Origin of the sequence: Nocardia sp. CA-129566, from assembly GCF_050956075.1 — a bacterium.
Classification (GTDB): domain Bacteria; phylum Actinomycetota; class Actinomycetes; order Mycobacteriales; family Mycobacteriaceae; genus Nocardia.
Genome location: NZ_CP192085.1, coordinates 2,867,611 through 3,098,296, shown reverse-complemented (window position 1 = coordinate 3,098,296; position 230,686 = coordinate 2,867,611). Strand labels below are relative to the sequence as shown.

The following is a 230,686-nucleotide window of genomic DNA, read 5'->3' as shown; positions in this document are numbered from 1 at the left end:
CCGAGCGAGGCATACGTGAAGGCCAAATGATCAAGGCCCACGGCCAGCACCGGGCGTTCAGCCAATTCGGGTACGGCTCCGATCGCAATTCGGTGGTGCTCGTCGTCATAGGTGAGAAAAGCGAGTGCACCGGGAACCTCGAATGATGCGTGCGCACCCAGAACTGTCTTGTACCAGCCCACCATCACCCCGAACTGAGCGGGTGGGGTGCGCAACACCGCATGGGCGAACTTCACGGGACTTACGATTGCCGCGCCGGAATCACCTTGGAGGGTCTGCTGCGCCATGTCCATCGGGCGACTGTGCGCATGTAGGCCCGCCCCACGGACAATGTCGAGTATCTCTCCCGGGTCGGCGGGGACGGCGTCTGCGCGCCAGGCCACGTGCTGATCAGGGCGAATCAACGCGAGGTCAGCGCCGTATAGATCACGCAGCCCGTCGTGTCGGGGCGCCAGGACCTCCAACGGGATACCGCGCTCGGTCGCCGCCGTTTCGAATGCCGCTGTGTCGATGCGTGATTCGGGCCGGGTGATCAGCAGGCAGTATCCGTTGCCGAAATGGTCGTAGAGCGAGGTGTCGTCCGCGAGCCACACATGGGGCGCACGGCAGCCGGGCGATGCCGATGGCGAGTAGTCGCCCTGGCTCAGCGCAGGCGGCTCGGTGCCGTCGGAAACGACAATCGGCGATCCGTGGTAGTGCGTGCCCAGCTGCGCCCCGAAACTGACGAATTCCTGCTGCTTGACCCCATTGATGAACTGGCCGACCTGACTGCGAAGCGCCGCACCTTCCGGTGTGTCGTCGGAGATGCCGTCGATTGTAAACGAGGCGGGGTTGCGGTTGGTGTTGGCAATACATTCTTCCTGGATCGGGGAGATGACGGCGGACCGCTCCAGTCCGTAGGAGTCGAGCAGCGCGGGCCCGCCCCAGCCGTTGAGTACGGCGGCAAGTTTCCAGCCCAGGTCGACAGCATCCCCGATACCGAGGTTCATGCCGAATCCGCCCAGCGGTGAGATCTGGTGTGCGGCGTCGCCGGCCAAGAAGATTCTGCCGCTGCGGAATTCGGGGGTGAGCAGAGAATGGATTCGAACTCGGCCCCCGGAGAGGGCCTCGACGTCGAACTCGAACCCGACGTTGCGGTAGAGCACCTGCCGCGCCGCCTGCCAGTCGTCGGGGTCCATGTCCGAAGGCACCGGGATCATCGCGAATTGATAATGGCCGTCGCTGTCCTGCGCGATCAGCCCTGCGTTGTCGCGGAACTCGTTGATGAACCAGAAGAATGACGAGCGGCCCAGTTGCATTCGATTCTTCAGTCCGGGCGCGAAGATATGCCAGAAGCTGGCCTGGACGAGGTCCGGCTCCCCCTGTAGCTGGATGCCGAGTTCGTGCCGGATCTGGCTGCCGCTGCCGTCGGCGGCGACGAGGTAGGCGGCATCGATCGTGTGGTGGCCGCCGGCATCGGTGTAGCTCACCCGGATCGAGTCGTCGAGTTCTTCGAAGGCAGTGACTGTGTGCCCGAATCGGATGTCGATGAGCGGATGCTCCGTCGCGGCGTCGTGCATCGTCTTCTCGATCGCAGGGTTGGGCGCGAACTCCGGCCGGTCAGAGGCGAACGGGATCCGGTCCTCGAAGGCGCAGACCCTCGGAAAGTCGGCGACAACGTACCCATTCAGGCTCGTGACATAGGTGGCGCTGCGAACAAAGTCATCACCGACGGGGTCATTGTCGCGCAGGCGATCGGCGATACCCCAGCGGCGAAAATGTTCCATCGACCGCAGATTGGTGAGGTTGGTACGCGCAGGGTAATAGTCGCCGCGGTCGCGCCGCTCGAGCACGACCGGGCGAACCCCCTGGCTCGCGAGCTCGAGGGCGACCGCGATTCCCACCGGCCCACCACCTGCAATGACAACCGGGTGAGTGACTGAGGCAGTGCTCTCCGACATGTGATCCACCTTTCGTGTGATAGCCGGTCCGGGTCGTTCATTTCCGCCGGACGGCATCCATCGCCAGTATCATACTGACTTGACTCCAAGTCAATAACTGCCATATGTGTTGCACGCATAGTGGGCCAGTTCCCTGTGCGATAATTGATCCACTGCACCCTGTTGGCGATCGCATAGACGGCGTCAATGCAGGTGTGATGCGACGGGTTTCCTTCGATCGGAGAGCGCTCATTACCAGGAAGGCAGAGTCGGCCAACGGGTCAGGGGCCGCCGGACAGAGTGGGCTGGCTCGGGGCCAGCGACGCGACGCGCTTATCGATGCCGCGGAGCGGCTCTTTTCCCGGATGCCCTACAGCGACGTTGCGATCAGCGACATAGCCGACGAAGCTGGTGTCGCGCACGGCCTGCTGTTCTATCACTTCAAGGACAAGCACGGCATCTACCTGGCCGTACTGACGAAGATTACGTCGGAGATCATCGAGCTGTGGTACCCGCCCGCCGACGATGAAACAAGCCCGGCAGAGCAACTGCGGGGCGTGCTGCGCCGACAGATCGCCTACCGACAGAAGCATCCACAGACAGCCTTGGCAATGATCCGCGCCGGTGACCATGACGCAGACGTCCATGCGTTACTGGAACAGGCGCGGCAACCAGGCTTGAATTTCGTCTACGACCTGCTCGGCACGGAGGGACCTCCCACTCCGGCGCTGCGCGGCGCGGTCCGCGGTTGCATGGGCTTTCTCGACGAACTGACCGCGGATTGGATCGCCCACGGCAACGACCTGCCCCCCGACGACATCGAGGAACTTGCCTTCAGGGCGATTGTCGCGGCGCTGTCGGCCGTTCACCTCAAAGACCCCGGTGTCGCTGCGGTGTTGCGCGCCTTGGAAAGCTATGAGTTCCCCCCCTCGCGGGCCCGACGCGCCGGCGCGCGCCGGTCCGCGCCACGGCGAGGCGCGGTCTCGGGCGCGCAACACCAGTAGAGTCCCGCCGTTCGACCACTTGCCGGACCTGTCCCCCGCGCGACGTCGCGCGTCTTCGCAGACGGCCGGGCGACACCACGCCGTCGACCGTGTTCCGCAGCGATCGGCATGATTCTCGCACCCTGCTTGACCCGGCGACGGGCACGACCTACAGTCCTAGACACCGGCGTACTTGACTTCAAGTCAGTTCGGGGAGCGACAGGTCGGCTCGCTGCCCTACCATCCGCCGCAACATTCCCCCAACCGAGACTGCAGCCGACCGGAGGCTTCGATGCGAATCGCCAACTACGCAGGCCGTGCCACAATCATCCGCGATGGAGGCGCAGCCGACATCGAGAAACAGTCGGGCGGCGCACTTCCCGCCGATATGACCGCGCTGCTCGACCGCTGGGGCGACCTGCAGGCATGGGCGGCGACCTACGATGGCCCCTGGCAGGACTTCGACCAGGGACAGCTACGCTGCCCGGTTCCCGCACCGCGCCAGGTGTTTGCCATCGGCTTGAATTATCACTCCCACCTGGAAGAACTCGGAATCGCTCGACCGGAGTTCCCTGCCACCTTCACCAAGTTCCCGAGCTGCATAACCGGCCCGAACGACGATATCGAGATGTCTGGCGACAATGTCGACTGGGAAGTGGAACTCGTGGCCGTGATCGGCCGACGGTGCCGCCGGGTCAAGCCATCGCAGGCGTGGGCATTCGTAGCAGCATTGACTGTCGGCCAAGACATTTCCGACCGCGTCGTCATGAAGCGGCCACCGGAGACGCCGCAGGTCAATCTCGGCAAGTCATTTCCGACCTACGGGCCCATCGGGCCGCTGCTGGTCAGTCCCGACGAGTTCGATGATCCGAACGACATCGTTGTGACCTGCCACCTCAACGGCGAGGAGGTGCAGCGGTCCAGCAGCTCCGGCCTTATCTTCTCGATACCGGAACTGATCGCCTACCTGTCGACCATCGTGACGCTCTTCCCCGGCGACCTGATCTTCACAGGCACGCCATCGGGAGTCGGTGCCACCCGCACACCGCCGCGTTTCCTGGCTGCAGGCGACGAATTGGTTTCCGAGGGTGGCGGAATCGGTGTCCTGCGGAATCGATGCGTTAAGGCGTCATCGTGACCACGCGAATGACCGGGGCCGAATTTCTCGCCGACACGCTGCAGGGCTACGGCGTCTCCCATGTGTTCCTCGTCCCGGCCGTGCTCTCCCGGACGTTGTACGAGATGGAGGCACGAACCTCGATCGGCCGCATCGTCGCCCACGGCGAGAAAGCCGCAGCCTACATGGCCGACGGCTACGCGCGTGCATCGGGCAAACCGGGAATATGTATGGCCCAGAGTGTGGGCGCGGCCAATCTGGCGGCCGGGCTCCGCGATGCATACATGGCGTGTTCACCGGTCATTGCCATCACCGGCGGGCCATACCTGCACTCCCGACACAAGAACCAGTACCAGCAGATAGACGACTTCCCGATTTTCGAGCCGCTGACGAAGTACAACGCGCGGGTCGACCTGCCTGAACGCATCCCCGAAATGATTCGCCAGGCGTTCCGCGTCGCGACGACCGGCCGCCCGGGTCCGGTGCATCTCGAGTTCGCCGGGCACGCCGCCGAGATCGAGGCGACGGAGTGCGTGTTCGAAGTCGTCGTCGAAGAGCGGTTCTCGCACGTCCCGGCGTTTCGCGTCCACCCCGAGCCCGCAGCGGTGCACGCCGCGGCCGAGGTGTTGGCGAACGCCGAGCGGCCGATCATCGTCGCAGGCGGCGGCGTTCGCCAGTCGGACGCCGCCGCTGAGCTAGTGGCACTCGCCGAGAAGATGGGCATTCCGGTGGCGACGTCGATGAATGCAAAGGACGTTATCGACGGCCTGCATCCCCTTTCGGTCGGCGTGCCAGGCCTGTACGGGCGCAAGAGCGCCAACCTCGCCGTCATGGAAGCTGACGTCGTGTTCTTCGTCGGCAGCAAGACGGGTAGCCAACTGACCTCGGATTGGCGGGTGCCCGCGCCCGGCGCCAGGGTGATCCACCTCGACATCGATCCCGAAGAACTGGGTCGCCACTATTCAGGCGCGCTATGCCTGCTGGGCGACGCGAAAGTGGCGCTCGGCGCGCTCATGGAAGTCACCGACGCGACGGCGGAGCGACGGCGCTCGTGGGTCGAGCGGGTGCAAAGATTCGTCGCGGACTGGCGCGAGGGCTACGCGGCCGCGCTCGGATCCGACGCGGTCCCGATCCGACCGGAGCGGTTGTGCTCGGAGCTATCCCAACACTTACCCAGCGACGCGATCGTCGTGTCCGACACCGGGCACTCCGGCATGTGGACTGGAATATATTTGGACCTGAAGCGGGGCCAGTCCTTCGTCCGTTGCGCAGGCTCGCTGGGCTGGGGACTACCTGCCGCGCTGGGTGCCCAGCTCGCCGTACCTGACCGGCCCGTTGTCATGTTCAGCGGAGACGGCGGGTTCTACTACCACCTAGCCGAACTGGAGACCGCCGCACGGTGGGGTATCGGCGCGACGTTGATCGTGAACAACAACCGGTCGCTCAACCAGGAGCGATACATCTTCGCGCCCGCGTACGGCGGGACGCTGCACGGGCGCCACACCGAACTCTGGCACCACCGCGACATCGACTTCGTCGCCGTCGCGGAGTCGCTCGGCGCGACCGGGATCCGTGTGAAGAAGCCAGGTGATTTTGCAGCCGCAGTGGAACAGGGCATTGCGACACCTGGCCCAACAGTTATCGATGTGGTGTCTGACATCGATGCGATGGCGCCGTTCTCTGAAGGCCTGACGACCGCGAGCTAGTGTTCCGCGCCTGAAATCCGTTGCAGATATCGGGCGAGGGAGTCGAGGATCTCCTCGGCTGTCTTGCGCCAGACGAATGGGCGTGGGTTGGTATTCCACTGGTCGACCCAGTTGCGGACGTCTTTCTCCAGTGCCGCAACGCTTTTGTGGACGCTGCGGCGCAGGAGTTGCTGGGTGAGGAAGCCGAACCAGCACTCGACCTGGTTGAGCCACGACGATCCGGTCGGGGTGAAGTGCACGTGGAACCGCGGATGCCCGGCGAGCCATTGCTGGACCAGCGGGGTCTTGTGGGTGGCGTAGTTGTCACAGACCACGTGCACGTCCAACTCGGCGGGCACGGACTTGTCGATGCTGATCAGGAACTTGCGGAACTCAGCCGCCCGGTGCCGACGGTGCAGTTCGCCGATTACGGTGCCATCGGCGATGTTGAACGCGGCGAACAGGCTGGTCGTGCCGTGCCGGGCGTAGTCGTGGGTGCGTCGCTCGGGCATGCCCGGCATCATCGGCAAGCACCGGCTGCGACCGGTCCGGGGCCTGGATCTGCGACTTCTCGTCCACACACAGCACCACCGCCCGTTCGGGCGGATTGTGGTACAGGCCAACAACATCCACAACCTTCTCCACAAACAACGGATCGGTCGAGATCTTGAAAACCGTCACTCAGATGCGGTTTCAGCTCGAACCGCCGCCAGATCCGTTCAACCGTCGATTTCGACAGTCCGGTCCGCTCGGCCATCGACGACCGCGACCAGTGCGTGGCATCGGATGGCAACTGCCCGAGAGTCAATTCGACCACCTGCTGAACCTGATCCAGCAGGATCGACGGCGGACGAACCGGCCGTGGCTCATCGGCCAGACTGGCCAGCCCGTACTCGATGAAACGGCCCCGCCACTTACGGCACCGTCATCGCCGACACACCCACCTCGGCCGCCACATGGGTATTGAACGCGCCCGGCTCGGCGCAGGCCAGCACGATCCGGCACCGCAACGCATACGCCTGCGTCGAGGTCGCCGCCCGCGCGCCCCGCACTAACTCCCGACGCTGAGCCTCAGTCACCACCAAATCCGGACCCGACCTCGGCCTCCCAGTCCTCACCACGACCGAATCCTATAATTAGGCAACGGATTTCAGGCGCGGAACACTAGGGTCTGTGTCGAGGTGAGTGAGGGCGGGCCTGGTGGCCCGCCCTCACTCGTTTCTGAGCCATTGGTTGATCGCGGCGATGTGGACGGTGGCCTGGAATACGCCTTGTCGGCCAGCACCCGATCCGGCCGCACCCGAGCCCGCCCGCCAGCAGGCTTAGCGACCTCGATTGCGTCGAGCACGGCAGTGAACTGCGGGCTGTCACCGGCCTGACCAGCGGTGATCAGCATTACCAGCACCCGGCAGCCCTGCTCACACGCCAGATGCAACACAAACCAGCTGAGGGTGGCACCGCACAGCGGTGCCACCCTCAGCTCACTAACCGATTCCAGATCTTGTAGCGATCAAACCCGGTAGTGCGGGTGGAGCGAAGGGGACGTGTATGCAGCGGACAAATTGTCCTCGGCTGGCGGCCCACAGTGCACCGAAGTTCAACCCTATCAATCTTGACTTGGAGTCAAGTCAAAATTATGCTTATCACGCCGGCGCGCCGAAGACGGCAACGCGTCCGCCGAACGTCGACATTGGCCGTCGCGAAGTGAAGTAGGAAGACCATGAGTCCGCAGAATTCCCACCGCGCCGGCCTGAGGGCTGCTTGTGGGGTCAAGGGCTCAGCGTCGGTCGTCAGGATGAGCGCCGAGCCCACGACTGGCCGCCGAGCACTCGCAGACGACATCTCTTCCTATGACCACATCGACAACGGATACACATCGTTGATTACCCGGCGCGAATCCCGCATCGACACACCGACATTCGACACCGCCGCGATACGACGCGGTACCCCGCTCGAGGTCGTGGCACCACATCGCGACGAGCGACACGATTTTTACGGTGCCGACCTTGCACTGACCTGTTCACACCTCGGCGGGACGAGGAAATCTTGTTCCAGTCGCATCTGGGGGCTGTCGCCACACTTTCCAGGTTCGGGACTGACGGAGCCCATGAGATGCGCGCAGCAGCCGGCCCAGCCCGCTGCGGAACCCACTTCCGCCGTGTCTCCCGGTGCGTACGACTGGCGATCGAGCCCGCTGCGCACAGGACTGTCGCGACGAGACCTTCGCTACCATTCGCCGGTTCGCGCACCACCGGCCTCGGAACGGCGACATCGATCCAGTCCTCTGGCTTGCGGCGGGCCGCGGGTTACTGGCGTCGTTCCCAGCAGACAGGTAAATGCGATCCATATGTTGCTGCCTCTTGCTATTACTGCTACTGCCGGAGGTGTCTCACACTAACTCGAACCAAGGATTGATCATGAATTCTCACGAAATAGATATCAACAGAGCCGGGTTTCATGCGGCTATGGAAGCCCTGATGATGGACGATCCCCACCCCAGTGATTACTTTCAAGGCCCCAGTGATTACTTTCGGGATTGTCCCTCACGATGGCTGCGGAGAGCGCTCTACGCGTATGAATGGGCAAAGCGGACCTATCTTGCTCAGACTCCTGGTTCCATGCTCTACCAGGAGCTTCCACAGCCAGGCGTAGCTCGTGAAGCCGTCCTACGTCATGAGGCTGGAGAGCAAGAAGGACGGACCCCGTGATGACTACGTGGAATTGTTCAGTGTGTAACACCCGCATGTATACGGAGTTCGACTACAGAAATGGCCATCATCGCGAGTGTGAGAATGACATTGCCAAACTGAATTCCGAAGACTTGGAAGCTCTGTCCCCGTGGCTCAATCCTCGCCCGTATCTCGATTCCCACCCGAGAGCAGAAATTGGGGGATCCTAGGTCGCGTCTCATGCCGCTGACATCGCTGTGGCAAGTTTCTCGCCCCTCAGGACTGCGGCAAGAGTGAGGACGTGAGTGGGCAACTCTGGCGGCAGAGGATGTCGAGCCTGTGGTAGCCGGACCGATCCCGGATGGATTCGCCTCCAGGTGAGCGTGTGCGACACTCTCACCGTCCCGACGACGACGTCGGGTGGTTCACAACGGTGTGGACCTGGAGACGGTTCCGGTGGGGTGAAGCGCGGAAGCCGGGCTGGTGGCATCCATTTCGCATCGAAAATTCTGGACTACGGCAGTCTGCCCGTTCGGCCAGCTTCTCGATCTGCCTGCCGCCCAACGCCCTTCGCGTGGCTGCCACGGGTATCGACCCCCGGGTTCGATCTCGTCGAATCAACCTCGGGCGAATCAGGGCGGACATAGTTGCAGGCGATCAATGCCGTGCGCAGGCGCCACAGGAATTCGGGTTTCGCGCCGTCGACTCCGATGAGATGACCGATCCGCTCGAGGCGGTGGTCGATGGTGTTCTGATGAATGTGCAGAGCTCAGGCGGTCAGTCGCCTGTTCAAACCGTTGCGGATACGTTCGCGCAGAGTGTGGAACAACTCGGGGTGGTCCTCCAGCGGGCCGGCGAGCAGGTCGCAGCCGGTACCTGGCCGGGTGAGCTGGTATTCGATCGCCAGGTCGTCGAGGTGATACACGCCTGGTCACCACCGCAGACGCTCGACAATGTCGAGCAGTTCGTGCACATGATCGGTGGCAGCGGGGATCTGACGAACAAACGACTCATCAACCTGATCCTTAACCAGTTGGACGCGGACTGGGACCAGGTGCATTACGTCGCCGATCGCCCCTCCAACGACCGCCGCTACTCCATGAGCTGGGGCAAGATCGCGAGCCTCGGTTACCGGCCTACACAGGGATTCGAAGACGCACTCGCTCAAACCGTGCGGTGGTACCGCGACCATCCCGATTGGTGGGGCACCACAGCTCCGCAACCCCGACGCACCCGTAGCGGGGATCCAACTCGATACCCCTTAGGCGACCAACCATGTCCACTGATCGAATGGCCACATCGCGCCGCTTACTCGTGATCGGGGTCGGAGGTCAACCGGGATTCGACCTCGCTCTACGACTCCAACAGCAGGGGTTGCACCGTCATCGGCACCGACCCCGTCGCCATAGGAGGCGGCCCGCCCACGTGTATGCAGCGGACAAATTGTCCTCGGCTGGCGGCCCACAGTGCACCGAAGTTCAACCCTATCAATCTTGACTTGGAGTCAAGTCAAAATTATGCTTATCACGCCGGCGCGCCGAAGACGGCAACGCGTCCGCCGAACGTCGACATTGGCCGTCGCGAAGTGAAGTAGGAAGACCATGAGTCCGCAGAATTCCCACCGCGCCGGCCTGAGGGCTGCTTGTGGGGTCAAGGGCTCAGCGTCGGTCGTCAGGATGAGCGCCGAGCCCACGACTGGCCGCCGAGCACTCGCAGACGACATCTCTTCCTATGACCACATCGACAACGGATACACATCGTTGATTACCCGGCGCGAATCCCGCATCGACACACCGACATTCGACACCGCCGCGATACGACGCGGTACCCCGCTCGAGGTCGTGGCACCACATCGCGACGAGCGACACGATTTTTACGGTGCCGACCTTGCACTGATTCGCGACGGCCCCGCACATGGCCTGGTGCGCCGCCGCTCCCCACTAATCGCGGGAGGATGCTCGATGTGGTCCGCGGTGCGAGCGTCACATGCACCGCTGTCATATGACCGTCGCCCCACAACCTGCCGCCGCGAACTCTGAAGAGTTGCATCGACTCGCGACAGCACTGGCAATGGGCGCTCGGACACCAGACTTCGAACCGACGTTTCCGGGCCGCACCGGCCTGGCACCGCGCAGCACCAAAGACACTCGATCGTTATAGCCGGTAGCGGCCGATCATCCCGATCGAGTTGGAAGTTTGCTATTTCCTTGGAGATTCACATGTTTGCTATTCCCTTAGAAATTCACATGCGAAGAAAATACCGTACCTCGGCGATCGTGCTCGTCGTGCTCGGCGCCCTGCTGCTGACCGCAGCGGCGATCACACGCTTCGTTGTCGTGCCCGCAGTCACAAAATTGCCGAAAAACCTTGATGTGACCTCGGATTTCACCGGGACCGCCTCGATGCTGAACGCAAAGGCATTGACAACAAACGACCTGACCCACATGTACCTCAGGGACCTGCCCATCACCGTTGTCCGCCACACCTACGTCTCGAGCGCCGACGCAAGCACTGCAGTCATCCACGACGACAGCGTGCTCAAAACACCCGACGGAACCCAGATACCAACCCGCCGGACATTCGCACTCGACCGCACCACACTCCAAGACGCACCGCCACCACCGGGCGTAAACGCCGACCCACACACCGGTCTCACGGTGTCATTTCCGTTGCACCCCAAACCCGACGATACCGCCAAGTTCTGGGACTCGACCACCCAGCGGGTGATGTCCGTGCACTACACGGGAGCAAGCACCCTCGCCGGCCGCGCGGTATACAACTACATCGCCTCCGCCCAAGGCCCATTGAAGGAAACCAGCACGCTGGCCGCCCTTCCCTCCGAGCTACCCAAACCGGTCCTTGCCGCCATGCTGCCCACCTTGCCCGACACCGTCCGATCTACCGTGACCGCAGGACTCGACACTCTCCCGGACGCAATCGGCTTGTCATACACCTCGACCACGTCCTACGAGGTAGCCGCAGACAGAACCCTCGGCGTTCCACTACGCCTCACCCAGCACTACCAATTCGTCTCCGACATCGAAATCCAAGGAAAGCCCCTCGCGCTGATGCCCGTACTCGACGTCACGATCACCTCAACCGACAAGACCATCAAAAACGCCGCCCACAACGCGACGAGGACTGCGCGAATTCTCACCGTCGTATCACTGGTAATCCCGATAACAGCACTGATACTCGGGCTGTCGCTGGCAACAATCGGTGTGCTCCGACGCCAGAAGCCCAACCAGGACAGACCCCGACCCACGAGACGGACGTCCGCTTAGTTAAGAGGTTCGCCTGCGAAGGTCCGCGAGGACCGTCAGTGCGACCCGAGTCATTCGCAAGCGGGTGACTGCGATGTCCGGGAATGGTTGCAGGCCAGCGGGTTTCCGCGCGGTCAACTGGATTCGGTGCTCGCCGCGGGCGATCCTCCATTTCCGGCACCAGGACAGGTGCCAGCGTCCGCCGGAGGCCGACAGGCATTGCGGGCAGAACCGTGACCCGGTCAGCACCACCTGCTCCATGCCGCCGACAGCGACTCCGATGGTAGCGTCCGAGGCGTGGATCGATAGTCCGGCAGCGTTTTCCAGCCGCCGCAGCAGCCGGGGACTGGAAGGATCGAGCAGCGGCCGAATGCGACGGTTGCCGTGAAATCCCAACGCGGTCAGCAACTGTCCCGGTGAGCTGTGTCGCCGCGCCAGCGCCTCGAGCCAGGAATCCATGGATCTCAACTCACAACAGGGCCAAGTGTGAGGTAAAAGCACTGCACTGCAACAGTATTGCTCGGAGCAGCACGCTTCAGCGCTGGACTTTCGAGGTTCTGGTTGATATGCCTTTCGACGGCGTCACTTCCTCCGTCGGGAAAAGGCACCGCAAGATTGCGCGTGAGCTTCGTGGACCTTCCAGCCCAACCCGGCCGACTCGAGGTCCGCTGCAGACCGCAAGGAAGGCGCGCCGACGGGCAAGGCCGAGCACGAACCCGGTGGCCCATACTCGTGTAGTAGCCACCTGCGCACGAAACTCCATCACGCACAGCAGGTATGGGGCTCCCGCGTGAAAAATGTCGTTGGAATCGAACTGGAACGCGACGAGCCGATCGACATGCAACACGAGCTTGCCGAGGCTGCTGTCGAACAGCTACTAGGCGTGAATATGCCATCTGCCCCATTGGCATGCCGGACGTTGGTTCGTAGACCTCTACCGTCCTATCGACGCCACTGGGGCTGCACGGGATCGGCGATTTCGGCGGCTGACGGTGCGCGCGATGGCGAGCCACAGATTTGCTTACCGCCGAGGCGATTTCGAGGTAGTCGAAGCCGAATACCTCGCGCAGGACGAACACGGCTCGTTCCTCGGGGCTGAGCGTTTCCAGCAGTACCAGCATGCCCATCGACACCGATTGGGCGAGCACGACATCGGCAGCGGCATCGCAGTCGGCGAGCAGCAGCGGTTCGGGCAGCCATGGGCCGACGTAGTCCTCGCGGCGGCGGGTACGAGTCCGCAGCATGTTGAGCGCCTGCCGGGTCACCAGCTGTGCCAGATACGACTTGGTGTCACGGACCGTCGCAAGTTCCACCTGAGCCCACCGCAAGCAAGCCCACCAGATGGAACCGGTTGAACGTGCCCAGGCGGTGGAAGGGTGAATCCGCCGCGTCGCATTCGCCAACCCCGACCCCGAATCCAGCGCCACCACGTTCGCTCCGCGCCGACTCGGCCGCGACGTCAACTCCCGCACGAACGCCGCCACCTGACCACGGGTCGCGGTCAGCGGATCAATGCCGTCCCGCTCACAGACCTGCAAAAACTTCACCAGCCCACGCGCATACGCATCGATCGCCCGCAGCGCGCGCCCCAGATCCGACCAGATCCGCAACCACTCCCCGCCCGCTCATGCCGGCCCAACACCGGCCACTTCGCCTCCACCGCCTCCGGCATGCCCCAAACTCCGTTGTCCGTCGAGTGAGAGTTCGCCGCGACGTTACTGAGCCCAGGCACCGACCTCGCCGACCGACACGCGGTCAGATTCCACGTAACTTATAAATACAACTTGCCCTCGCCGGTGCGATGCTCGCTGATATTCGGTCAGCCACACGAGATTCGGTGCGTCTGCGGTGAAGCGCCGCTTGACGAGGTCGTCGTGGACCGGTGGTCCGGCCTTTACGGTTCAATCCGCGTTTCTTGGCGAATACTCTCCAGATCCGCTGCTGTGAACACAAACTGGCGACGCGATTCTCGCCTGCGCGGATCCCACGGGCGGGCAGTTCGTCGGCGATGAACCGATACCCGAACGCTGGGTCGTCGGCATGGATGTCATAGGCGGCGTTGATCAGATGCGCATCATCCTGATCATGTTGCGAGACAGGATTGTTCTTCCATTTATAGAAAGCTTGCGGGGACAAGCCGAGTATCCGGCAGGTCACCGCGACAGGGATCTTGTCGGCGGCCAGGTCGAGGACCAGCGGGTAGGCCATTTTGGGTTAACATCGCGCGAGAAATAGGCGACCGCGCGGCGCATGACCTCGGCTTCCTGCTCCAACTGCCGGATCCGTTTGCGGCTTCGCGTAGCTCGGCCGATTCGTCGGAACTGATGCCCGGCAGGTGTCCGTCCTCGATATCGGCCTGTTTACCCAGTTCTTCACGCGACTCTGCGAGATCCCGAAATCCTTCGCGATTTGGGTCAACGGGATCTCGCCCCTGCGGGCGACGTCGCGGCCGAACTCCTCGGGGTAGGGCTTGGGCATGGTGATGATCCTTCCACCGCGAGGACGCATCCTCACAGGTCAGGAGTCAACCGAACCGGGGGCAGTCCATTATTAGCTCGGCGCGGTCTCACGCGTGGACCCCGCCGCGGCGTCCCTGTCCGGAATCGGGCAACCTTCTTCGAAGCCCACGAGTAGATGGAACATCTTCGCGCTCGAATCCCACACTCCCACCATGAGACAAAGGTCGGCGATCTCAGTGTCCGAGAAGCTGGCCTTCATCCGCTCCCAGAATGCGTCGTCGGCAGCCAAGTCTTGGTAGTCGTGACAGAAGCGCTCGCCGAACTCAATCGCGAGGCGCTCACGCTCCGTATAGCCTGGCCAGGTCGCGTACTCGAAAACGCGTTCATACAGTTCCTCGGGAGTCTCGTCGAATGAGAACTCCCCACGGTTCACGCCGATTATTGCCGCGAACCCCTGCGCATCGCGGTGCAGGCGAAACGCGTCGCAATAGTTACAGGCTTGCTGCTGCTGCGCCAGCCGCGTGCGCAGGCACTCACGCTCTCGCGGCGTCACCGTCGAGTCGTTGAAGTACTGCGCGTCCCACGATTCGAGCAGGCTCTTGTTCAGCCTGGGCGACCCGATCTTCAGCATGATGTACGCGAAAGGATCCTCGCCGGCTGGCAAGCCGATTCTCTCTTTTCTCATCGCGACTTCCTTCCGTGGCGACCGTGGCGTTGGTTCACAGAGTCTAACAACTTGACTTGAGTACAAGTCAATACCGTTTTTATTTCAATCGCGCGGGTCGACGCAGGGGCACTCGTCGTCTTCGTCTTTCTTCCCGGAAACTGCGCCCTCCCGCGGCTGCACCCAACGGTCGCACCAGTCGCTGCCGAGGACAACGCGGCAGGAGGCCTACGTCGGATGACGTAGGCCTGTCGCCACATGCATCTTGTGTCTTGGTAATCCGCCACGCGGTGCGGTCGGCCATCGGCTCGTCGGCGGGGAATCGGTAGCCGAATTCAGGGTCGTCGCGGTGGGCGTCGAACAGTGCGTTGGCCGGCCCGGTAGGCCTGGTCGAGTTCGGCGTCGGTGACCGGGTCGGCGAGCCAGCGGTAGTACGGCTGGCGGGCCAGTTTCAGCACCCGGCACGTCACCGTGACGGGGATACCGTCTTCGGCCAGCTCGCGGACGAGCGGGTAGATCATTTCCGGCAGGTTCGCCTGCGCGAAGTAGGTGACGGCCCGTTTGAGGACCTCATTTTCATACTCCAGCAACCGGATTCGGCGTTTCGCCGCCCGAAGTTCAGCCGACTCGCTCGTGCTGGTGCCCGGTTTGGCTCCCTCGTCGACATCGGCCTGGCACATCCATTTCGACAGTCGTAACCCGCCACCGGGAGACGATCTGAGTGGTTCGGAATGTTGGGCGACGACCCGACCAGCCAGCGCTCGGCTCTGCGCGGTTCGTCACCCGGACCCGCCCGTTTCCGTAGGGATGGCGAGCCCAATTACGCCGATGGTCGCCAGTTGCCACAATTTTCCGTTACCGATGGATCTATCCGGCCATTTCGAGTGCGATGACCGAGGCGTTCAGCCCGCTGACTGTCTCTACGTCGTGACCGGTCAGCGCCCGCCATCGGTCGAGGCGGTAGCGGGCGCTGTTCGGATGGATGTGCAGCCGGCGGGCGCACGCGCTTACGGAGTATCCGCAGTCGGCGTAGGCCCGCACGGTCTCAGCGAGTCGTGGATGCTCCCGTGCCACCGCCATCGCAGGTTCGAGGAGGGCTGCGAACCGTGGTTTGATCGCGGTGAGGCAGCACATAAGCCAGTCGTGTTCGAACTCGACGATCCTGCGCTGTTCGGTGGCGCGGGCCAAGGCCTCTTGGGCGTCCTGCAGCGAGACGGCAGCGCCTGCCGGCCCCACGCGTGCGATGCCGACCCCGATCCGTGCGGTGGCATTGACCGCGTCGACGGCGGTGCAGATCTGGTGTGTTGTGAGGTTCTGGGTGACCAGGACGCTGCATCCGTCGTAAGGGATGCACGCGACTCGCGGGCTGGTGTCCCGCAATAGGTCCACCAGCCGGTCGGCGTCGTCGCGTTGGCCGAGCCCGGCGATGCACACCACACTGAAGTTACCGTCGACCTGGTAGCCGAGTTCGGCGGCGATCATCTCGTCGCGGGGCGCTCGGCCGGTGAGTTGATCGAGCCATTCGCGTTCCAGTGTGAGCCGATTGGTGCGTCGCAACTGGATTTCCGCCGAGTGTGCATCGGCGACTGCAGCGCTGAGCCGGTGAAACCACAGCCAAAGTAGCCCGACCACGGATGTCAGGTCGCCGGCCAGCGGCGGATCGGAGCGCTGTGCGTCGGAGAGCAGTTCTGCCCAGATGTCGCGGTAGGCGATGTGGTAGGCCTCGATGACGTCAGGGATAGCCATGCCGACTGCGGCCCGCCGACGCCCGACGCCCCTGGCGTGCTCGATCGCCGCCTCGGACGGTACGGCGCCGGTCAGCAGCCCGGCAACGACGTTGCGAATCTGATGATCGACGTCCTCGGCATGTTCCTGCGTTCCGAGGAGGTGATAGCCGGGGACCTCTGCGCGAATACGTGCCGTGATCTCCGGCGCAACGCGGTCGAGCCGGGCAGCCAGGCGTTCGAAAAGCGTGGGTATGACCGACACCTGTCCCGCATCGCTCTGCTTCGTGGTTTTCACGATTAACTCCGCTCAAATTCTCGACTACGTCGGTAGAGTAGCCGCTTAGCGACTGCCACCCTGGTGATGTCCACGAATTCCGAGCACTGGGGTCGCACGATGATGATCGAACCGAGCCACCGCTACAGCGCCGAGGGCGGCGCGGCCCAAATGACCGGCGTCCAGGCACTGGCCCGGCTACCCCTGAACGTGCGTCGCGCGGACCGAGCACACGGTCGGCGCACCGCGGTGTTCATATCCGGCTACGAGGGCTCTCCGCTCGCTGGCTACGACCTCGAATTACAGCGGCATCACCGGCTGCTGGAGGAGTACGACGTCGTGTTTCGGCCCGGCGTGAACGAGGAACTCGCCGCGACCGCGGTGCAGGGCACCCAACTGGTCGTCGACTCCGCGGACGCGCGAGTAGAGGGCGTCACCGGATTCTGGTACGGCAAGTCGCCCGGCCTCGACCGTGCCACGGATGCGCTACGGCATGCGAACCTGATGGGTACGCACTCCCGGGGCGGTGCGGTCGCGTTCGTCGGCGACGATCCGTCCGCCAAGTCGTCTACCGTGCCGGGTGCCTCCGAACTGTTGCTCGCTGATCTCGGGATGCCGATCCTCTATCCAGCCGACCCTCAGGACGTGCTCGATCTGGGCATGCATGCAGTGGCGATGTCGCGGTACAGCGGGCTGTGGGTCGCGCTGAAAATCGTCACCAACGTGGCCGACGGGACCGGCAACATCCGCGTCGACGCCGACCGCATCACGCCGGTACGGCCCGCCATTGCGCCAGCCGGTGAGCCATTCGAACACCGGCCCGAAGCACGGATGGTGCAACCCGCCCTGTCCGAAATGGAGCAGAGCCGCGAAGGCTTACGGCTGGACGTGGCGCGGGCCTACGCACAAGCCAACGCGTTGAACCGCGTCGCCAATTTCGGCGCGGCACCCGCGATCGGCATCGTGGCCGCCGGCAAGACCTATCTGGATATGCGCCAAGCGCTGCGCGTTCTCGGCTTGGACGACGCCGCGCTGCGCGCCCGGGGTGTTCGCCTGCTCCGCTTGGCCATGATCCACCCGTTGATCCCGGCTGAGATCGCAGCGTTCGCTACCGGACTAGATGAGATCATCGTGGTCGAGGAGAAGCGCAGTTTCATCGAGTCTGCAGTGAAGGAGATCCTTTACGGCATCGGCAATGCCCCCCGCGTCCTCGGCAAGACCATGCCGGACGGCAGCGCGCTGTTCCCGACGGACGGCGAACTGGACGCGGATCGGATCGCCGCAGGTCTGGCCCGTCGGCTCGACCCTGACAAGCAGGTGGGCAGGGGCACCTCACGCCCCACGATCTTGCTGCCGCTGGTCACCCGAACCCCGTACTTCTGCTCGGGGTGTCCGCACAACACCTCGACCAAGGTCCCTGAAGACTCGGTGGTCGGCGGCGGTATCGGCTGTCACGCCCTTGTCCTGATGATGAGGCACGACCAGGTCGGGGACGTCGTCGGGTTGACCCAAATGGGTGGCGAGGGTGCGCAGTGGATCGGCATGGCCCCGTTCCTGAACACCCGCAAGCACCTGCTGCAGAACATCGGCGACGGCACTTTCCACCACTCGGGCAGTCTTGCGGTTCGGGCGGCGGTGGCCGCCGGTGTCGATGTGACCTACAAGCTGTTGTACAACTCGGCGGTCGCCATGACCGGTGGTCAGCAGGCAGTCGGCGCGATGGCCATTCCGGAACTCACCAGGATGCTCACCGCCGAAGGCGTGCGGCGCATCATCATCACCACCGAGGACGTCCGGCGATACCGCCGAGTCCGGCTGGCGCCGACGGCGCAGGTCTGGCACCGGGACAGGCTGGTCGAGGCCCAGCGGGAGCTGAGTCGGGTCTCGGGTGTCACGGTGTTGATTCACGACCAGGAGTGCGCCACCGAACTGCGACGCAAGCGCAAACGCGGCCTGGCGCCGGACCCGGCGCGCCGTGTGCTCATCAATGAACGCCTCTGCGAAGGGTGCGGCGACTGCGGGCAGCGGTCAAACTGCCTTTCGGTGCAGCCCGTGGACACCGAGTTCGGCCGTAAGACCGCCATCGATCAGTCATCCTGTAACAAGGACTACTCCTGCCTGGCTGGTGATTGCCCGTCCTTCCTGACTGTCGTGCCGAACACGAAACCGCAGCAGGTCGGCCGAGCAATGCCACCGGACCTCGACGCCGACGAGATCAGCCTGCCGGACACGGCCTTCGACCTCGACAACGGCACGCACACCACACGCATCACCGGCGTCGGCGGCACTGGGGTGGTCACTCTCTCCCAGGTGCTGACCGCAGCGGCTCTGGAGGCCGGTCGTGAGGTCTGCACCCTGGACCAGACCGGTCTAGCCCAAAAGGGCGGCGCCGTCGTCTCGGACGTGAAGATCAGCGCCGGCCCGATCGAGCAGGGCAATAAGGCGGCCTTAGGCGAGTGCGATCTCTACCTGGGCTGCGACCTCCTGGTTGCCGCCGATGCCAAGAACCTGTCGGCGACCGACCCAGAACGCACCATCGCGGTGGTGTCATCGACCAAGGTCCCGACCGGTTCGATGGTGGTCGACCCGTCCGCGCGGTTCCCCGACGCGGATGCCACAACGGAGCGGATCCGCGCTGCTACCCGCGCGACGCGGGCGGTATTCGTTGACGCTCGTCGGTTGTCGGAGTCGCTGTTCGGCACGAACCAGTTCGCCAACATGTTCTTGACCGGGGTGGCATTGCAGGCCGGCGCCCTGCCGCTGCCGGCGACCGCGGTGGAGCGGGCGATCGAACTCAACGGTGTGCAGGTACGGCAGAACCTGCAAGCCTTCCGGCGGGGCCGGCAGTATGTGGCCGATCCGGATGCGTTCGCTACTGTGCTGGCCGCGCTCACCGGCCAGGCACCGGCTCGGCAGTTGACTGCGGTGGAGCGCGACATGACCGCCGTGGTGGGGGCGGCATCGGGGACCGAGCTGGAACGGCTGGTCACGACCAGGATCCCTGACCTGATCGCGTACCAGAGCATCGGTTACGCCCGGGACTACACCGAGTTTGTCGCCCGGGTCCGGGCAGTCGAGCAGCAGGCCGTCGCCGGGACGGAGCTGTCCGAGGCGGTGGCGCGGCACCTGTACAAGCTCATGGCCTACAAGGACGAGTACGAGGTTGCTCGCCTGTCCTTGGAACCGGCGGTCGACGCCGCAGTGCACGCGCAGTTCGGCCCCGGCGCGAAGGTGTCCTACCGCCTGCATCCACCTGTGCTACGCGCACTGGGCGTGAAGAACAAGCTGAGCCTCGGTCCGTGGTTCCGCTCCGTATTCGCCGTGCTGCGGGCGCTGAAAGTGTTGCGCGGGACGCCGTTCGACCCCTTCGGGTACACGCGGGTGCGTCGCGTGGAACGGGCGCTGATCGGTGAGTACCGCGCCGTGATCGAGGGGGTGCTGGCTGACCTGACCGATGACTCGTACCCGCGCGCGGTTGAGCTGGCGTCTCTCCCAGACATGATCCGTGGCTACGAGGACATCAAGCTGGCCGCTGCAGATAGGTTCCGGGCACGGGTGCGAGAACTCGGCGGCGAGCCTTATCGCGGTGGCGTCCGTCCGACGAGCACGGCCAGCTGACCCTGTTCAGGTCGCGGCCGACGGGCGGCTTTCAGCACACCGCGACGGCCCTGGTCCGGCTCAGGGGGGTGTTTCGTCAAGCGGCAGTCCGATAGGGCTGTTTGCTGTGGAGCATGGCGCAGAGGACGTCGCAGCGGCGTCGGGCCAGGCAGATGAGGGCGGGTTGTGGGTAACGGGCACGCCGGGTTCGGGAGGCGGTCCGGACTTTGCCCGGAGTTCATGCGAACTGAGGGTTTCTCGGCGGGAACCCAAGGATGCTCAATGGCTTTGGGGCGGATCGATCCTTGGGTTCGTGCTCAACTCGGTGGATCGTGTTCCTCGGCTGGAGCCTGGAGGATTTGTTGTGCGGCCGCGCAGTATCGGCTGGTGCAGGTTCTCCTGCCCGGGTTTGCTGTCCTTGGCCTCGATCCGATCTCGGCAGCGCTGTAGCCAACTGCGGATACCGTTGACCGCCTGGGCGGGTCCGATGACGGCGATCGGAATTCGGTCCGGCGCTGTCGGGGAGTCGGCGTCGGCGGGGCCATACACGCTGATGCCGTAGCGGGGATCGATGTGGCGGTTTCCGGCTCGGAACTCCAGCTGCGGTTCGTCCAGCACATGGGCCTTCATGACGGCAGCTCCCACAATCCCTCAGCGAGTCCCGCCGCGTCCATCCGGGCGGCCGGTTGCTGCGGGATCAAGGCGGTCTCGTCGATCGCCGCGTCACAGTTGAGCTCCAGCAGCTGGCCGAAGCGGATACGTTCGTCCCGGGCGCTGAACAGGGTGTCGTCACTTGCAGGTAGTCGGCCAGGCACGAACCGCTGGTAGACCGCGTTGTTGCGCTCTAGGCGTTTGATCTGCTTGACGTACTCGGCGTCGAAGCGCGACTCGCGGTGCCCATCGATAGTGAAGTGGTAGGTGGGGTTGATCTCTAAGTACCACTGGCCGCCCCAGCGTCGAAAGTACAGGCCAGCGGCATAATGTCGGCAGAATCTGGTCTTCGTCTCGTCGTCCTTGCCCTCGTACGGGGTGAAGAAGCTAGCCCCTTCGCACCCCGGTAGCGGCCCCTTGATCTTTCGGCTGGAGCGGTCCGGCGGTGCCTGCATGTAGACGACCTTCTTCCTGGGGTGCCAGACCAGGTCAGGGTGGTGGGCCGAGCGCAGGGTGAAGTTGAGCAGAGAGACGAAGCGGCGCTGCAGCGCGAGGTCTTCAGTGCTGGACCAGGTCTCAGTCGGGATGGGGCTCGCCGGACCGTCACACAAGACGGCCAGGGGCCCCTGGTCGAGTGGGCGCATCGAATAGATCTTCCCGCCGGACAGCAGGAAGCCCGCCTCGAACTTGTTATCGTTGGCGCGCATCCGCTCCCAGGCATCTCCGCGGTCACGACACGGCGTGGACGCCTCGTAGATCGTCGACGCGAAGTCGTCGACCATGAGCAAGTTGGACACGAGGCGCTCGCTGCCCTCCAGCCGCGGCAGCGGCTCCCCGATCGGCACGCCGAGAGCCGAGAGCGTGCTGAACGAGTCGGGGTCGAAGCAGTCGGTGGTTTTGTCGAACCGCACCACTCGCCGTGCCCGACGCTCTGCGTCCGCGAACCAGGCATCTACGCGCTTCCACCACGCCAGCTCGATGCGCAGGTCGACGCAGATCAGCACGACCGGTCGGCCCAGCCGCGTCCAGTAGGCGATGTGGTCGGCCTCGCAGCGCAAGGTGAAACCTGTCGCCGAGTCGCCGGAGAATCCGACCTCGGTGGCCTTCACCTGGGCTAGGACTGCGACACCGGTGACCCCGGTCGGTGTCCACGAACTCGATCTGGCCGTCGATGGCAAAGTCGCGCCGAGAGTCGTTCCCCACATGCCCGGCATCGGAGACCGCCTTGTCGACGAACACCTCGCCGCGCTTGCACGCTGCGCTTCGGCATCGGATCACTGCTCCGAGACGCGGTCGGGCGGCCGCGCCGCCTCAGCGTCTGCTCATCTTCGAAGGCGCCAATGAAGTCCTGCAATGGGTCATCGCCCGCCACCTCATCGGCCACGACATCACCGGGTGATCGCATACCGAACAATTCGGCTTTCCAACCGAATTCGTGCCGCTACCATCTCAGACCCGCTGGAGGCCCGATTCCTCTCGGGCATACCAATTTTCACCGATGCGGCGTCATGTGATCGGCGGCACGACGGACGTCAGTGCTCGTGGTCGTCCGGACCGTGCGGGTGACCGTGCGCGAGCTCTTCGTCGCTCGCATGACGGACGTCGACGATCTTGACGGTGAAGTGCAACCGCTGCCCGGCCAGCGGATGGTTGGCGTCGATGGTCACCTCGTCACCGTCCACCTGGCGGACGGTGACAATCTGCGATTCGCCGTCCGGCGACTCGGTGTGGAACTCCATCCCGGCCTCGAGTTCGTCGGCTCCTTCGAACATGTCCCGATCCACCGTGTTCACCAGCTCGGCCAGGTACTCGCCATACCCGTCCTCGGGCTCGACCACGACAACCACCTCGTCGCCGGTGTCCTTGCCCACAAGCGCCCTTTCCAGCCCCGGCACAATATTGTCCGCCCCGTGCAGGTAGACCAGCGGCGCGTCGCCGACGGACGTATCCAGCACCTCGCCGTCATCGGCGGTCAAGGTGTATTCGATGGAGACGACCTTGTCAGCGGCGATCGACATGGCGGTAAACCTTTCGCAGAGGAATGCGGACCGCGCAAATGTATCCCGACCGAGAGCGCATACCGGTTTCACCATGCCCTCGAGACGACCGAGTCCGCGCGGAAGTCCTCGGGCGCGAGTGCTCGACGAAAGCATCGGCTGTGCATCCCACCCCTGCCGGTCTTCGGAGCGAAAGGCGCGGCCTGCCACGACGAGGGTGGGCCTGGATCTGTCGACTGGACTCGGCCGCGGTTCGGCGGCGCGACCGGCTGGCGGAGGAGCCAGCCATCCGGTCGCGGTTTCCCGCTGCCTTTCGGCCAAGTGATTCACCCGTCCGGCCCTGCCCTTGGCCCGTGGCCCTGGATGGCACGAGAGCCCTTCGGCGTTTCCCTGAGCTTCGCACGCTGCCGTTACCAGCAACGCACATCAGAGCGGGGCCGGGCCACGAGCACGAGCCCGAAACTTACGCAGCCGAAACCAAATTCGGCCCTCCTATCCGCGAGTTCACTCGCATCGTGTGACCTCGTGTCGCAACGGTATCAGCGGATATTCGTCCCGGAGTTCAGTGCTGACGGTGGGGCGGGCCGCGGCTCCGCTCGAAGGACACAGGCCCTCAGTAGCGCAGAGCTATCAGCTCGCCGACAACGCCTCGCGCAGAACCGTATCGAAGTTGATCGGCTCGCGGCCGATCAACTTCGCCAATGTCGGGTCGACCGTGGCGAATTCACCGGCTCGGCTGGCGGCGAAGATATCCACCATCAGGTCCGCCTGCTCGGCCGGGACGCCGTAGCCCGCCATCTGTTGCCGGAATGCCTCGTCGGATACGGTGACGCGCTCGATGGTTCGGCCCGTGAGCTCGGCCGCGAGGGCGGTAACCTCGTCGAAGTCGAAGGCCTGCGCAGCGGTCAATGGCGGTGTGGGACCGTCGAATCGGCCTTCCTCGGCAAGGATCGCCGCGGCCGCGTCGGCGAGGTCGGCGTGCGTGGTCCAGCTCACCGCCCCATCGGCGGGCAACACGAGCTGTCCGGTCTCGGCGGCCTGTCCGAACAACCGCAGTGCACTGGTGGCGTAGAACCCGTTGCGCAGCGATGTGAACGGCACGCCGCAGGCCTGCAGCCTCTCCTCGTCGGCGGCGTGGTCGCGGCAGGGCTCGAACTGCGAGGTCGGGCCGGCGCCCATATGGCTGGTGTAAAGGATGCGGCGTGCGCCCGCCGCGACAGCGCCGTCGATGGCCGCCCGGTGCTGTCGCATGGCCTCCACACCGAGCTTGTCGACCGACACGATGAGCACCTGACTTGCACCTTCGAAAGCGTGGGACAGGCTGTCCGGGTCGGTGAAGCTGCCCTGTCGCACCCGTACTCCGCGCTCGGCCAGGTCTCGCGCCTTTCGCGGGTCGCGAACGCTCACACCCACTTGGTCGGCGGGCACTCGCATCAGCAGGCTCTCGACAATCCGACGGCCCAGCAGCCCGGTGGCTCCGGTCACGATGATCATGCTGTTCTCCCTCTAGATTCCATTGGAAACGTCTACGCGATAACAGTGATACTTTCATTGGAAACAGTCAAGCGTTATCGTTGATTCATGACATCGCCCACGCCACGCAGGAACGGCACGACCACCGTCGAACCCGACGGCACGACGTCGGCTCGCGAACAGCACCGGCAGCGCGTCATCGAAGCCGCCGCCGACCTGCTCGAGCGTGCGGGTCGGGACGCGGTGACCACTCGCGCAGTCGCCGACGCGGCAGGGTTGCAACCACCGGCGATCTATCGGCTGTTCGGCGACAAGGACGGGCTGCTGGAAGCGGTGGCGGAGTACGGTTTCGCGAAATTCGTCGCCGGCAAACACGTCGACCCAGACCCGGCCGACCTCATCGAAGACCTCCGGTCCGGGTGGGACCTCGCGGTCGAGTTCGGCCTGTCCAACCCCGCGCTCTACACCCTCATGTACAGCGAACCCGCCGGCACCAAGTCAGCCGCATTCCAGGCCGGACTGAAGATCCTGCGCGGACGGGTCCGTCGCCTCGCCGCAGGCGGCTGGTTACGTGTCGACGAGCAACTCGCGGCCGGGATCATTCACGCCACAGGCCGGGGCGCGGTCCTGACCTGGCTGTCCCTGCCGGCAGCCGACCGCGACCCGGCCCTGCTCACCGCCCTCCGAGAGGCCATGGTCACCGCCGTCACGAACGAACACCCGGCCGTCCAGGACACCGGCCCGGCCGGCGCGGCCCGCGCCCTCCGCGCCACCCTCCCCGACGAAACGACCCTCACCACCGCCGAGCAACACCTGCTTCGAGAGTGGCTGGACCGTCTCGCAGCTGACCACTGACCGCGCCACATAGCGACCCGCGGCTCCTGGTCCGGTGATCACCAGGCCACCATCCGGCCTCGGCGTAGCAGTGGTCGCGGGTGTTGTAGGGCCTGATCGATCTCCTCATTCGACAGACGACATCGCCGACGAACGGCAGCACCTCCGGAGTTCACGATTTCGAGGATGCTGCCCTTGGCAAGCTTGTATTCGCTGGCAAGCTGGTTGGCGGACGCTCCGCCCCCGTACGCCGCGATGATCTGCGACACCAGTGCTAAACACACAACACTGTGACGATTTACTGTCGGTGGTCGTAGTGAATCTCGACGTTGAGCGACGTATAGAGCGCGATCTTGTCCTCCGGCACGCCAGCGTTGAGGACCGCCGCCATATCGCCCAGCGAAGCAATCAGCTTGTTGACCTGGACCGTCGTCAGCGGAACGGTTTGTAGATCACACCCCGGCGATCGCCAGCCACACGGTCACGGCTGCCAGGAGAAGAAGTGTGATGTTGAGGCCGATTTGTCGGTCTTTGCTAGTCAGGTGGACCGGGATCGCACCGAGTTGTAGGAGTACGAAACCGGTGGCCGCGGCCACGGCGAGCCAAGGCGCGAGGCCGGTCAGCGGTGGAAGGATCAGCCCGAGCGCGCCGAGAACTTCGAGCACGCCGACGACCCGGACGGCGGGTAGTGGTATGCGGTCCACCCAGGCCATCATGGGCCGGAGTCGATCCCGGCTTCGGGTGATCTTCAGTGCGCCTGCATAGAGGTAGAAGAGGGCGAGCAGGCCGGCAACGATCCAGAAAGCGATGTTCACAATTCCATCCAGCGGTGATATGCGCGGGCCGAGGCAAAGGCATTTCGACCCCCTGGGTTCAAGCGAAGTCGGTGGCGGGCTCGGTCGCGTAGTGGCTCATGACTTCGACGTTCACCTGCGGTGTCAGTTCCCGGCCGCCGACGATCATGTCCTGTAGGTCGCGGAAGTACTGCACATACAAGTCGGGTGTGAAGGTGCTGAGCATGACGGCCGGTTGGCCGGTGATGTTGGCGAAGGTGTGCGGAGCCCCGGGTGGGACCATCACCAACGTGCCCGCTGTCGCGTCGTAATCGGTGTCGCCGACGGTGAAACGCACCGTGCCGGAGATGATGTAGAACCCTTCGTCGTGCTGGGCATGCCGGTGCTGCGGCGGTCCCGGAGTGTATGGGGCCAAGACGGATTCGGCGATCCCGAGACGGTGCCCGGTGTTGCTGCCGTCCTCGAGAACGCGCATTCGCGTGGCACCCAACATGATCGACTCACCCTCGCCGGGCCGCACTACCGAAACTGTTGCACCGGAGTTCTTTTCGTCGCTGTTTGCTTCGTTGGTCATGTATCGATTGCACCGCCCGGATGTCCGGGGTGTCCAAGACCTGTTCTGTGATGCCGATACCGGACGGGTATCGTGCCAGCGTGGAGCTACGTACGCTGCGTTACTTCGTAGCTGTCGCCGAGGAACGCCATTTCGGTCGCGCCGCCGCCCGGCTGCACATGAGCCAACCGCCGCTGAGCCGCGCCATCCAGCAGCTGGAGGCCGAAGTCGGCGCAGCTCTTTTCGACCGGTCGCCCACCGGCGTCGGTCTCACCCGGGTCGGGGCGGTGCTGCTCGATGAGGCACGCCTGCTGCTCGATAAGGCCGACCGCGTCAGCATGAGGGTGGCCGCCGCGGCCGCAAACACGAACCTCACCATCGGCATCCTGGGAGATGGCACCGACCCCGGCATCACCAAGCTGGCCGCCGCCTACCGCCGCAAGCACCCAGAGGTCGACATCCGTATCCGCGATACCGACCTCACCGACCCCACGTGCGGGCTGAAAGCCGGACTTGTCGACGTCGCTGTCACCCGTGCGCCGTTCAACGACACCGCCCTGACCGCGCGTGAGCTGCGTGCCGACCCGGTCGGGGCGGTACTACGTGCCGACGATCCGCTGGCCCGCCGCGACCAGCTGAAGCTGGCCGATCTGGCCGGCCGTCGCTGGTTCCAGTTCCCCGACGGCACCGACCCCGTCTGGCAGACCTATTGGAACGGAGGCGAGCCGCGTGAAGGCCCGATTGTGCGGGTCGTCCAGGAATGTGTGCAGGCCGTGCTCTGGAACGGCACCGTCGGCATAACTCCTCTCGGGCACACTGTGCCCGCGGGATTGGCCGCGGTCCCGCTGATCGATATGGCGCCGAGCAGGGTGGTGGTGGTTTGGAACGAGGGCGACACCAACCCGTTGATCCGATCGTTCGTGCAAATAGCAACGGCCGCATATCTCGATCTCCCACCTCGGCCGTGATACGACTCGGTCCACGAGAGCACGATTCGGCATCACTGCCAGCACAACCGGTCCAGCGCCGACAGCACCCACGCGCACGACACTCCGAAACAGTGCTATCTCGTTGGCCGACCAGTGCCAGTCGCGATCAGCCGCGCGCTGACCCAGGTCAGCCCACAGAACCAGGGCGGCTCGAGACGCACTGGAATCGGCATAATCGAACGTTCAGGACGCGCGCCCAGCGGTACGAGCAGACACCGCGAGGGCCGCGCGGTTCGGTCGTTCTGACCAATCTTGATCGGTCGGAGGAATCGGCACCTGCGGCCCAGACACGGGAGTCCGGCTCGGGCCCCTGGACCCTGCCGGACGGCCCATCGCCCGCAGGACCGCCGGGCAGAAATAGGTACGCACCCGGGTAGATCGACCGTCGTGGCCGGGCGCCGAAAACGAGATGCTCGGTGGGACAGCATTCATATCTATGACACCGAGTTTTCCATGTCCGAGCACACATTCGAGGCCAGCGACAACGGGGCCGAAACCGAATTGATGATTCGGCGTTGTGGGCGCTGTAACAAGTTGTTCGCGCCGCTGACCGCCGAGTGTTCGTCGTGTCGGTCCTGGGATCTCGAGTGGGCGCCTGCGTCTGGTCTCGGTTCGATTGTGTCGTGGCGGCTGGTGCACCGCAGTGTGAGCCGGGCGCACGCTCCGGTGACGCCGTTGACGATCGCCATTGTGGAACTCGACGAGGGTCCGTGGCTGTACACGACGATCAAAGGGGACGTCCCGCCGTTCTCCGATCAGCCGATCCGGGTGCGATTCGAGCCTCGTCTTCGGGTGGATCGTTTCCCGGTGTTCGCCATCTGCCCCGCGGCAGCCGGTTCGGACGATGGCGTTCGTCCCCTATCACTGCGCGGGAGTACTCCGGACGATATGCGGTCGCCGCGTCGTCCCGCCGACCAGCATCGCTACAACGCATCGTGGGTCCGGACATGGCTTCGCCAGTGTGAGCTTCTCGAGAGCGCGAAGTCTCTCGACGCGGCAGCGAAGTCCCTGATCGGTTTCGCGATCCGCTGGGCGCCGTTCGGCGGCGCCACCGCCGGCGAACTGCTGGTGGCCTTTGGCCTCACCCGTCAGCGGTTCCTGCAGATAGTGGAGGAGACGCTGTACCCACGCCGGGCCGATAGCGCCGAGGTGCGCGTACTGAAGCGTCTCTTGAAGAACTCGTTGACGCAGGCGTGGCAGTCGAGCCCTACCGCGTTCTCGGCCGACAACGCCTGAGGCAGCGGCCTGGAATTCGTGATGCGAACGGGCGGGCTCATCCGAACGACCGCAACGCGGCTATGAGCGCGCGCTCGAACAAACAGCCTATTGAGCGATCCACATCCGCTGCCGCCCGTCGCGGAACCAGCGCTCGGTCTCGCGCAGGTCCAGCACGGACATCGCGATCTGGTTGACGGCGGGTCGGAGGGGGAATGTCGAGGACACAAGGGTTCCTGAGTGGTCTGCGTCGATTCGGCGCGGCCACGATAAGCCCCAAGCGCCAACGCCCTCGGCGCCGGACACCAACGTGAGAGCACACGGCTGTCAACGCGGTACAACCGCGCGAGGTGGCTGTCGCGGCAGTACAAGCCCGCGATCGAGTGTTGTCACCGTGGATCGAGAGCCGTGGCCGCATTTCTGCTTAATTTCGTGAAGCACCGGCTCACGACCCCGAGGAGACACCGTGGCTGAGACGACCACCACCCATATCGACCCCAGCGAGGAGCAGATCGCGGGGTTCGTCGCAGCCGCGCAGTCGGCCGACGGGCCGGTGGTGATGATCAATCTGCTGACCTTCAACGACGCACCGGACGGTGGCCGAGACAGCTACGCTCGCTACGCACGGGCGGTACAACCGCACCTGGATCGCGTCGGCGCCCGGATCCTGTACGCCGGCGATGCCCGGGAGATCGTCATCGGCGGTGAGGATCTCGCGTGGTGGGACACCGTGGTTGTGGTGGAGTACCCGTCCCGGGCGAAGTTCCTGGAGATGGTATTCGATCCCGGCTATCAGGCCATCGCGGTGCACCGCTCCGCCGCGCTGACCACATCGGCGCTGGTGGCCACCGACCCGTGGCAGCCGGAGGCCTGATACCCAGCCGGGCGATCCCGACCTGCGGCCGACCGAGCCGCCGCGACCGGCCCGCGGCCGCCGCCGCGCAGTTCACGGCTGAGGTCCGAATCCCGTGGGATGGCTGTCGCTGCGCCGCCTCCGCACGCCCACCTCATCGAAATCAAGGAGCTCGACATGTCCCTGTCCACCAAGGACCTCACCCACCGCGTCGTCGTCATCACCGGCGCAGGCAGCGGCATCGGCCAGGAGCTGGCACTGGCGTGCGCCCGCCGCGGCGCCCGCCTGGCATTGTGCGACGTGAACACCGCCGGCATGGAGCGGACCGCGATCAGCGCCCGCGCCAACGGCGTGCAGGTCTACACCCAGACGGTCGACGTCACCGACGCGGACCGGATGACCGCGTTCGCCAAGGAGGTGCTGGAGCGGTTCGGCGGAGTGGACCTGCTCGTCAACAACGCCGGCATCGGCGTGGTCGCCGGGTTTCTGGAGACGACGCCGACGGATTGGCAGCGGTTGATCGGAATCAATGTGATGGGTGTGGTCCACGGCAACACCGCGTTCCTGCCCTCGATGATCGAGCGCGGCAGCGGGCATGTGGTCAACGTTTCCTCCGCTGCCGGCATCCTGGCCAACCCGGCGTTGAGTGCTTACAGCGCAACCAAATTCGCGGTCTTCGGACTTTCCGAGGCGCTGCGGATGGAACTCCGAGAGCATCGCATCGGTGTCACTGCCGTGTGCCCCGGCGTGATCAACACCGCGATCACCACCAGCAGCCCGATCCGCGGCGGCAACGCCGACGCACGCCAGGAGAAGATGGCCGCCCTGTACGCGAAACGCGGTTACACGCCCGATCGGGTCGCGTTGAACATTCTGCGCGCGGTGGATGCGAACAAGGCAGTCGCTCCGATCGCCCCCGAAGCGCACCTGATGTACGGCCTGTCGCGGGCCGTCCCACCGCTGGCGCGGTGGCTGTCCCGGCAGCTGGCGAAGCTCGCGGTGTGAGCCGCACCCGGCATCGCACCGGCGGCGTAGGACGACGGTGTCGCAGAGATCCGCCGTGGCGGAACTCGGTTTGTGTCAGTGCGGTGTCTGCCCGCGCACCGTCGGCAGCATCGCCAGTGCCGCACGAAGATCCAGCGATGCGGTGTCGATGCTGCGGCCGAGCAGCTGCTCGGCCTGCCGTACCCGATAGTTGACGGTGTTCGGGTGTACGTTCAGCCGCGCCGCGGCCCGGTTGCGGCTGCGGTTCTCGTCCAGGAACACGGCGAGAGTCTCGGCCAGCCGACGGGTTCCCTCATCCGGCGCGGCCAGCGGCCCGAGCACCCGGGTGACGAACTCACCGGCGAGTTCGGCGTCGACGCTGGTCAGCGCAGCGAGCGCGACATCGGCGTACCGGGTGGGCGTGGTCACGTTAGGCGACAGGATGGCCACGCGCCGCGCCTGGGTCGCTTCGAGGTGGCTGCGGCGGAAGCCCGTCAAGCCCGCGCCGGGCTCGCCCACCGCGACTCGCACCCCGCTCAACCTAATACGCGCCAGCGCAGCCAGTTCCGCCTCGGTGAACGCTGCGCCGCGGCTGAGCCAGCCGGTGCACGACAGCACTCCCGACGGGTAGATCAGCGGCGGGTCCGCGCGAACGGCGTCGGCCAGGTCGGTGACCGCGCGGGCCAGCATGGTCTGGGCGTCGCCGTCCGCCGGAGGGGTGTCCAACCATGCGAGCAGTCCGATGTGGTGGCACCGTAGCTCGTACCGTAGTCGGGTCGAGGCCCGGGCGATGTCCGTCTCCCGGCGGGCCACGATGTCCTCGATCGCCTCACCGCGGGCGGCCATCGCGCTGCGCAGCCAATGCTCGCGTTCGTCGTCGTACACGGTGGCGGCGCGGGTTACCGTCGCATCGATGTATGCGAAGAGCCATCGCGAGGCCAGCTCGGCCGCCGCGATCAGTTCGGCGGAATCCTTCGCCAGGGTGACGATGCGCCCGAAGATCCATTGCCACCCCAGCTCGTGGCCGAACCGGTACGTGCGCAGGAGATCGGCCAGCGGTTGCTGCCGCCACACCCCCGACCGGGCGATCGCGACGGTCGCGACGGGCAGTTCCACCGACTGGGGGTCTCCTCCGCGCTCGATCATCTGCGCCAGCGCCAGCACGCTGGCTTCGGCGCTGACCTGGTTTTCCGCCAGCGTGGCGTCGTCGGGAAAGACATGCGGCAGCTCGACCGCGAACACCGAACTCATCTGCTGGGTCAGCTCAGCCGCGGCAGCGCGCAGCTCCGCGGCGATAGGACGCAGCACGTTGCGCCACGCCTGCAACGCGGCCGGCTCCCTTGCCGGCGGCCATTCCGGTTCCACGTCCGCAGGCTAGCAGCGAATTGTCGTCTCGCGACAAAGTTTCGCCGGACTTCACGAGGTCCTTCGCACGCTCGCAGATGCGGATGCCGCCGCGGCCGGCTCCGCGAGCGATGTCGCCCGGTGCGGAACCAGCCGTCGTCTGTGAAGCTGTCCGCGCAGGCGCCGCCCGGCGAACACAACGGATCCCCCTTCGTGATCGATGACCGCTACGGCCATGAATGTCCTGCGGCTGTATGCAGCCGGACAGGTGCGGGCCTCGGCGCGCGGCGACAATGCGCCGGTTCCGGATTGTCGTGGCATGCCAAGGACGGATCGCCGTTGTCGCCACGCGACAGTCGCGGGCATGAACGTCGTCACGCAGGCACGAGTAGGTCGCGCGTGCGCGCGCCTAGCCTTCCGGAATCGGCAACGACCGTAAAGGACAACCCATGTCAGACGTCGCGTCCACCCAGGCCGACCTGGCGGATTTCAAGGCCGCACAGCGGCCGGCCTATACGCGGTCGCCGCCGTCGAGGCCCAGCTGTTCGAAGGCATCACCGTCACGACGGACACGGCAAATCCGGTGGCTCGGCCGATCGAGCGGCCGAGCCACCGGCGTCAGCCTTTACCGCTGCCGCTGCTGCTACCGCCGGCCGAGCCGGTGGGCAGCTTCGGCACTCGCAGGACCGAGTCCGGGACACCAGCGCCGTTGGTGCCGACATCGTCTTTGGCGTAAGGACTTTGGCCTGGTGCGGCATTGAGCGTGTTCAGATAGGTCCATGCCGCGTAGGCCGCGCCCGCCCCACCGCCGACGACGGTGCCAGCCAGCCCGCCGATACCGGCGAACACCGCGATGATGGGCAGACCGGTCAGCAGGCAGCCGACAGCCAGGACAGCACATGATGCCAGCGCGACCACGACACCGACGATCGCACCAGCGATGGCGCCGGCCAGCGGACCGACCGCCAGCGCCATACCGAGCTTGGTCACGCCTTCGGTCGTCGCGAGCTGGTTCTCCAGCGGCGAAGCAACCGGCTGCGTGAGCGGTTGGGCGCTGGCCAGATCGGGGGCAAGTCGCAGGGATCGGCCATCGCTCGAAACAGCCTGCTGGATGTTGTATTTCCGGTCTCCGAGCGCGAAGGCCAGCGGCAGCTCGGCCACCGATCGCCCAGCGTCGTCGACCACCGAGATCGACCGTCCATCCGCTGCCACAGCGAACATGCCGACGTCGATGGTCGTCACAACCCAGCCGTCTGTCACATCGGTCCGAAGGTGCAGTTCGGTTGGTGCAGGCTCGGCGGTGGCGGGCTGTGCGTAGGCGAGCGTGCCCACAGCTGTCGCGGCCGCGGTCACCAGGGTCAAAGTTCCCCGCCGAAGGTTCACTTACCCGCCTCCTCGCGCGGCGCCGGATTCCGGAACGCCGGAAGCTGGCTGGCATACGGGCTCTGCCCGGGCGCGGCGTTGAGGGTGGTGTAGTAGTTCCACATTCCCGCGGCCAGGCCGGGCCCTCCGCCGAGGATCAGGCCCGCCACTGCGCCGACCGCTCCCATCACGGTGACGATCGGAACGACCGCCAGCACGCACCCGACGCTGAGCACCACGCAGGATGCGCCGGATACCGCCAGGCCCGCACCGATGCCGACGACCGCGCCGACGATGGTGCCGATCAGGCTGCCCGCCGACAAGCCGAAACTCACCGAATTGATGAGATCGTTCATGGCGAGCTGGTTTTCCAGCGGCGAGGCCACCAGCTGGATCCCGGACCGGCCCGGGGACACGGTGGGCAGCTGCGGAGTCAAGCGCAACGTGCGCCCGTCGGCGGAAATCTGCGCATCGATGGGGTACTGCGCTTCATCGACCGCGAATCGCAGCAGCGCGGTATCCACTACAACACCATCAGCGTCGCGTAGCGCGACCTGCCCGGCCGCGGGGTCCGCTGTGAAGCTGCCGTCATCGATGGTGGCTACGACGCTCATGCCTTCGATAGCTGCCCGATAGTGCAATCCAGCCGCGGCGTCGGCCGGTGCGGGAGTAGCCACCGCGGGCGAGCCCAGTGGCGCCGCGGCGGCCGGAGCCGCTTGACCTGCCATTACCGGCGGCACGGCGACGGCTGCGGCGGTCATGGCCGCGTATATCCCTTGTCGAAGATTCATTCGATCCTCATCATTCGATCCGCCGTCGTCGAGGCGACAGTCAGTACACCTTCGGATACGGCGGCGCTTGTTCCCACGTCCCATTTTTCGATGCAGTGCGCGGTGAACGTGCTCCAGTTGGATTTGCTGCGTGCTGATTGCTCGCTGGGCCGAAACCATAGGTGACCCAGTTCACATTCTCTCGGCGCTCCGCGACAGTATTCGTGGCGCGAATTGTGCTGGCGTCACAGTTCGTTCGCCCGGGGTCGGGTCAGACCAGGCAGTGTGGGCAGCATTGCCAGGGCCCGAGGTCGAGCCTCTCGACACTGCGACCGAGGAGCGCCTCGGCGTGGTGAACTCGGTAGCTGACGGTCTTCGGATGAGCCGAGAGGCGCTCGGCGGCACGGTTACGGCTGCGGTTCTCTCCCAGGTGGTGTCGTCGTTGTGGCCCAACGACGACACCACCCGTGACGAATACCAGCGCGAGTTCGGGATCGGCGGTACCGAGCGCTGCGAAGGCAACATCCTCCGTCCAATCGACCACAACCGCGCCGTAGCACCCATCGCGGCCCAGGCGCACCTCATCATGTACGCGCTCTCACGGGCCACCGCTCCGCTGGCTCGTCGGCTCGCCGTGACCGCAGAACTGTACTGGCGGCACAAATGGCGCCCGCAACGTTGTCACGGTAGGCCGAGAGAATGTGAGCCCCGTCTCTTACTTTCGACATCAGCGATCGACCGGCACGGCGGTACCCACCCGACACGTCACCGACAGCGTGGCCGGACACCCGTCAACTGCAGGCTCATCGGCATCGCTTCACATCAAAACTCGCCAACAGAAGGACCACATCAGTGCTCGATATGGACATCACCAAGACGAACATCGCCGTCGATCGCGCACTCGCGGTGACCGAGAACCCGAGACATCGTCACCTGCTGGAGGCGTACAACCGGCATCGCTACCTCGAGATGGCCGGACGCTTCGAGGAGATCTTCGAGCCGGATATGACCGTCGCCAACCCCGTCTATCGATTCGAAACTTTGGAGCAGAAGTTGCGGCTCGAAGGAGTCGATCAGGTGCAGGCCGTGTACCGGGCATGGACCGAAACCGACCAATGCGTCTTCTACGCGGAAGATGAAGAAGTCGCTGTCAGTGACCACATGATCGTCTCGCGTGGCATCGTTTACCAGCAGACCATCGGGGCCGAACTTGCTCAGGGATTTCCCGAAATCGACCCCGATGCAATGTATTTGGTTCGCACCGCCACCATGATGCTGTGGCCCTACGACGACCGCTGCAGGCTGATCGGCGAGGATGTGTGGGAGTACGAAACATCCACGCGAGAATTCATCAAACTCGCCCCCGAAGACGTCCTCACCGCTCAACGTGCCGGTGAGCTGCTCGCACCACTGATCAAGCCCCTTCAGCCATTTGACGATTCGATGCTTCCTGCGGCACGGCAACATGTTGCGTGAGTTCCGGCGACTGTGACACAAGCACAATTGCCCGCCGCGACTGTTGCGGGGCCGTGAGAATGTGTTCCCGGCAGCGCACTCGTTCGAACACGTCATCGTTGTCGATCACGGCGGGACAGCGCCAGCCGGGATGCTGGACTTCGGAGAGCTGATCGCGGGAGCCGACCGGATGGATTGGCCGATGCTCGACGAATGCCGCACTGCGGCAATGTGTTACACCTCCGGCACAACAGGCCGCCCCCAAAAGGTGTCGTCTACTCCCATCGCGCCCTCGTCCTACACGCCCTGAACGCCGCGCTATGAGCCTCCCAGCGGGGACTGATGCAGTCCGAATCCACCACACACAAGGACACGATAATGACCGATTCCGCACCGATCCGCGCGGTCGGGCACCGGGAAGACCCGGCACCTCATCCGAAGCGGACAGGCACCACCACGTCCATCGGCGGCAAGGGTTATCGGAGCAGCATCGCGGGAGTCTGCGCGATTGCCCTGCTGGTCTGCGCGGCAGCGTGCACGCCGTCACCCGCGAAGACGACGAACTCCGGTTCGGGCGCGGCCGCCGCGGCACCGGCGCCGGTCTCCGCAGACGACGCCCGGGAAATAGCGGCCGATACCTACACCTACGCCTATCCGCTCGTTCTCACCGAACTCACGCGGCGCGCGTCCATGCAGAAGGCGCCGATGAATCAGTTCGAGAATTTGCGAGCCTTCCCCGACGCGAATTTCACCAGAGTGGTCCGGCCCAACGCCGACACGCTGTATTCGAGCCTCTGGTTCGACGTATCGAAAGAGCCACTCGCCATTCGTATTCCTTCCTCCGGCGAGCGCTATCACCTGTTCGAGATGATGGACATGTGGACCGACGTCTTCGCTTCACCGGGCAGCCGCACCACCGGCAATCAGGAGCAGACGATCGTACTCGCCGCAAAGGGCTGGAATGGTGAACTCCCGGCGGGCGCCCTGCTGATCCACAGCCCGACCCTGACCGGCTGGATCGTCGGCCGTACCCAAACCAACGGCACACCCGACTACCCCGAGGTACACAAGTTCCAGGACGGACTCATCGCGACGCCGCTCAGCCAATTCGGAAAGCAGTACACCGCACCGAAGACCGCCATCGATCCCGCGTGGGATGTACAGACGGCCCCGGTGGAGCAGATCGAAAAGATGAGCCCACAGCAATATTTCGGTCTGTTCGCCGAACTGATGAAGGTGAACCCACCACACGACAACGACTCTCCGATGTTGCAGCGCATGGCGCGCATCGGCATCGAGGCAGGCCGATCGTTCTCGCTCGCGGCCGCGCCACCCGAGGCGCGACAGGCGCTCGAGGCAGCTCCCGCGACAACGCTCGGGGCTATCAAGTCGAGCGTGACCAAAAGCGCTGTTCCGCAGAACGGGTGGCGCACCTGGATGACCGGCATCGGCACCTACGGAACCGACTACCGGGCACGGGCACGCATTGCGTTTGCGGGCTTGGGCGCCAACACGATCGAGGACGCGATCTATCCGACCGCGTTCACCGACGGGAATGGGAAACCGTTCACCAGCGACGGCCGCTACATGCTGCACTTCGCCAACAACCAGATTCCTCCGGTCCGCGGGTTCTGGTCGCTGACGATGTACAACGAGGGTCAGTTCTTCGCCGCCAACCCGATCAACCGGTACGCCATCGGCGATCGCGACAAGCTCCACTTCAACCCTGACGGCTCGCTCGACCTGTACATCCAGCGCGACTCGCCAGGCGCGGACAAGGAATCGAACTGGCTGCCGGCACCGGCGACCGGTCCCTTCTCGATGAACCTGCGCATGTACTGGCCCAAGCCCCAAGTACTGTCGGGCGACTGGACTCCGCCGCCGGTCACGAGGATCGAGTGAGCGTTCGCGTTGATCGCCTCGACTGGCAACAGCACCCATGACCGGCACCCACCAAGCCCGATAATGAGTCGCGGGTAGGTGTTGGGTTTGGCCGGCCCGGGGCGGGCTGACAGGATCGGTGTCGTCGCGATGACCGAGGCCGGTGCCTCGTCCTTCGCGCCGAGATGGCCGTTGTTCGGGTGGACAATGGGAAGATGTACCCGCACGGGACGCTGCCCGGCTCGGGAAAGGGGCTGAGCAGAGCCGAACTGCTGGCCGCGATATCGCTTGCGATCGACCTCGGTCTGGGTCAGCCGATGGAACACATGCTTCGGTCGTCCTTGATCGCGACACGGATCGCCGAGCGGATGGGGCTCGACCCGCAACAGCGAGCGACCGTGTACTACGCCGATCTGGTCGCGTGGATCGGTTGTCATGCCGACTCTCACGAACTCTCGGCGCTCTTCGGCGACGACATCGCCTTCCGGGCCGACACCTACGGGGTGGACATGACCGGCCTACCGTATCTGCGGCTGATGATGAGTCATGTTGGACGCGGATTGCCAGGCTGGGAGCGCGGCATCCGTGCCGCTGCCTTTCTGGTCACGGCGCGCAGCCAGGTCGCCACACTGATCCAGTCGCATTGCAGTTCCGCCGGGGTTCTCTCCGATCGGATGGGCTTGGACGGGCAGGTCGGAAAGGCGCTGGCCTACGCCTTCGAGCGCTGGGACGGCCGGGGGTTGCCCAACGGTTCTCGCGGAGAGGATATCCCGGTCGAGATCCACATCGCTCACGTCGCAGACGTCGTCGAGGTGCACCTGCGGACGGGTGGGCTCGAGCACGCGAAGGATGTTCTCCGTTCTCGGCGCGGCAGTCAGTTCAGCCCAGCCGTGGCGGCGGTGTTCGATCGTGACGCGGCGGCGATCGTGGACGGGTTGCTCGAAATCGACGTCTGGACCACAGCGTTGGCCCAAGCACCGGATCGTGACCGAACCCTGACGGCCCGAGAGAGCGACGAGTTACTCGAGGCCATGGCTGATTTCGTCGATCTCAAATGTCCTTTCACTCTGGGGCATTCACGTGGGGTCGCGAATCTGGTGGCCGGGGCAGCCCGACACCTGGGCATGTCGCCGTCGGACATCACGCATCTCTACCGTGCCGGCCTAGTGCACGGCCTCGGCAAAATGGGAGTGTCCAACCAGATCTGGGAGAAGAAGGGGCCGCTCACTACGGCTGAATGGGAGCGGGTACGGATGTATCCGGATCTGACCGGCCGGATACTGAGCCGAGTCAACGGCTTGGAGTCGGTGGTGGCCGTCGCAATGAAGCACCGGGAACGGATCGACGGGTCCGGCTTTCCCCGGGGGATCGCCGGCGCGGAATTGACCGCGCAGGACCGGCTGCTCGCCACGGCGGAGGCTTATCAGCGACTGCTCGAGCCGCGTCCCCACCGGCCGGCGCTCGATCCTCGCGGCGCTGCCGATCGGTTGAGAAAGGAGGCGCGCGCCGGACGCTTCGACGCCGAGTCGGCCGCGGCCGTGCTGGCGGTGGCCGGTCCGCGGATGTCGCGGCGGACGCCCTGGCCGGCCGGGCTGACCGACCGCGAGGTCGAGATCCTGCGACTCGTCGCGCAGGGCCGGTCGAACCGAGAAATCGCCGCCGAACTGTTCATCGCCGAGAAAACGGCGCGCAACCACGTCGAACGTGTCTACGCCAAGCTCGGCGTCAACAACCGCACGCAGGCCAGTCTTGCCGCGATCGATCGGGGTCTGGCGAGCTTCCCGGTCAATGCGGCCGTGGGAAATTGAAGCAGCGTCGGCACCGCACGCCCGGGGCCCCGCCGACATCTGTTCAGCCATCTGGCGGGACCGACTGCGCGGGGCCTTCATCGCCGGGATGCGCTGGGCCGGGACCGCCGGTCCAACACCCATACCGTGGCCAGCATGAGGCCAACGGCGAACGAGGCGAGCGCGATGAGACTGGCGCCGGTGCCTCCGTGGAAGGTGTCGCCGTAGGCGGACATGGCCGGCAGCGTGGCGGTGTACCGGTCGAGATCCAGGTCGCGACCCAGTGCTTCGAATGCATGGCGGTTGGATAGGCCGAGACTCATCAGGCGTCCTGGGAGGGCCATCTCGTCAACGGGGACTATGGCGCCACCGAACAGAACCTGAGGGAAGCAGAGCATCGGCAGGGCAAGGGCGGCCTGCGCGGCGTTGGAGACCGCGGCCGAGGCGAGCAATCCGAGGGCCAGTGCCGAGGTCGCCTCGATCACAATCGTCACAAACAGGAAGGCGGACACGTCCCATCCAACGGCGGGGAGTCGACCGAGCGCCCGCAGCACACCGAGGAGCACCGCGCTCACTCCAGCCAGCACCGGAAGCAGCGCTGTCACTTTGGATGCCACGTAGGCGCCCACGCTGAGCCCGGCCAGGCGCTCCCGCCGGAAGACGGCCATCTCCCCGACGATCTGGAGCAGGCCGTAGGTGAGGCCGAAGAAGAAGCCTGCGAATGCGATCCAGAACACGATCTGGGCCGGGCCGAGGTCGGCTTCGCCACGCGGATCGAACGCGCCGCGCTTGAACAGCGTCGCCATCATCGCAGTGACCAGCACCGGTGAGCCGAGCAGGACCGCCAGGGTCAGCCGGTTGCGAAGGAGAACATCAACATTGCGTCGGGTAAGTAGCCACCATTGCCGGACCGTGCCCGTGCGCTCGAGGTCCGAACGGGTGGCAGGGGTGGGCAGTAGCGCCAAGCCGTGCCGGTCTTTCGACTTCCCACCGCTGGCCGCGAATCGCTCCGCCCAGATCTGCGGGGTGTGCTCACGAGCGAGCCGGTCGTACACCTCGGCGAGATCCGCCACGCCGAAGTAGCGCCGAGCCTCGGTCGGGCTGCCGGAGAAGGCCAAGTGGCCGTCGCGCGCCAGAAATACCACCCGGTCACAGCGGTCGATGCCAGCTGGCTCATGCGTCGTGAGGACGACTGTGACTCCGCGCTGGCTGAGTCGGCGCAGCAGGCGCATGACGTCGGCTGCGGTCGATGGATCGAGCCCGGAGGTGGGTTCGTCGAGGAAGAAAAGGTGTGGCCGGGTCAGTAGCTCCACGGCGATACTGGCCCGCTTGCGCTGGCCGCCGGAGAGCGCGCGGACCGGCACCTCGGCCCGATCAGCCAGGTCGAGGTCATGCATCGTCTCTTCGACTACCCGGTTCGCCTCGGCCGCCGATGTGCCTGCGGGCAGCCGTAGCCGCGCCGCATAGCGCAGTGTGCGGCGCAGGGGCATCTCGAGGTGGATGATGTCCTCCTGCGGCACGTAGCCGATACGGGAATCGGCGCTGACTCGGGCCCCGCGAACCACGCCGTCATGCCGAACCTCCCCGGCAGACGGTGGTCGCAGTCCCGCGAGGATCTCCAACAATGTGCTCTTTCCTGCCCCACTGCCGCCGGCAATGGCGACCAACTCGCCTGGTTCGACCGACAACGACAGTTCCTGGAGAATCTGCCGCGCCCCGACCTGCCGGCTTACGTTGACCGCATCGACCCGCCCGCCGCCTGCGTGATCCGAAGTGCGCGTACCGAACCGCTCGACGGTCGGTGGTTCGAATGTCAATTCGCTCATGGCCGATGATCTCCGTGATTCCTGAACTCGCTTTGTCATGCCCTGATCATCGGTCCGGCGCCTCCGTGGTCGCATGAGGCGTTTGCCTCAAATCGCGCGCCAGCGCCGCACCGCGCATGTGCCAGATATGCCAGCGGTCGGCGATCTATCTCGAGTCCGGCGCTCGGGAGCGGCGCCCTGAGGCAACGACGCGGTCTGGGCAGACGATCTCCACTATGAGCTGGGTTCGCAGCCGATCCGCGGCGGTCCCATAGCACGGCTTGGGAGAGACGGCTAGGGGCGGCATCAGGTCCTGAATGTGTCGCGTGGCGCTACAACTCGCCCGTCGATGCCGGATCGCCGTCATGCCAGCGGGCTCCCGAGCGCGTTCCCGGCTCGAGATCGCGCAGTGCCGGGATCGAAGGTCCGCTACGAAATCGGGTCCGCCGCACGCCGATACGCGGCACCGCCGAAGAAATCAACCGAATTTGATCTTCGAATTCACATGTGAAATGAAGATCAAATTGTGTCACCTCAGCATAATTCATTGTTTGCCCATTGTTAACGGTGATTATTCGCACAAGAACAACGGTAGATTTGCAGATCACTTCTTCATAACATTTGTGGTGCGCCGTGATGGCGTCGTTATCCATCTGTGAAAGGAAACTCCGTACATGGTCTCTCGTAAGGTCTTTGCCGCCGCCGCCACCGTCTCCGCCGCCGCCCTGTTCTTCGGCCCGGTCGCGATGGCCTCCGCTGCCACCCCCGATGCCACCCCCGTCGCCAAGTCCGCCGCCACCGGCTCCGCGGGCACGGGCTCGGGCTCGGGTTCGGCCGACGGCGGCTCGTCCACGGGTTCGGCCGGATCGTCCTCCGGCTCCGCCATGCTCGACTCCGGCAGCTCGGCCCTCGACGGCGGCACCTCCGCCATCCTCAACGTCATCAATTCGATCACCGGTATCAGGGACCTGACCCAGCCCAAGCCCGCCTCCTGATTCGGTCTCGGTAGATCACCACTTCGTCTGTGTCGCCCCCCAGGGGCCGGATTTCTTTTGTGCCGCTAATCTACACATCGGCGACTACGGGCTATTGCAGCAGATTTGCCATGATCAAATTGATCATTCGCCGTGTCGAGTAGCCACGGCGGGTGAACATGACGATTCCGTTTGCGTGCCAACGAGATAGCTCTCCGCGCTGTGCATCCGGAGCTTCCTTGAACACCGGGTTTCGTGCCGTTCGATGAACTCGCCGGACGGCACGAAATTTCCGGGAACTCGAAACGCAACCCGTCGAGGTAGCGGTGCCGCGGGACGCGCAACCCTCTCAGCGCCATCATCGACCTGCTGAGAACCTTCCCATCGCGTCCTTGCGCGACGACACGCACTCCTTTGCTGCCAGACGCGCGGCCTGGCACAGCCGATCCGGTGCGCCGAGTTCGCCACGTCGAGCCATGATCATTACCGGGCGTGGCGAAGACGGGGTTGCGCGAGGACACTGAAGGCGTAGTGCCGAATTCGTCTCCAGGAGCAATGTGATGGCACCCGACAGGCCTTTCGGGATCGATCCGGAAGAATTCGAACGCGCGTTACGGGAGGTGGGGATCGAATTCCGCGACCTCCTCGGAAAGGCCGGCGACTACATCGATCGCACAAGCGCGAGTACGCTGGCGTCTTTGCTCGGTCAGTTCGTTCAGCCGGAGCGTGCGCGGCCGCCGAAGCCGGAGGGCGAGACCACCGGCGAGACCGGCAGTGGGGTGTGGGTCATCTACAGCATCGACGACGTCGGCGAGGCCAGGGTCGAGCAGGTTTTTCCGAGCGAGCTCGAGGCCTTGCGTGCGCATCGCGACAATACCGATGAACACCGTCGCGTGCGGTTCCTGCCCTACGGCGTCCCCACAACTGCGCTGGGCACGCCCTGACACAAGCTGCGGCCGCTCGCCTCGCGCACATCTCGCGGCGTAGGTGCTGTCGGATCGGCGGACGACGTGTTTTCTCGATCTCCCGGTCACGCATCATGCCGACCGGCACCGGGCCCATCAATCCGGAATCCGCAGCCTTTGGCCTACCGGCCCGTGAACTTGGGTGCACGGCGTTCGAGCATGGCGGAGACGGCTTCGTGGTGGTCGTCGGTCTGGTGGGCGATGGCCTGCAGTGCGGCGGATAGTTCGAGCAGGCTTTCCAGGCTCTGCCATTGGCCCTCGCGGAGCAGCTTCTTGGTCATGCGCAGCACGTGCGGTGGATTGGCGGCGACCCGGGCGGCCAGTGCGTGAGCCGCGTCGAGCAGTCCGTCGGGTTCGACGACCGCCGAGACCAGCCCCCAGTCCAGTGCCGTGGCCGCATCGATCGGCTCGCCGGTGAACGCCATCTCGCTGGCGCGAGCCATGCCCACGGCACGCGGCAGTAGCCAGGCGCCGCCGTCACCGGGGATGATGCCGACCTTGGCGAAGCTCTCGGCGAATGTCGCGGTGTCGGCGGCGATACGCATATCGCACATGAGGGCCAGATCGCAGCCCGCGCCGATGGCCGGGCCGTTGACCGCCGCGATGGTCGGAATTTCGCAGTGATACAGGGCCTTCGGGATGCGCTGGATCCCGTGCCGATAGCCTTGCCGCAACTCGGCGGGTGATCCGCCGAACATGCCGGCCCGGTCGCGCATGTGCTTGATGTTGCCGCCCGACGAGAAGGCGGTGCCGGCACCGGTCAGGATCGCCACTCGCACCGAGGGATCGGCGTTGGCGTCCGACACCGCCCGCTCGAGCGCGTCCACCGTCTCGGCATCGGATATCGCGTTGCGGGCCTGCGGGTTATTGAGGGTCCAGACGACGACGTCGCCGGTGCGCTCGATCAGGACGGGCTCACTCACGATCTACTCCTCGGGTGCGATGACGATCCGAACATCCAACGGAACTATGCCGCTACCCGAGGCCAGGACGGGATTCAGGTCCAGTTCCGCGATCTCGGGATGCGCGGCCACCAGGCCACCGATGCGGTGATGTCCAGTGCCTTGCTGCGGCCGACTCGCTGTCGCGGTCGCATCGCAATCTGTCGGAACGGGTGATAGCCGATCCGGAGGCCGTGGCCTCCATGACGGTATCGGAGCTGGCCGCGGCGGTCGGTGTCAACGCGGCCACCGTTGTCGGCTGCGCGAATGCCTTGGGCTAACGGGCTATCGGGTGCACATGATGGGCCTGCGCAAATACCATGTGCCCGCGTATCTGCTGGCCTACCTGCTCGGCATGGTGCGCGAGGACGTCGCGCCGGTGACGGCGACGGCGGGCGCGCTGACCGACGATCAGCGACTTCCAGGTCTACACAACGAAATTCGGGGCCCGAGTAAGAATTTCCCCGCGGAACCCCACCAGCCGTGCGCGCGAGCCCGTCACCTGGCCGGATGCCGCTGGCACCTCGGACGCGGTCCTACTCGCCGCGGCAGTTCGTTGCCGTGGCGAACTCGGACGGGACGCCTCCGGCGGTCTGACGGGACGCCTCCGGCGGTCTATCGTCGGCCGGGCGTACGCACGACTGTCCTGCTACCCCAGCGCTATCCCGACACGCCCTTTACACTCGCGAAGTAACCTTCGCCGAACGAACCATGCCCTCAGCCGTGAAACCCTGGGAGTAGACGATGTTTTCTCGATGGAAGAACACCGCCGCATGCGCGGCTGCACTGGTGAGCGCTGCCCTTCCGGTCGGCGCGGCATCGACCGCACAAGCAGCCCCACAGCAGTGCCCCGACATGTATGTCGTAGCGGTCCCCGGCACCTGGGAAACGTCGAAGTCCGAACCGGGCCAAGGGATGCTCGCCGCCGTCGCCAACGGCTTGCCGGGCAACGTCCAGACCGACTACGTCGCCTACGCGGCGACCGCGTTCCCTTGGGAAGGCGATGTGTACGGCCGCTCCAAACGAGAAGCCCTCGACAATGCCCGTGGCCTGGTCAGCGCGATGGCCCAGCGCTGCGGCGCAACACGATTCGCGCTGGTGGGCTACAGCCAGGGCGCCGACGCCGCCGGTGATCTCGCCGCCGAGATAGGCACCGGGTTCGGCGTCGTAGCGCCGAACCGCGTGGAATTGGTCGGGCTGATCTCCGACCCCCGCCGCTCCCCCACCGACAACCTGATCGGCCCGCCCGTCGTGGGCGCTGGCGCCGGTGGTCCACGCCTGGGCGGTTTCGGCTGGCTCACCCCGAAGACCTACACCTTCTGCGCCGTAGGAGATCTGTACTGCGCAACCCCCGACGGCGACTTCGCCGCTCGCATAGCCGGATTCTTCGCCCAGATCTCCAACGCCGACCCCAGCCAGTTCGGTATCTATCAGCAGCAGGCGGGCAACCTCATTGCCGATGCTCTCGCCGCGGGTGGTCTCGGCCTGCTCCACGACCAGCTCAATAACTCCGCCTACGAACAACGCAAACAGCAGATCGACGATTTCGTGAAGTCCGGGATCCACCAGAGCTACCCGCATTACACGATCGGCCCCGGCGGCGCTACCCCGCTGACCTGGCTGCACCAACAGCTGATCGACGTGGCACACAACTAACGCTTGCGCGGTATCGGCGACCGACTACCGGCCGGTCGCCGATACCGCTGTGGCATCCCGGCAGACCCCCAAAGGCACCGTCTCGGGCCACGACCGACCCGCAGCTCCGCTGGTGGCGCATGCTGACAGCAAATGCTGACCGCTCGGACCTGTTACCACCTACATCACGGACGTTGACAGCCACCAGCAGCGCTGATAGTCGTAGGCTATGACTTATCCGGATGATTTCGATTTCGAAGCCGTCTACCAAGGCACAGCCGGCCCGTTCGGGCCGGGCGTCAAACCGCCGTGGAGTATCGGGGAACCCCAGCCCGAGCTCGCCGCGCTGATCCAGCAGGGCAAATTCCATGGCGATGTCCTCGATGTCGGATGCGGGGAGGCGGCGATCTCGCTGTATCTGGCCGAACAGGGCTACACCACCGTGGGACTGGATCTGTCACCGACCGCGATCGAGCTGGCCCGCGCCGAGGCCGCCCGGCGCGGCCTGGGCAACGCCTCCTTCGAGGTCGCCGATATCACCTCCTTTACCGGCTACGACGGCCGCTTCGGCACCATTGTCGACAGCACGCTGTTCCATTCGATCCCGGTCGAGGCGCGGGCGGGCTATCAGCAGTCGATCGTGCGCGCCGCCGCGCCGGGCGCGTCCTATTACGCGCTGGTTTTCGACCGGGCCGCCCTGCCCGATGCACCCGTACCGGGTCCCGCGCCGGTCACCGCCGACGAGCTTCGTGCGGCGGTGGAGAACTACTGGGTGGTCGATGAGATCAGACCGGCGCGTATCCATGGCGACCTGCCCGAAGGCGACATCGGATCGCCTGCGGGCGGCCCGATGTTCCGGTTCGAGGGCATACGCGACGAGCCCACCGGCCGCAAGTCGGTTCCGGCCTGGCTATTGAGCGCCCACCTCGGCTGATCCCGCCACAGCGAGATCACGGGTGCGCGGTACTTCTCGGATTCGTACGAATCGATTTCGTCGAGATCATCCAGAACCCGGCGTGGCCCGAGTGAACGAATCGCTCACCGTCGCCGTGCCCCGTCGATCGACCGGAAATCCAACGGCCCCAGCTCGATCGGAGTCCGCGACTGCCCCGGTCCGAGACCGGACCGGGGCAGCTCGTTCAGGAGTATTCGCTCACGACGTCGACAACCCAGACAATGCCGAAGCGGTCGCGCAGCATTCCGTAGGCGGGCGACCAGCCCGCCGGGCCGATCGGGATCACGATCGTCGCGCCGTCGCAGAGCTTGTCCCAGTAGCCGCTGACCTCGTCGACGGTCTCGCCGCGCACGGAGACGAAGAAGGGATTCTCACCTCTGTCGAAGGACATTCGCGAGGGTACGTCGTAGGCCATGACGTGAAATCCGTTGTCGGCGCGCACCTGGCCCCACATCACCTGGTCGGCCTCCTCCTCGATGTTCCCGGCGTCCTTATATGTGACAGCGGCGAGATCGCCGCCGAATACGGATCGATAGAACTCCAGTGCGGGTCGCGCGTCGCCGCGGAAGTTCAGGTGGGTGGTGGTCGTGACGGCCATGGTCGGCTCCTTACCTTCGAATTGATACCTGCGTGGGCAACAGTCGCTTCGGAAGCGGTCAGGATGTGTCCTCTTCTTCGGGCAGAATGCGAAATGTGCCGAAGACCTCCGCGCGGCTGTTGTCGTTGCTCTCGCTGCTGCAGACGCGCCGGGACTGGCCGGGGACACTGCTGGCCGAGCGGCTGGAGGTCAGTCCACGCACCGTGCGCCGCGATGTCGACCGCTTGCGCGAGCTGGGCTATCCGATAGTGGCGATCAAAGGTCCCGACGGTGGGTACCGGCTCGGCGCCGGTGCGCAACTCCCGCCGCTGCTGTTCGACGACGAACAGGCCGTCGCCCTGGCCGTCGCACTTCAGCTCGCCACCACAACCGGCGCGGGGATCGAGGAAGCCGCGGCGCGTGCCCTGAACACCGTCCGGCAGGTCATGCCCGCACGCCTGCGCCACCGCATCGACGCCTTCCAGGTCACTGCCGTCGACCGGCCCGCGGCCCGGCCGGACCCACACGTCGACCCCAGCGTGCTCACGACACTCAGCGCTGCCGTCCAAGCCCGCGAAGTGCTGCGCTTCGACTACGTATCCCCATCGGAAACCGGCGACGGTGCCGCGGGATCTCCACCGCGCCAGGTGCAACCCCACCACCTCGTATCTTGGGACCGGCGTTGGTATCTCGTCGCCTGGGACCTCGACCGCAACGACTGGCGCATCTTCCGCGCCGATCGAATCACTCCGCGCATCCCCGGGGGACCCCGCTTCACCCCGCAGGAACTGCCCGGAGGGAACGTAGCCGCATTCGTCACCGGCAGGTTCCGTGGCTCCGGGGACTCGGGCGACTGGCCCTGCCGCGGCGAGGTGCTGCTCAACCTGCCCGCCACCGTCGTATCCCGGTACACCCGCGACGCAGTGGTCGAGGAACTCGGCCCGAACCGCTGTCGGCTCAGCATGGGCTCATGGTCATGGGTCGGCCTGGCCGCGGCCATCGGCAGGTTCGATGCCGACATCGAGGTCGTGGGCCCGGCCGAACTTCACGCCGCCTTCGCGCGCCTGGCCCACCGCTATACCGACGCGGCGAGCCATGGAACCAACACTCTGGCAGACGACTAGGGAGTCACCCAAGGCGGGCGCGCCACCGCCTCGCACCGTGCGGCACAACCGATTCCACGGGCTGCGCCCGCGCGACGAAGTCGATGCCCAAGCGGCGGGACACTGTCGCCAACGGCAGCGCCCTGGCCAGCGCACGGCCCCGCTTCGTCAACATTCCCTCCAAGATCGGACAGGTCGTGGCGGTGCCCGCGCTCGCCGCCAACGGTGCGCGTTCAGCCCGATCCCCCGGTTGTCCGGACGACCCGTACGCTCGAACGCGCCATCGTGGAACTGGGTTCGGCACAACCGATTTCGCGGATACGGTGGCCGAGCTCGCGGCCCGCACGAGAATCACCCGGGCGACGTTCCACAACCGCGTCGGTAGCCCCGTGGAGTTGCTCATCGGTGTGCTCTGCGCGGTCACCAAACAAGACCTGGTCGACGCGGCGGTCGCGTGCGCACCCGTCTGGTGGAGCTGACCGTCGTGAATGCTCCACAGGCCGAACGCATCCCGCGCCTGGAAGTGGATGCACCGCCATCCGCCGGACGCCTCCACCCCTTCGACACCGAGGTCTTCCAGATTCGCTGGCGCATCGCGAAGACCGTCACTATCCGGCCGAGCGCAGCGTCTGCCGTAGATTTGGAATGTCGCCCCGGTCTCTCTTCCCGATCATTCGCACCCACTTCGGCGGCGGTGAATATCCGGAACTTCCTGTTCAGCCCCAACAGGATTCAGCTCTCTGCGATCAACTTGCCTCACCTTTTCTGCCAGCATCGACAGCCTGCAGTTACTTCATCGAATAATGCTGCGTCGCAAGAGCTTCGAGTGATTCCGGCTGAAAAAGTGGAGTAAATGCGGAGTTCCGCGTGGTCGACACCCACATGTCCGAGGTACATCGAACATCCACCGACCAGCACAGTTCATGGCTTGATGGAATGTCCGGCCCTGTTGAGCGTGTCAACAGTCCTTCAGCAAGGCGATCCGATGACTTCACGATCGACGTGACTCTCGAGCAGCGACAGATGGGCATCAGTGTCCGATTTTCCGAATTCCGCAGCAGTCGCATATCTTTCGCGGAAATCCGAGACCATCGGTTAGATCTTGTCGGACATCGGCGGTCATCGCGGGCGTTCGCGAAAGCCAACGCTGTACCGCTACACCTGCGCGCAATGAGCAAGGGTCGCACGTTTGCACAGAATTAACGTGGAGGGCACACGACTGCAGCCGACAGCGCACTGGCGACCACTAAGCTCGATGACGCGTCCTCGACACGCACATCGGCATCACCGCAAGAGCGGAGCGGCTCGAACGGTTCCCAGCGCCCGCGGATGCCGACACACCACAAATGCGTCACGGCACCATCACAGTTGAACTGCATCGGCAGCCTGTCCTGAACCCAGCGAAGCGGAGACCCCATGTTGCACGCCGACCTGAAAACTGCCCGCCACCTGGAAGCCCGCATCATGACACCGGGCCAACTCGCCAGCTGCCCATCCGCCCACCGAGCGACACCGTCGCAAAATATTCCGCTGTCGCCCGATAACGGACCATCCCGACAACTCAGCTCGCTCGATGTCCTGCTGCTCAATGCCGAGTCACCCACCATGCTGCTCCACGTCGGGTCGGTCACGCTGCTGGAACCATCCACCACAGGCGATGCGCTGGATGTCACGGCGCTGCGCCGGTTGATCGCGAGCCGACTGCATCTGATCGCACCGCTGCGGTGGCGATTGCGCACCGTCCCGTTGGGTCTCGACCTCCCCTACTGGGAAGACAGCGACACCATCGACCTCGGATATCACGTGCGAGATACACGCCTACCCGAAGGTTCGAACGACGAGGCGCTGGCCGATCTCGCCGCCCGCCTGCACGCGCAGCCGCTCGACCGAACTCGACCACTGTGGGAATGCCACCTGATCTCGGGGTTGACCGAAGGCCGCCAAGCCATCTACACCAAGGTGCACCATGCCCTGATCGATGGCGTATCCGGAGCGGAGGTCATGGCCGCAGTCTTCGACATCGTGCCCGAGTCCCAGCCCGTGCCCCCACCGTCCGACGGGCTCCGATTGGCACGAACACCCAATCCCGCCGAAGTTCTCGGCCGCGGCATCGCACACACGATGACCCGCCAGGCCGATCGGGTCCGCCTGCCGCTACGCCTGGGCCCGATGCTGCCGAACGCACTCAACGATATGCCCAAAGCCAATCCCACACTGCCGGGCAACGGCCCCAACGGCACCGACCGGTCCTTCGCCTTCGTTTCGCTACCGCTCGACACTGTCAAACAGATCAAGAACAGCTTCGGCGGCACCGTCAACGACGTGGTGATGACATTGTGCACCAGCGCATTTCGCCGCTGGCTACTCGACCACGACGCTCCGGCCGACGACCCGGCCGTGGCCGCGATCCCGGTATCGGTGCGCACCCAGGAACAACTCGGCACCGCGGGTAACCAGTTCTCCATCATGCTGTGCGAACTCCCCATCGGCGAACACGACCCACAGCACCGCATGAAACTCACCCACGCCGCAATGCTCGCCGCCAAGGACCGCTTCCACACCACCCCACCGGCCCTGCTGCACTACGCCACCGCGGCCCTACCGCAGATCCTGCACGGCCTGGCCACCCGCCTACTCCTGCGCGTCGCCGCCCCCGCACTCCCCCTGGCCAACATGGTCGTGTCCAACGTCCCCGGGCCGCAGATACCGTTGTACGCCGGGGGAATTCGGGTGGCCGGGAGCTATCCCATCTCCGTCCTCACCGACCTGTCCGGCCCGCTCAACATCACCGTCATGTCCTACAACGGCCACCTCGACTTCGGCATCCTCGCCTGCACCGACACCATCCCGGACGTCTGGAACTTCGCCACCTACTTTCAAGACGCACTCACTGAACTGGTTGATTGCGCCTGCTAGTTCGTCGGGGGGTTGCCAAGTGGTGGAATCGTTGAGATAGAGCGGCCCTGGCCAGCAAGCTGTCCCCGAAGGCCGCGCCGCCAACGAGGCGGTGCGGGGCTTGCGGGGCAGACCGCCGCCCAGCGCGCCCGCGCCGCGAGGCCGACCGTCGCCGTGGTGGAGCGGGAATTGGTCGGCGGTTGGCAGGACTCGGTGGTCAGGAGTTGGTCTCGACCGGTGTCTGCACGGCTATTTCGCCACCCAACTCGTAGCCGCCGAGCAGCTCCAGTTCGTCTCCGCTCCAAAATCGTCCAGGGTCGTACCAGTTGGGGCTGTGGTGCCCGGGCAGCAGTCCCATCTCCTGGTATGTCGCGGCGACGACTTCCGCGCAGTACGCGTTCTCGAATTTTTGTGCGGCGGCCTGGCGTGACTTGTTGCGCGGCAGGCGCGCCCGGCCGCGTAGCCAGCGTCCGGCGAGAGCGGCCGTGGATGGGAACGGGGTGCCATCGAGTCGGGCGATGGTGCGCAGCAGGCTGTCCTCCATCTCTCGGGTGGCCGGACGGTTCAACTGGCGCAACCAGGTCCGCTGACCGTAGCGGTGCGCCCACACCAGCACGGCATCGCGCAGATTGTGCAACTGGACGCCGCGGTGCACGACTCCCGACCACATATCGGGCAGCGATCGGCCGAGTTCCGCATGCCAGATCAGTGCGGGCAGATCGTCGATCACGACGGACATGCCGACATGGTTCACCGGGCTGTTCGTCGTCATCCGGATCGCCCGGTCGGCGGCCGAATGACCACGGAACAGCCAGATGTCGCCGGTTCTGGTGAGCTCGAGTGCTCGGTCGAGGCTGATGCCCGTACCCGTCATGGCCGTAGCCTATGCGGTATGAGGTGGTGGAAGGCAGTGGGATTGGCGGGGGCGGCCGGTGTGGTCGCCACCGGTGTGGTGATCGTGCGTGCCGAGCGCCGCCGCCGCGCCTACACCCCGGACCAGGTCCGCGAACAACTACACATGCGATTCGCCCAAGCGACCTCGGCCCGGACAGGCACTGAAAACCCCACTCCGGCAGCGCAGGACGCCTCCGGTATCCGCGTGCGCATCCGACGTTTGTTTCGGCGCCGACCACAGCCGGGGCACCGACCTGGATGAGGTCACCGGGTCGGCAAGACCGGCGGGACGTATTCGAACGTCATTCCGAGCAACCACACGAGCAGCAGTACCACCGGCAGATGGAACATGAACTGCAGGAACGTGAAACCGACGAGGTCGCGCGCCCGCAGTTTGAGTACTGCCAGCAGGGGCAGCATGAAGAACGGATTGACGAGGTTGGGCAGTGCCTCGGCCACGTTGTAGATCTGGACCGTCCAGCCCAGGTTCATGTGGACATCGGTCGATGCCTGCATGACATAGGGGGCTTCGACCAGCCACTTTCCGCCGCCGGACGGGACGAATATGCCCAGCACCACCGTGTAGATGGCGATGACGATGGCGAAGCCGCCACCGCCACCGATGTTCGTGAAGAACTCCGCGAGATGTTCGGAGACGGTAAGACCGCCCCGGCCCTTAGCTTTGGTGAGTATCGCGGCCATGGCGGCGTACAGGGGGAACTGGACGAGAATGCCGGCCGTGGCGGGTACGGCGAGCGAGATGGCCTGCAAGAACCTGCGCGGTGTTCCATGGAGTACCAAGCCGAGCATGAGGAAGATGAGCAGATAGCCGTTCAGGCTGCTGACCACGGTGAGTACTGGTTTGGTGACGAGCTGGGAGATCAGCCAGCCTGCCGTCAGCAGGCCGGCCAGGACCGGCAAGATGCGGCTGTATTCGAGCCATTCCCCTGGCCGCGAGCGCGGTGGCACTTCCGCGGGCTGGTCGTCCAGATCTACATCCAGGTCCTCGGCGCTCTTGATGGCTGCGCCCTTCGGCGCCGAGAAGTGCGCGACCACCACGGTCAGCGCCATGATGATGGCGCACATGAGCAGGGACTGCCAGGTGAAGATCGTGTGGCCAAAATCGAGGACGCCGGTGATCTTCAGCAGTGCCGGCGGCAACGAGGTGGCGGTGGCCTGTAGCTGCGCGGCCGAGGAGGAGATTCCCAACGCCCACACCGCGCCCAACCCCATGAAAGCCGCCGCGCCGAGCGCGCGATAGTCCACGCGCAGATCGGTCCGACGGGCGATCGCCCGGGCCAGCAGACCACCGAAGACCAGACTGAGTCCCCAGTTCAGAAACGAGACCGACATGGAGAGGAAGGCAACGAGACCGACTGCGCTGCTGGCGGTTTGCGGCACGGTGGCCAGCCGTTCGATCAGCCGGGCGACAGGCGGGGATGTGGCGACGACGTATCCGGTGAGGACCACCATGGCCATCTGCAGAGTGAAAGCTGTCAGATCCCAGAAGCCGTCGCCGAACGCGTTGGCGACCGTTTGCGGTGACGAGCCGTTGGCCAGTGCGGCGGCGGCCACGATGAATACGCCTGCGAGTGCGACGACGTAGGCGTCCGGGAACCACTTCTCCGTCCATCCGGCGAGCGACTGCGCGACTCGTGCGAGGCCCTTTTCGGAGCTGGCTTCTTCGATGGTGGACGTCATCCAGTTATCCCTCTACTTTCCACACGCTGCCCGTACGCATGTGACGCAGCGCACAAGCTCGGTTGCAAAGTATTGGTGTCGATTTGTATGCGGGCAATAGGGAAATGCGCAGGTACCATCTGCAAAACTGCAGAAACCGTCGGCGGTCCGGCAGTCAGCGGCTCGTCCCCCGTCGCGCTTTTCCGCCGACCTCCGATCCGTGATCTGCCAGCCCGTTCGGCAACAGCGATGGACTCAGCTAATTTTGGTGACGGGTAACGATTTCCATCAGACCGACGTCGGGAAACGCAGTGGCACCGCCAATTTCGAAGCACGAACCGAAGTGATATCGACCGAGAGCAGCTACGAAGGATTGTGTTGCGGCACAGGCGATCAGCGATCCGACCCCCGCCGTTCCCGATTCGATCACACTGTGCCGACGACACCCCATACTCTCGAATCCAGAATTCAACGATGACTTTCGAGGGGCCCTGCGGGCCGGACAGAGGAGCACTATGACCGCCAGATTCGAACTCCGACAAGAACTCTGCGGTCCACGTGCCACGGCCGCCGCGCTGCGCCGCGGATGAGTGATCTGGTAACCCGCGCTCAGCTCATCCTGCTGGCGCGCACACTGCACGTTCCCGTGCAACGACTGGCTCATCTGGAGCGGCTCGGCGCCGAACACCTGCACGAACTGCAGCAGCGGATGGCCGCCATCATCTTCGATCAGCACGCCGAGACCTTTGCGCGCATCAGCAAATTGGTGCCGATCATTCCGCTGAGTATCTCGATGCCGCTGGTCCAGCGGATCGTGCCGCCGATGATGGCGGGCCGGGCAGCGGGTGCTGTCGGTGTCGAACATCCGAAGAAGGCTGCCGAGACGGTAGCCCTGCTCGACACCTCGTATGCGGCCGATTGCGCGCCGTACCTGGATCCCACGATGGTCGGTCAGCTCGCCGATGTGGCGCCACCCGAACCGATCGTGCACATCCTCAATGAACTGCTGCGCCGCAGGGATTACGTCACGGCAGGCCCGTTCTTGGCCTATGCGACACCGGCCCTGATCGCTGCTGCGGAGCATGGCGTACTCGACGATGCCGGACTCATCTACTCCGCCGCCTACGCATTCTCGGGGGCCAGTATCAGCGCCATCCTGCGCCAACTACTCGCCGGTCAACAGGAGCGAATTCCGCGCATTGTGCACATCGCCCTCAATGGGCCGTCCGATCTGCGGCTCGCGGCCCTGTCGGCCTTCGCGCGCTGCGATGCCGACGTGATCGACGCCATCGGCGACATCATGTTCACCATCGAATCCACCGAATCCATCAGCAACCTCATCGTCACCGCGATCCATCTGGGTGCGGTCGCGGAGCTGCTGACCTTCACCGGCCAGCTCAGCCCGCAGGCGCTCGACCGGATGGCAGCGAATCCGATCATGGGCAATGAAGCCGCGTTGGCGGCTATCATCGGCACCCTCGACAGCCACGCCGAAGCAGGTGTGTGGCGGGGTCTGATCCAGCTGCTGGCCCGCGGTTACGTCGACAGTCAACGACGCAGTGCCCGGCTGCTCGCCGAACTGTCCGACGCGACCGTCGTCACCCTCCCCTCGATCGCCACCGAAACCGACCTCTGGCCGATGCTGCTCCAGGTGATCGCGGCGGGCGATGCCGATGTCCAGACCCGAGTAGGCGCCCTATGGTCCACGTTGCCTCCGGAACGCCGCGCCGGACTGGAATGGCATATCCACCACTTCGACGTGGACGGTCGGCTGGCGTTGATCACCGAGCAGATTCCGTCGATGTCGGTGGAGGAAGTCTTCTTTCGACGCCGTCAGATGGGGCGCAGGCGCGGCAGCTATTGACGGCTGGGACGTTCTCAACCGCCGTCAGCGGCCGCCGAGCCAGCGTTGCTGCAACATCCAGTGGTTGTCCCACCAGGCGCGGATGACAGCGGGATCGGCGTCGAACGGTGGTGGCGGCGACTCACCGGGAAAGAGCCAGCTGCCATCCGGCGCACCGACGGTGGTCGAGGTCGGCGACTCGGCGGTCGTGGAGGCGGTTGGTTCGGGCGGGTCGGTGGTTTCGGTTGTGGGGGCGGAGGCTGTTCTGGGCGGGGTGCGGCGGATAGGTGTCGGGGTGGTTGTCGTCGACCAGATCGGGCCCGACGTCGGCTCGATGGTGACGGGTTCGGATGACTCTGCCGACGGTGCGGCTTCGATCGTGATCGGCGCGGGTGCTGCGGACATGCTCGGCGGCAGCGATTCGGCGGTCCGGCTGGCGACCTCCACCGGATGGTCGTCGCGGATCTGCGCCACCGCGATTCCGGACGCACCCAGCACGGTCGCGACGGCGGCGGCACCGAGCAGCAGCCGCCGGGTCCGGCCGTCATCGGTGGGCACCGCCACCGGTAGCTCCCGAAGCCGCTGGGCCGCGATCAGTGCCGCACCGCGTGCCACGGCATCGGCGGGATCCGCGACCGGGATCACCGGCGCCTCGAGTCCGAGCACCAGCACGGTCGCGATATCGGGATCGTCGGCACCCGAACCGCAGACAGCGACCGCGTCCGGTCGCACAGCGACCGAATCCAATATCGGCAATATCCGGCCGACCGTCTGATCGGCGGTATCGGCGTCGACAGTGCCATACGCCCACGAGCCGGAGGCCGATACGGCGTCGCGCTCCGGTCCGAGCAACACGAATGACGTGTGACCGTCCGCGATCTCCAACGCCAGCACGGTGTCGAACTCGTCGAGTCCCGGCTCTTCTCGGGTCATCACGGCCAGCGCCGACCGCTCCGAAACCAGTGACGACGACGCCCACTGTCCGGCCGCGAGCTGCGAGACGATCAACCGTCGCTCGGCCACCGACCGGTACACGATGGCAACGTCCTCGACCCGGGCACTGTCACCCAGCTCTTCCGCGAAACCGTCCAGTACGCCAATGATCGCCGCACCGACCTCGTCCTCTCGCAGACGTGGCTGTGCCGCACACAAGACGATCTCCGGCGCCCCGTCCCCCAGCACGACCCCGCGCACCATCGTCCGCTCCGCCGATATCCCCACTGTGGCCATGCAGTACACCTCTACTCGGTATGGACTCTCCTCTGTCATTCGCAACGGACACATCGACCGACTGCACGTCTGCCCGACTTCCTTCGGCACATCGCCGTCACTGTCCGCTTCCCGCGTTCCCGACCACCAGCGTTCACCCACGTGCGCAGATCGACCGCACCGACACGCCCAGCGAGATCGGATTCGATGCCGTCGGGTGCCCGCGCCCTTCCCAACCATGAAGTCTCCGCGCCCGCCGGAATGGTCCGAATGGTCGAACATGGAGTTCGGTCGATTCGAGGAGGGTCACATGAAACCCAGCGGCACAAGGATTCTCGACATTGTGGGTAGCCGTCGGATGGCGGTGGCGACGTTGGCGGCGATCACCGGGTTCTACTATCTGTTCGTCGCATTCACCAACTGCGTGGATACCGATACCAACCGAAACGCCGTCGCCGCTGTGCTGTCGATGAAATCGACGATCCACAACGCCGGAACCGATTGGCGAGCGATCACGAACAGCAGCGTCGCCCTGGTCGCCTACATCCTGATCGTGATCTGGGAATTTCTGACCGCCTTCGCGCTGCTGGCGGCCGCGGTGGTCTGGGGCCGGGTGCTGACCGGACGGCCGCGCCGACTTCGAGCCGGTATCGACGCGGCCGTGAAACTGTCGAGCCTGGGCTGGACCATGGCAATGCTGCTGTTCGCGGGCGGGTTCCTCACGATCGCGGGTGAATGGTTCCGGATGTGGGCCAATAAGCAGGTGAACGCATCATCGGCGGCGCTGCAGAACTTCCTGATCGCCGCCGTCGGCTTGATCCTCGTGCATCTTCCCGAATCGAGCACGCCGCGGGATACCCCTCGTGACACCGATGAACCCGCCGGGCACAGAGCCGCCGTCGAAGACGACGGCCACGGTGGACCAAGTGTTCAAGGACGCACACCGCTGAGGTGACGGCGGAACCAGTCGAGGGCCAGATCCGCCACCTGCTCGAGTGTGCCGGGCTCCTCGAACAGGTGCGTCGCATGGGGGACGATGTCGATCTCGCTCGGACACGGCATCCGCAGCCGGGCCTGCTGATTGAGCTCCAGCACCAGCTGGTCGTTACCACCGACGATGAGCAGCGTCGGCGCGCGGACCAGCGCCAACCGCGGACCGGCCAGGTCGGGGCGGCCGCCACGAGACACCACTGCCGCGATCTCGATGCCGGGCTCGGTGGCCGCCCACAGCGCGGCACCCGCTCCGGTGCTCGCGCCGAAATATCCGGTGGCAAGCTCGCTCAGCTCCGGCCGCGTGCGCAACCAACGGGTCACCTCGACGAGCCGATGAGCCAGCAGCTCGATATCGAAGACTCGGGCACGATCACCCTCCTCGTCCGCGGTCAGCAGGTCGACCAGCATCGTCGCGAGTCCCGCACGATTCAGGACATCGGCGACCAACCGATTTCTCGGACTGTGCCGACCGCTGCCGCTGCCGTGCGCGAAGACGACCAGAGCGGTGACGTCTTGTGGGACGGCCAATATCCCGGCCAGTCGAATGGAATCCGACGGCACCGTGACCTCGTCTGTGCGCGTCAAGGGATCGGATGCAAAGGACTGCATCGCACACCTCCTGATATCCGGACTACCCCGACCAGTCGGTCATGCGCAAGGGTTTGAAGTGGTCGGCCGAGTATTCAGGCCCCCCGAAGACAGCTGAGCTGATGTGCCGCGGTCTGCGATGGGTCTCAAATTTTGCGACTGGCCTGTACCAGGCTGTTTTCGATGCGGCCCAGGATCTCGATGGCCTCGGATTGCTCATCGTCGGTCAGGGAGTCGGTGACGCTGGTTTCGAGTTCGGACCACAGGCGCTCGACTTCTCGACGCAGGGCGAGACTGGCGGTCGTGGGTTCGATGATGCTGGCACGCTTATCGTCGGCGCTGGGACGGCGGCGGACGAACCCAGCGTGTTCGAGACGCCTGATCGTGCGGGTCATTGTCGCGGCGTCCGAGCCGAGCATTCGGACGAGGTCGGTCTGACGCTGGGGGCCGAGGTCCCACAGCTGCATCATGACCAGTTCCTGACCGGGGTGCAGTCCGACGCGGCGCAGCAGTTGCCCGGCGAGCATGCGGTGCAGTCGCGCCACCCGCAGAATGGCATGCGACATCGCGCCAGCCTGGACCGACGGCGGCAGCGGGACATCGGCCGCTGCCGTGGCCTCCTCATGGACGGGATCGCCGATCTCCATATCCTTCGACAACCGTTCCTCGCCATTCGTAAAACTGCTCGAACAGCTGGCTACTCTACGCAGCCACCCCGTCGAGCGAGTCCGCCGCCGCAGTCGGGATGGCTTGCCTTCACCCGCCATTGCGGGCGCTGATCACCGGGCGTTGCACGTCGGCAGGGCTGTTGACGCCGAAACTGATCAGGCTGGGCGTCCTGTTGCACGCCGGAATGACCAGCGCGGACGCTGCCGAAATCCCGCGCACCCGCGTCATGGCGCAAGCGGTGGTCAAGCTCGCCGCCACCATGGACGTGCGTACCCGACGCGCGGCTGCGTCCCGCCCCGGTCCAGGCGATGCTGACGGGCATTGCCAGCCGGCGCTATCTGCTGCGCATGCCCGGTCCGCAGGCAGCCGACATCGTGCGGTCGACCGTCCCGTCCTGCGCGAGTTGTTCGCGCCGACCGATCCTGATCGCGAACACAAGTAGCTCGCAGATCTCTGTTCGAACAGTAAAATTCGGCACCTGAGCAGCGCTGAGCACATACTACGAACGCGGCAGTCGAACCTTCTGATCTCTATCTCGATGATATCTAGGACCTTTTCTGCTTGTGATCCACGGCACACAACTGCCAGGAATTACGGTCTGTCGATACCTGTTCAAACAGGTAAATATTTCCGCCAGAAGGAGCTCGAGCCGATGACCACAGCATTCGATCCGATCGACGTCGCGGGCAAGCGCCTGTCCAACCGCATCGTCATGGCACCGATGACCCGCAGCCGCGCGTACGGACCGGGGTCCAGCCCGACAGCGGCCATGGCGACCTATTACGCACAGCGCGCCAGCGCCGGGCTGATCGTCACCGAGGGCACGCAGCCCTCGGCGGTCGGCCAGGGCTACCCCTTCACGCCCGGACTCCACTCACCGCAACAGGTGGCGGCGTGGCGGCCGGTGACCGACGCGGTACACGCCGCGGGCGGGACGATCTTCGCCCAGCTGATGCACACCGGCCGCATCGGACATCCGAGCATGCTGCCCGAGGGATTGTGGCTCGTCGGCCCGTCGGCGGTGGCCGCCGCCGGAAAGACGTTCACCCCGGAAGGGATGCAGGACTTCGTGACTCCGGTGGAGCTCGCCGAAGCCGATATCGCCGCGACGATCGCCGATTTCGCACAAGCCGCCCGCAACGCGATCGACGCGGGTTTCGATGGCGTCGAATTGCACGGCGCCAATGGCTATCTGCTGCATCAGTTCCTGTCCACCAACGCCAATCGGCGCACCGACGGCTGGGGCGGCTCGACGCAGGGACGGATCCGATTCCCCATCGCGGTGGTGCGCGCGGTGGCCGACGCGATCGGCGCCGACCGGGTCGGCTTGCGCATCTCCCCGGCCAACCCGCTCAACGACATCGCCGAGGACGACTACCGCGACACCTACCGAGCACTGGTCGAGGCGATCGAGCCCCTCGACCTGGCCTACCTGCACGTCATGGAAATGGGCCCCAAGGCCGATCGGGACCTCACCCTGGATTTGCGCAAGCGTTTCACCGGCACGTTCGTCCTCAACCCCGGCACACCCGGCGCCGCGACCGGTCCCGACGAACTCTCATTGATCGAGGACGGGACAGCCGACATGCTCTCGTTCGGCGCGCTGTTCCTGGCCAACCCGGACCTGCCCGCCCGGCTGGCGGCCGGGGGCCCGTTCAACACCCCCGATCAAGCCACCTTCTACGGCGGCGACGAACACGGCTACACCGATTACCCCACGCTCACCGCGTGAACGCGGCCGCCTTCGCGACCCCGGGTCGCCACCCCTACGACGGTGGTGACCTGGGTGGTCGCACCCCGGAGCGGCGTCTTCAGCAACCCGATCCTGGCGTGTACGCTCTCAAAGAAGATCATGTAAATGTGACAGGGGTCACAGCTCCTGCCGCTAGTTTCGTTGTGCCAGATTGTCGGACCACGCGCCCTGTTGGAGTTCCGATGGCGCTCGTTCACACGCCCGTCCCGACGAGTGAAGGGGTTGGCTCGGCACTCGTCGCCGCGGGCATCGTTGCTCGATAGCCGGGTGTGCGCCGTATGCAATCACCTGTCGGGGAAACCGGATCCGTCACTACGGAGACCTCATGAGTTCACCGAATCGATTCGACGAAATGCAAAGTCGCGTCGCAGATATCGCTCCCGTCTTCCGCAAGCCGCTGGACTCGCCGTACGAGATTTCGAATGAGCTGTTCGCCGCGCTGCGGCACGTCCTGCACGACGTCGGCGGACAGCCGGATGTGCCGATCGAGTACAAGGAAAAAGTCGAAGAACCCTGGGAGATGAACACCTACGTCACCTGCGAATGCCTCGGCTGGCGTGGCGTGTGGAATTCCGAGGAACGCCGCCGCGCCGAGAACGATCTCGGCGCGACGCTCTACTTTGGGCTGCCCTACTACGCGCGTTGGGCGACCGTCGCCGCGAAGGTACTGGTCAACAAGGGTTTGATCACCCCGGACGAGCTGTCGGCGAAATTGGACGAGGTACGCGCGCGGTTGGAGACGCGGACATGACCAGGAAGTACCGGATCGGCGATCGCGTCCGGGTGCGGGACGCGACATCGATGTTCCACACCCGCACCCAGGCCTACACCCGCGGGCGGACGGGTGTCGTCGTCGAGAACCGGCCCGAGTGGGTGATTCCGGAGGACGAGGCGTGGGGACGCGACAACGGCCGCTTCGAACCGTTCTATGTGGTCCGGTTCCGCCAGATAGACCTGTGGCCCAAATACACCGGCTTCGACGTCGACACCCTGGAGACGGAGGTGTCCGAGCACTGGCTCGAACCAGCGGAGGAGGATTCACAGTGAGTCGGACCCACGACCACGGGGCGCACGCACCGATCGAGACGAGCGGCGAGATCAGCGAGTTCGAGGTCCTGGAGACCGCGATTCGCGAACTCGCCATCGAAAAAGGCCTGTTCTCACAGGAAGACCATCGACGGTTCTCGGAATGGGCCGAATCGGTCGGTCCGCACGGCGGTTCGACACTGGTCGCCAAGGCGTGGACGGACCCGGATTTCAAGGCGCGCCTGCTCGCCGACGGGACCGAGACCTGCAAGGAAGTCGGCATCGACTGGCGCGACCCGACCGGCTCCGGAACGCCGAGCGACTACACCTACTTCTACGTGCTGGAGAACACGCCCGAGGTGCACAACGTGATCGTGTGCACGCTGTGTTCGTGCTATCCGCGGCCGGTTCTCGGGATGTCTCCGGACTGGTATCGCACCCCGAACTACCGTCGTCGCCTGGTGCGTTGGCCCCGTGAGGTGCTCGCCGAATTCGGCCTGCACTTCCCGCCCGACGTCGAGGTCCGCGTGCACGACTCGAACCAGAAGTCCCGTTTCATGGTGCTGCCGATGCGCCCCGCGGGCACCGAGGGCTGGACCGAGGAACAACTCGCGGCCATCGTCACCAGGGACACGATGATCGGCGTGGCACTGCCCCAGGTGGACTGGACTGCACAGGTGCCACCGAACCAGGTCCATGCCGACACGAGCAAGGATGGGCAGCGATGAACAACGGTCCCTACGAAGTCCTGCTGGACACGCTGGACCCCGCGTCCCGGCGGGAGCGCACCCTGCCGGAGCTGGACCGCAAGCCCGACCCGTGGGAGTCGAGCATGCAGGCAACCTGCGAATGCCTGTCCTGGCGCGGCACATTTGACAACCTGGAACGCCGCCATGCCGAGGATGCGCTCGGCGAGACGATCTACCACGACTTTCCGGTGCGGACCCGATCGGCGGTCGTCACGGCCCACACGCTGATGGATCGTGGATTGATCACCCCGGAGGAACTGCGTATGCGGATGGAGGCGATTCGGACGCGGTTCAACAGGGAGTAGCCCTCCTAAGGATTCGTAGTATCCCCGCGGTGGCAGTACCACCACGCCCGCGGCGCCCAACACCACTCCGACGCGGTAGCCCGGCGATCCACTTCCGATGAAATGCGTTCTGCGACAACAACTCCTACCCTTTGTCAGGGGTCGCTACGATGGAAGGGTGCGGATCGGAGTCGGACTCTCCACCGCGCCGCGAGCGCGGCAGGCGGGCGTGGAGGCCGCAGCGATCGCGCGCGAGCAGATCGCGGGCGAGTCGCCATCGCTTGCTGTGCTGCTGGCGTCACGAGCACACACCGACGAGGCCGCCGCGGTACTCGCCGGAGTCCACGAGGCGGTCCGGGTGCCCGCACTCATCGGATGTGTGGCACAGGCCATCGTTGCGGGCCGCCGCGAGATCGAGGACGAGCCCGCGGTGGCGGTATGGCTGGCATCCGGATTGCCGTCCGCCGCAGAGACCTTCCAGCTCGACTTCGTCCGCACGACCGCCGGAGGGCTACTCGCGGGCTACCGCTTCGACAAGGCCGCGCGCGACTTCCATCTGCTGCTGCCGGACCCGTTCTCCTTCCCCGCCGACATCCTGCTCCAGCACTTGAACACCGATCTGCCCGGCACCACCGTGATGGGCGGGCTGGTGAGTGGCGCGCAGTGGCCCGGCGGCAGCAGACTGTTCTGCGACCATGAGCTGGTCACCTCCGGCGCCGTCGGCGTGCGACTGCCCGGCCTGCACAGTGTCCCCATCGTGTCGCAGGGCTGCCGACCGATCGGGTACCCGTATATCGTCACCGGCGCGCGTGGTGCGCTGATCACCGAACTGGGCGGGCGCCCACCGTTCGATCGGTTGCGCGAGATGGTCGAGGTGCTGCCACCCGACCAGCAGGAGCTGGTGACGCGTGGGCTGCAGATCGGAATCGTGGTCGACGAACATCTGGCAACGCCCGGACAGGGCGATTTCCTGATCCGCGGCCTACTCGGTGCCGACCCGTCCAGCGGCGCGATCGAAATCGGTGAGCTCGTCGAGGTCGGTACGACCGTGCAGTTCCAGGTCCGCGATGCGGTCGGAGCGGACGAGGATCTGCGGGCGGCCCTGGTTCACATGGGTTCGGATCTGCCGGGACGCCCGGCCGGTGCATTGCTGTTCACCTGCAACGGACGCGGTCGGCGAATGTTCGGAGTCGCCGACCACGACGCCGCGACCATCGAGGACCTGCTCGACGGCATACCGCTCGCCGGCTTCTTCGCCGCGGGCGAGATCGGTCCCATCGCCGGCCGCAATGCGTTGCACGGATTCACGGCGTCGATGGCGGTCTTCACCGAATGAGCGTCGATATGCGGGTCTACGCCGAGCTGAACGACTTCCTGCGACCCGGCGAGCGATACACGGTGCTGCGCCGACAGTTTCGTTCGCACCAGACCGTGAAGGATGTCATCGAGGCGGCCGGCATCCCGCACACCGAGGTCGACCTGGTTCTGGTCAACGGGCGCCCGGTGGCCTTCGACAAGCGTCCGCACGACGGCGATCGGATCGCCGCCTATCCGGTGTTCGAGAGCCTGGATATCGGCCCGGTCACCAAGGTGCGCCCACGTCCGCTGCGCGAGCCACGCTTCGTCGTCGATGTCAATCTCGGCGGCCTCGCCAAGCTGATGCGGCTGATGGGCCTGGACGTGCGCTGTCCATGGGACGCCGAGGATGCCGCACTCGCGGAACTGTCGGCGGCCGAGCATCGGATCCTGCTCACCCGCGACCGCGGACTGCTGAAGCGGCGCAACGTAACTCACGGCGTGTACATCCGCTCGGACCAGCCGGTCGATCAGATCGTCGAGGTGATCCGGCGGCTCGACCTCGGCGAGCAACTCGCACCGTTCACCCGCTGCCTGCGCTGCGGTGGCGCCGTCGTCGCGGTCGCCAAAGCCGAGATCGAAGATCTGCTGGAACCGCTCACCCGCCGCCATTACGACACGTTTCGACAGTGCCACGGCTGCGGGCGGGTCTACTGGCAGGGCTCGCACCAGCGTCGGCTCAATGCCACGGTGGCGGCGATCTGCAGCGAGCTGACTCGATCCTGACACCGGTGTCGCGATGACACGGCCGGACTATTTCGACACCGATGCCGCAGCCGGAATCTACTGTTGAACCAGATGGTGCTGCACCCGCTCGTCGGCCTCGGCCGACCGGTGCCACCGCGTTGAACGCGGTGGCGCGTGCGTAGCCGCTGACGTTGCGACCGGTCATCGGCTCGATGCCGTCCTCCAGCCGGATCCATCTTCTTGTGGCTCGAACGGGAGAAAAGCATGACGAAGCAGATCAAGGTGTGCTCGGTCGAGGACCTACCTCCGGGAACCGTGACCGGCGCGGGCCCGTATGCCGTCGGAAATATCGACGGTGAATATTTCGCGGTCACGCGCCGGTGTCGACATCTGCGGGCCGATCTCGCGGGCGGGTCGATCGAGAACGGCCGACTTGTCTGTCCATGGCATCAGGCTGCCTATGACGTGCAGAGTGGGCACATGGTGCGCGGGCCGCAGCAGATCTTCGCCAAGATCCCCGGGCTCGGCACCGTGTTCACGACGCTGACCAAGCTGTGGCCGCTCGGACGCGGCAGGGTGACGTTTTCGGGCGACGACATCGTGGTCGAGTAGATCCGAGCAGCCGGGCTCGGTCGGGTGCGCGGCCCTACCGCGTGCGGCGGACGACTCGGACTCGCTCGAAGAGGCCGAGCAGTTGCTGTGCGTCCGCCGTGGAGAGTTCGGGGGCCGCGAGTACGTCGGCTACGTCCGGCGGTGTTCCGGTCGGCAACTAATCCACCCATTGGCACGTCGGCAGATTTCCTCGGTCGAGGCGCACGGTTGTGGTTTCGCGAAAACCATAGGCGGTCAACGAGATTCCGGCAGTGTCGGCATCGACAGTGAACATTGCCGGGCGCGGGCTCGGTGAGCGGCAATCGCACCAGGCCGCTCCGGTCACACGCAGCGCTGTCGCTCCGACCGTTGGCGTCAGGCGCCGATGCGGGCCACCGTCGCGGCCACCCGCTCCAGGTGATCGGTCATCGCGGCGCGTGCGGACTCCGGCGAACCGGCCTCGATGGCGCGCACGATCGCCTCGTGCTCGCGGTCGGAATCGGTGCGGCGGTCCTGGGTCAGATTGAGGAATTCCGATTGCAGGTCCAGCGCGCGGCGGGTGTCGGCGACCATGGCGGCGAGCATGGTGTTACCGCTGGCGGCGGCGATGGCGGTGTGCAGTTCGCCGTCGTAGCGCACCCAGTCCTGGGCATCGGTGGCCGTCGCCAGCTTGTCGAGGATCTCGAACAGCAGGCGCACCTGGTCCGGCCTGCGCCGCTCGGCGGCGAAACCGGCGGCCGGTATCTCGACGAGCCGTCGCGCCTCGATCAGGTCATCGGCGCCGACACCCGCGAAGGTCGGCTGCGTATCGGCATTCTTGGAGACGATGAAAGTGCCTCGGCCGGTATGGGTTTCGGTGAGTCCGAGGATCGCGCAGGCATGCAGTGCCTCGCGGACCACCGGTCGGCTCACGCCGAACTGCTTGGCCAGCGCCAGCTCCGCGGGCAGGCGGTCGCCTACCGCGTAGTCCTCGCTCTGGATCAGACTCTTCAGCCGACGAAAGACCGCCTCGGTGGCGCCGATGCGCTGCACGTATCCCTCTTCGACCGTCACGCGACCAGTATGGAGACTTCCGCGATACGGCGTCAAAATGCTCGTTCCAGCGGGTATCGGCCACCGGCGGACCCGGCGTTGACAGCCGCTGTGACCCCCGTTACAGTCAACCTGTCTGACAGCCTGACAGCCTTACTTCTGAGCGTTCCGAACAGCGCTGAGCCCGCCCATCCGCGGAGGCTGGATCCGGCCCATGGAAGGTTTCGATGCAAGACCACGACCAACAGTCGACCGCCACCGCGCCCCAGTCGCGCATTGATATCGGCGACCTCGGCTACCAAAAGCGGCTGCGCAAGCGCCATATGCAGATGATCGCGATCGGCGGTTCGATCGGCACCGGGTTGTTCCTCGGCGCCAGCGGCCGAATGGCGCTGGCCGGCCCCTCCCTCGCCCTCGTCTACATCGTGTGCGGGATCTTCACGTTCATGGTGGTGCGCGCGCTCGGCGAACTGGTCATGTACCGGCCGTCATCGGGAGCGTTCGTGTCCTATGCCCGCGAATTCCTCGGTGAACGCGGGGCGTATTCGGTGGGGTGGCTGTACTTCCTGAACTGGTCGACGACGCTCGTCGCCGACATCACGGCGGTCGCGCTCTACGCGCACTTCTGGTCGTTCTTCGTACCCGTGCCACAGTGGGTGCTCGCGCTGATCGCGCTCACGGTCGTCGTCGGGCTCAATGTGGTGTCGGTGCGGCTGTTCGGCGAGCTGGAATTCTGGTTCGCGCTGGTCAAGGTCGGGACCATCATCGTGTTCATGGCGCTGGCCGTCGGGTTCATCGTCACCGGAACATCGGTGGGCGACAACGTCGCCGGCATCTCGACGATCACCGACCACGGCGGGCTGTTCCCGCGCGGCCTGGCGCCCATGCTCACCATCGCCCTGGGAGTGGTGTTCGCATTCGGCGGTACCGAGATGATCGGTGTCGCGGCAGGCGAATCCGATAATCCGCGGGCCGTGGTGCCGCGCGCGGTGAACTCCATCATGTGGCGGATCATCCTGTTCTACGCCGGATCGGTCATCCTGTTCACCCTGCTGCTGCCGTGGACGGCCTACTCCCCCAGTGAAAGTCCGTTCGTCACGGTGATGAGCTCGGTCGGCATCCCACACGCGGGCGATGTCATGAATCTGGTGGTGCTCACCGCGGCGATGTCGAGTCTGAACGCGGGGCTCTACGCGACCGGCCGCACCCTGCGCTCGATGGCGGTGGCGGGCGCGGCGCCGCGCTTCGCACAGCGGATGAATCGCAGCGGCGCCCCGTACGGCGGGATCCTGATCACCAGTGTGGTCGGCATTGCCGGGGTGGTGCTCAATCTGGCCATGCCGCACAAGGCCTTCGAGATCGTGCTGAACCTGGCCGGACTCGGCATTGTCGGCACCTGGGCCTCGATCATGATCTGCCACTGGATCTTCGTGCGCAGAGCCCAGCAGGGGCACTACGACCGACCGGCCTTCCGGCTGCCGTTCGCGCCGGTGCTCAACATTCTCACGCTCGGCTTCCTGGCCGCGGTGATCGTGCTGATGTTCTTCGACGACGAGATCGGCCGCATCACCCTGGCGGCGTTCCTGCTCGTCGTCGCCGCCATGGTCGCTGGCTGGTTCCGGGTGCGCGGGCGGCTCGATCCGGATGTCCTGGCTCCCATCGAGCGGCCCGGCACCGCGGCGGACGGATCGGTGTCCGCGTGACCGCTCGCGAGCTGCCGGTTGCGACTGTGCCGCAACTTCTTTCGCCGGTCACTGTCGACATCCTCTACACCGGCGGAACGTTCGGGATGGTCGATCACGGTGCCGGCCTGCGACCCCGCCGGGGCCTCGGCAGCGAGATCGCCGATGTCGTCGGACAATTCGAGCGCACGAGCGGTATCGCGGTTCGATTCGAGTACAGCGAGCTCGAGCAGGTCATCGACAGTGCCGACGCGGGCACCGGCACGGCGCGCCGGATCGCCGAACGGGTGCGCTCCGGTATCGCGCAACGGCGCGCCGACGGGGTCATCGTCGTACACGGCACGGACACGATGGCCTATGTGGGTGCGCGGATGGCATTCGAACTGCGCGATCTGGACGCGCCGGTCGTACTCACCGGCGCCCAGATCCCGCTTGGTCAGCGCGGCAGCGATGCCGGGAGCAACCTGGCGCTGGCGTTGAACCATATTGCCGCCCACCATGTTCCGGGAGCTTTCATCGCCTTTGGCACATCGCTGCATCCCGCAGTGCGGGCCAGCAAACGTGCCTGCGACCACTACGACGGATTCACCACGGTCCGGGAGTTCACACCGCCGCCGACACCGCCCCGGCTGCCCGAGACGCAGCCGCGCACGGACAGCCCACCGGTCGGACTATTCGCCGTCTTCCCCGGCATGGATCCGGACCTGCTCGACGCGGCACTGCACCACTATCGCGGCGGACTCGTCCTGGAATGCTACGGATCCGGCACGCTGCCGCTGCACGGTGACGCCACGGTGGCGGCAATTCGGGCGGCGACCACACGCGGGACTCCCGTGGTCGTCATCACCCACTGTGACAGCGGCGCAGTGGATCTCGACCGCTATCAGCCCGGCCGTGCCCTGCGCGCCGCCGGTGCCATTGGTGGTGGCGATATGACCAGGGAGGCCGCGCTCGCGAAGCTGGCGTACCTGGTCGACGCCGGCATGTCCGGTGGTGAACTGCGCCGGTGGATGACCACCAATCTGCTCGGCGAACTCTCGAACCATCATGCGACACAGCCGATCCCGAATCCAACCCACAACTGAACAGGAGCTGTTGATGATCGAAGGCACCCGCACCGAACGCGATTCCCTCGGCACCCGCGCGGTACCGCGCGATGCCTACTGGGGCGTCCACACCGCCCGCGCGCTGGACAATTTCGCCATCACGGGCGATCGCATCGGCAACTATCCGGCCCTGATCACCGCGCTCGCCGCGGTCAAACAGGCCGCCTGCCGCGCCAATCGGGACCTCGGCCTGCTCGATACGCGCCGCGCCGACGCGATCGACGCCGCCTGCGACGAGATCCGCGGCGGCGCGCTGCACGACCAATTCCCCATCGATCCCGTCCAGGGCGGGGCCGGGACTTCGACGAATATGAATGCCAACGAGGTCATCGCCAACCGCGCGCTGGAACTGCTCGGCCACGACCGCGGCGCCTACACCGAACTCGACCCGCTCGACCACGTGAACCTCGGCCAATCCACCAATGACGTCTATCCGACCGCGGTGAAACTCGCCGTCGTGCACCACATCCACGACCTGGTGGCGGCATTGGGCCGGTTGGCAACCGAATTCGACCGCAAGGCAATCGAATTCGCCGAGGTGATCAAGATGGGACGCACCCAACTGCAGGACGCGGTACCCATGACGCTCGGGCAGGAGTTCGGCACCTTCGCCATCATGGTGCGCGAGGACTGCGCCCGCCTCGGCGAGGGCACCGCGCTGTTACGCGAGTGCAACCTCGGCGGCACCGCGATCGGCACCGGGATCAACGGTCACCCCGACTATCCGGCGCTGGCCTGCACCCATCTCAGTGAGCTCACCGGCATTGCGGTGATATCGGCCGCCGACCTCATCGAGGCCACCCAGGATTGCGGCGCCTTCGTGCAGGTCTCCGGGATCGTCAAACGCGTCGCCGTCAAGCTGTCCAAGATCTGCAATGACCTGCGGCTCATGTCCTCGGGGCCGACGACCGGCCTCGGTGAGATAAGCCTGCCCCCGGTTCAGGCCGGTTCCTCGATCATGCCCGGCAAGGTCAACCCGGTCATCCCGGAGGTCGTCAACCAGGTCGCGTTCGCGGCCATCGGCAACGATATGACCGTCACCATGGCCGCCGAGGCGGGACAGCTCCAGCTCAACGCCTTCGAGCCGATCATCGCCTACAGCATGCTGCGCACCACCGCACATCTGACCGCCGCTGTCGATGCCCTCGCGACCAGATGTATCGCGGGCATAACCCCGCACCGCGAACATCTGGAACAGGGTGTCCGGCGCTCGATCGGCATTGTCACCGCCCTCACCCCACATATCGGATACGCCGAGAGCGCCCGCATCGCCAAGCAGGCTTTGCACACCGGCCGCCCCGTCGAGGAGATCGCCACCGAACTCGGCCTGCTGTCGGCCGATACCGTGAAGGCACTGCTGGCACCGCACCGCCTCGCCGGACTTGCGCGTCCGGTGACCGAACATGGTGCGGCACATGAATTGTCGCGATAGGCCGGATGCGCGCTGGCCGAAGTCGCGTAGCGGGTCTTCCGAACACCCTTGCAATCCGGAACGGCCAGGCGCTTGATCACCGGGCCGACCAGCGCGCACCCTGCTCACGCTGCTGACGGGCAGGTGACCGGCCACAGGACAATTGCCTCGCCCTGCGGTGGCCGGGTCGGAAGACCCGATCGAGGAGTTCGGCACCAGCTGCTCCGGGGAGGACTGCACTGCACGCCCCCGCCCTATGACGACTGCGTGGCTGGGCGTGCGGGTACACCCAGGGTGCGGACAGCACACCCTCGGGTTTGCTGGGCGGATACCTGAGGTCCCTATTTTCGGCGGGGTGTAGCGGCGACAGTCATTGGTACACCCGATGACGTCCATCCCCCGGAGGAATACACGCTATGCAGCCGAGTTACGTTCACCACGTCCGGCGGCAAGTTTGTGAATACGGGGACACGAGGTCCTACACCTACCTGCGCGAGGACAGGCGCGAGCTGGTGGAGGAGATCGTCAGCTATCGCGACCTCGATCGCGACGCCAGGGCCGTGGCCGCTTGGTTGGCGACCCGACCGGAATCGGCACGGCCGGTCCTGCTGCTCTATCACGACGGCATGGCCTTCCTGCGCTCATTCCTCGGTTGCCTGTACGCCGGTGTGGTGGCCGTGCCCGCGCCGGTGCCGCACGATGAGCGCAGCACGCGACGGGTGGTCGGCATGATCGCCGATTCCGGTGCCGACCTGGTGCTCACGACCGCCAATGTGCGCGCGTTGGTCGCGGCGGCCACCACCGCGACCGTCGTCGCCACCGACGACGATCCGCTCGGTGATCCCGACGCCTGGCAGATGCCCGATATCGATGCGGGGACGATCGCGTTCCTGCAGTACACATCGGGTTCGACCGGCGCACCGAAGGGCGTCGTCGTAACGCACGGCAACCTCATGCACAATGAGGCCGCCATTGCCGCGATCGGGCTGGACGATTCGATGACCGCCGTCAGCTGGATCCCCCAGTTCCACGATATGGGGCTGATCGGCACATTGCTCGCTGCGATCTACAACGGCGGGAATCTCGTATTCATGTCGCCGACGACCTTCCTGAAACGTCCGATCCGCTGGCTGCAGGCCATCGACAAATACCGCGCAACCGTCACCGCCGCACCGAATTTCGCATATGACCTGCTCGTGCGGCGGGTCAGCGATGAGCAGTTGGCCGAACTCGATCTCAGCGCCTGGAGGATCGCGCTGTGCGGGGCGGAGCCGGTTCGTGAGCGGACCATGACGGCGACCGTCGAGCGGTTCGCGCCAGCCGGTCTGCGGCCCACGATATTCCGGCCCGCCTATGGTCTTGCCGAGGCGACGCTGCTGGCCAGCGTCGGATCGGTCGAGGCGGCGCCGGTCTATCTGGATTGCGGAGGCAGCGCACGGCTGGTCAGCTGTGGCTCGCCCGCACCCGGTCTCGACATCCGCATCGTTGACCCCGATACCCGAGAGCAGTTGCCGGACAGCATGATCGGTGAAATCTGGATCCGCGGCGAGAGCGTCGCGGCCGGTTACTGGAACCGCCCGGCCGAGACCCGGGATACCTTCGACGCCCATATCGGCATCGAAGGACCATTCCTGCGCACCGGCGATCTCGGTCTGTTGCACGGTAACGAGTTGTTCGTCACCGGTCGCCGCAAGGATCTGTTGATCATCAACGGCCGCAATATCTATCCCCAGGATATCGAGGAACTGGTGAGTGAGCTGCATCCGGCGCTCACCGGTAGCCCCGGCGTCGCGGTCGCCGTCGACGCGGGCGGACGGGAACGACTTCTCGTGGTGCAGGGTGTACCGCCCGCACTGCGGGGTCCCGCGATATTGGCCGAGCTGACCTCGTCGATCAAGGTTGCCGTCGCCCGCGGCTTCGATGTGCCCGCACCGAATGTCGTTCTGGTGGAACGCCGCACGGTGCATCACACCACCAGCGGCAAGGTGCAGCGCTCCTCGATGCGCGACGCATTTCTCCACAACGATCTCCGGGGTGTCCTACACGAGGACCTCGAACCCACGCTGAGCCGAGCACCGACCGTCTGAACCAGGAGTCGAACTTGTTCACCACCGACACCATCGCCCGACCGACCGTCATCGAGGGCTGGCTCGTGACGCGCGTCGCCGACTACACCGACCGTGCACCACACCATGTGGATCCGACGGTCCCGGTCGCCGAGCTCGGCCTCGACTCGGTATCGGCGGTGAGCCTGTGTGGCGAGATCGAGGACCGCTGGCAGGTCGATATCGATCCGACGGTGGTTTTCGACTACCCCACCATCGCCGATATCGCCGAGTATCTGGCCGCCGAACTCACCGAAGCCGCATGACCGACATCGCCATCGTCGGCCTGGATTGCCGATTCCCGCAGGCACCCGATCCGACCGCGCTGTGGCAGTTGCTGCTCGACGGACGTGACGCGATTTCGGAGGTGCCCGCCAACCGCTGGCAGGCCGACGACTTCCACGACCCCGCCGGTGCGCCCGGCACCATCAATACCCGCAGCGGCGGATTCCTCGATGACGCGGACGCGTTCGACCACGAATTCTTCGGTATCGCACCGCGCGAGGCCGAGGCAATGGATCCGCAACAGCGCCTCCTGCTGCAGACCACCTGGCGCGCCTTCGAAGACGCCACACTCGATCCACGGGCCCAGGCCGGTTCGCGCACCGGCGTTTTCGTGGGCGTGATGGCAAACGAATGGGCGAATCTGCAGATGAGCGACTACGCCGCCATCACGCCGCAGTTCGGTTCGGGCAATGGGTACTTCATGACCGCGAACCGGCTGTCCTACCAGCTCGATCTGCGCGGCCCGAGTATGGCGGTCGATACCGCCTGTTCGTCATCGCTGGTCGCGGTCCATCTCGCCTGTGCCGCACTGGCTTCCGGCGAATGCGATCAAGCCGTTGCCGGTGGGGTGAACCTCGTACTCACCCCGGCCGTCGGTGTGTTCTATACCCAGGCGGGCCTGTCCTCGCCGGATGCCCGGTGTAAACCGTTCAGCGGCAATGCCGATGGGATCGTGCGCGGTGAGGGTGTCGCCGTACTCATTCTGCGCCGGCTGGCCGATGCGGTGGCCGCGGGGCTGCCGATCTACGCGGTGATCAAGGGCAGTGCGGTCAACTCCGATGGCCGCAGCAATGGCATCACCGCACCGAACCGGTGGGCACAGCAGCAGGTGATCACCGAGGCGTATCAGCGGGCCGGGGTCCGGCCCGAGGACGTGGATTTCATCGAGGCACACGGCACCGGAACGATTCTCGGCGACATGATCGAGGTCAAGGCGCTCGGTGCACTGCATGGGACCAATCGCACCGAACCCTGTGGCATCGGTTCCATCAAGGGCAATCTCGGCCATACCGAGGGCGCTGCCGGCGTGGCCGGGCTCATCAAGGTCGCACTCGGACTGCACCACGGTGTCGTCACACCGACGAAATTCGCTGAACAGGAAAACCCGAAGCTACGCATGCAGCGACACGGCCTACGCCTGATCGCGGAGCCGATGCCGCTGCGCGGTCCGGCGCTCGGCGGGGTCAGCAGTTTCGGGATCGGCGGCACGAATGCGCATATCGTGCTGGCGAGCGCACCCGCGACCGGCACTGCGGCCGCCGCCGGCGCGGGCGTACTCACGCTTTCGTCGAATGACCAGCAAGGATTGCGCCGCAACGCACTTCGACTCGCCGACGCACTGGCGACGGCACCGGAGGATCGGTTCGCACAGCTGTGCTGGACCAGCAACCAGATCAAATCCAGCGGGCGCACCCGACTCGCGATCGTCGCAGCCGATCGTGCCGAGGCCATCGCGGAGCTGCTGGGCGAGCCGGAAGTCGGTGTGGCACAGGCGATGAGCACCGGTTGGATGTTCACCGGCCAGGGCTCGCAATTCGCCGGCATGGCACGGGCATTGGACGCGGCCAACCCATCGTTCGCGCGAGCTCTGTGGGCAGTCGACGATTACATGATCGAACACCTGGGTCGATCGGTGCGCGATCTACTGCTCGATGAGAGCATCGACATCGACTCCACCGAAGTCGCGCAACCCGCCATCTTCGCCATGGAATACGCACTGGCCCGCGCACTCGCCGAGGCAGGCGTCCGGCCCGCATGGCTGATCGGCCACAGCATCGGCGAATTCGCGGCCGCCGCGGTCGCGGGCGTTTTCGACCTCGACGACGCGTGTCGTCTGGTGGTCGCGCGCGGTCGGCTGATGCGGCAGTTGCCGACGGGCGGCGCGATGCTCGCGGTCCGAACGGGTGCGGCCCAGGTCGCTGATTTGCTCGCCGAGGAACCTTTGCTCACGGTCGCCGCCGTCAACGGTCCGGCGGACATCGTGGTCTCCGGTCCGGCCGCGGCGATCGAATGGATTCGGGCGGCTCTTGCTGAGCGCGCGGTGATCACCAAGGCGCTCAACGTTTCCCACGCATTCCACAGCACACTGATGGAACCGATGCTGGCCGAATTCGAGGCCGTCGCCCGCGCCTGTGTCTACCGGGCGCCGAATATTCCCATCTACTCGACCGTGCGCGGCCGCTTGCTCGATGCGTCCGAACCGATGGACGCCGCGTACTGGACCGAACACGTCTGTGCCACTGTCCGATTCGCCGACGCCATCACGGCCGCACTCGGCACCGAACCCAGCCATCTCATCGAGATCGGCCCGCGCCGGGTGCTGGCGGCCCTGGTCGGGCGGATGCGTCCCGATATCGCGGCGAGGTGCCTGGTGCCGAGCCCAGGGCCGGATGCGACCGGCACCGAACTCACCCGAACCCTCGCCGCGCTGTACCGCGACGGTTTCGCCCTCGATTGGGATCAGTTCTACACACCGGCCCAGCGAGTCCGTCGCCGCCTGCCGTCGTACGAGTTCTCGACCGAACACCGCTTCTGGGTCGAACCGTGCACCCGCACAACCACTTCCAGCACCCCCGAGGCAACCACCATGGACCAGTTGATCGCACTCTTCCGCGAGCAGGCCGCCGTATTGGCAAGTGTCGCAACGACGCCTGCCGAGTTCCGGACGGTGGCCGCCCAACCGGTCGTGAGTGCCCAACCGGCTGTGAGCGCGGATAGGGTCGCCGATCTCGTACACGCGGAAGTGGCCCGGGTGAGCGGGCTCCCGGCGGCCCTGCTGCGCGACGACCGAACCATCACCGACGGCCTCGGACTCGATTCCCTCATGCTCACCGATCTGTTCGGCGGGCTGGTCCGCAAACTGCCGGGACTGACCGTCGATCCGGCCTGGTTCACCGCGACGACGACGTTGGGTGACCTCATCGCCTATGTCGCGGGTCAGGTCATCACCGACCCGCGCGCTCCCGAACCCGGACGGGCGGCGGTCGCGCCGGAATACCGCATCGGCGACTTCGCCGAGGTGCGGGCGATCGCGGACCGGCTCGCGGGCGCCGAAGAGCTCGGTCTGTCCAACCCGTACTTCCTGATCAACGATGGCGTCACCAGGGACACCTCGGTCATCGACGGTGCGCGGGTGCTCAACTTCTCCAGCTACAACTACCTGGGCATGTCCGGTCATCCGGCGGTCGTCGCGGCCGTCCAGGACGCCGTCGCCCGGTACGGCAGTTCGGTCTCGGCCAGCCGCGTGCTCTCCGGTGAAAAGCCGGTGCACCGCGAACTGGAAGCCGAACTCGCCGCACTGCTCGGCACCGAGGACGCGGTCGCACTCGTCGGCGGGCACTCCACGAATGTCACCATCATCGGCCACCTCGTCGGGCCGCAGGATCTGGTGATCCACGACAGTCTGGCCCACGACAGCATCCTGCAGGGCTGCAAACTGTCCGGCGCGACCCGCCGTCCGTTCCCACACAACGACCACCGGACACTCGATCGGCTGCTCACCGAAATCCGGCACCAGTACCGCCGGGTGCTGATCCTCATCGAAGGCATCTACAGCCAGGACGGCGATATTCCGGACCTGCCCGCCATCATCGAGATCAAGCGCAGGCACCAGGCGCTGCTGATGATCGACGAGGCACACAGCATCGGCGTACTCGGCGCGCACGGCGGCGGGATCGGCGAGCACTTCGGCGTCGATCGCGGCGATGTCGAGTTGTGGTCGGGCACGATGTCGAAGGCGCTGGCCGGCTGCGGTGGCTATGTGGCGGGCAGCGCCGAACTGATCCGCTTCCTGAAATACACCACGCCGGGATTCGTCTACAGCGTCGGCATGACGCCCATGAATGCGGCCGCGTCCTTGGCGGCCATCCGTCAACTGCGGGCCGACCGCGAACCGCTCGATCGACTGGAGCGCAATGCGCGGCTGTTCCTGCGCCTGGCTCGCGACGCCGGAATCAATACCGGTGACAGCCAGGACACCCCCATCATCCCGTGCATCGTCGGCGACTCGCTGAAGACGCTGAAACTGTCCACTGCGCTGTTGAAGCGCGGTATCAACGTCAATCCGATCCTGTATCCCGCCGTCCCGGACAACCTCGCGCGCCTGCGGTTCTTCGTCACCGCATGCCACACCGAGGATCAGATTCGCGACACGGTCAAGACCCTCGCCGAGGAGCTGGCACTGATCTGACCTGTTCGACGATGGATCGCACAGCGCGGCGGTTTAGCGGGTCGCTCAGTGGTAACTCGCACAATGCCCCTGCTCGGCGCGCGCGGCCGCCGCGCTGCGATCTTGCGCGGGCAACGCAAGCACAATCGACGGGAGGAAGACGATGGCGAATCCTGGTAGCCACGTGCAACGGACCCCGGTGCGGGCCGAGCTGCGCAGTACCGCGTTCAGCGACCACACGACGATTCCCGAGCGCTACTCATACGATGGCGGAAATGTCTCCCCGCCGCTGGAGTGGCACGGCATCCCCGACGACGCCGTGGAGTTGGTCCTGCTGTGCGAGGACCAGGACGCACCGGGTGGCCCGTTCACACACTGGGTCCTGACCGGCATCGCACCGACGACCATCGGTGTCCGTGCGGAAGCGTCACCACTGCCTGCCGTCGCGGGTCGCAATGACTTCGGCGAAATCGGCTGGAGCGGTCCGCGCCCGCCCAAGGGCGACGACCCACACCGGTACTTCTTCCGCCTCTACGCGCTCGACCAATCGCTCGGGTTCACCGAGGAAACCAGCGCCGACGTGATCCGATCGGATATCACCGAACACGTCATCGCCAGCGGCACCCTCGTCGGGCTGTTCGCCCGCTGACTCGCCCACGAGCCCCGACCGGTCGGCATGCGAAATGACGCAAGCGCAGTACCATGCGTACGCGGATCAAGCACGCACGTGTAGCCCGAAACCCGTGCGGCCCTTGGCTTCCAGCCCCTCGCGCAGGCGCAGGTCGGGCAGTTCGTAATCGCCGCCGTTCTGGGTGCGGAAGGCGATCGGATCGGTCTGCTCGATCGATAGCAACCGCTGCTCCCATGTCTTGGCGACATCGGTGAAGTCCGCTGGTGATAGCCGATCCGCGCCGTATGTCACGAACGGCGGCAGCACGTCCATACCGGGGTAGTAGAGGATGCCGTGCTGGATCGGGAAGAGCAGATCGTCGATGGGGCCGTTGATTCCGCGGTCGGTGTAATACGGTTCGCGGCCGCCGATCGTCACCGACAGCATGGCCCGCTTGCCCGCGAGGGTGCCCTCGCCGTAGCGGTCGCCGTAGCGGGTGTCGCTGTGTTCGCCGACGCCATAGGCGAAGTGGTAGGTGAAGACCCGGTCGACCCAGCCCTTGAGGATCGCGGGCATCGAGTACCACCACAGCGGGAATTGCAGGATCACTGTATCCGCCCAGCGCAGTTTTTCCTGCTCGGCCGCGATATCGGCGGTGAGCGTCCCGGTGTCGTAGGCGTGACCGGAGTCTTGCGCGACCCGCAGCGGGCTGCTGGTCGCGCCGAAGTCGTCGGCGTCGACCGACGGCTTCCATCGCATCGCGTACAGGTCACTGACCTGTACCTCGTGCCCGGCTTCGCGCAGGGTGGTGACCGCGATGTCCTTCAGTGCGCCATTGAGCGACCGCGATTCGGGGTGGGCGTGGACGATGAGTGTCCGCATTGCTGCTCCTTCGGATCGGATGTGTTCGATCCTGGGAGCCGGCGGGCCCGCCGTTCAGAGACGCTTCATCCATCGGACGGGACTTCCTGGTATCGGCAGGACCACCCTCGGGCCGCGAACCCGTGGCAATACTGGAGGGATGGACGATCTCTCCGACTTCCTGCGCACGCGGCGATCGCGGGTGGATCCGGGGTCGGTTGGCATTGCCACCGATTCGCGCCGTCGAGTAGCGGGATTGCGCCGTGAGGAGGTCGCGCACCTGTCCGGGGTGAGCGTCGACTATTACGTGCGCTTGGAGCAGGGGCGGGCCCGGCAGCCGTCGGCGCAGGTGCTCGATGCGCTGGCCCGGGTTCTCGGCCTCGACGAGGTGGAGCGCGAGCACCTGCACCGGCTGGCACGCCGCCCGCAGCGCCCGGCGAAGTCGGCACCGAATGTCCGCGTCCGTCCCGAGTTGCTGCGGGTGCTGGACCTCATCCCCGACGCGCCCGCGTTCATCGTCGATCACCGCCTCGACGTGGTGGCGGGCAACCAGCTCGCGGAACTGCTGTACGGGCACTGTCCGATGAAGGGTCTGAATATCGCCCGGCACATCTTCCTGGACGACCCCGACGACGAGGGCCGCTCGCTCTATGCCGAATGGGATGTCTGCACCCGCGATACGGTCGGCCATCTGCGCTTGGCCGCGGGCAAGTATCCGGACGACCCGAAACTGTCGGCCCTGATCGGTGAACTGGCCGTGCACAGCGACCGCTTCCGCAAACTGTGGGCCCGTGCCGATGTCCGCTCCCGGACCCACGGTCGCAAGGCCTTCGCCCATCCCCTGGTCGGCACCCTGGACCTACACCAGGAAAACTTCGCCCTCCCCGAGGAAACCGGCACCGAACTCGTTGTCCTGTCCGCCGAACCCGGTACCGAATCCCACGACAACTTGCGGCTGCTGGCCAGCCTCGGCGCTACGGATGCCCGGACTCTCGATCGGTCATCGGATCGCGATATAACACAATCCTAGTGGCCGTCATGATGATGTAATACGGTGATCGGGGACCGCAGGAGAACGGGGCCGCTGATGACCATTCACCGTGACGGACTCGAACACGACATCGTCACTGATTTCAGTTCGCGCATGAGCTACAGCGCCTACCTGGACCTCGAAACGTTGCTCGGTGCGCAGCATCCGGTCAGCCGACCGGAGCACCATGATGAATTGCTGTTCATTGTTCAGCATCAGACCACTGAGCTGTGGCTGAAGCTGGTGCTGCATGAAATACGGGCCGCGCGAGCAGCTTTCGATGCCGACGAGATCGGGGTCGCGCTGAAATGTGTTGCGCGGGTCGAACACATCCAGAAAACGCTGACCGAGCAGTGGTCCGTGCTGGCGACGCTGACACCCACCGAATACGCGCAGTTCCGCGGCTTCCTGGGGAACTCATCGGGCTTCCAGTCCCATCAGTACCGCGCCATCGAGTTCATCCTCGGCAATAAGAACGCGGCGGTGCTCCGGGTCTTCGAATCCGATGCGGCGGCACATGATCAGCTGGCCACGCTCTTGCGCGAACCGACCCTCTACGATGCCTTCTGGCATCACCTCGCCCGCACCGGGCTCGATGTGCCCCGCTCGATGTTGGCACGCGATGTCACCGAGGCCCACACCCTGGACCCCGAACTCCTCGCCTTGGTGCAGTCCATTTACCAAGCGCCGGAACAACATTGGTCCGTGTACGAGGCATTCGAGGAACTGGTCGACCTCGAGGAGAACTTCCAGCTGTGGCGGTTCCGGCATCTGCGCACCGTGCTGCGCGTCATCGGAAGGAAAGGCGGGACGGGCGGATCCAGCGGCGCCGGATTCCTGCAACGCGCACTCGACCACACCTACTTCCCCGAACTTTTCGCCGTCCGCACCTGGACCGGACACTGACCCGCAACGGCGGATCGAATCACATGACGGCTCAGCACCCCGACCACCGTTCGACTCACCTCGAGACAACGCCCGATCCGCAGTTCGCGGGCGCGGTACTCGATGACATCGACGCGCGGCCCGGTAGCGCGACCTCACTGGCCCGCACCGTGCTCGGCGCATACGTCCGCGACCTCGGCGGGTGGATCGCGATCGCGGACTTCGCCGAACTGCTCGCCCTACTCGACATTCCGGCGCCGAGCACCCGCACGGCGATCACCCGCCTCAAGACCAAGGGCGTGCTGCGCGCCGAAAGCCGTTGCGGACGTGCGGGTTATGCGTTGACCGAGCCCGCACTGGCGATGTTCGCCCGCGGCGACCCGCGCATCTTCGGATTCCGCCAGATGGCCGCAGGTGATGCCTGGCGGCTCCTGTCCTTCGGCATCCCGGAGTCCGAACGCGCCGCCAGACACCAGCTTCGGCGCCGACTGACCGCGATCGGCTGCGGCACAGTCTCGGCGGGTCTGTGGATCTACCCCGAGTACCTCGCGACGGAGGCCGCCGCCATCATCACCGCCTTGGCACTCGACGGCTACGTAACCTCGTTCCGCGCCACCGACCCCCTCGTACCCGGCACCCTGCGACAGGCCGCCGCGCAATGGTGGAACCTTGACGATCTCGCAGCCCGGCACCGAACCTTCTACCAGCGACACCGCAACATTCTCGACGACACCCCCGACCGAAACCCCTTCGCACGCTTCACCCTGATGCTCGACGAATGGCGAATCCTCCCCTACATCGACCCGGGCCTCCCTGACGAGATGCTGCCCGCCGACTGGCCGGGCCCCGCCAGCGTCCACCTGTTCGCCGAGGCCCGCCAACGCTACCTGGAACCAAGCCGCCAGATGGTGCGGACACTGGTCGAAAAACCCTGAACGCCCCGCCGTACGAGGACCTGCAAATGGCAGCGCAGCCAAAGCTGCCCTCCCCCGCCCGGCAACTCCGAGCTCCGAACTCCCTTGGACAAGCGATCACCGCGCCGAGGTCGACCGAGAGCGTCGGGAGCGCGACATTCAACACGGTGGTGTCCAGACCGACGACCAGTACCGCGAGGCAGAGCGCGGCCAAATATCCGAAGCGGCGGGTGCCGGAGAGTTCGCCCGGTGCGACGGCACCGAGCAGGGCCGGGTCGTTCAGAAACTAGACCGGGAGGCTCTGCCCCATGACGGCAACAGACCCGAAGCGGAATCGGAGCGGGCACGTGCCTTCGTCGAACGACTCGGCGCAGCGATGGCGGCCAGCGGCGTGCCGCAGCTGGCCGCCCGGGTCCTCGCGCAGCTGCTGATCAGCGAAAGAGGCGTCATGACCGCGGCCGAACTCGCCGAAGCGCGACAGGTCGGTCAGCCGTCGATCTCGGCTGCGCTCCGCTTCCTCGCGCAGATCGATTAGTCTCCCGCGAGCGGGTGCCGCGCACCCGCACGGACCAGTACCGCAATCGGGACAACGGGTGGGTAACGGTGCTCACCCTGCACAACGACTCACTCGACGCATGGAAGGCCGACCTGCAGTACGGCGTCGACACCTTCGGCGCGGACACCCTGACCGGGCGACGACTCACCGAGGCCGCCGACTTCTTCGACTTCGTTCAGCAGGATATGCACGGCCTCATCGCCCGCTGACGCGAACACCAACGAAAGCCGAGCGACACGGGTGAATCATCGCCGCCGGGGGTGACTAAGCTTCGGACGATAGGTACAACGCCCGTCGAACGGAGAGAGCTGATTCATGGCGTCCGCAACAGCATCCGCACAGATCGGGGTTACCGGCCTCGCGGTCATGGGTAGCAATATCGCGCGCAACTTCGCCAGGCACGGCTACACGGTGGCCCTGCACAATCGCAGCATCGCCAAGACCGACGCGCTGTTGGCCGAACACGGCGATGACGGCAACTTCGTGCGTACCGAGACGGTCGAGGAGTTCGTCGCGGCGCTGGAGAAGCCGCGCCGGGTGCTGATCATGGTCAAGGCGGGCGATCCGACCGACGCCGTCATCGAGGAACTGGCCGCCGTGATGGAGCCCGGCGACATCATCATCGACGGCGGCAACGCGCTCTACACCGACACCATTCGCCGCGAGGCCGCGATGAAGGCGCGCGGGCTGAACTTCGTCGGCGCGGGCATCTCCGGTGGCGAGGAGGGCGCCCTCAACGGCCCGGCGATCATGCCCGGTGGTCCCAAGGAGTCCTACGAATCCCTCGGACCACTGCTGGAATCCATTGCGGCGCAGGTGGACGGCACACCGTGCTGCACGCATATCGGCCCCGACGGTTCCGGCCACTTCGTCAAGATGGTGCACAACGGCATCGAATACGCCGATATGCAGCTGATCGGCGAGGCCTACCACCTGTTCCGCGACGCGCTCGGCTTCGACGCCAAGCAGATCGCCGACGTCTTCACCCAGTGGAACTCCGGCGAACTGGAGAGCTACCTGGTCGAGATCACCGCCGAGGTGCTCGAGCAGGTGGACGCCAAGACCGGCAAGCCGCTGGTCGATGTGATCGTGGACGCGGCCGAGCAGAAGGGCACCGGTCGCTGGACCGTGAAGTCCGCGCTCGATCTGGGCATCCCGGTCACCGGCATCGCCGAGGCGGTCTTCGCGCGGGCACTGTCGGGCTCGCGTGCCCAGCGCAAGGCCGCGGTCGGCCTCGCCGCCGGCAAGCTCGGCGAAAAGCCCACCGACGCAGCACAATTCACCGAGGACATCCGCCAGGCGCTCTACGCGTCGAAGATCGTCGCCTACGCCCAGGGCTTCGACCAGATCGCCGCGGGCAGCGCGGAATACAACTGGGATCTGCACCCCGGCGATCTCGCCACCATCTGGCGCGGCGGCTGCATCATTCGAGCCCGCTTCCTGAACCGGATCAAAGAGGCCTACGACCAGAACCCGGCGCTGCCGAGCCTGATCCTCGCACCGTACTTCCGCGAGGCGATCGAGACGGCCATCGACAGCTGGCGCCGCGTGGTCGCCACCGCCACCATGCTCGGCATCCCGGTGCCCGCGTTCGCGTCCTCACTGTCGTACTACGACGCCCTGCGCGCCGAACGGCTCCCGGCCGCACTCACCCAGGGCCAGCGCGACTTCTTCGGCGCCCACACCTACGAGCGGATCGACGCGCCGGGCAAGTACCACACGCTGTGGAGCGGCGACCGCAGCGAGGTCTCTGCGGACTGAGTTCGCTGGCGCCAGCGCGCATGCCCGGCATGCGCGCTGGCACACGGGTCGACTCGTTCATACGCGCGCAATTCCCAATCGTGGCAACACCTTACCGTGGTATTCGTGTCGCAGGATGAGCAGGATTTCTGGCTTCGGACGCTGCTCGATGCCAGACATGATCGTCTCGTGGCTGCACGGAAGTTCGCAACGGGTTGGTCGATCGTACTGATCGCGGTGTTCGCGATCTTCAGCGCGGCGGCCTTCGCCACGGGATTCACCGGGTTGGACAGGCTCGCGGATTCGACACGAGACTTTGTCAGGGGCGTCGTGGTCGTGGCCATCATTGCCACGCTCGCGGCGGCGCTCTCGGCCGGATCCGCGGCCCTTTCCACACCGCGACCCACCAGCGATCCCGCGTCGGAAACCTTTCGGTCCGAGTACCGGGCTTACGCGGACAACACCTTTCGGCGGCTGCGTCGCTCGGTGCTGTTGGTGACCGTCGCCGCCCTCGCCTTGGCGGGCGGTGCGATCACGGTCGCCCTCGCCGACTCGACACCCACCGCGCAACCGCCACTGATAATGGCCATGGTCGACGGCAAGATGCTGTGCGGTGCGGTCAGTCTCGATCGGGACGGCACGCTCTGGCTGCGCGCCAGACCGTTGAACGAGGCGAGCTTTGTCACCGTAGTCACGGCGTGCCCGACGTACCGCTAGGCCAACCGGTCAGCGGTCGAATTCAGATGGGGATGCGTACACAACCACAGGACGGCACCCCCAAGCGTTGCGCAACTAAACAACCTCACTGCCAGGCTGCCCTGGAATCGTCGTGCCGAGGGCCGGTGCCAGGTCGTCGAGCCAATGTGCGCCAAGGTCGTAGCGTGCGAAGAACTGCTCGCCGGTGTCGTTCGGGTCGCGAGACTGCAGCATGCGCAGCGCAAAAACCTTCGTCCCCATGATGGTTGGGGCACCATCGAGTACAACCTTGCCGATGTGGGTGGACATGACCGGTCCGCGGGCGCTGCGGGCCAGGCCGGATACCTGTCGAATGGCATCGGTGTAGATCTCTAGCGCCCGTGCCAGCGGAACCTCGAAATAGTTGCGAGCGCCGGTGTCTCGTTCGATGAACATGTAGTACGGGATGACGCCCAACTCGACCAGCGATTGCCACATCCGTGCCCAGACATCGGCATCGTCGTTGACGTGCGCGATCAGCGGCGCCTGCGCCCGGATCACCGCACCCGTGTCCCGGATGCGGGCAATGGCCCTACGCACCGCGGCGGTGGACAGCTCGCGCGGATGTGAGAAGTGCGCCATGACGGCGACGTGCCGACCCGCGGCCACACACCGTTCGAACAGGCGCAGCAGGTCATCCGCGTCTGCGTCGTCGGTGAATCGGGTCGGCCAGTAGGACAGTGCCTTGGTGCCGAAACGCAGTGTGCGGATATGTTCCAGGCCCGGCTCCAGCAGCGGATCGACCCAGCGGCGCAGCACCGCGGTCCGCATGATCATCGGGTCGCCGCCGGTGAACAGCGCATCGGTGACCTCCGGATGCTCGCGCAGGTAGGCGGTCACTATGGTGGGATCCGAAGTCGCCTGGCGGGTCTCGGTTCCGACGAACTGGGCCCAGCGGAAGCAGTAGCCGCAGTAGGCATGACAGGTCTGTCCCTGTGACGGGAACACCAGCACGGTCTCCCGATACTTGTGCTGTAGTCCGAGTAGCGGCTTCCCTTGCAGAACAGGGATATTCGCGTCGAGTTGGCCACCGGGATGCGGGTTGAGCAGCCGACGCGCCTGTGCGCCCGCCTTGGCCAACACTTCCCGCGAGGCCTCGGCATCGTACAACTCGGCAATACTGCTGAATACCCTGGGCGGCAGCATATCTCGGTGTGGAAAGGTGAGCCGGAAGATCGGGTCGTCGGGCGCTGCCGTCCAATCGATCAACTCGCGATCGACATAGTCGTTGACACGGAACGGCAACACCGCGGAGACGATCCGCAGATCACGCAGGTATTCCTCGGAAAGGCCACGCGCCAGGGCCAATTCGGCCAAGCGCTCGCCAGTGTAGAGCTTCATACTGTCACCAACTCTTCGTCGCGGCGGAGCAGGGGAATGTCGCGATGGCGTCGCAGTCCGAAAATCCAGACGATCGGCGAACACACCCCGATGAGTACCGCGGCCGCAAGGAAGATCGGACGCGGGTTATTGCCGTCGAGGTGCGTGAGCAGGCCCGCGAGCACAGCACCGACCGGTGCCGCCGCCAGCACGACCGTCCGCATGGCACTGGTGACCCGGCCGAGCAGCTCGCGCGGCACGAGCTGCTGCCGCAGCGTGCGGACCACGATGCTGGCCAGTACATCGGCCCAGATCAATACGCCATTGCCGAGAGCGAGCCACCAGAGGTTCGACGCGAAACCCGCCGCGCCCAAGGCGATGCCGATCACCAGGATGGCGGCCACGCACAGCGGTACCGGGCGGAACCGCGTCATGAACACGGGAGCGGTTGCCGCACCAAGGATTCCGCCGATGCCACCGGCGGCCACCACTACGCCGACCAGACCCGCCGACATGCCGAGATAGTCATGCGCGAAGAACACGATCAGCGTCTGGACCGCCAGACACAGATTGGTCACCACCTGCAGCACGGCCAATGCGCCGATGGCCGAGGACGCGAGATGGCGTAATCCAGCGTGGAATTCGGCTCCGAACCGTCGCCACGACACCGGATCTCGGCGATCGATGGGGCCCGGTCGGCGACGGTAGGTTCCCCATAGCGTCGCAAGTGACACCACGAATGTCGCCGCCTCCACCAGCAGCGCGGCACCCGATCCCACTGCGGCGGCCAGCAATCCGACTATCGGCGGCCCGAGCAGTATCGAAGTCTGGCTCGCCGTTTCGAGAACTGCATTGGTGCGCACCAATGCTCGATCACGATAGATATCTCGCACCACGACCGCCAATGCCGTCTCGAAGAAGACTCCGGCAACCCCGGCACCGAAGGCAAGTGCCAGGATGACACCCACCGAACCGACTCGCATGACGGTCAGCACGAAGAGCACGACGAAGATCGCCGCCCGCACCAGATCGGCGATGATGAGCACCTGCCAGGGATCGGCGCGATCCACCACCGGCCCGGCCGGTAGCCCGGCGACCAGGTAGCCGACCGTGCGCGGTGTGGCGGCCAATGCCGCCGCGACGGGGCTATGGGTCAACTGCAACACCAGCAGCGGAATGGCCAGCACGGCCAGCCCGTCACCGAGCAGGGAGACGATTTGGCCCGGAATGAACAGCCGAGTTCCGCTGTGGCCGTTCACAATAGCCATGTGTGGCCCGCCAGCTGCTCCAGTCGGCAGCCGTAGGAAACCTTCTCCTGCCACTTGAGGGTTCCGTAGTCGATGCTGGTGCACCCCCGACGCAATGCGGCCGCCACCAGTCCGTAGAACAGCATCACGAAATACGTTCCGTATGCCTCCGGCCGTTGCCCACACCACAGCGCTCGCAGCGTATTCCCGTGCCGCAGCGACAGCGAGAAACCGATAACCCGATCCCCCTGCCGTACCGTGGTCACCACGCGATCCTCGGGCGGGTAATGCCGGATCATCCGGTCCAATGTCGCCGCTTGGGCGGCGCGGTCGCCTGCGGAGCTGTACTTGCGCAGCAACCCCATCCGCAGTTCCAGCACCTCGTCGCGAACCTCGCCGAGATCGTCCTCGCGCAATTCCGCTCCGCTCTCATCCATCCGGCGGAGCAGCCGTCGCAGATCCCGCCGCCGTTCACGCGACAACTGAGCCAGATACCCGGCGATATCCCCGAAATCGAGCGGCATGACGCACGTCGGATACAGCTGGACCGGCTGTGCGCCAACCTCTTCCAGCGTGCTGTGCAAGATATGTTGCCGTTCCGGGACGTACAGATACGACATCGACCGGGCGCCCTGCTGCTCGGCCCAGGCATGTACGGCCCGGATGGTGTGGCCGAGGACAACCGGGTCGGTCGCTCCGGGGCCGGCGGGAATGCAGGTGTAGCCGGGCTGCAGCGCCAGCACCGCCGGATACAGCGATGTGGCATCCGGTGCGGACAGTAGCGGCGATCGCGGCTCGGGCGATGGGATCTCCCCGCGCAAGATGGCGGCGATGTCGTAACGCGGTTCTGCCGGTGCGGATTTCAGCAACCGGGTGTACAGCCCGACTTCCGGCCGTCCGTCGAGATAGGCCACCAGCCAGCGCGGCTCGCCCGGCAATAGCGGCCCCATTGTTTCCAACCAACGATCCGACACGGAGAAGTCCGCGGTCGCGGCCGCGAGCATGGCCCATTCCGTGGGGCGGATCTCGGACGTTCTCAGCTCAACGCGCATCGCTCACCCGCAGATTCCCGATGAGTGAGCGGGATCGGCACTGATGCCGCGGATTCACCCAATCGAACGTGCCGTCAGTTGACGACACTATATTAAGTGGCGCGTTGAACTGTGATAGAGAACGAGCTGTCCCCGCATCTGGGAACGCGAACTCATCGCCGCCGACCTGGCGGTTCGCCGCGCATCGATGCGGATATTCCCATCCGGAATGGCGGATGATCTCGCCGTGCGGCTGCCCTAGTGTCCGAATCGCGACCGTCCGAACCGAAATCGGCCGGGCACAGAGCATTCGAAGGCAGGGGTGTCGAGTATGCGGGTGATCGTGGTCGATGACAATAGCGATGAGGCCGACGCGCTGGTGCACCGGCTGCGCCGGCGTGGCCATCAGGCGGATCACAAACGCAGAGGTGCGGACCTGCTGGTCGTACACCATCGCTATCAGGCCGCCATCCTGGACCTCGAGCTGCCGGATATGCCGGGGCTGGAGGCGCTGCGCAAGCTGCGCGAAGTCAGTTCGATGTCGGTGCTCGTGCTGGCCGCGGACTCCGACGAGCGCTCGGTGGTGCGCGCGCTGCGCAGCGGAGCCGATGATTACCTGGTGAAACCGGCCCGCGTCGGCGAGTTGACGGCTCGGCTGGACGCGATCGCCCGACGTGCTCCGGCGGTCCGCGGAAACCTCGCGCCGACAACGACGATCGTCGCGGGAGACGTTCGGGTGGATCTGCTGGCTGGGATGGTCGAGGTCGCCGGTCGGCCGGTGCAGCTGACCCCGGTCGAGTTCGAACTGCTGCGTGAGCTGGTCGAGCGCCCTGGTGCGGCGGTCAGCCGTCAGCAGTTGCTGGACCGCATCTGGGGCGATGCGTTCGTCGGGGTGTCGCACGCGCTGTACGTGCACATCACCAGGCTGCGAACAAAATTGAACCGCCCCGGTCTGATCACGACCATCCATAGTTACGGCTACCGGTGGAACCCGGAGGCCGCGGCGCCAGGGGCGGTCATACCGACTGTGCTTCCGGCGCTCGCGGCATCGGGGTCGCGGTGAAGTGCTTCGACCAATGATCCGCAATGCCTGCTGATGTCGGTTCGATCATCTTCTCAGGCAGAGATTCTCTAGCTGGTGCCCCGTCCAGATCGGTTGCCGCGCTATCAGGTCCGGCTCACTCGCCGGGCGCAGTCGAAACGCGGCACGACACGCTCCGCCGTATGACTGCGCTCGACGGATCTCAGTTACCTCAAAAGCTATCTGGACACGGCACTATCGACCCGCGATCGCCCAGGAACCGGTCACCGGCACCGATACATCCGCACGCACCGGTAATCCGGCCTTCACCGCGTCGGTTGGCGGTCCGGGCACACCGCCTACCGCGACGTGCAGACCGAGCGCCATCAGTACCACGGCGGTGGCCACGTCCATCGCGCGGCGATTGCGGTGCGCCGCGAAGAAGCGCTGCAGGCGGGAGAAGCCGAAAGCCACTACCAGCAGCCAGATCAGCACCGGAAGCACCATGATGGTGCCGAGCGTCAGCTTGTGTGCGAACGACGAACCCGGCGGTAGGAAGTGCGTCATCAGTGCCACCAGGAACAGGATCGCCTTCGGATTCGTCACATTGACCACGAACCCACGCCGGAACGGCTCCGTGTCGAGACCGCCCGGCACATCACCGACGGCGGGCTGAACGGTCTTGGACATCGACCACAGCAATTTGGCGCCCAGGAACAGCAGATAGCCGGCACCGACCACGCGGATTGCGGTGAAGGCTCCGGGCATCGCGGCGATCGCCGCACCTATGCCCAGGACAGCGGCGGTGGTGTTCACCGCCATACCGACGGTGATCCCCAACGCCGCGGCTATACCTGTCCGCAGACCCCTGATCGACGAATAACGCGTGACCAACGCGAAATCGGGCCCCGGCAATATGGCCCCGAGAGTCGCCGCGAGTGCAAAAGAAATCATATCCACCGGTGCCCCTCCGCGGCCCAGATATTCGTTTCATAGCGCCGGAACGAGCACGTACCGGTCGCGTGTCGATGCGGCCCACCTGATGACCACCGGCGCGAGCAGCCCGGCCGCCAGCAGGATGAATCCCGTTATGTACCAGCCGATTACGCCCAAGCTGAGGCACAGCCACGTCAGCAATGCCGGGCCGACCGCATCGGCCATGCGCAATCCGATGCCGAAAACACCCAGATACAGACCGAGGTCCTGCGGCGGCGCCAGTGCGTTGGATGCCTCGAAACCGCCTGCCGTCTGCCACAATTCGCCGACGCTCAATACGGCGGCACCGACCCCGAGGATCAGCACGGCAACCCAGCCGCCACATCCGTGCGCGGCAGCCAACAGCACACAGGCGATGAGAAACGCCCAACCGCTGCGGCGCAGCGCGACCCCCGCGGCGGTGGCGTCGACGACCCGTCGGCTGGCTCGGACCTGGAACAGGACCACGATGGCGATATTCACCATGTCTATCGCGGCGATCGACCAGCGCGGCGCGGTCGTGGCACCGATGATCCACAGCGGTATGGCGACCGATTGGATTCGGTACTGCAACGACAACACGCCGTCCAAGGCGGTCAGTGCCAGATATGGCCGGTCCCGCAGCGCGATCCAGCGGTCCCCGTGATGTTCGGCGGTCGCCGCCGCTGGCCCCATCTCGGGCAGTCTGGCGACCAGCGGTACCGCCGCGGTCAGGAAACCGGCGGCGATAATGATGGCGACCCGATAGACCAGCGCGCAATCCCATTGCACGGCTACCGCGGCCAGGCCGATGCCGATGGCGATACCGACATTGAGCACCGAGCGGATGTAGGCGCGAAACTCGTTGGCGCGCCTGGTGACTACCCGCGGGATCATCGCCGAGATCAGCAGCTGGACGCACGCCTGCGCCGCGGCCGCCGCCGGAATGACGACCAGGTACATCGCGAATCCGTCGACCGCGAGAAAGCCGACGGTCGCGACGGCACCGACGAGCAGGCTGGCGCGCAGCACACCGAGCGGGCCACGCCGATCCGAGATTCGGCCGACCAGAATATTGCTGACCACGCAGGCGGCCCCGGCGACGCTGAGTCCCACGCCGACCTGCATCGGCGAGATCCGGACGATTCTGGTGAAGTAGAGGACGACGGTGGACAAATAGATACCGCTGGAGACGGCCGCCGCAACCGTGATCAGCGTCAGCATGCGCCGCGGTCCGGCCGGCGGCAGCAAGGCACGAAACCAGGACATGAGAACAGTCCGGGCGATTCAGGCGACGGCCACGTCGGTCGGCGAATCGAGTGCGACGCAATCCATCCGGAATCCGGCGATGGTGCGCCGCACCGCCTCGACCACTTCCCTATTGGAACGTCCTCGGAAGCGGAAGGCCGCACCGATCTCGGCGTAGCCGAATGTCTCGGTGATCATCGTCCCCACCGGCGGCACCGAATAGTGGTACGGGGCATATGCGCGCGGAATATCCAATCGCACGTCCAGCACCGTGCAGGGTGGGGTGACCGGCGGGTGGATCAGCAATTCGGCGACCACCTCCGAATCGGCGAGTGAAGCGCTGGCGGGCGTGCGACCGAGCTGAATATCGACTGCGGCGCCGAGGAGGTCGTAGCCGTGCACTTCCCGCCACATGTGGGTGGTCTCCCCACCGGCGGCGCGCGCCGCCACTTCGAGGAACCGGATGTGCGGTATATCGAAGGCATAGCCGAGGAAGAATTCGAGATGAAAGACGGTGGGGACACCCGCACTGAGCGCGGAGAGCACGGATTCGGCAAAGGTGGCGAGCGGGCCGATAAGGGCAGGGTCGTCGATCTCGATATAGCCCAGGCTGGTTCCGTTGTCGGCGAACTCGAGACACGTGCCCAGATATTTCGACGCACGCCATGGACCGAGCCCGCTGCCGGTCCATACGCCGTCTATCGCACCCACTTCGTCCGGGCAGAATTCCTGTACCAGAAAGGGTTCGGCACTCAGGTCGGGCAAACCGGCAATTTCTTCTGCGGAATCCAGCTTGACCACGTCTCGGCTCCCCGCGCCGAGCCGTGGCTTGACGATCAGCGGAAACCCGCGGCCCGAGGCGAATTCTCGGATGGCGATCGTATCGGGAGCGGCGCGGAACGCAGGCACCGAAACACCCTGCTCGAGCACGGTTTCGCCCATCGAAAGCTTATCGCGGAACCGCACCACATATTCCGGCCGATCGCCCGGCAAGTCGAATTCCGCACGCAGTTCGGCGGCCGTGAGCAGGTCGAATTCATGGAGCGCGACAATGCGTTCCGGCGTACCGAACCGGGCCGCGAGATCACGCACCGCAGCTGGTACGAGAGCCATATCCTCGAGAATCGTCACCGCCGCCGCGGCATGCGCCGGTATACCGTCCAGCACACTGCGCGAGCAGACATAGGTGACGGAATTGGAAACGTGATCGATACGGTCGAGATACGGGACGTCGACGCCGCGCACTCTATGTATGACAGTCACGTGTGATTGCACAGATTCCTCCGCTCGAAGCCAGGCCGACACTATTGAAATTTAGTGCCGAAAATTAAGCTGAAGTAAAGTATCCGCCAACATGCGGCAGCGGCCCGGAGAACCTATTGTCTATCGATGAACTTCGCTTTTGTGAGCCATATCTCACAGGCGCCGCACAGCATTTCGTTCACGCCGTTTGTGAGAATTCTTGCAGAAGCGCAGATCAGAGATGCGGAATATGTCGGTACACGGGACGCATCAAATGTGCGAGCCGAGCAATAAAGCGATCGCTGTGCGATTTCCGCGAGGTCGGATACACGACCATCCACGGCTACGGCTATCGGAATACCACAGTTCCAGGGCCGGTCATATCAGCGAAGATTCCGGCGTTCGCGGCATGAGGGTCGCGGTGAGCACGGCACCGGCGAAAAGTAGGGCGCCGCAGATCCACAGCGCGTCACGGAAACCGCCGCCGAAGCCGATGGCATCGGTGAGCGGCGCGCCCGAGATGCCGACGAGCCCCGGCAGCGCGGCGACGGCGAGCAGTTGTGCGGTCCGGGCGACCGCATTGTTCACCCCGGATGCGATTCCGGCATCCGACGCCGACACCGCGGCGAACACCGCACCGGTCAGCGGGGCAACGAAGACGGCCAGACCCGCGCCGAGCACGACGGTCCCCGGCAGCACATCGCTCAGATAGGTTGCGCGCGGGCCGATCTCCGTCAGCAGGACGGCACCGAACGCGGCAAGTGCCGAGCCGAGTGTCATCGGAATCCGCGCACCGTGTCGCTGCGCCCACCGGCCCGCGGCCGGGGACGACACCAGCATGATCCCGGTGATCGGCACCGTCGCCAGGCCCGCCGCCAATGGCGAATACCCCGCGACCACCTGCAATTGGAGTGGCAGCAGAAAGTAGACACCACCCAGGCCCGCGTACACCGCCGCGGTCACCATATTGGCCGCGGTGAATACCCGCGAGTAGAACAGTGATGGCGGCAGCAATGGATGGTCACCGCGCAACTGGATGAGTGCGAACATCCCGAGCAGCGCCGCGCCGAGCAACGACATCCACCCGCGTGCGCCGATGAACCCAAAGGTGAGCGCACCCAACCCGGCCACGGCGGTGGCGGCACCCGACAGATCGAGTGGTCGCGCGTGCGCATCCCGCGACTCCGGAAGGTAGCGCACCGAAACGACGGTCACGGCCACCGCGAACGGCACGGCAATGAGAAATACCGAGCGCCACCCGGCCAACTCGGTCAGCCAACCGCCGACCACAGGTCCGACCGCCTCGACGACCCCGACAAGTCCGGCCCACAACCCGATTGCCGCACCGTGATCACGACGATCGATCGAGGCCGTGATCAACGCCAAGCTGCCCGGGGTGAGCAACGCACCCGCGATCCCCTGCACAACCCGCGCCACGATCAGCGTTTCCATGGTGGGCGCGATGCTGCACAGCACCGACGCCGCCGCGAAACCGGTACTGCCCCATACGAATACCGCACGCCGCCCCACCCAGTCGCCCAATCCCCCGCCCACCAGGATCAGCGATGCCAACGCCAGCGTGTAACCGCCGACGACCCACTGCAAGTCGGCCACATCGGCACCCAGACTCGAACCGATACGCGGCACAGCGACATTGACGACCGGCGCATCCAGCAGGACTACCGCCGACCCGAGCACCGCGGCCGTCACGACCCACCGTCCGGTGACCGAATTCAGTCGCGGCGGTGCGGGCGCGGCCCGGTTCGGCGCAACAAGATCGCTCACGATGGGAATTCTCGACTCGCCCGCCGCACTCCCGCCAACCGGCGACCCCCACATTTACATCGGCTTAAGTTTGGCAGTCGACCGACCAGTTCGGGTCGGGTACTCCGGCGATCCGCCGTGCAGGCTGTCCACGCAGGCCCGGCGCAAGATCGAGGCTGAGCTTCCGGCGTGAGCACGGCGCAGTCCGACAACCCTCCCATTCCACGAGAGCAGCGACGACTCCGGTCACAGCTCGCCTGGTATCTATTGCTCGCCTGCACGGTCGTGTCTTGCCTGGGCGCACTCGTCCGGGCAAGTGCCCCGGACGGCACCGAGTCGTTGCTGTTGCGATTGTTCTTGCTCAGCGGGTCGTTCGGGTTGTTCTGCGTGATCGTCGGCTACCTGACCAGGTAGTCGTATCCCGGCCTTCGGGTACCCTGAGCTCAGTCCCCACCGCTGCGAACCTGGGGCCTTCTGAAACCTGGAGTGCGGCAACCTCATCCGGCACTTGCGGAGCGAGGCCCCGTAACTCTACCGCTGCGATCGGAATACCGGGCTGTCGGGGTTACGGCCGCTCGAACTCGCCATCCGCGACGCCAGCGGTGAAAGCGTCCCACTCGCTCGGGGTGAAGACCAGGACCGGGCCGGTCGGGTTCTTGGAGTCCCGCACGCCGACCATGCCCCGATCGAGGTGTGCCACTTCCACGCAATCCTTCGACCCGGTGCTGCGAGTGCTCTTGAACCAGACAGCGCCGGACAGGTCGATGTTCACTGGGCATACTCCTCTGCAACCTGGCGGATGAGAGCACGACTGTCCGCCTCACCCAGCGCCAACCTGTTGATGTCGACGCAAGCTTCACGATACTGCCGAACCTCTTCCGGCTTCTCGAGGTACAGGTCCCCGAGGTAGCCCTGCGCGTAGACAATCGGCGGCATGGTCAGTTCAGCGGTCGGGTGCGGCGGAAACTCCAGCATGACGAACGTGCCGACCATGAGACCGCGATACGCACCCACCCTTTGCGGGACGACACGGACAGAGATGTTCGGCAGCCGCCCCACGTCCTCGAGGTGTCGCAGCTGATCGGTCATGATCTGCGTGCTTCCGGCCGTTCGGCGCAACACCGACTCGTCCATGAAAACGTCTATAGCGACCGGGTTCTCGCTATCGGTAAGGCGCGCCTGCCGCTGCAGGCCAACCGCGAGCATCCGCTCGACATCCTGACTCGGCTTGTTAGGAAACTCGATCCAGATCAATGAACGCCGGTACTCCTCGGTGTGCAACAAACCCGGCAAGAAGGTGGTTTGGTACGACGTGATCCGGTCGGCTGCATCCTCGAAGCTGACGAACAGTTCGAAGTCCTTCGGTATCTCGTCATCCGTGAACGCCTGCCACCAACCCTTCGTCGCGCCTTTGGCCTCCTCCGCCAACGCGAGAACTACCCTGGCTTCCTTCTTGGATGCGCCGTAAAGACTGCACAGTCGCTCCAGCAGAACAGGATTCAGCCGCACCGGCTGCCCCGTCTCCATCTTCCAAACCGTTGACCGAGCGACAGAAATCGCGGCAGCGGCGGCTTCGCGGGTGATATCCGCACGCTCTCGCAGGTTCTCGAGCTGGATGCTCAAGAGCCGCCGCGCGATGGTCGAGCCAGACGGCATCCCATCCTCCCGGAGTGTTGTTTGTTCTCAAACAAGGATGACGCAACAGGACAAACAGCGCGGGTTTTTCGCAAACGCTTGTGTAGAAACAGTGCTGCTGGCGCTCGAACGGTGATGTGCTGGTTGTGCGCCCGGAGCGATAGCGCTCCTCACCAGGAGATGTCAGGGGCCGGGCGCTCCAATCCCACAGATGCGAGCAGAGGTCTAACACGATGGACCACATGGCTTTTGGGGACACGGCACTGTCCCGGTGTCAGTACTACCGGCGGGTGTGCGATCTGCCCGCGGTGATCGACCCGCCCGAGCTGGGGCGCATTATTGTCAAAGCCGGTCGGGCGTGGGCGATTACGATGCCCGCCGACCTCGGTCAGGCGGTGATGGCCGATCTGGACCGCCGACGACTCGGTGGCGGACCGGTGATATCGCATCCGCGTTCGGCTCGGTGGTCGTTCATGATCCGCCCGGATCTACCCGACGATGAGCGACTCCATGCGCAGATGCGCCGATTGAATGTGTCGGTGGTCCGCGCCGGAGGCGATATCGCATTGCCCTCACCCGCAGATCGGGGCGGGCTCTTCCGCAGTTGGATCACGCTCCCGCAGAGTGCGTTTCGTCCATCCGGTCTCGTGGTGGTGGACTCGATTCTGGCATGTGTGCGTCGCGGCGGATCGCGCTCGGCGTCCCGCGCGCAGGCCTAGAAGCCATGGACATTCAGCCGCATGGGCGCGACAGCGCTGCGCGCCGGTCGCCGCGACCTGACGAACAGGACGTGCACCTCAGTGTGTTCCTACACGGCATCCGATTCGACTTCGCAGCCTGCCTCACCGCCGCACTGCTGTTCATCCAGGAACACCAGGCACAGCACTACGCCGACGCGGTAACCGTCGACTTAGGCGACTCGCGCGCATACCCTCGCCTACCGAACGAACGCCTGTACCTCGAACCATAAGCGCTACTGCCGCGTCCAGATAGCTTCCGCTGTATCGAGCCTCAGGGCCGGAGAACTCCGTTGAACGCAGTCGAATGGTGGTCGCCTACGCCGCATTCGACCGCCATGTCACTGCGTTCGGCGACAGCCGGAGCGGCTAGCGCGGCAAGCTATCTGGAGTGGGAGTTCGTCTCGTGTGGGCCGGGTTCGGATTCGGAACCCGCCACGGCCGGTTCGCAGCGCACCTCGAAGTTGACGGAATTGGCGATGAAACACAATTCGTGAGCGCGCTTGTGCAGAGCCGCAACAGTGTCGGCGCGACCGAGATCGGCGATCTCCACGCGTGGACGGAGCACCACCTCGGTGAAATGACCGCCACCGTCCGGTGTTTCGACCATCACCCCGGAAGGATGGTCGGTATAGGCGGTGACGATGATGTTCTCCCTGGCGCAGAGTACGAGAAACCACAGCATGTGGCACTGCGACAGACTGACGACCAGCAGTTCCTCTGGATTCCAGCGATCCGGCGTTCCCCGGAACGCCGGATCGGCAGTGCCGAGGATGGTCGGTTTACCCGGTGCGGTGATGTCGTGCGACCGCTCGTAATCGCGCCAACCGGTGGTTCCGGTACCAGTGTTCCCGGTCCAGGTCACATCCAATTCGTAACGGTGAGTCTTGGGCATCGTGGTTCTACTCCCGGTCGGTGTTCGTTCCGCAGATCGATCATTCCCGCTCGCGCGCCCGAGACGATCTTTATCAAGGAAGCACAGCCATCTCAACGCCCAACACCATCGTCCACGCGTGAGTGAGGTCGTGCAGCGCACCGGCTCAGCGCCTACAGGGCGAAACTATCCCAGCCCGCAACAGCACGACCGACCCACTCACGACGTTCGATCGCATCACCGGCCGCGTCGGCGCGGCATCAGCCTGGAGACGTTCAGCCGACGCGCTGGGGATCGATACCGAGTTCGGACAGGTTCATGGCCATCTTGTGGTGCACAGCAGGAACCCAGTCCAACGCGCGCAGCACGGTATTGCGCAGGCCGCGCAGCGGTGCGCTGTTCACGGTCGCGACCCGAGTCATCTTGTCGGTGAACGCCACAACGCTCTGCGCGACCGGTCGCCGCTCGGCCTCATAGGTGTCCAGGAGGCTGTCATCCGCGCCGTCGCGGAGCACCGCGACGAGCTTGGCGGCCAGATCGAGCCCGTCCTGGAGACCGGTGTTCATGCCCTGCCCACCAGCCGGACTGTGTACATGTGCGGCATCTCCGGCGAGGAAGATCCGGCCCGCCCGATAGTGCGCGGCCAGGCGGTGGTGCACGCGGAAGCGCGAACTCCACACAATGTGCTCCACCGTGGCCGGATGCTGTTGCGGGCCACGGGTACTCAGCAGGTGCTGGACGTGGAAGTGGTCGGGCTGCGGCGGTGCGTCGTCCACGGTGGCCACGATGCGGTGGCGACCGCCGGGCAGTGGCGCGAGGACGGTGACACCCTCCGGCGAGAAGTACAGCCGGATCTCCGCATCGGGCACATCACCGCCCAGGATGGCATCGGCGAGTACGAACGACTGTGCGTAAGTATCGCCCTCGAAGGCGATTCCGGACTGTTCGCGGACGAGGCTGTGCATGCCGTCGGTACCGACCACATAGCGCGCGCGGATCGTCTCGCCCGTGGCCAGGGTCGCGGTGACGCCGTCGTGGTCCTGTGCCAGCGCGGTCAGCTCACACGGCCGCGACACTTGGGCGCCGGTCTCCGCCAACCGCTCCAGCAGTACCTGTTCGGTGCGGTCCTGTGGGATCAGCAGGGTGAAGGGATAGTCGGTGGGCAGGTCCTCGAAACCGACGTGCAGCAGTACGCGGTCGCGTTCGCGAACCGTGGCCTGCCCGACGATGATTCCCCGCGACACCAGCTTGTCGGTGACATCCAGTTCGGTCAGCACCTCGAGGGTGCGGGCGTGGACGACGGCGGCACGCGAGGTGTTCTCCCCCGCGGCCTGTTTGTCGATGAGCACGACGGGGACACCCTTGTCGGCGAGCGATGCGGTCAGCGCCATGCCGACCGGGCCCGCACCGACGACGAGTACTTCGGTCTGGGTGGGAATATTCATGGTGATGACGGTACGAACCGTCCGACCGGGACCGCGTCTGTCGAATGACGGTAATAGCCAGCGTGATTCACGCCGTCGGTTAAGTCATCGCATACCTGGCGAGTTCGGCCCGCGAGGCCACCCCCAGCTTCGGGAACGCCTTGTACAGGTGATAGCCGACAGTCCGGGCGCTCAGGAACAGCTGGGTGCCGATTTCCCGATTGGTAGCACCGGTCGCGGCCAGACGCACCACCTGAAGTTCCTGCGGGGTGAGCGACGCCAGCGGATCGGACTCACGGCCCTGCTCCGATATCGAGATTCCGGTCGCCCGCAATTCCGCCGCCGCGCGCTCGGACCACGGAACCGCGCCCAGCAGATCGAAGGTCGCCATGGCCGCCTGCAACTGGGTGCGCGCCTCGGCGCGACGGTTGTGGCGGCGCAGCCATTCGCCGTACATCAGTTCGGTTCTGGCCTGTTCGAAGGGCTGATCGCCGCGCGCGTGCAAACGCAGCGCACGCTCATACAGGTCCGCCGCGTCACCGTCGGTCAGCAGCGCATGGCAGCGGTGCAGGACCGCGAGCGCCCATGGTTGATCGATTGCCTCGGCCCAGTTGGTGAACCGCGTCAGCGCCTGGTGCGCGCGCTGCGGATCACCGATGCGGACGGCGGCCTCGACATAGTCGGGATAGGCGTAGCGCCAGACGAAGGCGTGCCTGCCCGGACCGGCCGCCGATTTGTCGAGTCGGTCCAGCACCTGTGCGTACCGGCCGTAGCCGGAGTCGAGTGCGGCGAGAGCGTAGGTGGCCCAGGTGATCCCGGTCATCCACATCCCACCCTCCTCGATCGCTTCCGCGGCCAAGGCCCGGCATTCCTGCTCAGCGCCCGCCACTCCGGCCGACCATGCGGCGACCCCGGCCAGGTAGTACTTCCAGTAGTGCTGGCCGATGTCCTCGGCGAGGCGCCGTCCCTCGGCCGCGGTGGCCCGCGCCGCGCGATGCCGTCCGGTCGCGAGTTCGGCGATCGCGAGCATCATCATGGCCTGGGGCATGCGCCCGATCCGGCCCGCGGCGCGGCACGCCTCGACCAGACGCGTCGCATCCCGGTACATACCGTCCACATCGCCACGGGCGAAGCCCAAATAGGCGGCGACAATATGCAGGTCCACCGGTAGGTCGGCGACATCGCCCAGGTTGTGCGGTGCGATATTGACGGCCAGCCGATCCCCCGCCAGCAGCAGGCGAACATCGCGCGCCAGCGCGTGAATCGCGTGCTCGGGCCCACACATCCGAGCGGCGAGGTCTTCGGTGCGACGGGCCAGTACGAGTTGGTCGGGATGCGGGCGGCTGGACCAGGCATAGATGGCGGCCCAGCCGAGCATCGCCAGGCAGGTCGATCGATCATGCGCTGCCGTCGCAGTGAGTGCGCGAACCCCGTCGTGCAGCAGCCGGGTGGCCTCGAGCGGATGTCCCGCCTCGAAGGCCAGCCCGGCGCGCACCCGGGCGAGTTCCGCCACGATCGACGGCTCGGTGGGCGGCGGTCCGGAGTTCGCACGCTCCGCCAAATCGGTTGCGCGCTCGGATAATCCGGCCTCGTAGGCGGCAGTTGCCGCGATCGTCCAGCGACGAGACCTGGCTGTCGCGGCGGGTGAGAGTTCCGCGGCCCTGGCATAACCGGCGCTGACCGCGATCTGCCCACCGCGGCGGCGAGCCCGCACCGCGGCGTCCTCCAATTGCGCGGCGACCGCCTCGTCGGGCAGTGTGGTCACCGCGGCCAGATGCCAGGCCCTGCGGTCGTCGTCCACGGCCCCGGCCAGTGCCCGATGCGCCGCGACCCGCTCCGCGACATCGCAGGCCAATCGGGCGGCGGTGCGGATGAGCGGATGCCGGAATTCGATGCCGGAGGACGTGACCCGGGCCAGTTCGGCCTGTTCGGCGGGCGCGAAATCGGTCAGTGCGGCACCGAGCGCGGGTAGGGCTCTGGTCACCGGCCCGATATGTCCGCTGTCGTCCAAGGCCGCAATCAGCAAACACAGCCGCGACGCCGCTGGCAGCGCCCGGATCCGTTCCCGAAATCCGGTCAGCACCCGACTCGACGGCGGTTCGGATCCGCCGAGTGAGTACCCGAGCGGTGTGTCGGCTCCGGCGCGCTGCGCGGGCGTGAGTGTGCGCGGAATCTCCAGCAGGGCAAGCGGATTGCCACCGGACTCGGCGATGACGTGATCGCGCGCGGATGGTGCGAGGGCGACTGCGGCATCGACGAGCTGTTGTGCGGCAGCAGAATCGAGCCCGGTCAGCTGCACATCGGGCACACCGGGTGCGAGAAATGGACGTTCGCCGTCGCGGGCGGCGAAGATCAGCGTCACCGGCTCGCTGTGCAGGCGCCGCACCGCGAACAACAGTGCGTCGGCCGACTCCTGATCCAGCCAGTGTGCGTCATCGATCAGGCACAGCAGCGGTCCGTCCATCGAAAGTTCGGTGAGCAGGCTCAGGGTGGCCAGGCCGATGAGGAAGCGGTCGGCCGGTGTCGCCGAACCGAATCCCAACGCCGCCAGCAGCGCATCGGATTGCTGTCGCGGCAATTGCGAGACCGCATCCAGCACCGGACTCAGCAGCACATGCAGTGCGGCGAAAGGCAATTCCGTCTCGGACTCGATGCCGGTGACCCGGAGCAGTCGAGCATCCGCCGACCTGGCGTATTCCAGCAGCGCTGATTTCCCGATCCCCGCCTCACCGCGCACGACCAGCGCACCGGGACGCCCCGCAACGGCGTCGGCGAGCAGCGTGTCGATCCTCGTCTGCTCCACCGTGCGGCCGTATAACATCCGTTCGCCCTGACTTCTGTCGACCATCGATCCGAGCGCACCCTAACGTCTTCTGGAAGCTTCTTCTCAATGCCGGGACGGGATGCGGATGTTCGCGGGCGCGATGGCGGATAATCACGGTCCTCGGCTGGCCTAGGGTCCCAATGGGCGCGAACCCGAGACGATACCGGTCGGGTGCAGCGTATGTCGCCGATCAGGGGAGGTCCGTTGGAGCACGAAATACTCATGCGACGAGACGGATTCGACGGATCGGGGGCGCCGTTCGTGCCGGATGACCTGTCCGATGTGATGGTGGTGGCCGGGGCGGCGCGGTCGTATCGCAACAGTGTGCACGAGGAAATCAAACTGGTGCAGGTGACGGACTCGGGATTCACCGTGCGCAGGCGGGGCAGCGTGTATCGGGCCGCGCCCGGTGAGTTGGTCGCGCTGCATGCCGATGATGCGCACTCCGGGGCGCCCGATGAGCTGGGCTCGGCGAGCTGGCGCATGATGTGCCTGTCGCCATCGCTGATCGCCGAGGTCATGCCGTCGGAGACCATGCGGTTCGGCGATGTCGTCGTCGGCGACCGTGCGCTGTCGAACCACTTCCGGACCTTGCACACCCTCCTGCATCGGCCCGGTGGCCGTCCCGGTTCGGCGCTGCACCGGGAGGGTGGCCTGCTGGAATTCCTCGCCGCGTTGGCGTTGCGCGCGGACCGGGTCGAGGTTTCCGATATCGGATCGAATGCGGTCGGCCGGATCGCGGAGGTTGTCCGGGATTACTTGCGCGAGAACGTCTCCCGCAATGTGACACTGGACGAACTCAGCGGCGTCACCGGCACCAGCAAGTACCAGCTCGTGCGCGCCTGCTCCGCGCACTTCGGTCTGCCGCCGCACAAACTGCATGTGCGCCTGCGCCTCGACTACGTCCGGTGGATGCTGCGCGGCGGTCTGCGGATCGCCGAAATCGCCTATGCGACGGGCTTTCACGATCAGCCGCATCTGACGCGCGCGTTCACCGCCGCGTACGGCATGACACCGGCGACCTATCGGGCGAGCTTCCACGGCGCCGCGCGGCGCAGCTGGACCCTGAGTGCCGCGCAAGAACGTACAAGACCGATCCAGCCGAATACGCCTAGCGTCGTGGTCCAGTCACGCGAAAGGGATACAGATGACGTTGCTCGAGAAGGTCGAGTTCACCAGTGACGGGTATCGGCTGACGGGCGATCTGCACCTGCCCGAACCCGGCACCGAACGCGGTGCGGTGGTTTTGACCGGCCCGTTTTCCGGTGTGCGAGAGCAGGTTACGGGCTTCTACGCGGAGCGCTTCGCCCAGCGCGGCTACGTCGCATTGTCTTTCGATCACCGCAACTGGGGCGATAGCGAGGGCCTGCCGCGCCAGCACGAGGATGCCACCGCCAAGGTCGCCGACCTGCGCAACGCGGTGAGCTTCCTGGCCGCGCGGCCGGAGGTCGACCCGAACAAGATCGCCGCATGCGGGGTGTGCCTGGGCGGGATCTACGCGACGCAACTGGCCGCATTCGATCCGCGGATCAAGGCAATCGCGCTCATCGCCGCCGCCTACAACAACCCGACGCTGATCCGAAACCGCTTCGGAGCGGACAACTTCGCCGCCTTGCTCGAGCAGTTCGCGCAGATCGCCCAGCGACAGTTCGAAACCGGCGAGATCGAATACTGGCCCGCGGTCAACCCGGCCGGAATGCCCGCCGGAAATCCCGGTCCGGAACCGTTCGACTACTACGGAACCGACCGCGGCGCGCGACCGGGCTGGGAAAACCGTTGCACCGCACTGTCGGTCCTGCAAGAACTGACCCTGGACGTGGACGCCTACCTACCGCTGCTGACCGCCCCCACGCTGATCGTGCACGGACGCGGCGACCAGGCCATCCCCGTCGCCGATGCCGAGGCCGCCTTCGCCGCCACCCCCGAACCCAAGGAACTTCTGCTGCTCGACACCACCGATCACATCGACCTCTACGACGACGACACCTACGTCCTGCCCGCCATCGACCGCGCCGTCGCCCACTTCGACCGGAGCCTGTAATGCGATATCGACTGCTCGGCCGGACCGGACTGCGAGTATCCGAACTATTCCTCGGCGCGATGACCTTCGGCGAGAACTGGGGCTGGGGCGCACCGCCGGAGGAATGCCGAAAGATCTTCTCCGCCTATGCCGAAGCGGGCGGCAATGTCATCGATACGGCCAACCGCTACACCGAGGGCGCGAGTGAACGCATCGTCGGCGAACTGCTGGCCGCGGATCGGGATCGGTTCGTGCTGTCCACCAAATACACCCTGACCACCGATGGCGCCGACCCCAATGCCAGCGGCAATCACCGCAAAAATCTGGTCAGGTCGGTGGAGGCCAGCCTGCGGCGACTCGGCACCGACTATATCGATCTGCTGTGGGTGCACATTTGGGACCCGAATACCCCGATCGAGGAAACCATGCGCGCCCTCGACGATCTCGTACGGGCGGGCAAGGTGCTGTACCTAGGCATCTCCGACGCACCCGCTTGGCTTGTGGCCCAGGCGAATACCATCGCCGAATTCCGCGGCTGGACCTCGTTCGTCGGCTTGCAGGTGCCCTACAGCCTGGTCAAACGCGATGTCGAGCGGGAACTGCTGCCGATGGCCGCCGCCCTGCAACTCTCGGTGGCCGCGTGGTCACCGCTGGGCGCGGGACTGCTGTCGGGGAAGTTCAGCCGCGCCGAGCACGACGGTCCCGCTCGTATCGATCGCACCACCGCATCCGAGCGCGACCTGACCATTGCCCGCACGGTCGATGAGGTGGCCGACGAGTTGGGTGCTACTTCCGCGCAGGTGGCCATCGCCTGGACCCGGGCCCACCGGCCATGGATCCATCCAATTCTGGGCGCCCGCAACGTGGCCCAGCTATCCGACAATCTCGCCGCGATCGAGCTGACCCTGCCGCCGGCGGCGATCAGTCGATTGGACGAGGCCAGCGCGATCGACCTCGGCTTCCCTCTCGAATTCATCATCGCCACCACAGCCGAGTTCGTCTACGGGCCGAGCGGCAAGCAGGTCGATGGCCGGATCGGCGACATCATCCCCGAGCGGTAACGAAATCCGTTCGGCAACACCGAGATCCGGCGAATCCCGCAGCTCGCCATCGCTCGGAGATTCACTGTGCGTGTCCACGCTATTCGACCTGCTGACCGGCTCCCCGCCGAGGGCCGCGCAGCCGCCCTGCGACCTTGTGGGGTCAACCGCGCTTCTCAGCGGATATGTAGCGCGCCTCCTGCAGACGGTCGAGCAGTTCGGCGGGCAAGTCGGCGGGCAGGTCGGTGATCGGGCGGCCGTAGTCGGCGGCCAGGTCGAAGGGGGTGGCGCGGTGGACCGACCAGCCGTGCTGCGACAGCCAGTCCCCGGGATCGGCACGGTCGTCGTCGTACCACAGGTCGCGCACGTTCAGGCTGCCGAACGGGTTGTCGCCGAAGAACCTTTCCTCCATATCGAAGTGGCGCTGGTCCAGGCCGCGGCCGAAGTCGTCGGTGGCCACGCTGCTACCGAGCGCGGACAGGGCGTCGATGCGTTCGAACAATGCGTCGTGTGCCGAACCCGGCAGGAACGGCAACAACCCCTCGGCCGACCACGCCGCCGGGAGCCCCGGATCGAAACCCGCGGTAGTGAGCGCGGCGGGCCAGTCCTCGCGCAGATCGACCGCCAGCGCGCGCCGATCGGCCGTGGCCACGGCACCGTGATCGGCGAGCACCTGGTTCTTGAACTCCAGCACACGGGGCTGATCGATCTCGAAGACGACCGTGCCCGCGGGCCAGTCCAACCGATATGCCCGCGCGTCCAGACCGGATGCCAGGATCACTGCCTGCCGCGCACCCCGCTGCCACGCCGCGGCGAAGAACTCGTCGAAAAACCGTGTCCGAACCCCCATGAACCGCCCGAACAAACCGACAGCGCCCGCCGACGCCGGGTCGTCGAGCATCCGCAGAAAGTGCGGATCACCGGCCGCCTCGACGAACCACGCCGCATAGTCGTCGCGGATCATCGGTTCGGGATCGATCGTCTCGAGTGCGCGAAATGTGGCGACGCCCAAGGCGGTCAGACCCACGCTCGTCACGATGTCCCAGCTGTCTCCGTCCGCTCGCATAGATATCACCCCATCGGTGTCAGCGATCATCAGAGCTCTGCTAAAGCGGAGTTAACGCCCCGCATCTACTCCATCGATCTTCCTCTCATGCAGAGCGTCCAGGCAACGCCCGGACCCGGCCGTCCGCCGTTGACGCTGTCAGCGGCGGGCGTGTCCATGCGCATGGCACTATCGGGCGTTCCGCGAACGGCACGCGCCCGCCCCTAACGGCTCGCCGAAACCCAGGTCACAGGCGCATTTCACGATTCTGCCGGAGTCCTGCAACGCCGCGTGCTTCGAGCGCGTTCGTCAATTCGCGGGCAGATTCAGCTCGTCACAGACTGCGGCGGGCACTGAACCGATGGCGTCAGTAACCGGAGATCGCGGCCGCGATCTCCCTGCGCGAACCGACCCCGAGTTTGGCCAGAATGTTGGACACATGGGACTGAATTGTCCTGCGGGACAAGAACATTTGCGCGGCGATATCGGAGTTGGAGCAGCCTTCCGCCACCAGGGCGGCGACCTTGCGTTCGGTGTCGGTCAGTGCCGCGCGGCCGGTTTTGGGGCGGTTGCGTGGGCCGCGCACGCCGCGGCGAATTCCGTAGGGCCGCAGGCGGGCCACCGCACGCGCGATATCCCAGGATGCGCCGAGGGTGGTGTAGAGCCCGATGGCGGCGTCGAGCGCGCTGCGGGCATCGGCGTCGTGTCCGTCCGCGGCGAAGAGCGCGGCGGCGTTCTCGTAGGCCTGTGCCTCATTGAGTGGCCGGGTGGCCTGCCGAAATGCCGCCGCGGCAGACAGGAGGACCGCAGGCTCGCGATCGGCCAGACCTCGGCACAGCAGGGCGGTGCCGGTCCTGGCCGCCGTCGGCTGGCGCTGTGCCAGCTCCGCCGCGGCCGCGACCACCGAACGAGCCGCTTCCTCGTCACCGACATCGGCGGCCAGCCGGGCGATATCCGGGAAGATGTAATAGAGCGTCGCCGCGGTCAAGCCGTCGGACAGTGCCTTGTGCGCATCAATGAGCAGGTCGAGCGCTCCACGCGGATCCCCGCGTGTCTCGAGCATCAGCGCATTGATCCACGGATAGAACTGGCCGTAACTACTGCTGCCGAGTTGGTCGTTCGGTGTGGGGATATCGCCCGGATCCGGCAGAAAGGTGCCGCGGTGAATGCCGATCAGCGCGGACAGGCTCTGCAGGATCGGCGTGTAGCCGAAGGCATCGGGCACCGACTGGCCCGAAGTGCATTCGATGATTGCATCGTCCCAGCGTCCGTCCAGGACATAGAGCCGCGCCTTGGCGACCATATTCGCACTGAGATAGACGCCGTGGATCCGGCGACTGTGTCCGATCGCCTTGTGCAGCACCGCTTCCGCGTCGGCGATCCGATCGAGTTCGATCAAGCAGTGCGCGTAGAGCGCATAGGGATCGAACTGGTCGGAACCGAATCCGTTCTCGAAGACGGCCAGAATGCGGCCGCTCAGTTCCAATGCCTCGTCGAGATATCCCTGGACATAACGCACGGCCCCCACGGTCAACAGCCCATATCCGGTCACGAGGGGGTTGTCGGTGGCATCCCCGATCGCCAACGCCTGTGCACCGGCCGCCTCCGCCGCGTCGAACCGGCCGAGGTAGAAATTGTTCAAACCGCTCATCCCGTGAAACCGGCCCGCGTCCTCGTCCGTGAGGTTCGGTGTGGCCAGGGTCTTTTCGGCAACGGCAACGACTTCACGCAGGTCGCCGCGCGCATGGCAGGCCTGCATCAGCAACCACCGCAATTCGATATCGTCATCGGGACGGTTCAGCAGCGCCGTACGCACCAGGGCTTCGGCCTCGCCCGCGCGACCGTTCCACAACAGCGCTTGAGCGTGCAGCCGCAGCAGCATCGGACGCTTGCCGAGCTCCGCCGTGGCTGCCGTGCGTTGCAATAGCTGCACCGCGATCTCGGGCGCGCGCACAATCAACTTCTCGGCCACCGCGACCAGCCAGTCGAGCGTCCGCGAATCGAGTTCGTTTTCCCCCGCCAACAGGTAGTAGGCGATCCGCTCGATCGGTGCGTCGGTTGCCAGCAGGATCTGTCCGGCCCGGCGCAGCAATCCGGCTCGCAGCGAATCGGGCAGCTGATCGGCGAGGACCTGACGGATCAGATCGTGCCGGAAGACCAGCTCGGAGTCGGCACGGGTGAGCAGTCCACCGTCGGTCGCCTCGGTGACCACATTCCAGATTTCCAGGATCGGACTGTCCAGCACCGCGGCCAATTCCGCGACGTACACAGTCGGTCCGAGCGCCGCGGCCATCGGAAGTACTTGCCGCGCCGACCGGGACAGGAATTCCAGCCGCTGCGCAATCGCGCCCGCCAGCGACGCGGAGGGGCCCTCGGCCAGTTCGGTCGGATCGGCGGTATCGGCGACCACCGTGATCGCCGCATCGCGCAATAGCGAGGCCACCAATTCCGTTATGTAGAGCGGATTTCCGCCCGCTCCGAGCACCTGCCGCAGCAAGCCGGGCCCCGGAATCGCACCGACCATATGCCGAACCAGTTCCGCCGCAGCCGGTTCCGCAAGCGCGCCGAGCCGGATCATCGAGGCACGCCGCTCCACGAGTTCGGCCGTCAACGCAACGAATCCGGTGTCGCGAGGCAGCGGACGCGCCGCCAGCACCAGCAGCAGTGGCAAATCACCGAGCACACCACAGAGCCGGTTCAGCACCGCGAGACTCTGCCGATCCGCCCAGTGCACATCATCGATGATCAACGCGACCGGACCGGCGGCACACCAGGTATCGACCAAATCGAGGATCGCCTCGCTGATCGCGAATTCGTGCGTCGCCGCACCGTCGCCCGCTCGATCCCCACTGCGCAGTAGCGCCTTCACCGGATCGGAGCCACGATCGCTGTCCAGCCAGGAGCACACGGCCGCGAACGGCACCTGCCGCTGCAACTCCTTCGCGGCTCCCCGGCGCACGCTCAGACCGCCGGCCGTGTAACGAGCAACGGCCGCATCGAGGAGTGCGGTCTTGCCGATACCGGGCTCGCCCTCGACGAGCACCACCACCCCCTTCCCCGCAGCTACTCGCAGGCCTAGCGAGACGACACGCTCGACCTCGGCATCTCGACCGACGAATACGGAGGTAAGGGGACCCTGCACTCGGGAGATCCTATGCGCCCGCTTGACGTAACGCAGATCGCATATCCCCCGCTCAACGCCGATATCTCGTTGCCCGATGCGGATATTCCCACGGGCTATGACGGATGTTCCCGCTACGCGGCTGCCATAGGGTCGGCAATTGCGGCGGCTAGCCACCGGCAAACCGGCCGGGTACAGCGCATTAGATCGGCAGCCGAACAGAGGAGAACCGTTGCAGTCCGAGGCAGCCAGTCGGCACCCCGCACTCGCGGTGGTGCGTGGAATCACTCGCATCGGTGGTCATATCGCGCGGGAAGCGGTCACCCGTCCACAGGCGCTCCGTGCGGCCGATGTGCCGGTGACCGGTCGAGAATTGACCACCGATTGGCTGACCGCTGTGCTGTGCTACGACCACCCGGGTGCGGTGGTCAAGGCCTTCGAAACCACGGATAGGAGCAGCGGGACCTCGACACGGTGGAAGCTCACCGTTGGCTACAACGAGATCGGCCAGGTCGCGGGCCTGCCGGAAAACCTTTTCGCGAAGACCACCGCGGACTTCAAACAGCGGCTCACCCTCGACCTGGCCGACATACTGCACGGCGAACCGGGCTTCTTCAAACATCTACGCCCCAATCTGGAAATCGAGGCACCGCACGGCTATCACAGCGCCGTCAACAGCCGGTCGGGGCGCTCGATCTCCCTCCTCGAGGACGTCGTCAGCACCAAGGGCGCCAGCTTCTGCACGCCGGGCACCCCGATCGGACGCAAACGGATCGAAGATCTGCTGCGCACCATGGCGACCTGGCACGCCCGGTACTGGGACGACAAAGGGCTGCGGCTGCACGGGTGGCTCAAGGCACCGCGCTCGCATTTCGCCAATCTCGACCGGTTGACCGGCATGTCCAAGCGGGCGCGGGTCGGGGCCCGACGTGCGGCTTCGGTGATTCCGCAAGCCCTACCCGCCCAACATGATCGGCTGTACCGCGCACTGGAACGCTCGCTCGAGATCGCCAGCACCGGACCGCAGACCTTCCTGCACGGCGACAGCCATATCGGCAATACCTACGTCACCGCCGACGGCCGGATGGGGTTCACCGACTGGCAGGTCGTGCTGCGCGGCAGTTGGGCCTACGACTTCGCCTATGTGGTCACCTCAGGTCTGACGGTGGCCGATCGGCGGGCCTGGGAAGGCGAACTGCTCAGCGTCTACCTCGAGCGGCTGGCGGCCGGTGGCGCTGCGGCGCCCGATTTCGATACGGCCTGGCTGGCCTACCGGCAGCAGGCGCTGTATCCGTACTTCATCTGGCTGTCGACCATCGGTCACAGCGCTATCCAGCCCGAGTACCAGCCCGACGAGGTCTGCCTCGGCATTATCGAGCGCACCGCGATGGCCGTGCTCGACCTCGATGCCGCTGGCGCCGTCGAGGCGGCCGGATGAGCGGCCCTGGAGGTAGTTGATGCGCATTGTCAGCAATCGATGCCGCACCGTCGAATGCACCGTGACGACAGCGAGCCCCTGCGCCATCGATCTCGAGCCATCGGCAATCGGAACGCGCAGATGCTTCCACGACTGCCTGCTGCTGACGATCGGGGTGGACTGCGGCGACCGGGCGCTGGCGGGCACCGCGGTGCAACTCGTCAGGCGTATCGTCAGTGAATCCGATGCGGGGCCGATCGTCATCGATGGCTTCGCATGCCTGCCGGGACCCGGTGAAAGACACCGAACTCCAGCGGGATTCGATGTGCTCTCGGAACTGGCCGAGGCCCTAGACGTGCTGACCGAAGTCACCGAACGGCTAGAGGAACGCGGTGAGCAGGTTCATCTGATGCCGTTCGGCTGGTACAAGATGTGGCGCCTCGACCCGCTCGACGGGATCGGCACACAGCACATCATCCACATGTCGGCCAACGACGCCCGACAGTGCGAGCCGCGAATGCGTTGGCCCGGATCACGCTGTCACACCTTGGCGCACCCGGCACGGGCCGCTCGTGCCAGGACCGTATGCATACCTGATCGCGGCCGACGCTGATGCCGGAACCGGAACATGAAAATCCTCACTAGCCGCTGCCGCACCTTCGAATACACCGTCACCACCGCCAGCCCGGTCGCCATCGCGCTCGAACCGGCGGCGATCGGGGTGACGAACTCGTTTTCCGACTGCCTGCTGCTGATGGTCGGGGTGGAGCGCGGCGATGCATCGGCATCGAAGGCCGCCACCAAGATCGTGCGGCGCATCGCGTCCAAAACCGATGCGTCGCATATCGTCATCAACGGCTTCTCCCATCTGGCCACCCCCGGCGAACGGTCGGATGTTCCGACCGCGCTCACCGTGCTGACGAGTCTCGCCGAATCCCTGGAAGCCGGCGGTGTCCAGGTCCATCTCATGCCGTTCGGCTGGAACAAGCGCTGGCAGGCCGATGTACTCGACGGGGAATGGGAACAGCGAGTGGTCCACCTGCCGATGTGATCCACAGCCCTCCCCGCTGCTGGAAATCGCCACGATGAGCTGAGTACTACGCTGTCCGACCGTGGCCGAATATGTGGGTGGTGGCCGGGCGCACCACCGTAGGCCACTCGAATCACGGTGAGCGGAACCGCAACCTTGCTCCCAGGAATGGGGATGCTGCGAGATGATGCAGATTTCTCAGCAACGGTTCACTATTGATTGTGCCGTCAAATAGCGGCACAATAGACCTCATACAACCTGCATCCCCGGCACACCCACTACCGACCAAGTCCGGGCTCGGCGGGACGAAGGAGATATCGGTAACCATGAACCTCAAGTCGAAGAAGGTTGTCATAGCCGGTGCCGTCGCCGGTGCACTGGTGATCACCCCCGCCGCCATGGCGATTCAGTCGACCGTCGCGGCCCCTGGGAACCACAGCAACAGCAATGGCGGCGGCGCCCGCGGCGGCAGCTACGGTAACAGCACCAGCGGAGGCAACCGCCGCGTCGCCGATCAGGATCACTCCGCCTCCGGCAACAACAACTCGAGCCGGGGCTCCTACGAGAACAGCAACGACAGCGGGCGCTGGGTCTGGGTGCCCAGCGAAGGTAACAGCCGCTGACCCATTCCCTTTGCGGCTCTTCATATTACGAACGCGACCGCCGCCCCGGGAAGGGGCGGCGGTCGCATTCGTATGTGCACCGCAGCAGATGAATCGTCTCGGCATCTCACCACACCCCACTGCGCCGAGCAGCCAATTGCACCCCGCGAGTATCCATTTGCCCGCTCGACACAGCTCGATGCCCTTCCGGGTGGCGTGCGCGGAGTTGCACGACCATCCGAAAGGGCATCGGCGGTAATAAGTTTCGCGGCCGACCGACTCAGGTCAGGTTGCCGTCGACGCACAGGCTCGACGAGCGCCACGACGGTCCCGGCCGATTCAGACTCATATCGAAGGTCCAGTTCGAAATCGGCCCTGCCGCACGCCAATACAGCCCGCCGCGGCCATCCGCGATCGCCTCGTACATATCTTCGCGGCCTTCGATCAACTGACTGCCGACGCAGTAGTCCATGTAGTCGGTGCCCGGCTGCTGCGCACCCGGACTGAACTGACCGGCCGGATTGCCGTTGGTACCAGGGTTATACACGGTGCTGCGCCCCGCGGCCAGACCCTCACGGGACCAGCGTGCGAAGCCGAAGAAATCGGACTGACACCGGTAGTTCCAGCCGCCCGCGGAGATGAGCACACCCTGCGGATGACCGACACCGGCCCACAGGCAGCGCACGCCGATATCAGCATTGGCCGCAGGCGCCTCGGTGCCGATACCGAAGACGCCGACCCCCGCCGCGATCGCCGCGAGCATCGACAGTGCTCGGATCTGGTTGCGCCCCTTGGCTTTACGTGCCGGAGCGGGACATTCGGAAAGTCTGGCCGCGCGGTACTGTTCGCTGACGTTGATCATCGACGTCTCCTTCATCATTGTCTCGCCCGTCGGCCGACGTCGATCCGGGCCGACGGGAGGTGCTGATCCCGCTGTCTAATGTAACGCTATTCAACGGCACGTTGAATCAAGTATCACCACACATGGGAACGATGAAGGAGGAAAGCCTGGTCAGAGCATGCGGCAATGACAGAGCAGCCAGGTAAGAGATATGCGCGCCTCGGCGCGAGCCGTTTGCCTCAGATGTCCGGCAGCGCCTCGGCGAGTTCGCTGTCCTGCTCGAGATACCGCGCGATAAAGCGGTTCACCAGTTCGGCGCTCGCCTGTCCTGGGCGGACTCGAGTCTCGGCCGCCCGCGCGGCGAGTGCGGCCCTATCCGCAGCGGTGCGTTCGGAGCGCTGGTACGGCTCCCAGGCCGTCCGGTGGAACAGGTCGACGAAGCGGCGGGCGATCCGGTCACAGTCCGCCCGCAGCCGCTCCAACTCGCCGAGCAGGTCATCTACCGGAATGCCCGCGCCCTCCAGTTGGTCGAAGGTGCGGATCAGCTGCGGATCGGCGATGCGGTAGGTCGCGGCGTCGACCGGCTCGTACAGACCGGCCGAGACCACGCGGGCCAAGCCGTTGGGCACCTCCCGATAGCGCAGTTCGAGCTCGGTCGCCGCGATCGTGTCAATGGAGGGCGGCGCGCTGGACGGCGCCGCACCGGGCTCCGCGACGCCGAGGATGTCGCCGAGGTCATCGCCGCGGTCCCAGGCCTCGAGCAGCTCCCTGATCCCGTTGAGCTTGATCCCCCGGTCCAGCAGGCGGCTGATCGTCTGCACCCGATTGAGGTGATCAGGTCCGTAAAAGCCAGTGCGGCCCTTGACCTGCGGTGGGGGCAGGATGCCGCGCTCGGCGTAAACCCGCAGGCTGCGCACGGTCGTACCAGCCTCGCGCGCCAGCTCATCGATCGTGTACTCCACGTCCCCTGCCATATGTCTAGGAAACCACAAAGAAACATTACCCACAGGTAAGCATACGGCAGTGATGCCGGTCACCTATGATCTGCGAGGCCGCTGTCAAGTCCCGATGACATCGCAAACTATTCCCGCCGTTGGCAATTCGCTGTGCCGGATCCGGCGCCTGCGAGGCTTATCCTTCGGATATGACCGAAGCGCAGGCTTCTCGAATTACCGTGGCGGAGCGGGAACGGGCGCTGGAACAACTGTCGCACCATCTCGGCACGGGGCGACTGAGCTTGACCGAGTTCGACGAGCGCAGCGCCGTTGCCGCGGCGGCGACCACCAAGGGGCAATTGGCGGAATTGTTTGTGGATCTGCCGGGTGTCACCCCGGCCGCACCGCAGGTGCATACCGACAATCGACTGCGGCAGCTCTCGACAATCGCCGCGGTGATCGCGATCATCGCGGTCGTACTCGCCGTCGCGACCGGGAGCTGGCTGTGGTTGCTGGCGGGCACCGGTGTCGTCGTCGTATTCGTGGTCGAGCGGCTGCGCTGAGCGTCGGCCGCCCTACCACCTCGTACGCGGACGGACGTAGTTGGCCAGATCGACCAACCGGTAGCGGTGCCAGCGATCCGGCGCGGTTCGCGCCAGCGCCCGCAGACTCGTCTCGAGTCCGAGCCGCAGCCCCGCCTGGGTGAGCGGGAAACCCAGAATGGCCTGGCTCGATTTCCGCGGTCGGCCGCCGACGCGCAGCCACTCCATCGCAGCGCCTACCACGATGACCTGTAGTTGCAACGTGCGAGCGTCATCCGACAACGCCTCGAGCCGCGACGCGGCGGCGCAGATATCCGCCTCGGTGATATCGGCGATCGGTCGTGAGACCAACAGCAGGCAGCCGGTGGTGTGCGCGACGCCGTGATGACGTGACGCGGCGGGCACCTGATCGAGCACCGCGACGGCCTCGAGCAGTTGCCCGTCGGCCGCGAGGCGTCGGGCCAGCCCGAAGGCCGCGCTCACCACACCGTGGTTGGTCCGCCACACCGCCCGGTAGTGCTCCATCGCGGCCCGGTGCCAGCGCTCGGTATCGGCCGGAATATCGAGATGCTGCAATACGAGTTCCGCGGTGGCGGCCAGTGCCAGCTCCGGGCCGATCTCACCGGGCAGCATCGCGTGCACAGTTTCGAACTGCTGCCAAGCCCGGTCGTAGAGGCCGTCGAGCAACTCGGCGACGCCCTCGTACCATTCGATGCGCCAGTCCGCGCCGTAGTCAGGGCGCAGACCGGCCAGCTGTTGGCGGGCTATGGCCGTTTCCCCCAGGTCGAGATACGCGCGCACTGCCGTGAGCGGCCCCTCCAATTCGAACGATTCCGGTGCGACGATCGTGCCGGATCGGATGCGTTCATGGGCGCGGCGCAACGCGTCCAGCGCATGCCTCGGCTCACCGTGCAGCAGACTGGACAGCAGTTCGGCGCTCGGATCCGCGCTGTCGATCATTGGTGTCGGTAGCGCTGCCACGACATCGCCGACCGCGAGCATGGGCATCCGGGTCACCCCGTCGGTGATCCCGTCGGTCTGGCCGATGAGCGTATCGGTGCCGAAATCGTCTCGCATGGCACTGAATTCGACCGATGGCTGGGGATGTTCGAGACCGGTGTCGATGGCGAGCACCATCCGCAGCGCACCAGCGAGTTGGCAGTACATCGAGTACGCAGAGGGGAACCGGCGCTCGGGCTCCGGATCGGTGGCGCGCAACAGAATTCGGTACAGGCACGGGTAGCGCGCCAGCAGCGGATCCTCATCGGGCTCGGGTATGCCGCCGAGAAAGTGGCCGTCGCGGTCCCTCGGCAGATTCAGCGCAAGGGCGGCCAGAGTCCGGCCGACGGTGTAGACATCCGACACCACGGTGGGCCCGGTCTCGGTGATCTCGGGCGCCTGAAAGCCGGGCGTGCCATAGATGCTGCCGTAGGAGTCCATGGCGGCGACCGCACCCAGATCGATGAGTTTGACCTCGTGCTCGCTCACCATGATGTTGTCGGGCTTCAGATCGTTATAGGCCAATCCGAAGGAATGCAGATAGTCCAGCGCGGGCAGAATTTCCATTATGTACGCTATGGCCTCGACAACCGGAATACGCTCGTCGCCCCGGGTGTCGAGCAGCTTCTTCAGCGATTGCCCGCCGACATATTCCATGACGATATAGCCATCCGGAACATCGCGCGAGGACCGATGCTTGACGAAGTTGTAAATCTTCACAACGCCGGGGTGGGCAACTTCGGAAAGAAATTGCCGTTCGGCGAGGGCGACCACATGCGCCTCGAAGTCGAGCGGATTCTGTAATCCCTTCAGCACCACCCAGCGATCGCTCACATTGCGGTCGATGGCCAGATAGATCCAGCCGAGGCCGCCGTGCGCCAGCGATCCCTGGACCTCGTACTGGTCGGCCACCAGTTCCCCCGGCTGCAGGGCCGGCCGGAAGTTGAACGGCGATCCGCAGCGGCCGCATTCGCCGACCACCTCACCGGGCCCGGACGCGCTGCGGCGGCCCACCGGCTCCTGACACTTCCAACAGAACCGTTTCAGTTCGGGCACTTCGGGATTCGCGAGAATGGCACTGCGCGGATCGACTGGCGCCACCCGCGGCATCGGCACCAGACCGGCGCCGAGCCGACGCACGCTCGGCCGCGATCGGCCACTGCGTCCGGAACCGGGCTCGTCGAGTTCGTCGAGTTCGTCGAGTCCGACGATCGGACCGGAGACCGACTCGGAGGTATCCGTGATCGGCTGGGTCATACTCGCCTCGACCGGCGAACCCCGCGGCCCCGGCCCGGGCAGTGGGAGCCGTTGCGACGGAGTGCCTTCGGTACTGCGCGGGCGCGACCACGGATGTGGAAGACGTTGGGACGAATCGACTTTCGACATGCCCCTGGTCGCCCAGGGAAGCGGAGTTCGCCGCGGCACCTCGGTGCCACGCATCCGCCGATTCGCCCATGGGTGCGGCAGCGGATTCTCGGAGGGCCTGGCTTGCTCCGGCATGGGAACCTTTCGAGCCTGTTGAATCGGGGTCCCATTCTCTTCCGCCGTCCGCCGCCGTGCGCCTAACCTGTTCCCCGCAATGGGAATAGCTCCGCCCCGGACATGTTGTCCGGGGCGGAGATCGGTTTACTTGTCGTCGGGCTCGTCGAGGATGACGACCGCTTCACCATCGCGCGCACGTGGCGGCCGCTCGGCCAGCACCGGGAACTGACCGGTGATGCCCTCGCGTTCCTGAGCGACCTGCAGCACCCGCTTGCGGGCCAGGAACCAGCCGCCGACGAACGCCGGAACCACGACCACCGCCATGGCGATCACCGCACCGCGCTGCTCGATTTCGTGGCTGCATGCCATCAGCACGATCACCGTGACCAGGAATGCCAGCGTGGCGTAGCTGGTGTAGGGGGCACCGACCAGCCGGAACGACGGACGCTCGGCCAGCCCCTTCTTGGACCAGCGGAACAGCTGCAGCTGGCAGACCACGATCGCACCCCAGGCCGCAATGGTGCCGAGCGCGGACATGTTGAGCACGATCTCGAAGGCCTTGTCCGGCACCATCGCATTGAGCCCGACACCGACCAGCGCGATCGCACCGGTGGCGAGGATGCCGACGTAAGGCACACCGCCGCTGGACATCCGCGAGGCGATCTTCGGCGCACTGCCGTTCATCGACATCGAGCGCAGGATGCGGCCGGTCGAGTACAGACCCGCGTTGAGGCTGGAGAAGGCCGCGGTCAGCACCACCAGGTTCATGATCGAACCCGCACCGCCGACACCGAGCTTGGAGAAGAAGGTGACGAAGGGGCTCTCACCGGACTTGAAGGCGACGTAGGGCAGCAGCAGGCCGAGCAGCACCAGCGATCCGACGTAGAACAGCGCGATGCGGGCGATGACCGAGTTGATGGCCCGCGGCATGATCTTTTCCGGATTCTCCGCCTCACCGGCTGCGGTACCGATCAATTCCACTGCGGCGTAGGCGAATACGACACCGGTGGTGACGGTGACCAGCGGCAGCAGACCGGTCGGGAACAGACCGCCATTGTCGGAGATCACGCTGAAACCGGTGGTCTCACCGTCCACCTTGAATCGGCCCGCCAGGAAGATGGTGCCGATGACCAGGAACGCGACCAGCGCGACGACCTTGATCAGCGCGGCCCAGAACTCCAGCTCACCGAACCATTTCACCGAGATCAGGTTGATGCTGACCACGATGGCCAGCGCCACCAGCGCGATCAACCACTGCGGTATCGCCTCGGTGGCTCCCCAGAAGTGGACATAGGTGGCGATGGCGGTGATGTCTACGATGCCGGTCATGCACCAGTGGAAGAAGTACATCCACCCGACTGCGAAAGCCAGCTTCTCGCCATAGAACTCACGCGCGTAGGAAACGAACGATCCGGAGGACGGACGATGCAACACCAGCTCGCCCAGCGCCCGCAGGATGAAGAACACGAAAATGCCGCAGACCGCGTACACCAGGAACAGTCCGGGACCGGCAGTGTGCAACCGACCACCCGCACCCAGGAACAGTCCGGTTCCGATCGCGCCGCCGATCGCGATCATCTGCAGCTGGCGCGGGCGCAACGCCTTGTGATAGCCCGCATCCTCAGCATGCAGAGCGTCCGCGGGCGCCGACACTTCCGCGGAGGGTTGAACGGTTGTCATGGTGAAGCCTTTCACGTGACGGCGATCATATCGCTGCTTAATGTAACGCTATTCAACGGCACGTTCAATAGGGAGAGCGAAGTCGTAACGACGCGGAAACGAAGCGTTGCGTGCCCACCCGCTCTGAACTCGGGTTTTGCTTGATCGTGCCGCTGAATATCGGTACGCTAGATACGTTTTCGGCTGATGGAGCGCGCACATGGCATGGTTCGAACGGGAGTTCATCGCGGTCCCCGAAGACCGGAAGAACCAACTGGTGTACAAGTGGCCCGATGTCAACATCCGGCGCTACAGCCGGGCCATCGTCAATGCCGACGAGATCGCCCTGTTCGTCAAGTCAGGGCAAGTCGTGGCCGCGATGGGGCCCGGACGCCATCGGATCGATGCCGATGAGCTGCCGGTCCTCGGCGCGCTCGTGGATACGCTGACCGGCAACAACTTCTACCGCGCCGAGCTGTACTTCGTCTCCACCCGTGAGTTTCCCGGCATCAAGTTCGGCGGCCGCCTGGCCGATATCGCCGATCCGGTGAGCGAGCAGGTCGTGACGCTGCGGGTCTTCGGCGAATTCGCACTGTCGGTACGTGATCCGGCCGAACTGGTCACCTCACTGGCGGGCACCACCGACCTGAGCGTCCCGGCGACGGTGGAGTCCTGGAGCTCGGACCTGCTGCTGAAGTCCATGAAAGTCGCTGTCACACAGGGCATTTCCCGGGGCGACTGGCCGGTGCTCGGCCTGTCCGGACAGTTGGAGCCGATCGAGGCCGCCGTAGTGCGCCAGACCAATCTGACACTCTACGAATACGGCCTGCGCATCCCGCGCCTGGGCAACTTCGATATCACCCTGGCACCGGAGGATGCCGAGCGCATCAAGCGACTTGCCAAGGACGTCACCTACATTCGCCTAGCCGGTGACTTCCAGCGTTATGCCGCAGGGGAATTGGCGCTCGGCGCCGGCCATGGCTTCGCTCATGGCCATGGGGGCGGAGACGGATTCCTCGGCGCCGCACTGGGTTTGAACGCCATCCAACAGCAAGCCCCGGCCAACCCCTGGCAACGGCAGGCGATTCCCGCTGCCACACAGCCGGTATGCGCCGGATGCGGAGCCAACAATCCCGCTGAGGCGCGCTTCTGCATGAACTGCGGCGACTCCCTGGCCCCCCGCCCACGTCACTGCACCGAATGCGGAGCCGACCTAACCCCCACAGCCAAGTTCTGCGGCAACTGCGGCACCCCAGCCACCACCTGACCCGACTCCGCTGGATCTCGCCGAGACGGCCCGCCCCCCACATCGGCTGCTGACGCAAATCTTCGGAGCTCGCGCATACCTGCGACGCAGTCGCATATCGACTGTCCGCGCAACACGCCGGTCCGAAAACCAAAAGCTATGCGCGAGCCAAGATTCAGTTGCTGCGGCTCCCACTTCGATCAGTGTGGTCGAGCCGTTCCTGACGACGAACTCAGCCCCGAGCAGCGCACGTGGCGCGATACCATCGAGGCGGCGCTGCACCTCGACCAAGACACGAAAGCCACGATCAACGCCAGGATGAACCGTCGCCGGACTCGTGCAGGTGAGTACCTGCGATGCCGAGTACATCGCGTCTTTGTCATCCTCGCCGATGGCAGCAATTCCGTGCCCGTCGACATCGATCATCCTCGCGGGGCTCGCGCTTTCGACACCACCGGATCGCCGTGCATCGTGGCCACTTACTTTGCGAGCCGGTACCTCAGTGCCTTACTCGGCAGCACATCGCGCGACAGGTAGTCGACCGCGCAGGACAGGACCAGCAGCCGGTTCACACGTTTGTCGTGGATGTCGACATGGCAGTAGTGGAACGATCCGCGGTGCCGAATTTCGAATCCGGCGGACTCCGCGCTGCGGTATTGCAGTCGGTCGCCGACCAGTTGGAATGGCCACCACAGGGTCTCTTGGCTGCCCTCTTGCGCGACTCCACGAAGGAGCCTCCTGTTGTGCAAGCCGGCGGCACCGGCACGTTTTCCGGGCAATCCACCCAAGCCGTACTGGTCGAAAATGCGATTTTTTCGCATACCTGCGCGATCATCTCTGATTTCCCCGATGCAAATCCCGTCACGGCCCTGCGCAAAGCCGCGCGAGACGACCCCCACGGGGATACGCGGGTTCTTACCGACCGTCACTTCGAAAACAATGTGGCCATCGGCATCCCCGATTGCGCGTAGCAAGGCGATCTGCGTGGGCCGCTTCCGCCGGACCAGGCTACCGAAACCGAAGGGTTCGTACACGCCGAATACCGTCGCTTTGCCTCGCTCCAGATGAGCCCACAGCGTGAAACTTGACAGCTGGTCGAGCATGCGCCTCTCCTGCACAATTCCTCAGCGAATCCTTACACCGAGGGCAACAGCGCGATTCGCGCCGAACCCGCCTCGGCGTTCCAACTCTTGTCCTTCTCGAATTCGAAACCGTGCTGTTCTACCTGGTCGATGAGGCTCCCGACGTCCAGCGGCGATGCCGCGGAGGCGACAACTTGCTGCAGGGTCTGCTGAATCTTTTCGACCTCGTCATCGATGTTCTCGAAAATATCGATGATGTCGTTGACCCCCTGCACTATCTCTCTGACAACCTTGTATATTTCGTAGCCCTTGTAAGCGGTCCAGGCGGCAGCGGCAGCATCGGCGAGCGGATCCTCCGGCCCCAGCCCTACGATTTCGATGGCGGCATCGCCTGCCAGCATTTCGCCGACCTTCTTGATCAGCTTGTTTATTGCCAAATTGAACAATGCATTGATACCGGCAATCGCTGCCTTCGCCAGTTCGATGATTGCGTGATAGCCGTCTTCGTATGCCTTGGAAACAACCTTGGCAGCGTCACCTATCCCACCGATACCCATCGTCCACTTGAACATGTACGAATCGAATGCGGTGGCCGTCACTCCCTGCCACTCACTGCCCAGCTTCCACGACCCTTTGCGCAACGTACCCGCTACCACATAGCAGCCATCGCCCAATGTGTCATAGGCGCCGTGCAGGTAGAACAGCCGATCCCAGTCCCCCAGCAGCGGCTTCAGTAGCTGATCCCGGAGATCGTTTCCCGTGATCGCTTTGTAGACGGATTCAGCCGCGGCGGCGTAGTTGAATTTTCCGGTGATGGTTGCCAGGTTGCTGATGATGCCGCTGTCCGGCGGATCGGGCGGTTGCACCAGCTTGAAATCCTCGTTCTCTACGCTGAAATCGCCAACGAGACTTCCACCAGGTAGCGACGAGATATCCGGAAACCCGGGCAGCGCGTCGGGATAGATCTTCTGCAGATCTGCTGCGTTCTGCTCATCTTGCGTCCGCAACTGGGTGTTCACCGTCGAGACCTTGTCGGTGATCACACCCATGCCGCGCTGGCACTGTGAGAGCTTGCCGCTGAAGTGCTGGGCGACCTCCGGGACGTAGGGTTGTAACTTCGACAGCAGCGCAGTCAGCCCGTCGGTCTCCGAGCACTCCTTGCCGGTCCAGGTGACCATTGCGGCGAAATGGTCGGTTTGGGCGGATACCAGCTTGTTGAATGCCTCGAAGTCGGTACTGGGCGGCACCACCAGCACATCGGCCACGGATCCCCCCTTGGAGTCGAAATACGATCCGGCACAGGTTATCCGACGATGGTGTGGTCCGCGCGTGGGCCTGCACTACGATCGGTCGGACGGGCGACGCGCTGGGAGTTTTCGTGGAACAGTTCAATATCGACGCCGTACTTGCCACCATTGACCGGAAAGAGGCGGAGCTCGCGGCGGCGAGCCGACAGATATCGTCGATTTCGGCGACAGCGCGATCCGGCGACGGCTTGGTCGAGGTCACCGTCGGCGGCACCGGAACCGTGAAAGCGGTTCACCTGGCTCCGGAAACATTCCGCCGCAGCAGTCCGCAGTACCTCGGCGGATCCATTGTCGAGGCCACCCGGCGGGCTGCTGAGCAGGCAAATCGGGTGAGGCAGCAGGCTATGGCGCCGATCGCGGCCGCGCACCGGGAACTGACCGAAGGATTGGCTCCGGCGCGCGCATCCCGACCGCCTGCTGCCGCCCAACCCATGGATTCGACTGTCGATGCGGCATCGACGGACCGACTCGTCCGAATCAGCGTAAATCCACTGGGATTCGTGACCGCCGTTGATATCTCGCCGAACGCATTCCGCGCCAGCACCCCAGCCCGCTTGGCCGCCGCAATCACGGAGGCCGCCCAACGGGCCGCCCGCCAACTGTTCGAATCGCGTTCTGCCGCAATCGAACCCTATCTCGAGGAGAGCATGGACGCTCCGGAAGCACCGGATCTGAAAGCGCTCTATCCGATCCCCGCAGCGGTGCAAACCCAGCCGCCGGTCGCAGCCGAACCGCCCACACCGGCTGCTCCGCCCAAGCTGCCACAGCCGGGACCGTCGGGTTCCACACCCGGACATGTCATCCCGGGAACCCGCAGACCCAATCGCGACCAGGTGTTCATACCCGACGAACCTGATGATGACGACCTGTACTTCCAACAGCACCACCAAAACGGATGGCTTCGGTAGCCCCGCCGGATCCAAGATCAGTCCGCGAAGCTCGACGGGGATCGCAAGACCAGCACTCACGTCCATTGGGTAGTGCGGGCAGTCGACCAATCCGGGCTGGACGAAGGCACCACCGTCACGATCGAGGGTATGGCCGTGACTCCGCTCGGCGACATGGACGTCAGGTCGCCGGAGGAAGTTGCCAGTGCCTCGGTGCGCCTGTAGGGCGTACGCACAGTTGCCGACAGGCGGCTCGCTGCTGCTATCGATCACGATTCCGCCGGCACCGAGCCGTGTCCGGCCGTGCAATCCCTGGTCACCGTTGCCGCGGTCCTGGCTCTGCTCCCTACCGTCGAGTGACGTGTGGCCACCTGCTGAGTGCACACCGTCGGTAGTTCGAATCTCAACGCATGCGGCGAAACACCGAGATCTGGAACGAATCTGCCGCAGCAAACCAAAATCTTCCCCTGCCCAGGACTATAGGCTTCCGAGCTCGCACATCTTTGACACCCGTCGCACATCGACTCTCCGCACGACACGCCGGTCCGAAATCCAGAAACTCTGCGCGAGACCGCCCGCGACCGACCCACCGGACGTCGCTGGCGATTGCGTCGGGTTGAATGGGGGAACGCGTGGGAGTGCGGTCCACCCGATCAACGGTTCACTTTCGCCGATGTCCATGTGGCGATGCAGTTGCACCGCGAGCACGACTGCGCCCGCATGCAGGCCGAATTCGATGCGCCGGTCGCTGCCGGGCACACACCTCCGATTCAGCACGGCGACACCGACTCTGGGGCAAACCCTGGTGAATGAACCGCTCGAGGAGCGCGGACGATCGTGACGCACGAAGCGGATTCGATTGGCCCATACGTGCGTTTTCACCAGGCGCGTGCCGATCCGCCGCCCGGCGATAAGCCGAAGCGGCGGATCTTTTGTGCTGCGGCAGGGCTGCGGCGAGTTCAGCCCGAAACGCTCTCCGCCGCAGCGGATTCCCGCTGCTCACCATGCTGCGCACCTGTAGGGCGGCCACCGACAGGGCGGCCAGATCATGGGTGCCTGGGGCAAAGACTTCCCGGGCGCACCATCGTCCCCGCGAATACCGGGATCCGCTGCGGAGTCCGGATCCCGGTATTCGCGGGGACGACGGGGAGCGATGCCGGGATCCAGCACTGGGACGGATCCCGGCATCCGAGCCGAGGTTCAGCTCGAAACGGCGGCCGTTGCAGCGGATTCCCCGCTGCTGACCATGCTGCGCACCTGTCGCGCGGCCACCGACAGGGTGGCCAGGTCGTGCGTGCCCGCGGCGAAGATCTCGCCGAGCGACGCATCGGCGCGCGCCAGGCGCGAACGGTTGACCGACTCCCAGTCGGCGATCTTCGCCGCAGCATCCTCGTGCGGTTCGGATCCGGTCAGCACGTCCAAGGTCAGCGAGCGCAGCGAATCGTAGAGATCGTCGCGCAGCGCGAGCCGGGCCAGCGTGCGCCACCTGTCGTCGCGCGCGAGATTGCTCACCGCGGTCAGCAGCCGCTCGATGTGGAAGTGTTCGTCGAGCGCGTAGTAGAGCACCGCGACCTCCTCCGCATCCCGGTCGGCGATATCGGCCACGTCGATGATGTCCAACAGCGGGAACAGGTGGATGAGGCGGAACACGTGCTCGGCCAATTCCGCTGGCGCACCCTGCGCGACGGCGGCACGCGCATGTGTCGCCAGATCCTCGGCATGAGCCGCGGGCAGCCGAGCGGGCAGCATCTGCCCCGCCAGCTTGCGTACACCATCGCGGTAGCGGGCGATATCGGCGCCGATGGCAATCGGCTGCGGACGGCTGGTCAGCAGCCAGCGGGATACCCGATCGAGGGTGCGCCTGGTCTCACGCTCGAGTGCGTCGCGCGCGGCCGTCGGCATCGGAGTTGTCCGGATGCGCTGCCAGAGCGTGTGCAGATCGAACACCTCGGTGGCGACGGTAAAGGCGCGCACCGCGTCTTCGGTGCTCGCGCCCGCCTCCTCGGCCAGCCGGAACGCGTAGGTGATGCCGCCGTGGTCCACCACATCGTTGACCACCATGGTGGCCACAATCTGGCGGCGCAGCGGATGCCTGCCGATCGCGTCGGCGAACCGATCCCGCAGCGGCTTCGGGAAGTACGACCGAAGCACCGACTCGAAGGCCGCGTTATCCGGCAGTTCCCCGGCCAGCAAATCGTCCTTGAGCGAAAGCTTCACGTGCGCGAGCAGATTCGCCAGTTCCGGCGAGGTGAGCCCGCGCCCTTCCGCCGTCCGCTTTTTCAGCTCGGCATCCGAGGGCAGTGCCTCGAGCCGCCGGTCCACGCCGCGGCGGAATTCGAGGTCGGCGATCAGCCTGCGATGCACGCCGGACAGGGGCACCGATTGGGCGCGCGAGAGGCCCATCCGGAAGTTCTGCGAAATATTGTCGCGCAGTACGAGTTCGGCGACCTCGTCGGTCATCGCGGCCAGCAGTTCGGTGCGATCGGCCGCGGCAAGCTCGCCGCTGGAGATGACCGCATCGAGCAGCACCTTGATATTGACCTCGTGGTCGGAGCAGTCGACGCCCGCCGAATTGTCGAGCGCGTCGGTATTCATCCGGCCACCGTTCGCGCAGTATTCGATGCGGCCGAGTGCGGTGGCGCCGAGGTTGCCGCCCTCGCCGATCACCTTGGCACGCAACTGGTTCGCATCGACACGTACGGCATCGTTGGACTTGTCACCGGCATCGGCATTCGTCTCGGTGGAGGCCTTGATATAGGTGCCGATGCCGCCGTTCCAGAACAGATCCACCGGGGCGAGCAGGATCGCGCGGATCATCTCCGGCGGTGACAGGGTGGTCACACTCGGATCCAGATCCAGCGCCGCGCGCACCTGTGGACTGACCGGCACCGCCTTGGCGGACCGATCGTAGACGCCACCGCCCTTGCTGATCAGTGCCTTGTCGTAGTCGGCCCAGGAGGAGCGCGGCAGCGCGAACATCCGCTGCCGCTCCCGGAACGAAATCGCCGCATCGGGATTCGGGTCGAGGAAGATGTGCCGGTGATCGAAGGCGGCCACCAGCCGAATGTGCTCCGAGAGCAGCATGCCGTTGCCGAAGACATCGCCACTCATATCGCCGACCCCGGCGACGGTGAAATCCGTTGTCTGCGTGTCGATATCCATTTCGGCGAAATGCCGTTTGACACTCTCCCACGCGCCCTTGGCGGTGATGCCCATCGCCTTGTGGTCGTAACCCACCGAACCACCCGAGGCGAAGGCGTCGCCCAGCCAGAAACCGTACTGTCCGGCAACATCATTGGCGATATCAGAGAAGGTGGCGGTGCCTTTGTCGGCGGCGACGACCAGGTAGGTGTCGTCGCTGTCGCGACGCACCACACGCTCTGGTGGCAGCACCGCGCCCGAGGAGTGGTCGACGTTATCGGTCACATCGAGCAGACCGGAGATGAAGGTGCGGTAGCAGGCGATGCCCTCGTTCAGTTGCGCCTGCCGATCCGCGGTCGGATCACCGGTCGCCGCCGGCTGTCGCTTCACCACGAACCCGCCCTTCGCGCCGACCGGGACGATCACCGCGTTCTTCACCGCCTGCGCCTTCACCAGGCCGAGGATTTCGGTCCGGAAGTCCTCCAGCCGGTCCGACCAGCGCAGCCCGCCACGCGCCACCGGGCCGAACCGCAGATGTACGCCCTCGATCCGAGGCGAGTACACGAAGATCTCGAATTGCGGCCGTGGCCTGGGCAATTCGGCGACTGCGTGCGGATCGAACTTGAAGGACAGGTATTCCGGTGCGTTCCCGTCGGCATCGCGGCGGTAGTAATTTGTGCGCAGGGTCGCGGTGATCAATCCGAGTACAGCGCGCAGAATGCGGTCGGTATCGAGGCTGACGACCGCATCGATCTCCGACTGCAGCCGCTCGGCGATACCGGCAGCCCGAGCCGAGGCAACGGCTCCGACGCCATCGGGATCGAAGTAGGCGTCGAACAGTTCAGTGAACAGCCGCGCCATTGCGGGCTGGGCCAACAGTACCCGGGAGATATTGCCGAGCGTGTAGGCGAATCCGGCCTGTTGCAGATACTTCGCGTAGGCACGCAACATCGAGATCTGCCGCCAGTGCAGGCCGGCGCGCAGCACGAGTTCGTTCAGGCTGTCGACCTCCGCCCGGCCGAACCACATGGCCGCGACGGCCTCTGGGAAGCGTCGGCGCACACTGCCCTCTGCGAGCGGCTGGTCGGCGGCTTGGGCCAGATCGGATTCGAGGTCGGTGTCGATCGCGGTGCGCAGCAGCACGACGGGGACGCGCAGACCGAAGTCGTATATCCACTTCTGCTGCCCATCCTCGAGCGCGACGCGATAAGGCCGTTCATCGACTACTTCGACGCCGAGACTGTGTAGCACCGGCAGCACCCGGCTCAGCGAGACCCCCTCCCCCGCGACATAGAGCGTGAATCGCCATTCCCCCGAGGGTGATTCGGCGTTCCGATACAGATTCGTATCGATGGCGCCGTCGGCGAGTTGCTCCAAGCGCTGCAGATCCGCCAGTGCGCGCTCCGGTTCGAACTCCTGCTGATAACTCGCCGGGAAGGCGGTCGCATAGGCCTTCGCAGCCTTCGACGACACTGCGGTCACCCCGGTGGCCTCGGCGACCACGCGGTCGGCCCAGGTCCGGGTGGTCGCGAACAGCAACTCCTGGATGCGCTCGCGGTTGGATTCGGAGACATCGGCCGGATCTGCGTCGGGAGCGCGATGTACGGTGAAATAGACGACGGCCAACTCGGATTCGCTCGCGCGTGCCGAATACGCCACCTGTTCCGCGTCGAACTGCGCCCGCAGAATGGCCTCCATGCGCAGCCGAACCTCGGCCGAATAGCGGTCGCGCGGCAGGTAGACCAGGCAGTACACGGCGCCGCTGCGGCCGTCGCGCCGGATGAACAGTCGAACCTGCCGGCGCAGTCCCAAATTCGTTACCGCGGAGACGGTTTCGAACAGTCGGCGGGCATCGGTGGAGAACAGCTCGACCCGGGGGAAGGACTGCAAGATCTCCAGCATCGCCTGACCGGAGAACGAATTCAGTTCGAACCCGGCCCATTCGATGACCTGGTGCACGCGGCGGGAGATGACCGGAATGTCGAGGATGTTCTCGTGCAGGCCGGTCACCGTGAAGGAACCGACGAACACGTGCTCACCTTGCACCGGGCCCAATCCTTTGTTGCCCGCACCGCCGCTGCCGTAGTCGGCCACGCTGACGAAGTAGAGCTCACCCGACCCGGGCATCAGCGAATCGACCGAACCATTGGCCAGACGCAGCACCGGTCGCGCACCGCCGAGCACTGGGACGTCGATATCGATATTCGATCCGTTCCACAGCACGCCGAGACCGGTGCCCGGCGCCTGCTGCGGCTCGGCCCCGGTGGCCGACGAACCGTACCGGTAGTACCCGTAGCCGAGCACTGTGAAATGGCCATCGGCCAACCAGCGCAACAACTTCGCGCACTCGAGAATTTCCGGATCATCGGACCGGGGCGCGATGTGGTCGAGCCGACCGGCCAAGGCGACCATCGCGTTCGCCATGCTCGACGTATCGTCGACGACCTTGCGCAGCACCCGCAGCAGCGCCGGCAGTTCGCGGTTGATCCGGTCCAACTGCGCGGCGCTGACCGAGGGGCTCAACTGCACGTGGATCCAGGACTCGGGCAGAGTGTGGCTGTCGGGCACCTGCCCGCCCTCGCGCTCCCGCGGGGCCATCGCGCGCAGCCGACCGCGGCGGTCGCGGACGATATCGAACACCGGATGGACGACCTCGGTCACGGTGGCGCCGAGCCGACGCAGTGCGGTGGTCACCGTATCGACCAGCAGCGGCATGTCGTCATTGACGATCTGGATCGCCGGGCCGAGCCCACTGGCGTCGTCGGGGCGATACACCCGGGTTATCGCCGCCCCCGGCATGCGGGTGGCCGCCAACTCCAGGTGGTGGCGGAAGATCTGTTCGGCCCGATCGGTGATCGTCGGCGCGGTGGCGCCCGGCTGGATCCACCGGAAGTAGGCCGCCTCGAGATCGGTCGGATCATCGCGGAACCGCTTGAAAGAAATCGTCTGCTGGGTGGGTGCCGCCATCGACCCGTGCCTTCCCGAGATTTTGAGACCGTTGTGTACGGTTCCCATACGTTACCTGTTTAATGTGCCGTTGTATAGCGGTACGTTAAGTGTGTGATAACTGTGGCCCGGCCAATCGGTCCAGGTCAAGCGTCATAGATCGAATCGGGCCCGACGGTTCACCGCGCGAGACCCGATCGCGATAGGAAGGTCTGCGCACCGGTACGGCCGGTGAACGACCCCGTTTCGATGCGCACGCCGGACGCGGTATTCGCATACCACACCGTTGCCGACGGTCCGATCGCCACGAAGACCGGTCCATCAGCGAGCACCGTGCCGCCCGCCGCGCGCCAGCGGGCGATGTTGGCGGGCAAGCGATCCGGCGAATCCACCGTCACCGATATGGACAGTTCTCGACCGCCGGTGATACCGCCCGCGAGTAGCGGATTACCAGCCAGAATGACACATTGCTCGGCCGCGGTGGAGATTTGCTGACAGGCCGCGGCCGCGCGCACCGTTTCCGGCAGGGCCGCGGCGGCACCGACCGAGGCACCGAGATCGGGCAGCGAAGGAACCAGCGGCTCTGAACACGAGTGCACGATCGCGAAGACGAAGCCGAGCACGGTCGCCACGATCCCGCCGATGGCGGCGCGCCATTGCCAGTGCTGCGGATACCGCTGGACGAACTTTTCCACACCGGTCGCGATGGGCTTTTCGACACCGGCCGCGACGGATTCGGCGCCCGCGATGACGCTCTCGGCCCCGGCGACGGCCTTTTCGGTGTCGCCGACGACACCCTCCCCCGCCCTCGCGGCCGCCCCGGCCGCGGCCGCGAGGCGGTGCAGCGGCGCGCCGCAATGGCCGCACCGGGATTCCGTGCCCGCGTTCGGGTGCGAGCAGTACTGGCAGACCCGTTCGACGAAGGTCAATGTCCCGTAATCACAATCGATGAGATGGCGACGGTATTGATCGTCTGATCGCCCTTCGATTGCAGGACCGTGAGAGTTATTTTCGAGGCACTCACCGGCGGCTCCATCTTCGTGACCACCAGGGTGCGCTGATCCAGCGTCTGCTGGGTGTAGGTGGTCTTGTTCGAATCGTCGAACTGATACGAAACCCGGCTGACCGTACGGTATTTCGCCCACTGGTCCGCACCGTCGGTACCGACGCTGTCCCAGCCGGGGACGATGCCGATCGAATCGACCTGATAGGTCTTGCCGAGATCGATGGTCAGGACTTGTCCGTCAACCTTGAAGGCGCGCACACACGACCATGCCTTGCCCTGCTGTCCGGCAAAGGCGTCCATCCCCGGCGTACTGCCCGACGGGCAGTGCGACTGTGCGCCTTTCACCGTCAGGGGTCCGCCGCTGGCCGGGACCGCGGTCGTCTCGGGCTTCGCCGATGCGCTCGCGGTCGCGGTGACGACGGCGAGCGGCTGCGGTCGTTTCGTCTCGTCCTTGCCGCCGGTGGTCATCAGTGCGAGCACCAGCAGTACCGCCAGAACAGCGCAGACCGCCAAGGCCACCTTCGGGTTCTTCAGGTGCGTGACGACCTTGGTCACCCGCTCAGAGAACTCCGGCTGGCGTGTGGACGATGCACGCGTCCCGGCACCTCCGGACGCGGACTCGGCCGGCGCCGTCCGACTGGCGGCCTCGGAGAAATCCGATGAAAAGTCCAGCGCCGGTGCGGAATCCGATGTCTGGCCGTTCAGCAGTGCGATGATCCGCTCACTGGCCTTCGGCCCGTCGGCAGAACGGCGGGCGGCGACCACCTCCGCCGGCAGGCCGTCGAACGCAGTCGACAGATCATCCAGGGCCTCGGTCGATGCACCGGTCAACGGACCACTGAGTGTCGATGCGTCGGTCCCCGCACCGGCTTCGCCGAACGACGGATCGGACAGCAGTGCGTCCAAGACCGCGGTTCGATTGCGGAGAATCACATCCCCAGAGTCCTCGGCGGGCATAATCCGGATCGTATCCAGGCCGGACGTCGCGCTCGAGGAAGGCTATTCCCGCTGGAGGGAACAGCCGGTCGTCAGCGCTGCTTCTCCTCGGTGACGAAATACTCTGGGGGAACATCGAATACCCGCGCCAGTGCGATGATCAGATCGAGCCGCGGAATCGCGTCACCGTGGATCAGCCGATAGAGGCCGGATTGGGAAACCGGGACATCCGGATATGCCAGTTCCAAATGCTGCGCCAACGAGTACAGCGTCAATCCGCGGGTCGACCCGTCCTCGGTCGAAACCACCGACTCCGCGATCAATTCCGATAGTCGACTGGAGAAGATCGAGGCCGCGGCTTGCCTCGGGGTCAGCGCATCCTCGCCATCCTGGGTGGGAATCTGGCCACTATCCGACTGGGGGTCCGCTACCACACCGACAAACATTACCGTCTCGATTCGTCCGTCATCGCCTCACCCGGTTGCGGAACCGTTGCCGGCTGCTCGGGCCGATTTCCGTTGCCGTTGCGTGCCGGTGGGCCGATCGAGTCGTCGTAGTACCTGGTCTCGCCGCGCGGCTCGATCAGATCGACTCGGACCGTCCGCATCGGAATGCTGACATCGACCGCGGTGGCACTGACCTGATTGATCGCCAGATCCACCGACCGGCGCCGCGGGGTGCCCGGCTCGCTGATGGTGACCGTCGTCTGCGCCGCGGAAACCTTCGGTGGCACTTGGTCGAAGACCGCGATGGTCGCGGGCGACGCGGCCGAATCCGCGTCCTCCCGGCTGTCGGTGGCCAGTCGCAACGAATTGGGATCACCGACCGCTGATACCAGTTGCGACCACCGGTCCGGGCGAGCCGAATGGACCTCGACATCGGCGCCGACGACCATCGCCCGCAGCACGATCTGTTGTGCCACCGGCAGATTCGCGTGCACGTCGATGGTGCGCCTGCGCGGGTTGTAGCGCGCCGGATCGAACAGCGGCAGCGCCAGGGTATGTCGCGGCTGTCCGCTGATCGCGCCGAGGATCTGACCGTTGGGGCCGATGGTGACAGGGAGATCGAGCAGATCGTCGGGCGTGATGTCGATGCCGGGTTCATCGACCGCTAGGTCGTACACCGATGTGCCGGTCGGCAGGGTCGCCAGCAGTGCCGTCGATTGTCGGCCGCCGAGCGGACGCAGGAATCCGGGCCGTTCGCTGGTCGGCGCGGGCCCCACACAGCGGACAAGGCCGCGCGACCCGAGCGCGCCGCCGGCCAGACTCACCACCACGGTGGTCCGGCCCCGGTTCCACGACCAGCAGTCATCGAGTCCGGTGTCGTCGAGCTGGGTCCAGTCGATCAGGAAGCTGGCCACCAGTCGGCCCGGCGCCGAGGATTCCAGATGGCCCCACTTCTCCCTCAGGTCGGACAGTTCGACACCGGCATGGAGCAGCCGGGTAGCGTCGCGCAGTGCATCCGCCGGCAGCGCGTGGGCGGCGATACCGCGTTCGCGCAGTCGGCCGGCGATGCGGTGTGCCGCGGAAGCCAGCGCCTTGGGCGCCGCCACCTCGACTGGCCCGCGCCGGGCCAGCGCGGACAGATTGCGTTCCTGGTCCAGACGCACGACCAGCCAGGTCACCCGGCTGCCGACCACCGGATGGGAACCGATGAGCTGGTCGTAGAGCATGCTGTAGCTGCTCGCCGGACGGACGCGCTGGCCGGTGGTCACGATATCGATATCGACGGTGATACCGAATTGGTCGCGCAGCGGAAGCAGAGCGCCGACCGGCACCACATCTTCGGTATAGAGGCTCTTCTCGGAAATGACTGTCGGCAGATCCAGATTCGGCGCCAGCTGGATCATCGCGACCAGCATCGAGCCCGCCTCGTGCACACCGCACACCCCGGCGGCCACCTCGATATCGCGCAGCGGCAGCCGCTCGGCGCGCTCGCGCGCCCTGGCCTCGCGGCCGAACCGATACGCGCCCCAATCCAGCAGCCAGCGCGCCGTGGTGCGGCCGTTGACCCGCACAACCACCGTCACCAGCAATGCGGTCACCACCGCGGGGCCGACCCACAGCGGGACCCGCGCCCACAGACCGACCAGCACGAAGCTGCTGGCGATCACCACCGTGGCGACCGGTCCGCGTTCGAGTCCACCGACTCGAATGCTCGGAAAGCTCACCGACGTCTCCCGATCACCTTGTTCGCATAACTCGCGCCGAGACCGAATACGACGGCCACCGCGATGATGATCGTAGCCACGACCGCGGGGCGACGGTCCCGCGCGCGCGGCGGATCCGGCATGACCAGAGTCGATGATCGGAACAGCCCGGCCGGCGGCCGCGGCGGGGTGCGGAAGCCGAGCGCGGCCAGCGGGTCGATGACACCCGCGCCGACGGCGTTGTCGATACCGCGGGCCGGAGCATGGGCACTGGCCTGCAGCCGCGCGCTGATCTCGCCCGGGGTCTCGTTCGGAAAGCGCGAACGCAGCAGCGCCGCGGCACCGCTGACATAGGCCGCAGCGAACGACGCGCCGCCGACCGGCACCAACTTGTCGGGCGAGCCGACGCCATTGATCAGCCCGCCGCCGCCGGGCCCGAGCGATTCGATACCGGTACCCGGCGCGGCCACCGAAACCCACGGCCCGGACAGTGAATCCGCCATCGGCGCACCCGTGGCGGTGGTGAAGCCGACGGTCAGCACGTCGGGAGCGAACCAGCCGGGGGCGGAGATCGTCTTGACCTGTTTCCAGTTGCGGGAATCGAGCGGTCGACCCGGATCGATCGCGGGATTCTGTTCACCACAGCCCGAGCTGCCGGTGTTCCCGGCGCCCGCGACGATGAGCGCACCACGAATATGCACCGCGTATCCGATGGCTGCCGAGAGGATCGACTGATCGACGCGCGAGTCCGCGGGCACGCACACCGGCAATGCCACGGTGATGACCCCGGCCCCGAGATTGGCCGCGTGGGTGATGGCGCGGGCCAGCGTGCGGATCTCGAGCGAAAGCTGCTGCGTCGCATCGTTATTGTTCGGGTGCTCCAGACTGAACGCACCCGAGCGGACCCGAATGGAGATGAGCTGGGCGTCGGGGGCTACGCCGATGAAACCGTCGCTCGTACTCGGCGACGCCGCGATGATTCCAGCGATCAGCGTGCCATGGGCGTCACAGTCCGATAGGCCGTCACCACCGGTCGCGACATAGTCGCCGCCGCCGACCAGGTTGGGCAGCCGCGCACCGGGAGACACTCCGGTATCGATCACCGCGACGGTGACACCCCCGCCCCGGCTCAACGCCCGCGCGCGCGGCAGCTCGAGCGCCCGCTCCGGTGGCGGTGCCTGGGACAGATCACTGTCCGGCAGCACACCCGCGGCCAGGCAGCCCTTGTCCTGTTTGGTCGGAGCTTCCGGTCCGGGCGGACCATCCGCTGGCGGCATCCCGACCACCACCTGCGGCGGTTCGATCGCACCAGCCGGCCCGGCGCCACAGGCCAGCGCAACCGCGGCCAGCCCCACGGCCGCGGCCCTGCCGATCCGCATCAGATCGCTCGCATCGCCGTGTAGATGCCCATGATCCAGAACGCGATCACGGGAACGATCAGGATCAGCGCGTATTCGACGAGGTCGATGACCCGGCGGGTGACCGGCGAGAGCCGCCGTCCCGGCAACCGGATCGACGCGACGCAGCCTGCGACACCGGCCAGCGCGACCACCAGCGCGACCACCAGCCGCGCGAATGCCGTGTCATAGGCCCCGACCAGCACGAATCCGACGCCGACGACCGTGACAGCGGCAGCCGTGAGCAGAGCGATGGCCTGCACCAGATCCGGATACCAGCGCGCCCGCATGGCCAGCAGACCTGCGATGGCCGCGGCCATGACGATCTCCCGGATACCGCCCGGGCTGACCGCGGCCGACAGCACGGCCGACACCGACAGCAGCACCGAGACCGCCGCGATCAATCCGCGCAGACTCGTCACCGCCAGCCGCGCGCGGCCCTCGATACCGTGGCCGAGCTGTTCGCGGCGCAGTTCGGCATCATCCTGCTCCGGCTCCGCGTCCCTGGCGGCCTCGGCGTCGAAGATGTCGGTCAGGCTCGTCGGGGCCACATCGGTGCCGGGGTCCGGCAGATCGGGCGGGCGGATCCGGGCCGCCACCACGGCCAATCGCGGGGCCGAGGTGAGCAACACCAGTCCGATGAATACGGCGCCACCGGTAACCTGACGCACCGAAATATCGAGATAGGTCACCGGCAGCACCGTGGCAGTAACAACGACGCCGAGCACTGTCACGGCCATCAAGGTGGCGATGCCGAGTCGGGTCAAGCGCAGCATGGTCGCCGCGGCAATGGCGGCCACCACCGCACCCGCGGCCACATTCGCCGCGGCGAAGGCACCCGGCTCGCCATAGGCCGGTGGCACCAGCATCGCGCCACCTGCGAACAGCAGTGGAAGCGCGGCCAGGGAGAGCCCGAGGCAGATCCGCGGTGCGGTCCGACGCCGACCGGAGACCAGCGCGGCCCCCCAGCAGATCGCGCCGAGCAGCAGGGCGGGCAGCCCGCACCACAGGATCGAACCGCTCTCGGTCCACGACCACGACAGCAGGCCCGCCATGGTGGCCGAGCCGACGCCGAGCGCACTCAGGCCGACGATCGCCGCGGTCTCGGCGTTGAATTCGCCGAATTCGCGCTCATTGATCATGGCGAGCGCATCGGTGATGTCCTCGACGACCGGTGTGAACACCTCCGCCGATTCGACCGGCGACAGCATGAGCACGGTGCCGTCGACGACATCGTGATCGGCGAGGCTGCGCCAGCGCGGCATCGGCGCTTCGCCGGGACGGCCCAGGCTCCATTGCCCGCTCGGCGGCGTGAAGTCGACGGCGTCGTCACCGATGGCGCGAGCCAGCACACCGAGCAGGTCATCGATGAAGGTCTCGATGGTGAACTTGGTCGGCACCACCACGTCCACCTGGTAGGAGGCGACCATGACCGCGATCCGGGCGCGCGCGACCTCTGCGGAAGGCTGCGGTGCCGACGGCGAGGGCGCCGCTGGCGGCGGCGCAATGGCAGTGCTCATCGCCACTCTCCGCGGTCCTGGGAAGGACGCTGGGCTTGGTAGCCGTCGAAGCCGTCGGCCAGGTCCGCGGCCAGTTCCTCGAAGGCGAGCAGGGTTTCGGGATCGAGCAATCGCAGATCGATCGGCCCACCCTCGGCCAGGTGCGCGTCGTAGGGAACCACGGCCGTCGGTCGCTGCGCCGTCGCGAACAGCTTCTCGATCTGGTCGACCTCGACGGTCGGCTTGGTTGGATGGTGGTGCATGATCGCGACGATCGATTTGGCGATCAAATGCTGCATGCCGTGCGAGTTCAGCCAGTTGAGGGTGGCGACGGCACCCTTGACACCGCCGACCGTGGCCGGGGTGGTCACCACGACCGCATCGCTGGTCTGCAGTACGGTGCTCGTCGCCGAATCCAGCACACCCGTTCCGCAATCCACCAGCACCAAGTTGTAGTGCCTGCGCAAGATATCGACCGCCACCGAGTACTCCCGGCCCGAAAGCGCCTCGGTGGCTTCGGTATTCCACGGCGACGCGATGACCGCGAGATCGGCGTCATTGATCGAGGTGAACGAATGCACTGCGGAAAATGCCTCGAGATTCGACGAGCGCACCAGATCACGCAGGGTCAAGCCGTACGGATGCGGGCTCGTGCGGGTGGGCAGATCGCCGAAGTCCGGATTCGCGTCGACGGCCACCACCCGGTCGGGGCGCAGATGCGCGAAGGTCGAACCGAGTGTCGCCGCGAGAGTCGTCCGGCCGACACCGCCCTTCACACTGATCACCGCGATCTGATACGGGGCGGTGAGCGGTCGGCGAATCCGGCCGCGCCGGTCTTGTTTACGTTGTTCGGCCGGTGACAGCCCCAGATTGAAACCGACCTTGTTCAGTGCGCCACGCACTCCGGAGGTGGACTTGAGTTGGGCACGCCGGGCGGCCGCGATATCGGAGAGCAGATCCGCCGATGTCAGTGCGGGCAGCACCTCCACCCGCTCGGACGGATCGTGGGACGCCTGTTGGATTCGGTCGGGTAACCACGACGCGGGTTGCTCCGCGGCTCTAGGAGGTTCGGCGCTCGCGGCGGATTGCCATGATGCGCTGGCGGTTTGGGCCGAGGTCTGAGTGGATTGCCATGCCGCACCGGCTGTTTCGGCCGTCGCAGCCTGGGTCGGATACGGTTGGGCCGATGGCGGCGGGGTCGCGGCGCGCGGCGGTTCGACACTGGCCTGCGGCGCGCCGCTGGGCGGTGCACTCTGCATCGGCGGTGGGACGACGACGGGCGCGTCGACAGTACTCGCCTGCGGCGGTTGCGCACCGGATACGGAAGCACCAGCACCTTCCGGCGCGGCGGTTTGGCTCGGCGGCTGCGGTGGGGCTCCGATCACGGGCTCACCACCATCGAAATGCGGCACGGCCGGAACCGTACCGCCCGGAACACGATCCGCCCCAACGGAATGTCCGGTTGTGGCCGATGCACCGGCCGCGCCCGAGCCCGCGGGAGCCGATCCGTCCGTGGCCGGGGGACCGCTCTGTTCGGGAACGGGTGAGAAGAAGGCATCGTATCCGCCGCGAGCCCGGACGGACTCGGGCGAATGACCGTTCATACTCGGCGCTCGGTTCACTTCGCTCATCCTCTCGAAAACACTGGCGGCAGAATTCAGTCGGCGCGGCTGGTTTCGAACCAGCCGCGGCTGGGTAATAGATCGACCAGTGCCGCTATGCCCGCATGCAATGCCGCGTCGTCGCCGGGTGCGTACGTCGACCACAGCTGCCCGTCCATCGCAACGCTCGGAGTCACGATGATCCGCCCCGAAGGGGTGTCCAACACGCTCACACAGAACTCGGGCTGCGCCTCGCGGCCGTCGTGGTGCTCGATCACCACCACTTCGGCCCGCCGTACCACCTCGTCCATCACCCGGCTCAGCACTCCGGCGGTGTGTGGCTCGGCACCGAGTTCCACCAGGGCGCGCCGCCGTTCGTCCTGGTCGTCGGGCACTTCACCGAATTGTTCGGCGGGCGCAGTCATCGCCTCGAACCGCACAGCGGGCAGCGGGCCGAGCGCGGCGGCGATCGCCGCGGTCAGCGGGCCGAGCTGGCGATCCGGTTGGAATACCGACTGGATGACGACATGGTCGTCGGAACGCACGGCGAGCACATGCGTCTCGCCCGCGCGCACCAGCGACAACCGCAGCATTGCCTGCGGTTCGTCATCCGAGCCAGCATCCAGGATCCGGGCAACCAATTCCACATCCGGCCGGTACAGACACCGCAGCCACTGCTCGACGACCGGATTCACCACGCCATCCTCGAGCATGCCCGCCTCGGTGAGCTGTGCTCCGACGACGGCGTCTACCCGATCCCGGTCCTCGGGCCGATAGATATTCGGCAGCAGCGCCAATACCGGCGGATAAGAGTCGATGCCGACCAACCGCTGAAGCAGCAGGGCGGCATCGACATTCAGGTCGATTGCAATTGGATCGTCTTCCACACCTTCACCGAATGTCGAGTTGTCGGAAACAGCCCGGCCGCACCGCGAATGGCTCGACAGTGCAGACGGGGATCGTGCGATCGTTACGACCTGCCGAGGGCCGCGAACCTGTTTCCCGCTTGGATATCGGTGTGCTGGATCTGCGTGGTGGCGGCGTGCACGGCGGTGTTCAACTTCTTGACCTGGTCGTCGTAGGCACCCAGGTCGGTCTCGAAGCTGTTCATCGTTGCGTGGTAATTGTCGCCCATGGCGCCAATCAGTACAGCTTTCAATCCGTTATGGAGCGCACGCAGTCGGTCGGTGTTGTCCATCATCGCGCCGACAAGTGCTGAGACGTTGTCGGTAGCGGCCTGGGCGGCACCGTGATTGAGGTGAATCGGCTTGGTCATGGGATTAATCCTTTCTAATTCAGATTCTGCGGTTCGAACCGTCAGATTCCATTCAGGTTGAGCTTGTTGGCCGCACTATGCGCAGCACCGTCACCGACCCACGAGCTTCCGTCGACGGAGTTAGCAAGCTTTTGGGCTTCTTCCAGGTCGGCCTGATCGAAATTGACACCGTTCGTTTTCATCACAGTGATGATGTCCTGGAGGTCCTTGGCAAGCTTCTTTCCCTTCTGGTATGCCTCGCCCATCGTGTGGTAGACCGCGTCACCGGTATTTCCCTTGACCGCGACGTACAACTCGTCCTGGGCGGACGACATCCTCGAGAGATGCGTTTCGAGTTCGACCATGCCGTTGAATGTGTTGTCCGCGGTTGTCCGGACCACGGTGGGATCGACGTCCGTAATGGCCATTGTTGTTCCTCTCCATCAACTGGATATTCGACCGCGGTGTGCTTCACCGGGGACGTTCTGCCGAGGCGAGTACGGCTTCGTCTTCGACTCGCTCGATGACGCCGACTGCCAGGACCGGTTCGAGCACAGGCTCGTCGCGGCCATTACCGTCCGCGTACTCGATAACGCCGACGACCGGAGCTTTCTCGAGTACCGGCACTTCCTGTGGTTCGCCCGGTACGAATACCTTCGACGGCTTTTTCTCGTCGTCGCGGCGACGCCGCATCCGAGACTTGGGCGCGACCGCACCACGCGGGGGGCCCTGCCGGGGCCCCATAGAACCGAGGCCCGGCTGCTGCGGCACGGCACCGAATGCCCTGGCGGCACCCAGATTCCAGTTGGCCGGCATCCGGAATCCGGTCGAAGCGCCCGGCATCGATCCCAGGCCGCCGCGAGCCATGTTGAGCGCGACGAGGCTGCCGACCCCGCCGTTCAATCCCGCGAGCGTCGTCGAATATTGCGAAGTCCCGGTGAGCCCCTGCTGGTCCGATGATCCGAAGTCGTATCCGTTCGCTCCCGAATCACCGCCTACCGCACTGGGATCCATCTGGGGCGTCAATTGTTCGGGATCAGAAGTCCCGGCCGGATTCGTCGGGTCCGTGGGCTGTGTGGGATCGGTCGGCCCATTGTCGCCACCGCCGTTCGAACCATTGTCGCCACCGCCGTTCGACTGGTTACCACCGCCGTTCGACTGGTTACCGCCGCCGGTGTCCGACGATGTGGACGGCGTCGACGTTTGAGTCGGGTTGGTGCCGGTATGGTCGGTCGACCCGGTGTATGTCGGATCGTCGTAGGTTGTGTAATCCATCTGCATGCCCGGATCTCCGCCGGTCACGATGGGGGGCGCTTCGATCGGTGGCGGCAGCGCCGCCAGCACCGGTATCAATGCCGCGGCGTAACCGACCATCACAGCGGTAGCTTCCGCCTTGATCTCCAAATACTCCGTCTCATGCGCCGCGAGTAGCGGACCAGTCGGCGCGCCCATGGCCGTCGTAGCGACCAGCGCGGCTTCCGTCACGCGGAATTCGACGAGGTGTGCGGCGACCACCTCCATAGCGCTCTGAGCCCCGGAATAGATGGTGGCCACCAGGTCCGCCACTTGGCCGGTTTGCTCGGCCACCACGGCCTGCGCACGCAACCACCCCGCGTGGTTGCGGAACGCCGCCTGCGCTTGCTCGGCCGAGAGTCCATGCCACGTTCCGCTCAGCTCGGTCATCGAGCCCTCGGTGGCCGCGGCGGCAGCATTCAATTCCGCCGCCATCGCCCAATACGCAGACGCTGTAACCTGCGTCCACGTGACCCCAGGGCCGCCGAGCAGCCGCCCGATTATCTCCTCGGGCGTCTGCGCGATGAAAAAAGGCAGGAGCATATCATCATGCTTTCGCTCGGGCTGCCCTCGATTACCCGCCGACTATCACAGCATGACTGAGGACCTGGGCACCGCCAAACGAATCCGTGACCGCGAAGGAGCCGCTCACTTCGGGTAGCGCTTCCGCGCCATTGACTCCGTGCGCGACTCCGTGTGCGGTGCACGGCAATACCCGCGCGGCCTGGTTGCCGAATGCTTCGGGAATGCATGCGCTCACATCATCGAACCCGGGCGGCAGCGGGATCGAGACCGACGCGACCGAGCCGAGCATCTGCATGAGGTCGGCTGCACTGATACCGAGCCGTGAGGCGATAACCGGGAGATGCTCCGGAACAATATCGAGGTTCATGGAAGTCTCCTAACGAGAGGTGTCGACTCTTCGCGAGTCGATACATCAAGAACGCTAAGGCATTCCCAATCTTGGGAATGCCGTTAGAAACGGGCTTGACCAGGGATCATTCCGGCTGCGGTGTCCACGCGGCCTGCACGAGATCCTTACGGGAGTGCAGCGGCTCGACGAAGATCCCGCGGCCGACGGGCTGCTTAGAAGGCTTGACATCGCCGATGAGCATGCCGTCCAACTTTGAACCATCCATGATCAGTCCGGAGCTGTTCAGATTCTTGACCTGTCCGAGCACGTTGTCGTACAGCGCCATATCGGCCTGGGCGATATTGCGCGCCGCGATGAGATGGAAACCGGTATCACGGCCGTCCACGATGAGGTCACGCAGCGCGTCCAACGGATTGATCGAACCGCGTGGCGCAACCATGTGGTAGTCGTCGACGACCACGAAGATCTCCGGTCCGCTCCACCACGACCGTTCCCGCAACTGCTGCGGTGTCACCGCATCAGGTGGGCGGCGTTCGCGCATCTTGGCGGCGAAGGGAGGCAGCCCGTCCTTCAAATCGCGCTCGCTGGTCAGATACCCGACCAGCTGATCATCCGGAATCGACTCCATGTGCTGGCGGCGGTAGTCCACCAGCAGTACCCGTGCCTGGTCCTTGGTGAATTGCGTCCGGATCGACTCCAGCAGCGCTGCAATCACCGTCGATTTACCACAGCCCGACGAGCCCAGCACGACCATATGCGTCGAGACGCCGAAATCGATGGCGGCCGGTCGCAGATCGGATTCCCGCACACCGAACGGCACAACCAGCCGCTGTGCCAGGGTGGTCGGCTCCGGCCGATTCGCGCGGATCTCGGCCAGGGTGATCCGATCCGGCAGCAGTTTCACCTCCGGTGCCCGGCGGCCCTGGTACAGGCGGGTGAGTTCGTCGATCGCGCCCGCCACACCGGCGGCCGCCGACTCGGCATCGCCGACACCGTCGATGCGCGGCAGCGCGGTGAGCATATGCAGCCCATCGTTGGAAAGGCAGCGACCGGGACGATCCGCCGGAATCGCCGAGACCACCCCGCGATGTTGGGAGAAGACGGTGTCGGTGAGGTCACCGAGACGCATCTCGACTCGCGTCTGCAGCAGATCCTTGATGTTCGGCCGGATGGCGGCCCAGCGCGAACTGCTGATCACCAGGTGCACGCCGTAGTTCAGACCCTGTAGCGCGATCGATTCCATAACCGGCACATATTCGTCGTAGTAGGGCCCATTGACGGAAAAGCCGATATCCCATCCGTCGATGACGAAGAACACGTCGCCGTGCGCATCGCCATGGGCGGTGAGCTCCGCCGATTCGCGCGGCACCCCACGCCGACGCCGGAATTCGCGCATGGAGTCGATACCGAGTTCGGAGAACAGAGCCTGCCGGCTCGCGACAAGATTGGTGATCAGTGCGAAGGTGCGCCGGATCCGGTCGCCGTCGCGCGCCGAGGCGACAGATCCCACATGCGGCACATTACGCAGTGGGGTAAGGCCACCGGAGAAGTCGAGGCAGTAGAACTGCACTTGTTCCGGAGTGTGGGTCAACGCGGCCGAGATCACCAAGGTCTGCAGTGCGGTCGACTTGCCCGACTGCGGGCCACCGACGACGGCCATGTGACCGCCAGCGCCGGATAGATCGACCGACCACATGTCCTGACGCTGTTGACGCGGCTTGTCCACGATCGCCAGCGCCATCTGCAGTGCACCGGGAGTGACCGAGCGGACCAACCGCTCCAGGGTGGGCGGCACGCCGAGCGGCGGCAGCCACATCTTGTGCGCCGCACGGCCGTGGCCGGCCAATTGCTGCAGCACCGTCTCCATCAGCGTGACGGGCTCGCCCTCAGGGTCCACCTCGGGCGCGACCGGCTCGGGTGCGACAACTGGCTCCGACCGGACATTGATGATCTGGGTAGCGGTGAACTGCTGCGGCGACCGGTATCCGCCGCCGATCCGGCGCGCGCGCTGGGCGCTGGCCGCACTCGCCTGAGCGGGCGCGGCGTAGCTGGAACCCACGTACGCAGCCTGGAACCGCTGCAGATCACCCGAACCGACCCGCAGATATCCCGCGCCCGGTTTCTTCGGCAGGTGGTAAGCATCGGCCGTGCCGATGGCATCGCGGGAATCTGCGGTCTGGTTGGTACGCAACGCGATTCGGTAGGACAGATGCGCCTCGAGCTCACCCATCCGGTTGGCGGGCACCTTCTGCGAGGCGAGCAGCAAGTGGATGCGCAGCGAACGGCCGAGTCGACCGATGGCCACGAACAGCTTGGAGAAATTCGGATGCTGTTCGAGGAGTTCGGCGAATTCGTCCAGGATGATGAGCAGCGTCGGCAGCGGCGGTAGTTGTGCGCCCTGTTCGCGGGCCCGCTCGTAATCGGCGACGCTGGCGAAGTTGCCCGCATCGCGCAGAATCCGCTGCCGCCTGGCCATTTCGCCATTGATCACGTCCTCCATGCGGGTGACGAGATCGGCTTCCTCTTCCATATTGGTGACCACGGCGGTGACGTGGTGCAGTCGGTCGAAGCCGAGGAAGGTCGCGCCACCCTTGAAGTCGACGAGCAGCAGGTTCAGCACATCCGGCGAATGCGTCGCGACCGCCGAAAGCACCAGTGTGCGAAGGAATTCCGATTTTCCGGAACCGGTGGCCCCGATGCACATGCCGTGCGGGCCCATGCCCTCCTCTGCCGATTCCTTGATGTCGAGGAAGACGAGTTGGCTGGTCGGGTCGTGGCCGAACGGAATGTTGAGCCTGGCGCGGTCGCTGTCGCGGCGATTCGGCCAGTGCAGATCGACCGAGATATTGCCCGGATCGGAAACGCCGACCATTTCCTCCCAGGAGGTACCGCTGCTGGCCTGTTCGGCGGCCACCGCCTCCACCACGGTCGACAGACGGTGCGGAGAGAGGTTGCGCGCCAACGCGGTTGCCGCGGGCACCGACATGGCATCGGACGTGCCGACCCGGCGCGGCCCACGCGCGGTGACCTCGTGCAGGTCCCGGTCCTCGCTCACGGTGAATTTCAGCGCCCGCGGCAGCGTCTGCTCGGCCGCGCCGAGCCGCAGCCAGGTGCAGCCGTCGACACCGGAGATATCGCGCTCGTTGGCGGCCCCGCCCACATCCACGATCAGGATGTAGTGGGTCCGGTCGAGGGTGGGCTGCGAGTTGGCGGAGAACGGGCCGCGATTCAGACCGGCGAGCACCTTCGTGCGCAATTCCGCTACGGATCGGTACACCATCCGGCTCGATCCGATCGCATCGGTCTCACTGGGATGCTGCGTGTGCGGCAACCACTTCAGCCAGGACCACTCCGGTCCATCCGGATCCGACAGCACCGCGGCGATGGCCACCTGGTCGGGTCCGTGCAGAACCGCGATCTCGGCGATCATCGCGCGCACGAGTGCCGCCACCGCGTCCGCGTCACCGTCCAATCCGACCTGTGGCGCGGACAGCAGATTGATCGCGACCGGCATACCGCCGACGGTCGAATAGGCCTTGGCGAACCGGGTGACCTCGACAACGCCGACCGGATCCAGATCCGCGGTGGGCGCCGCCTCCGGCACGATCACGCGCACCTGGTTGGCGATCCGGCCCCGGCCCACCCGCACCCGCAGGAACTGCGGACTCGCGACCTGCACCTCCCACATCCGGGTGCCACCGACCAGCCGGGAGATCTCCGCCGGGCCGGGATGGGTGTAGCGCAGGAAGGCGAAGAGCTCCGATTCCGCCGCATGGACGGTCTTGCGGTTATCGGCGATCGAGCGCAGATAGTCCTTGCGCTCCTCATTGAGCGAAGCCGCATTGCTGCCGCCACCGCCCGCCATCGATCCGCCCATCATGCCGAACATCGACACCAGCATCATGACCGGGAACATCATCATCATCGGTGACATCTGCCCGCCGTTGCGGAACATCATCACCATCATTCCGCCCATACCCGCGACCATCACCACGGGCATGATCATTTTGATTCTGGACGGCGGCACCGGTTTGGGCAGTTCGGTCGGCGGCTGTAACCGCAATTCGGTTACTGCGGGCGCCTTGGGACCGCGGACGGCGCGCGCCGGGCGCACGAATCGACGCGTGGTCGTCATGACGTACCGCCAGTTTTCAGGCCGGTGGCCGATTTATCGGTGGGAATCCCGTCGTGCTGGACGCGGGCATCCTTCTGCGACAGCACCGGACCGACTGCGAACAACGAGACAATGCTCCACGGCGCGGGCACCGGGCTACGCAGTCCCAGTGCGGCCAAGGTCTGGCTACCGGTGTCGCCGATACCCGCATCGATGCCGTAGCGCACCCCGCTGTCGGAGATCCAGTACAGCGATTCGCGCAGGGGTGAGGTGGGATCGGCTCCGGTGACCTGCACGAAACGGCCGCTGCTGCCGGGCAGATAGGCCGAATCCGCGGTGGCGCCACCCGAACTCGGCGCGGTCACCAGGTCGACGACGCGAACCTGATCTCCGGTCGTCAACGGCAGCTGCCGACCGACCAGCAGTTCGGTGCGGGCATTCGGATCACCGTTGTCGCGTGACCAGTGGTAGCAACTCACCCCGAAACGAGTGGGGTCGACGATCTTGACCGGGCGAGCCGGGTAGTCGGCCGTCCCGGGCCAGGCCCCAGGCCGCATATTGGCCGTGATGAGATCCGGCCCGACCGCCGTGGTCGCGGGCATACCGTAGGAGTCAGCATTGCGGACGATCGCCGCCAATACCGCGCTGACCTGGACCAAGCCCGATTGGGACACCAGATAGTACGAGGCGCCGCGATCCGGCGTCGACATGCTCAACACCGAACCGACGGTGACCGTCAGTCCGGAGCTCAAGGTGGTCGAACCGCCCGCGCCCGGCACATCCGGCACCCGCACGGGCGGCACTTCCGGTGTCGCATCGATGAGTCCGCTGGACGCATTGGGCACCGGCGCGGTCGGGTCGATGCCCAGCGCCAACGTCACCGCGGAATCGGCGAGGCTGATCGCCGCGCGGACCACGCCCTTCTCGCCGTCGTTGTACAGCAACCAGGTATCCCTACCGTTGCGCACCAATCGGGCCTCGTCGGCGCCGAGCGGACGGATGGTGTCGCCGTCGACGGTGAGCAACCCGCCGATCGCGGTGGTTCGAACCGCGGAAGATGCCGTGGTGGGCAGCCCGGTCGACTGATTCACCGGTGCGGCCGAACCGATGAAAGTGGTATCGCAGATCGCCCACGACGAATCCCGAGTGCCGCTGTCGACGATGGTGCCCGGCGCCCCGGGTATGCCGACCCACGGTCCGCGCGGATACTTCGCCAGCACGTCGCGGGAGACCGGCACCGGGTTCTCGGCGGTACCGAGGATCAACCGCGCCGAAGTCAGATTCAGCGCCGGATACAACCGGTTGTTGAGGCGCACGAACAGTGCGCCACTGTCCTTCTCCGAGACGATATTCGAGTTGCCTACCTGTTTGGCGGGCTTGAAGAATGCCAGCACGGCCGCGCCCGCGATCATCAGACAGGCCAGTGCGATGCCGATCGACAGTGCGGTGGATCGCCCACGCTGCGGGTCATCCACCATCGAGGCATCGCGCCGCACCAGGGCGTGTTCGATACGACGCAGGAGAAATCGCCAGCCGGATATCTGGTGTTTGGTCACCACCCGGAAACGCGCCACCGGCTCAGCCCGTCGGCGCCAAACCTGCCAGCGCGGCCGTGATATCGAACGCGTCGATGGTCATCAATTCCTCGTTGCTCATCGCCGCGACATCCACATTCTCCTTGGTGAAGCGATAGTCGCGCTCGGCCTCCGCGGCCTCGACCACATTGCGGATGAAGCGACCGTTGCCGGCCAGATCGATCAGCCTGCGACCGTTCTTGGTCTGCCCGGCCAGCTGCTCGCAGCGATCCCGCAGGATCTCGCGCGCCGATTCGGACAGCAGCGAATCCTTTTTGCGCGCAATGTGATCGGCGATCTGCGTCAGTTCATCGGCGCCATAGCTGGAGAACCGGATCCGCTTGGTGAAGCGCGAGGCCAGGCCGTCGTTGGAGGCGAGGAACCGGTCGATCTGGTCCTCGTATCCGGCGATGACCACGACCAGCTTGTCGCGATCGTTCTCCATCCGCGCCAGCAGCGTGTCGACGGCTTCCTTGCCGAACGCGTCGCCGCCGGACAGGCCCTCCTGGATCAGGGTGTAGGCCTCGTCGATGAAAAGCACACCACCGAGCGCCGAATCGATCAGCGCATTGGTCTTCGGCGCGGTGTGGCCGAGATGGGTGCCGACCATATCGTTGCGAGATACCTCGATGACCTCGGGATTCTCCACCACCCCCAAGCCCGCGAAGATCTTCGCGATCACCCTGGCGATGGTGGTCTTACCCGTCCCGGGAGGGCCGGAGAAGATCAGATGCTGCGACTTGGATTCCACGGCCAGACCGCGCTTGGCCCGCACCTGATCCATCAGCACACCTGACTTCAGCCGGTCGACCTGCTCCTTGACCGAATCCATACCGATCTGCGCTTGCAGCAGCTCCGAGGCCTCCGTGAGCAGCGTCTCGCGCTCCGCGCGCGCCGCCGAGGCCGCGGCCTCGGCCGGATCGGCGCCGGTCTTCGGATCCCATTTGTCGGTGCGCGAGGCGAGCAGGTCGGGGTTGGTGATCTCGAGCCGATACGACTTGTCCTTGACCGCGCGCTGCCACTCTTCCCGCTCGGTCCACAGGCCGGATCCCTGCAGCCCCTTGAGGATTCGGTCGGCGTTCTCGTGATCTCCGTTGTGCCGGTACAGCATGCCCAACAGGAAGTGCGCATCCGCCCAGATGTAGGACAGATTGCCCGAGGCAGCGTCCTCGGCGATGCGCTGCGCGCGCGGCATCGCCTCGCCCATTCGACCCAGATGCGCCAGGGCTTGGGCGGTCATCAACTCGGCCGCGATATCCAGCAGTCCGTCCTCGAGCACGGGCTTCGCGCTGCGTGCGCTGAGCACGTCTAGCCATTGCTTGGTCCGGAAGAACAGCGACATGCGGACGAAATCGGCCACATCGTCGCTGGGCACCTGATCGAGAATCACCGTGGCCTCTTGCCATTCGCCACCCTCGGCGTACGAACACGCCTGGGCGATCGCGATCTGGTCGCGGTCTGCCATCGCGACGCGCAGTCCGTACATGCCGATCTCGACCTGACACCACAGCGAGCGATCGACCAGACCCGCGCGCTGTTGGTCCCGATAGAGGTTGTGCACGGAGCGGTAGGCACCGTAGATCACCTCCGAGGTGACCTCACCGGCCATGGCGCAGCCGAGCCACGCATCGCACATATCCGGATCAAGATCGGTGGCGGCTCGGAACGCTGCCACCGCATGCTGTTCGTTTCGCACTCCCCCGGCGACCAATCCCAGTGATTGAACACCTGTATAGAACGCGTCCTCGGCCGCTGACACCTGGACTTCCCTTCCGCCTCACTCGCCTGCCGGAACGATAGACATTCCGAGGCAGCCGCCGTTGCCAACCAATTCCCAACACTGGGAAGCCCGACAGGCAGCGGAAACCTGGACCTCCAGATAAGTGGCCGTCATTTATGGTGCCGTCATTCAACGGTCATATCCACTCGAGTGCCGCCCGATACCCACACCTTCAGACAGACATGACAGCGGCCCGGCCCAGCTCGTTTCCCAGGCGCCGGCCGCTGCCGTCGGCGTCGACCAATTGCCGACCAGGTGGTCTCACCCATTCAACGGACCACTATTGATCGAACCGCTATTTAGCGGTATAGTTCACAACGGGCTGGCGGTCCTCATCCTGACAGCCCACAACCTCGAGCGGCGGCCTGGAGCCGCGACCCGGCAACGGGCCGCCGTGCAGAACGGATTCCCCACATCCGTGGCGAGTCGCCGAACCCCAAACCCCGACGGCTCCCCCTGGCGGCCGGTGACATTCAGCAGTCACCGGCCGCTGTGGTGTTTGCAGACTTCAGATCACCCGCACAACGACTGCGTCGCTGGACATACGCGACCATTTGACCGTCGAACCCGAGTACGGTGCCTCGATCACCAGCCCGTTGCCCGCGGCGAGTTGCACATGCTCCGGCCCCCGCGCGCTGAACGAACTCGCCGGGAAAACCAGGTCACCGGGCCGTACGTCCTGCGGGGAAATTCGAACACCGGAGTAGATCTGCTCATAAGTGGTGCGGGGCAATACGACTCGACCGTCGGTGGCCTGCGCGACGGCATACTGGGTCAGCCCCGAACAGTCGAAGCCGCCGCCGGTCGGACCGCCCGCACCACCACCGCCCCAGATGTACGGTGTGCCCAGCCAGGCGCTGGCCGCGCTGACGGCTTTGCTGCCGGAGGTTCCGTCCGATGGCACGGGACGCCCGGCGATGGCTTGCAATCGAGAGGTCGCGCGGCCCGCCGTCCGAGCCGTGGTGCGCGCTCGACTCCGGCGCCGACGACGGCCCCCACCGCCCGTCACGCGACCGCGCGTGATCTGTGGTGTGGCCGACGGCATGATCTGAGCCGCCTGGTGCCTCGCCGCGGCAACATCGGCGTCGACCTGCTTGGCGACCTTCGTGATGGTGTTCTGGGCGGCGTCGAGCAGCGCCGGACCGCTGAAGCGGGTATCGCCGATCGTCGCGATCGCCTGCAAGCGAGTCTGCAGATCCGCGATCTGATTGTTCACCATGTTTCGGCCGACCACGGTTCCGTCACCGGCCGATGCGACCGCCCGGTTCACGATGCTGTCCTTGCCCGCGTGAGATTCGGCGACAGATTGATGCATACCTCGCATGTCGCCATAGCCGACCATCAAGGAACCGCGATGGCCGTCGTCGGTGCGGGCGGCAACCGATGATACGGCCATCGCCACCGCGCTCGAGCTCGGCTGGCCCGAACCGTAAAGCCCCAGTAGGGAGTCCAGGACCCCGTTCAGGTCGAGAGTGAGTTGCGGCGTCATCCGACCGACTCGCTATCGCTCATCATCGACCGCCTTCCAAATCGACAGCTGTGATGTCGCCGACGAAATTTCGAGCCTTCCCGAACGACGAAGTCGCACACGACTATGCGGCAATCCCGGTGGGAAACGGAAACGATCGCACTTCCCAGTTGCGGGAAGGCTGGACAATGGTGGGCGTCGGGTGGCGGGAAAGGATCTGATTGCATATGCCGGACGGCAGCACGGAAATCGACCCTGGCGTATTGCGGGATCTGGCGAACCAGCACCACCAGGTCGCGGCCGATACACTCGTCTGGGCCAGTGCGCCCAGCGACACCACCGATCACACCACCGGTGCCGACAAGAAGCTGCCACCCGATCCGCAAGGCCCGCCACCCAGAGATCAGCACCCGCCCGACGGTAAGAACCCGCCCGACGGTAAGAACCCACCGCCGGACAAGGACAAGCAGCCTGATTGCCGCGACAAACCGCCCACCACTGCGAAGCATTATTGGCCGGTCGAACTTGATCCCCCACCAGGCGCTTCGCCAGCACTGAAATCCTTTGTCGCCTTGGCCGAGACGGCAATTCAGACCGCGGTGGATCTGCTCGGCCGGGGCGTTCCGGAACCGCCGCCAGAGGTCGGTGAACTGCTGCGCACGGTGGTATACCAGGCTCTTGGCAAGGGCGAGGCCACCGTTGCCTATCAGGAGGCCATGGCCGCCGTGCGCGCGAAGCAGACATCTCTGCTGCAGTACGACACCAAGGTCGCCCAAACCGCTATCGAAGTGGCCGCCAAGAAAGACGAGACGCTCGCGGACATCAGGCACATGGTGCACGAGCTGCAGACCAGGCTGAAGGTGCCGATCACCGGAAAGCACAAGGCGCAGCAGGAAATGAAGCTGATGGAGGAGATCGCCGCAGTAATCGAGCGCGTGTACCGCAAGGTCGAGGCGGTCTACAAGGCCAACCAGGACATGGCCGGGAACTCCGGCGACAAGGGCTCCGGCGACGGCAAGTCATCCGGTGACAAGTCCGGCGGCGGTGGTTCGTCGGGCGGCTCATCGGGCGGTAGCGGGTCGGGCGGCGGAGACGGCGGACTGGGCCAGATTTTCCAGACCCTCGCGATGTTGGTCCCGATGGGGGTCATGGCGGCGACACCCGTGGTGACGGCGCTGATGCAGAACGATAAAGAGCGCAGGGAACACGAAGAGCAAGAGAAGGAAAAGTCCGAGCACGCGGCACAGGCCACAACCGCACCCGGGGCACCGGCTGCCACCGCACCTGGGGCACCGGCCACCACCGCGCCCGCGGCGACGGCACCAGCCGACCCCAATGCGGCGGCCGTAGCGCCGACTGCGGCTGCGCCAGGAGTCGCCGCGCCTGCGGCCCAGGCGCCCGCTGCGCCCGTTCCGGCCGCGACACCGAGCGATCCGAGCGCGCCACCGGCTGTCACACCCACAGCCCAGGCCTGAGGACCGTAGCCCGGGCCTGGGCAGCTGGGCCCATGCCCGAAGGCGCTATTTCATGCCGGTCGGGTGCTGCCCGAAACATATTCCCGCAGAAGACGTTCGCCATCACGATGCAGGTGGGCGAACCGTGGGTCTCGCGGCGGAGTGGAGTCGACCCGCCGCGAGATACGGTTCTCAGATCGTGACCGTGGCGGCGGAGACCGGCGGCGGCGACGGTGCCGTTCCCCCGGTGGTCACCGGTGGTAGCGCGGCCTGTTGCGTGGCATTGCCGATGCCATCGAGTCCGGTGGGGTGCTTGAATGTCAAGAAGCCGCCGAAGCTGGCATCCGGTGGATTCGCGGTGTTGAGCGGTATCGCCATTCCGCCCACAATGGCGAAGAGCTTGTTCTCATCGTTGACATAGACCAGCGCGCTCCGGTGTTCGAATTGCACCACGTCCCCGGTTTTTACTTGGCCCTCGCTGATATTCGACCACGGGCGGGTGTCCGTTTCCTGACCCGCCGTGCCCGTATATGCCGCGTGCGCGTCGGCACCGTTCGGATCGTTGGTCGCATAGTTGAAGGCTTGGGCGAGCGTCGATGGCAGCTTCACATCCCCGATGCCCTTGATCGTCGCGTCGACCATCGCGTTCGGATTCGCGGATACCGGTGTGGCCGTAACCGCGGGCACGGTGCTGTTTGCCGCGTTGGCCAGGGATTGCGGGGTAGCACTCGCGGCCTGCACTGCCGATGCATTATTGCCGGTTATTTTCGAGTAAGGGTTCGACGAACCATTCTGACCGCCCCACTGCGACCCGTTCTGGCCCATCTGTTGCGGCAGGTTGTATCCATTCCCCAACATCGATGCCAAGGGATTCGACGAACCCATGCCCCCACCCCACGGACTACTCGCGGCACCCGAGTTTCCGTAGGAGCCGGTGCCGCCGGTCGACCCACCAGCTGCTCGTGTGATATCGGCGATTGCCTGGTCGAATCTTGCGCCCAAATCGGAGCCGGTACCGCTGGTGATGCTGCCGGTACCATCCGCGCCGGTGCCATCCGCGCCGGTGCGCTCGTCCGCGCTGTTCACACCGTCGGCATTGCCGTCGAAGGCGCCGTCGCCCAAGCCATCGAGCCCCAACTTGTTGTTGAAATCCTCGTCGTTGAAACCGATGGGGTCGGCGTTCGGACTCGGATTGGGGCTCGGGCTCGGGCTCGGGCTCGGGCCGGGGCTGGGGCTGGGGCTCGGGCTGGGACTCGGGCTGGGACTCGGGCTCGGGCTCGGACCGGGCTTCGGTTTCTGGCGGTCGACATGCTTCTTTGCCTCCTCGACCGCATCCTTTACCTTGTCGATTTCCTTTCGTACATCGTCGGTGGCATCGGATACCGCACCCAACAGTTGATCCACCGCAGCCGGCTTGAGTTTGGCGCTTTCGATTTTCGCACCAGGACCCGAGCCCGACCACGTGATGTCGGTATCCGCACTCAACAGCTTGTCCTGGAGGTCATGTACGGTCTTCTCAATATTTTTCCTGGCATCCTTGACCGAATCTGGTATCTTCTCCAAGGACACAAGATCGACGCTCTTGTCGGCGTCACGCAGAGAACTTTTTACCGATTCGAAATAGTCCGCATCTTTAGAGTACTCATCGATCATCGCGCCTTTGTTCTTCGACCGGGGATCCATTAGACCGGCATTCGTCAGCAACGTGGAGAAATCCGGCAACGCGTTGTACTTGCCGGACCCCATCGCATCGACCGAGCCCTGCATCCATTGCTCGGCGGACGCGATGACGTTCTTGAGAACGTCCGGCGCCCCCCGCGGAGGCTGCAACGAAACCAAGAAATAGTGCTGTACGCCACTATCCTTGGCAATCGTACTCAGCTCTTTGGTTTTGGTCTTGTCGCCGTCTTTGCCATCTTTACCCAGGACAACTACACGACCATCATCAGTGACCTTTACTCCATAGACATCCTTGAGATCAACATTCGTCGAATTACCGGAGTAAGCACCGTAAGGGCCGTTTATCCTGAGATCGAGACCGTTCTCATTGGCCGTCACACCGGTCAGATCGCCAGTTGTCTGGAAAGCTTCCTGACGACCGTCCGGGCCGGTGAAGATTACATTGTTTCCCTGAACTTTGAGATGGTATTTACCGTTACTGGACGTGAGCTCTTGACCGTCACCGAGAGTATCGCCCGCGAGTAAGAGCTCGTGCCCATTGCCCGACGGAGGAGGTGCCGGTTCGTCCTTCTTCGGTTCGTCCTTATTCTCGCTACCACCCTGGCCCTTGGGATCGGCTGCACCCATTTCCTACTGCACCCCCGTCACTGCGGTTCGTTGGTAGTGGGTAGCGGCGTAGACGGCGCGGCAATCGCACCCGGGGGTGGGCCGGAGACAGCCGGGGCCGACACCCCGGGTGCGGTCACCCGACCGGAAACCGCAGGTACGGCAGCACGCTCGTCCACTGCTGTCGAAACGGCCGCCGGAACCTCCACGAATCGTGGATGTTTCACGATCTGCTCGTGTGCGTACACCGCGTCGCGCAATTGCTGGCGAGTGGTTTCCTCGGCCAACAGCAGAACCAGCTCGTTGCACCGCCGCTCGAATACCAGCGCGCGCAATCCGCCGTCAGCGTCGTCGACTCGCAGATCTCCGGGCTCGACCCGGCCGACATCGACGCGGCGCGGCATGATCGAGGCCGCGAGCAGATCGTCGGCGTCACGCAGTTCGTCCCACCAGGACCTCGGAATGTCGCGACCAGACTGAATCGCGCCCAGGATGCGCTCCCGCACTCCGCGTGCGCCCGCACCGTCCGACGGAAGGTCGCGGATCCGGCTCACCTTGGCGTGCGCGTCCGCCGCCAATTCGAGGCAGCGCGCGCGCAGACCCGAATCCGGTACGGCCGCAATCTGTTCCAGCGCCTCGACGGAACCGGCGAGCCCGAGCCGATCGGCGGTATCGGGGGTGGACACGCGCAGATCGACATCGTAGGAGGGTCCGACCATGCCCTCCATCGACACATCGTTGAACCGCGATCGCAGGCCGGAATCGATCGGTCCGGACGACACCACCGCCGATAGCGACGCTCCGGCCTTAGCGCCCCAGGCCAGCCCGAACTCCACTAGGACGCGCGCCGGATCGGATACGCCCTCCCATGGCGACGCCGCATCCGTGGAACCCGCGCCGAGCATTTCGTCCCACAGCCATGGCGTGGACACCTCGCGCGGCAGATACAGCCCCGCTGGGAACCAGCCACGGCCCTCGTTGGAGGTGATGAATACACCCGCACCACCCGGACCGCGCATCACCGCCACGGCCCAGTGCAGGCCGAGTACCGACGAATCGACGGCCGCCAGCACAGCGCCGAGCAGGGTGCGCGCGACCACCAGGTCATTGTTGACGGCATCGCCGACCACGTACGCCGGTGCGGCCTCCTTGTCCTTATTGGCGGCAACGGCCGACGCAAACGGCGTCGCCATGGGCGCGGGTGGCAGGTCGCCCGCCGCGCTCACGCCCGACCGGTCCGACGTTCGATCGTCCGGACCGGGGCCGGATGGGCCACCGCCCGGTCCCGCCGATACCGGCGGCACGACCGCACCCGACGGTGTTGTAACCGTCGGCCCGGAAGGGCCACCACCCGGGCCACCACCGGGACCCCCACCTGGGCCACCACCGGGACCGCCACCTGGGCCACCGGGCGGAACGGTACCCGCCATCGGCGTCGACATGCCTGTCCCGTCGGGCCCGGCGGGCGCCGCGCCATTTGTCGTCGGAGCAGTGACAGGTCCGGCACCGGCCGGTGAATCGGGGGTGGAGTGCACCGGCTGGTTACCTACCGGCGCGTTGTCGGATGGGCTGGCATTGACCGGCACATGCCCGTTCGGCGATGTGCCGTTGGGCAACGACGGCGAGGTGTGCGGCTGGCCGTGCGCACCGGAATCATCCATGATGCGGCGGATATCCGCAGCGCCGTGCAGGTCGGATTCTTCGAAGTCCCGGGCGGCCCTGCGCAAATCTTCCGCGGTCTTCTTGTGCTCGTCCGCCAGCGCGCGACCCGCGTTATATCGAGCGTCGTAGTAGCCTTCCAGGGCTTGGTGCACCGGGTGGGCGATCGCGCCGTAGCTGTCCGGGAACGCCTTCAACCACGCGTCAGGCTTCTTGGCCCATTCGAGCGTGTCTTCCGCGACCCGATCGTGCTGGTTTGCCAAGTCATACAACACCTGAGGGTCGATTTCCATGCTGCCACCCGGCATATGCAATCAGATCCTTTCCCGCCACCCGACGCCCACCATTGTCGATCCTTCCCACTGCTGGGGATGCTCGAGAACGCCCTCACACTGCGAAGACTCGACAATGGACTTCCGAATGGAGTCGGATATCCGCGCGCGAGGCGGATCAGCACGAGCACAGCTAGGAGATCGAGGTGGCCGAATCGCTGTGGGCCGATCTCGACGCCATGCGCACCTCCGCCGCACAGCTCGATGGGGTCGCCGACGAGGTCGCGCGGATGGTGGCCGACCTGAAGGCCGATCTCGCGCGTGAAGGCGAATTCTGGGGTGACGACGACCCCGGAAAGATGATCGCCGAGTCATATGTGCCCGGTGCCGACAAGGCCATGGAAGGTATGGAGAACCTGGTCCAGGCGGTGCGGTCGATGCAGAGCCAACTCGCTTCCGCGGCGAAGACTTTCGGTCAGCAGGACCTCGCCGGCGCGCAGCACATCAACAAGGCGGACCCGACCGATGTCACCACAGATGCCGACGACACGGGTGGTTATCAGCGTCCGACCTCGATACCCACTCCCACAACCAGCGGCCAGTCCACACCACAGGGATCCACACCCGTATCGAATATCCACCCGACCACCACCGATCGTCCGAAGACCGACGGCTCGGCCGCGCAGAACAACGCCGGACAGTCTCCATCCGCGCAGTCGCCATCGGCACAATCGGCGGACCCGCAGTCGAATGCACCGGCCGGTAGCGATGGTCGCAACCAGGGCACGGGCGGAAACGGTGGGACCGATGACTCCCAGGCACCCGCCGACGGTTCCGACTCCGCCGATAACGCAACACCCGCAAGCACCACTGCGGCTCCCGCCGCGAGCCCTGCCGCCGCGAATCCCAGCGCCACCGCTGGCGCCCGTTCGAATCCGGTGTCCGCCAAGCAGTCCGGGTCGGCCGCACGCACCGCGGGGTCCACTGCGGGCACACCCTGGTCCGGAAATTCGGCAGGCACTCCGTGGTCGAAGTCCCCGGCGGCGTCGTCCCCGACCAGTTCCCCGTCGAATGGCGCGCCACCACGGGTTTCCCCACCGCGCCCCGGTGGTCGCCCGGGCGCCGACAAGGATGCGGCGGAAAAGAATAAGAAGAAGGAGAAGCGCGCCGCGCCGCAGCGCCCGGTGCCCCAGCAGGCCGAGACCGATACCGAGGCCATGCGGATCGCCCGTGAGATGGCTGCCCGGCACAACCTCGAGATTCGCGGTTTCGAGTCGTCGGGCATCCATGCGGACACGGTGCGCGAGATGGCCGCCGCCCTCGACGCCATGGTCGGCCGGTACACCGTCCCACTGCACGGGATCGAGATCGCCGATTTGGCCGGTGCGCCCTCACGTGTCGAGAACCGGAACACGGAAGCGGAATCCGATGATCCGGCACCGTGGATCATGCTGGACCGAGCCGCCGTCGCGAATCCGCGCATGCTGACCGGGTCGACCGTTGCGGTGCCGCACTCGACGCGCCCCACCCGACCGGACCGCCCGATGTACACGACAATCCTGCGCGCGCTCGGCGGTGCGCTGGATCTCGCCGGTGGATTCCGGGCGCGCACCGAAGCGCAGCGCACGTTGATCACGGAGTATCTGCGGGTGCGCGGCGCCAAGGGCGACACACTCGCGCGCGTGGTCAGCGGCTACAAGCGATGGCGTAGCGCATTGAGCGACAACTGTTTCCGCAACGGTGTGTTCGCGCCTGCCGCAGCCCTTGCCGAGGCCTTCGCCGCCGTCGAGTTGGACGGCGACGCGGCCAGCGGACCCGCGAAGACCCTGCATCGGCTGCTGGTGACGATGGCGAAGGCTTCCGTCTTCGACGAGTGATGATCGATCGGCGGACCACCCAGCGTGGGTGTTCAGAAAGGAGATCGGCGTGGACCGATGGAAGCGAGAAGGTCTGCGATCGGCCAACAGCGGATTGCGTAACCAGATCGAGCACCTCCTCGACAGCTACGAGCAGCAGCAGCCTCGGTTGGCCGAGATGTTCCGGCAACTGGAAGCGGTTCGCGGACAGGCGAACTCACCGGACCAGTCGGTGGAGGTGGTCGTCGATGCCAATGGCGTGCTCACCGATCTCACGCTGACCGCCGCCGCCGTGCGAAAATCCCCCGACCAGCTCGCCCGCACCATCCTCGACGCGGTCCAGGAGGCGGTCGGCCGGGCCCGTGCACAGCACACGGCGCTGACCGCTCCGGTCGCCGCCGAACTCGATGACCTGCCGGATCTTTCCGATATCGTCGACGAGGTGCCGAACCTACGCGAGGTCCGCACCTTCTTCCGCGGCGAGGAGAAGCGAGCCGAGTGAGCACACCGCATCAGGACCTCAGCCAGTCCTCGATCTCTTCCAGGCTTGCGGCCGAATAGATGAGTTCGTCGTCTTCGGCGTCCAAGAGTTCCCAAACATACGGCGATACGACGCCGCGGACGAGGCGGTAGCCCGCTCGGGTCGCTCGCACGCTGAGACGGTTGAGCCGTTCCGGCAGCGGAGAGGAGTTCGCCGGATGCAGATTCCGATCGCTCATGAGGCTCGACATCCCGCGGGAACATCGTTGCGCCGGAATCAATTCCGTCCAATACTCGTGCCGGACCGCATCCCATAGCCGGGACAGTTTCGGGAAGCGCTCACGCATCTGCGCCAGGTCGGGGCAGCGGGCCGGATGGAACGATGCCAGCGTCTCGGCGGAAACCACGTCGCGTACCAGCATCATTCGAATGCGATGGCGGTCGATCCGCCACACCGCCAGCCAGCCATCCACCTCGGTGCGATGCTCGCCCATTCCGGTCACCGTCGCCGTTATCCGGCGGTCGTAGTGCGCCCGGACACCGGAGCCGCCAGCTCGACCAGCCTGTCCACAACCTCCTGCAATGTTCGCAGCGGTGGACCGTCGCCAGCACGATATGCGACATCTTCGAGCGGCGGATATGCGATACCCCGCGCGGCCGCGCGTTCGCGTGGGCTCATCGATTGCGGCACAAGGCAGCCCACGCTCACGAGCGTGTAGAACGCCGCCGACTTCCACACGCATTGCCCCGAGCGGCATGCCCGGTGTATTCGCATCTGTTCGTGGGCGAGCTGCACATCGCCGCGCTCGCACACCCTGGGCGGGGTGACGATCACGGTCTCGCCATGTGCTGTTCTCGCGTCGGCCTGTGCCAGTTGGCCGACGCGTGCAACGTCCATATCCGGCTGCGATACTTGCGTTTTGGTCATCGTTGGAGGCCTCGATCGATGTCGTGATGGTCTGGGCGGCGGCCGGGCGGGCTGCCGGAGGGTTTGCGCTACACCGGTTCATCAGGTGCTATCAACCGCCGGACACAGCACAACATGGGCGATACGATGCCGGGAACCAACCTGGGACTCCCAAGGAATTCATCCCAAACCTGCACGATAGGTCCCAGTTCAGGTGCTAGTCCGTGCCACATTCAGATGCTCCATCGTCCCAGATTTGCTGAGGGTGTGATTGCCTTGACCAGTGCAGATGGCTCCTCGACCCTGCCCAGGCGACAGCTCGGGCGCGCCCTGCGCGAGATGCGCGAAGGGCAGGGACTTCGCCTCGACCAAGCGGCGGCGCTGGCCGAACTCAGCAAGAGCGGGCTACACCGCATCGAGAACGCTCAAGTGGTGAAGGTCAAGATCCGCGAGATACGGGCGCTGTGCGAGGTGTACGGCGTGGCGACTGGGGAAACCAGCCAGATGCTCAAGCTCGCTGAGAAAGCGCAAGTCAAGAGCTGGCATACGGCTTTCAGCGGGCTCTTTAGCGACGACACTTTCGCGATGTACCTCGGATTGGAAGCCTCAGCGCACCAACTTATTTCGTACAATGAGATCGTCCCCGGCCTGTTGCAGACGGCCGATTACGCACGCGCAGTGATCAGCTCATACTATCGAGATAGCAACGCCGAAGATCTCAACCGACGAGTCGAACTGCGGCTCAAGCGACAAGCGATCGTCACACGGAAGTCCAGCCCTGCGAAACTGGAAGTGTTGCTGCATGAGTCAGCCTTGCATCGTGTTGTGGGCGGACCACGTATTATGGCGGCCCAACTGCGGCATGCGGCCGAGATGAGTAAATTGCCCAACATCTCGGTACGGATACACCCCTTCGCCAGCGGGTGCACCTGGGGTTTGGTGCATGGCCCGTTCGTCATCCTCGACTTCGGTACCGACACCAAAGGTCAGCCGGTTGAACCCGCTCTCGTCTACTTCGAAGGGAATGGAAAGCCCGACCTGTACATGGAAAAAGCCGACGATGTAGAGCGTTACCATGACATTGCTTCAGCTCTACGGTGTACTGCGCTGGACGAGACATCAACGCGAGATCTGCTCAGGCGGGCAGCAAGGAGTTACACACCATGAACACTGACTTGTCGAGACCGCACTGGTTCAAGAGCAGCCACAGCTCCGGCGCAACCGAGTGCGTCGAGGTAGCTTGGCTCGGAGGAGGCAGGGTCGGCGTTCGCGACTCAAAGAACCCCACCGGCCCGGCACTGAGCTTCACCCCAGGCGCATGGGACGCCTTCACAACGGGCATCCAAAACGGCGAGTTCAACCGCCCGCAGCCGTAACAGCGCAGCCTCCACTGGAATCCGTTCGCGTACAAGCAAACTCACCAGCACAGTCGGTGGCGGTCATCATCGATGCCAGCGGGCACTCCCCGACCCGACTCTGACCGCCGCCGGACGATACAAGTCCCCGACCGGCTCGCCCGAACCATCCCCGACCGGGCTCGCCCGAACCATCCCCGACCGGGCTCGCCCGAACCATCCTCGACACGGCCCAGAGGCGCTCCGCCCTGCCCGCGAACGGCACGAAGCGCTGATCACTCCTGTCGGCACCGAGCCAGGGCCTGTCTCGAAGTCACTCTCCCAGGCCACCATCCGGCGTCGAGCCGAGTCGAAGGCGGTTCTGGAGAGGGCAGTGCCACCATTCGAATCGGGTCGATGGACTGACATGCCGCAACTCCCCACACGCCAGAGGCCCCAGCCTGCGGAGTCCGCGCCTTCTCTCACAGCGAGGAGTACCGGGCAGAGTGAACGCGGCCATGCGCGGTCGGGAGGGTTGCCGACCGCAGCGGTATTCCCACAGATGAGAATTCGCGTGGACGTAGTCCAAAATTAACCGCGTTGGATCGGGTGCTGCGGGAGAGGCGGAAGTCTGCTGGCCGGGCGAGGTGTGACGGGGTCGCAGGGTAGATGACTCTGACACTGCCCTCGTATTTGCCCGCGCCAGTGATCGACTGTATCGCGGGGCATTTCCCGCGCGGTGACGAAACCGCGGCCCGCCGAACCGCTGACTATTGGTCGGACAAGGCCGAACAGTGCCGCGGCTACGCCGAGCACCACCACACCCTGGCGACGCGCACCGAAAACGACCTCCGGGGCGACGCGGGGGCCGCGATCGCCCAAAACCACGTCGACCTCGCCGAAAAGTTCAGTGCTCAAGCCGATTTCATCGACACCATTGTCGAGGAGCTCTACGAGGCCGCCAACACCATCGAAGAGCAGAAATGGACCGTCATCGGATTCGGGCTGCTCCTGTCCTGGCAGATGGCCCGCGCCGCGCTCATGTTCTCCCCCGCCGGCGCCGCCCTCGATACCTACATCGAGCGGATGGAAACCGAGACCAAGTGCCAGATCGCCACCCGCAGACTCCTGATCTTCCTGGCCGGACAGTCCTCGAAATACGCGGCCCAACGCGGCGCCATCGTCCTCGCGGGCAAAGCGATGTTCTGGGGAGCTCTGCAGGTCGGCGGCATCAATGTCGCCGTACAAGCGGGTCAGGTCCTCGCGGGCAACCGCGAACACATGGACTGGAAATCCGCCGGCATCGCCTCCGCCGCCGGCGGTGTCGGCGGCGCCGCCGGCGCACTCGCCGGCCAGTGGATCGGCGGACGCTGGATCATCCCACGCACCGTCGCCCGCGCGGAACAAGCCACCACCACCAAAGCCCGCGTCGCCTACCAACTCGTCGGCACCAGCCTCGTCGGCGCCACCGGCGGCCTCGCCGGCGGCATCCTCGGCGCCCTCACTTCCATCCTGCTCTCCGGCCAACAATTCACCGCCAAAGCCATCACCGAAGGCCTCCTCCCCGCCGTCACCGGCGGCTTCCTCGGCGCCGCCGCCCACGGCGCCGCCGAAATCCGCACCAACACACGGACACCGGAGACCGCAGCACCCGACGTCACCGCGCCCACCGACGCAAACGCCGGCACCGGCACCGGCCAACGCCCGCTCACTCAGGCACTCGTCGACGCACTCGCCGAGAACGGCCTGCTCACCCGCGACTTCGACCCGGCCGACCCGGCCGGGTCCCAGCAACAGCAAATCAACCAGCTCGTCACACGGCTGCGCCAACCGGCGAACGACCTCAACACGGCACCGGCGCCGTTCATGCGTGAGGACTACAACATCAGCATCTGGAAGCCCAAGGATCCGCAGAATCCGCTTCCCGATGTGGTCAACAACGCCCGTGCCGACGAAATCCAGCACCCCGCCGCCGTGGTGGTGTCGAACGAGGCACCGCGTCTGCAGAACGTGTACGCGCCCCAGGTCGCTGGCACACCCCCCATAAACACCCAATCCCAAGGCGCGCCAGCACAACCCACCAATTCCCCGGCGAGCAACGGCCCGGAGCACCATGCCGCTGACAGCGGCCCGCGCCCACACGCCGCCGATCCGGCAGCGAGCGGCCAGCGACCGACCCCGCACCCCGCCGACAACGAACCGGTCAACACCCGCCAACACACCGACGAGCCAGCCGCGGGCAGCCAGCGACCGCACCCCGCCGACAACGAACCGGTCAACGCCCGCCAACATCCCGACGACCCAGCCCCGCCATCGATTCGGCAGCACGATCCCGCGCCGAAGGACCACGGCACCTCGGAGCGGCCCGTTGCCGTCGGCCGCAGCTCGGCGCCCGACCCCGCACCTGCTCCGGTGCCCCACCCCGCCGACAGCCGGTCAGCCGATGTCCGCACCACCGCGGCCGAACCGTCGAGCCGACAGCCCGCTCAGCAGGACCGTCCGACACCGGATGAGGCTGCCGCACCAGCCAGTCAGCGCCCTGCCGACTCCGATGCGACCGACGGTGCGCGGCCACATCCCGCCGAAACCGAACCGGCCGATGCGCGCACCCACACCGACGAACCCGAGGCCCAGCCGCAAGCTCAGGACGGCCCGGCACCGGATGAGGCTCCCGCATCAGGCGGACAGCACCCGGCCGACTCCGACACCGCTGACAGTCCACAACCACACCCCGCCGACTTCGACGCGGCTGACAGCCCACAACCACACCCCGCCGACTCCGGCGCGGATAGTCAACAGCCGCAGCCGGTTCCGGCAGCGGCAGCGCCGACCGGAGCTCGACCCGCCGACTCCCCGGCAGCGCCGGTCGCCGCTCGACCTGCCGATGCCGCGGCCGCGCATCCCGCTGATGGCGGTCCGGCCCGGTCCCGCCAGGACAATCCGGCGGTACCGCAGCGACGAGGCCGGGAGCGCCAAGCCACTGCGGACGCGGGATCACCGCTACGTGGCGGTCGTCGCCGGGTGGTCGCCCCCGAGACCGGTACCCCACCACCGGATCTCGCCGCGCCGGTGCGACAGGACCAGCAGACCCCCGTCCTGGTGAATGCGCTCGGTCTCGACGAGGCGGGCTCGGTGGTACCGCGCCCCCTCGATTCGCCGTCGACCAATCCCGCAACCACGGCCGAAGCCGCCCTCGCGGTAACTTCGGAGCAGTCCGGCAGTGCCCACGGCTCCAACGCCGCCACGGACCACACCGGAACCGCCGAGGTGCGGCTGGAACCCACCGATACGGCGACGAGTGGGCAGCGGCCGACCCCACATCCCGCCGACGACAAGCCGAGCAACGTCCACCTCGACGAACCTGTCGGCGAACAACCGGCGCGGCCCAACGATCGCGCGCCGCAGGAGGCGCCCGCGTCGGTTGGACAGCGCCCGGCCGAACCCGAAGCAGCCGACGGTGCACGGCCGCACCCCGCCGACAGCGATCCGACCAACACCCACACCAACACCGAAGAACCAGCGCCCCAGCATAATCCGACGCCCGACGAGAGCCACGCCGCCGATCGACCACCCGCCACACTCGAACCAACCAACGGCGCGCAGCCGCACCCCGCCGACAACGATCCGGTCAGCGTCCATCTCGACGAACCAGTCGGTGAACAACCTGCTCAGCAGTACGATCGCGCGCCAGATGATGCGCCTGCGTCAGTCGGGCATCACCCTGCCGAACCCGAAGCGACCGACGGCGCACCGCCGCACCCCGCCGACAACGATCCGGCCAACACCCACACCGACCAACCAGCCACCCAGCACAACCCGACACCCGACGAAGCCCACGCCACCAACAAACAACCCCCCGAACCCGAACCAACCGACGGCACACCACCGCACCCCACGACGGCCGACGCGGATAGTGAGACGCCGACTACGGCAGGCAAGACCGATGCCGATGCGGCGGAACCATCTTCGGTGCGGCAGACCGCCGAGGAGGCCCTGCAGGACTACTCGGATCGCTGCGCCCCGGATCTTCCGGCAGAACAGCGCCTGGTGAACGCCCCCGCCGAAACCTTGGTGGAGATGTTGCGCAGCGAGGACCCAGCCGATGTGACGGCCGCATTGATCGAGGTCATCCGTCGTGGCGAGGACAAGGTGCTGCGCTGGACACAGGTCGCCGCGATGCTGGCGATGCGGGATGGCCCGGTGAATATGGATGCCGGCGAGGGCAAGTCGCTGGTGTTTCTTGCACACGCCGCCCGCGATGCCATGGAACACGGTGCGGTGCAGGTGATCACCACTCGCGACAATCTCGCCAACCGCGAATTCGTCCGATACAAAGAGGTTTTGGGCCCGCTCGGCATCGACGTGGTGCGAATGAACCCGGACACCGCACCAACACCACCCGAGCCGGGTAAGCCGACCATTTATATCGGGACCCAGCAGGATGTGGGTTTCGCCGCGCTGCGCGAGAACTGGGTGCCAGGTCGGCGCGCCGCGATCGATGAGATCGACGAGGCGCTCGTGCACGCCGACACCCAGTACATCCTGTCCGACGGCGCGGGCCAGCTTGCGGATCCCGAGGTTGCCGCGCAGGTCACCGATGCCCGCGACTTCCTCACCGAATGTATGGACCGAGGCATCCTGACCGAGTCCGATTTCGGCCGCACACCGGACCAACGCGGCGGGCCGGCGAATCTCACCGAGGCCGGACGCCAGACCTTGGAACGCCAGCTGGGCCGCGCACTGACCGACGAAGAGCTGAGCCGACTGAACATGGCGGCCTCCGCCAAGTGGGAATACGTCGAGAACGTGCACTACGTCCGGCACGAAATCGACGGTCAGGAACGGATATTCATTATTGATCAGACCACCCACAAGGTGATGTTCGATCCCGAAACGTCCAGTGAAAGTCGCTGGAATGGCGGCTTGGCCCAGGCGATCGAGGCCAAGCACGACCTGGCCATACGCAACGACCCGAACAGCTCGAAATCCATTACCGCACAAAAGCTCTTCAGCAATGAGAACTACGACCACATAACTGGTGCGTCGGGCACCGCCGAAGGGTCCGCGGGCACGCTCAAGAGCAGGTTCGGCATGGGCGATGTCGTCAAGATCGACCGCTTCACCGAATCGAAGCTCGAGGTCAGGGAGGACGCGATCTCGACGGACGAGGCCGCGAAGCTGAAGCAGGTGGCCGCCGATACGAAGGAGATGCAGAAGACCGGCCGCCCGCAGCTGATCCTGTGCGACCGCAATGACCTCGTCGCCGCACTGTCGAACGTCATGAAAGCCGAGCATCCCGACGTGGAATTTGTCGCGGTGGACGCGAAGTGGTTCCTCGAGCACGGCACCAGCGCCGAGGACACTCTGCAGCTGATCTTCGATGCGGCGGGGCAAGAGGGCAAGGTCCTGATCATCAATATGCAGGGCGCCCGCGGTGTCGACATCCCGATCAGCGCGGCGGCCCGCGACCTCGGCGGCCTGCATGTCGCAGTCACCGGCCGGTCCGAGCTGTCTCGCGATATCGATATCCAGGCGGAGAATCGCGCCGCGCGCAACGGCGAACCGGGCAGTGTCCAGTACTACACCGCACCCACCGACGGCCTCTACGCCCCCACCAACAACCCGCTGGTCAAACAGGTCGTCGTCAAGTACGTCAACGAGTACCACCAAGCCGCCGCCGAACATCAGGCGGCGCCGACCGCCGAGACGCGAGCGCGGCTCACCAACGCCGAGAACAACCTGCGCGCCTTGGTCACGCCGCTGCAAGAGGTGGCGGACACGCAACACCAGCTGGCTCGAGGGGGCGGCCACACCTCCGGCCCGTCCGCGCACGCACCTCCGACATCCCAGTCGGACGACCCTGGCCGAAGACACCCGTCTGTCATCAATCAAATGCCACAGGCATTGTCCGGTGGCACGCTCAACGCTGCTACCGCAGGGCAGGAGTCGCTCCTCGACGACAAGATCGGCAAGTCCGGCAAGGCGCTGGTCGACGACACAGCCACTGTGCTGCAGCAGGCGCGCGACGGCCATCCAGCCGCGACACAGGTATTGCAGCAGCGCTTCGGGGACGCGACCTTCGAGCATGTGCTCACTGTGCTGGGCTGGGATCCGGCGCACGGCGCGGCGCCCGAGCCGGTGCAGCAACTGGCGCACGCGATCAACGCGGCCGGGTACCACACCGCACAACTGGATGGGTGGCAGATCCCCGCAGGCCGTCAGCTCGGCGACTACCTGGGTGAGCAACTGCGAAACGCTTTGCTGGACAGCACGATCCACATGACGGACGCGCAGATCGCATCCATTGCCGACGTACACGATGCGCTGCGGAACGGCCGCGAGCTCAGCCCCGTCCAAGTCGGCACGATCCATGCGATGACCAAGGCGGTGCAGACGCAGTTCCCGACGGTCGCGGTCGGTGCACCCACTAACCCCGCGCAAGCGGTACACGCACAGCATCGCGATGGGGATCCAGTTCCCCTGCACCAGCAGGCCGATGAACAGCCCGTGAGCGCCCCCCAATCGATGCCGCCGACCTTCGAAGCGGCAGCAAGCGGCGCGGTCGGCGAAACCGGCACGGCTGTGTATTCGGACTCGATACCGGAGTTCACAGCACCGTTCCCAGCGGAACCGGCCGCCGCGGAACCACAGGCACTCGCCCTGTTCCGACAAAGGCTCGTAGCCGCCTATACGGATCTCGAAGGTGTTCCGGCATCCGACCCGGTGGCCGCCGCCCTCGCCAATATGACAGTTTCCGTGTTCGAGCGGCATTTCAGCGCGCTGTCACCGGCCCAGCAGGCGGCACTTTCCCTCCGGTTCGAGTACGAACGGTCAGACGCCCAGGCCGCAACGGCCATGAACAGGAGCGTGGCCAGGCCCCGTCCCCTCCGGGCTGCCGCCGTGCGGACCATCACCGCAGGCGCCTTGCGCCGCCTGGCCAGATCCGTTGCCGCAGAACAACGGGTGCCCGGAATCGGCCCGGACCTGACCGGTGACGAGGTCACTGTTCTGTGCGGGACAGCTCAGGGCCTGCTGCCGTTCGAGATCGCGGCACTCGACCCGCTCGGTTGGTCTCGGCGGAAAGCGGTCGCGGCCAAAAACCGTGCCGCAAACAAACTCCGCGCTGCCAACGGGCCCGCAGCGGTGGCCTTGGCGGTCCGTCGGGGCGACCTCGATATCACCGACTTCCCGGTGGCGGAACGGCCGGGAGCCGTTGCACTGACCGGCACCGAGGTCGAGATTCTGACGTTGGTCGCGAAAGGCCTTACGGACGAAGCCATCTCGGAGGTCGTGCCGCTGTCGGAGTCGCAGGTGAAGCAATCCCTCGACGCGATCGGCACTCGATTCGGGATCCACGACCGCGCGGGCATGGTCGCCGTCGGGCTCCGTGAGGGCCTGCTCGACCTCGACGGTCCGACGTGGACGAACTCGGCCGAGGTGCGCACCGACGAGCCCACCCTGTCCCGGCGGGAGCGTGAGGTTCTGGCCCTGGTTGCCACGGGGCAGACGGTCGCGGGGATCGCGGCGCTGCTGGGCTTGGCCGATAACACCGTCAAGACCTATATCGGACGGATCCGCCGGAAGCTCGGCATTTCAGCACAGGATGATCCGGTCGCGGCGGCATTCGAACGAGGCATCGAGTTGTCCGGCGTCTCACGCGAAACCTATTCGGGCACCACGAATATCGGCGGGACCGTCACCGCCGTCCATCCAGGCGGTCGTCCGAGTTCACCATTGCCGAGCACGGTACCCAATCAGGCCCTCCTCGCGGAGTTGCGCAGACGATACGGTCACGACACTCTCCGGCAGACACTGACCGCACTCGGATGGGATCCTGACGCCCGTGCGCCCGGGTCCGATGACGGCCTCACGCAGTTGGACGCCCGTGACCGCATCTTCCTCGCCTCCGCGGTCGCAGCGATGCGCAGCCGCCAAGATCTCACGGGGGAACAATTCGACGCGATCACTCGTATCGCGCAGCAGCTGGCCGACCGACAACACAGAAGTAATGCCGGATTAACCGACATCGAGCTGGCGGTCCTCGCTGAATTCGCGGCAGGCAAGACTCCCGCCGAAATAGCGAGCGACACCGGCCGACGCTACCGCGACGTGCAGAACGACGCCAACAATATCCTCGCGAAGCTCGGCGCCACCGATATCACGCATGCCGTGCAGCTGGGGCTGGGCCTGGGCATCTCCGGCCTGAGCGATATCCCGGAACCGGAACACCTGCCGCCGCGACCGCTGACTCCGCGCGAGGCCGAGATACTCGGAATGATCTTCGCGGACAAGACAACGGTCGAGATCGCACAACAGACCGGCCTGGCCAGAGACGTCGTGCAGACAAAGATCAATCGCATGCTCCGGAAGCTCGGCGTCGGGACCCGCGTCGAAGCGATAGTTCAAGCCTTGCGCCTCGGCTATATCGACCTGGACAACATTCCAGGACCGGCAATATCCCCGCACCGGCAGCTGTCCGATGAGGAACTCGAAATTGTTCGACTGGCGGCTGCCGGACAGACAAACGAGCAGATAGGAAATTCCAGGCACCTCGATCTGTCGCCTGATTCGGTCGGGCAGATATTCCTGCAAATCTTCGAAATGTTCGGCGTTCGCAGTCGGTCCGGTTCCGTCGCACGGGCCCTGCGCCTCGGATATCTCGACCTGGCCGATATCCCGACGCCTGCGCCGATGGCCGCCACCGGCGAGTCGAACGCGGCTACGCACTCCGTCATACCGTTCCCCGCTCGACCGGCGTCAGATGACAGCCCCCAACAGCAGGCTGCGTCCCGATCCGGAACCACCGCTGCGCCGCCACCAGGCGTGGTCGTGAACCCCGATGCCACCGCCGCCCGGCAGATCAAACAGGCTATCGCGGCCGAGCTGCTGAAGACCTATGGGATCGAGGTGGTCGGGCTCGATAAATCGACGATTTCCATCGAAACGGCGCTTTCGATCCGAAATGCGATTGCGGATGAGTTCGCCGAGGACCCGGCTCTGCTGATCGACGCGATCGTAGTCGCCCCGATGGAACACACCATATACGCCTGCACGGGCACCGTGCTCGTTGGTCTCGACCATGTCGTCTTTCTGAACGAGACATATTTCGGCAACGTCGAGTTCTTTCGAGAATGTTTCGAGGAGGATGTCCGAAATGGCCGGTCGATGGCGCCAACCGGCGATCCGGCATACGACACCCTTCGTCATGAACTCGCGCACCTTCGGGATCCGAGCGCCAGGCGAGCCTTCAGCCGGTCCACCAGGCGAGAAAGCTGGACCGCCAAGCACAGGGTCGGCCGTTATTCATTGGAGTCGAAGGCTTTCGGTTTTCTGTACACACATTTCGATGGGCTGAAAAAGGCGCGTGCACTCCATCCGTTGACGCGCTTCAATGACTGGCTCGATCAACTCGATGGTTACAGCCGACACTTCAAGGAAGTGATTTCGGATGACTACTTTTATGCAGCCTACAATGCGTGGCTGAAACAATTCAACGACCGGGAGGAGGAATTCGACGAATGGCTGGCGCGATTCGACGTCCCGAGGATCGACGGCAAAGTCCAGGCCGAAGCGGTGTTCGAGGCGTGGCAGAACCAGCTCGATGAAGACACCCGGCAGCGTATACGGTCGGGTGCAGAATACGAAGAATCCCGTCAGCCCGGGGACGAGCCACACCTGGGCGATCATGCGGTTTTCAACCCCACGGAGGCCTTGGCCGAAGCCAACAATGCCTTCGGGAAGAGTGCACCTGAAGATTTCACCCATCCGGCCTACGCGCTACAGGCCTTGCTCAGGGGCGTCCCGGTCGCGCAGGTGTGGCGGGACGCGGAGAAGCGGAATGCGCTGGCCGCACAACGGGCGCGCGACCGCGGTCCGGTGCCCGCGGCCGCCGGCTTCCAGCCGAGTATTAAACCGAGCGGACGGCTGGTCGCGCTGTCAACGGCGTGGCGCGAACTGAACGCCGACGCACAGGCAGCCGAGAAACGCACCCAACTCGCACTGACGCATACCGATCGAGCTGGATGGCAAGACTTCGCGCTCGATGAGATGGCACGACTGGTGGACCGGCAGCTGGCGGAAATCCAGGGCGCCGACCCCGAACGTCCCGCGGTCGACGTCGGCACTTCGACGCATGAACTCGCCGAGTGGGAGCATCCGCCGAGCGGTGCACTGGCGCAATGGATTCAGCGGATATCCGACCTGGCCTGGCAGCGGACCGCGCTGCTCAAGAACCTGCGTCATGCACTGCTCGCAACCCCGGGCCTGGCCGAGCTGATCGGTTTCGGCGGCTGGCTCGACGCGGGCGCGCTCCCGGTAGATCTCGACATCACCGAACTGCGCAATCGAACGCGGGACGCGCTGTCTCGGCCCACCGTCGACGCCCAGCAGCGCAGCCAGCTGCACGCCCTACGCGGGCTCATCGCGACGGTTAGGCCCGAATGCGCCGCCATCGACGCCGAGTCAGCCCATGCGCGGGCTCAGGCAGAGGACATCGCCGTCCGCGATGTTTCGGCTGCCCGCGGCGGATTGGCGCTCGGGCCCCAGGGCCTGATCGTCGATGGCGTGCGTGCGGAAGTATTCGAAAGCCCAGGGTCGCGCTCCGCCCTGAGCGGCATGCTGCGAGAGACGTTCGAGCAGTATGGGATTCCCGTCGTTACTCGGCAAGTGCGGGTAGATCGAACCGGCCGGGTGCTGGTCGAGGCGCTGCCTGCGCCGGTCCGCGAAGCGACCGCACAACGGCAGGATCGACTGTGGCAGTTGAGCACTCCAGCCGACGAGCGCACTCAGCCGCTGCTCGCCGCCGAGGTGACGGGCGAGCCGACGACAAGTTCGTACGAGCAGCCGTGGCAGCGCACCGTGCTCGCGACCGAACTGTGGACTGCGATGCCGCAGTGGGGTGCGCGAATCACCGACGCCAAGCGGAAGCTCACCCGCGCCCAAACCGTACTGCGCCGGATATTCCCTGAGAAGATGGATCCGGACCGGCTCTCGGTAGCCGACGAGGCCATACAGAAAAAGCTGCTGGCGCGCATACAAATGCTCACCGAACAGCTCCAGACCATTCGCACCCAGGCCGCAGCCGAAGCAGCCCAGCAGTGGCTCGGCGAGTTGCCGGGGCAGCCGATCGGCCGCTGGGCCAAGCTCGACGGCACCGTGCTCACCCTGATGTCGCCGTTCGCCGATGCGGAACATTTCCTGCCTCGGGATACTCTGAATGCCTTGGCGGCCAGCGGTATTCGGGTCGACTATCGGCACGTTCAGATCGACGGCACCGGCATGGTCTGGTCCACCGTGCTCAGCGACTCGGACACGACGCCCACCACCGCTGCCCCGACGGCCGATCCCACGGTTCGCGAACAGCTCGACGGCGTACTCGCCGAGCTCGATCGAATTCTGTTGCGCCGCGGCGTCACCGATGATTCCATCACCGGAGTCTCGCTCGGGGGCGTGCTCGCCTACCGCGAAAGCCTGGTGGCCGAACGGGAGCGCGCCCGGCGGGCTCGAGACCTCTGGCGCGAGGAAAGCGACCGGCGGGATGTGATATTCGGTCCCCGCCTCGGAGCGCCCGCGTCAGCGGCGCGCGCCGCGCAGGCGTCCGCCCAAGCGAATGCGCTGCGCCTCGACCGCCTGTTCCGCCGCCTGGACGCGGAAGTCTCGCGACTCACCATGGTTGCGTTCAAAATCGCCGATTCGGGCCCCCAGACCGACAACCACGAGACACTCACATCGCAGATGTCACGGTCCGACCTGATAACACAGCGCCGCGTCGGTAGGTCGCAGACATCGGCGCTACTGCGGGGAATTCATCAGGCGCTCGCGTCATTCACCGCAGACCCAGAGTTGGCCGAAGCGCTGCGCGACGCGGACCGGCACCGGGCCCGCAACTCCGCGCGCGCCGGGGAGCCGATTCCGGGCACCGCTCCCGCCGCACTCCCCACCCGAGAGCAACTGCGCGGGGGCATGGCGCAGATGCGTCCGCGCGGCCCCGTTTCGGGCGCCTCGGACTCCGGTAGCGAGCCGAGTCCGTTCTCTGACAGCCAGAGCGAAACCGACCGTGCACGTGCGGATCTCGCCAGAGCACTCGGAGTGGAACCGGAGAAACTGGCGCTGCAGGGGGCGGTGCTGCAGGTCATCGATCAGTTGCAAGTGGAGTTGCGGTTCCTTGATGATGACGGCTTGCGGCGCGTGCGAGCCGCCGAATTTCCCAGCTGGCTCGGCCGTGCGCTGAACCGCGAGTACGCCGCCCAACTCGCGATGGCCGAGGGGGCCACCGCGGAAGAGCGGGAACAGTTGCACAGCGACGGACGCCAGTTGGAAATGGAGCTGCCCGGTTTACTCGGACTGGAACAGCTGACCCCTGGGTGGCGTGCGCCGTCCAGCGACGACCGGCTACATGAGCTGCGACAACTGGCCATGCGCGCGGATGCGCCGCAGGAGATCGTAGATCTCGTTGACGCCGCCGCGCGATTCCTCGGAATGGCGCCGTTGGTTGCTCGGGCCACGCCGACGACAGACCCGCCAGCCGTGGCACGAGCGCGCGCGGACATTCGCGAACTGCTCACGGATGCCTCGGATCGCGCGAAGGCCGAAGCAATGGTCGAAGCACTGGTGGGTACTGCGGCGGGGCGGGTGACCGTATCGGTGCGCGCCATCGGGACGGGGCTGCGGGTCGAAGTTGTCGACCGCAGCCAGGAGCCGCCGATGCGCGATATGCCGGACCGCGAACCGGGGCTGGTTGAGCCGACCGAATCCGGTCAGGTCAGCGAACTGCTCGACACATCGCATCGCTGGGGCTACCAGCTGAACACCAATGGGATGCGCACGCGATGGTTCGAACTCGCGCTGTCCGAAGGACAGGCCGATTATTCGGCGAATCCGGTTTTCACGTTGGCGTTGGAACGCGGTCAGGTCGAACCGGATGCGCGCAGGGCGGCGCGCCGCGAGGTCGCGAAATTCCTACGGCTGAATACTATGCTGTCCACCTCGAAGATCGAGGCCGCTGAGGTAGCCGTATCGGAATTCCTCAGCAACGCGGCGCTGTACGCAGACATGGGCGGTGCCGAGCTGATGGTCCAGCTGCGAAACGGCAGAGTGCGGATCGGGGTGGCCGACACCTCTCGGGGACTGCCGAAATTGCTGCAGGAGAGCGAGGTCGAAACCGCGGACCAGGTGGAAGCGTCGTCGGTGGTCGATATGGACATCGTGGACGAGTTCCTGTTCGGAATCGACTGGGACGCCGAGGACCTCGGCCAGTCAGAATCGGCGTTCATGCAGAACCGCCCCAAGGGCCAGCACGGGTATGGCTTCAAACTCATCATGAACGAGGCCGCCGCATACGGCGTCGATTTGGCACCGGCCGGACAGCGGGGCAAACAGGTCTGGATCGAATACGAACTGCCTCCACCAGCGTATGTGGGCTCCCCGGATGACGTATTCGACCTCTCCCCGGGCCGCGCGGGCCGCGCCGAGGGCGCTCCCGTGGTGCTCTCGCCGTGGACAAAGAACGGATTGGTCGAAGGCCCCCAGGTCTTCGAAGCACCACCTGGTGATGTGCCGGGTGTCGGCTCCTCTGCCAAGGCCATGCGCGCACGATATGGGCCGGAAACCTTCCGGAAAGTACTTGCCCTACTGGGGCTTCCGGCTTCGCGGGTCAGCCGGGATCTCGAACCGCTGGTGCGGGTCGCGCGAGCCGTCACCGGTATGGTTCTCCAGTTCGCTCCAACGCGACAGCTGACTGCCGATGGCGCGGATATCGCCGAATGGCTGCACGGCGCAGCCGAGAATGTCGTGGACGAGTGGTTCCGACTGAATGCCACCCAGCGCACGCACATTACCGAGGCATTGGCCGCCATGCAGCGCGGCGAAGCCGTCAGTGTAGTGCAGCGCGGTGCGCTCAATAGGTTGTCCGAGGCGGCGCGGCTATCAGCGCCGACGGCGACTCGCACCGAGTCGACAGCGCCGAGCGACAGTGGTCTGACCAACCGGCAGTTCACCGTGCTCGAACTGATCGCCGCTGGCTTGACCGGTCCCAAGATCGCGGAAGAACTGCACTTGTCCCCGCTGACGGTGAGAATCTATGCAACCCAAATCCGTAGCATACTCGGCGCGCGCACCTGGCCGGAGATGGTGCACATCGCCTTGAGCATGGGCATCCTGCCCAGCACGAATCCTGCCGATGCGAGGGAAAAAGCCGGCACCGTCCAGCCTCAGCTGACCAGCCGTGAAATCTACCTACTCAATCGGATCGCGAACGGCGACACCAGCAACGACATCGCACAAGACCTCGAGGTGTCGTCGACGACCGTGGACACGCAGATAGCTGCTATCGGTCGGAAGCTGGGCGCGAAGGTCCGTCCACAGATGGTGACAGTCGCCGTGCGCACCGGCATCCTCGAACTCCTCGACCCCACAGACGCTGTACCCGGCACCAGCGAGCCGCGACTGGCCGATTACGAAGTCGGCGTGCTCACTCGGATCGCGAACGGCGAAACAAGCAAGGACATCGCGCAGGAGCTGGATCTGTCCTCGCTGACCGTGGACGACTATCTGATGCGTATCGGACGCAAGCTCCGGGTGCACAACCGGGCGGCGATGGTGGCCGTGGCGCTGCGCACCGGCCTGCTCCCCGATACGAATCCAATCCTTGACGAACCGCCCGCATTTACCGCTGCCGAAATCGACATGCTCACTCGGGTTGCGAACGGCGATACGAACTTCGAGATCGCGGAAGACCTGGATGTTTCGGCAAGCGCCGTGGACAGGTCCCTCGCCCGAATCCGCGAAAAACTCGGGACTCGCAACCGCCCGGAAACCGTGGCTGTCGCCCTGCGCATCGGCATCCTCCCTGGTGCTGTTCTCGCCGCGACGGCGGAACACCAAGATACCGCCGATCCCGTACCGAATATCGTTGCATCGCAATCGACTGGCAACGCTGATCAGCCGTCGGCGGCCCCGTCAGCAGCAGAGCGGCCTGCCGACTCGGAAACAAGTGGACTCGAACAGATCTTGACCCGCGTCGATGAAACCGGAGTCGATCGGGCGACAGCGGAGCAGGTCAAGCACGTCATCGTCGGCCGCTATGAGCGGCAGTGCCGGATGATCCACGGGAGCGGCCAGCAACAGGACAGTATTGCCGCGGCACGTACCGCCCAGTGGGTCGACGACATCATGCTCTTGCGAGCACTGCGGGATCTCGCATCGTCGCCCGGTCAGGAGACTGCCGAGGCTGCACCTCCTATCCCGCACCACATCACGGCGCAGGAACCCGCTCATGACATCAGTCAGTTGCCGGCTGCCTTGGCCGCGATGGTTTCCCACATCGAGAGCGTCGGCCGGGATACTGCAGTCACCGATCAGGCGAAGCTCGCCGTCCTCAATATCTACAACGGGTACCTGCGGACAGCCACCGCGTCCACGTACCGCGATCACCAGGAGAAAAAGCGCACTCGCTCGGAAGCCCTCGGCTTCCCAGAACATGTCGCGGCCGGACTGGCCCGGACATCGGCCGATACGTTCATGCAAACGGAGACGGCTCGCGTACTCATTACGGAGACCGCCGTAACCCTGACGTACCAGTGGTTCGATAAGACTCGAAGAAGGGCCGAGCGTACCGACACCGATCTCGCGGAGCTGCTGGCAGATATCTACCGGCGAAATCACCTGCCCCTGTCCGAGGCGCAGCGCGGTGAACTCTTGGATCAGTTGCGTGGTTTGCGAGCCGAATTCGAGGAACTGGCGGCGCGACGGCAGGCGGTCCTGGCGCGGGTACCGAACATGCCGGAAGCGGATGCGGCCCGCTGGCCGGTAGGTTTCTTCACAGGACTCGCTGAGGTCGAACAGCTTTTCCTCGCCGTCGAGGCGTGGATCGCCGCCGGAGTACCGATCACACCCAGCATGACGAGGGAGATCCGGAAAACCGACCCCGCCATGTTCGGCGGAATCAAGGGCGAGATCCAGCTAGCCGAACAATTCGAGGTGATCCATGCGCTGGGCACTCTCGTCCACGTCGAAGCTCCGAAACTCGGTCGGCTGGGCAGTGAGGTCGATGTCTCGACCGACGAAGGCCGAACGTGGCATGAGGTGAAGAACTACGACCTCGATTCACAGCTTCGGCGACAGACCAGGCTGGAGGCGCAGGCCGACAAGCAACTCCGCATCGCGTGTCTGAATCGCGAGTATTGGGTGGACGGGCATCCACCGCAGATCAAGTGGCATTTTCTGAGCGGCGTGCATCCGGCGATCAGGGCCGCCCTCGAGGCCATTCGGATCGAGGACGAATCCGGCCGTGTTCACCGCATCGAGGTGATCGACGGTTCCGCCACCGAAAACGATGGCACCGCGCCACATCCAGGCGACGCGCCGCCCACGACAGCATCTGTTCAGCCCGATGCGTCGGAAGCCTCCCCGGCACAAGACACAGCTCCTCCGAACGATGCGCCGGATCCGAGCATGGCATCGGATCAGATGCGGTCGGATACAGCGGACACCATGCCGCCCGTTGTGCGCCGGAGGACATTGACTCCTCGCCAGATCGAGATCCTGAAGCTGATCGCAATCGGCGAGACGAACAGAGGGATCGCGCGACTCCTCGGATTGTCCTTGTCGACAGTGGACCAGCACGTGGCCAATATCGGCCGCAGGCTCGGCACCCGGCGCCGAGCGGTGATGGTGGCGGTGGCCATGGACGCAGGCCTTCTCGCCCAGCCGGAACTACCAGTGGTCGCCGAAACCGAACTCGACAATCTCCGAACCGTACTGTGTGCGGCGCTGCGGGCGGGTGCGCGACAGCCCGATCCGGAACAGATCCTCGCCGAAGCATCCACGGAACAGTTCGACGACGCGATCTTCGAACTCAGCTCCCACCAGCGCAATGCGCTGCGCCTGCTTCAGCGGGAAACACCAACCACGCCGACAATCCAGAACACGGCAATCCAAGCCGCCTCCCAGCTGGTCGCGACGATTTTCGTCGCACACGAGCAGCGCGAGGCGATTTTGAACGGAGCATTGGCAAAGGCGAGCCCCGAGGAGTTGCGGGAGGCACTCGGTCGGCTCACACCTCTGCAGGAACGGCTCGTCGTCGGTCTCTACCAGCGTGGACTGTCGCCTGCCGCCGTGGCGTCGGCATTGGGCTACGACGACGAGTCCACCGTCACGCATTTGGCGCGGGGGGCGGTTCGCCGGATGGCGAAACGCATCGGCTTCCGGCGCGGCCAGTATCGCCCGCCAGTCCTGGCGGCCACGATCGCCCCGATGGCTATGCAGCTAGCCGACGAACCGGCGCTCACCGCAGCGCAGACGGACATGCTCATCGAAACCGCCCGCGATGACGAACCCGAAGTTCTGCAATGGTGCATCGAGTGGGCCCATCGCGAGGGCATTCTCGATCATGAGGAACTTCCGGTCGCCCGGTTGCTGTTCGCGGCGGGGGCGAGTGTGCGCGAAGCCGCCGCCGCGACCGGTATGACCGAGCGAAGGGTCGCGCAGGTGCGGGTGGAAGCGCGGGCAAAGCTCGCGCAACCGTTGTCGGCACGGCTGGGTATTTCCGAGCCGACGCCGCATGAGAAAGCCTTCCAGCGCGGTCAGCGCATGAGTGCGCAGGCAACGCTGCCCTATTCGGCCGACCCGACGGAAGATACGGCACACGAGCTACTCCGTACCGTCCTGGACTGGTTGAACAGACGGTTTCCGATCGATCCCGCAATCCCGTCCCGCCCCGATGCGGGTTCGACGACACCAGCCGAGCGCCCAGCAGGACTCCGTGCGCTGACCGATCGTGAGGCCGATGTACTACGCCTCGTCGCAGCTGGTCTGATCTACCGGGAAGTAGCGCAGGCACTGCATATCGCGGAGCCGACGGTCCGCGCCCACATGCGCCGTATCCGCGGCAAACTCGATGCCGCCACCTTCGCCGACGCCATACTCGCGGCACGCAACGAAGGCATCGACCTCGAAATCAGCACCGAAGCCGACTCCGGAGTCACCGATAGCACTCCAGACTCCGCCGCAGCCGAAAGCACCTCGGCCACAGCGACTTCCGCCGCAGCCGAGCGTCCGGCACGACCGCTAAATCCGCCGCAATCCGCGGCAAACGAAAGCGACTCGGCCGCAACGACTTCTGCTCCGATCGAGGATGCGGCGGACGCCGATGGCGAGCGGCCATCCGGCGGCGGACGGCGGTCGGCCGGACTGCCACCCGGGCCAGTCGAACACTTCGACAGTTTCGATCCGATCGCGGCAACGGATGGGCACACGCCCAAAGGACATGTGTCGCGAGATGTGCTGCGACCTGCCATGTTCTTCATCAAGGATCCCGATAGCGGTCGCCTGTCGGGCACCTCCGACTTCCCGCCGGTCGGTGGAACCAATTCGGCCGCAAACGGTCCCGAGACGGAGGCCACCGCGCCGCAGGCGGGCACCGGTGGCGATCATTCCGCTTTCGCGGATCTGCTGGCGACCGTGGATGGCGCACAGCTGGCGGCGTTACGCGAGAACGCTGTTGCGGAACGTTATGCCGTGATGGTGGATTCACGCGCGGCAGATGGCGATCAGAAGCGCTTGCAGGAGCTGGGCCGGACGGTCGACTGGCTCGGGGATTTGATTGATGCGATAGAGCATCCAGAGGCGGTTGCCCCGGAACGGCTTCGCTTGCTGGTGCATTTGTTCCATGCGGAAGCCGAGCGGCAAGCGGCGTTGGCCGACTATGCGAACCAGCAAGGCGGACACGATATCCGTGATGCGCGAAGCAGGCAGGCGGCAGTCGATCGATTGGCTGCCGCCGCCGAGCGAGTCGACCAGGTCGTGGCGGCGTTGCCGATGCCGCAAGCTGTTGCCCCGGCGAGTATCGACGTCCGGAACTTGTTGGCGGCGGTGGACTCCGGTGAGTTGGAGTCGGTCTGCATGAACGCCGAGGCCGAACATCGTGCAGCGGTCGTGGATCCGCGCACCGCGCCGCCCGACGACCTCGAACGCTTGGGCATACTGCGCCGAAAGGTCGAGCTGCTCAATAAATTGCGCAACGCCCTCGCGCATCCGGAAGCCCTTCCCCCGCAACAACTTCGCCTGCTGGTGCACCACTTCCACGCCGAAGCGGAGCGGCAAGCGGCGGCGCGGGCATTGGCAGCGGTCGAGCGCTACCACACGGCTGCTGGCCGGGTCCGAGCCCTCCACAACGCCTTGCGGCCGGACGTGTCGCGCGAGAGTCTCGAGCGCATACTCCGGCAGGTCTGGGACGATCAGAATTCCATCGAGTCCGAGTCCGATGTCTACTACCGCCACCTGATCGCACCGACCGAACCGAGCTCGGTGACCGATCCCCAGTCCTACCTCAGACGACTGATGGCAATTCTCGACAGCCGGGCGCCTGGTCAACAGACCGCTTTTGTCCAGTCGAGGATGCTCGGACTCTCGGAAACCTATCCCGATGAAGCCGAGGCGATCGCGGGGGTTCCGGGCAGTGTCAGCTTCATCCAATTCCGGCGAGCCGATGCCGAATCACAGAGCAGATTCGTCGTCTATTGCCATCCCCGCCCCGACACCTCACCCGAGGTCATGCACGACATCGTGCACGAGATAGTCGACCGGCCGAACGAGTTCCCGGGTGTCGTGTGGGCTAAGATCGCCGGACCGAATACCCCGAGAAACGACTGGATTACGATCCGGGTTGCCGAGTTCGAGCAGGCCGAATCGATCCTCGGCTGGCTGACGAACTATCAACAGCAACACCCGGATTTGTTCCTGGATTCCGTGCCGGGCCTGACCTATCGGGTCTCGAGGGGTGTAAGCATCGGTGCCAATCCGCCCGGCCGCGATAGTCGCGGCTCGCTTATACGGCGCGTCATATTCGACGCACTTCAGTCGACCCGGGCGATGGGTGGCGATTTCGACGCATTCCGCAACAGCGTCCTGGACGGGCTACTTGCCGGCGGCGTCGACCCGGAACATCCTTGGCTGCCGGTCGATTCGCCGTACCGCGATATACACCCGACAGCCCAGCCGAGCCGTGCGGCCGGTTCGTCCGTTGTCTCCGGCCGGTCCGAGCAATCACCACCGGTCCAAGGGGAGCACACAGAGGAACCGGCTCGACCGCATGCCGAGCCTACGGCTGGACCTCCCCAACAGAAACGATCGAAATCGGAAGAGTCAGGGTCGGACAATCCCCCAGCGCCGCAATCAAACCCACTTCCGAACGCCGCTGCGCGGGCGCTCGCGGACTATCCGGCCGTATTCGATCAGCCGCGCAAGCTGCGGGAACTGGCACGGAAGCTGCGCCAGGGCACCACCTTCGAGGACATGATGGTGGTGCGCGAGCTCTCCCATCGACGCAATGGTGTCGCCACGCCGGATCTGTCCCGCGAGAGCTTCGAAGAATTCCTCCGTCTCGTGTGGGAGAACCGGGGGGCCATCAACGGGATCGAAGATGTGTACCGGCTGTATACCGGGGCAGCCGAGAGCACCATTACTGATCCAGCTGTCTTTGTCGGTGAACTCACCGCGATAGTCGGACAACGGCGACCAGGGCATCGAACCGCGTTGGTGCATTCTCCACACGGGACCATCGACGTCGACACCGACAGCGCCCAGAATGTGATTCCCAGTCTCGTCAACTTCATCGAATTCGAGCGAGACGGTGCGCCACGCGACGGCCTGTACCGGGTTTATGTGAACGCACGGGCTGACGCCGCGCCCGCACTGATGCGTGGCATCGTGCACCAAATCCTCGACAACCCGGATCAATTTCCGGGCGTTCACGCGGCGAAGATCGCCGGTCCCGCGACGACGCGCGACGACGGAATCGTGATCTATGTCGACCAACTCGGTGATGCCCACCGCGTCGTCGAGTGGCTACGGGGATACCGGGATCAGCACAGCGACACCTTCCTGTGGTCCGTACCGCCGATGACGCGACAGGTTATGGAGGGTGTAGCCATCGGCACCGATCCGAACGGAGTGTCGAGTTTCGGCCTGGTCCGTTCGGTGCCGATATTCGAGTCATTGGAAGCAACTCAGGAAGCTGGCGATTTCGCAGCATTCCGCGACGACGTCCTGGACAGACTGCCCGACGCCGGCGTGGATCCAGACCATCCGTGGCTGCCGGTCGGCTCACCCAAATGGCGGGATCATTACGAAGTCAATCTGATATCGGCCGCCGGCGTGACCGACCGAGGTGGGCAACCCGGCGCCAGGCACAGCGTGAACGAGGATTTCTTCACGCTCACGACGGCGGAGGTCGGCGGCGAGCAGTGGACCTTGGCTGCGGTAGCCGACGGGTTGTCCGGCCAGGGGCACAGCGACGAGGCATCGCAGGCGGCGACCGAAGCAGCCGCGCCGATACTGCACGAGGAGGCCGCCCGTGTCGCACAAGGCGCCAGGCCGGACCCCAAAGGCACCGCGAAGCGCGCATTCCAGGCCGCTGAGCGCGCCGTTCAGCGTCTGATATCGGAGAAGTACGCCGATTCCGAAATTCCGCCCGCCACCACGTTTGTGTTGACTATCGCGACTCCGACACGACTCATCACCGTGGCGCGCGGCGACTCTCCTGCTTACTGGATTCCCGACGGCGACGGCCCCGCGATCCCGCTGATCCCCGATGACCCGTACCTCGTCGAAATGGCGCAGAGCCTTGGCATGACCGTCCACGCGCTGCAACACGCAGCGTTCGGTGCGAGCCTCAACCATTACCTCGGTCAGGACACCGAATCGGGCGAGCCAGAGCCCCACATCTACGACCTCCCAGCCGGGAGCGGAACAGTGGTGCTGGTTACAGACGGTGCCGTAAATATCTATTACAAAGATCAGTCGAGTACGGAGTCTCCCGAACAACGAATCGCCGACACCTTCCGCCAAAAGCTGGCGGAATCCTCAGGCAACCTGATCGCCGCATCGAGAGCGTTCGTCCAACACGCGATCGATGCGGGTGAACACGACAATGTCACCGCCGTACTGATCGGCAGCCCGTCCCGCGAGGGCGGTCCCGCGAAACCCGCACAGACGGCAACCGAACGTGACCACGAACCCGCACTCACCCCAACGAATCCCGACCCGCGGTCGAATACACCGTTGGGTGCGGCCACGCCTCGGCAGGAAACCGCGGTCGCCACCGGCGAGCCGACCTCCGTGCCCAAGCAAACCACGCCCGCTCAGCCGGGCGCCACCACGCCGCCTGCCACCCCTCTGATCGGCATGGGCAATGTCGACGCCCCCTGGGACGGCGGAGAGGTCGATCTCACGCTGACGCCGACCGATACCCGCACCGCCGAGCCCGGCGCCGCAGCTCAGGACAACACCGCTGCGCGGCAGACAACCACACAACCGACCCCGCCCCGGGTTGTCACCGCGGCAACAACCAATCCCGACAACAACGCCGCCGACGCGCACGCGAATCCTCCCGTTGTCTCCAGTGAAGGCGGGTTCACGCTGCACGACCGCAACGACGTGCTCTGGCGAGGTACGCAGCCGGATCCGCCCCCGCGGACCGCGGAGGCCGACATCGCCAAGCGCGAGCTCGTAGATCTGCTGAAACACCGTCATCCCCGGCTGTCAGAGATCGGTTTCGACGTGATCGGGATCGATCATGAGGATGTCGGTGTCGGGGCGGTTCGTGACATCGTCCGGGCGGCCGATGCGGTACTGGCGAAACGCCCGCATGTCGATGTCCCGATCATCCGCATCGGAGATACAGTCGTTGGTCCTGCCGAAACGGTCGGCAATCCCGAAACCGGGCGAGTGCACGAGATCGCGGTGAGCCACGCCTTCGTCGTCGACCCTGCGGAGTTCCGGGGCGATGTGCTGGAGGGTTACTACCCGCGGGGAACCGGTCACCCGGTCTACGACGTCCTGATAGGCCAATTCGGTCAAGCCATCGACATCGCAACCGGCGGCGAAATCAGCAGGCAGGCCGACACCATTATCGAAGCTGGCTACGAGGAGTTGCGCGCCGCCGGTCGGATCGACACCGACCTGGACACATGGTGGGACCAGTTTCCCTACCTCACCGATGCCGTCTCCATGGCGTTCGCCGACATCGAGATCAACGGGCAGAAAGCAGACACCCCACAAGCAGTGCTGTACGAGGCGCTGAACCAGAAGTGGCAGAGCATCCCGGCCGCGGAGCCACAGATTGTCCGCGAGGAACAGGAGGCCTTCCGCCGGGAACGGCAACGTGCGATTGAAGAACGCGAGGATGCCTGGCGGGAGGCGCAAGTTCGCCGTGAGCAGGCCGTGCTCGATGCCTTGGTACAGCGCTTCACCGGGGACGACCTCGCTTGGGGAGGGGATTGGCGCGATGCACTCTGGCGAGGATCCGAGCCGGATCCGCCACATCGGAGTGCGGAGGCCGAGCTGGCAAAGCGCGAGCTGCTGAAGATGGTGAAACAGCGTCATCCGCAAGTCGACCTGATCGAATCGGACTGGGCGGATTCCCTTGGCGCGGGAAATGAGATCCGAGTCGGAACTGTCCGCGATATCGTCCGAGCCATCGACACGGTACTGACAAGACATCCGGATATACCGCTGCAACTAAGGGTTCAAAGCGCTGCACTAATTTCTCGCTTAGTGCCGGAGGGGAAGGGGGTCCCCGACGCTGTCATGCAACTCCTGCAACAAGAGGAAGGTCCTGTCTGTCGCATCACGTGGCGCGCGGAGCATCTCCGGAATCCGCATGGTTTTGGCGAGGAGTTCCGGAAGAACGTCAAGTCCGGCTGGAATCCACGTGGCACCGGACACGCGGTTTACGACACGATGATCCATGAATTGGCTCATGCGCTGGATCGCATCTACAACCGATGGGTAGACAAAGCGCAGCACCAAGCCGCGGTCGACGGCATTCTCGATGCCGGCTACGAAGAGGGACGTAACGCAGGCCGAATCCAATCGGACAAGGACACCTGGTTGAGCCAGCTCTCCAAATACGGCCTTACAGACTCGCGCGAGGCCGTAGCGGAGTCGTTCGCCGATATCGAGATCAACGGAGGCAAGAAGAACACACCGCAAGAGCTATTGCATCGCGAGCTGCCCAGGCTGCGAGCGGCTGTGCAAGATACGGATCGACAACGGCCTGACAGCCAGCGCCAACGCCGCGCCGAAGAGCCCCAAACCGACCCCGTGCCGACCGACCGAATGACCGAACACGGAAATGCCACGGGCCCAAACAGTTCCGAGCCTTCCATTGATGTCGGCGAAACCGGCTCGGCGGCAAGCAGTTCCAGCGCGCATGAGAGCGCAGCCCACACCGGAGGCGAACCACCTTCGCCGAGCAACCCCGAGCCGGCTCCGGAACCGACGGATGCCCGTCCCAACCAGGAGGCGGACGCGCATGATAGACCGGACGTCGGGCGCGGGAGCAGCAGCCGACCCGATCCTACGTCCGCCGATTCCACCGGGATACCGGTGGACGCGACGAGTGACACCACCCCAACGAGCGTGGTATCGGAGGGCACGGTCGAGGAAAACGAGAGCGATTCGGGCGCAAGCGATTCCGAAGCCTCGGGCGCGGAGACAACGAGTGACGCTTTCGCGACCCCGCCGCGTTCGCTGGTCGTCGGATCGGCAGCCCAACTGTATGGGGTTCTAGCCGCCGAACAGTCGGGCGAAACCGCTGGATACGACACCGCGCTCGATACCACGACCGACCGGGCCTGGATCAAAGCCCATGGCGGCAGCAACCGAGTTCCGCTGGCCACCACGCAATTCCACGATCTTCCGAATGATGTGCTGTCCGAACATCTGCGCTTGGCCGAGATCGCGCTGCCGGTCATCCAGGACGCATTGGATTCGGGGACCGATATCTCGAGTGACGACTTCCTCGAGTACGTCAGCGGCCGGATCCATAACGGGCGACTGCAACACCATTGGCGCACTGCCACCCCGGAGCAGCGGCTGCCGTTCGACGATCCGGGATACCCCGAGGAGCTGCGCGAACAGCATCGGCGCCTCGCACGTGCGGCACGTGATTCCGTCGTGGCGGCCAGTGCTATCGATCGGTCCGTAGCCGATCCGTTCGAATCCTGCGAGACGGGCGCCGAGGTCGCCGCGGAGATGTGGCGCAGGCACGCGGTCCACATGTTCGGATTCGACTTGCCAGGTGTGACAGTGGAAGTCGTTCGTGAGTTCGCTCGAGCGATACACCAGCTGTTGACGGAATACCCGCAGGTCCAACTGCTCCAGATCGGGATCGGGCCCGTCTCGGGTGGGCGACCATTCTCGATGAGCGACCATATCGCTGGAACCGATACGCGTTACCCGTTCACGCGGTCGATCACTCTATCCAGCGTCTTTGCTACCTCCCCGGAGTTCTTCGCTCCGACTTGGGCCGCGATGGTGCAGAACGGCCGCGCCGTAGGGGCGGTTGACCAGCCGATACTCGGCATGACCCGAATCGAATTCGGCTATGCACTCAATAACGCGAGTTGGCTGTACGCGCAGCGGAACGCCAAGCTCACACTTATCGTCCACCACAACCGCAGCCATGAGGGGCCGACCAAGTGGGATCCGAGTCAGGCGTATGCCTGGCGGGACCGTGAGTTCCGCAGCTATGGATTCGACGGCCTCGGACAACTCGACCCGGCCCGCACGGTAGCCGGAGCCTTCGCGGCCATGGAGAACGACCCGACCGGCGCATCGGTCGGGGAGCAGGTCCTGCACAACCTATTGACCAAGATCGCGCCACAGCACCAGGCCGAAAAGTACCGCCTGCGAAGGAGACTCGCGGCCGAATACCACCCGGTGACACCGGCGGAGCAACAGGCCAAGATGGCGATGGTCGCGGCGCTGCGAGCCGACCTGGGCATAGATGTCATCGGTATCGACAACCCCGGCATCACCGCGGAAACCGCTGGTCAGTTCATCGCGGCCATACGGCACATGGTCGCGCGGTTCCCGATACTCAAAGACTTGTCGGAGATCAGGATCGTCCCCGGCAACGTCGAGTCATTCGGCCACCAGTCCCATAACGAGATCGAATTCAACGAATTGTGGGTTACCGCACCGGCGCAAAAGCGCGCCAATGCGGTAGGGCAATTGGATTCCGGACGGCTCCGCGTCGATCTAGATCGCGTGTATTTCTGCCTGGCCATCCACGAATTGGCCCATCAGCTGCGCAGGCTCCTGCCCGACACCGCGCCGGGTGCGTATGAGGTGTCCGGTGAGTACGTCGAGGAAACCTACGGGTCCAAAGACAACCGAGTGCTGCGGCCATGGATGGCGGAGCAATTCAGCTCATACGGTATCCGTCAAGAGGACGGGGCTCTCGATCCGAACGAGGCCGAGGCAGAATCGGTGGTGGCCGCCGAGGTCGACACCCTGACGCCGACCAAGGGCGAGTTGCTCGTCCACCGCAACATCGCGGCGCTGGCCGACGCCGAGGCCGCACGACGCGGCCTGACCCCGACCGAGCCCGCCATGGCGGAGCAGCCGGATTCCGGTAGCCCAACGCATTATTCGACGCCGAGCGTCGAATATCGCGCAGGCGACAATCCCGACGATGTGCAGAGGCAACTGGAGGCATTGGTCGACCAGGTGCTGGTGGGCCAGCCGACCGAGGCGGTCGCGGAGGGGCGGCGGATGGCAGGCCGAATGGTCGATGCCATCTACAGCGACGGCGCCACCGTCGACAGCGCACAGTTGTCGGCGCGGCTCGTCGACCGGCCGGGCGGCGGCGCGGAACTCGAAGTCGCGATGACGGACGACCTCGGGCGCCGGGTGGCCGGCTATGTGGCCCTGGTCGAACAGCTGTCGGCCTCGGACACTCGGGTGGAGCGAAGCCTGGACGTGGCACGCATCGATGGGGAACTGCCGTCGCTGGTCAACATCATGGTGTGGAACTGGCACGATGACACGCAGTCCTTTGCGATGGACAGTGTCGCGGATCAATTGACCCTCGGCGCCGAGGACGACAGTTGGTGCGTCCTTCAGATGTCCCACACCGCAACCGGTGCCAACACCATGGCGATTGTGCAGGGACGCGGCCCCGGTCGACGCGAGACCGGGATGATGCTGGCCGCCGGACCCTCCGATGCGGCAGGCGCAACGGTACGGGTCGCGATGGCGATCGATCTTGACCAACCAGTGGACAGGGCTGTGGCGAAGCTGCGGAAGGTGGTCGGCGAACTGACCACCCACTGGACGACCGAGCAAGGCCTGCTGGCCGCTGATACGGCCCAGCGCATGCTCCTCGACGCCCGCCCGGCGGCCGATCCGGATCAGACGGGTTGGTTCCAGATCGAGATCTCCGGCGAACCGGGCAGTCGGCTCATGGAGTTCCGGGTGCTCGACGGCCAGGCGTCGATGACGACGGATCGGGACGCGATCGAGGAGGTACTCCCGACCACCACCGAACAACCGGTCGAGGCGGGGCCGAGCACAGTGGCCGGTGCCGAGCTGCGTTCGCTGGGGATCGGGCACGGTGCCGCGAACCGGGACCAGGCCCGGGCCGAAGCGACCGACCTGGTCGCAGAGCTGCTGGCGAGCCAGGACTCCTGGTCGGCCGAGCAGTCCGGCACGGCAACACTTTTGGCCGACGAGTTGGTAGGGGCCGTCCCTGACAATCCGAACGTCGATGCGAGCTTGGTCCTCACCACGCTGGCGACGGACGAAAGTGCGGCGCTCTGTCTCGAGTTGCACGTTCGCGGCAGCGCAGACGCCGCGGCGTTGCACCTCGCCGAGGTCTATGCCGACCGCTCCGGGATCGAGTACGTTCCAGGCGGCTACATCGTGTGGGCAGTGCTCGGCGACAGAACCGAGGGTGCGGCGGAAATGGTTACCGCACTTGCCGATCGCGATGATCAGCTGCCCGAGCCGGATGGGCGACTGGCCACCGAACCGATATCCGAGGAGCTGTCCGGGGAACTGCATTCGGCGACGCAACGCGGCGCGAACAGGCTGGCGGCGGTTGCGCTCGGCCTGTCATCCGGTGAACTGGAGCTGACCACAACCGTGGTGACGCCAAGCCATATCCAACTGAGGGTCGCCAATACCGACGGCAGACCGGAGAACACCGTCGGCGAGGAGCTCGCCGAATCGACCACCGCGGCACCGCGTTCCGATGTAGCCGACCTCGCCGCCGCGGTGGACGACGTGCGGAGCGGGCAGACGCACATCAACACCACCGACCTCGAATCGGCACCGACCGCTACCAATTCCGACACCACACCCGACATCCCTGAGCATGTCCGTCAATGCCTCATCCAAACCGTGCGCGCCACCTGGGCCGTCGGATACGACGAGGCAACCTTCCCCGACGAAAACGCCGACACCTGGCAGCAACTCGAAGACAGCCTGCACGCCAAATTCACCAGAATCCCGATATCAACCACTACCCCCGACGCCGACCCACTCGCCCACATCATCGACCGCGTCGAACACCCGAACAGCAACGTCGACACCATCGTCATCGTCATCGACAACGGCACCAGCGCCCACGGCTACATGGTCACCAACGTCGATGGCACCACCTTCATCTTCGACACCCTCCTCTCCGAACCCGCCACCGCCGAAACCAGCCAAGAACAACGCACACCACGAGTCCGCACCCGCACCCAATGGGAGCGGTCCCTGCCCGAAATGCGAGCCGCCTTCGGCGAAATCACCGACGCCTTCTGCCTGGAGTTCACCAGAGACACCGAGGACACCAGCGACACCAAAGGCCGCCTCCGCCCCGTCCGCCGATCAGACCCCGACGGACCCACCCAAGAACAACGCCGACGCCCAATCCTGGGCAAGCAAAACAACACCCCTGAAAACCCCGACGAAGCGTCGGCACCCGACACCCAGCGCAACCCGACACCTGCCGCCAATAACGAAAACTCCACGGGCACGGGCAGTTCCGACCCTGCCTCTGCGGAGAACCAGCTCCCTGTGCAAGAGCAGCCCGAGGGTAGCGCATCACTGCTGGACGTAATTCGCAATGACCGCTACGTCGGCGTACGCCTCGGCGCCGAGTTCTTCAACACCGCCGGTTCCGAGGTCATGGCGACGATGACATCCCTGTATTTCATGAAACAGGGACCCGAAGTGGCGGGTGCCGTTGGATGGGCCGTCCAGTTGCCGCACATCGCCGGCGCACTGATCGCGGGATCTTTGGCCGACAACGCCCGCATCCAACCCAAGGAATTGCTGATCGGCAGTCAAGGCGTGGCCGCAGCAGCTGGAATCACAGCAATCATCGCCCTTGGATCCGGAACGTCGTACTCCGTCCCCATACTCGTCGGAACAACACTCGTCGGAGCAGCCTCCTCCGTCCTCTACGGCAGCGCCATGGACAAGTTTCTCGTCGGAGCGGTCGGTAAGGGTAAGGCGCAAGACGGACTGACCCGATTCAACAACCTCAAAATGAATGTCACCCGCGTTCTGGGACAGGGGCTCGGGCCGATGGCACTGAAAGCCGGGGCATGGACGGCTCCCGTTATCGATGTCAGTACGAGCATTGTGAATCTGGCGACATTGTGGCGGATGCCAACGTCCCCGACCGCGAAACAGGGTGAATCGGAGGGTATTTGGAAGTCGATCGCCGAGGGGGTGCGTGCCGTCCAGAATCTCCCCGTGCGGCGACGTTCCAACTTCAACCTAGGCCTTACCAATTTCTACCTGGGAATGCAGGGACTGCAGTTCACGTGGCTGATCGCCAACTCCGGGCTCCCGGAGTGGCAGCAGGGAACAGCGCTGTTGATCACCCCGCTCGGGGGCGTGATCGGGAATCTGATACCCAAGAGGTGGCTGGAGAAAACCAGCATCGACACGCTGCTCACGGCCAGATTGGCCGGTCTGGCCGGGCCAGCGGTACTCGCGGCAACCACCACCAGCCCCTGGATGGCCTCGGCAGGACTCGCCGCCACCTGGGCAGTCCTCGGCTCGGCTGGGATCCCCGTCACCACCTACGTGAACAGAACAACCCCGTCCGAAGTGCGCGCACGAGTGAGATCCATCGGTGTCGTGACGACCCGAGGCACGTTCGCGCTGGGTCCAGCGGTCGCCGGCGGCGCAATAGCACTATTGGGACACCAAACCACCGGCACATCCATCGCCGCGACATTCGGCACCATTGCGGGCTGGTCCCTTTACCACCGGTTGTTCAAAGCCCGGAGGCTGCTGGACTGCATCAATCAAACATCCCAAGCCACATGGGCACTCGGTCTCAACACGGGAATCAAACCAAAGAGATGGCAAAAGAGTCCGGAACACCTCCGGAGAGCCATCGCAACCCAACTCGTCAAAATCGAGTTCGACTCCGACACTGAAAACCCCGTCACCAAGACCATCGAGGACGTCCGAAACCTCAAAGACGGAGCCGACACCGCCGTCCTCCTCCTCGACCACGGCACGAAGATGCACTCCTTGACCGTTACCAACACCGACAACAAACCCGGCGGCAACATCGTCATCTTCGACACCAACATCACCAACCCCGACGACCCCCACACCGACCCCAACGACCCTGAACGCATCCCCCGCGTCCGCACCCTCGACGAATGGAAAGAGTCCTACCCCGACATCAAAGAGGCCTTCGTCGCCTTCCTCACCACCGACGAGGAAGACAACCTCACCAACCTCCACCCGCACGATCCTGACGAGGAAACCCCGCGCAAGGACGGCAAAGTCCTGGGGCCAATGCAGAATCCGTCGGACGGGGGCGCGTCACCATTCAGCAATCAGCCGGACGCAGCTGACAGTTCTGGCCCCGCGCAATTGGACTCTGACAATGCGCCGAGCGCGCAGGCACTCGCGAACAACGCCGAGAAGCCGAGAGCCGTTGCGGACCAATCAGATTCCGGAACCGAGCCGACCACACCCGCGACCGATTCCAAAGCCTCGACACCCAGCACCGAGCCGCGCCGTACGGATACGGGGCTCGGTTCCGCCGAACGTTCCGGCGGAACCGAATCGGCGAGTCCGGTCCGGAAAACACCATGGAGCACCAGCGATCGCTCCTTCGAGGACGGCTATTTGTCGCAGACCGGCGACGCGGCTGGGCCGAAGCAACTGGTAGGCGGACCGGGTGATGCAGGCCGCCGAGTCGAACCAGCAGGTCAGGCCACGCAGACACCGTGGAACAGTCGCCAGTCCGCCGCTGAAGCGGCTAGCGCCGAGGAGCTCGACGGCGGCAGGCCAGCCAATCCTTGGTCGGGTAGGAAGGCTCGCTCACCCGAATCGACTCCGGCCCAGGCAGATAGGAACCTATCGGACGCACAACTCAGACAACTGATCGACGAATATATCGCACAAGGCCATCCAGAACAGGCCGCCAACCTGCTCCGGAAACACTTCCAACGCAACGTATTCCCTTGGATCCAGGCACGCATGCCCGACCCGCGAACAGCCGAGGAAATCTACAACGAAGCATGCGCGAGCGCGATCAACGGCCTCGGCCAGATTCACCAACGAACCATCGAACAATGGGTCGGCGTCATCGCCGGCAACCTCATCGCCGACCACCGCCGAACCGCCGAAACCTGGCACCACATCAGCGACTTCATCATCCGCGGCACCAACCTCACCACAACCGAGCCCCTCCTGACCGCACTCGCCCAAGCGAACACATCACAAGTCCGCCGACACCTACGCGCACTCGACCCCACCCACAAACAGCTGCTAGGCCGATTCGTACCCCGACACTCCAACACCGACGTACCGACAGTCCCCCGCAATCCCGCAAACGAATCCCGGGCACTGTGGAATGCTGCCCGCGCATTGGTCATCGCGGTCGCCGCCGAACAGGGCGTAGATACCCGCCTCCCGGTTTCGCCGCGGCCGACCACTGCCACCACGGCGCCGACCGAACTTCGTACCAGCGGTGCGGAACAGTTGGTCGAACCACTGATCGGGCAGGTACCGACCGATCGTGGCGTGCTGTCCAACCGTGAAGGGGAAGTGCTCGACCTGCTTCAGGCGGGCATGACTCCCGCACAGATCGCCGTGCGGCTGCACATGGATCCGCGGACCGTGAAAAATCACCAGGCGAACGCGGCCGCGAAGCTCCGCACCACCGGAGTGATTCAGACGGTGATGGAGGCACGGCGCCGGGGATGGCTCGCACGTGTGGACACTGAGCGCTCGAAGACAATCTGGCCGGACGACTCGGAAATCGAATTGCTTGTCATGATGGCGGAAGGATTGTCCGACATTGTCATCGCGGAACGGTTGGGAATCTCGGTCCGGCAGGTAATCCGCCGCAGAAGACGCATCGGTGACCGTGTCGGAGAATACAAGCGAACCCCGCTTTTGATGAAGGTACTGCGTTTGGGGCTGCTGGACGAGCACATCCCTGGCCCCCAAGCCCGTTCCACTCCCTGGGCCCCAAACGATTCCGAGTCGGTACTCGACGGTCCGTCCGACGAATTCGAGACGCCGACAGCACGAGTTACCGGCGGCGAGACCATCGCTGCCACGCCATCTGGAAGCGATATTGCGTCGTCGGACGAATTGCTGTTCACGCAGGAGCACGACGCCGCGCTGGCCAATGCGCTGACCGAACGCGATCTGGCAGTCGCGGATGTCATCCCTCAGGTGCGCGAGCTGGAGAACAGTCTGGATGGCGCTGTGGATCCCACATGCGCGGTAGGCGCGTTCCAGGATGCCTGGAACCTCGGATTCGACGTCCAGCAACCAATCGACGTGCACAAACCGGTACCACCAGCAGCAGTAGCCTGGCTGGCCGGAGCACACCACCAACGCCTCGACGGCGGCCTCGCCGAAGCAGAACAGCTCCTCACCGGACAAGGCGCCGGTGCCGGAATGCTGGTGAACGCCCGCCGCGCCGGCGCCGCGATCGGACACCTATTCCTGCTCCACAACGACGGCAAACAAATCTGGATCCACGACCAGCAGGCAACACAGCCGAAAACAGTGCTCGACCCGCAAAAACCACCATTCCCGATACAGACCACACATGTCCTGCAACTGACCCGCCGGGACAGCGACAACACGCTGGAGTCACGACAGCAACGACTCGGCGAAGGCAACCCACACACCGACCCGGACATGACACGAGGACGTGCCCTACGACCAGTCGACGCCGGCGCACTCCCCCCCGACGATCACACACGAGAACCGCAGGATCCCGCTGCGCCACTCAGCAATTCCACGGAAGAAGCCGAAGGCCAGGCCCCGTCGATCCCGCGGGACAGCGAAGCCTCGAATGTGATAACTATCGCCCGGGAGGACTGGGAGCTGGGCCAGCTGGACATCAAGAGTCTCCTGCCGGGGCATTGGCCGAATGCACCCCGCACGCCCTTGGCCGTTCGGTTGATCTCCGCGTTGTTGGACGATGCGTTTCGTCACAGCAGTAGTGCGCGAGTAACCATGTGGGTCAAATTCGCCTCGTTGCACTGCACCGTCACGGCCGAGGGCCGTGCGTTGCCTACGCCGGATCTGCCGGGGCCGCAAGATTCCTGGGTCCCAGAGTTGAACCGGTCGGCCGCGTCATGGAGCTTCGGGTTGCGCCGGACGCCCCCGGGGCGGGAAGTCAGCTTCGTCCTTTCGCAGACCGATCACATCCCCGGCGTTACGCCGTGGGTTGTCCCCCTCACCAACGCCTCCCGTGCGGACGTGCCGATGGACCTGACGACCGGCGTGCGGATCAACCGGGATCAGCGACAATTGATCACCGAGGTCCGCCACGCCATCGTCCAGCTCACTGGCGTCGGGCGAAGTCAGACCTTGTTCCCGGAATTGGCGCTCGCGGCGTTGGTCGACAACGTGTTCCGGCATACCGATTCCGATGCGTGGGTGACCGCGACAATGTCCGATCGGGGCGTCGTGCGGGTCGAGGTCACTGACGATACCCATCAGCTGCCGGTGTTCGACTCGGCGCGGACTCCGAGCCGGGGCATCGTCACGGTGGACGACACCGCAAATCAATGGGGTGTCAACCTCCATCGACGGGGCAAGACGGTGTGGTTCGAATACAACATCAACCGGGCAGCGGCGGATCCTGAATCCGACCGCTCGGCCGACGCCACGGCAGCCGTGCTGGACGATTCCCGTGACTGGCTGGACGAGGCGGTGTTGCACAGCGGTTCGGCTTTTGAAGTCGCTGCATGGTCGCGGCGGACGTGGCAGGTGGAGTTCGTCGGCTTCGACGCTCCTGAAGCATCCCGGAATGTGGCTGGCGGCTTGAACCACATGCTCACCAAGCATCGACAAATCGTCGTGCGAAATGGGGCCGTCATCACGGTCGGCAAAGTCGCTGGCGACAGAGGTATCGACATCGTGGCGGATCGCGACGATCATGGCCGGGTTTTCCTGGAGTCGATAACCGTCGACCCTCGGCTGCTCGGCACACCGGATGAGCCCGCCGGCCGACAACTCTTTGCGGCGGTTGTCGGCGCGATCGGTAGCGCCCTCGTCGATGCTGGTGTCGGCGTGGTGCGGCATCGTGAATTCGAGTACACCACTGGTGTCGCCGTGGTGCAGGAGCGTGGCTTCCAGTATCTCTTCGACCACTACGTCAGGTCGCGACCTCAGCGAGGAGCCGATGACGAGACCGCGTTCGAGGAGTCGGTGCGCGTCCAGCTCGGCGAGTCCGTCATCAAGCCCCGAAGCCTGATGCGCCTCGGACGACGTGGCTTGTCGAAACGTTTCGATGTGCGGCGGGCCGCTCGTGCGGCGGTAGCCGACGTGGAGGTCAACGGATGGGACAATGCCTCGGACGCGGCGCGGACGCTGTATCGGCTGCTGTTCGCGCAGCTGCGCACGGACCCGGAGTCGCTGGATCTCCTCGATGCTGCCATCCCAGAGTTCGACCGACGCGCACGGATCCGGTGGGGCAACGAACATGACCATGTGCCGGATATTGCGGCGGCGTTTGAGGCTGAGCGCGGCATCCCAGTGGTAGTGGCCGATACGTCGGGTATCGACGGGGGCAAATTCCGTGCCTTCTGCAAGGGCCTCCAAACCATGTGGGACATTTTCCCCAAAGTCGAAATCCGCGCGGTGGGTACTCGACGGATGGACCTTTCGATGAAGGCGACGCCGGATGAGAACACCGTCGACGGCGTGAATGAGATATTCATCAACGAAGCCTATCTTCGCGATAAGTACCCGACGGATTATGTCAATGGATTCAGATACGGCGTTCATAACGCGTTCGACGAGGCCGGGTACCGCTTCGCATTGGTCATGGTAGCCGAGGCCGGTAGCGCGGTTTTGGATGATGTGTTTCCCGCGTTGCTCACACAATGGCTCCATGGAAGAGCCAAAGGGCTCTATAGTTATGACACGAATTTCGAGGAGTGGCTGCGAGCGCAGTTCACCAACTTCAGCCGCCAGGCTCGCTACCGCAACGATCATTGGTCGCCCCATCGAGAACTGCACTTGGACGAGAAAGCCGCTCTTGCGGAGTCGGTCGGCGCCGTCGTACTCAATTCGGGAAAGCCGATCGATGGGGAGGCACCGAAGCCCACCGATGGGCAGCGAGTGCTCTTTGCGCTGCTGATGAAGCATTTGAACCTCAAATGGAATGGAGCGCACGCCGACCAACGCGACCGCAACCATCCCGAAAATACATCGTCGACACCGACCACCGGGGCGACCGATGTCACGCAAGACAACGAACACCAGTCCGGAACCTCTCTGCTGACCGCCGAGTCCACCGCAGGCGTCGCGCAACCCTGGAATGGCGCTGTAGATCCCACATGCGCGGTAGGCGCGTTCCAGGATGCCTGGAGTCTCGGATTCGACGTCCAGCAACCAATCGACGTGCACGAACCGGTACCACCAGCAGCAGTGGCCTGGCTGGCCGGAGCACACCACCAACGCCTCGACGGCGGCCTCGCCGAAGCAGAACAACTCCTCACCGGACAAGGCGCCGGTGCCGGAATGCTGGTGAACGCCCGGCCCGTCGGCGCCGCGATCGGACACCTATTCCTGCTCCACAACGACGGCAAACAGATCTGGATCCACGACCAGCAGGCAACACAACCGAAGACAGTGCTCGACCCGCAAAAACCACCATTCCCGATACAGACCACACATGTCCTGCAACTGACCCGCCGGGACAGCGACAACACGCTGGAGTCACGACAGCAACGACTCGGCGAAGACAACCCACACGCCGACCCGGACATGACACGAGGACGTGCCCTACGACCAGTCGACGCCGGCGCACTCCCCCCCGACGATCACCAACAGGATTCGGATCCACGTCGAGTCGCCGAGGACGTGCCGAGCACGGACCGACCCGCGCATACGAACCGGTCCGACGAACGAAGGGCGGCCGGACCCGGTCCCGCCGCGAGTACCGCGGCGCCCACGGCTCGATCCATGCAGAGCCAGGTCCAATACGATGTGGCACAGCCCGTTTATCCCGACAAGTATCGGCCGGACCTCCTCGAGGGGTTCACTGTCCGGAAACTGAAGGTGCAGAACACGCTGTTCTGCGATCCGGATGGAACGCCGCACAACTGCGACAACTACGAGTTCTTCCTCATCGGCGCCGACGCGGAGGACTTCCGGGTATTCAGCGACGAATTCGACGACCTCGGTTCGCGCGACTCCGATTCGGACGACCCCGATTCGGAAGACAATTTCATGACGGCACACGAACTCCTCCACAGCACCTTTGCCGATCCGACCGATGGGCCGATCGCAGCCGGATTCTGGAGGCGGATGCGCAATGGTGTGGCCGAGGGTCTGCGTCCGTTCAGCGGGAGGTTCCCGAATACGGGTGAAACCCGGATGAAGTACGTGATGCAGCTACTGCATTGGCTCACCGTCCGGCATCAGATGGACCTGTCGACCCTGGACATGGGCAGTGTCATATTGCACGGCAGGGTTTTGCGGGCGCAGGGACCGATGTATTCCGTCCCCGAACTGATGGGTCAGTCCGTCCCGGACGTCGAATCGGTCTTCGCCAGTGCCACCGCGCTTTTCTGGGTGGGCGTCGCCGACGCGGTGTCGGGTCCGAATCGGATCTCGATTCCGCTCACAATCAACCTGATAGATGGCAGCACCGCGAGTTTCACGTTGGAACTCATCGACCACGGCGCCATGACGACTGCCCACTTCTTGGGCCCAGAGCTGGCGCCCGAATCGGCAGCCGCCGCCGCATACTCGGAATTGCGCACGTCGCTGATCGACCCCTGGCTGGCCGAATCGAACGTTGTGGTCGAGGGCGAAACCGAAGCCGACCCCGCTCCGGCCCCGACTACCGACACGCCACACCGAACGCCCGGCGCCACAGCGCCGCCGCTCGCACGTGTCGAGGACGGCGGTGCGGATACTCCTATCGATTCGGCCGTCGACAGGGGCGCGGCACCATCGGTGGTCAACCGACTCGGCGGACCCGCATCAGAGGAACCGAGTCGAAAGACGACGCCCCGGTCGGAAACGGTGGGCCCCCAGTCCACGGCAGCGGGACCGGATGAATGGAATCGAGCCGCGCAGACCGAGACCGCAGACGGCGAACCGTCGCAGCCAGGCGGCCGCACCGACGCTCTGAGTCCCCTCGACCAGGGCCGGAGGGACACTGCGGCCGATCAGTCTGCCGCATTGCCGGTAGCGGCAGCCATTGCACCATCTGGTCCGAAAACGGTCTCCGAAAGCTCCGGACCAGGCCAGGAACCGACGGATCGCCGCCCCAGCGAGGTGAAGGATCTGCCCGCGCGGCGGGCACGGCTGGTTCGGCAGCGTGAGCAGGCGCGCGAAATACGCGATGCCGCAGCCGAGATGCGCGACGATGTCGATCCCACCACGTTGGAAGTGGACCCGGCACGGCCCGACCAGGGTGCGCCACGACTGGAGCAGCTGCGGCAAGAGCGAGACGGCGTGCTCGACACCTTGGTCCAGCGTGGGGAGCGAGCGGAGGATCTCGACGCGGACCGATTGGGCGTCCTGTCAATGGGTTCCGATCCCGAATTGGCGGATCTCGCCGGGGAATTGTTGGAGCTCAACACCCTGGTGGACAACGCCGACGAGGTCAACCGGCTGGATGCCGAGATTCGCGGGCTCGACGGGCAGAGTCCGGTCCTGCATGGCCGGATTGTGACCGACGAGGACGTCACCGCGACACCCCCACAGCCCGTGGACGACAACCAGCCATTCATATATCGGCAATTGCCGTTGTCCGACGATGAATTCAAAGCACTGCCGGTGGAACAACAACACGCAGTGGCACTCGCGGAATTGTCTGCAACGGCATTGGTATTCCAAACCCGCGACGAAGCTATCGCCTATGCCAGGCAGTACTGGAACGAGAACTTCTCGGAGCTGGAACGCGAATCCCTCGCCTGGATCAAGGGCTCGGTATCGGAGAGTCCGCTGGGGTATGTGGCCGCCAATGCCTACCTGACCACTCCCGAAGGGCAGCGCTCCGCGAACGACGATGCGGCGCGACATGTTCGCTGTGTCGACGAAACGATGCACCACCACCGCTCCGAGCGCGACATGTTCGTAACGATCCCGCTGGTGTCGGATGGGACCACCGAGGTTTCCTGGAACCCCGGCTACAGCACCGCCGAGATAGGCCACCTTCCGTCGAACCGATTCGATTTCGTGGACGTAGGAATTACCTTGGTCCCCAAAGGGACCCGGATGTTGTGGGTCGAATCGGTCACCGGAATACCCGAAGCCGCCCTCGGACACGGATTCACCCGCGTGGTTACCCGCACCGTCGTCGACGGCGATCAGACCTTCGAGTACGGCTACCTATTGCCGCAAACCGGCGAGGCAGCCGGGCCGAGGCAGCTGACTGGCGGACCGGGTGCGCCGAACCATACAGCGGCCTCCATTGCTACGACCGAGCCGACCTCCCCGGTCGATGTGCCACCCCCGTCATCGCCGCGCCCCGCGTCCAGAAGACCGGCAGGGGGAACGACGCGGGACGGCGCGTTGCCGCCTAGCGCCCAGACCTTCTACGACAGCGTGAACCCCTTCGCAGTCACCCGATACCGCGGTGCGGGCGCCAACCGGCCACAGCACCTGTTCCGACAAGAACACGCCCTCCACCACGATCCCGACGAACGGTTCTGGGATCCTCTCCGTCCGAACCGCAAAGAAAACGGTTCGAGCGCAAACAATTCCGCGGACCCCGCGGACAGACCCCGCAACAGGCCAGGTGTCGAGTCGGACGGATCGAGCCCAGCCCCCAGCGCCTCCGCTCGCACCGGCGCGGAATTGCCTGCGGCCATCCGCCGACGGCTGACAGCCGCCGAAACCCACGCGGCGGAGTTGGCGGCCGAGGCGCTGCGGCCGGGCCGAGCGGTCGGTATCGACACCACCAACCTGCATCAGGGCGACGCCGCCGAAATCGAGCAGAAGGTCCTGGACCTGGAGGATCGGCAGCGGCAACGCCTCGCTGCGGCGTTGCGCCGGCTCGTCGCCGACGATGTGTTGGCCCGTGTGCTCGCCGACGACGATGCGATCCAGGAACTCGGGAAGCATTTCCGATCGCTGAAACCGCATGTCGAAGCCGCCTTCGAGCATCTGGCGGAGCTACGCGTCGCCCTGGCGATCCTGGCCGCCCGCGACCTGCTCGCCGCTGAAGGGGCAGTCCCGGTCCTCGACGATGAGGGGCATCCGATCGAAGGTATCGGCGAGGTGCCGGGTGAACGCATCGTGGTCGCATCGCCGCTGCAGGGCCAAGAGCTTCTCCTGGACGTGCTCGTCCCCGGCTTGCGAGAGCGGGCCGCGCAAGAAGGCCTGTCCATCGAATATCGGCGAGTGCTGATCGACAACGACGGGCGTCTACACGAGTTCCCGATATCCGGTGATTACGACGGACCAGACCCGGGTATCGGCTTCTACACCATTCCCGAGGAAATCGCATGGCTGAACGACCTCACTGATGAGCGTTCCTTCGCGGAAAAGATTGCCGAAGCCGAGGCCTCCGGCAAACCGTCCCGGCGGCGTCTCGACTCCGGTTCGAGTCGCCCGACAGCGCCGGAACAGCTGTATCGGATCACCTACCCCAACGGCTACCAGGCGGTCGAATGGACCATGCGGACCGAACGGCAGGCCGACTGCCAGGAACTGGGGCTGGGGACCGCCAGGGACGTCGGGGTGCCTGCCCCGGATGTGCTGCGCCGCACCGAACGCGTACTGCTCGTGGAGTACGTGCCCGGGCGCGACGCGGATTTCCTCCCCATACAAATGCTCGAGGACGCCTGGGCCAGCTACCTGCTCACTCCCGACGCCAAACGCCTGGGTTTGGCCAATGGTCTTATCCGGCCGTCGAATTGGCATACCGGCGACAAGTGGCGGCTGGATCGCGCCGGACGTCTCGTGCCCGTCAGCTATCTCAACGGCTACGCCGACGACGCGGAGCTGATCGGATTCGTCGAACGTGTCATGACCGAGCAGAACGGCACCAGGGAATGGCTCCCGCACGACACACCGCCCGCGGAAATGGCAGCGAACGAGCAGCGGCTCATCGACTCCCTGTCGAGATACGCACGGCGGGGCCGAACGAGTTGGTATGTGGATGTGCTGGAAGGCTTTTCCGGGTTCACCGAAAGTACGGTCGAAACCACTGGCCCGACCGATCCGGAACCCATCGATCTGGTGACGATGCTGGAGCGGCGTCGGCTCGAGCTGGCACACCAGCTGACAGCGGAATTCGGCTTCCCGCCAGCCCTCGGCACCTGGAGCGCGCAGGATTGGCGCAGCGCTGTGGCCGAGGCGAAACACCAGTTCGCCGACCAGCCGGATGCGGATGTCCACGACCACCTCGAGACCCTCGACCGGCTGAACCGTCTCCACCTGGACGCGCAACTGAAAGAGGTCAACGCCGACGAACTCGACGACACCTGGCCGGGATTGACCGAAACCTACCTCGAAGGCCTTAAGGTCCGGCTGGCCGATCTCGAGGATGGGACGCGGAACCCAGCCCCGAACAGCGAATCCGACGAAGCATGGCAGGCGCGTTTCGATCGCGAAATCCACGAAGCGGCAGCCGAATCGGGCCCGTCCCTGGAGTCCTTGCGCGAGCAGGCCCGCGCCCGGCGCGATCAGCTGGCTGAGCAGCACAACATCAAGCCGGCCGTATTGACGTCCGGATCGGAGACGCTGCGACGAATGCGCATCAGGCTGTCCGAGGCGGAGACGATGCTGACGGCACCGCCCGCAATCGCGCAGGTGTACCGCAAAACGTTCCAGGACATCCGCGATCTGCTCGCCGCGGCCGAGCGAGTCAACGAACTCGACGCCGAAATTCAGCTCCGCGCCGAACTCGACACGGCGGTGCAGCACGGCGCTACACGACAGGCGGCGGTCCGGACCAAGCTCGAAGAGCTGGCCGATCGGCACGGCGTCGACCCCGATGATCTGGCCGCTGTGCAGCGCGAACTGGACCGAATGGCAAGCCAATTCGCGCAGCACTTGGGCGTAGCCCGAGCGGTCGTTGGGCCATGGGTGCTGGCCTTCCTGGAGTTCCAGGGAGTGTCGGATGAAGATGCTCTGCACCAGATGGCTGTGCGGTACGGCGATCTCGTCACCCTCATCGCATGTGCCAGTGAGCTCACTCTGCTGAACGACCGCCTCGCGGAGGTCGAACCGCTCAACCGGCAGTATCGCGCGAACAGCGCGCGGCGCGAAGAACTCCACGCCGATATCGGCGTCGCGGCCGATATCGGCTTCACCGGATTGGTCGATCCCCCGGCTCCGCAATCGGCGGATGAGCCGAAAGTCTTGGAACTCCACGAAATTCGTGCGGAGATCGGACGTCTTGGCGGGCGACTGCACGCGATCGCCGACCAACTGCGCACCCCGTCGCCGCAACCCCGGCAGATCCTGCCGAAGCAACTACCGGTCAGCGGCACTGCGCGCGCACGGATGGCGACCGTTGCGGCAGAACAGGTGTCGCACATTCTGGAACTTCTGGAGCTGGACGATCCTTTCGACTTCGACCCTGGTATCGCGGGAGCGGAGGCCTTCCACTTCCTGAACCGCGACCAACGCTGGGACCTGGTCGGCCGCATGCGTGGACTCGTCGACCCCACACACGTGCCCGGGCGCTGGCGCGACCGCGACACGCGGACCGCGATATCGGAGGAAAAACAGACCATCGCGGCCAATCGCGCGATGACCGCCAGCATGGGCCAGGAGATCTCGCCAGAGCTGGACCTCGCGGACGCCTGTCTCGACGCCGCCATGCTGGGTATCGCGCTGGCCGAGGAACTCGCGGCCGCGCTGCCAGGGGAACCTCCCGTCCACGCATTGCGGTACTCCTCGGACGAATTGGGACAGCTGGTCTTGGCCATCGGTGACATCGACGCCGCCGACGAGGTGCACGTCCTGGTCGGTGGTGCCGGTGTGAATGTGGACTCGGTGACATCGGGTGTGGTCCGACTCGCCGAGGACATCGCGCAGTCCGCGCGGACCACGCCCGGCCGCAAGGTCGCCGCGGTACTCACGATCGGGCACGCCGACGCTGACGCGGCCGTGATGCGACTGCTCGCCGAGATCCTCGGGCTGATCCGAAGCCGCGGCTACTACGCCACCCAACCCGGCGGACGACCGGCATTGACCAGGATCCGTCTTGATGCAACCGACGATCCGGGCGCCCAGATGGTGGCACTGCTCACGTCAACGGACCCCGAACTCGAGCCCTACCTGGTGTCGGCGTCACCCGGGCCGGTCCAGCAGAACCCCGACGGATCCACTGGCTTCCAACTCCCGGACGACCAGCCCCTGTCGTGGTACGACCCCCAGTTGGCAATTCTGTTGGAAGGCAGCAGGGATTGCGCGCTGTGGATCCTGTCCCAACTCCTGCTCGACGGCGTACCGGTGAGAATGCTCGACGGACCGCTGCTCCCGGCCGGCATGCTGCCGCAACAGCTGGCTCGGCTCATCGGCGCCGTTTGGCACGAAAACGGACTCGCACCCGACGAGGAGCGCACCGCCCGCGATAAGGCCGCCGATATCGTTGCCGAATTGGGCCCCGGGGCGCAGGCCGTGTTGGTGGTCGAGCGTCCGGATGAGCTGGGTGCGCACGCGACCCTTATGCGTAGCGACGCGAAGACGGGCCAGATCGTCGAGGGCGAACTCGTCAATTACGACCCGAACCGGAAATGGCTGGAGCGCCGAGCCCGGACCGAGGAGTGGAAGGAATACGTCCGCGGCACACCAGGGCCCGATGGGGAACGGGTGTACCTCATCGTCCTCGGGCCCGACCGTAGGCCGGTCACATCGCTGGCTCCGGACGCTCCCCTTCCGGGTGCCCCTGGACACGACTATCCCGAGAAGCGCGTCGGCTCCCCACCATCGGAAGCAAACGAGCCCACGAGCCCCGAACCTGACCAACCGGAGGCGGGGGCCGACCCGACACCGCGCGGTGATACCCGCCCCGAAGAGGATGTCGCACGCGGAACCGACGGCTCGGCAACCGCCGTCCAGCCCGCGGCGGACCCCACACCGGACAAGTCGATCGATGCCGAATCGACCGATCCCTTCGCAGTGGAACCGGCTTCGGAGGCCGACCACGAGTTGGCGACGCAAGCCCTGCGAAAGGCGGCGTCGAATGCGACGGCCGAGTGGATGACGCGCCGCGACGACGCCAACCGCAGCCGAGTAGCCTCCGAAATTCTGCGATGGTGGCATCGTTTGAGCGATGCCGAGCGGGCGGCATTGATCATGGTGCATCCGCGTGCGGTGGGTGCTCGAGATTACCTTCCGGCGCACGTCACGAACGCAGCGAACGAGCGGGCCGTGAAACTGCTTGTGCAGAGCCTGCGTTCGCGACCGGACGAGGATCTGGATGATGCCCAGCGTCTGCAGTTGCAGTACGCCACCCGTCTGTGGGAAGGACTGACGCAGGCCAGGGCCCGAGACTTGGCGAGCCCGTTCGCGGTGCAACTGCTGCAGTTCGACCCGACGACGCTGGTGAGTCGAGTCGGGCTGCGGTTGATCGCACCGAGCACCGGCACTGGTGATCTCTGGCAAATCCGGGTGGGCCCGCACGACACGATGTGGCCCGACCAGCTTTTCGAACCGGGTCCAGCCGAGGACGCCTTGGCGGTACTTCCCGGGCGGCGGATCGGCAGCGTGCCGTTCGAGGTAACGGTGGGCGCACCCGGTGTGCCCGGGTCTCGGCTCACCGACGCCGAGGTCGCACACACCGCGGCGGCGGCGGCCGATGCGGTAGTCGATTGGTTGCGCCTTCGGGCCTGGCACAGCGACGAACAGATCGAGACCGTACGGTCCGGTGTCGCGGAATTGGCCGAGCATGCGCGCCGCAGCAGTGCGGGTGAGGTTCGAATCGTGCTTCGGACCCGCGGCGGCCACTTGGGCGAACGCGTGCTCATTGTCGAGGTGATCGACGACAATCCCGAATCGCCTGCGGTGGAAGAGTTCACGGCCGTCCGAAAGGCCGACGACGCCGGTGTCGTACAACTCGAAGGTGGCAAGGGGATATGGCTCGAATTCGGTGAATCCATGCTGCACCGACTGCTGCCACCCGGGGTCGTGGGCGATGAACTCCTCGGACAGCGACAAGTCGAGCAGTTGGAAGACGCGGGGTTCATATGCGGAGGAAACGCGCTGGACCGACTCGGGTTCTCCGCCACCGCCGCGCCTGGGTTCAATGAAAATGTCCGCCCCGACTACCCGCAACCGCTGCCGTGGCCCGACGAAGTGGTCGGCGCCATCACGATTCCCGCACCGTTCTGCCCGCCCAACTTCGCCGCCGCGGTTGTCGCACATGCCCGGGATTTCCGAGCGATCGGCATCGGCGTCGGCGAGCACGAACCTTATCCCGCAACGGGGCGCGGCGATGCGCAGACGAGCCTTTTCCTCAATGCCGAGGAATGGGCTTGGCTGGAGCACATCGGTGGGCCGGAAATGGTCCACGACGGTGTGTACCTGGAACGGCTGATGCGGGCCATCAAGGATGCGGTCAGAGACGTCACGGAGGCGTTGCTCCGAGAATCCCCCTCAGAGCGTGACGTCCACGTCACGATCGACTTCGCCACCCGCACTTTTCGAGCCCACCTGCGCGGCGATGGCCTGAGCTTCTTCGGTTCGCCGGTCACGGAGATCACCGGCAGATGGCGCGTACGTGACGGCATCGCCCTCGCGGTTGCCGCGGTGCCGCAAGACCGCGACACCGACCGCCTGGCCCACGCCGCAGCCGAAACCCACGAACCCGAAACCGATTCGGCAACAAGCAGTCCCGAAACCGCCGGGACCGCGCACGACCCCACCAACGAGCGCACCGCGATGGCGATCAGGTGGGCGCGAGCCTTGCGCGACGATGCGGCCGCCGCGCGTGGTCTCGACCCGAAACTGCTCGGGCCCGGTTCGATCGCACTCGAATGGCTGCGCACCCGGGCCACACAGGCGCGGGCAGAAGTGGCCCAGCTGCTCGGAGTGGACGAAAACATCCTCAGCCCGCGACGGCTGCACGACGCACTCGACGAACTACAGGGAGGATTGAATTTCCTGCACGATGGCGGCTGGCAGCGAGTGGTCCGAGACGGGCGGGCAGCCGAAGTGTTCGGTTGGCTGGGACGAGCTGTTTCCTTCTTCGCGAATGCACAGACAGCGACAGCCCCGCAGGACCGAGATGCCGTGGAATCCGCCCGCGCTGAACTGCGCGCCAACCTGCACCAACTGCTCGGCACGACGTGGGAACCACGGCGTAGCAGCAATTTCGCCGCCGACCGAAACCTCGCGTTACCGAAGACCGACCACCTGAAGGAGCTTTTCGGACAATCGTGGGAACCATTCGAAAACGATCCGGTCGGCAACCTCAAACGCTTCGGAAATATCGTAGGTTCGCCCGATTTTCTGCGGCTGGCCGCTGCTACGGAAAGGTTCGAAGTCGATTCCCTGGTCCATTATGCGGACGAATTCAATCGTTTGACAGCACCGCACGGTACGGACACCGACACTGGCGTCTTCTCGCAGCTCGGCTCGCCGATACCCACCATCGGGACCGATCCCGTTCCGTTGCGTGAAGGGTTTCTCCGGAATTTCCCGAGAATCCCGGCGGAACAGGCGTTTTCGAATGTGGCAGATATCGGTCGCGCCTTCGCGCTGGATATGCGCGGCATGAAGATCGTCGCGGAGGCATACGATGTCGCTTACGCGTATATCGCGCCATTCCATAAGTGGGTTGCCGACAGCATGCTGCCGCACCTCCACCGCTACGCTTCCGCGAATCCGCTGTGGCGGGCGATCATTCCAGCACGTGACGGACACATTCTCGCGGCCGCGATCCGCGGCACGGATCCCCAGTTCTTCGCCGCACGTTGCCGCGAAGTCGTGTACTCCACACAAATACTGGCGATGGTCGCATATGATTACGAGCAGACAACCGGCAAAAAGCTTTCATTACCCAAAACCTTCCGCCCTGAGTTGAATGCGAAGCTACAGGAACTGGCGCGTGGGTCGTATCGCCGATTCACCGAGTACATGAAATCCGAGGGAATCGACCTGGAACTCGACGGCGCCACGTACACCATCGTTGACGATGCGCTGCGGGGCAGAGGCGAAGAGATAATCAAACATATATTCGCCAAACCCGCCATCAACGGTGAATACTCACTCTTCACCGTTCATCCCGATGACCCGAACCCGGAGAGCAAGCGGGGCCACGTATTCCACCTTGCCGCCACCCAATGGCAGAGTGCCTCCGGGCTTACACCATTTCTCCCCGATGACGAGCGACTGACCTTCCTGAGTAACGAAGCGGTGTGGCTCTTCGAGGAACTGGGCCAAGGACCGACGTACTCGGCACAATTTCTCACCGACCAGGGCCCCGATCAATCGCAGCCGCCGACGAAGCGATTCTCACGTACCAGGTTCCCTGCCGACGTCGACGACAGGTTCCGCGAACCACGTGTCGTGCAAGCGGTCAAGACAGCCATCCTGCTCGCCACGGCGCACTACGCGCAGTCCGGCGGCGCCGGGGATATGTACCCGTTCATCCGGCAGACCAGATCATGGATGCTCCAGGAAGGGACGACAGATCCGCGCTTCCACACACTCGCCTCAGCACTCGTGCCGTGGCAGCCACGTAGCACGGAACGCCTGCTACAACGCCCTGACTCGGGATACTCGACCCAAAGCCCTGTCCGCGGCGGTCCCTCTGTGGCGATCAACTCCGCAGAAACCGCGTCTCCCGAAACTGAAGCGACCGAGCCGGACACGGGCGCGTCCATGCCGACCGAAGGTGAGGCCCACGTCCTTCGGCCGAGCGATTCGGAATCGCGATCTGATGGCGCGACTCCCGCCGCGCATATCGCGGCTAATACCCATGAACCCGAAATCGATTCGGCAACAAGCAGTTCCGACACAGCCGCGAGTGCACAACGCACCCAGGAAACCGAACCGATCAACGTCATCACCGACGGCGACACCCGCCAGGAGATCGCCGACGCGGCGGCTGCGGACCTATCTGCTCCGACGCCATCCGGAAGCGCTGTTGCGTCGCCGGACGAGTTGCGGTTCACGCAGGAGCACCACGCCGCGCTGACCGATGCGCTGGCCGAACGCGATCTGGCCGTCGCGGAGGTCATCGCTCGGGTGCGCGAGTTGGAGAACGCGCTCGCGCTGCTGTTCAACGATTCGGCACGGGTGGACATTGCGACACTGATCGACATCCGCACGGAACTGAACGCATTCTTGGATCAGCGGATGACGACCTACCCCGAAACGGTACGGCAGCAGGATCTGATGATCGCGACGCTGCGGGAAATATGCGCTCGCCCGCAGCTCACCGACAGCGATATCGAGGTGCTGGCCGAGATCGTCCCGGTAAAGCGGAGCGGATTGCCCGGCTGGTATCCCGGGGGGAAAAGTCGGTATGCCCAAACGCTGCATGCGGCGGCTCGCGCTCGGCTCGCGGAACTGCTTGCCGATCAGGCTTCGTCCTACCGCATCGATCAGGCCGTCGCAGAGCTGAGATCCGGTCTCCGGGCGCTGGTCGATAATGTGCAACGGACGTGGTGGAGCGGCGGCTCGAATTGGACCATACAGCGCTTATTCGACAGCATCGGTGCCATGCGTGCCGCGGTCCCGACAGCGCGACAGCGGATCGCCGACCGATGGAACGCCATCCCGCAAGATATTCTGACGCCACTGCTGTCGGACCTCACGCGTGGCCTGCGCAGCCGTGAGGAAGTGCTCGATGCACTGATCTCCGTCCTCGGCGCGCCACTGTCGATTCACTCCTTCGTCGACGACGCATTGCGGTCGGCGGAAAAGTCCGTCGTGGACCGATACGCCGAAACGTCGGTGCGTGGGTTCGTGTTCGGGGATCACGATGCACGGCTGATCACCGAGTTCGAAGACGCTGTCGCACGGACGCGCACACTTGCCCGCCTCACGGAGCGCCCTCGCGATCTGCGGGCACGACTGGAGAGTGAAGCCGCCGGGCGCCGCTCCGATTTCGCGGTATTCGTGGATCCGGCCGACACCCTGTACTTACATTTCACCCCGAATATCCGCGCCATCGCCGCGGACGGTGTGCTCCGGTCGGGGGCCCACAACGAGGTCATCGCCACCACCGGCGATCATTCCGTCGGAACGCATTTCATCAAGCCCGGCGACTGGCAGGGTGAGGATACCTTCGAAACCTATATCGCCTACGCTGGCAAGCGTCGCTCCGACAATGGAACCGACCTGCCCGATCCGCTCGGTGCGATCATCGTCATGCCGCTGGGAGCGATCGTCGCCGCGACACCACTGCGCAACGAGGTCAAAACGACCGACGCGCGCGATAGTCATTTGGCCAACGACGCGACCTTCCGGCCGTTGGACCGGAATTCCCGGTACACCTACTCTCTCGACGACGCCTATATCGTCCCGTGCTACAGCTCCCGCCAGGTGCCGTGGGAGGATCAGGTGGTCATCGATCCGGAGACAGGCGAGCAAAGCTTCGTACCGGTTGCCGATCCGATCCGCGATGCATTCCATCGAGCCGGATTCGACGAGGCGTGGATAGCACGACACATCATCGATCTGCCGGAACCTATCCCCATTGAGCCCGGTGCTGGCGTTCTGCTCCCGGAGTACGAGCGCGCCAAAGAGCTGATCATGCTGGCCCAGGACGAGATCCGTCGCCGGGTGGCCGAGGACGGGAGATATCCGAATCGGTTCGTCGTGCCGTTGGCTACCGCGCATCGGCAGCAGTTCGAGAGCCTCGATATGGAGGGCACCACGCGGCGCGGCTACCACTCGACATCCGGCCTGGCCATCGAGCAACTCATCGTCACCGAGAAGAACCCGGCCCGCGCATCGGATGACGAACCATCGGCCCATTCGACCGAGCCCGATACCCCCAGCCCCGACAGTGCCGATCCGATGCTCGAGCTGATCCGCGATGTGAATCCCTTACGCGGCGAGAACAACTGCGCGGAGTGCGCGATCGTCACCGACCTGAGGATCCACGGTCGAGAGGATATGGTTGCGGCGCCATCGGAAACGGGCCGAACCGGTAGCCACGACGCGGACGGCCGCTATCACCTGCCCTTTGTAGAGGCCCACTACCGAACCACATTCCGGCCCCTCGACAGCCTGACCGACGTGGAAGCGGAATTGATCGACGGCGACCATCGGGCTCGTGGCATCGTCATCTACTTCGACCATTCCGACCTGGACGAAAACAATCGCCCGAAGGGCCATGCGGCGAACGTGGTCAACGACCATGGCACCATCCGCTATCTCGACGGACAGTACGGAAATGACGTCACAAGCGATATGCGCGCGGTCGGCGATCGACTGAGCTCTCCTGAGCGCGAAGCACAAATCGAAGCCCATTTCATCAGGACCGACGGCCAATACACTGGATTCCGGAGCGGCGCTCCCGGGATCAGAAAGCCCGACCCGAATCAGCCGATCGTCGGAACGGCTCGGCCTGCCCCGGACAAGAACGCCTTGCCGAAGATCAAGGCCGCCTTCGAGCAGGCACTGGATACGGCCGCACACGGTGACGAAGGGGAGCTGGAAGCACTGCGGGCCGCGATTCGGAAGATTCGCAACCCCGATCAAGAACAGGTCCTACTAATGCGATTCGAGCAGCGGCTGACCTTCACCCAGATAGTCGGTGCGACTGGTGGGTACCGCAGTGAGGCAGCGATCAAGAAGCTTCATGCGCGTGCCGTCCAGGCATTGTCCAAAATCCTTGACGCAGAACGGAACCCGGCAGGCGCCCGGTTGACTCCGGACGAACTACTGGAGATATTCGCTCAATCGTCGTCAATGGCGGACCTGACGGCGAAAGCCGCTCGAAGGGGTTGGCGGGCCACAGTGGAAACCGAGCTGCGCAGGGCGATCCAGTCGGGTCGATTGCTCAGTGGCCAATTGCTGCCTACGAAGCGAGACCTGGCGGCACGGCTCGGATTGTCGAGGGAAACCATCGGCGCGGTTTACCAGCAATTGGTTGTCGATGAACTTCTGGTGAGCCGCACCAAGGCAGGCACTGCGGTAGCGTGGCTGGACCGAGACCCGCAGATCCGACGAATGGTCAATGAGCATGTCGCGCAGGGCCATCCGGAACTGGCAATCGAACTGATCCGGGATGCGTTCGGGGACAGGGTATTCAAAAGGATTCTGAGCCATGTCGACGGGGCCGGCAATGCTCGGGAGATTCTGGACCAGGCGTGTGCGGTCGCGATCAGGCTTCTCGGCAATATCGGCGATCTCGGCCTCGAGGAATGGGTCTTTGTCAACGCCCGAGACCTCATCGCGGCACATGGTCCGATTGCCGAGCTTGTGGCGGCGCTGGCCCAAAGCACCATCGTCGAGCACTTACCACCGATCGTTCGGGAGGCATTGGAGCACGATACCGAGGCACTCGGGGAATGCCTCGAAAAGCTCGTACCGGCGCAACGGCAGGTCCTCAATCTTCGATTCGCGGCTGAGTTATCACCCGAGCGGACAGCGGAAGTGTTGGGCCGCAGCGCAGGTGCCATCCGCACGACGCAACGCACTACCTTCCTCCGCCTCGCTGGGTTGTTGGAGCAGCGGGCGGGCAATCAACCATTGGCGGTGGTCCAGGAAGCGTGGGACGAGGATCGCGACGCCTTCAACCGCTGCCTCGACCTGCTCAGCGAAAAACAGCGCGTCGCCATCGAGCGACGACTGATACAGCGACAGTCCAACCGCGAGCTGGCTCGGGCGCTCGGGCCGAACCACCGAAACACCTACTATCGAGCCGTCCAACGGCTTTCGGCACTGCTGCTCGGTGATGCCCGAGCGCGTCCCGAGGCGGATGCGGATCGAGAACTGGTCCAACAGACCCCACCGGAGATCCTGGCAACCGCCATCACGGAAGTCACCAACACCGACTACCAACGGTGCCTGACACTCCGATTCGTACACGGCCTGACCCGCGACGCGGCCGCGAGACAGACCGGCAGCGGCATCAGAGCTTTCGAGATGCGCGAGCTCCGCGCCATCCGCGCCGTCGCCGAGCGCCTGCGCGCGACCTCCGACCACGACGATGACAGCACCGCCGCGCCGAGACCGGACCCTGGATCTCCTGTCGATGAACAACCACCCGAAACACCGGTCAGTACGGTGGAGTTGCCCACATCAGCCGACTACAAGCTGATAGGGCAAGCGCTGGACAAGCTTGTCCCGGGCGCCACGATCGCGTGGCTGAAGCTTCGGGAGGACTACATTCTCGCCTATGCCGACCACGAGTCGTGGTGGGAGATCGATCTCAGTCCGGAGGAGCGGGCGACGCTGATCAAGGTCTATCCCGACGTGGTGCTCGGGATGGATATGTCCCATGATTCCGAGACACTGGACGCCGCCAACCAACGGCGGGCGAAGCTCCTTGTGCACTCGCTGAATTCGCGACCACAAGCGGAACTCAACCATTTTGAAGATCAGCAACTCCGTTATGCAACAAGGCTTTTGGCGGAGACGGCCGCGGCGCAGCAGCGAGCAGATGCGATGACCGATCCCCATCAGGTGCGGCTGGTGGAGTTCGACCCGGACACCTTGGTGAGCCGGGTCGGTCTCGAACAGCGCAGACCCGAAGGAACGCGTTCGCCCTGGCTTCTGCGCATCGGCCCGGATGACACGTCGTGGCCGGATCTGCTGTTCGAACCGGGCCCGGGTGAGGAGGCCCTGGCAGTGGTCCCGGGGCGACGGGAAGGGATCCCGGAATTCGAGCGGTCGATTGGCCCACGCGGTGTTGACGGTGCTCGGCTCAGTGACGCCGAGCGTCTGATGGCCAGCCTCGAAGCCGGTTCCACCCTGGTCGAATGGCTGCAACCTATAACCAAAATAGGATGGCTCAGCCCCGAGCAGATCGCCGACGCGGAGTCGGCCGCCGTCGAACTGATCCGGCGTTCGCTCGACAACAGCACCGGCGAGGTCATCCTCGCGGCACGAACGGTCGGGACGACCTACGGACGCCGAACACTACTACTCGAAGTCGTCGACAACGATCCCGAAACGACTGCGGCGCAAGATATTCCAGGTACGCGTACGGCAGCCCGCTCCGGCGTCCTACACCTGGCACAGTCCAAGGGAACCTGGCTGGAATTCCAGGAATCGATCATCCAGGGCATGCTCCCCCCTGGTGCCACCGGTGCAGAAATCCTTGGGCTGCACCGCATCCGGACTACTGGCAAGGGCGACCCGGAGCTGAGGTGCGCAGGCGATGCACTGAGGCAGGCCGGCTTCGCCGAACCCACCCACAGACAGCAAGCCGAAGACGGTTTCAGCCACTTCTCACCCGCGCCGGACGGGGCGTTGGTGTTCAGCACGACGCAGAATGAACCGGGATTGCCAGCACTTTCCGATCCGGTGATGATCTATGCGGCGGCGGTGGTCGGGCTCGAAAGCGACTACGAGACGATCGCCATCAGCACCTCCGCGCACACTCAGTACGCCCTGCCTCGCGACAACGAGATGGAATACATTGCCGACCATTACGGCGTGGCACTCAATCTCGCGGAATGGGAGTGGGTGCGCGACCACAGCGACGATCAAGCTGCTGACAACGAGCCGGGCATGGTCAATCTGTCGCACCGGGGCGTGAACTTGGTGTCACTGCTGGAAACAGCCAAGCTCAGTGTCAGCAGTACCGTTCGCCGGTACTTCGGCTTCGCACGAATGCCCTTCCGCGGCATCGACGTCCGGATAGACCTGGACACCGGCGACTTCGTCGCACACTTGTCGACCGGCCTCGTGAGCCAGTTCGGACTTCCTGCGACGATTCACGGTCGAGTCGCTGTCCGCGACGGAGTCGTGGTCGCCGTGGCCTGGACCCCACGATCCGACAACGCGACACCCGCAGCAGCGACCGCACAGTCCACGACCGATCCAGCACCGGCCGAACCATCAACTGGGGCAGCGCTACCCGCCGTCGATCCAACATCCCGGCCCACCGATGCCGCTCGGCCCTCGCCGAGTCGCGAACTGGGCACACACCACGTCCCGCGGGGCGGGCACGCACACCCCCTGCACGACTTCCATATCGTCCCCGACCCCAACGACGACATCCTCGGCGACCTCGGTAGCCCCCTCAACCCCGGCCGCAAACCACTGCGCGGAAACAGACGGGTAGAGGAGCTGGCGAAAGTCCGTATCGACGGCGGCGGCTCCACTCCGAACAGCGGCGATGACGAAACCACCCCGCCTACCCGGGAACCGGACGCGACCGGCGAACCGCCCGGTACGGCGCAACAACCCGGCTTCGAAAAGCCGATTTCACCGTGGAAATTGCTCGCCGTCAACAAACCGTTCAAACGATTATTGATCGGCGAGAATTTCAAGCCGGGCGAATTGTTCAACCAAGTCGGCACCAACACCGCGGCGGGGGCGGCGACCTACGTTTTGATGAATGAGGGACAACCGCCGATGCTCGTCGCCTTCGCGGGCGCCGCATTGTGGGTCCCGAGCGTGTTCGAACCTTTCGCCGGTGTTGAGGCCGACTTCGGGAAACCGGAAAATATCGTGCGCGCGACGACCACGATAAGTTTGGCAACCTCCGCCGCGGCTACCGGCCTGGTACTGTTCCACTCATCCGGTCTCGGAGTTGCACTGCCTGCGTCGATTCTGGCCGGGCAAATTTCCACTGTTTGGTATGGTCGCCTCTTCAAAGCATATTATCCGATTATTCTGTCCGAGGCCGAGCGTGACGCCGGAAATGGATTGGTAGCTAGCACGGGGTCGGCAGCCCAGGTAACCGGCCAAGCGCTGGGGCCCGCCTTGGCGAACCTCTGGCCCCCAGCAGCATTCGTCCTGAACGCCGTCTCCAACGTGGGAATTGCCGCGAACCTGTGGAATTTTCCCTTTCCGCATCGGGACCGGCCTGCATCACGCAGCCTGCTCCGCGAAATCGGTGAAGGCGCGCGAGAGGTGTGGAAGCATAAATTTCTCACCGAACACACCGCGATCGCCACGATCAACAATGCCGCTTTCAGCATTATGGGGTTTCGCACTGCCAGCGTAGTGCACAATGCCCACCTGCCGTGGTGGAGTGCGGGCATGGTGGGTGCCGCACCCGCTGTGGGCGCGACGCTCAGCGTGTTCCTGGCACAGCGGCTCAGCAAAATCAAGGCGGCAACGTTCTATCCGGCAGCACTGACCAGCATGGCCACGGCCTTCGCAATCCAGGCGGAGAGCCACAACCTCCCCACCATCGCCATCACGTCCTTGGTGGACGCTGTGGTGATGTCGTCTGCGGGAATCCGGGTCGCGACCTACTCGCAGAACATCATTCCCGAAGAACTCCAAGGCCGAACCGGGGCTGTACGAACCCTCTTCCTGGGAACCGGGCCCGGCGTCGGCTTCCTGATCGGCGGCGCCGTCGCGACCGCGCACGGCTATGACGCCACCGCCACACTGGCAGCAACGATCACCGCAGTCACGGCCGCCGGCTATGGCGTTCTCCTCTTTGTCAGACAAGGCCGCGTCTTCCTCCGAATCGTCGCGCGAGGCCCCCGCGGCTGGTTCGGACGCCCCGGGCGCGCTACGGAGTTGGAGCCCTCACCCGCTCCCGAGGTCGTCGAAAACTGCGCGATCCACGTCGCCCGCGTCCACAGAGCACTCGGCAACGACACCGGACCCGAACCCGACGACACCGACCAGCAATGGAACGCCAAAAACAACTGGCGCATCCTCGAACGAACCCTCCGCAACCACCTCCACCCGATGGACACCGGAGGCGCCGACCCGGTCCGCGAGGCCGCCGCAATCATCGGCAACCCCGACAACAACATCGATGAAGCCGCCGTCGTCGTCGACGGCCACATCCACTACATCGCCAAAGTCGTCGGCAAAGTCCGCGACAAAACCACAGAAGAAATACTCGTCTTCGACACCGACCTCGACCCCGACAACCCAACTCCCACCGATGACCCCCGCGACCGCGCCCTCCGCGTGCGAAATATCGAGGGAGACGACGACGGCAACCACAAATGGACCCCCTCCTACGACAAGTTCACCAACGCCTTCGCCGCCTTCTGGACCAGTAAAGACGGCCCGCAAACCCCGTACAGCGACCCCACCAACCCCTCCGCCTCCTACTGGGCCAGCAAAGACGGCGTCCTCGAACCGGCCCGCCGACCATTACGTCACCTGCTACACCCCAGACACCCTCAAAAACTCCTCGGCCGCCCCACCGAAGACACACCGGCACCGGACGCCGCCAGCACCAACTCAGGAAGCGAAGACCCGCACCCGTGGCCCGAGGACGGACATCACCCCGAACGGGAAGCCGCCGCGAACCCTGCCGAGGCCGCCGCATCCGCTGCCGACAACAACCCTTCGACCCCGAATCCCCCTGCCTCCATTGAACTTCCGCTAAGCTTCCGTCGCCCACCGCAGACACCGGACTCCGGACTCTCGCCCCAAAGCCCCGTACGCGGCGGGCTCTCCGCAGCGACCAATCCGGTAGCGCCGGCACGTTCCGGCACAGCCGAGATTGCACACCCTCTCCGATCAGCTACCGACACCGGCGATTGGGACGAGCCGGAGCGACTGGATGAGCTACGCCGCGGCCTGGCCGATGCCGAGGCGCGACAAGAGCAGGCGCGAGCGCTGCGCGATGACATGGCCGCGCTGTGTGAAGTCGACCCTGCTCGGCTCGAACAATTGACGAGCGAACGCGACGAGATCCGTGCGGAGCTGGGGATCGCGGCCGACGCAAGTCCTGTGGAGGTGGAAGCGCGGCTGGGGACGGTCATCGCCGAGACGGGCAGCACGCCGCCGGACGATCGGTCACCGGATGATGCTCGACTGCTCCAACTCGCCGAAGAGCGGTACCCGCAGCTGAATATCGTGGTCGAACAGGCCGAGCAGGTGAACCGTTGGAATGGACACATCCAGCGCCTCACCGATGCCATCCGCGCGTACTCGCAGCGTGAACAGACCCGCGCATTGCGCGATGACATCCCCGAGGAGCTGGAAGAATTCCTGGACGAACTGGGGCCGGATGCTCCGCTGGACCAGCTCAGGCGCAAGCGGGACGAAATTCGCGACGAACTGGGACTTCCGGCCGACCTGGATTCCGACGACATGGCCACCAGACTGGAGGAGATGATCCTCGACGAGGGGCAGCAATCGGATCCCGGCCTCGCCGGGGCATTACTGGATCTCGATCTGCTGATCACCCATGCCGAGTCGTTCCGGGAGTTGGACGAGCAAGCCCAGCGACTCGACAAACTGGCCCATGATCATCTCGACGCTGACCGCGTCGCCACCACGGCACCGGCAATGGTCGACGCCGCCACCGATCGTGCGCAGGAGCGGCGCGGCGGCTACGTCCGGGCCATCACATCGGATGAGTTCGATGCGCTCACCGACGACGATGAGAAGCACTGGTTTGCGATAGCAGAGCTGCTGTCTGCCTCCGGCACAATGGTTTTCGAGAACGCGCAAGAGGCGATCGAGTTCGCCCGCAACCGCTGGAACCCGATCGTCGCCGGACTCGACGAGCGGACCGTCCAGGCGTTGCAGTGGGCGAAGGATCCCACGTCAACGTCGACTCTCGGATACGGAGCGATCAACACGTACGCGCGCACATCGGTCGCGGCGGACGAACAGGACCCCGACCGGGTTCGGCGGGTCAATCGGGCGCTCGGCTTCCGACCACTTCCCGCGCCGACCATGGTCATGGTCCCGCTCGAGCTCGACTCTGTCGATGCCCAGAACCCCGAAAACCTGTGCGGCGCAGAGCTTCCGCTGGCCGAATACCTTTCCGCCGAACTGGGCACAACTCTTTCCGGCCGACTCGAGGACAGCATCGTCGGTTTCCTGGTCGGGTCCCCAGATACCCCGGCGCTGTGGATGGAAACAGTGCCGGTCACCGGCAAACCCGAACTCCTCATTCGAACCTCACGCACCTGCACGGTGACCCGCGCCTTCATCGACAGTGACGGCCGACCGCGGGTGTACGGCTTTGAGCGGTCGGCCCCTACCGGTGGTAGCGCCACATCACAACCGAGCCCCGAATCGCCTACCGACGGACCTACCACCACCGGCCCGAGTCCGAGTTCCGGTAACCCGAGCGATCGAGCCCAACCTCCGACGCCGACACCCTGGCAACAGGCCCGCTCGACGCCCGGCGGCGACAGCCCAGCGGCGCGCAGGAGCACCAATTCGGGTGCCGCTACCGAGACCGCATCGCCACAGGCCGAGGTCGAGCACACCAACCCGACCCGGGAACCGCAGCAAAAGCCATGGCGCAACCGCCTGATCGGCCAGGGCAACGTCGGCACCCGCTGGGGCGGAGGCGGTGTCCGACTCGGGCAACAGGTGAGCGAACTCGGTGTGTTCCATAACAATGGCGGCGGGGCGTCGCGTGGCGGCACCGAGAACACGCCGCCCGCACGGAAGAACACACCTGCGAACAGATCTTCGTCGGCAGACGACGCGACGCGGACCGAACAGCCGCTCGCGCTGGCGGGAACTGACATATTGCCACGGGTACAGCCGAGCCGAAGTCGCCACATCGTGGCCGCGGCGAATAATCCGGCGGAAGTCCAGCACGACCCGTCGAAACAAGTCCCCTACCAACCTCTCACCGGGCGCGACGGGTTCTTCTACGCCCCAGAAGGCCTATATCTGCCCGCCCCTTACGGAGCCATCTTCGCGCTCGACGCCCAGCCCGGGAAATTCCGCGCCGCTGAGATCGATGACGTGGCACACGTCGAGCTGTGCCGAACCTATAAGCCCGGTGAAGGACCCGCGGGCATCGGAGTGTGGGAGTTCCACCAGAAAGGCCGACAGCGGGGGCGGCCCAGGGGGATATATGTCGGTAGCGTGATATACACTGCCGCAAACCAGAATCCGGCGTTCGCGGCACAAATAAAATTCGAGTTGGCCCTCGCCGGCATCGACCCTGGGGCCATCGATTTCCAGTATCCGCACCAAGGACAGCTCTGGCTGCCGACGTCCCGCGATGCGCCGGACGTGGACGGCGCCATCGAGGACGGTGGGCGCGCCGTGGCCGATCTACTCCGCGGCGCGGCCGTCGATTTCAGTGTGACCGTCACCGGTGTGCGACCGGTGGATGGGACGTGGGTAGTCGAGTTCACCGTGAATCCGGTTCTCGGCGAACCAGGTTCGGCGCAGCTGGTGATCAGTCGGGTCAAAGGCGTCCGGACGGCATGGTACTCAGGAATCGTTCCAGGTCCCGATGCCGCACGAGTGTCCGCCGCGCTCGCGGAGTTCCACCGATCCACAGCGGGACCGTGGCTGGCTCGCTCGGGCTACCGTCTGATCGAACCCCCGGAGAGTAGTTCTGCGTCGACGACATCTCCTGGACGCAATACCGTTGCGGGGGATGGTATCTCACAGCAGGACTCCGCTGACCGCGCTGCGGGCGGTACACACGCTGACGGTGCGGCGATGGCGCACGACGGCCGTCGGGGCGATACCTATGATGCCTATGCCGATTGGTTGCAAGACCTGAGCGATCAGGGGGTGGATACCGAACAGACGAAGTCCGACTTGACAACGATCTGGGACTTCCTCCGAAACGATCCGAAGTGGGCGTTCGATGCTGGACGAAACTATAGTGCCGTTGTCATGTTCGGCAGCCCGGATGACGGCGGGTCGGCGGTCCTCGCGAACTTTGTTCGTGAACGGGGGCTCAGCGAAATCCCCGTGGTTTTCTCTGGTTATGACAAAGAGGCCGCCGAGGCGGATGAGGAGCAGCGGCCCTGGGCGACCGAGGCCGCCAAGTTCGGCTCGGCTGCGCGGAAACTGGGCCTGAGCCACCACCGGATCATCGAGGAACCGAAGGCCAGCAACACCAGGCAAAATGCGGCGTACTCCGTAGCTCTGCTACAGGAACAAGGCCATAATGTCGAATCCATCGTTGTCGTCTGCACGCCGCAACACGCACGCCGGGTGTGGGCGACGATCAAACAGCACGCCCCAGACGTCCAGCACATGGCCATCGTCGGTGCCTCGGTTTCGGTCGACAACTACATCCGCTATGGACTGCGATCCGATTCCCATCCCGATCCGACGGCACACGAAGTCGTGACCGAGATCCTGAAGGAGATAAAGGGACTGCTGGAATCTCCCAGCAAGGGGCATATCGTTGAACAAGAGATCCCGCGCGATGTACTCGAGTCCTACCGCAGCCTGACCGAGACATTAGGTATCCCCGCCGCAAGCAATCTCGCCGAATACGCGGCCCGCCGATCAGGCAACGACGGCCCGGCCGTGCCAGCGGCGGAGCAAGCAGAGAGTACGGATGCGGGTGACGACCGCAGACGCATCGAGGTCCCCGTCACCAACCCGCGGCAGGTCACGCTCGCCCGTCGCCACTTGCGCGAATTGCTGCGTGACTGGCGCGACGACGATCAGGCATACAACGCGGCCCTGCTGATCACCGAATTGGGCACCAACATGTTGGACCATGGTGGCGGAACGTTGGTCGCGAACGTAATCGGCACACCCGGCGCCCGCCGATTGCGGGTCATGGCCATCAATGGCAGTCCCGCGCAACCGAATTCGATCCGTTCGGGCGAGCCGGTATCCAGCGGGTGGGCCCTCGGACTGCTCAATTCGCTATCCCACGGTTCGCTCGCACTGACCGGAAAGGGCAGAGCGGCGGGAGTCAACGCGGTCGTCTTCGAACTCGACGAATCCCGCTCCGGGCCGGGGTACTCGGCAGCGGGCTCCATCCCGCGAAAGCCCCCCGCGTCACGGCCGGTCACCAGCGATGCTGCACTCAACGCCGTCCTCGATGACGTATACGAGGGCATCGGCGATCCGAACCGGGTCGGCGACGGGACCATCATGGACGCAGTCCGCAACGAGACGGCCACCGGCGTTCCCACCCGCGGCCGCTGGCACCGTGGCAAAGCCGCCGAGGCGGCCAACCGCCTGCGCGCCTGGCTGATCGCCAATCCCACAGCACCAGTGGCTGATCGGAAGATCGCACAGCGCTCGGTCACCGAACTCGATAACGTGGTAAGCAATGCCACCGCCCCTGCGGATGTCGCCGACGAGCCAGAACCACCTGTCCCCGACGCAAGCAACCTCGCCGAATACACTGCGCGCCGATCAGACAAGGGCGGACCGCCCGTCCAGGGTACAAACGACCGCGATGACAATGAGCGCGGCGGTTCGATTCCGGCTAACAGCCGCAGGTCACCACCCAAGATCCTCGGCAAACCAGCCGAACCGACAGAGGAGGTCGGGCGCGACGACGGCGCGACAGCTGCCGCCCTGGCAGCCAGCCCACCCATACGGAAAGCGCGGCACAACCCCCTCATCGGAGACGGAGACGCCATCGCCACCTGGGACGGACGCGACGGCGACCCCTTGGATGGAAAGAAGAAGCGCCAGCCGCGGTGGAAGCAGATGCAGGAGCGCGCACAGGTCCACATCGACGGCGCTGGCGCGGCCCGAGGAGACCGGCGGCAATCCGAATCCGAAAACACACCCGGATCCGCGGACGTGTCCCAGACAGGGGGCCGGTTGCTCGAGGCCACTCAGCGCACGGCGCTCTCGACCGGCGGCACACCCGGACTCCAAGGCACACCGCAAGGCAGCGCATCGCCTCCCGGCGTCGAGGCCTTCCAGCACAACGAGAACCCATCGAACACAAGCACTCCCGGATCCTCCGACACCGTGCACAGCCGGGAATCCGGCGTCGGTACCACCCCGTGGGCTACGTTGAAACGCCTCGTCGGCAACGGTTTCCGGCAAACAAGTGCGGCCCCGCCAGCGGGCACGCCAATTGAAGCGGATGTCGATGCGATCGAGCAGGAGATTCTGGATCGCCCAGAGCTTTTGGCATCGGACGATCCGGAACCTACAGATGCCGAGAAGCTCCTGGCCCGCCAGGCGATTGCCGAACTGAAGAACCATCTCGGCCCGGACGCAACGCTGTTGTCACTGACGACACCGCCCGATCCCGATCGGGTGATCGAGGAGTCGTGGGCGCGCGCGACCAAGGTAGCGCAGTGGTGGCATGCACTGACCGATGCGGAGCAAGCAGCGGTCATTGCCGTGCATCCACATCAGATCGGCAATGCCGACGGGGTCCTGTACGCGGCTCGAGATGTGGCGAACCGTCGATCGATCATCCGAGATATCACCCGCTTCCTCGAGCGCAGGCCCACCGGCCGACGGTTCCTGCGCCGCACGCTGTCCACACAGGAACATCAGCATCTGCTCAATCTCGTCATGACGCTCAAACAGCTGGCGGCCATCGCCGACGACGTGCGCGATATCGGTTCTCCCCCAGTGCAGCTGATCGCCTATGACGCAACCGCTTACGACGGCAACGGCCGCATCACGGTCTCGATCGACGATGCCGACCGCGCGTCGATCGTTACCCGCCACATCGGTGGACTCGGCACCACAGCCCGGACACTCGGGAAGCGAGCGAAATCCGCCCTCGCACAACACAAGAACTCACTGCGGCACACGCCCGACGCCACGCAGGCCGCCATCATCGATATCGGCTACCACCATCCGACCGCCGTCGACGAGGTGCGGGCGTCGATACTTGCCGAGCAGGGTGGAGATGTCGTGGCGGCGGGGATCGTCGCCTACGGCGCAACCCGCACTGCCGCGGCCGCTCTCCCCGGAGGCGCCGCGGCACCACATCTGCGTAACGTTGTCGCGCACAGTTACGGCTCGACCACACTATGTTTCGCCGGCCGGGACGGTCGCCTCGCCGACTACATCGACCAGGTAATCCTCGTCGCCTGTCCGGGAGCCGGCCCGATGGACAGCGCCGATGATTTCGGCATCGGCGATAATGTTTTCGCACTCGCCGACGACCGCGATCCCGTGACGAAGGCCGGCGGCGAGACCGCGGATCCTGACGACCGATACTTCGGCTTCAGCCACGGCCGGAATCCGGTGGGCCCATGGCGCGCGATCAGGCTCGCCGCCGTAGCTTCACCGGAAGTCCGCCTTGTACGGAAATGGAACCCCACCGAGGTCATCCGGATCCACCAGAGTTACTTCGCCTACATCGATCCGGAAAACGAGGTGCCGTCCACGGCGTTGAACAACATCGCGCTGGTTTGTGCAGGCAAGGCTGCCCTGGCCGAGCGCGCCCCGCATCGGACCGCGGAGACCGGACCTGGCCGATTGAGGGATCTGATCTGGTGGCGAGATGTGAATAGGGTCGCCGATGACACCGACGACATTGTCGATTCGGACCCGACGCAGGGAAACCGGCACCAACCCGGCGCGGCCGACAAACCCCCGCAAACGAATCCCGCTGGTGGCACGCTGGAACGTGCGGGAAAGCCCTTCGGCGTTCGCGGGCGCGCGGCATCGCCGGCTGAGGTGCGGGCCAGCGGCATACTCGGCGAAAATCGCTCCGGCCCAACCAATTCGAGTGGATCGGCCGCCACCGATGGTGCAACATCGGCACTGGACCTCGGGCCGGCGATGACCACGCCGGCTCAGCTGTCAGCGGAGTTGCTCGATCACGGCTTCGACTACATCGACGATCTGTCGGAGCCTGCGGCTGACGAGCCGCGGGGCTGGGCCTGGATAGATAGCCCGGAACAGCGGACCTGGGAGCTCTCCTGGCTGGCGGAGCGAAGTGCTCGGTTGAGCACGCTTGCCGCGGTCACCGCGGCCGCGCTGGAGGCGGCAGCGCTACTGGGACTGCCGAATTCGGAGCCGGGCGCGCTACTGATCGTGCAACATCGGCAAAAGCTGCCCGGTGTGCTGATCCCGGTCTGGAAGTTTCAGACCCAGACCGGGGATGGGTTGGCCAACGTCATCGCCCGGATTGCCCGCGCCCTGTCCCTCGACGAGCTTCCGCAGTATCCCTACCTCCCCTTGGTCGCGCCCAGGCCGCTGATCCCCGCGGAGCACGACTGGATGGCGCCGCCACTGCTGACACTCGCCGAGCACACGCACTGGAACCAGATTCAGCGGGGCGGAGTGTTCGGACTGCACTTCCCAGGCTGCCGACTGCTCGTGCGCCAATCACCAACCTACCTGCGTACACGACGGACTGCCGATGTCCTCTATGAAGACCATCTCGCCTCTCGATCGGTCGACGAGAAGTACCTGAACACGGTTGTCGAGCCCTACCTGCTAGGCGAGGCCCGCGAGATACAGGCGAGTTTCGACGGCGCGACCTCGGCCGAGGATCGAATCGGTCAGTGGTTTGTCACGGTCGTTGCGGAAATGCTTGCGGCGCCGTCCGATTCCGCACCCGAGCTACTCAGCCAGGCCCTCGCGGCTCAGACGGCCCCGAGCGCCGAGGCATTGTCGAGCGAGGATCGAGCAGTACAGCAATTCGTATCGACCGTACGAGACCTGTTGGCCGGAGAGCACGATTTCGGCCGATACCTGCACCGCCGGCGGCTCCCCGAGACGCAGGCATTCATCCACGATGTCAGGGATGCGGTGCAGCGGCGCGCCCTGCGGAACACCACCATCGCTGTGCCGTTCATCGACAATCTGATCGGATCGAACACCACTGGCGGGCCGCAGCCATCCACCAGCCTTCAGGCCCCTCCGATACCGGCAGCAACACCCTGGCAGCAGACCTCGTCAGCCACAGAGCTCGACCTCCACGACGTACTCGATTTGCCTGCCCGACGTGGACCGCGCCAACCGCTCATGGGCGGGCCCGGATTCGCCGGAATTCCCTACGGCGGAGTCGATTTCCACCACGACCGCGGCAACGGCCAGGAGTGGGGACCCGCCGAACCCGCAGCACAATCTCCGGCTCAGGCCACCCCCGGCGAGGACGCACACCCGGACCAGCGCGGTCGACCGGCAACGGCCCCCCAGGCGACGCCAGAGCTGGCAGATGCGTCGGCATCCGATCCGATCGGCGACCAGCCGGGTGACGGGTCGATGCCTCGGGTCGGTTCCGGGGACCAGACGGAACCCGAACTCGGCGGGATCGTCGAACCGGCCGGTGCCGCGCGCCACGAATCCCGGGGGTCTCGTGTCGATGCAGAGCTGCTGTGGGTACTCGACGATCGATTGTTGCGCGCGAAACTGGAGGCGGGCTTCCCGGCGACCGCGACCTTGGTAGACGCGCTGAGCGCGGCGATTCGGTCCAGTCGGCTGCCCCCAGGGCAGCAGCTGCCGTCGGCGGCGAGATTCGCCGAGCACTTCCAGCTGTCGCAGGCGACGGTGGGGATGGTCTATAGGCAATTGAAGAACGAACAGCTAGTGGTCGGCCGCCACGGATCCGGGACTGTGGTGGCGTTTACCGGCGGGCAGGCGGACAGCCATGAGCCCGGCGGCAATTCGGATTTCACTGTGCGGGGGGTGGTCGATGCAGCGCGTGTACGACAGACGCTCGAGGATTGGTCGCGCAATGCCGAGCCAGCGGTTGATACGTGGAATGTCGCGCTCCTCGTCGAAGGATTGCGTGCGGCGATCCTCTCCGAAGAACTGCTGGTGAACTGGAAAATGCCTGCGGCCGGGGACCTTGCACATGCACTCGGAGTATCGAAATCGACTGTGGCAAGGGCGTATCAACGGCTGCACGACGAGGGGTTGATGGCGATCCGCCACGGTGCGGGCGCCGTTGTGGCGAACGGTGATGAACCGCAGGTGGTCGGCCGAGCGCGAACCGGCCCGACGCAGTTGCTGTCGCGTGCGGGCAGCGGTGTCACAGAAATCGTGACAGACGCCGACAGCTGGACGGATAGCGTTGCGCCAGAGAGCTATTCAAAAATGATCTTGCGCGACCTAGGCGACTGGACGGAGATGCAGCGGCTACTCGAGGACTGGTCGTTCGGCGAATTGACGGCGGCTGGCCTCCCGGACTTCTCGGCGCTGGCGGATGCCTTGCGCGACGGGATCATCGACGGCAAGTTGCGTCCCGGCCAGTCGCTGCCGTCAGATCACGACCTCGCTGAGCATCTCGGGTTGTCCGTGGAATCGGTGACGAGGGCGTACGAACTGCTGCGGGACGAGCGGTATGTGCTGATCCGCCCTGACATCGGAATCGTGGTGGCGGATTCCGGCAGATGGTCCGACGATCACGAGCCCGGCGATGATCTGGATCTCGGTGCGCGCACGGTGGTCGGTGTGGCAGATCTGGTGGGGATACTCCCGGACTGGTCTTCGAGCACACTGCCGGAGCAAATGGGTCCGCGCATCACGATCCTCGTCGAAGGCCTGCGTGCGGCGATCCTCGACGGCAGGGTCCCGGTGGGCGGGCTGCTGCCTTCGACCGACGACCTTGCCGCAGCGCTCGGGCTGCAGCCGGTCAATGTTGAGTACGCCTATGGGTTGTTACGGGACGAGGGGCGTTTGGCGACCGAAGGGCGTGTGGGTACCCCACGCAGAACCTGGGTGACGATCGGTCCCGACTTCGTTGCGGGCGGGCAAGTCTCGTCGGCGGGACTGCGGCGGCTACTCGGGGATCGGTCGCTCGAAACGGCAGGTCTCGCGCCGAGTGCCGCGGATCTGTTTCGTGCGTTGCGGAAGGCGGTCCGCTCGCGCATGCTGCGCGTTGGCTGGCGGCTCCCCTCGACTCGGGAGCTTGCTGCAGAACTCGGATCGTCGGCGATGACCGTGTCACGGGTATACGGACAGTTGTGCGACGAGGGGTATTTGACGATCGACCACGGCGCAACGTCGATAGTAAGTCGCCTCGGAGCAGGGGAACATCAGTTACTCGGGGACTGGGCGGCAATGAAGACCGTCATTGCGGCGGGGTGGGATCCGGGGACGAGCATCGGCGAACGGCTGTGCACCGCGTTGCTGGCCGGCGGGGGGTTCGAGGATTCCGATCGTCTGCGAACGGTCGTGGCGCAAGCGGACAGGAAAGCGATGGCGCAGGCGCTCGAGGAGCGCAGTCGGTCCGGGCGAATCAGCATTGCACGATTGTTCGTGCAGGGGGAGACAGTGGATCGGACAGCTCAGTCGCTTGGTCTGAGCGACGCGATGCTGCACGACGTGCTGCGCAACTCGCTCATCGGGTTAGTCGAGTCGCTGACCCGTTCCGCGAACCTCATGGCAGCCGACACCACCAATTCCGAGTCTGATCTCGACTCCCGCGCGGCCGGCAATCCCGAGTCGCCGGCGCACCCGCCGCACGAGCCGACTGACGGCGTGTCACCGGAGGCGCTCACGGACACGGTGTTTCGCGAAGTGCTCCGCCTGGTGGGTACGGACCAGGTCGCCCACCGCATTGCCGCCGAGGCGTTCGCGCAGGCGGGCGATCACGATCCGGAAGCGCTGCTCACCCTCGCCCGGAAGCTGGCGGTCGACCACGTGCGGCACGCACGGTTCAGACAGGCGATCCTGTGGGACTTCATGTCCTCCAGCAATACCCCGTCGAACCCCCTGGTCCGAGCACTGGCGGGAGCGGATAGGCAGAAGTGGGATCGCGGTTTCGACGCCCTCGAATCCCATGAGCGCGAATACCTGCTGCTGCGATTCTGGGAAGGGCTTCCAGATGTCGTGGCAGCGGACACCCTGCACCTCACTGGGCATCCATGGAAACTGACAGCCGACACCATCAGCAGGTTGGCGACGTTGCTCGCCGCCGACAGGTCGTCCACCGGTGCAGACAGCGACTCACCGGAGGGTTCGCAGGACGCAAACCCCGTGCCGGGCCTGCTGCCGATCGAGGAGTATCGGTTTCTCGGTGGGACAGCAGGCGTGGACATGCCTGACGACGTCGCCTCGGCCATTATCGAGAGAGCGTTGCCATCACTCGCTTCGGCGATGAGTGGAAACTACAATCTCAACATTCGAGTCGGCCAATTCATGGTGCGCTTCGCCAAGTCCGGGGGCGATGGCCTCGACACCCGAGTCGAGCCGGAGGAGTGGCGGGTGCTCGAACTGCTCGCACAATATGGAGTCGGCGGCGGGCCACGTGTGTACGTACCACGGGTATTCAAGGTGCTCAACGGGGTCGAAATGCCCGATGGCAGCCGAGTCGATGGCGTCCAGATCCAAGGATTCGTGGACAACGCCGAACGGTTCGCCGATATGGCGAATGCTCCGGTCGAGCAGTTGGTTGCCGCTATCCAGGAACTACACAGACAAATGCGTGCTATCCCAGTGGGGTCCGGCGACACGGCAGAATCCGGAGAACCTCAGGATGATCCCGGAGAATTCATACGGCAACTGGTGGGCGAGCAGATGAAAATCCTCGAAGACGCACTTCCCGAGTTCGGCGCCATCCTCGCTGATCTGGAAGTACCGCAGCATCCGTTCGAGCCAGTTGTCAGAATGTCGTGGTCCCTCGATTTGGTACGGAACCGTTTACTCCATACGGACCTGCATTTCGGGAACATGCTCTTCGAAAAAGTCTTCCTCACCCTGGAGGGCGGCCGCATAACCGTCTTGGACTGGGAGCTGGCCAGACCGGGGCCCACGAGCTACGACTGGGCCCGCCTCTACCACCTGGAGGGTGTCGGGCCTTCCGGCGGCATCATCTACGGCATCCTTCTGCAGATCCAACGGATCATTCACGACGTCATCCGACTGACGCGCGCGGCGGCCTTCGGCCTCCTCACGCCAGAACAGATTCACTTCGCCAGTACCAAGTTGAAGCAGGCCTTCATAGCGGCGCGGACAGCATGGGGATACTGGAACGGTCTGCCCGACACGCCGATCGGTCTTGCGATCGGCGTGTACGACCCGCCTCCGGCACAGTGGACTGTCCCGACTGTTCAACCGGCGGCGACAGCCGGCCGCGTCCAACCGGCGACCGCCGAGCCGGAGACCACCGGCGCTGCGTTTTCCTCTACAAGACACGCGACTCCAGCGCCGACCACCACACCAACAGCCCGCGTCGTCCCCACGACGCCGTCGACAGTCGAGATCGCGATACCCGATCTCAGTGCCACATTTCGGAAACTCGAATCCTGGGCTCGTCGCCTTTCCGATGATCAGGCCCGGCAGTTGATGACCGATCTGCGTACCAGAATCATCGCCGACCTAGCGGCATTCGACGGTGGCGAGCCACAGTCCACAACCGAGGAGTTGGCAAGCGCGGCGCGTGCGTTGAACGTGCTGGTCGCCGAAGTGACTCGTCGGCTCGCCTGGAGTGCTCCCGGCCAGGTTTCCGACTATGCCTCGCTTTTCGAGGCAGCGCGATACCTCCGGGATCAACTGCCGACGGCACAAGAGCTCGCCGCCAGCGCGGACGCGGTGCGGGACAGTGTCGGGGCCATGGTCCCGCATCCCACGGATTATCGCTATGTGACCGGGCTGCACACAGTTCCTTCACTACTCGGGTGGAATGCTCACTTCGTCGAGCGGGCATTGGCGGCTGTCCCATGGAGCGAAGAAGCCACCTTGCCCAGAGATTCCGATCCGGCGGAAACGCATCGGGGACCGGTGGCTGTCGCCTACGAAAGAGTGGCATCGGCCTGGGTGTGGAGGGAGATCGGGGACTGGACGGACGTTATCGACGTCTACCTACTTACGCGATCGAGCAATGGCTTTGCCCCCGCGCTGGTCCGCGCCTTGCGGTCGCTGCCCCACCATGCAGCGGCGCTCGCCCGCGCACAGCCCGGGTCGACCCGAGATTTCGCAACCGCGGCCGAGCCATACCTGTCGAGCCTTCTCGAAACCGCACCGTATTACCTAGCCAATACCAGCAACTACGCGGCCGGGCTGGACCTCATCCGTCAAGCCGATGAAGCGCTGGCCGAGGTCGCTACCCGCCTGCCCGCCCACCAGGCGCCGCAGGATGCCTCGAACGCAATACACCAGCTACACATCGAACTCGCGGAACTCTACGAAGACCTGCCGGTCTATCGGCGTGCAGAGAAGATGTGCCAGGTCACACTCGATCGACTCCTGACAAACACACAAACCCGGGAGGCGATCGAGCAGACGCTGACGCTGCTGCGCCGGATGGGCAACCCACCGAACGGCGAGCCCGCGGATTCCGGAAGAGTCGATTGAACGCATAGAACTTGCGGGACCGACTGTTACGCGCCTCGCGCAGCAACGCAATGAAGCGATCATCGCCCCGATCGCCGCGACCGACACCATGCCCGACCTCGCTCTGGGGCCCCGGCCCGCGCGATTGGGCACGCTGTGATCGTGAAGAGTACTGCCCCTCGACGACTACCATTGCGGCATGTCCCCGCCACGCATCGAGCGTCCGGACCTTCCCGAGTACATGACCTGGGCGGAGCTGGAGCGACTCCCCGAGGAGATCGCCGAGCAGATCGAGCTGTGGAACGGACGCGTGGTGTGGGTGCGCCGCGGCCCTGCCGAGCACCAGACCTTCTCGAACCGTCTCTGGAGCGCAATCGAACGCTGCGCGCGAAAAAACCATGTCGGAGCATCCTGAGCCCTATTGGCGGGTGACCACCGAGACAAACATCTTCCTCGGGCGCAACGGCAAGTCCGATTTCTTGACACCCGACTTTCTCGTACACCGGTGCCTCGGATCCCCGTACCAGGATCTTCGAAGCGCTGACGTCGTGTTGGTCGGGGAGGTCCTGTCCCCGACCAACACGCAAACCGATATCGAGGCCAAGAAAGGCCGCTACGCGGGCTCCGGTATTCCGTGGTACTGGGAAGTGACCTTGGACCGTGCAGCCAGCGCCATCGCAACAGTGCGCGCCTACGGCCTCGACATCGGGCACGCCCAATTGCCGGATGGTGTCCACCCGTTGCGCGCCGCCAACTACATCCTCGCTGGCGAATGGACCCACGAGAACCCGGACGGTATCGCCATCGACTTCCCGTTCCCCATCGTCATTCCCTGGACCGAAGTCGAATACTGACCAAGACACCGATCACCATGTGCTGATCGATGAGTCCGAAAGCCAGCGCACCGCAACCCAATGCGGCTGTCACGGTGCCGAGCTGGTCGATGGCGCGGACCTGATCGGCTCGGGTGACCGGAACCAGCGCCAGCACCGCGATCAGCCCGAGCACCACGGCGGCGGAGAAGTCGACGATCC

The 230,686-nt window shown here is 65.2% G+C and carries 141 protein-coding genes and 4 pseudogenes (2 of these 145 running past the window's edge); 69 read left to right on the top strand and 76 right to left on the bottom strand.

Annotation, left to right across the window (positions count from 1 at the left end; genetic code table 11):
• Positions 1 to 1,940 carry the 5' portion of an FAD-dependent monooxygenase gene (locus ACQP0C_RS13550; protein ID WP_433733273.1) on the bottom strand. Its footprint begins 313 nt before the window's first position, so only the first 1,940 of its 2,253 coding nucleotides appear in the window; it begins with the start codon at positions 1,938 to 1,940; its stop codon lies off the left edge, out of view.
• Between the two features lie 104 nt (positions 1,941 to 2,044).
• Between ACQP0C_RS13550 and ACQP0C_RS13545 the strand changes: the two genes are divergently transcribed.
• The 3 genes from ACQP0C_RS13545 (at position 2,045) to ACQP0C_RS13535 (ending at position 5,725) form a co-directional block, all read left to right on the top strand.
• Positions 2,045 to 2,923 (top strand): TetR/AcrR family transcriptional regulator, encoded by an 879-nt coding sequence (locus ACQP0C_RS13545; protein WP_433733272.1) that lies wholly within the window; start codon positions 2,045 to 2,047, stop codon positions 2,921 to 2,923.
• A 367-nt stretch (positions 2,924 to 3,290) separates the two neighbouring features.
• A complete protein-coding gene (locus ACQP0C_RS13540) occupies positions 3,291 to 4,040 on the top strand; it encodes a fumarylacetoacetate hydrolase family protein (RefSeq protein ID WP_433733271.1) in 750 nt (249 codons plus the stop codon).
• Positions 4,037 to 5,725 (top strand): thiamine pyrophosphate-binding protein, encoded by a 1,689-nt coding sequence (locus ACQP0C_RS13535; RefSeq protein ID WP_433733270.1) that lies wholly within the window; start codon positions 4,037 to 4,039, stop codon positions 5,723 to 5,725. The genes ACQP0C_RS13540 and ACQP0C_RS13535 overlap by 4 nt, the downstream gene beginning before the upstream one ends.
• On the opposite strand, the pseudogene ACQP0C_RS13530 reads toward ACQP0C_RS13535, so the two are convergent.
• The 3 genes and pseudogenes from ACQP0C_RS13530 to ACQP0C_RS13520 form a co-directional block, all read right to left on the bottom strand.
• A pseudogene (locus ACQP0C_RS13530) lies at positions 5,722 to 6,825 on the bottom strand (IS630 family transposase). The gene ACQP0C_RS13535 and the pseudogene ACQP0C_RS13530 sit on opposite strands and share 4 nt — an antisense overlap.
• A gap of 29 nt (positions 6,826 to 6,854) precedes the next feature.
• Complete coding sequence (locus tag ACQP0C_RS13525) at positions 6,855 to 7,142, bottom strand: hypothetical protein (RefSeq protein ID WP_433734534.1); 288 nt, start codon at positions 7,140 to 7,142, stop codon at positions 6,855 to 6,857.
• Between the two features lie 1,745 nt (positions 7,143 to 8,887).
• Positions 8,888 to 9,097, bottom strand: a complete 210-nt coding sequence (locus ACQP0C_RS13520) for a hypothetical protein (RefSeq protein WP_433734533.1) — start codon at positions 9,095 to 9,097, stop codon at positions 8,888 to 8,890.
• Between ACQP0C_RS13520 and ACQP0C_RS13515 the strand changes: the two genes are divergently transcribed.
• Both ACQP0C_RS13515 and ACQP0C_RS13510 read left to right on the top strand, forming a co-directional pair.
• Entirely contained in the window at positions 9,089 to 9,691 is a 603-nt protein-coding gene (locus ACQP0C_RS13515; protein ID WP_433733269.1) for a hypothetical protein, read from the top strand. The genes ACQP0C_RS13520 and ACQP0C_RS13515 overlap by 9 nt on opposite strands.
• Before the next feature lie 901 nt (positions 9,692 to 10,592).
• Positions 10,593 to 11,657, top strand: a complete 1,065-nt coding sequence (locus tag ACQP0C_RS13510; protein WP_433733268.1) for a porin PorA family protein — start codon at positions 10,593 to 10,595, stop codon at positions 11,655 to 11,657.
• Here ACQP0C_RS13510 and ACQP0C_RS13505 read toward each other — a convergent pair whose 3' ends face one another.
• The 6 genes and pseudogenes from ACQP0C_RS13505 to ACQP0C_RS13480 form a co-directional block, all read right to left on the bottom strand.
• On the bottom strand, positions 11,658 to 12,095 hold the full coding sequence (locus ACQP0C_RS13505) for a TniQ family protein (RefSeq protein ID WP_433733267.1): 438 nt from the start codon (positions 12,093 to 12,095) through the stop codon (positions 11,658 to 11,660).
• A gap of 530 nt (positions 12,096 to 12,625) precedes the next feature.
• A pseudogene (locus tag ACQP0C_RS13500) lies at positions 12,626 to 13,246 on the bottom strand (sigma factor-like helix-turn-helix DNA-binding protein); the annotation flags it as partial.
• Positions 13,247 to 13,410: 164 nt separating this feature from the next.
• Positions 13,411 to 14,114, bottom strand: a pseudogene (locus ACQP0C_RS13495) (IS3 family transposase); the annotation flags it as partial.
• Positions 14,115 to 14,186: 72 nt separating this feature from the next.
• Positions 14,187 to 14,780 (bottom strand): carboxymuconolactone decarboxylase family protein, encoded by a 594-nt coding sequence (locus ACQP0C_RS13490; protein WP_433733266.1) that lies wholly within the window; start codon positions 14,778 to 14,780, stop codon positions 14,187 to 14,189.
• 314 nt (positions 14,781 to 15,094) lie between these two features.
• Complete coding sequence (locus ACQP0C_RS13485) at positions 15,095 to 15,439, bottom strand: hypothetical protein (protein WP_433733265.1); 345 nt, start codon at positions 15,437 to 15,439, stop codon at positions 15,095 to 15,097.
• 187 nt (positions 15,440 to 15,626) lie between these two features.
• Positions 15,627 to 16,781 (bottom strand): helix-turn-helix domain-containing protein, encoded by a 1,155-nt coding sequence (locus ACQP0C_RS13480; protein WP_433733264.1) that lies wholly within the window; start codon positions 16,779 to 16,781, stop codon positions 15,627 to 15,629.
• 66 nt (positions 16,782 to 16,847) lie between these two features.
• Here ACQP0C_RS13480 and ACQP0C_RS13475 point away from each other — a divergent pair, with 66 nt between their 5' ends.
• Complete coding sequence (locus tag ACQP0C_RS13475; RefSeq protein WP_433733263.1) at positions 16,848 to 20,378, top strand: indolepyruvate ferredoxin oxidoreductase family protein; 3,531 nt, start codon at positions 16,848 to 16,850, stop codon at positions 20,376 to 20,378.
• Between the two features lie 258 nt (positions 20,379 to 20,636).
• On the opposite strand, the gene ACQP0C_RS13470 is transcribed toward ACQP0C_RS13475, so the two are convergent.
• The 4 genes from ACQP0C_RS13470 to ACQP0C_RS13455 all read right to left on the bottom strand — a co-directional run bounded on the left by ACQP0C_RS13470 (position 20,637) and on the right by ACQP0C_RS13455 (position 24,499).
• Positions 20,637 to 20,987 carry a hypothetical protein gene (locus tag ACQP0C_RS13470; RefSeq protein ID WP_433733262.1) on the bottom strand — a complete coding sequence of 117 codons (351 nt, stop codon included), beginning with the start codon at positions 20,985 to 20,987 and terminating at the stop codon, positions 20,637 to 20,639.
• A complete protein-coding gene (locus ACQP0C_RS13465) occupies positions 20,984 to 22,213 on the bottom strand; it encodes a DUF4365 domain-containing protein (protein ID WP_433733261.1) in 1,230 nt (409 codons plus the stop codon). The genes ACQP0C_RS13470 and ACQP0C_RS13465 overlap by 4 nt, the downstream gene beginning before the upstream one ends.
• A 327-nt stretch (positions 22,214 to 22,540) precedes the next feature.
• A complete protein-coding gene (locus ACQP0C_RS13460; protein WP_433733260.1) occupies positions 22,541 to 23,026 on the bottom strand; it encodes an FKBP-type peptidyl-prolyl cis-trans isomerase in 486 nt (161 codons plus the stop codon).
• A gap of 609 nt (positions 23,027 to 23,635) precedes the next feature.
• The gene (locus tag ACQP0C_RS13455) at positions 23,636 to 24,499 is read right to left on the bottom strand and encodes an NAD(P)H-binding protein (RefSeq protein WP_433733259.1); all 864 of its coding nucleotides are present in this window, start codon (positions 24,497 to 24,499) and stop codon (positions 23,636 to 23,638) included.
• An 87-nt stretch (positions 24,500 to 24,586) separates the two neighbouring features.
• Between ACQP0C_RS13455 and ACQP0C_RS13450 the strand changes: the two genes are divergently transcribed.
• On the top strand, positions 24,587 to 25,333 hold the full coding sequence (locus tag ACQP0C_RS13450) for a TetR/AcrR family transcriptional regulator (protein WP_433733258.1): 747 nt from the start codon (positions 24,587 to 24,589) through the stop codon (positions 25,331 to 25,333).
• Between the two features lie 431 nt (positions 25,334 to 25,764).
• Here ACQP0C_RS13450 and ACQP0C_RS13445 read toward each other — a convergent pair whose 3' ends face one another.
• Positions 25,765 to 26,127, bottom strand: coding sequence for a DoxX family protein (locus ACQP0C_RS13445; protein ID WP_433733257.1), 363 nt, complete (start codon positions 26,125 to 26,127; stop codon positions 25,765 to 25,767).
• A gap of 58 nt (positions 26,128 to 26,185) precedes the next feature.
• A complete protein-coding gene (locus ACQP0C_RS13440) occupies positions 26,186 to 26,680 on the bottom strand; it encodes a cupin domain-containing protein (RefSeq protein ID WP_433733256.1) in 495 nt (164 codons plus the stop codon).
• An 80-nt stretch (positions 26,681 to 26,760) separates the two neighbouring features.
• Between ACQP0C_RS13440 and ACQP0C_RS13435 the strand changes: the two genes are divergently transcribed.
• From ACQP0C_RS13435 to ACQP0C_RS13420, 4 genes are all read left to right on the top strand, one after another.
• Positions 26,761 to 27,627 carry a LysR substrate-binding domain-containing protein gene (locus ACQP0C_RS13435; RefSeq protein ID WP_433733255.1) on the top strand — a complete coding sequence of 289 codons (867 nt, stop codon included), beginning with the start codon at positions 26,761 to 26,763 and terminating at the stop codon, positions 27,625 to 27,627.
• Positions 27,628 to 28,101: 474 nt separating this feature from the next.
• Positions 28,102 to 28,884, top strand: a complete 783-nt coding sequence (locus ACQP0C_RS13430; RefSeq protein WP_433733254.1) for a Zn-ribbon domain-containing OB-fold protein — start codon at positions 28,102 to 28,104, stop codon at positions 28,882 to 28,884.
• Between the two features lie 445 nt (positions 28,885 to 29,329).
• Entirely contained in the window at positions 29,330 to 29,737 is a 408-nt protein-coding gene (locus ACQP0C_RS13425; protein ID WP_433733253.1) for a DUF1330 domain-containing protein, read from the top strand.
• A gap of 156 nt (positions 29,738 to 29,893) precedes the next feature.
• On the top strand, positions 29,894 to 30,721 hold the full coding sequence (locus ACQP0C_RS13420; RefSeq protein WP_433733252.1) for an SDR family NAD(P)-dependent oxidoreductase: 828 nt from the start codon (positions 29,894 to 29,896) through the stop codon (positions 30,719 to 30,721).
• Positions 30,722 to 30,796: 75 nt separating this feature from the next.
• On the opposite strand, the gene ACQP0C_RS13415 is transcribed toward ACQP0C_RS13420, so the two are convergent.
• From ACQP0C_RS13415 to ACQP0C_RS13400, 4 genes are all read right to left on the bottom strand, one after another.
• Complete coding sequence (locus ACQP0C_RS13415) at positions 30,797 to 32,065, bottom strand: PucR family transcriptional regulator (RefSeq protein WP_433733251.1); 1,269 nt, start codon at positions 32,063 to 32,065, stop codon at positions 30,797 to 30,799.
• A 597-nt stretch (positions 32,066 to 32,662) separates the two neighbouring features.
• Positions 32,663 to 33,427, bottom strand: coding sequence for an ammonium transporter (locus ACQP0C_RS13410; RefSeq protein WP_433733250.1), 765 nt, complete (start codon positions 33,425 to 33,427; stop codon positions 32,663 to 32,665).
• Positions 33,424 to 34,197, bottom strand: a complete 774-nt coding sequence (locus ACQP0C_RS13405) for a hypothetical protein (RefSeq protein ID WP_433733249.1) — start codon at positions 34,195 to 34,197, stop codon at positions 33,424 to 33,426. Before ACQP0C_RS13405 ends, ACQP0C_RS13410 begins: the two co-directional genes overlap by 4 nt.
• A gap of 250 nt (positions 34,198 to 34,447) precedes the next feature.
• Entirely contained in the window at positions 34,448 to 34,720 is a 273-nt protein-coding gene (locus ACQP0C_RS13400; RefSeq protein WP_433733248.1) for a helix-turn-helix domain-containing protein, read from the bottom strand.
• A gap of 362 nt (positions 34,721 to 35,082) precedes the next feature.
• On the opposite strand from ACQP0C_RS13400, the gene ACQP0C_RS13395 reads away from it, so the two are divergent.
• The 3 genes from ACQP0C_RS13395 (at position 35,083) to ACQP0C_RS13385 (ending at position 39,320) form a co-directional block, all read left to right on the top strand.
• A complete protein-coding gene (locus ACQP0C_RS13395; protein ID WP_433733247.1) occupies positions 35,083 to 35,652 on the top strand; it encodes a hypothetical protein in 570 nt (189 codons plus the stop codon).
• A gap of 357 nt (positions 35,653 to 36,009) precedes the next feature.
• Complete coding sequence (locus ACQP0C_RS13390) at positions 36,010 to 37,533, top strand: DUF1254 domain-containing protein (RefSeq protein WP_433733246.1); 1,524 nt, start codon at positions 36,010 to 36,012, stop codon at positions 37,531 to 37,533.
• Positions 37,534 to 37,727: 194 nt separating this feature from the next.
• Positions 37,728 to 39,320 (top strand): HD domain-containing phosphohydrolase, encoded by a 1,593-nt coding sequence (locus ACQP0C_RS13385; RefSeq protein WP_433733245.1) that lies wholly within the window; start codon positions 37,728 to 37,730, stop codon positions 39,318 to 39,320.
• Between the two features lie 77 nt (positions 39,321 to 39,397).
• Here the strand turns inward: ACQP0C_RS13385 and ACQP0C_RS13380 are convergent, their stop codons facing one another.
• Together ACQP0C_RS13380 and ACQP0C_RS13375 are read right to left on the bottom strand one after the other, a co-directional pair.
• Complete coding sequence (locus ACQP0C_RS13380; protein ID WP_433733244.1) at positions 39,398 to 41,164, bottom strand: ATP-binding cassette domain-containing protein; 1,767 nt, start codon at positions 41,162 to 41,164, stop codon at positions 39,398 to 39,400.
• 272 nt (positions 41,165 to 41,436) lie between these two features.
• Complete coding sequence (locus ACQP0C_RS13375; protein ID WP_433733243.1) at positions 41,437 to 41,757, bottom strand: hypothetical protein; 321 nt, start codon at positions 41,755 to 41,757, stop codon at positions 41,437 to 41,439.
• 21 nt (positions 41,758 to 41,778) lie between these two features.
• Between ACQP0C_RS13375 and ACQP0C_RS13370 the strand changes: the two genes are divergently transcribed.
• Together ACQP0C_RS13370 and ACQP0C_RS13365 are read left to right on the top strand one after the other, a co-directional pair.
• A complete protein-coding gene (locus ACQP0C_RS13370; protein WP_433733242.1) occupies positions 41,779 to 42,099 on the top strand; it encodes a hypothetical protein in 321 nt (106 codons plus the stop codon).
• 539 nt (positions 42,100 to 42,638) lie between these two features.
• Positions 42,639 to 43,022, top strand: coding sequence for a hypothetical protein (locus ACQP0C_RS13365; protein WP_433733241.1), 384 nt, complete (start codon positions 42,639 to 42,641; stop codon positions 43,020 to 43,022).
• Between the two features lie 143 nt (positions 43,023 to 43,165).
• Here ACQP0C_RS13365 and ACQP0C_RS13360 read toward each other — a convergent pair whose 3' ends face one another.
• Both ACQP0C_RS13360 and ACQP0C_RS13355 read right to left on the bottom strand, forming a co-directional pair.
• Positions 43,166 to 43,966: a crotonase/enoyl-CoA hydratase family protein gene (locus ACQP0C_RS13360; protein ID WP_433733240.1), complete on the bottom strand. Its 801-nt coding sequence runs from the start codon at positions 43,964 to 43,966 to the stop codon at positions 43,166 to 43,168.
• A gap of 3 nt (positions 43,967 to 43,969) precedes the next feature.
• Positions 43,970 to 44,080 carry an acetate--CoA ligase family protein gene (locus ACQP0C_RS13355; protein ID WP_433734532.1) on the bottom strand — a complete coding sequence of 37 codons (111 nt, stop codon included), beginning with the start codon at positions 44,078 to 44,080 and terminating at the stop codon, positions 43,970 to 43,972.
• A 648-nt stretch (positions 44,081 to 44,728) separates the two neighbouring features.
• On the opposite strand from ACQP0C_RS13355, the gene ACQP0C_RS13350 reads away from it, so the two are divergent.
• Both ACQP0C_RS13350 and ACQP0C_RS13345 read left to right on the top strand, forming a co-directional pair.
• Positions 44,729 to 45,640 (top strand): cutinase family protein, encoded by a 912-nt coding sequence (locus tag ACQP0C_RS13350; protein ID WP_433733239.1) that lies wholly within the window; start codon positions 44,729 to 44,731, stop codon positions 45,638 to 45,640.
• Positions 45,641 to 45,848: 208 nt separating this feature from the next.
• Positions 45,849 to 46,553, top strand: a complete 705-nt coding sequence (locus ACQP0C_RS13345; RefSeq protein ID WP_433733238.1) for a class I SAM-dependent methyltransferase — start codon at positions 45,849 to 45,851, stop codon at positions 46,551 to 46,553.
• A 205-nt stretch (positions 46,554 to 46,758) separates the two neighbouring features.
• Here ACQP0C_RS13345 and ACQP0C_RS13340 read toward each other — a convergent pair whose 3' ends face one another.
• A complete protein-coding gene (locus tag ACQP0C_RS13340) occupies positions 46,759 to 47,172 on the bottom strand; it encodes a VOC family protein (RefSeq protein ID WP_433733237.1) in 414 nt (137 codons plus the stop codon).
• A gap of 86 nt (positions 47,173 to 47,258) precedes the next feature.
• Here ACQP0C_RS13340 and ACQP0C_RS13335 point away from each other — a divergent pair, with 86 nt between their 5' ends.
• The 4 genes from ACQP0C_RS13335 to ACQP0C_RS13320 all read left to right on the top strand — a co-directional run bounded on the left by ACQP0C_RS13335 (position 47,259) and on the right by ACQP0C_RS13320 (position 51,170).
• Entirely contained in the window at positions 47,259 to 48,275 is a 1,017-nt protein-coding gene (locus tag ACQP0C_RS13335) for a helix-turn-helix transcriptional regulator (RefSeq protein WP_433734531.1), read from the top strand.
• Positions 48,276 to 48,358: 83 nt separating this feature from the next.
• On the top strand, positions 48,359 to 48,733 hold the full coding sequence (locus ACQP0C_RS13330; RefSeq protein ID WP_433733236.1) for a hypothetical protein: 375 nt from the start codon (positions 48,359 to 48,361) through the stop codon (positions 48,731 to 48,733).
• A complete protein-coding gene (locus ACQP0C_RS13325) occupies positions 48,709 to 49,107 on the top strand; it encodes a hypothetical protein (RefSeq protein ID WP_433733235.1) in 399 nt (132 codons plus the stop codon). The genes ACQP0C_RS13330 and ACQP0C_RS13325 overlap by 25 nt, the downstream gene beginning before the upstream one ends.
• Before the next feature lie 563 nt (positions 49,108 to 49,670).
• Positions 49,671 to 51,170: a WS/DGAT/MGAT family O-acyltransferase gene (locus tag ACQP0C_RS13320; RefSeq protein ID WP_433733234.1), complete on the top strand. Its 1,500-nt coding sequence runs from the start codon at positions 49,671 to 49,673 to the stop codon at positions 51,168 to 51,170.
• Positions 51,171 to 51,366: 196 nt separating this feature from the next.
• Here ACQP0C_RS13320 and ACQP0C_RS13315 read toward each other — a convergent pair whose 3' ends face one another.
• Entirely contained in the window at positions 51,367 to 52,023 is a 657-nt protein-coding gene (locus tag ACQP0C_RS13315; RefSeq protein ID WP_433733233.1) for a hypothetical protein, read from the bottom strand.
• 18 nt (positions 52,024 to 52,041) lie between these two features.
• On the opposite strand from ACQP0C_RS13315, the gene ACQP0C_RS13310 reads away from it, so the two are divergent.
• The gene (locus ACQP0C_RS13310) at positions 52,042 to 52,305 is read left to right on the top strand and encodes a hypothetical protein (RefSeq protein ID WP_433733232.1); all 264 of its coding nucleotides are present in this window, start codon (positions 52,042 to 52,044) and stop codon (positions 52,303 to 52,305) included.
• Positions 52,306 to 52,307: 2 nt separating this feature from the next.
• Here the strand turns inward: ACQP0C_RS13310 and ACQP0C_RS13305 are convergent, their stop codons facing one another.
• A complete protein-coding gene (locus tag ACQP0C_RS13305) occupies positions 52,308 to 53,744 on the bottom strand; it encodes a short-chain fatty acid transporter (RefSeq protein ID WP_433733231.1) in 1,437 nt (478 codons plus the stop codon).
• A 565-nt stretch (positions 53,745 to 54,309) separates the two neighbouring features.
• Here ACQP0C_RS13305 and ACQP0C_RS13300 point away from each other — a divergent pair.
• Complete coding sequence (locus ACQP0C_RS13300) at positions 54,310 to 55,587, top strand: hypothetical protein (protein WP_433733230.1); 1,278 nt, start codon at positions 54,310 to 54,312, stop codon at positions 55,585 to 55,587.
• 24 nt (positions 55,588 to 55,611) lie between these two features.
• Here the strand turns inward: ACQP0C_RS13300 and ACQP0C_RS13295 are convergent, their stop codons facing one another.
• Complete coding sequence (locus tag ACQP0C_RS13295) at positions 55,612 to 56,796, bottom strand: hypothetical protein (protein ID WP_433733229.1); 1,185 nt, start codon at positions 56,794 to 56,796, stop codon at positions 55,612 to 55,614.
• A 289-nt stretch (positions 56,797 to 57,085) separates the two neighbouring features.
• Between ACQP0C_RS13295 and ACQP0C_RS13290 the strand changes: the two genes are divergently transcribed.
• Positions 57,086 to 57,730, top strand: coding sequence for a DUF2165 domain-containing protein (locus ACQP0C_RS13290; RefSeq protein ID WP_433733228.1), 645 nt, complete (start codon positions 57,086 to 57,088; stop codon positions 57,728 to 57,730).
• On the opposite strand, the pseudogene ACQP0C_RS13285 reads toward ACQP0C_RS13290, so the two are convergent.
• The 3 genes and pseudogenes from ACQP0C_RS13285 to ACQP0C_RS13275 all read right to left on the bottom strand — a co-directional run.
• Positions 57,706 to 58,359: pseudogene (locus ACQP0C_RS13285) on the bottom strand (dienelactone hydrolase family protein); the annotation flags it as partial. The gene ACQP0C_RS13290 and the pseudogene ACQP0C_RS13285 overlap by 25 nt on opposite strands.
• Before the next feature lie 143 nt (positions 58,360 to 58,502).
• A complete protein-coding gene (locus tag ACQP0C_RS13280) occupies positions 58,503 to 59,015 on the bottom strand; it encodes a MarR family winged helix-turn-helix transcriptional regulator (RefSeq protein ID WP_433733227.1) in 513 nt (170 codons plus the stop codon).
• Between the two features lie 97 nt (positions 59,016 to 59,112).
• Positions 59,113 to 59,271 carry a hypothetical protein gene (locus ACQP0C_RS13275; protein ID WP_433733226.1) on the bottom strand — a complete coding sequence of 53 codons (159 nt, stop codon included), beginning with the start codon at positions 59,269 to 59,271 and terminating at the stop codon, positions 59,113 to 59,115.
• Positions 59,272 to 59,677: 406 nt separating this feature from the next.
• Between ACQP0C_RS13275 and ACQP0C_RS13270 the strand changes: the two genes are divergently transcribed.
• The 8 genes from ACQP0C_RS13270 (at position 59,678) to ACQP0C_RS13235 (ending at position 65,492) form a co-directional block, all read left to right on the top strand.
• Entirely contained in the window at positions 59,678 to 60,757 is a 1,080-nt protein-coding gene (locus ACQP0C_RS13270) for an alkene reductase (protein ID WP_433733225.1), read from the top strand.
• A gap of 346 nt (positions 60,758 to 61,103) precedes the next feature.
• On the top strand, positions 61,104 to 61,529 hold the full coding sequence (locus ACQP0C_RS13265) for a hypothetical protein (protein ID WP_433733224.1): 426 nt from the start codon (positions 61,104 to 61,106) through the stop codon (positions 61,527 to 61,529).
• Positions 61,526 to 61,825, top strand: coding sequence for an SH3-like domain-containing protein (locus tag ACQP0C_RS13260; protein ID WP_433733223.1), 300 nt, complete (start codon positions 61,526 to 61,528; stop codon positions 61,823 to 61,825). Before ACQP0C_RS13265 ends, ACQP0C_RS13260 begins: the two co-directional genes overlap by 4 nt.
• Positions 61,822 to 62,532, top strand: a complete 711-nt coding sequence (gene scnC, locus ACQP0C_RS13255; protein WP_433733222.1) for a thiocyanate hydrolase subunit gamma — start codon at positions 61,822 to 61,824, stop codon at positions 62,530 to 62,532. Before ACQP0C_RS13260 ends, scnC begins: the two co-directional genes overlap by 4 nt.
• Complete coding sequence (locus ACQP0C_RS13250; protein WP_433733221.1) at positions 62,529 to 62,858, top strand: ScnB; 330 nt, start codon at positions 62,529 to 62,531, stop codon at positions 62,856 to 62,858. The genes scnC and ACQP0C_RS13250 overlap by 4 nt, the downstream gene beginning before the upstream one ends.
• 157 nt (positions 62,859 to 63,015) lie before the next feature.
• Positions 63,016 to 64,173, top strand: a complete 1,158-nt coding sequence (locus ACQP0C_RS13245) for an FIST signal transduction protein (protein WP_433733220.1) — start codon at positions 63,016 to 63,018, stop codon at positions 64,171 to 64,173.
• Complete coding sequence (locus ACQP0C_RS13240) at positions 64,170 to 64,919, top strand: Mut7-C RNAse domain-containing protein (protein ID WP_433733219.1); 750 nt, start codon at positions 64,170 to 64,172, stop codon at positions 64,917 to 64,919. The genes ACQP0C_RS13245 and ACQP0C_RS13240 overlap by 4 nt, the downstream gene beginning before the upstream one ends.
• 225 nt (positions 64,920 to 65,144) lie before the next feature.
• Positions 65,145 to 65,492, top strand: a complete 348-nt coding sequence (locus ACQP0C_RS13235) for a Rieske (2Fe-2S) protein (protein ID WP_433733218.1) — start codon at positions 65,145 to 65,147, stop codon at positions 65,490 to 65,492.
• Between the two features lie 34 nt (positions 65,493 to 65,526).
• Here ACQP0C_RS13235 and ACQP0C_RS13230 read toward each other — a convergent pair whose 3' ends face one another.
• Together ACQP0C_RS13230 and ACQP0C_RS13225 are read right to left on the bottom strand one after the other, a co-directional pair.
• Positions 65,527 to 65,649 (bottom strand): hypothetical protein, encoded by a 123-nt coding sequence (locus ACQP0C_RS13230; protein ID WP_433733217.1) that lies wholly within the window; start codon positions 65,647 to 65,649, stop codon positions 65,527 to 65,529.
• A gap of 197 nt (positions 65,650 to 65,846) precedes the next feature.
• Positions 65,847 to 66,524, bottom strand: a complete 678-nt coding sequence (locus ACQP0C_RS13225; RefSeq protein WP_433733216.1) for a FadR/GntR family transcriptional regulator — start codon at positions 66,522 to 66,524, stop codon at positions 65,847 to 65,849.
• Positions 66,525 to 66,730: 206 nt separating this feature from the next.
• On the opposite strand from ACQP0C_RS13225, the gene ACQP0C_RS13220 reads away from it, so the two are divergent.
• The 7 genes from ACQP0C_RS13220 (at position 66,731) to ACQP0C_RS13190 (ending at position 77,909) form a co-directional block, all read left to right on the top strand.
• Positions 66,731 to 68,206: an amino acid permease gene (locus ACQP0C_RS13220; RefSeq protein ID WP_433733215.1), complete on the top strand. Its 1,476-nt coding sequence runs from the start codon at positions 66,731 to 66,733 to the stop codon at positions 68,204 to 68,206.
• Complete coding sequence (locus ACQP0C_RS13215; RefSeq protein ID WP_433733214.1) at positions 68,203 to 69,270, top strand: asparaginase domain-containing protein; 1,068 nt, start codon at positions 68,203 to 68,205, stop codon at positions 69,268 to 69,270. The genes ACQP0C_RS13220 and ACQP0C_RS13215 overlap by 4 nt, the downstream gene beginning before the upstream one ends.
• Positions 69,271 to 69,283: 13 nt before the next feature.
• Positions 69,284 to 70,723, top strand: coding sequence for an aspartate ammonia-lyase (locus tag ACQP0C_RS13210; protein WP_433733213.1), 1,440 nt, complete (start codon positions 69,284 to 69,286; stop codon positions 70,721 to 70,723).
• A 395-nt stretch (positions 70,724 to 71,118) separates the two neighbouring features.
• Complete coding sequence (locus ACQP0C_RS13205) at positions 71,119 to 72,789, top strand: fatty acyl-AMP ligase (protein ID WP_433733212.1); 1,671 nt, start codon at positions 71,119 to 71,121, stop codon at positions 72,787 to 72,789.
• A gap of 14 nt (positions 72,790 to 72,803) precedes the next feature.
• Complete coding sequence (locus ACQP0C_RS13200) at positions 72,804 to 73,073, top strand: acyl carrier protein (protein ID WP_433733211.1); 270 nt, start codon at positions 72,804 to 72,806, stop codon at positions 73,071 to 73,073.
• Positions 73,070 to 77,281: a type I polyketide synthase gene (locus ACQP0C_RS13195; RefSeq protein ID WP_433733210.1), complete on the top strand. Its 4,212-nt coding sequence runs from the start codon at positions 73,070 to 73,072 to the stop codon at positions 77,279 to 77,281. The genes ACQP0C_RS13200 and ACQP0C_RS13195 overlap by 4 nt, the downstream gene beginning before the upstream one ends.
• A 142-nt stretch (positions 77,282 to 77,423) precedes the next feature.
• Entirely contained in the window at positions 77,424 to 77,909 is a 486-nt protein-coding gene (locus ACQP0C_RS13190) for a YbhB/YbcL family Raf kinase inhibitor-like protein (RefSeq protein WP_433733209.1), read from the top strand.
• A 66-nt stretch (positions 77,910 to 77,975) separates the two neighbouring features.
• Here the strand turns inward: ACQP0C_RS13190 and ACQP0C_RS13185 are convergent, their stop codons facing one another.
• Positions 77,976 to 78,752, bottom strand: a complete 777-nt coding sequence (locus ACQP0C_RS13185) for an NAD(P)H-dependent oxidoreductase (RefSeq protein WP_433733208.1) — start codon at positions 78,750 to 78,752, stop codon at positions 77,976 to 77,978.
• A gap of 139 nt (positions 78,753 to 78,891) precedes the next feature.
• Between ACQP0C_RS13185 and ACQP0C_RS13180 the strand changes: the two genes are divergently transcribed.
• The 7 genes from ACQP0C_RS13180 to ACQP0C_RS13150 all read left to right on the top strand — a co-directional run bounded on the left by ACQP0C_RS13180 (position 78,892) and on the right by ACQP0C_RS13150 (position 84,573).
• The gene (locus ACQP0C_RS13180; protein ID WP_433733207.1) at positions 78,892 to 79,761 is read left to right on the top strand and encodes a helix-turn-helix transcriptional regulator; all 870 of its coding nucleotides are present in this window, start codon (positions 78,892 to 78,894) and stop codon (positions 79,759 to 79,761) included.
• A 57-nt stretch (positions 79,762 to 79,818) separates the two neighbouring features.
• The gene (locus ACQP0C_RS13175; protein WP_433733206.1) at positions 79,819 to 80,667 is read left to right on the top strand and encodes a tryptophan 2,3-dioxygenase; all 849 of its coding nucleotides are present in this window, start codon (positions 79,819 to 79,821) and stop codon (positions 80,665 to 80,667) included.
• A gap of 23 nt (positions 80,668 to 80,690) precedes the next feature.
• Positions 80,691 to 81,581, top strand: a complete 891-nt coding sequence (locus ACQP0C_RS13170; RefSeq protein WP_433733205.1) for a PaaX family transcriptional regulator — start codon at positions 80,691 to 80,693, stop codon at positions 81,579 to 81,581.
• 355 nt (positions 81,582 to 81,936) lie between these two features.
• A complete protein-coding gene (locus tag ACQP0C_RS13165) occupies positions 81,937 to 82,095 on the top strand; it encodes a hypothetical protein (RefSeq protein WP_433733204.1) in 159 nt (52 codons plus the stop codon).
• A 14-nt stretch (positions 82,096 to 82,109) separates the two neighbouring features.
• Positions 82,110 to 82,325 (top strand): hypothetical protein, encoded by a 216-nt coding sequence (locus ACQP0C_RS13160; protein ID WP_433733203.1) that lies wholly within the window; start codon positions 82,110 to 82,112, stop codon positions 82,323 to 82,325.
• A gap of 106 nt (positions 82,326 to 82,431) precedes the next feature.
• Positions 82,432 to 83,877, top strand: coding sequence for an NADP-dependent phosphogluconate dehydrogenase (gene gndA, locus ACQP0C_RS13155; protein ID WP_433733202.1), 1,446 nt, complete (start codon positions 82,432 to 82,434; stop codon positions 83,875 to 83,877).
• Positions 83,878 to 84,045: 168 nt separating this feature from the next.
• On the top strand, positions 84,046 to 84,573 hold the full coding sequence (locus ACQP0C_RS13150; protein ID WP_433733201.1) for a hypothetical protein: 528 nt from the start codon (positions 84,046 to 84,048) through the stop codon (positions 84,571 to 84,573).
• A gap of 75 nt (positions 84,574 to 84,648) precedes the next feature.
• Here ACQP0C_RS13150 and ACQP0C_RS13145 read toward each other — a convergent pair whose 3' ends face one another.
• The 3 genes from ACQP0C_RS13145 to ACQP0C_RS13135 are packed head-to-tail and all read right to left on the bottom strand — an operon-like array spanning position 84,649 to position 88,210.
• Positions 84,649 to 85,932, bottom strand: a complete 1,284-nt coding sequence (locus tag ACQP0C_RS13145) for a KamA family radical SAM protein (RefSeq protein WP_433733200.1) — start codon at positions 85,930 to 85,932, stop codon at positions 84,649 to 84,651.
• The gene (locus ACQP0C_RS13140) at positions 85,929 to 87,179 is read right to left on the bottom strand and encodes an MFS transporter (protein WP_433733199.1); all 1,251 of its coding nucleotides are present in this window, start codon (positions 87,177 to 87,179) and stop codon (positions 85,929 to 85,931) included. Before ACQP0C_RS13140 ends, ACQP0C_RS13145 begins: the two co-directional genes overlap by 4 nt.
• The gene (locus ACQP0C_RS13135; RefSeq protein WP_433733198.1) at positions 87,167 to 88,210 is read right to left on the bottom strand and encodes a GNAT family N-acetyltransferase; all 1,044 of its coding nucleotides are present in this window, start codon (positions 88,208 to 88,210) and stop codon (positions 87,167 to 87,169) included. Before ACQP0C_RS13135 ends, ACQP0C_RS13140 begins: the two co-directional genes overlap by 13 nt.
• A gap of 310 nt (positions 88,211 to 88,520) precedes the next feature.
• On the opposite strand from ACQP0C_RS13135, the gene ACQP0C_RS13130 reads away from it, so the two are divergent.
• Positions 88,521 to 89,252 (top strand): response regulator transcription factor, encoded by a 732-nt coding sequence (locus tag ACQP0C_RS13130; RefSeq protein ID WP_433733197.1) that lies wholly within the window; start codon positions 88,521 to 88,523, stop codon positions 89,250 to 89,252.
• A 213-nt stretch (positions 89,253 to 89,465) separates the two neighbouring features.
• Here the strand turns inward: ACQP0C_RS13130 and ACQP0C_RS13125 are convergent, their stop codons facing one another.
• The 4 genes from ACQP0C_RS13125 to ACQP0C_RS13110 form a co-directional block, all read right to left on the bottom strand.
• Positions 89,466 to 90,164 carry a LysE family translocator gene (locus ACQP0C_RS13125; protein WP_433733196.1) on the bottom strand — a complete coding sequence of 233 codons (699 nt, stop codon included), beginning with the start codon at positions 90,162 to 90,164 and terminating at the stop codon, positions 89,466 to 89,468.
• Between the two features lie 36 nt (positions 90,165 to 90,200).
• Complete coding sequence (locus ACQP0C_RS13120; RefSeq protein WP_433733195.1) at positions 90,201 to 91,433, bottom strand: MFS transporter; 1,233 nt, start codon at positions 91,431 to 91,433, stop codon at positions 90,201 to 90,203.
• An 18-nt stretch (positions 91,434 to 91,451) separates the two neighbouring features.
• Positions 91,452 to 92,675 (bottom strand): ATP-grasp domain-containing protein, encoded by a 1,224-nt coding sequence (locus ACQP0C_RS13115; protein ID WP_433733194.1) that lies wholly within the window; start codon positions 92,673 to 92,675, stop codon positions 91,452 to 91,454.
• Between the two features lie 357 nt (positions 92,676 to 93,032).
• Positions 93,033 to 94,439 carry a DHA2 family efflux MFS transporter permease subunit gene (locus tag ACQP0C_RS13110; protein WP_433733193.1) on the bottom strand — a complete coding sequence of 469 codons (1,407 nt, stop codon included), beginning with the start codon at positions 94,437 to 94,439 and terminating at the stop codon, positions 93,033 to 93,035.
• 168 nt (positions 94,440 to 94,607) lie between these two features.
• On the opposite strand from ACQP0C_RS13110, the gene ACQP0C_RS13105 reads away from it, so the two are divergent.
• The gene (locus tag ACQP0C_RS13105; protein ID WP_433733192.1) at positions 94,608 to 94,832 is read left to right on the top strand and encodes a hypothetical protein; all 225 of its coding nucleotides are present in this window, start codon (positions 94,608 to 94,610) and stop codon (positions 94,830 to 94,832) included.
• A 151-nt stretch (positions 94,833 to 94,983) separates the two neighbouring features.
• Here ACQP0C_RS13105 and ACQP0C_RS13100 read toward each other — a convergent pair whose 3' ends face one another.
• Both ACQP0C_RS13100 and ACQP0C_RS13095 read right to left on the bottom strand, forming a co-directional pair.
• Positions 94,984 to 95,190 (bottom strand): DUF397 domain-containing protein, encoded by a 207-nt coding sequence (locus tag ACQP0C_RS13100; RefSeq protein WP_433733191.1) that lies wholly within the window; start codon positions 95,188 to 95,190, stop codon positions 94,984 to 94,986.
• Positions 95,187 to 96,074 (bottom strand): helix-turn-helix domain-containing protein, encoded by an 888-nt coding sequence (locus ACQP0C_RS13095; RefSeq protein WP_433733190.1) that lies wholly within the window; start codon positions 96,072 to 96,074, stop codon positions 95,187 to 95,189. The genes ACQP0C_RS13100 and ACQP0C_RS13095 overlap by 4 nt, the downstream gene beginning before the upstream one ends.
• 221 nt (positions 96,075 to 96,295) lie before the next feature.
• On the opposite strand from ACQP0C_RS13095, the gene ACQP0C_RS13090 reads away from it, so the two are divergent.
• Positions 96,296 to 96,772, top strand: a complete 477-nt coding sequence (locus tag ACQP0C_RS13090) for a DNA-directed RNA polymerase subunit beta (protein WP_433733189.1) — start codon at positions 96,296 to 96,298, stop codon at positions 96,770 to 96,772.
• A gap of 71 nt (positions 96,773 to 96,843) precedes the next feature.
• The gene (locus ACQP0C_RS13085) at positions 96,844 to 97,023 is read left to right on the top strand and encodes a hypothetical protein (protein WP_433733188.1); all 180 of its coding nucleotides are present in this window, start codon (positions 96,844 to 96,846) and stop codon (positions 97,021 to 97,023) included.
• Positions 97,024 to 97,172: 149 nt separating this feature from the next.
• Here the strand turns inward: ACQP0C_RS13085 and ACQP0C_RS13080 are convergent, their stop codons facing one another.
• The 3 genes from ACQP0C_RS13080 to ACQP0C_RS13070 all read right to left on the bottom strand — a co-directional run bounded on the left by ACQP0C_RS13080 (position 97,173) and on the right by ACQP0C_RS13070 (position 101,909).
• Positions 97,173 to 97,685 (bottom strand): OsmC family protein, encoded by a 513-nt coding sequence (locus ACQP0C_RS13080; protein WP_433733187.1) that lies wholly within the window; start codon positions 97,683 to 97,685, stop codon positions 97,173 to 97,175.
• A 254-nt stretch (positions 97,686 to 97,939) separates the two neighbouring features.
• Entirely contained in the window at positions 97,940 to 99,109 is a 1,170-nt protein-coding gene (locus ACQP0C_RS13075) for an FAD-dependent monooxygenase (protein ID WP_433733186.1), read from the bottom strand.
• A 79-nt stretch (positions 99,110 to 99,188) separates the two neighbouring features.
• Positions 99,189 to 101,909: a helix-turn-helix transcriptional regulator gene (locus tag ACQP0C_RS13070; protein ID WP_433734530.1), complete on the bottom strand. Its 2,721-nt coding sequence runs from the start codon at positions 101,907 to 101,909 to the stop codon at positions 99,189 to 99,191.
• Positions 101,910 to 102,134: 225 nt separating this feature from the next.
• Here ACQP0C_RS13070 and ACQP0C_RS13065 point away from each other — a divergent pair, with 225 nt between their 5' ends.
• Genes ACQP0C_RS13065 through ACQP0C_RS13055 form a run of 3 tightly spaced genes read left to right on the top strand, consistent with a single transcriptional unit; the run spans position 102,135 to position 104,993 of the window.
• Positions 102,135 to 103,094: a helix-turn-helix domain-containing protein gene (locus ACQP0C_RS13065; RefSeq protein ID WP_433733185.1), complete on the top strand. Its 960-nt coding sequence runs from the start codon at positions 102,135 to 102,137 to the stop codon at positions 103,092 to 103,094.
• Positions 103,060 to 103,953 carry an alpha/beta hydrolase gene (locus ACQP0C_RS13060; RefSeq protein WP_433733184.1) on the top strand — a complete coding sequence of 298 codons (894 nt, stop codon included), beginning with the start codon at positions 103,060 to 103,062 and terminating at the stop codon, positions 103,951 to 103,953. Before ACQP0C_RS13065 ends, ACQP0C_RS13060 begins: the two co-directional genes overlap by 35 nt.
• Positions 103,953 to 104,993, top strand: a complete 1,041-nt coding sequence (locus ACQP0C_RS13055; protein ID WP_433733183.1) for an aldo/keto reductase — start codon at positions 103,953 to 103,955, stop codon at positions 104,991 to 104,993. Before ACQP0C_RS13060 ends, ACQP0C_RS13055 begins: the two co-directional genes overlap by 1 nt.
• Positions 104,994 to 105,135: 142 nt before the next feature.
• On the opposite strand, the gene ACQP0C_RS13050 is transcribed toward ACQP0C_RS13055, so the two are convergent.
• Both ACQP0C_RS13050 and ACQP0C_RS13045 read right to left on the bottom strand, forming a co-directional pair.
• Positions 105,136 to 106,038: a class I SAM-dependent methyltransferase gene (locus ACQP0C_RS13050; protein WP_433733182.1), complete on the bottom strand. Its 903-nt coding sequence runs from the start codon at positions 106,036 to 106,038 to the stop codon at positions 105,136 to 105,138.
• A 346-nt stretch (positions 106,039 to 106,384) separates the two neighbouring features.
• A complete protein-coding gene (locus ACQP0C_RS13045) occupies positions 106,385 to 109,159 on the bottom strand; it encodes a helix-turn-helix transcriptional regulator (protein ID WP_433733181.1) in 2,775 nt (924 codons plus the stop codon).
• A gap of 211 nt (positions 109,160 to 109,370) precedes the next feature.
• Here ACQP0C_RS13045 and ACQP0C_RS13040 point away from each other — a divergent pair, with 211 nt between their 5' ends.
• The 4 genes from ACQP0C_RS13040 (at position 109,371) to ACQP0C_RS13025 (ending at position 112,208) form a co-directional block, all read left to right on the top strand.
• Positions 109,371 to 110,576, top strand: a complete 1,206-nt coding sequence (locus ACQP0C_RS13040) for a phosphotransferase (protein WP_433733180.1) — start codon at positions 109,371 to 109,373, stop codon at positions 110,574 to 110,576.
• 61 nt (positions 110,577 to 110,637) lie between these two features.
• Complete coding sequence (locus ACQP0C_RS13035) at positions 110,638 to 111,168, top strand: hypothetical protein (RefSeq protein ID WP_433733179.1); 531 nt, start codon at positions 110,638 to 110,640, stop codon at positions 111,166 to 111,168.
• Between the two features lie 15 nt (positions 111,169 to 111,183).
• Positions 111,184 to 111,606 (top strand): threonyl-tRNA synthetase editing domain-containing protein, encoded by a 423-nt coding sequence (locus tag ACQP0C_RS13030; RefSeq protein ID WP_433733178.1) that lies wholly within the window; start codon positions 111,184 to 111,186, stop codon positions 111,604 to 111,606.
• A 305-nt stretch (positions 111,607 to 111,911) separates the two neighbouring features.
• Entirely contained in the window at positions 111,912 to 112,208 is a 297-nt protein-coding gene (locus tag ACQP0C_RS13025) for a hypothetical protein (RefSeq protein WP_433733177.1), read from the top strand.
• A 259-nt stretch (positions 112,209 to 112,467) separates the two neighbouring features.
• Here the strand turns inward: ACQP0C_RS13025 and ACQP0C_RS13020 are convergent, their stop codons facing one another.
• Positions 112,468 to 113,049 carry a hypothetical protein gene (locus tag ACQP0C_RS13020; RefSeq protein WP_433733176.1) on the bottom strand — a complete coding sequence of 194 codons (582 nt, stop codon included), beginning with the start codon at positions 113,047 to 113,049 and terminating at the stop codon, positions 112,468 to 112,470.
• A 218-nt stretch (positions 113,050 to 113,267) separates the two neighbouring features.
• On the bottom strand, positions 113,268 to 114,002 hold the full coding sequence (locus tag ACQP0C_RS13015; protein ID WP_433733175.1) for a MerR family transcriptional regulator: 735 nt from the start codon (positions 114,000 to 114,002) through the stop codon (positions 113,268 to 113,270).
• A gap of 170 nt (positions 114,003 to 114,172) precedes the next feature.
• Between ACQP0C_RS13015 and ACQP0C_RS13010 the strand changes: the two genes are divergently transcribed.
• Positions 114,173 to 114,526 carry a DUF1707 SHOCT-like domain-containing protein gene (locus tag ACQP0C_RS13010; RefSeq protein ID WP_433733174.1) on the top strand — a complete coding sequence of 118 codons (354 nt, stop codon included), beginning with the start codon at positions 114,173 to 114,175 and terminating at the stop codon, positions 114,524 to 114,526.
• Positions 114,527 to 114,538: 12 nt separating this feature from the next.
• Here the strand turns inward: ACQP0C_RS13010 and ACQP0C_RS13005 are convergent, their stop codons facing one another.
• Both ACQP0C_RS13005 and ACQP0C_RS13000 read right to left on the bottom strand, forming a co-directional pair.
• The gene (locus ACQP0C_RS13005; RefSeq protein ID WP_433733173.1) at positions 114,539 to 116,761 is read right to left on the bottom strand and encodes a tetratricopeptide repeat protein; all 2,223 of its coding nucleotides are present in this window, start codon (positions 116,759 to 116,761) and stop codon (positions 114,539 to 114,541) included.
• 369 nt (positions 116,762 to 117,130) lie between these two features.
• Positions 117,131 to 118,666, bottom strand: a complete 1,536-nt coding sequence (locus tag ACQP0C_RS13000) for an amino acid permease (protein ID WP_433733172.1) — start codon at positions 118,664 to 118,666, stop codon at positions 117,131 to 117,133.
• Between the two features lie 199 nt (positions 118,667 to 118,865).
• On the opposite strand from ACQP0C_RS13000, the gene ACQP0C_RS12995 reads away from it, so the two are divergent.
• Complete coding sequence (locus ACQP0C_RS12995) at positions 118,866 to 119,912, top strand: SPFH domain-containing protein (RefSeq protein WP_433733171.1); 1,047 nt, start codon at positions 118,866 to 118,868, stop codon at positions 119,910 to 119,912.
• Between the two features lie 458 nt (positions 119,913 to 120,370).
• On the opposite strand, the gene ACQP0C_RS12990 is transcribed toward ACQP0C_RS12995, so the two are convergent.
• Positions 120,371 to 120,994 (bottom strand): hypothetical protein, encoded by a 624-nt coding sequence (locus tag ACQP0C_RS12990; RefSeq protein WP_433733170.1) that lies wholly within the window; start codon positions 120,992 to 120,994, stop codon positions 120,371 to 120,373.
• A gap of 32 nt (positions 120,995 to 121,026) precedes the next feature.
• Positions 121,027 to 122,238, bottom strand: coding sequence for a hypothetical protein (locus ACQP0C_RS12985; protein WP_433733169.1), 1,212 nt, complete (start codon positions 122,236 to 122,238; stop codon positions 121,027 to 121,029).
• 113 nt (positions 122,239 to 122,351) lie between these two features.
• Here ACQP0C_RS12985 and ACQP0C_RS12980 point away from each other — a divergent pair, with 113 nt between their 5' ends.
• The gene (locus tag ACQP0C_RS12980; RefSeq protein ID WP_433733168.1) at positions 122,352 to 123,188 is read left to right on the top strand and encodes a YbaB/EbfC family nucleoid-associated protein; all 837 of its coding nucleotides are present in this window, start codon (positions 122,352 to 122,354) and stop codon (positions 123,186 to 123,188) included.
• Positions 123,189 to 124,367: 1,179 nt separating this feature from the next.
• On the opposite strand, the gene ACQP0C_RS12975 is transcribed toward ACQP0C_RS12980, so the two are convergent.
• From ACQP0C_RS12975 to ACQP0C_RS12895, 17 genes are all read right to left on the bottom strand, one after another.
• Positions 124,368 to 129,275 (bottom strand): NAD-glutamate dehydrogenase, encoded by a 4,908-nt coding sequence (locus ACQP0C_RS12975; protein ID WP_433733167.1) that lies wholly within the window; start codon positions 129,273 to 129,275, stop codon positions 124,368 to 124,370.
• A gap of 158 nt (positions 129,276 to 129,433) precedes the next feature.
• The gene (locus tag ACQP0C_RS12970) at positions 129,434 to 130,183 is read right to left on the bottom strand and encodes a hypothetical protein (RefSeq protein WP_433733166.1); all 750 of its coding nucleotides are present in this window, start codon (positions 130,181 to 130,183) and stop codon (positions 129,434 to 129,436) included.
• On the bottom strand, positions 130,180 to 131,217 hold the full coding sequence (locus tag ACQP0C_RS12965; RefSeq protein WP_433733165.1) for a discoidin domain-containing protein: 1,038 nt from the start codon (positions 131,215 to 131,217) through the stop codon (positions 130,180 to 130,182). Before ACQP0C_RS12965 ends, ACQP0C_RS12970 begins: the two co-directional genes overlap by 4 nt.
• Before the next feature lie 71 nt (positions 131,218 to 131,288).
• Positions 131,289 to 131,630 (bottom strand): helix-turn-helix domain-containing protein, encoded by a 342-nt coding sequence (locus tag ACQP0C_RS12960; protein WP_364357195.1) that lies wholly within the window; start codon positions 131,628 to 131,630, stop codon positions 131,289 to 131,291.
• An 11-nt stretch (positions 131,631 to 131,641) separates the two neighbouring features.
• Positions 131,642 to 133,366 (bottom strand): type VII secretion protein EccE, encoded by a 1,725-nt coding sequence (eccE, locus tag ACQP0C_RS12955; protein WP_433733164.1) that lies wholly within the window; start codon positions 133,364 to 133,366, stop codon positions 131,642 to 131,644.
• A complete protein-coding gene (mycP, locus tag ACQP0C_RS12950) occupies positions 133,363 to 134,724 on the bottom strand; it encodes a type VII secretion-associated serine protease mycosin (RefSeq protein ID WP_433733163.1) in 1,362 nt (453 codons plus the stop codon). Before mycP ends, eccE begins: the two co-directional genes overlap by 4 nt.
• The gene (gene eccD / locus ACQP0C_RS12945) at positions 134,724 to 136,262 is read right to left on the bottom strand and encodes a type VII secretion integral membrane protein EccD (protein ID WP_433733162.1); all 1,539 of its coding nucleotides are present in this window, start codon (positions 136,260 to 136,262) and stop codon (positions 134,724 to 134,726) included. Before eccD ends, mycP begins: the two co-directional genes overlap by 1 nt.
• Positions 136,259 to 137,653: an AAA family ATPase gene (locus tag ACQP0C_RS12940; protein WP_433733161.1), complete on the bottom strand. Its 1,395-nt coding sequence runs from the start codon at positions 137,651 to 137,653 to the stop codon at positions 136,259 to 136,261. Before ACQP0C_RS12940 ends, eccD begins: the two co-directional genes overlap by 4 nt.
• Positions 137,654 to 137,898: 245 nt before the next feature.
• Positions 137,899 to 138,729 (bottom strand): ESX secretion-associated protein EspG, encoded by an 831-nt coding sequence (locus ACQP0C_RS12935; protein WP_433733160.1) that lies wholly within the window; start codon positions 138,727 to 138,729, stop codon positions 137,899 to 137,901.
• An 83-nt stretch (positions 138,730 to 138,812) separates the two neighbouring features.
• Complete coding sequence (locus tag ACQP0C_RS12930; protein WP_433733159.1) at positions 138,813 to 139,118, bottom strand: hypothetical protein; 306 nt, start codon at positions 139,116 to 139,118, stop codon at positions 138,813 to 138,815.
• A gap of 41 nt (positions 139,119 to 139,159) precedes the next feature.
• A complete protein-coding gene (locus ACQP0C_RS12925; protein WP_433733158.1) occupies positions 139,160 to 139,525 on the bottom strand; it encodes a WXG100 family type VII secretion target in 366 nt (121 codons plus the stop codon).
• A 43-nt stretch (positions 139,526 to 139,568) separates the two neighbouring features.
• Complete coding sequence (locus ACQP0C_RS12920; protein WP_433733157.1) at positions 139,569 to 140,933, bottom strand: PPE domain-containing protein; 1,365 nt, start codon at positions 140,931 to 140,933, stop codon at positions 139,569 to 139,571.
• Positions 140,934 to 140,964: 31 nt separating this feature from the next.
• Complete coding sequence (locus tag ACQP0C_RS12915; protein WP_433733156.1) at positions 140,965 to 141,282, bottom strand: PE domain-containing protein; 318 nt, start codon at positions 141,280 to 141,282, stop codon at positions 140,965 to 140,967.
• Positions 141,283 to 141,388: 106 nt separating this feature from the next.
• Positions 141,389 to 145,399, bottom strand: a complete 4,011-nt coding sequence (gene eccCa / locus ACQP0C_RS12910; RefSeq protein ID WP_433733155.1) for a type VII secretion protein EccCa — start codon at positions 145,397 to 145,399, stop codon at positions 141,389 to 141,391.
• Positions 145,396 to 146,952: a type VII secretion protein EccB gene (gene eccB / locus ACQP0C_RS12905; protein ID WP_433733154.1), complete on the bottom strand. Its 1,557-nt coding sequence runs from the start codon at positions 146,950 to 146,952 to the stop codon at positions 145,396 to 145,398. The genes eccCa and eccB overlap by 4 nt, the downstream gene beginning before the upstream one ends.
• Positions 146,953 to 146,956: 4 nt before the next feature.
• Positions 146,957 to 148,711, bottom strand: coding sequence for a type VII secretion AAA-ATPase EccA (eccA, locus tag ACQP0C_RS12900; RefSeq protein WP_433733153.1), 1,755 nt, complete (start codon positions 148,709 to 148,711; stop codon positions 146,957 to 146,959).
• Positions 148,712 to 149,240: 529 nt separating this feature from the next.
• The gene (locus ACQP0C_RS12895) at positions 149,241 to 150,221 is read right to left on the bottom strand and encodes a C40 family peptidase (protein WP_433733152.1); all 981 of its coding nucleotides are present in this window, start codon (positions 150,219 to 150,221) and stop codon (positions 149,241 to 149,243) included.
• Between the two features lie 206 nt (positions 150,222 to 150,427).
• Between ACQP0C_RS12895 and ACQP0C_RS12890 the strand changes: the two genes are divergently transcribed.
• Complete coding sequence (locus ACQP0C_RS12890) at positions 150,428 to 151,675, top strand: hypothetical protein (protein ID WP_433733151.1); 1,248 nt, start codon at positions 150,428 to 150,430, stop codon at positions 151,673 to 151,675.
• A gap of 171 nt (positions 151,676 to 151,846) precedes the next feature.
• Here ACQP0C_RS12890 and ACQP0C_RS12885 read toward each other — a convergent pair whose 3' ends face one another.
• Both ACQP0C_RS12885 and ACQP0C_RS12880 read right to left on the bottom strand, forming a co-directional pair.
• Positions 151,847 to 153,961 carry a hypothetical protein gene (locus ACQP0C_RS12885; RefSeq protein WP_433733150.1) on the bottom strand — a complete coding sequence of 705 codons (2,115 nt, stop codon included), beginning with the start codon at positions 153,959 to 153,961 and terminating at the stop codon, positions 151,847 to 151,849.
• A 17-nt stretch (positions 153,962 to 153,978) separates the two neighbouring features.
• Positions 153,979 to 155,892 (bottom strand): type VII secretion target, encoded by a 1,914-nt coding sequence (locus tag ACQP0C_RS12880; RefSeq protein WP_433733149.1) that lies wholly within the window; start codon positions 155,890 to 155,892, stop codon positions 153,979 to 153,981.
• Between the two features lie 185 nt (positions 155,893 to 156,077).
• Between ACQP0C_RS12880 and ACQP0C_RS12875 the strand changes: the two genes are divergently transcribed.
• Together ACQP0C_RS12875 and ACQP0C_RS12870 are read left to right on the top strand one after the other, a co-directional pair.
• A complete protein-coding gene (locus ACQP0C_RS12875; RefSeq protein ID WP_433733148.1) occupies positions 156,078 to 157,748 on the top strand; it encodes a hypothetical protein in 1,671 nt (556 codons plus the stop codon).
• A 49-nt stretch (positions 157,749 to 157,797) separates the two neighbouring features.
• Entirely contained in the window at positions 157,798 to 158,229 is a 432-nt protein-coding gene (locus ACQP0C_RS12870) for a YbaB/EbfC family nucleoid-associated protein (protein WP_433733147.1), read from the top strand.
• Positions 158,230 to 158,239: 10 nt separating this feature from the next.
• Here ACQP0C_RS12870 and ACQP0C_RS12865 read toward each other — a convergent pair whose 3' ends face one another.
• Both ACQP0C_RS12865 and ACQP0C_RS12860 read right to left on the bottom strand, forming a co-directional pair.
• Complete coding sequence (locus ACQP0C_RS12865; protein ID WP_433733146.1) at positions 158,240 to 158,701, bottom strand: hypothetical protein; 462 nt, start codon at positions 158,699 to 158,701, stop codon at positions 158,240 to 158,242.
• A gap of 17 nt (positions 158,702 to 158,718) precedes the next feature.
• The gene (locus ACQP0C_RS12860; protein WP_433733145.1) at positions 158,719 to 159,135 is read right to left on the bottom strand and encodes a hypothetical protein; all 417 of its coding nucleotides are present in this window, start codon (positions 159,133 to 159,135) and stop codon (positions 158,719 to 158,721) included.
• 255 nt (positions 159,136 to 159,390) lie between these two features.
• On the opposite strand from ACQP0C_RS12860, the gene ACQP0C_RS12855 reads away from it, so the two are divergent.
• The 5 genes from ACQP0C_RS12855 to ACQP0C_RS12835 all read left to right on the top strand — a co-directional run bounded on the left by ACQP0C_RS12855 (position 159,391) and on the right by ACQP0C_RS12835 (position 230,506).
• On the top strand, positions 159,391 to 160,281 hold the full coding sequence (locus ACQP0C_RS12855; RefSeq protein ID WP_433733144.1) for a helix-turn-helix domain-containing protein: 891 nt from the start codon (positions 159,391 to 159,393) through the stop codon (positions 160,279 to 160,281).
• Positions 160,278 to 160,490, top strand: a complete 213-nt coding sequence (locus tag ACQP0C_RS12850; protein WP_433733143.1) for a DUF397 domain-containing protein — start codon at positions 160,278 to 160,280, stop codon at positions 160,488 to 160,490. Before ACQP0C_RS12855 ends, ACQP0C_RS12850 begins: the two co-directional genes overlap by 4 nt.
• Before the next feature lie 627 nt (positions 160,491 to 161,117).
• Positions 161,118 to 229,673 carry a LuxR C-terminal-related transcriptional regulator gene (locus ACQP0C_RS12845; protein ID WP_433733142.1) on the top strand — a complete coding sequence of 22,852 codons (68,556 nt, stop codon included), beginning with the start codon at positions 161,118 to 161,120 and terminating at the stop codon, positions 229,671 to 229,673.
• A gap of 178 nt (positions 229,674 to 229,851) precedes the next feature.
• Positions 229,852 to 230,067: a hypothetical protein gene (locus ACQP0C_RS12840; RefSeq protein ID WP_433733141.1), complete on the top strand. Its 216-nt coding sequence runs from the start codon at positions 229,852 to 229,854 to the stop codon at positions 230,065 to 230,067.
• A 13-nt stretch (positions 230,068 to 230,080) separates the two neighbouring features.
• Positions 230,081 to 230,506, top strand: a complete 426-nt coding sequence (locus ACQP0C_RS12835) for a hypothetical protein (protein ID WP_433733140.1) — start codon at positions 230,081 to 230,083, stop codon at positions 230,504 to 230,506.
• Here the strand turns inward: ACQP0C_RS12835 and ACQP0C_RS12830 are convergent.
• Positions 230,478 to 230,686 carry the 3' portion of a hypothetical protein gene (locus ACQP0C_RS12830; protein ID WP_433733139.1) on the bottom strand. 7 nt of this gene lie beyond the right edge of the window, so only the last 209 of its 216 coding nucleotides appear in the window; the start codon falls outside the window, past its right edge — the gene reads right to left on this strand; its stop codon occupies positions 230,478 to 230,480. The genes ACQP0C_RS12835 and ACQP0C_RS12830 overlap by 29 nt on opposite strands.

Bases quoted from the DNA above. Each gene is read 5' to 3' on its own strand.
- ACQP0C_RS13545 (WP_433733272.1), top strand. From the start codon at position 2,045: ATGTGTTGCACGCATAGTGGGCCAGTTCCCTGTGCGATAATTGATCCA.
- ACQP0C_RS13540 (WP_433733271.1), top strand. From the start codon at position 3,291: ATGACCGCGCTGCTCGACCGCTGGGGCGACCTGCAGGCATGGGCGGCG.
- ACQP0C_RS13515 (WP_433733269.1), top strand. From the start codon at position 9,089: ATGACCGATCCGCTCGAGGCGGTGGTCGATGGTGTTCTGATGAATGTG.
- ACQP0C_RS13510 (WP_433733268.1), top strand. From the start codon at position 10,593: ATGTTTGCTATTCCCTTAGAAATTCACATGCGAAGAAAATACCGTACC.
- ACQP0C_RS13505 (WP_433733267.1), bottom strand. From the start codon at position 12,095: ATGGATTCCTGGCTCGAGGCGCTGGCGCGGCGACACAGCTCACCGGGA.
- ACQP0C_RS13490 (WP_433733266.1), bottom strand. From the start codon at position 14,780: ATGAGAAAAGAGAGAATCGGCTTGCCAGCCGGCGAGGATCCTTTCGCG.
- ACQP0C_RS13485 (WP_433733265.1), bottom strand. From the start codon at position 15,439: ATGTGCCAGGCCGATGTCGACGAGGGAGCCAAACCGGGCACCAGCACG.
- ACQP0C_RS13475 (WP_433733263.1), top strand. From the start codon at position 16,848: ATGTCCACGAATTCCGAGCACTGGGGTCGCACGATGATGATCGAACCG.
- ACQP0C_RS13470 (WP_433733262.1), bottom strand. From the start codon at position 20,987: ATGAAGGCCCATGTGCTGGACGAACCGCAGCTGGAGTTCCGAGCCGGA.
- ACQP0C_RS13465 (WP_433733261.1), bottom strand. From the start codon at position 22,213: ATGTGGGGAACGACTCTCGGCGCGACTTTGCCATCGACGGCCAGATCG.
- ACQP0C_RS13460 (WP_433733260.1), bottom strand. From the start codon at position 23,026: ATGTCGATCGCCGCTGACAAGGTCGTCTCCATCGAATACACCTTGACC.
- ACQP0C_RS13455 (WP_433733259.1), bottom strand. From the start codon at position 24,499: ATGATCATCGTGACCGGAGCCACCGGGCTGCTGGGCCGTCGGATTGTC.
- ACQP0C_RS13450 (WP_433733258.1), top strand. From the start codon at position 24,587: ATGACATCGCCCACGCCACGCAGGAACGGCACGACCACCGTCGAACCC.
- ACQP0C_RS13440 (WP_433733256.1), bottom strand. From the start codon at position 26,680: ATGACCAACGAAGCAAACAGCGACGAAAAGAACTCCGGTGCAACAGTT.
- ACQP0C_RS13430 (WP_433733254.1), top strand. From the start codon at position 28,102: ATGTCCGAGCACACATTCGAGGCCAGCGACAACGGGGCCGAAACCGAA.
- ACQP0C_RS13420 (WP_433733252.1), top strand. From the start codon at position 29,894: ATGTCCCTGTCCACCAAGGACCTCACCCACCGCGTCGTCGTCATCACC.
- ACQP0C_RS13405 (WP_433733249.1), bottom strand. From the start codon at position 34,197: ATGAATCTTCGACAAGGGATATACGCGGCCATGACCGCCGCAGCCGTC.
- ACQP0C_RS13390 (WP_433733246.1), top strand. From the start codon at position 36,010: ATGACCGATTCCGCACCGATCCGCGCGGTCGGGCACCGGGAAGACCCG.
- ACQP0C_RS13385 (WP_433733245.1), top strand. From the start codon at position 37,728: ATGTACCCGCACGGGACGCTGCCCGGCTCGGGAAAGGGGCTGAGCAGA.
- ACQP0C_RS13380 (WP_433733244.1), bottom strand. From the start codon at position 41,164: ATGACAAAGCGAGTTCAGGAATCACGGAGATCATCGGCCATGAGCGAA.
- ACQP0C_RS13375 (WP_433733243.1), bottom strand. From the start codon at position 41,757: ATGGATAACGACGCCATCACGGCGCACCACAAATGTTATGAAGAAGTG.
- ACQP0C_RS13370 (WP_433733242.1), top strand. From the start codon at position 41,779: ATGGTCTCTCGTAAGGTCTTTGCCGCCGCCGCCACCGTCTCCGCCGCC.
- ACQP0C_RS13365 (WP_433733241.1), top strand. From the start codon at position 42,639: ATGGCACCCGACAGGCCTTTCGGGATCGATCCGGAAGAATTCGAACGC.
- ACQP0C_RS13350 (WP_433733239.1), top strand. From the start codon at position 44,729: ATGTTTTCTCGATGGAAGAACACCGCCGCATGCGCGGCTGCACTGGTG.
- ACQP0C_RS13345 (WP_433733238.1), top strand. From the start codon at position 45,849: ATGACTTATCCGGATGATTTCGATTTCGAAGCCGTCTACCAAGGCACA.
- ACQP0C_RS13340 (WP_433733237.1), bottom strand. From the start codon at position 47,172: ATGGCCGTCACGACCACCACCCACCTGAACTTCCGCGGCGACGCGCGA.
- ACQP0C_RS13335 (WP_433734531.1), top strand. From the start codon at position 47,259: ATGCGAAATGTGCCGAAGACCTCCGCGCGGCTGTTGTCGTTGCTCTCG.
- ACQP0C_RS13330 (WP_433733236.1), top strand. From the start codon at position 48,359: ATGCCCAAGCGGCGGGACACTGTCGCCAACGGCAGCGCCCTGGCCAGC.
- ACQP0C_RS13320 (WP_433733234.1), top strand. From the start codon at position 49,671: ATGTTGCACGCCGACCTGAAAACTGCCCGCCACCTGGAAGCCCGCATC.
- ACQP0C_RS13315 (WP_433733233.1), bottom strand. From the start codon at position 52,023: ATGACGGGTACGGGCATCAGCCTCGACCGAGCACTCGAGCTCACCAGA.
- ACQP0C_RS13310 (WP_433733232.1), top strand. From the start codon at position 52,042: ATGAGGTGGTGGAAGGCAGTGGGATTGGCGGGGGCGGCCGGTGTGGTC.
- ACQP0C_RS13305 (WP_433733231.1), bottom strand. From the start codon at position 53,744: ATGACGTCCACCATCGAAGAAGCCAGCTCCGAAAAGGGCCTCGCACGA.
- ACQP0C_RS13300 (WP_433733230.1), top strand. From the start codon at position 54,310: ATGAGTGATCTGGTAACCCGCGCTCAGCTCATCCTGCTGGCGCGCACA.
- ACQP0C_RS13295 (WP_433733229.1), bottom strand. From the start codon at position 56,796: ATGGCCACAGTGGGGATATCGGCGGAGCGGACGATGGTGCGCGGGGTC.
- ACQP0C_RS13290 (WP_433733228.1), top strand. From the start codon at position 57,086: ATGAAACCCAGCGGCACAAGGATTCTCGACATTGTGGGTAGCCGTCGG.
- ACQP0C_RS13270 (WP_433733225.1), top strand. From the start codon at position 59,678: ATGACCACAGCATTCGATCCGATCGACGTCGCGGGCAAGCGCCTGTCC.
- ACQP0C_RS13265 (WP_433733224.1), top strand. From the start codon at position 61,104: ATGAGTTCACCGAATCGATTCGACGAAATGCAAAGTCGCGTCGCAGAT.
- ACQP0C_RS13260 (WP_433733223.1), top strand. From the start codon at position 61,526: ATGACCAGGAAGTACCGGATCGGCGATCGCGTCCGGGTGCGGGACGCG.
- ACQP0C_RS13250 (WP_433733221.1), top strand. From the start codon at position 62,529: ATGAACAACGGTCCCTACGAAGTCCTGCTGGACACGCTGGACCCCGCG.
- ACQP0C_RS13240 (WP_433733219.1), top strand. From the start codon at position 64,170: ATGAGCGTCGATATGCGGGTCTACGCCGAGCTGAACGACTTCCTGCGA.
- ACQP0C_RS13235 (WP_433733218.1), top strand. From the start codon at position 65,145: ATGACGAAGCAGATCAAGGTGTGCTCGGTCGAGGACCTACCTCCGGGA.
- ACQP0C_RS13220 (WP_433733215.1), top strand. From the start codon at position 66,731: ATGCAAGACCACGACCAACAGTCGACCGCCACCGCGCCCCAGTCGCGC.
- ACQP0C_RS13210 (WP_433733213.1), top strand. From the start codon at position 69,284: ATGATCGAAGGCACCCGCACCGAACGCGATTCCCTCGGCACCCGCGCG.
- ACQP0C_RS13205 (WP_433733212.1), top strand. From the start codon at position 71,119: ATGCAGCCGAGTTACGTTCACCACGTCCGGCGGCAAGTTTGTGAATAC.
- ACQP0C_RS13195 (WP_433733210.1), top strand. From the start codon at position 73,070: ATGACCGACATCGCCATCGTCGGCCTGGATTGCCGATTCCCGCAGGCA.
- ACQP0C_RS13190 (WP_433733209.1), top strand. From the start codon at position 77,424: ATGGCGAATCCTGGTAGCCACGTGCAACGGACCCCGGTGCGGGCCGAG.
- ACQP0C_RS13185 (WP_433733208.1), bottom strand. From the start codon at position 78,752: ATGCGGACACTCATCGTCCACGCCCACCCCGAATCGCGGTCGCTCAAT.
- ACQP0C_RS13180 (WP_433733207.1), top strand. From the start codon at position 78,892: ATGGACGATCTCTCCGACTTCCTGCGCACGCGGCGATCGCGGGTGGAT.
- ACQP0C_RS13175 (WP_433733206.1), top strand. From the start codon at position 79,819: ATGACCATTCACCGTGACGGACTCGAACACGACATCGTCACTGATTTC.
- ACQP0C_RS13170 (WP_433733205.1), top strand. From the start codon at position 80,691: ATGACGGCTCAGCACCCCGACCACCGTTCGACTCACCTCGAGACAACG.
- ACQP0C_RS13165 (WP_433733204.1), top strand. From the start codon at position 81,937: ATGGCGGCCAGCGGCGTGCCGCAGCTGGCCGCCCGGGTCCTCGCGCAG.
- gndA (WP_433733202.1), top strand. From the start codon at position 82,432: ATGGCGTCCGCAACAGCATCCGCACAGATCGGGGTTACCGGCCTCGCG.
- ACQP0C_RS13145 (WP_433733200.1), bottom strand. From the start codon at position 85,932: ATGAAGCTCTACACTGGCGAGCGCTTGGCCGAATTGGCCCTGGCGCGT.
- ACQP0C_RS13140 (WP_433733199.1), bottom strand. From the start codon at position 87,179: ATGGCTATTGTGAACGGCCACAGCGGAACTCGGCTGTTCATTCCGGGC.
- ACQP0C_RS13135 (WP_433733198.1), bottom strand. From the start codon at position 88,210: ATGCGCGTTGAGCTGAGAACGTCCGAGATCCGCCCCACGGAATGGGCC.
- ACQP0C_RS13130 (WP_433733197.1), top strand. From the start codon at position 88,521: ATGCGGGTGATCGTGGTCGATGACAATAGCGATGAGGCCGACGCGCTG.
- ACQP0C_RS13125 (WP_433733196.1), bottom strand. From the start codon at position 90,164: ATGATTTCTTTTGCACTCGCGGCGACTCTCGGGGCCATATTGCCGGGG.
- ACQP0C_RS13120 (WP_433733195.1), bottom strand. From the start codon at position 91,433: ATGTCCTGGTTTCGTGCCTTGCTGCCGCCGGCCGGACCGCGGCGCATG.
- ACQP0C_RS13095 (WP_433733190.1), bottom strand. From the start codon at position 96,074: ATGCCGTCTGGCTCGACCATCGCGCGGCGGCTCTTGAGCATCCAGCTC.
- ACQP0C_RS13090 (WP_433733189.1), top strand. From the start codon at position 96,296: ATGGCTTTTGGGGACACGGCACTGTCCCGGTGTCAGTACTACCGGCGG.
- ACQP0C_RS13080 (WP_433733187.1), bottom strand. From the start codon at position 97,685: ATGCCCAAGACTCACCGTTACGAATTGGATGTGACCTGGACCGGGAAC.
- ACQP0C_RS13075 (WP_433733186.1), bottom strand. From the start codon at position 99,109: ATGAATATTCCCACCCAGACCGAAGTACTCGTCGTCGGTGCGGGCCCG.
- ACQP0C_RS13070 (WP_433734530.1), bottom strand. From the start codon at position 101,909: ATGTTATACGGCCGCACGGTGGAGCAGACGAGGATCGACACGCTGCTC.
- ACQP0C_RS13065 (WP_433733185.1), top strand. From the start codon at position 102,135: ATGCGACGAGACGGATTCGACGGATCGGGGGCGCCGTTCGTGCCGGAT.
- ACQP0C_RS13060 (WP_433733184.1), top strand. From the start codon at position 103,060: ATGACGTTGCTCGAGAAGGTCGAGTTCACCAGTGACGGGTATCGGCTG.
- ACQP0C_RS13055 (WP_433733183.1), top strand. From the start codon at position 103,953: ATGCGATATCGACTGCTCGGCCGGACCGGACTGCGAGTATCCGAACTA.
- ACQP0C_RS13050 (WP_433733182.1), bottom strand. From the start codon at position 106,038: ATGCGAGCGGACGGAGACAGCTGGGACATCGTGACGAGCGTGGGTCTG.
- ACQP0C_RS13030 (WP_433733178.1), top strand. From the start codon at position 111,184: ATGAAAATCCTCACTAGCCGCTGCCGCACCTTCGAATACACCGTCACC.
- ACQP0C_RS13025 (WP_433733177.1), top strand. From the start codon at position 111,912: ATGAACCTCAAGTCGAAGAAGGTTGTCATAGCCGGTGCCGTCGCCGGT.
- ACQP0C_RS13020 (WP_433733176.1), bottom strand. From the start codon at position 113,049: ATGATCAACGTCAGCGAACAGTACCGCGCGGCCAGACTTTCCGAATGT.
- ACQP0C_RS13015 (WP_433733175.1), bottom strand. From the start codon at position 114,002: ATGGCAGGGGACGTGGAGTACACGATCGATGAGCTGGCGCGCGAGGCT.
- ACQP0C_RS13010 (WP_433733174.1), top strand. From the start codon at position 114,173: ATGACCGAAGCGCAGGCTTCTCGAATTACCGTGGCGGAGCGGGAACGG.
- ACQP0C_RS13005 (WP_433733173.1), bottom strand. From the start codon at position 116,761: ATGACCCAGCCGATCACGGATACCTCCGAGTCGGTCTCCGGTCCGATC.
- ACQP0C_RS13000 (WP_433733172.1), bottom strand. From the start codon at position 118,666: ATGACAACCGTTCAACCCTCCGCGGAAGTGTCGGCGCCCGCGGACGCT.
- ACQP0C_RS12995 (WP_433733171.1), top strand. From the start codon at position 118,866: ATGGCATGGTTCGAACGGGAGTTCATCGCGGTCCCCGAAGACCGGAAG.
- ACQP0C_RS12990 (WP_433733170.1), bottom strand. From the start codon at position 120,994: ATGCTCGACCAGCTGTCAAGTTTCACGCTGTGGGCTCATCTGGAGCGA.
- ACQP0C_RS12975 (WP_433733167.1), bottom strand. From the start codon at position 129,275: ATGGCGGCACCCACCCAGCAGACGATTTCTTTCAAGCGGTTCCGCGAT.
- ACQP0C_RS12965 (WP_433733165.1), bottom strand. From the start codon at position 131,217: ATGCCCGCCGAGGACTCTGGGGATGTGATTCTCCGCAATCGAACCGCG.
- mycP (WP_433733163.1), bottom strand. From the start codon at position 134,724: ATGCGGATCGGCAGGGCCGCGGCCGTGGGGCTGGCCGCGGTTGCGCTG.
- eccD (WP_433733162.1), bottom strand. From the start codon at position 136,262: ATGAGCACTGCCATTGCGCCGCCGCCAGCGGCGCCCTCGCCGTCGGCA.
- ACQP0C_RS12930 (WP_433733159.1), bottom strand. From the start codon at position 139,118: ATGACCAAGCCGATTCACCTCAATCACGGTGCCGCCCAGGCCGCTACC.
- ACQP0C_RS12925 (WP_433733158.1), bottom strand. From the start codon at position 139,525: ATGGCCATTACGGACGTCGATCCCACCGTGGTCCGGACAACCGCGGAC.
- ACQP0C_RS12920 (WP_433733157.1), bottom strand. From the start codon at position 140,933: ATGCTCCTGCCTTTTTTCATCGCGCAGACGCCCGAGGAGATAATCGGG.
- ACQP0C_RS12915 (WP_433733156.1), bottom strand. From the start codon at position 141,282: ATGAACCTCGATATTGTTCCGGAGCATCTCCCGGTTATCGCCTCACGG.
- eccCa (WP_433733155.1), bottom strand. From the start codon at position 145,399: ATGACGACCACGCGTCGATTCGTGCGCCCGGCGCGCGCCGTCCGCGGT.
- ACQP0C_RS12895 (WP_433733152.1), bottom strand. From the start codon at position 150,221: ATGACGCCGCAACTCACTCTCGACCTGAACGGGGTCCTGGACTCCCTA.
- ACQP0C_RS12890 (WP_433733151.1), top strand. From the start codon at position 150,428: ATGCCGGACGGCAGCACGGAAATCGACCCTGGCGTATTGCGGGATCTG.
- ACQP0C_RS12885 (WP_433733150.1), bottom strand. From the start codon at position 153,961: ATGGGTGCAGCCGATCCCAAGGGCCAGGGTGGTAGCGAGAATAAGGAC.
- ACQP0C_RS12880 (WP_433733149.1), bottom strand. From the start codon at position 155,892: ATGGAAATCGACCCTCAGGTGTTGTATGACTTGGCAAACCAGCACGAT.
- ACQP0C_RS12865 (WP_433733146.1), bottom strand. From the start codon at position 158,701: ATGGGCGAGCATCGCACCGAGGTGGATGGCTGGCTGGCGGTGTGGCGG.
- ACQP0C_RS12860 (WP_433733145.1), bottom strand. From the start codon at position 159,135: ATGACCAAAACGCAAGTATCGCAGCCGGATATGGACGTTGCACGCGTC.
- ACQP0C_RS12850 (WP_433733143.1), top strand. From the start codon at position 160,278: ATGAACACTGACTTGTCGAGACCGCACTGGTTCAAGAGCAGCCACAGC.
- ACQP0C_RS12845 (WP_433733142.1), top strand. From the start codon at position 161,118: ATGACTCTGACACTGCCCTCGTATTTGCCCGCGCCAGTGATCGACTGT.
- ACQP0C_RS12840 (WP_433733141.1), top strand. From the start codon at position 229,852: ATGTCCCCGCCACGCATCGAGCGTCCGGACCTTCCCGAGTACATGACC.